At 73.2% G+C, this 230,686-nt stretch carries 196 protein-coding genes (1 of these 196 cut by a window edge); 110 read left to right on the top strand and 86 right to left on the bottom strand.

Going from position 1 to position 230,686, the window contains the following annotated elements; translation table 11 throughout:
• The 19 genes in view from OG764_RS35405 to OG764_RS35315 are tightly spaced (at most 26 nt apart) and all read left to right on the top strand, a layout consistent with a single transcriptional unit that may run on beyond the window.
• A protein-coding gene (locus OG764_RS35405; RefSeq protein ID WP_328972443.1) for a glycosyltransferase family 4 protein crosses the window boundary here: on the top strand, positions 1–541 show its final stretch. The gene continues 731 nt to the left of window position 1, outside the view; only the last 541 of its 1,272 coding nucleotides appear in the window; its start codon lies off the left edge, out of view; its stop codon occupies positions 539–541.
• Positions 531–1,913 (top strand): polysaccharide biosynthesis protein, encoded by a 1,383-nt coding sequence (locus OG764_RS35400; protein WP_328972442.1) that lies wholly within the window; start codon positions 531–533, stop codon positions 1,911–1,913. The genes OG764_RS35405 and OG764_RS35400 overlap by 11 nt, the downstream gene beginning before the upstream one ends.
• Positions 1,910–3,466, top strand: a complete 1,557-nt coding sequence (locus OG764_RS35395) for a Wzz/FepE/Etk N-terminal domain-containing protein (RefSeq protein ID WP_328972441.1) — start codon at positions 1,910–1,912, stop codon at positions 3,464–3,466. Before OG764_RS35400 ends, OG764_RS35395 begins: the two co-directional genes overlap by 4 nt.
• Positions 3,467–3,469: 3 nt before the next feature.
• A complete protein-coding gene (gene asnB, locus OG764_RS35390) occupies positions 3,470–5,395 on the top strand; it encodes an asparagine synthase (glutamine-hydrolyzing) (protein ID WP_328972440.1) in 1,926 nt (641 codons plus the stop codon).
• Between the two features lie 26 nt (positions 5,396–5,421).
• Positions 5,422–7,635: a bi-domain-containing oxidoreductase gene (locus OG764_RS35385; protein WP_328972439.1), complete on the top strand. Its 2,214-nt coding sequence runs from the start codon at positions 5,422–5,424 to the stop codon at positions 7,633–7,635.
• Positions 7,632–9,593 (top strand): heparinase II/III family protein, encoded by a 1,962-nt coding sequence (locus OG764_RS35380; protein ID WP_328972438.1) that lies wholly within the window; start codon positions 7,632–7,634, stop codon positions 9,591–9,593. The genes OG764_RS35385 and OG764_RS35380 overlap by 4 nt, the downstream gene beginning before the upstream one ends.
• 18 nt (positions 9,594–9,611) lie before the next feature.
• Positions 9,612–11,144, top strand: a complete 1,533-nt coding sequence (locus OG764_RS35375) for a right-handed parallel beta-helix repeat-containing protein (protein ID WP_328973272.1) — start codon at positions 9,612–9,614, stop codon at positions 11,142–11,144.
• Between the two features lies 1 nt (position 11,145).
• On the top strand, positions 11,146–12,450 hold the full coding sequence (locus tag OG764_RS35370; RefSeq protein WP_328972437.1) for an O-antigen ligase domain-containing protein: 1,305 nt from the start codon (positions 11,146–11,148) through the stop codon (positions 12,448–12,450).
• Between the two features lie 2 nt (positions 12,451–12,452).
• Positions 12,453–13,736 (top strand): glycosyltransferase, encoded by a 1,284-nt coding sequence (locus OG764_RS35365; protein WP_328972436.1) that lies wholly within the window; start codon positions 12,453–12,455, stop codon positions 13,734–13,736.
• Positions 13,733–14,977, top strand: a complete 1,245-nt coding sequence (locus OG764_RS35360; protein ID WP_328972435.1) for a class I SAM-dependent methyltransferase — start codon at positions 13,733–13,735, stop codon at positions 14,975–14,977. Before OG764_RS35365 ends, OG764_RS35360 begins: the two co-directional genes overlap by 4 nt.
• Positions 14,974–15,804, top strand: a complete 831-nt coding sequence (locus OG764_RS35355; protein ID WP_328972434.1) for a glucose-1-phosphate cytidylyltransferase — start codon at positions 14,974–14,976, stop codon at positions 15,802–15,804. Before OG764_RS35360 ends, OG764_RS35355 begins: the two co-directional genes overlap by 4 nt.
• On the top strand, positions 15,801–16,451 hold the full coding sequence (locus OG764_RS35350; RefSeq protein WP_328972433.1) for a PIG-L deacetylase family protein: 651 nt from the start codon (positions 15,801–15,803) through the stop codon (positions 16,449–16,451). Before OG764_RS35355 ends, OG764_RS35350 begins: the two co-directional genes overlap by 4 nt.
• 3 nt (positions 16,452–16,454) lie before the next feature.
• Entirely contained in the window at positions 16,455–17,480 is a 1,026-nt protein-coding gene (locus OG764_RS35345; protein WP_328972432.1) for an NAD-dependent epimerase/dehydratase family protein, read from the top strand.
• On the top strand, positions 17,468–18,754 hold the full coding sequence (locus tag OG764_RS35340; protein ID WP_328972431.1) for a DUF4910 domain-containing protein: 1,287 nt from the start codon (positions 17,468–17,470) through the stop codon (positions 18,752–18,754). The genes OG764_RS35345 and OG764_RS35340 overlap by 13 nt, the downstream gene beginning before the upstream one ends.
• Before the next feature lie 5 nt (positions 18,755–18,759).
• Positions 18,760–20,070 (top strand): hypothetical protein, encoded by a 1,311-nt coding sequence (locus tag OG764_RS35335; RefSeq protein ID WP_328972430.1) that lies wholly within the window; start codon positions 18,760–18,762, stop codon positions 20,068–20,070.
• Positions 20,067–21,014 (top strand): glycosyltransferase family 2 protein, encoded by a 948-nt coding sequence (locus tag OG764_RS35330; protein WP_328972429.1) that lies wholly within the window; start codon positions 20,067–20,069, stop codon positions 21,012–21,014. The genes OG764_RS35335 and OG764_RS35330 overlap by 4 nt, the downstream gene beginning before the upstream one ends.
• Entirely contained in the window at positions 21,011–22,315 is a 1,305-nt protein-coding gene (locus tag OG764_RS35325; RefSeq protein WP_328972428.1) for a polysaccharide pyruvyl transferase family protein, read from the top strand. The genes OG764_RS35330 and OG764_RS35325 overlap by 4 nt, the downstream gene beginning before the upstream one ends.
• Positions 22,312–22,863 (top strand): dTDP-4-dehydrorhamnose 3,5-epimerase, encoded by a 552-nt coding sequence (gene rfbC, locus OG764_RS35320; protein WP_328972427.1) that lies wholly within the window; start codon positions 22,312–22,314, stop codon positions 22,861–22,863. The genes OG764_RS35325 and rfbC overlap by 4 nt, the downstream gene beginning before the upstream one ends.
• A gap of 7 nt (positions 22,864–22,870) precedes the next feature.
• Positions 22,871–24,196, top strand: a complete 1,326-nt coding sequence (locus OG764_RS35315) for a glutamate-1-semialdehyde 2,1-aminomutase (protein ID WP_328972426.1) — start codon at positions 22,871–22,873, stop codon at positions 24,194–24,196.
• 36 nt (positions 24,197–24,232) lie between these two features.
• On the opposite strand, the gene OG764_RS35310 is transcribed toward OG764_RS35315, so the two are convergent.
• From OG764_RS35310 to OG764_RS35295, 4 genes are all read right to left on the bottom strand, one after another.
• Positions 24,233–24,937, bottom strand: a complete 705-nt coding sequence (locus OG764_RS35310) for a phosphatase PAP2 family protein (protein ID WP_328972425.1) — start codon at positions 24,935–24,937, stop codon at positions 24,233–24,235.
• Positions 24,934–27,654 (bottom strand): class IV lanthionine synthetase LanL, encoded by a 2,721-nt coding sequence (gene lanL / locus OG764_RS35305; protein ID WP_328972424.1) that lies wholly within the window; start codon positions 27,652–27,654, stop codon positions 24,934–24,936. Before lanL ends, OG764_RS35310 begins: the two co-directional genes overlap by 4 nt.
• Before the next feature lie 140 nt (positions 27,655–27,794).
• The gene (locus OG764_RS35300) at positions 27,795–27,950 is read right to left on the bottom strand and encodes an SflA family class IV lanthipeptide (RefSeq protein ID WP_328972423.1); all 156 of its coding nucleotides are present in this window, start codon (positions 27,948–27,950) and stop codon (positions 27,795–27,797) included.
• A 243-nt stretch (positions 27,951–28,193) separates the two neighbouring features.
• Positions 28,194–28,616 carry a MarR family winged helix-turn-helix transcriptional regulator gene (locus OG764_RS35295; RefSeq protein ID WP_328972422.1) on the bottom strand — a complete coding sequence of 141 codons (423 nt, stop codon included), beginning with the start codon at positions 28,614–28,616 and terminating at the stop codon, positions 28,194–28,196.
• Between the two features lie 221 nt (positions 28,617–28,837).
• On the opposite strand from OG764_RS35295, the gene eno reads away from it, so the two are divergent.
• Positions 28,838–30,145: a phosphopyruvate hydratase gene (gene eno, locus OG764_RS35290; protein WP_328972421.1), complete on the top strand. Its 1,308-nt coding sequence runs from the start codon at positions 28,838–28,840 to the stop codon at positions 30,143–30,145.
• A 373-nt stretch (positions 30,146–30,518) separates the two neighbouring features.
• Positions 30,519–31,181, top strand: a complete 663-nt coding sequence (locus tag OG764_RS35285) for a deoxynucleoside kinase (protein ID WP_328972420.1) — start codon at positions 30,519–30,521, stop codon at positions 31,179–31,181.
• Positions 31,182–31,218: 37 nt separating this feature from the next.
• On the opposite strand, the gene OG764_RS35280 is transcribed toward OG764_RS35285, so the two are convergent.
• Both OG764_RS35280 and OG764_RS35275 read right to left on the bottom strand, forming a co-directional pair.
• The gene (locus tag OG764_RS35280) at positions 31,219–31,692 is read right to left on the bottom strand and encodes an AAA family ATPase (protein WP_328972419.1); all 474 of its coding nucleotides are present in this window, start codon (positions 31,690–31,692) and stop codon (positions 31,219–31,221) included.
• A gap of 139 nt (positions 31,693–31,831) precedes the next feature.
• Positions 31,832–32,512, bottom strand: coding sequence for a 2-phosphosulfolactate phosphatase (locus OG764_RS35275; protein ID WP_328972418.1), 681 nt, complete (start codon positions 32,510–32,512; stop codon positions 31,832–31,834).
• 210 nt (positions 32,513–32,722) lie between these two features.
• On the opposite strand from OG764_RS35275, the gene OG764_RS35270 reads away from it, so the two are divergent.
• Complete coding sequence (locus OG764_RS35270; RefSeq protein ID WP_328972417.1) at positions 32,723–33,955, top strand: aromatic acid exporter family protein; 1,233 nt, start codon at positions 32,723–32,725, stop codon at positions 33,953–33,955.
• 180 nt (positions 33,956–34,135) lie between these two features.
• On the opposite strand, the gene OG764_RS35265 is transcribed toward OG764_RS35270, so the two are convergent.
• Together OG764_RS35265 and OG764_RS35260 are read right to left on the bottom strand one after the other, a co-directional pair.
• Positions 34,136–34,861: a VanZ family protein gene (locus tag OG764_RS35265; RefSeq protein WP_328972416.1), complete on the bottom strand. Its 726-nt coding sequence runs from the start codon at positions 34,859–34,861 to the stop codon at positions 34,136–34,138.
• Positions 34,862–35,020: 159 nt separating this feature from the next.
• Positions 35,021–35,521 carry a tetratricopeptide repeat protein gene (locus OG764_RS35260; protein WP_328972415.1) on the bottom strand — a complete coding sequence of 167 codons (501 nt, stop codon included), beginning with the start codon at positions 35,519–35,521 and terminating at the stop codon, positions 35,021–35,023.
• A 205-nt stretch (positions 35,522–35,726) separates the two neighbouring features.
• Here OG764_RS35260 and OG764_RS35255 point away from each other — a divergent pair, with 205 nt between their 5' ends.
• Together OG764_RS35255 and OG764_RS35250 are read left to right on the top strand one after the other, a co-directional pair.
• Entirely contained in the window at positions 35,727–36,380 is a 654-nt protein-coding gene (locus OG764_RS35255; protein ID WP_328972414.1) for a GNAT family N-acetyltransferase, read from the top strand.
• Between the two features lie 431 nt (positions 36,381–36,811).
• Complete coding sequence (locus tag OG764_RS35250) at positions 36,812–37,282, top strand: hypothetical protein (RefSeq protein WP_328972413.1); 471 nt, start codon at positions 36,812–36,814, stop codon at positions 37,280–37,282.
• 94 nt (positions 37,283–37,376) lie between these two features.
• Here the strand turns inward: OG764_RS35250 and OG764_RS35245 are convergent, their stop codons facing one another.
• The 5 genes from OG764_RS35245 to OG764_RS35225 form a co-directional block, all read right to left on the bottom strand.
• The gene (locus OG764_RS35245) at positions 37,377–37,580 is read right to left on the bottom strand and encodes a cold-shock protein (protein WP_328972412.1); all 204 of its coding nucleotides are present in this window, start codon (positions 37,578–37,580) and stop codon (positions 37,377–37,379) included.
• Between the two features lie 228 nt (positions 37,581–37,808).
• Entirely contained in the window at positions 37,809–38,315 is a 507-nt protein-coding gene (locus tag OG764_RS35240) for a DinB family protein (protein WP_328972411.1), read from the bottom strand.
• Positions 38,316–38,434: 119 nt separating this feature from the next.
• A complete protein-coding gene (locus OG764_RS35235) occupies positions 38,435–39,364 on the bottom strand; it encodes a DUF4184 family protein (protein WP_328972410.1) in 930 nt (309 codons plus the stop codon).
• Between the two features lie 197 nt (positions 39,365–39,561).
• Positions 39,562–40,422: a hypothetical protein gene (locus tag OG764_RS35230; protein ID WP_328972409.1), complete on the bottom strand. Its 861-nt coding sequence runs from the start codon at positions 40,420–40,422 to the stop codon at positions 39,562–39,564.
• The gene (locus OG764_RS35225) at positions 40,419–40,757 is read right to left on the bottom strand and encodes a PadR family transcriptional regulator (RefSeq protein WP_328972408.1); all 339 of its coding nucleotides are present in this window, start codon (positions 40,755–40,757) and stop codon (positions 40,419–40,421) included. The genes OG764_RS35230 and OG764_RS35225 overlap by 4 nt, the downstream gene beginning before the upstream one ends.
• A 162-nt stretch (positions 40,758–40,919) precedes the next feature.
• Here OG764_RS35225 and OG764_RS35220 point away from each other — a divergent pair, with 162 nt between their 5' ends.
• The gene (locus OG764_RS35220; protein ID WP_443056148.1) at positions 40,920–42,311 is read left to right on the top strand and encodes a S41 family peptidase; all 1,392 of its coding nucleotides are present in this window, start codon (positions 40,920–40,922) and stop codon (positions 42,309–42,311) included.
• A 58-nt stretch (positions 42,312–42,369) separates the two neighbouring features.
• Here the strand turns inward: OG764_RS35220 and OG764_RS35215 are convergent, their stop codons facing one another.
• Positions 42,370–43,869, bottom strand: coding sequence for a hypothetical protein (locus tag OG764_RS35215; protein ID WP_328972407.1), 1,500 nt, complete (start codon positions 43,867–43,869; stop codon positions 42,370–42,372).
• Positions 43,870–43,955: 86 nt separating this feature from the next.
• A complete protein-coding gene (locus OG764_RS35210; protein ID WP_328972406.1) occupies positions 43,956–44,876 on the bottom strand; it encodes an MBL fold metallo-hydrolase in 921 nt (306 codons plus the stop codon).
• 105 nt (positions 44,877–44,981) lie between these two features.
• Between OG764_RS35210 and OG764_RS35205 the strand changes: the two genes are divergently transcribed.
• Positions 44,982–45,980 (top strand): AraC family transcriptional regulator, encoded by a 999-nt coding sequence (locus OG764_RS35205; protein WP_328972405.1) that lies wholly within the window; start codon positions 44,982–44,984, stop codon positions 45,978–45,980.
• A 94-nt stretch (positions 45,981–46,074) separates the two neighbouring features.
• Here the strand turns inward: OG764_RS35205 and OG764_RS35200 are convergent, their stop codons facing one another.
• The 6 genes from OG764_RS35200 to OG764_RS35175 form a co-directional block, all read right to left on the bottom strand.
• The gene (locus tag OG764_RS35200) at positions 46,075–46,710 is read right to left on the bottom strand and encodes a LysE family translocator (RefSeq protein WP_328972404.1); all 636 of its coding nucleotides are present in this window, start codon (positions 46,708–46,710) and stop codon (positions 46,075–46,077) included.
• 123 nt (positions 46,711–46,833) lie between these two features.
• Positions 46,834–47,766, bottom strand: coding sequence for a hypothetical protein (locus tag OG764_RS35195; RefSeq protein WP_328972403.1), 933 nt, complete (start codon positions 47,764–47,766; stop codon positions 46,834–46,836).
• Positions 47,767–47,872: 106 nt separating this feature from the next.
• Positions 47,873–48,208 carry an antibiotic biosynthesis monooxygenase family protein gene (locus OG764_RS35190; protein WP_328972402.1) on the bottom strand — a complete coding sequence of 112 codons (336 nt, stop codon included), beginning with the start codon at positions 48,206–48,208 and terminating at the stop codon, positions 47,873–47,875.
• A gap of 185 nt (positions 48,209–48,393) precedes the next feature.
• On the bottom strand, positions 48,394–48,948 hold the full coding sequence (locus tag OG764_RS35185; protein ID WP_328972401.1) for a YbaK/EbsC family protein: 555 nt from the start codon (positions 48,946–48,948) through the stop codon (positions 48,394–48,396).
• Positions 48,949–49,174: 226 nt separating this feature from the next.
• Entirely contained in the window at positions 49,175–50,563 is a 1,389-nt protein-coding gene (locus OG764_RS35180) for a hypothetical protein (protein ID WP_328972400.1), read from the bottom strand.
• Between the two features lie 252 nt (positions 50,564–50,815).
• On the bottom strand, positions 50,816–51,751 hold the full coding sequence (locus OG764_RS35175) for a LysR family transcriptional regulator (protein ID WP_328972399.1): 936 nt from the start codon (positions 51,749–51,751) through the stop codon (positions 50,816–50,818).
• A 217-nt stretch (positions 51,752–51,968) separates the two neighbouring features.
• Here OG764_RS35175 and OG764_RS35170 point away from each other — a divergent pair, with 217 nt between their 5' ends.
• Both OG764_RS35170 and OG764_RS35165 read left to right on the top strand, forming a co-directional pair.
• A complete protein-coding gene (locus OG764_RS35170; protein WP_328972398.1) occupies positions 51,969–53,249 on the top strand; it encodes an MFS transporter in 1,281 nt (426 codons plus the stop codon).
• A 168-nt stretch (positions 53,250–53,417) separates the two neighbouring features.
• Positions 53,418–53,810: a RidA family protein gene (locus OG764_RS35165; protein ID WP_328972397.1), complete on the top strand. Its 393-nt coding sequence runs from the start codon at positions 53,418–53,420 to the stop codon at positions 53,808–53,810.
• Position 53,811: 1 nt separating this feature from the next.
• On the opposite strand, the gene OG764_RS35160 is transcribed toward OG764_RS35165, so the two are convergent.
• Together OG764_RS35160 and OG764_RS35155 are read right to left on the bottom strand one after the other, a co-directional pair.
• Positions 53,812–54,378, bottom strand: a complete 567-nt coding sequence (locus OG764_RS35160; RefSeq protein ID WP_328972396.1) for a hypothetical protein — start codon at positions 54,376–54,378, stop codon at positions 53,812–53,814.
• Positions 54,379–54,555: 177 nt separating this feature from the next.
• Positions 54,556–55,290 carry a dienelactone hydrolase family protein gene (locus OG764_RS35155; protein ID WP_328972395.1) on the bottom strand — a complete coding sequence of 245 codons (735 nt, stop codon included), beginning with the start codon at positions 55,288–55,290 and terminating at the stop codon, positions 54,556–54,558.
• A gap of 504 nt (positions 55,291–55,794) precedes the next feature.
• Here OG764_RS35155 and OG764_RS35150 point away from each other — a divergent pair.
• Positions 55,795–56,361: an NADPH-dependent FMN reductase gene (locus OG764_RS35150; RefSeq protein WP_328972394.1), complete on the top strand. Its 567-nt coding sequence runs from the start codon at positions 55,795–55,797 to the stop codon at positions 56,359–56,361.
• Positions 56,362–56,512: 151 nt separating this feature from the next.
• Here OG764_RS35150 and OG764_RS35145 read toward each other — a convergent pair whose 3' ends face one another.
• Positions 56,513–58,600 (bottom strand): trypsin-like serine protease, encoded by a 2,088-nt coding sequence (locus tag OG764_RS35145; RefSeq protein WP_328972393.1) that lies wholly within the window; start codon positions 58,598–58,600, stop codon positions 56,513–56,515.
• Positions 58,601–59,108: 508 nt separating this feature from the next.
• Here OG764_RS35145 and OG764_RS35140 point away from each other — a divergent pair.
• The 16 genes from OG764_RS35140 (at position 59,109) to OG764_RS35065 (ending at position 79,652) form a co-directional block, all read left to right on the top strand.
• Complete coding sequence (locus OG764_RS35140; protein WP_328972392.1) at positions 59,109–62,615, top strand: colicin E3/pyocin S6 family cytotoxin; 3,507 nt, start codon at positions 59,109–59,111, stop codon at positions 62,613–62,615.
• Positions 62,612–62,845 carry a DUF7683 domain-containing protein gene (locus OG764_RS35135; protein WP_328972391.1) on the top strand — a complete coding sequence of 78 codons (234 nt, stop codon included), beginning with the start codon at positions 62,612–62,614 and terminating at the stop codon, positions 62,843–62,845. Before OG764_RS35140 ends, OG764_RS35135 begins: the two co-directional genes overlap by 4 nt.
• A 149-nt stretch (positions 62,846–62,994) precedes the next feature.
• Positions 62,995–63,168, top strand: a complete 174-nt coding sequence (locus OG764_RS35130; RefSeq protein WP_328972390.1) for a hypothetical protein — start codon at positions 62,995–62,997, stop codon at positions 63,166–63,168.
• Positions 63,169–63,260: 92 nt separating this feature from the next.
• The gene (locus OG764_RS35125; RefSeq protein WP_328972389.1) at positions 63,261–64,124 is read left to right on the top strand and encodes a JmjC domain-containing protein; all 864 of its coding nucleotides are present in this window, start codon (positions 63,261–63,263) and stop codon (positions 64,122–64,124) included.
• Positions 64,124–65,074, top strand: a complete 951-nt coding sequence (locus tag OG764_RS35120; RefSeq protein ID WP_328972388.1) for a JmjC domain-containing protein — start codon at positions 64,124–64,126, stop codon at positions 65,072–65,074. The genes OG764_RS35125 and OG764_RS35120 overlap by 1 nt, the downstream gene beginning before the upstream one ends.
• Entirely contained in the window at positions 65,071–66,273 is a 1,203-nt protein-coding gene (locus OG764_RS35115; protein WP_328972387.1) for a YcaO-like family protein, read from the top strand. The genes OG764_RS35120 and OG764_RS35115 overlap by 4 nt, the downstream gene beginning before the upstream one ends.
• A complete protein-coding gene (locus tag OG764_RS35110) occupies positions 66,270–67,574 on the top strand; it encodes a TfuA-like protein (RefSeq protein WP_328972386.1) in 1,305 nt (434 codons plus the stop codon). The genes OG764_RS35115 and OG764_RS35110 overlap by 4 nt, the downstream gene beginning before the upstream one ends.
• Positions 67,574–69,571: a S9 family peptidase gene (locus OG764_RS35105; protein WP_328972385.1), complete on the top strand. Its 1,998-nt coding sequence runs from the start codon at positions 67,574–67,576 to the stop codon at positions 69,569–69,571. The genes OG764_RS35110 and OG764_RS35105 overlap by 1 nt, the downstream gene beginning before the upstream one ends.
• Positions 69,558–70,496: an aminoglycoside N(3)-acetyltransferase gene (locus tag OG764_RS35100; RefSeq protein WP_328972384.1), complete on the top strand. Its 939-nt coding sequence runs from the start codon at positions 69,558–69,560 to the stop codon at positions 70,494–70,496. The genes OG764_RS35105 and OG764_RS35100 overlap by 14 nt, the downstream gene beginning before the upstream one ends.
• Positions 70,493–71,059 carry a GNAT family N-acetyltransferase gene (locus OG764_RS35095; protein ID WP_328972383.1) on the top strand — a complete coding sequence of 189 codons (567 nt, stop codon included), beginning with the start codon at positions 70,493–70,495 and terminating at the stop codon, positions 71,057–71,059. The genes OG764_RS35100 and OG764_RS35095 overlap by 4 nt, the downstream gene beginning before the upstream one ends.
• Positions 71,047–72,432: a M16 family metallopeptidase gene (locus OG764_RS35090; protein WP_328972382.1), complete on the top strand. Its 1,386-nt coding sequence runs from the start codon at positions 71,047–71,049 to the stop codon at positions 72,430–72,432. Before OG764_RS35095 ends, OG764_RS35090 begins: the two co-directional genes overlap by 13 nt.
• Positions 72,429–73,706 carry a M16 family metallopeptidase gene (locus OG764_RS35085; protein WP_328972381.1) on the top strand — a complete coding sequence of 426 codons (1,278 nt, stop codon included), beginning with the start codon at positions 72,429–72,431 and terminating at the stop codon, positions 73,704–73,706. Before OG764_RS35090 ends, OG764_RS35085 begins: the two co-directional genes overlap by 4 nt.
• Before the next feature lie 86 nt (positions 73,707–73,792).
• On the top strand, positions 73,793–75,040 hold the full coding sequence (locus OG764_RS35080; RefSeq protein ID WP_328972380.1) for an MFS transporter: 1,248 nt from the start codon (positions 73,793–73,795) through the stop codon (positions 75,038–75,040).
• 640 nt (positions 75,041–75,680) lie between these two features.
• Positions 75,681–76,202 carry a hypothetical protein gene (locus OG764_RS35075; protein ID WP_328972379.1) on the top strand — a complete coding sequence of 174 codons (522 nt, stop codon included), beginning with the start codon at positions 75,681–75,683 and terminating at the stop codon, positions 76,200–76,202.
• A 77-nt stretch (positions 76,203–76,279) separates the two neighbouring features.
• Positions 76,280–77,851 (top strand): FG-GAP-like repeat-containing protein, encoded by a 1,572-nt coding sequence (locus OG764_RS35070; protein ID WP_328972378.1) that lies wholly within the window; start codon positions 76,280–76,282, stop codon positions 77,849–77,851.
• A gap of 241 nt (positions 77,852–78,092) precedes the next feature.
• Positions 78,093–79,652, top strand: coding sequence for an FG-GAP-like repeat-containing protein (locus OG764_RS35065; protein ID WP_328972377.1), 1,560 nt, complete (start codon positions 78,093–78,095; stop codon positions 79,650–79,652).
• On the opposite strand, the gene OG764_RS35060 is transcribed toward OG764_RS35065, so the two are convergent.
• Positions 79,565–80,497 (bottom strand): helix-turn-helix transcriptional regulator, encoded by a 933-nt coding sequence (locus OG764_RS35060; protein WP_328972376.1) that lies wholly within the window; start codon positions 80,495–80,497, stop codon positions 79,565–79,567. The genes OG764_RS35065 and OG764_RS35060 overlap by 88 nt on opposite strands.
• 139 nt (positions 80,498–80,636) lie before the next feature.
• On the opposite strand from OG764_RS35060, the gene OG764_RS35055 reads away from it, so the two are divergent.
• The 5 genes from OG764_RS35055 to OG764_RS35035 all read left to right on the top strand — a co-directional run bounded on the left by OG764_RS35055 (position 80,637) and on the right by OG764_RS35035 (position 85,177).
• Positions 80,637–81,464: an NAD(P)H-dependent oxidoreductase gene (locus OG764_RS35055; protein WP_328972375.1), complete on the top strand. Its 828-nt coding sequence runs from the start codon at positions 80,637–80,639 to the stop codon at positions 81,462–81,464.
• Positions 81,465–81,789: 325 nt separating this feature from the next.
• Positions 81,790–82,992, top strand: coding sequence for an acyl-CoA dehydrogenase (locus OG764_RS35050; protein ID WP_328972374.1), 1,203 nt, complete (start codon positions 81,790–81,792; stop codon positions 82,990–82,992).
• 34 nt (positions 82,993–83,026) lie between these two features.
• Positions 83,027–83,485 carry an RrF2 family transcriptional regulator gene (locus tag OG764_RS35045; RefSeq protein WP_328972373.1) on the top strand — a complete coding sequence of 153 codons (459 nt, stop codon included), beginning with the start codon at positions 83,027–83,029 and terminating at the stop codon, positions 83,483–83,485.
• Positions 83,486–83,642: 157 nt separating this feature from the next.
• Positions 83,643–83,744, top strand: a complete 102-nt coding sequence (locus OG764_RS35040; protein WP_328972372.1) for a putative leader peptide — start codon at positions 83,643–83,645, stop codon at positions 83,742–83,744.
• A 323-nt stretch (positions 83,745–84,067) separates the two neighbouring features.
• Positions 84,068–85,177 (top strand): aliphatic sulfonate ABC transporter substrate-binding protein, encoded by a 1,110-nt coding sequence (locus OG764_RS35035; protein WP_328972371.1) that lies wholly within the window; start codon positions 84,068–84,070, stop codon positions 85,175–85,177.
• Between the two features lie 79 nt (positions 85,178–85,256).
• Here OG764_RS35035 and OG764_RS35030 read toward each other — a convergent pair whose 3' ends face one another.
• Entirely contained in the window at positions 85,257–86,627 is a 1,371-nt protein-coding gene (locus OG764_RS35030; protein ID WP_328972370.1) for an MFS transporter, read from the bottom strand.
• On the bottom strand, positions 86,624–87,295 hold the full coding sequence (locus OG764_RS35025) for an ArsR/SmtB family transcription factor (RefSeq protein WP_328972369.1): 672 nt from the start codon (positions 87,293–87,295) through the stop codon (positions 86,624–86,626). Before OG764_RS35025 ends, OG764_RS35030 begins: the two co-directional genes overlap by 4 nt.
• A gap of 112 nt (positions 87,296–87,407) precedes the next feature.
• On the opposite strand from OG764_RS35025, the gene OG764_RS35020 reads away from it, so the two are divergent.
• The 4 genes from OG764_RS35020 to OG764_RS35005 all read left to right on the top strand — a co-directional run bounded on the left by OG764_RS35020 (position 87,408) and on the right by OG764_RS35005 (position 89,832).
• Positions 87,408–87,812 (top strand): J-domain-containing protein, encoded by a 405-nt coding sequence (locus OG764_RS35020; protein ID WP_328972368.1) that lies wholly within the window; start codon positions 87,408–87,410, stop codon positions 87,810–87,812.
• A 471-nt stretch (positions 87,813–88,283) separates the two neighbouring features.
• A complete protein-coding gene (locus tag OG764_RS35015; RefSeq protein WP_328972367.1) occupies positions 88,284–88,658 on the top strand; it encodes a hypothetical protein in 375 nt (124 codons plus the stop codon).
• Positions 88,659–88,858: 200 nt separating this feature from the next.
• On the top strand, positions 88,859–89,275 hold the full coding sequence (locus OG764_RS35010; RefSeq protein ID WP_328972366.1) for an ATP-binding protein: 417 nt from the start codon (positions 88,859–88,861) through the stop codon (positions 89,273–89,275).
• A gap of 56 nt (positions 89,276–89,331) precedes the next feature.
• On the top strand, positions 89,332–89,832 hold the full coding sequence (locus OG764_RS35005) for a hemerythrin domain-containing protein (RefSeq protein ID WP_328972365.1): 501 nt from the start codon (positions 89,332–89,334) through the stop codon (positions 89,830–89,832).
• A 105-nt stretch (positions 89,833–89,937) separates the two neighbouring features.
• Here OG764_RS35005 and OG764_RS35000 read toward each other — a convergent pair whose 3' ends face one another.
• A complete protein-coding gene (locus tag OG764_RS35000) occupies positions 89,938–91,578 on the bottom strand; it encodes a phospholipase D family protein (protein ID WP_328972364.1) in 1,641 nt (546 codons plus the stop codon).
• A gap of 78 nt (positions 91,579–91,656) precedes the next feature.
• Positions 91,657–92,220, bottom strand: coding sequence for a type 1 glutamine amidotransferase domain-containing protein (locus tag OG764_RS34995; protein WP_328972363.1), 564 nt, complete (start codon positions 92,218–92,220; stop codon positions 91,657–91,659).
• Positions 92,221–92,434: 214 nt separating this feature from the next.
• Between OG764_RS34995 and OG764_RS34990 the strand changes: the two genes are divergently transcribed.
• The 3 genes from OG764_RS34990 to OG764_RS34980 all read left to right on the top strand — a co-directional run bounded on the left by OG764_RS34990 (position 92,435) and on the right by OG764_RS34980 (position 95,926).
• Positions 92,435–93,058 carry a PP2C family protein-serine/threonine phosphatase gene (locus OG764_RS34990; RefSeq protein ID WP_443056145.1) on the top strand — a complete coding sequence of 208 codons (624 nt, stop codon included), beginning with the start codon at positions 92,435–92,437 and terminating at the stop codon, positions 93,056–93,058.
• Between the two features lie 735 nt (positions 93,059–93,793).
• Positions 93,794–95,014 (top strand): family 2 encapsulin nanocompartment cargo protein terpene cyclase, encoded by a 1,221-nt coding sequence (locus tag OG764_RS34985; protein ID WP_328972362.1) that lies wholly within the window; start codon positions 93,794–93,796, stop codon positions 95,012–95,014.
• A gap of 15 nt (positions 95,015–95,029) precedes the next feature.
• The gene (locus OG764_RS34980) at positions 95,030–95,926 is read left to right on the top strand and encodes a geranyl diphosphate 2-C-methyltransferase (RefSeq protein WP_328972361.1); all 897 of its coding nucleotides are present in this window, start codon (positions 95,030–95,032) and stop codon (positions 95,924–95,926) included.
• A 55-nt stretch (positions 95,927–95,981) separates the two neighbouring features.
• Here the strand turns inward: OG764_RS34980 and OG764_RS34975 are convergent, their stop codons facing one another.
• The 4 genes from OG764_RS34975 to OG764_RS34960 all read right to left on the bottom strand — a co-directional run bounded on the left by OG764_RS34975 (position 95,982) and on the right by OG764_RS34960 (position 101,815).
• Positions 95,982–98,681 (bottom strand): SpoIIE family protein phosphatase, encoded by a 2,700-nt coding sequence (locus OG764_RS34975; RefSeq protein ID WP_443056266.1) that lies wholly within the window; start codon positions 98,679–98,681, stop codon positions 95,982–95,984.
• A gap of 207 nt (positions 98,682–98,888) precedes the next feature.
• The gene (locus tag OG764_RS34970; protein WP_328972359.1) at positions 98,889–99,620 is read right to left on the bottom strand and encodes an SDR family oxidoreductase; all 732 of its coding nucleotides are present in this window, start codon (positions 99,618–99,620) and stop codon (positions 98,889–98,891) included.
• Positions 99,621–99,725: 105 nt separating this feature from the next.
• Entirely contained in the window at positions 99,726–100,883 is a 1,158-nt protein-coding gene (locus OG764_RS34965; protein ID WP_328972358.1) for an aminopeptidase, read from the bottom strand.
• Positions 100,880–101,815 carry a serine hydrolase domain-containing protein gene (locus OG764_RS34960; protein WP_328972357.1) on the bottom strand — a complete coding sequence of 312 codons (936 nt, stop codon included), beginning with the start codon at positions 101,813–101,815 and terminating at the stop codon, positions 100,880–100,882. The genes OG764_RS34965 and OG764_RS34960 overlap by 4 nt, the downstream gene beginning before the upstream one ends.
• A 47-nt stretch (positions 101,816–101,862) precedes the next feature.
• On the opposite strand from OG764_RS34960, the gene OG764_RS34955 reads away from it, so the two are divergent.
• The 3 genes from OG764_RS34955 to OG764_RS34945 all read left to right on the top strand — a co-directional run bounded on the left by OG764_RS34955 (position 101,863) and on the right by OG764_RS34945 (position 106,915).
• Positions 101,863–103,197 carry an aminotransferase-like domain-containing protein gene (locus OG764_RS34955; RefSeq protein WP_328972356.1) on the top strand — a complete coding sequence of 445 codons (1,335 nt, stop codon included), beginning with the start codon at positions 101,863–101,865 and terminating at the stop codon, positions 103,195–103,197.
• Positions 103,198–103,367: 170 nt separating this feature from the next.
• Positions 103,368–105,941 (top strand): molybdopterin-dependent oxidoreductase, encoded by a 2,574-nt coding sequence (locus OG764_RS34950; RefSeq protein ID WP_328972355.1) that lies wholly within the window; start codon positions 103,368–103,370, stop codon positions 105,939–105,941.
• Positions 105,938–106,915, top strand: a complete 978-nt coding sequence (locus OG764_RS34945) for an FAD binding domain-containing protein (RefSeq protein ID WP_328972354.1) — start codon at positions 105,938–105,940, stop codon at positions 106,913–106,915. The genes OG764_RS34950 and OG764_RS34945 overlap by 4 nt, the downstream gene beginning before the upstream one ends.
• Positions 106,916–106,923: 8 nt before the next feature.
• Here the strand turns inward: OG764_RS34945 and OG764_RS34940 are convergent, their stop codons facing one another.
• The 5 genes from OG764_RS34940 to OG764_RS34920 all read right to left on the bottom strand — a co-directional run bounded on the left by OG764_RS34940 (position 106,924) and on the right by OG764_RS34920 (position 112,909).
• The gene (locus tag OG764_RS34940; protein WP_328972353.1) at positions 106,924–107,526 is read right to left on the bottom strand and encodes a TIGR03086 family metal-binding protein; all 603 of its coding nucleotides are present in this window, start codon (positions 107,524–107,526) and stop codon (positions 106,924–106,926) included.
• Between the two features lie 172 nt (positions 107,527–107,698).
• Entirely contained in the window at positions 107,699–109,303 is a 1,605-nt protein-coding gene (locus tag OG764_RS34935; protein WP_328972352.1) for an NAD(P)/FAD-dependent oxidoreductase, read from the bottom strand.
• 229 nt (positions 109,304–109,532) lie between these two features.
• Positions 109,533–110,072, bottom strand: coding sequence for an EF-hand domain-containing protein (locus tag OG764_RS34930; RefSeq protein ID WP_328972351.1), 540 nt, complete (start codon positions 110,070–110,072; stop codon positions 109,533–109,535).
• Positions 110,073–110,278: 206 nt separating this feature from the next.
• Entirely contained in the window at positions 110,279–111,928 is a 1,650-nt protein-coding gene (locus OG764_RS34925) for an alpha/beta hydrolase (RefSeq protein WP_328972350.1), read from the bottom strand.
• A 180-nt stretch (positions 111,929–112,108) separates the two neighbouring features.
• Entirely contained in the window at positions 112,109–112,909 is an 801-nt protein-coding gene (locus OG764_RS34920) for a hypothetical protein (protein WP_328972349.1), read from the bottom strand.
• 229 nt (positions 112,910–113,138) lie between these two features.
• Here OG764_RS34920 and OG764_RS34915 point away from each other — a divergent pair, with 229 nt between their 5' ends.
• Together OG764_RS34915 and OG764_RS34910 are read left to right on the top strand one after the other, a co-directional pair.
• Positions 113,139–115,298, top strand: coding sequence for a DUF4139 domain-containing protein (locus OG764_RS34915; protein ID WP_328972348.1), 2,160 nt, complete (start codon positions 113,139–113,141; stop codon positions 115,296–115,298).
• A 7-nt stretch (positions 115,299–115,305) separates the two neighbouring features.
• Positions 115,306–116,865 carry a mucoidy inhibitor MuiA family protein gene (locus OG764_RS34910; protein ID WP_328972347.1) on the top strand — a complete coding sequence of 520 codons (1,560 nt, stop codon included), beginning with the start codon at positions 115,306–115,308 and terminating at the stop codon, positions 116,863–116,865.
• Positions 116,866–116,920: 55 nt separating this feature from the next.
• Here OG764_RS34910 and OG764_RS34905 read toward each other — a convergent pair whose 3' ends face one another.
• A complete protein-coding gene (locus OG764_RS34905; RefSeq protein WP_328972346.1) occupies positions 116,921–118,291 on the bottom strand; it encodes a lipase family protein in 1,371 nt (456 codons plus the stop codon).
• Positions 118,292–118,480: 189 nt separating this feature from the next.
• Here OG764_RS34905 and OG764_RS34900 point away from each other — a divergent pair, with 189 nt between their 5' ends.
• Positions 118,481–119,782 (top strand): PucR family transcriptional regulator, encoded by a 1,302-nt coding sequence (locus OG764_RS34900; protein WP_328972345.1) that lies wholly within the window; start codon positions 118,481–118,483, stop codon positions 119,780–119,782.
• Positions 119,783–119,848: 66 nt separating this feature from the next.
• Here the strand turns inward: OG764_RS34900 and OG764_RS34895 are convergent, their stop codons facing one another.
• Positions 119,849–120,271 (bottom strand): VOC family protein, encoded by a 423-nt coding sequence (locus tag OG764_RS34895; protein WP_328972344.1) that lies wholly within the window; start codon positions 120,269–120,271, stop codon positions 119,849–119,851.
• 91 nt (positions 120,272–120,362) lie between these two features.
• Positions 120,363–120,842 (bottom strand): cupin domain-containing protein, encoded by a 480-nt coding sequence (locus OG764_RS34890; protein WP_328972343.1) that lies wholly within the window; start codon positions 120,840–120,842, stop codon positions 120,363–120,365.
• 153 nt (positions 120,843–120,995) lie between these two features.
• On the opposite strand from OG764_RS34890, the gene OG764_RS34885 reads away from it, so the two are divergent.
• The 3 genes from OG764_RS34885 (at position 120,996) to OG764_RS34875 (ending at position 123,342) form a co-directional block, all read left to right on the top strand.
• Positions 120,996–121,667 (top strand): HEAT repeat domain-containing protein, encoded by a 672-nt coding sequence (locus tag OG764_RS34885; RefSeq protein WP_328972342.1) that lies wholly within the window; start codon positions 120,996–120,998, stop codon positions 121,665–121,667.
• A gap of 3 nt (positions 121,668–121,670) precedes the next feature.
• Entirely contained in the window at positions 121,671–122,678 is a 1,008-nt protein-coding gene (locus OG764_RS34880; RefSeq protein WP_328972341.1) for a MerR family transcriptional regulator, read from the top strand.
• A gap of 238 nt (positions 122,679–122,916) precedes the next feature.
• Entirely contained in the window at positions 122,917–123,342 is a 426-nt protein-coding gene (locus OG764_RS34875; protein WP_328972340.1) for a peptidase inhibitor family I36 protein, read from the top strand.
• Between the two features lie 66 nt (positions 123,343–123,408).
• On the opposite strand, the gene OG764_RS34870 is transcribed toward OG764_RS34875, so the two are convergent.
• Positions 123,409–124,272 (bottom strand): helix-turn-helix domain-containing protein, encoded by an 864-nt coding sequence (locus OG764_RS34870; protein WP_328972339.1) that lies wholly within the window; start codon positions 124,270–124,272, stop codon positions 123,409–123,411.
• 289 nt (positions 124,273–124,561) lie between these two features.
• Here OG764_RS34870 and OG764_RS34865 point away from each other — a divergent pair, with 289 nt between their 5' ends.
• Positions 124,562–125,311, top strand: a complete 750-nt coding sequence (locus tag OG764_RS34865) for an ArsR/SmtB family transcription factor (protein WP_328972338.1) — start codon at positions 124,562–124,564, stop codon at positions 125,309–125,311.
• A gap of 55 nt (positions 125,312–125,366) precedes the next feature.
• A complete protein-coding gene (locus tag OG764_RS34860) occupies positions 125,367–126,392 on the top strand; it encodes a DMT family transporter (RefSeq protein ID WP_328972337.1) in 1,026 nt (341 codons plus the stop codon).
• Positions 126,393–126,540: 148 nt separating this feature from the next.
• On the opposite strand, the gene OG764_RS34855 is transcribed toward OG764_RS34860, so the two are convergent.
• Together OG764_RS34855 and OG764_RS34850 are read right to left on the bottom strand one after the other, a co-directional pair.
• Positions 126,541–127,281 carry a CE1759 family FMN reductase gene (locus OG764_RS34855; protein ID WP_328972336.1) on the bottom strand — a complete coding sequence of 247 codons (741 nt, stop codon included), beginning with the start codon at positions 127,279–127,281 and terminating at the stop codon, positions 126,541–126,543.
• Positions 127,278–128,378, bottom strand: a complete 1,101-nt coding sequence (locus OG764_RS34850) for an LLM class flavin-dependent oxidoreductase (protein WP_328972335.1) — start codon at positions 128,376–128,378, stop codon at positions 127,278–127,280. The genes OG764_RS34855 and OG764_RS34850 overlap by 4 nt, the downstream gene beginning before the upstream one ends.
• Before the next feature lie 327 nt (positions 128,379–128,705).
• Between OG764_RS34850 and OG764_RS34845 the strand changes: the two genes are divergently transcribed.
• The 3 genes from OG764_RS34845 to OG764_RS34835 all read left to right on the top strand — a co-directional run bounded on the left by OG764_RS34845 (position 128,706) and on the right by OG764_RS34835 (position 131,990).
• Positions 128,706–129,809, top strand: coding sequence for an RNA ligase family protein (locus OG764_RS34845; protein ID WP_328972334.1), 1,104 nt, complete (start codon positions 128,706–128,708; stop codon positions 129,807–129,809).
• A gap of 74 nt (positions 129,810–129,883) precedes the next feature.
• On the top strand, positions 129,884–131,635 hold the full coding sequence (locus tag OG764_RS34840; RefSeq protein ID WP_328972333.1) for an SMI1/KNR4 family protein: 1,752 nt from the start codon (positions 129,884–129,886) through the stop codon (positions 131,633–131,635).
• A 166-nt stretch (positions 131,636–131,801) separates the two neighbouring features.
• Positions 131,802–131,990 (top strand): hypothetical protein, encoded by a 189-nt coding sequence (locus OG764_RS34835; RefSeq protein ID WP_328972332.1) that lies wholly within the window; start codon positions 131,802–131,804, stop codon positions 131,988–131,990.
• A 19-nt stretch (positions 131,991–132,009) separates the two neighbouring features.
• Here OG764_RS34835 and OG764_RS34830 read toward each other — a convergent pair whose 3' ends face one another.
• From OG764_RS34830 to OG764_RS34820, 3 genes are all read right to left on the bottom strand, one after another.
• Positions 132,010–133,176, bottom strand: a complete 1,167-nt coding sequence (locus OG764_RS34830) for an acyltransferase family protein (RefSeq protein ID WP_443056144.1) — start codon at positions 133,174–133,176, stop codon at positions 132,010–132,012.
• A gap of 356 nt (positions 133,177–133,532) precedes the next feature.
• Complete coding sequence (locus tag OG764_RS34825) at positions 133,533–133,859, bottom strand: hypothetical protein (protein ID WP_328972330.1); 327 nt, start codon at positions 133,857–133,859, stop codon at positions 133,533–133,535.
• Positions 133,860–133,876: 17 nt separating this feature from the next.
• Positions 133,877–140,068 carry a DNRLRE domain-containing protein gene (locus OG764_RS34820; RefSeq protein ID WP_328973270.1) on the bottom strand — a complete coding sequence of 2,064 codons (6,192 nt, stop codon included), beginning with the start codon at positions 140,066–140,068 and terminating at the stop codon, positions 133,877–133,879.
• A 527-nt stretch (positions 140,069–140,595) separates the two neighbouring features.
• Here OG764_RS34820 and OG764_RS34815 point away from each other — a divergent pair.
• The 10 genes from OG764_RS34815 to OG764_RS34770 all read left to right on the top strand — a co-directional run bounded on the left by OG764_RS34815 (position 140,596) and on the right by OG764_RS34770 (position 151,771).
• The gene (locus tag OG764_RS34815) at positions 140,596–140,850 is read left to right on the top strand and encodes a hypothetical protein (protein WP_328972329.1); all 255 of its coding nucleotides are present in this window, start codon (positions 140,596–140,598) and stop codon (positions 140,848–140,850) included.
• Between the two features lie 229 nt (positions 140,851–141,079).
• On the top strand, positions 141,080–141,790 hold the full coding sequence (locus OG764_RS34810) for a DUF4232 domain-containing protein (protein WP_328972328.1): 711 nt from the start codon (positions 141,080–141,082) through the stop codon (positions 141,788–141,790).
• A gap of 159 nt (positions 141,791–141,949) precedes the next feature.
• Positions 141,950–142,873, top strand: a complete 924-nt coding sequence (locus tag OG764_RS34805) for an NAD-dependent protein deacetylase (protein WP_328972327.1) — start codon at positions 141,950–141,952, stop codon at positions 142,871–142,873.
• A gap of 116 nt (positions 142,874–142,989) precedes the next feature.
• Positions 142,990–143,532 carry a GNAT family N-acetyltransferase gene (locus tag OG764_RS34800; RefSeq protein WP_328972326.1) on the top strand — a complete coding sequence of 181 codons (543 nt, stop codon included), beginning with the start codon at positions 142,990–142,992 and terminating at the stop codon, positions 143,530–143,532.
• Positions 143,533–143,695: 163 nt separating this feature from the next.
• On the top strand, positions 143,696–145,183 hold the full coding sequence (locus tag OG764_RS34795; protein ID WP_328972325.1) for an FAD-dependent oxidoreductase: 1,488 nt from the start codon (positions 143,696–143,698) through the stop codon (positions 145,181–145,183).
• 21 nt (positions 145,184–145,204) lie between these two features.
• On the top strand, positions 145,205–146,242 hold the full coding sequence (locus OG764_RS34790; RefSeq protein ID WP_328973269.1) for a cupin domain-containing protein: 1,038 nt from the start codon (positions 145,205–145,207) through the stop codon (positions 146,240–146,242).
• A gap of 3 nt (positions 146,243–146,245) precedes the next feature.
• Complete coding sequence (locus tag OG764_RS34785) at positions 146,246–148,219, top strand: aminotransferase class I/II-fold pyridoxal phosphate-dependent enzyme (RefSeq protein ID WP_328972324.1); 1,974 nt, start codon at positions 146,246–146,248, stop codon at positions 148,217–148,219.
• 9 nt (positions 148,220–148,228) lie between these two features.
• Positions 148,229–149,275, top strand: a complete 1,047-nt coding sequence (locus OG764_RS34780) for a methyltransferase (protein WP_328972323.1) — start codon at positions 148,229–148,231, stop codon at positions 149,273–149,275.
• Entirely contained in the window at positions 149,272–150,546 is a 1,275-nt protein-coding gene (locus tag OG764_RS34775) for an MFS transporter (protein WP_328972322.1), read from the top strand. Before OG764_RS34780 ends, OG764_RS34775 begins: the two co-directional genes overlap by 4 nt.
• Before the next feature lies 1 nt (position 150,547).
• The gene (locus OG764_RS34770) at positions 150,548–151,771 is read left to right on the top strand and encodes an ATP-grasp domain-containing protein (RefSeq protein WP_328972321.1); all 1,224 of its coding nucleotides are present in this window, start codon (positions 150,548–150,550) and stop codon (positions 151,769–151,771) included.
• A gap of 139 nt (positions 151,772–151,910) precedes the next feature.
• On the opposite strand, the gene OG764_RS34765 is transcribed toward OG764_RS34770, so the two are convergent.
• Together OG764_RS34765 and OG764_RS34760 are read right to left on the bottom strand one after the other, a co-directional pair.
• Positions 151,911–152,315 (bottom strand): transglycosylase SLT domain-containing protein, encoded by a 405-nt coding sequence (locus tag OG764_RS34765; RefSeq protein WP_328966664.1) that lies wholly within the window; start codon positions 152,313–152,315, stop codon positions 151,911–151,913.
• Positions 152,316–152,842: 527 nt separating this feature from the next.
• On the bottom strand, positions 152,843–153,556 hold the full coding sequence (locus OG764_RS34760; protein WP_328972320.1) for a hypothetical protein: 714 nt from the start codon (positions 153,554–153,556) through the stop codon (positions 152,843–152,845).
• Between the two features lie 330 nt (positions 153,557–153,886).
• On the opposite strand from OG764_RS34760, the gene OG764_RS34755 reads away from it, so the two are divergent.
• Complete coding sequence (locus tag OG764_RS34755; protein ID WP_328972319.1) at positions 153,887–154,531, top strand: dihydrofolate reductase family protein; 645 nt, start codon at positions 153,887–153,889, stop codon at positions 154,529–154,531.
• Positions 154,532–154,782: 251 nt separating this feature from the next.
• Here the strand turns inward: OG764_RS34755 and OG764_RS34750 are convergent, their stop codons facing one another.
• Positions 154,783–155,268, bottom strand: a complete 486-nt coding sequence (locus tag OG764_RS34750) for a DUF6328 family protein (RefSeq protein WP_328972318.1) — start codon at positions 155,266–155,268, stop codon at positions 154,783–154,785.
• A gap of 199 nt (positions 155,269–155,467) precedes the next feature.
• On the opposite strand from OG764_RS34750, the gene OG764_RS34745 reads away from it, so the two are divergent.
• A complete protein-coding gene (locus tag OG764_RS34745) occupies positions 155,468–156,004 on the top strand; it encodes an NUDIX hydrolase family protein (protein ID WP_328972317.1) in 537 nt (178 codons plus the stop codon).
• 150 nt (positions 156,005–156,154) lie between these two features.
• Here OG764_RS34745 and OG764_RS34740 read toward each other — a convergent pair whose 3' ends face one another.
• From OG764_RS34740 to OG764_RS34725, 4 genes are all read right to left on the bottom strand, one after another.
• Positions 156,155–156,754 carry a hypothetical protein gene (locus OG764_RS34740; RefSeq protein WP_328972316.1) on the bottom strand — a complete coding sequence of 200 codons (600 nt, stop codon included), beginning with the start codon at positions 156,752–156,754 and terminating at the stop codon, positions 156,155–156,157.
• A gap of 77 nt (positions 156,755–156,831) precedes the next feature.
• On the bottom strand, positions 156,832–158,109 hold the full coding sequence (locus OG764_RS34735; RefSeq protein WP_328972315.1) for a ricin-type beta-trefoil lectin domain protein: 1,278 nt from the start codon (positions 158,107–158,109) through the stop codon (positions 156,832–156,834).
• A 158-nt stretch (positions 158,110–158,267) separates the two neighbouring features.
• Positions 158,268–159,629 (bottom strand): FAD-dependent oxidoreductase, encoded by a 1,362-nt coding sequence (locus OG764_RS34730; RefSeq protein ID WP_328972314.1) that lies wholly within the window; start codon positions 159,627–159,629, stop codon positions 158,268–158,270.
• A gap of 162 nt (positions 159,630–159,791) precedes the next feature.
• Positions 159,792–160,364, bottom strand: coding sequence for a TetR/AcrR family transcriptional regulator (locus OG764_RS34725; RefSeq protein WP_328972313.1), 573 nt, complete (start codon positions 160,362–160,364; stop codon positions 159,792–159,794).
• A gap of 142 nt (positions 160,365–160,506) precedes the next feature.
• Here OG764_RS34725 and OG764_RS34720 point away from each other — a divergent pair, with 142 nt between their 5' ends.
• Positions 160,507–161,298, top strand: a complete 792-nt coding sequence (locus OG764_RS34720) for an SDR family NAD(P)-dependent oxidoreductase (protein ID WP_328972312.1) — start codon at positions 160,507–160,509, stop codon at positions 161,296–161,298.
• Positions 161,299–161,489: 191 nt separating this feature from the next.
• Positions 161,490–163,949, top strand: a complete 2,460-nt coding sequence (locus OG764_RS34715; RefSeq protein ID WP_328972311.1) for a CehA/McbA family metallohydrolase — start codon at positions 161,490–161,492, stop codon at positions 163,947–163,949.
• Positions 163,950–163,966: 17 nt separating this feature from the next.
• Here OG764_RS34715 and OG764_RS34710 read toward each other — a convergent pair whose 3' ends face one another.
• Entirely contained in the window at positions 163,967–165,613 is a 1,647-nt protein-coding gene (locus OG764_RS34710; protein ID WP_328972310.1) for a carboxylesterase/lipase family protein, read from the bottom strand.
• 142 nt (positions 165,614–165,755) lie between these two features.
• Positions 165,756–167,156: a condensation domain-containing protein gene (locus OG764_RS34705; protein WP_328972309.1), complete on the bottom strand. Its 1,401-nt coding sequence runs from the start codon at positions 167,154–167,156 to the stop codon at positions 165,756–165,758.
• Between the two features lie 297 nt (positions 167,157–167,453).
• Here OG764_RS34705 and OG764_RS34700 point away from each other — a divergent pair, with 297 nt between their 5' ends.
• From OG764_RS34700 to OG764_RS34680, 5 genes are all read left to right on the top strand, one after another.
• Entirely contained in the window at positions 167,454–168,950 is a 1,497-nt protein-coding gene (locus OG764_RS34700) for a helix-turn-helix domain-containing protein (RefSeq protein WP_328972308.1), read from the top strand.
• A gap of 244 nt (positions 168,951–169,194) precedes the next feature.
• Entirely contained in the window at positions 169,195–172,413 is a 3,219-nt protein-coding gene (locus tag OG764_RS34695) for a M20/M25/M40 family metallo-hydrolase (protein ID WP_328972307.1), read from the top strand.
• A gap of 229 nt (positions 172,414–172,642) precedes the next feature.
• Entirely contained in the window at positions 172,643–174,019 is a 1,377-nt protein-coding gene (locus OG764_RS34690; protein ID WP_328972306.1) for a phosphatase PAP2 family protein, read from the top strand.
• 91 nt (positions 174,020–174,110) lie between these two features.
• On the top strand, positions 174,111–174,959 hold the full coding sequence (locus OG764_RS34685) for a helix-turn-helix domain-containing protein (RefSeq protein ID WP_328972305.1): 849 nt from the start codon (positions 174,111–174,113) through the stop codon (positions 174,957–174,959).
• A 139-nt stretch (positions 174,960–175,098) separates the two neighbouring features.
• Positions 175,099–175,299, top strand: coding sequence for a hypothetical protein (locus OG764_RS34680; protein WP_328972304.1), 201 nt, complete (start codon positions 175,099–175,101; stop codon positions 175,297–175,299).
• A 40-nt stretch (positions 175,300–175,339) separates the two neighbouring features.
• Here OG764_RS34680 and OG764_RS34675 read toward each other — a convergent pair whose 3' ends face one another.
• On the bottom strand, positions 175,340–176,188 hold the full coding sequence (locus tag OG764_RS34675) for a carbohydrate-binding protein (RefSeq protein ID WP_328972303.1): 849 nt from the start codon (positions 176,186–176,188) through the stop codon (positions 175,340–175,342).
• A 148-nt stretch (positions 176,189–176,336) separates the two neighbouring features.
• The gene (locus tag OG764_RS34670; protein WP_328972302.1) at positions 176,337–177,254 is read right to left on the bottom strand and encodes a helix-turn-helix domain-containing protein; all 918 of its coding nucleotides are present in this window, start codon (positions 177,252–177,254) and stop codon (positions 176,337–176,339) included.
• A 131-nt stretch (positions 177,255–177,385) separates the two neighbouring features.
• On the opposite strand from OG764_RS34670, the gene OG764_RS34665 reads away from it, so the two are divergent.
• Positions 177,386–178,300 (top strand): MurR/RpiR family transcriptional regulator, encoded by a 915-nt coding sequence (locus OG764_RS34665; protein WP_328972301.1) that lies wholly within the window; start codon positions 177,386–177,388, stop codon positions 178,298–178,300.
• A gap of 320 nt (positions 178,301–178,620) precedes the next feature.
• Positions 178,621–179,025, top strand: a complete 405-nt coding sequence (locus tag OG764_RS34660) for a hypothetical protein (RefSeq protein WP_328972300.1) — start codon at positions 178,621–178,623, stop codon at positions 179,023–179,025.
• A 144-nt stretch (positions 179,026–179,169) separates the two neighbouring features.
• Here OG764_RS34660 and OG764_RS34655 read toward each other — a convergent pair whose 3' ends face one another.
• The 3 genes from OG764_RS34655 to OG764_RS34645 are packed head-to-tail and all read right to left on the bottom strand — an operon-like array spanning position 179,170 to position 184,235.
• On the bottom strand, positions 179,170–181,098 hold the full coding sequence (locus OG764_RS34655; protein ID WP_328972299.1) for a glycoside hydrolase family 5 protein: 1,929 nt from the start codon (positions 181,096–181,098) through the stop codon (positions 179,170–179,172).
• A 56-nt stretch (positions 181,099–181,154) separates the two neighbouring features.
• The gene (locus OG764_RS34650) at positions 181,155–183,209 is read right to left on the bottom strand and encodes a beta-galactosidase (protein ID WP_328972298.1); all 2,055 of its coding nucleotides are present in this window, start codon (positions 183,207–183,209) and stop codon (positions 181,155–181,157) included.
• Positions 183,210–183,251: 42 nt separating this feature from the next.
• Positions 183,252–184,235 carry a LacI family DNA-binding transcriptional regulator gene (locus OG764_RS34645; RefSeq protein ID WP_443056265.1) on the bottom strand — a complete coding sequence of 328 codons (984 nt, stop codon included), beginning with the start codon at positions 184,233–184,235 and terminating at the stop codon, positions 183,252–183,254.
• Between the two features lie 446 nt (positions 184,236–184,681).
• Between OG764_RS34645 and OG764_RS34640 the strand changes: the two genes are divergently transcribed.
• The 7 genes from OG764_RS34640 to OG764_RS34610 all read left to right on the top strand — a co-directional run bounded on the left by OG764_RS34640 (position 184,682) and on the right by OG764_RS34610 (position 192,151).
• Positions 184,682–185,569 (top strand): carbohydrate ABC transporter permease, encoded by an 888-nt coding sequence (locus tag OG764_RS34640; protein ID WP_328972296.1) that lies wholly within the window; start codon positions 184,682–184,684, stop codon positions 185,567–185,569.
• Positions 185,566–186,459, top strand: coding sequence for a carbohydrate ABC transporter permease (locus OG764_RS34635; protein WP_328972295.1), 894 nt, complete (start codon positions 185,566–185,568; stop codon positions 186,457–186,459). Before OG764_RS34640 ends, OG764_RS34635 begins: the two co-directional genes overlap by 4 nt.
• A 43-nt stretch (positions 186,460–186,502) precedes the next feature.
• Complete coding sequence (locus OG764_RS34630) at positions 186,503–187,855, top strand: ABC transporter substrate-binding protein (RefSeq protein WP_328972294.1); 1,353 nt, start codon at positions 186,503–186,505, stop codon at positions 187,853–187,855.
• Between the two features lie 49 nt (positions 187,856–187,904).
• Complete coding sequence (locus OG764_RS34625; RefSeq protein WP_328972293.1) at positions 187,905–189,614, top strand: glycoside hydrolase family 31 protein; 1,710 nt, start codon at positions 187,905–187,907, stop codon at positions 189,612–189,614.
• A gap of 231 nt (positions 189,615–189,845) precedes the next feature.
• A complete protein-coding gene (locus OG764_RS34620) occupies positions 189,846–191,042 on the top strand; it encodes a serine hydrolase domain-containing protein (protein ID WP_328972292.1) in 1,197 nt (398 codons plus the stop codon).
• Positions 191,043–191,156: 114 nt separating this feature from the next.
• Positions 191,157–191,651 carry a MarR family winged helix-turn-helix transcriptional regulator gene (locus OG764_RS34615; RefSeq protein WP_328972291.1) on the top strand — a complete coding sequence of 165 codons (495 nt, stop codon included), beginning with the start codon at positions 191,157–191,159 and terminating at the stop codon, positions 191,649–191,651.
• The gene (locus tag OG764_RS34610) at positions 191,648–192,151 is read left to right on the top strand and encodes a MarR family transcriptional regulator (protein WP_328972290.1); all 504 of its coding nucleotides are present in this window, start codon (positions 191,648–191,650) and stop codon (positions 192,149–192,151) included. Before OG764_RS34615 ends, OG764_RS34610 begins: the two co-directional genes overlap by 4 nt.
• A 78-nt stretch (positions 192,152–192,229) precedes the next feature.
• On the opposite strand, the gene OG764_RS34605 is transcribed toward OG764_RS34610, so the two are convergent.
• Positions 192,230–193,330 carry a YncE family protein gene (locus tag OG764_RS34605; RefSeq protein ID WP_328972289.1) on the bottom strand — a complete coding sequence of 367 codons (1,101 nt, stop codon included), beginning with the start codon at positions 193,328–193,330 and terminating at the stop codon, positions 192,230–192,232.
• Between the two features lie 181 nt (positions 193,331–193,511).
• Here OG764_RS34605 and OG764_RS34600 point away from each other — a divergent pair, with 181 nt between their 5' ends.
• Positions 193,512–194,444: a LysR family transcriptional regulator gene (locus tag OG764_RS34600; RefSeq protein WP_328973268.1), complete on the top strand. Its 933-nt coding sequence runs from the start codon at positions 193,512–193,514 to the stop codon at positions 194,442–194,444.
• Between the two features lie 30 nt (positions 194,445–194,474).
• Here the strand turns inward: OG764_RS34600 and OG764_RS34595 are convergent, their stop codons facing one another.
• The 5 genes from OG764_RS34595 to OG764_RS34575 all read right to left on the bottom strand — a co-directional run bounded on the left by OG764_RS34595 (position 194,475) and on the right by OG764_RS34575 (position 202,956).
• Positions 194,475–195,767: a phosphatase PAP2 family protein gene (locus OG764_RS34595; protein WP_328972288.1), complete on the bottom strand. Its 1,293-nt coding sequence runs from the start codon at positions 195,765–195,767 to the stop codon at positions 194,475–194,477.
• A gap of 207 nt (positions 195,768–195,974) precedes the next feature.
• Positions 195,975–199,466, bottom strand: a complete 3,492-nt coding sequence (locus OG764_RS34590; protein ID WP_328972287.1) for a tetratricopeptide repeat-containing protein kinase family protein — start codon at positions 199,464–199,466, stop codon at positions 195,975–195,977.
• Position 199,467: 1 nt separating this feature from the next.
• Positions 199,468–200,469, bottom strand: coding sequence for an AAA family ATPase (locus OG764_RS34585; RefSeq protein WP_328972286.1), 1,002 nt, complete (start codon positions 200,467–200,469; stop codon positions 199,468–199,470).
• Positions 200,466–202,640, bottom strand: a complete 2,175-nt coding sequence (locus OG764_RS34580) for a VMAP-C domain-containing protein (RefSeq protein WP_328972285.1) — start codon at positions 202,638–202,640, stop codon at positions 200,466–200,468. The genes OG764_RS34585 and OG764_RS34580 overlap by 4 nt, the downstream gene beginning before the upstream one ends.
• 1 nt (position 202,641) lies before the next feature.
• Positions 202,642–202,956, bottom strand: a complete 315-nt coding sequence (locus tag OG764_RS34575; protein WP_328972284.1) for a trypco2 family protein — start codon at positions 202,954–202,956, stop codon at positions 202,642–202,644.
• Positions 202,957–203,196: 240 nt separating this feature from the next.
• Here OG764_RS34575 and OG764_RS34570 point away from each other — a divergent pair, with 240 nt between their 5' ends.
• The 3 genes from OG764_RS34570 to OG764_RS34560 all read left to right on the top strand — a co-directional run bounded on the left by OG764_RS34570 (position 203,197) and on the right by OG764_RS34560 (position 207,342).
• Positions 203,197–204,786: an N-6 DNA methylase gene (locus OG764_RS34570; protein WP_328972283.1), complete on the top strand. Its 1,590-nt coding sequence runs from the start codon at positions 203,197–203,199 to the stop codon at positions 204,784–204,786.
• A gap of 285 nt (positions 204,787–205,071) precedes the next feature.
• Positions 205,072–205,509: a hypothetical protein gene (locus OG764_RS34565; RefSeq protein ID WP_328972282.1), complete on the top strand. Its 438-nt coding sequence runs from the start codon at positions 205,072–205,074 to the stop codon at positions 205,507–205,509.
• 198 nt (positions 205,510–205,707) lie between these two features.
• On the top strand, positions 205,708–207,342 hold the full coding sequence (locus OG764_RS34560; RefSeq protein WP_328972281.1) for an alpha/beta hydrolase: 1,635 nt from the start codon (positions 205,708–205,710) through the stop codon (positions 207,340–207,342).
• A gap of 64 nt (positions 207,343–207,406) precedes the next feature.
• Here OG764_RS34560 and OG764_RS34555 read toward each other — a convergent pair whose 3' ends face one another.
• The 4 genes from OG764_RS34555 to OG764_RS34540 form a co-directional block, all read right to left on the bottom strand.
• Positions 207,407–208,177 carry a metallophosphoesterase family protein gene (locus OG764_RS34555; protein ID WP_328972280.1) on the bottom strand — a complete coding sequence of 257 codons (771 nt, stop codon included), beginning with the start codon at positions 208,175–208,177 and terminating at the stop codon, positions 207,407–207,409.
• Positions 208,174–208,428, bottom strand: coding sequence for a BON domain-containing protein (locus OG764_RS34550; RefSeq protein ID WP_328972279.1), 255 nt, complete (start codon positions 208,426–208,428; stop codon positions 208,174–208,176). Before OG764_RS34550 ends, OG764_RS34555 begins: the two co-directional genes overlap by 4 nt.
• Positions 208,425–209,105, bottom strand: a complete 681-nt coding sequence (locus OG764_RS34545) for a nucleotidyltransferase family protein (RefSeq protein WP_328972278.1) — start codon at positions 209,103–209,105, stop codon at positions 208,425–208,427. The genes OG764_RS34550 and OG764_RS34545 overlap by 4 nt, the downstream gene beginning before the upstream one ends.
• A 127-nt stretch (positions 209,106–209,232) precedes the next feature.
• Complete coding sequence (locus tag OG764_RS34540; RefSeq protein WP_328972277.1) at positions 209,233–209,793, bottom strand: SixA phosphatase family protein; 561 nt, start codon at positions 209,791–209,793, stop codon at positions 209,233–209,235.
• Between the two features lie 147 nt (positions 209,794–209,940).
• Here OG764_RS34540 and OG764_RS34535 point away from each other — a divergent pair, with 147 nt between their 5' ends.
• A complete protein-coding gene (locus tag OG764_RS34535; protein WP_328972276.1) occupies positions 209,941–210,357 on the top strand; it encodes a hypothetical protein in 417 nt (138 codons plus the stop codon).
• A gap of 37 nt (positions 210,358–210,394) precedes the next feature.
• Here the strand turns inward: OG764_RS34535 and OG764_RS34530 are convergent, their stop codons facing one another.
• The 6 genes from OG764_RS34530 to stsA form a co-directional block, all read right to left on the bottom strand.
• Complete coding sequence (locus OG764_RS34530; RefSeq protein ID WP_328972275.1) at positions 210,395–211,237, bottom strand: ABC transporter permease; 843 nt, start codon at positions 211,235–211,237, stop codon at positions 210,395–210,397.
• Entirely contained in the window at positions 211,227–212,171 is a 945-nt protein-coding gene (locus OG764_RS34525) for an ABC transporter ATP-binding protein (protein ID WP_328972274.1), read from the bottom strand. The genes OG764_RS34530 and OG764_RS34525 overlap by 11 nt, the downstream gene beginning before the upstream one ends.
• Positions 212,168–213,031: a S24/S26 family peptidase gene (locus OG764_RS34520; RefSeq protein WP_328972273.1), complete on the bottom strand. Its 864-nt coding sequence runs from the start codon at positions 213,029–213,031 to the stop codon at positions 212,168–212,170. Before OG764_RS34520 ends, OG764_RS34525 begins: the two co-directional genes overlap by 4 nt.
• Positions 213,015–213,305: a PqqD family protein gene (locus OG764_RS34515; RefSeq protein WP_328972272.1), complete on the bottom strand. Its 291-nt coding sequence runs from the start codon at positions 213,303–213,305 to the stop codon at positions 213,015–213,017. Before OG764_RS34515 ends, OG764_RS34520 begins: the two co-directional genes overlap by 17 nt.
• A gap of 12 nt (positions 213,306–213,317) precedes the next feature.
• Positions 213,318–214,739 (bottom strand): StsB family radical SAM/SPASM domain sactipeptide maturase, encoded by a 1,422-nt coding sequence (gene stsB, locus OG764_RS34510; RefSeq protein WP_328972271.1) that lies wholly within the window; start codon positions 214,737–214,739, stop codon positions 213,318–213,320.
• A gap of 144 nt (positions 214,740–214,883) precedes the next feature.
• Positions 214,884–215,000 (bottom strand): StsA family sactipeptide RiPP, encoded by a 117-nt coding sequence (gene stsA, locus OG764_RS34505; protein WP_328972270.1) that lies wholly within the window; start codon positions 214,998–215,000, stop codon positions 214,884–214,886.
• Positions 215,001–215,216: 216 nt separating this feature from the next.
• Between stsA and OG764_RS34500 the strand changes: the two genes are divergently transcribed.
• The 3 genes from OG764_RS34500 to OG764_RS34490 all read left to right on the top strand — a co-directional run bounded on the left by OG764_RS34500 (position 215,217) and on the right by OG764_RS34490 (position 217,701).
• Positions 215,217–215,651, top strand: a complete 435-nt coding sequence (locus OG764_RS34500) for a helix-turn-helix domain-containing protein (protein ID WP_328972269.1) — start codon at positions 215,217–215,219, stop codon at positions 215,649–215,651.
• A 92-nt stretch (positions 215,652–215,743) separates the two neighbouring features.
• Positions 215,744–216,316 carry a ParH-like protein gene (locus OG764_RS34495; RefSeq protein ID WP_328972268.1) on the top strand — a complete coding sequence of 191 codons (573 nt, stop codon included), beginning with the start codon at positions 215,744–215,746 and terminating at the stop codon, positions 216,314–216,316.
• Positions 216,313–217,701: an MAB_1171c family putative transporter gene (locus OG764_RS34490; RefSeq protein WP_328972267.1), complete on the top strand. Its 1,389-nt coding sequence runs from the start codon at positions 216,313–216,315 to the stop codon at positions 217,699–217,701. The genes OG764_RS34495 and OG764_RS34490 overlap by 4 nt, the downstream gene beginning before the upstream one ends.
• Here OG764_RS34490 and OG764_RS34485 read toward each other — a convergent pair.
• Positions 217,667–218,770 carry a sugar ABC transporter substrate-binding protein gene (locus tag OG764_RS34485; protein ID WP_328972266.1) on the bottom strand — a complete coding sequence of 368 codons (1,104 nt, stop codon included), beginning with the start codon at positions 218,768–218,770 and terminating at the stop codon, positions 217,667–217,669. The genes OG764_RS34490 and OG764_RS34485 overlap by 35 nt on opposite strands.
• A gap of 302 nt (positions 218,771–219,072) precedes the next feature.
• Here OG764_RS34485 and OG764_RS34480 point away from each other — a divergent pair, with 302 nt between their 5' ends.
• Entirely contained in the window at positions 219,073–219,528 is a 456-nt protein-coding gene (locus OG764_RS34480; protein ID WP_328972265.1) for a hypothetical protein, read from the top strand.
• A 20-nt stretch (positions 219,529–219,548) separates the two neighbouring features.
• Here the strand turns inward: OG764_RS34480 and OG764_RS34475 are convergent, their stop codons facing one another.
• On the bottom strand, positions 219,549–220,121 hold the full coding sequence (locus OG764_RS34475) for a GNAT family N-acetyltransferase (protein WP_328972264.1): 573 nt from the start codon (positions 220,119–220,121) through the stop codon (positions 219,549–219,551).
• A gap of 229 nt (positions 220,122–220,350) precedes the next feature.
• Between OG764_RS34475 and OG764_RS34470 the strand changes: the two genes are divergently transcribed.
• Together OG764_RS34470 and OG764_RS34465 are read left to right on the top strand one after the other, a co-directional pair.
• A complete protein-coding gene (locus OG764_RS34470) occupies positions 220,351–220,836 on the top strand; it encodes a VOC family protein (protein ID WP_328972263.1) in 486 nt (161 codons plus the stop codon).
• Positions 220,833–221,648 carry a class I SAM-dependent methyltransferase gene (locus OG764_RS34465; protein WP_328972262.1) on the top strand — a complete coding sequence of 272 codons (816 nt, stop codon included), beginning with the start codon at positions 220,833–220,835 and terminating at the stop codon, positions 221,646–221,648. The genes OG764_RS34470 and OG764_RS34465 overlap by 4 nt, the downstream gene beginning before the upstream one ends.
• A 161-nt stretch (positions 221,649–221,809) precedes the next feature.
• Here the strand turns inward: OG764_RS34465 and OG764_RS34455 are convergent, their stop codons facing one another.
• The 7 genes from OG764_RS34455 to OG764_RS34425 all read right to left on the bottom strand — a co-directional run bounded on the left by OG764_RS34455 (position 221,810) and on the right by OG764_RS34425 (position 230,278).
• Positions 221,810–223,228 (bottom strand): aminobutyraldehyde dehydrogenase, encoded by a 1,419-nt coding sequence (locus tag OG764_RS34455; protein ID WP_328972261.1) that lies wholly within the window; start codon positions 223,226–223,228, stop codon positions 221,810–221,812.
• Positions 223,221–224,537, bottom strand: a complete 1,317-nt coding sequence (locus tag OG764_RS34450; protein ID WP_328972260.1) for a flavin monoamine oxidase family protein — start codon at positions 224,535–224,537, stop codon at positions 223,221–223,223. The genes OG764_RS34455 and OG764_RS34450 overlap by 8 nt, the downstream gene beginning before the upstream one ends.
• 107 nt (positions 224,538–224,644) lie before the next feature.
• Positions 224,645–225,781: an ABC transporter ATP-binding protein gene (locus OG764_RS34445; RefSeq protein WP_328972259.1), complete on the bottom strand. Its 1,137-nt coding sequence runs from the start codon at positions 225,779–225,781 to the stop codon at positions 224,645–224,647.
• Between the two features lie 3 nt (positions 225,782–225,784).
• The gene (locus OG764_RS34440) at positions 225,785–226,756 is read right to left on the bottom strand and encodes an ABC transporter permease (RefSeq protein ID WP_328972258.1); all 972 of its coding nucleotides are present in this window, start codon (positions 226,754–226,756) and stop codon (positions 225,785–225,787) included.
• Positions 226,753–227,628 (bottom strand): ABC transporter permease, encoded by an 876-nt coding sequence (locus tag OG764_RS34435; RefSeq protein ID WP_328972257.1) that lies wholly within the window; start codon positions 227,626–227,628, stop codon positions 226,753–226,755. The genes OG764_RS34440 and OG764_RS34435 overlap by 4 nt, the downstream gene beginning before the upstream one ends.
• A gap of 1 nt (position 227,629) precedes the next feature.
• Positions 227,630–228,760 carry a polyamine ABC transporter substrate-binding protein gene (locus OG764_RS34430; protein ID WP_328972256.1) on the bottom strand — a complete coding sequence of 377 codons (1,131 nt, stop codon included), beginning with the start codon at positions 228,758–228,760 and terminating at the stop codon, positions 227,630–227,632.
• A 285-nt stretch (positions 228,761–229,045) separates the two neighbouring features.
• Positions 229,046–230,278, bottom strand: a complete 1,233-nt coding sequence (locus OG764_RS34425; protein WP_328972255.1) for an aromatic ring-hydroxylating oxygenase subunit alpha — start codon at positions 230,276–230,278, stop codon at positions 229,046–229,048.
• Positions 230,279–230,686 lie beyond the last annotated feature (408 nt).

The raw sequence follows: 230,686 nt of genomic DNA, 5'->3' as shown, positions 1-230,686 counted from the left end.
TGACGAGCAGGGGCGGACCGACTGGCACGCGGTGTTCGTCGGGGCCGGCGACACCTTCGACGCGATGGTGGAGCTGTCCCGGCGGCTCGGGCTCTCCGAGCAGGTCCAGTTCACCGGGCGGATACCGGACGCCGATCTGGCGCGCTACCTGTCGACCGCGGACGTGTGCCTGTCCCCCGACCCGCACAATCCGCTCAACGACGTGTCGACCATGAACAAGGTCCTGGAGTACATGGTGATGGGCCGGCCGATCGTCTCGTTCGACCTCCGGGAGGCGAGGGTCTCCGCCGGTGACGCGGCCGTCTACGCGCCCGCCAACGACGAGGCCGAGTTCGCCAGGCTCATCGCGCTGCTGCTGGACGATCCGGAGCAGCGGGCCCGGATGGGAAAGATCGGCCAGGAGCGGATCAACGGGCCGCTCGCCTGGCGGAACTCGCAAGCGTCGCTGCTCGCCGCCTACGCCGCTGCCTGCCGGGATCACACTCCGGTGCCCGCGGGCGAACGGGACGGGCACCGAGGAGACCGCACCGTTGAGCGATGACACGATACGCCTGGTCACGATCGGCCGGATCGTCCGCGGGCGCTGGCGGCTCCTCACCGTCCTCGCGGCGGTGGGGGCGCTCGTCGGCTACGGCACCTCCTTGCTCCTTCCGCCGCGTTACACGACCTCGGCTTCGGTACTGCTGCCGGGTGCGTGGGAGGAGCGCGAGCTGCTGACCCAGTCTCAGATCGCGACCAGTTCGGTGGTGGTCGACCGCGCGGCCGCCACGCTCGGCTGGTCCGGCGTCGGCGGCCGCGGCCTCCGGGACCGGGTCAGCGCCAAGGCCGCCGACGGCAACATCATCACGATCTCGGGTACGGCCGACACCCCGGAGCGCGCCCAACAGCTCTCCGACCAGGTGGCGCGGCAGTTCGTCGCGTTCGCCGCGCGGATCGCCGGCGACAACACCGACCCCGAAGCGGCGGCCGGGCCCGAGGCGCTGCGCAAGATCGTGGTGCAGACCAGCCGCCGCATCACCGACCTCGCCGACGCGGCCGATCCCGGGAATACCGTGGAGAGCGTCCAGACCCGGACCGAGCTCGCGAAGCTGCGCACCGCGCTGCAGGAGGCCGTCAACAAGCTGGACCAGGCCGACCCGGCCGCCACCAAGGCCAACATGGTCGTCATGGGGCCGGCGGCCCGGCCCACCGGCGAGGCACCGCCGACGAGGACGCAGCTCGTCGTCGGCGGGGCGCTGCTGTTCTTCCTGCTCGCGGTCATCGGGCATCTCACCGCCGCGCGGATGAGCCGCAGGCTGCGCACCGAACCGGAGATCGCCGCGGCGCTGGGTTCGGCGCTGCTGGGCTCCGTCGACGTACCCGGTGAACGGCCCGCGCAGCGGCCGGAGGACCGTGGCCCGTGGGCGCGGATCCGCCGGTTGCTGGGCGTCGACGTCCGGTGGGACCTGCCGGCCCCGCAGGCCTCCGGCGACGAGGCGGGCAGGCGGATCCGCTACCGGCGGGTGTGCGCCCGCCTCCGGGAGCAGCTGCCGGCGCCCCGGCGGCTGCTGGTCCTCGTCCCGGAGGGCGACGAGATCGCCCACCGGGCCGCCGGGCAGCTCGTCGCCGAGGCGGAGAGCGATCCGCTGCTGCGGGTGGTGGGGGTTTCGGTGTCCCGGCCGCTGGTGCCGGACCGCGACGACGAGTCCGGCGCCCTGGTCGTGCTCAGCGCGGACAGCTGGACCGCGGCGGAGCTCGCCGGCATCGCCGAGGCCTGCGCGGACGCCACGTACGAGGTCGTCGGCGCCGTCCTCGCCGGCGCGGTGCGGAGCCGTCCGGCCCGATCCGTCGGCGATCCGCCGGACGGTGGGGCGCCGGACGATGGGACGCCGGCGCTCGCCGTCGGCGCCGACGCGGGGCGAGGTTCGGTGTGACGACGAGCACGACACCGGAGCCGTCGGCCGCCGCTCCGCTGCTGGACCTCCAGGCGCTGGTGGTCGCGGTCCGCAGGCGCCGCCGCCTCTGGTGCACCATGGCGCTGCTGGGGCTGCTGGCCGGCGCCGCGGCGGCGTTCCTCATGCCGCCCCCGCCGACCGCGGTGACCAAGGTGCTGGTCGCGCACCAGGCGGACCAGCCGAACGACCCCGGAACGCTGATCCGCACCGACGTCGCGCTGCTGCACACCACGCGGATCGCGAGTCAGGCCCTTCGTTCCCTCAAGTCCCCGGAAAAGCCGGAGGACTTCATGCGGGACTACGGCGGTACCGGCGTGACCAACAACCTGTTGCAGATCGATGCGACAGGTGACAGCGACGCGCAGGCGGTGGCCCGGGCCGGGGCGCTGGCCGACGCGTTCGTGGCGGACCACGTACGGCGGATACGGGAAGCCGCGGACGCCGAGGCCAAGGCCCTGCTCGACCGGCGTGACCAGATGCGGGACGAACTCGCCCAGGTCAACGAGGCGATCGGAGACGGACCGCCGGAGAGCGGGCCGAAGGCGTCGGCGAACACGGAGTCGCTCTTCGCCCGCCGGGCCGAACTCACCTCGCGGATCACCGACTTCGGGCAACGCGCCGCGGAAGCGCGCATCGGTGCGCCCCGGCTCGTCGTCGGCACCCAGATCGTGGACGCCGCGCGCCCGGTACGGCACTCCCTGCCCAGGGCCGCCGTCACCAACGCCGGGATCGGTCTGGTCCTCGGGCTGGTCCTCGGGCTCGCGGTGGCCGCGGTCGGCGCGGTGGTGGCGGACCGCCCCGTGCTCCGCCGGGACATCGCGGCGCACCTCGGCTCCTCGGTCATTGCGGAGCTGCGCCGGGTGCCCCGCGGGCGGGCGCGGTGGTGGCAGCGCCGACGGACCCGGGCGGCACGCGAACGGCTCACCACGTCCCTGGCCCGCACCGTGCGCGGCTCCGCGGAACCGGTGTCGCTGCTGGAGCTGGGCTGCGCGCGCAGCGCGGGTGCGATCGCCCTGGACCTCGCCGCCGCACTGGCGGCGGAGGGGCCCGTGTCCGTCGTCGACGCCCTGCCGGGCGGGCAGCTCGCCGGCCGGCGCCCGAAGCCGGGAGACCCCACGGTGGTCACCGGTGAGAGCGCTGCGGCCGTGTCGCACGAGGAGCGCCGCCTCGGCGTCGGCTCGGTGGCGCCCGGCGCCGCGTGGACCGACCTCCGGTACCTCGGCACCCGCACCGTGCTCGTCGTACGGGCCGGGCACGGCAGCGTCGCATGGCTGCACACCGTGGCGCGGCAGCTCGCGGACCAGCGCATCGCGGTGGTCGGTGTAGTGCTGATCGACCCCGATCCGCGTGACCGGACCGACGGCACGCTGTGGGACGGGCCGCACACCGCGCTGCGCGGCCACGACGAGGGGTCGGCCCGGCAGAACGGTGGGGGTACCTCCCACGCCGTTCAGGCAGTGGGGGAGGGACGGCCGCGGACGGAGCGGCCGTCATGGGCACGAGTGCCGGACATCGACCAGGAGGCACGGTAGGACATGTGCGGTATCGCAGGCACGTACCGATGGCCGGACGGGAAGGCCGTGACCGACCGGCTCACCGATGTCCTCGCCCATCGCGGTCCGGACGGGGCGGGCCGGTACGGCCATCCCGTCGGTGACGGCGACGTGCAGCTCGGGCACCGTCGGCTGGCCATCATGGACCTGTCCGAGACCGGCGCCCAGCCGATGGCCTCGGGCGGGCTCGTCCTGACGTACAACGGCGAGCTGTACAACGCGCCCGAGCTGCGTGCCGAACTGGCGGCCGCCGGGGTGCGCTTCCGCGGCACGTCCGACACCGAGGTGCTGCTGGAGGCCTGGCGGCGCTGGGGCACGGACTGCCTGCCCCGGCTGCGCGGCATGTTCGCGTTCGGGATCTTCGACGAGCGGACCGGTGAGCTGGTGCTCGCCCGCGACCAACTCGGCATCAAACCGCTGTTCCTGCTCCGGCGCGGTGCGGGTCTGGTGTTCGCCTCCGAGCTCAAGGCGCTCGCCGCCGCCACCGGCGGGTCGCTGGAGGTGGACCACGCGGCGCTGGTGGCCTCGCTGCTGTACTACTGGGTGCCGGACTCGCGGTGCGCGTTCCGCGAGGCGGAGAAGCTGCCGCCGGGGAGCTGGCTGCGGTGCCGGCCCGACGGACGGGTGGAGCGCGGCCGGTTCTGGCACCTGAAGGACGTCGCCGCCGAAGGCCGGGAGCGGGCCCGGGCCGGTGAGCGGCCGGACATCGCGGCCGTCGTCGAGGAGTCGACCCGGCGCCACCTGCTCTCCGACGTGCCGGTGGCGACCTTCCTTTCGGGCGGACTGGACTCCAGCTACCTGACCGCGCTGGCGGCCCGCGACCGGCCCGGCATCTCCGCCTACACGATCGGCTTCCGCGCCGAGGACGCCAGGTTCGAGGCGATGCCGGACGACCTCCGCTACGCCCGGCAGGTGGCCGGGCGGTTCGGCGTCGACCTGCACGAGATCGAGATCGCTCCGAACGTGCTCGACCTGCTGCCGCAGATGACGTACCACCTGGACGAGCCGATCGGCGACCCCGCCGCGATCAACACGTTCCTGATCTGCTCGGCCGCCCGGGAGGCCGGGGTGAAGGTGCTGCTCTCGGGGATGGGCGCCGACGAACTGTTCGCCGGATACCGCAAGCACCTGGCCAACCTGCTCGCGCTGCGCTACCAGCGCGTGCCGCGCCCGCTGCGGCGCGGGGTGTCCGCGGCCGTGGACAGGCTGCCGGTCGCCACGGCCCGGCGGGGGTACCGGTCGGTGCGGTTCGCCAAGCGGTTCCTGTCCTTCGCCGACCTGCCGGAGGAGACCGCGTTCCGGCGCAGCTACACCATGTACGACCAGGACGAACTGATCGCGCTGATCGATCCGGACCTGGCCGGGACGGTCGAGGACGTGCTGACCGAGCACGCGGACGTCTACGAGGACAACGACCTCGACGACTTCGTCAACCGCATGTGCCTGGGCGACGCCAGGATGTTCCTGCCGGGCCTGAACCTCGCCTACACGGACCGCTCCAGCATGGCCGCGTCGACCGAGGTGCGGGTGCCGTACGTGGACGTCGAGGTGGTCAGGGCCGCGTTCGCGGTGCCCGGCGACCGCAAGATCGTCGGACGGCAGGGCAAGGCCGTCCTCAAGGAGGCGGCCACCTCGATCCTGCCGCGGGAGATCGCGTACCGGCCCAAGGGCCTGTTCAGTGCCCCGCTGCGCGCCTGGATGAGCCGGGATCTGGCGCCGCTGGTGCGCGAGGTGGTGCACGACGGCGTGCTCGTCAATTCCGGATTCCTGCGCCGCGAGGCGCTGGCGCGGATGGTCGCCGAGGACGCCGCCGGGCAGCGGGACTTCTCCAAGCACCTGTGGCACGTGCTGACGCTTGAGTACTGGTACCGCGGCGCGACCTCCGGGTCCGGCCTGCACGCTCGCTAGACGGCTGAGGAACAAGGGGACTTCGGGTGAAACAGGTTGTGCAGAACTACAAGAGCGGCGAGCTGGCGCTGCTCGACGTGCCGGTGCCGGGGTGCAAGCCGGGCGGTGTGCTGGTGCGGACCGTCTACTCGCTGATATCCACCGGCACCGAGCTCATGAAGGTGTCCGAGGCCGGCATGTCGATGGTGGGCAAGGCCCGTTCCCGGCCGGACCAGGTGGCGAAGGTCGTGCAGAGCGTGGCCACGAACGGGCTGCCCGCCACCTACCGAAAGGTGATGGGCAAGCTGGATTCGTACACGCCGCTGGGCTACTCGCTGTGCGGGGTGGTCGAGCAGGTCGGCGCCGGGATCGACGACGTGGCGGTCGGCGACCTGGTGGCCTGCGCCGGCAACGAGCACGCGTTGCACGCCGAGCTGAACTGGGTGCCGAGGAACCTCTACGCCCGGGTGCCGGACGGCCTCGCGCCGCGGCACGCGGCCTTCGGCACCGTCGGGTCGATCGCGATGCAGGGCGTCCGCCAGGGCGAGCCGCAGCTCGGTGAGGTGGCGCTGGTCATCGGACTCGGGCTGATCGGGCAGCTGGTGGTGCAGCTGCTGACCGCCTCGGGAGTCCGCGTCGTCGGGGTCGACCCCGACCCGGTGCGCTGCGAGCTCGCCGAGCGCCTGGGCGCCGCGGCCTGCGGCGATCCCGGGTCGGCGGCCGTGGAAGCCGCCGTCGCCGAGCTCACCGGCGGTCACGGCGTGGACCAGGTGTACCTGGCGGCCGGCGGCGCCAGTAACCAGCCCGTCGAGCTGGCCGCCCGGCTGAGCCGGGACCGCGGCCGGGTCGTCGACATCGGCAAGTGCCGCCTGGACCTGCCGTGGAACGCGTACTACGAGAAGGAACTCGACGTCCGGTTCTCGCGCAGTTACGGCCCCGGGCGCTACGACCCGGAGTACGAGCTCGACGGGCGGGACTACCCGATCGGCTACGTGCGCTGGACCGAGCGCCGCAACCTGGCGTGCTTCCTCGATCTCCACGCCCGCGGCCGGATCGACGTGGAACCCCTGATCTCCCACATCGCCGACTTCGACGACGCCGTCAAGACGTACGAGCGTCTGAAGGACGGCGAGCTGAAGGCCGTGGCCGTGCTGTTCCGCTACCCCGACCACACGGCGGAAGAGGAAGCGGCAGCGGACGGGGACGAGCAGGCACAGACCCCGGTGGTGACCGTGCCCGCGGTACGGCGCGGCGGCGCGGGGGCGTCCGCTGCGGCACGGTCGACCAACGCGCCGGTGCGGCTGGCGTTCGTCGGGGCGGGGAACTACGCGACGTCGATGCTGCTGCCGCACCTGGCCGGGCGCGACGGCGTCACGATGTCGACGGTGGTCACCACGACGGCGCTGTCCGCAGCCAACGCGCAGCGCAAGTTCGGCTTCGCCCAGGCGACCACCGATCTCGACGCCGTGCTGGGCGATCCGGCGATCGACGCGGTGTTCGTGGTCACCCGGCACAGCTCGCACGCCGAACTGACCCGCAAGGCGCTGCTGGCCGGCAAGACGGTGTTCGTGGAGAAGCCCCTGGCGCTCACCGAGGACGAGCTGGCCGGTGTCCTCGCGGCGGTGGAGGAGTCCGGCAACGACCGGCTGCAGGTGGGCTTCAACCGGCGGTTCGCGCCGCTGCTGCGGGAGGCCCGGCAGCGGTTCGGGGCCCGGACCGGTCCGGCGAGCCTGCGCTACCTGGTCAACGCGGGCCGGCTCGGGCACGGCAGCTGGTACCTCCAGCAGGGTACCGAGGGCTCGCGGTTCGCCGGCGAGGGCGGGCACTTCATCGACACGGCGAGCTGGCTGCTCGACGCCGACCCGGTCTCGGTGTACGCGGTCGCCCCGGCCGGCAACGAGGACCTGCAGGTCGTGTTGCGCTACCCGGACGGGTCCACCGCCACCATCGGCTACGTCACCACCGGCGCGCCCGGCTTCCCCAAGGAGACGCTGGACCTCGTCGCGGACGGCAAGGTGCTCAAGCTCGACGACTTCGTGCGCGCGAGCGTGTACGGCCGCAAGCGGTGGGTCAGCTCGCGGCTGCCCAAGGCCAGGGACAAGGGCCAGGCCGCCGAGCTGGCCGCGTTCATCAGGGCCGTACGGACCGGCGGTCCGATGCCGGTGCCGCTGGAGTCGCTGGTCGCCACCACGTCGGCCACCCTCGCCGTACAGGCCGCCGTGGCCGGCGGCGCGCCGGTGACGTTGGCGAGGGCCCGATGACCATGAGCGCGGGCTGGTACCTGCGGCGGTTGTCCCGGATGGGGCCGCGGGAGGTCGGCGGCCGGGTGGGCGATGCGGTGCGCCGTCGGCGGTGGCGGTCGGCGCTGCCGGCCTGCCCGAGCGTGATCGGCGCCCCGTTCACGGCGGTGCTGCCCGCCCGGGCGGTCGCCGCGGTGCCGCCGGACGCCGCGAAGCGTCTCATCGCCGACGCGGACCGGCTGATGGCGGGGCACGCCCGGCACTTCGGGGTGGACCGCGAGGACCTGGCCGACCCGGACTGGTCGTACGACCCGAAGACCGGGCGGCGGGCTCCGTCCGGTTACGCCTTCGACGTGCCCTACCGGGACGAGGACGCGGCCGGGGACGTCAAGCAGATCTGGGAGCTGTCCCGGCACCAGTACCTCACCGTCCTCGCCGCCGCCTACGCGGTCACCGGGGACGAGCGGTACGCCGAGCGCGTGGCCGCGCACCTGCGGTCGTGGTGGGCGGCCAACCCGCCGCTGAGCGGCGTGCACTGGATCAGCGGCATCGAGCTGGGCATCCGGCTGCTGTCCTGGGTGTGGATCCGCCGGCTCCTCGACGGCTGGCCGGGCGCGGCCGGGCTGTTCGAGGGCAACCCGGTGGCGGTGAGCCAGATCTGGCACCACCAGCGCTGGCTGGCCGCCTTCCCCAGCCGGGGGTCTTCGGCGAACAACCACGTCATCGCCGAGGCCGCCGGGCAGTTCGCCGCGGCCTGCGCGTTCGGGTGGTTCCCCGACTCGGCGCGCTGGCGGGCCGGCGCGCTGCGGTCGCTGGAGCGGCATCTGCGCGGCAACACCTTCCCGTCCGGGCTCAACCGCGAGTTGGCGACCGAGTACCACGGGCTCGTGCTGGAGCTGGGCCTGGCCGCGGTGGCGGAGGCGGATGCCGCCGGCGTGCCGGTGCCCGGGTCGGTCCGGACGGTGCTGCTGCGGATGACGGACGCGCTCGCGGCCGTCGTGGACGACCGGTTACGGCCGCCCCGCCAGGGGGACGCGGACGACGGGCACGGTCTGGTCGTGGACGGCGCGGACACCGACCGCTGGGCCTCGCTGCTGGCCACCGGAGACGCCGTGTTCGGCCGGCTCGCCTGGTGGCCCGCGGTGACCGGCACCGATGTGCGCACCCCGCTGCTGGCGGCGCTCGTCCGGCCCGCCGCACCGGCGGTGACCCGCCCGGCGAGCCGGCCGGCCCACTTCGCCGACGCGGGGCTGACCGTCCTGCGCGGTCCGGCGGGGATCTGGTGCCGCTGCGACGGCGGTCCGCACGGGTTCCTGTCCATCGCCGCGCACGCCCACGCGGACGCGCTGTCCGTGGAGGTCCGCCACGACGGCGTCGACGTGCTCGCCGACCCGGGGACGTACTGCTACCACGGGCAGCCCGAGTGGCGGCAGTACTTCCGCTCGACCCTCGGCCACAACACCCTGCAATGGGGCGGCGGTGACCAGTCGGTCTCCGGCGGCCCGTTCCTGTGGACCCGGCACGCCCGCACCCGCGTCCTGGCCGTGGACCCGGCCGGCGCCTCCGAAGGGGGGACGGCCCGCTGGTGCGCCGAGCACGACGGCTACCGGCGATCCGTGCACCGCCGCCGGGTGGAGCTGACCGCCGCGACGCGGGAGCTGCGAGTGGTGGACGAGGTGCGCGGCGCGGGCGGGCCCGTACGGCTGGCGTTCCACCTCGGCCCGGCGATCTCCGCGGAGCTGGTGGGGAACCGTGCCGTACTCACCTGGACCCGGGACGGCGAGGACCGCTCCGCCGTGCTCGACCTGCCCGGGCAGCTGTCCTGGCGGGCGCACCGCGGCGAGAGCGACCCGCCGCTGGGCTGGTACTCCCCCGGCTTCGGACGCAAGGAACCCGCCACCACGCTGGTCGGCACCGGCCAGGCCGGCGGCCCCGGGCCGTCGGAAGGGTTCACCACCGTACTCAGGTTCCACGGCTAGGGAGGGGAGGGCGTGAGGATGGGAAGGCGGCACTGGGCGTGGCCGGCGGCACCGCTGGCGCTGCTCCTGCTGGCCGCGGCCGGCTGTACGGACGCGCCGGACGCCCCGTCGGGGCCGGCCGGTACGCGCGCCACGCCCACGGCGCCCGCCCCGGCGGTGGCCCGGGTGTGCGCCGAACCCGCGCCCGGGCCTGCTAAGGCGCCGGCGGGGGCGGTGACGGTCGACCCCGCGGTGGTCGGTGACCTGGCCGCGAAGACCAAGAGCAGCCCGCCGCACACCACCTTCTGGCTCCGGCCGGGGACGCACCGGCTCGAACCGGACCGGTACGCCCAGGTCATCCCCAAGGCGGGGAACAGCTACCTCGGCGCGCCGGGCGCGGTGTTCGACGGCCGGAAGACCAACCAGTACGCGTTCGGCGGTGGCGCCGGCAACGTCACCATCCGCTACCTGACCGTGCAGAATTTCGTCGCGCCGCAGAACGAGGGCGTGGTCAACCACGACTCGGCCGACGGGTGGGTGATCGAGCACACGGCGATCCAGCACAACGCCGGCGCCGGGCTGATGGCCGGTGCCCGCCAGCGGGTCCGTGCCAACTGCCTGCGCGGCAACGGGCAGTACGGCCTGAACGCGTACAAGTCCGGTGACCCCATCAGCGGCCTGGTGGTCGAGGGCAACGAGATCGTGGCCAACAACACCGACGACTGGGAGCGGCGGCGGCCGGGCTGCGGCTGCACCGGCGGCGTCAAGTTCTGGGCCGTCGACGGCGCCGACGTACGCGGCAACTGGGTGCACGACAACCGCGGGCCCGGGTTGTGGGCGGACACCAACAACAACGACTTCCGCATCGAGGACAACGTGCTCGAAGCCAACGACGGTGCCGCGCTGATCTACGAGACCAGCTACAACGCGGTGATCCGGAGGAACACGATCCGGCGGAACAACTGGGTCGAGGGCCGCCGCAAGGCCGACCGCGGCGACTCCTTCCCGTTCGCGACCGTCTATCTGTCGGAGTCGGGCGGCGAGCCGCGGGTCCGGGCCCGCACGGACAAGATCGAGATCTACCGGAACGTGCTGGAGAACAACTGGTCCGGGATCACCCTGTGGGAGAACGCCGACCGGTTCTGCAACAGCCCGGCCAACACCTCCTCCGGCGACTGCACGTTGCTGGTGGACCGCACCGACCGCTGCGCGCAGCCGGCGATAGCGGCCGCACCGCTGTACGCCGACTGCCGGTGGAAGACCCAGCGGGTGGACATCCACGACAACCGCTTCGTGCTGGACACGTCCGTCGTCGGGTGCGCGGTGAAGTGCGGCCGCATGGCGGCGCTGGCCAACTACGGCACCTACCCGGACTGGTCGCCGTACAAGGGCGAAGCGGTGGCCGAGGCGGTCACCCGCACGCAGCACAACCGCTGGCACGACAACGTCTACCTCGGGCCGTGGAGCTTCGTCGCCCACGACCCGAGCCGGGAACTCGATTCCGGGCAGTGGCAGGGCGCGCCCTACCAGCAGGACGCGGGCAGCACCTTCCAGCCGCAGGCCGGTGGTTGAGATGGACGAGGACCTGACGCGCGCCGGGCTGCCCGGCGCACCGGACTCCGCGGGCGCGCGGCCCGCCGCCGAACCGAGCCCTCCCGGTGCGCCGAAGGCCGTCGGGATCGTCTGGGGGCTGCTGATCCTCAACACGCTCGGTTCCGCCGGGGCGCAGACCGTCGTCCCGCTGCCGCGCTCCCTCATCCAGATGGTCACCATGGGCTCGCTGGTCGCCGCGTTCGCGCTGGCGCTCGCCCTCAATCTCCGGTTGCGCATCCGGGCCAGCGCCTTCCTGTTCCTGCTGACGCTGCTGCTGGTGCCGAGCGTGATCTCCAGCGTGAACCTGGAGTCCGGGTTCGGCGCGCTGTTCCGCTGCACCCGGCTGGCCCTCTTCGTCGGCACGCTGTGGCTGCTCAGCCGCTGGTGGGACGGCAGCCCGCGGTTCGTCCGGCACCACATCCGGCTGTACTTCGCGGTGCTCGCCTCGGTGGCCGCCGGCCTGCTCATCTCGCCGGGCGCGGCCATGCCCGAGCTCTACGGCGGGCGGCTGGTCGGCGCGTTGTGGCCGCTCACCCCGCCGCAGATCGGCCAGTACGCGGCGGTGATCATCGGGCTGACCGTGCTGCTCGTCCTGGGCCGCCGCACCGACGGGCGCAGCGCGGCGGTGGTGGTCGTGCCGGCGCTGGTGCTGCTCGCCCTGACCCATACCCGCACGGCCACGCTCGGCCTGCTCGTCGGGCTGGTGCTGGCGATCGGCTCGCTCGTGGCGACCAGCTCCGCCGCCCGCCGGTTCTTCGCGTGGGCGGTGCTGTGCGCGACGGTGGCCGCGGTGGGGTTCAACTCCGCGCTCCAGGCGTGGTTCCTGCGCGGGCAGAGCCAGGAGAACTTCTCCAACCTCACGGGTCGGGCCAAGGTCTGGGACGCCCTGCTGGCGGCTCCCCGCACGACCTCGGAGCAGCTGTTCGGCGCGGGCCTGGGCGACAAGTCCTTCGGCGGGCTGCCGATCGACAACAGCTGGCTGTCCGTGTACCACGAGCAGGGGCTGACCGGCACCGCCATCGTGGCGGCGTTCATCGTCGTGCTGGGCGGCGTGGCGTTGCTGCGGCCGCCCTCGCTGCAGCGGGCCTGCGCGATCTTCCTGATCAGTTACTGCGCGATCGCCTCGTACACCGAGGCCGGGCTGGGCGACGCCTCGCCGTACCTGCTGCACCTGACCGTGGCCGCCTCGCTGCTGGCGGCGCCCGCCGCGGCCGCTCCCCTCCCGCCGCCCGGCGTTCCCCGACGACGCAGACCGCAGTGGGCCCGGACATCGGAGGTGACCTGAGCATGCACGTTCTCGTGGTGCACAACCGCTACGCCTCGGCGCAGCCGAGCGGTGAGAACAACGTGGTCGACCAGGAGGTGGCGCTGCTGCGCGAGGCCGGCCACCGGGTCGAGGTGTTCGAGCGGCGCAGCGACGACATCGGCGCCCGGTCCCTGCTGGCCAAGGCCGCGCTGCCGCTGCTGGTGCCGTGGAACCCGGCGGTCCGCGCGGAGCTCGCCGCCCGGCTGCGCACCGGGCGGCCGGACGTGGTGCACGTCCACAACGTCTTCCCGCTGCTGTCGCCGGCGGTGCTGGCGGCCTGCGCCGACGCGGGCGTGCCCGCCGTCGCCACCCTGCACAACTACACGCAGGTCTGCCCGCCCGGCACGCTCCAGCGGGACGGCCGGCCGTGCACCGAGTGCGTCGGGGCGACGCCGCTGCCCGCCGTCCGGCACGGCTGCTACCGGAACTCCCGGCTGGCGACGGTGCCGCTCGCGGTCAGCCTGTCGGTGAACCGGCGGCGCTGGTGGTCGGGGGTGGAGCGGTTCTTCTGCATCTCCGCGGCGCAGCGCGACGTCCTGGTGCGGTCCGGCATGCCGGCCGAACGGCTGGCGGTGAAGCACAACTTCGTGCCCGACCCCGGTCCCGGCGCCCGCCGTGCGGGCGCCGGCGAGCACCTGCTCTACCTCGGCCGGCTCGCGGAGGCCAAGGGGGTGCGGCTGCTGATGGCCGCGTGGGACGAGATCGCCGCGGGCGGCGGGGTGGGCGTGCCGCTCGTGATCGCCGGCGCGGGGCCGCTGGAGGGGGAGGTGAACGCCTGGGCGGCGGGCCGGGAGGACGTGCGGTACGTCGGCCTGTACGACCCGGACCGGTGCCGGCAGGCCATCGCGCGGTCGGTGGCCGTGGTGGCTCCCTCGACGTGGCTGGAGGCGTTCGGGCTGGTGGTCGTGGAGGCGATGGCGGCCGGGGTCCCGGCCGTCGCCGCCGGTCACGGCGCGTTCGTCGAACTCGTCGAGGACGGGGTGACCGGCCTGCTGCACCGGCCGGGCGAGCCCGCCTCGCTCGCGGCCTGCCTGCGCCGGATCACGGCGGAGAAGGACCTCGGCCAGGAGATGGGCCGGGCGGCCCGGCGCCGTTACGAGCAGGGGTTCAGCCCGGCCGTCGGCCTGGAACGCCTGGTGGAGGGGTACCGCAGCGCGATCGCGGTGCGGTCCGGCGGCGGGGACGGCGCGCCGCATGCAGGAAACGGAAAACGCTGGCTCGCGGCGGGGCACCCCCGCGCGGGCAGGGATGGGGGCAGTAAGTGACACGATGCCGACTGTGCGGCTCGGCGACGCTGGCGAGCGTCGTCGATCTGGGGGCGACCCCGCCGTGTGAGAGCTTCCTCGCCGCGGACGAACTGGACCGGCCGGAGCCGGCGTACCCGCTGCACCTGCGGGTCTGCACCGACTGCTGGCTCGCGCAGATCCCTCCGCTGATCACGCCGGAGGAGACGTTCACGCAGTACGCGTACTTCTCCTCCTACTCGACCTCCTGGGTGGAGCACGCGCGCACGTTCGTCGCCGACGCCGTGCGGCGGCTGGGCCTCGATGCCGAGGAGAAGGACTCCTTCGTGGTCGAGGTCGCGAGCAACGACGGGTACCTGCTCAGGCACCTGGTGGACCGGGGGATCCGCTGCCTGGGCATCGAGCCGTCGGTGAACGTCGGCGCCGCCGCCCGGGAGGCGGGTGTGCCGACGCTCACGGAGTTCCTGGACCCGGCCACCGGCTCGGCGGTGCGCGCCGAGCACGGCCCGGCGGACCTGGTCGTGGCCAACAACGTGTACGCGCACATCCCGGACGTGGTCGGGTTCACCCGGGGGCTGCGCGCCCTGGTCGCCGACGACGGCTGGGTCTCCATCGAGGTGCAGCACCTGCTGACCCTGATCGAGGAGAACCAGTACGACACGATCTACCACGAGCACTTCCAGTACTACACGGTGGCGTCCGCGGCCCGGGCGCTGGCGAGCGGCGGACTGGCGCTCGTGGACGTCGAGTTGCTGCCCACGCACGGCGGTTCCATCCGGCTGTGGGCCCGTCCCGCCGACGTGGCCGGCGAGCCGTCCCGGCGGGTGGCCGAGGTGCTGGACCGGGAGAAGGCCGCCGGGTTGCAGGAGCTGTCCGGGTACGCCGAGTTCTCCGCGCGGGTGGCCAAGGTGCGCCGGGACCTGTTGCGGTTCCTCATCGAGGCGGCCGAGCGCGGCGAGACGGTCGCCGGCTACGGCGCCCCGGGCAAGGGCAACACGCTGCTCAACCACTGCGGCATCCGGCCCGACCTGCTCCCGTACACGGTCGACCGCAATCCCTACAAGCACGGCAGGTTCACCCCGGGCACCCGCATCCCGATCCTGGCGCCCGAGCAGATCGGCATCGACAAGCCGGACTACGTGCTCGTCCTCCCGTGGAACCTGCGGGACGAGCTGGTCGAGCAGTTGTCGTTCGTGCACGCCTGGGGCGGCCGGCTGGTCTTCCCCATTCCGGAACTGAGCATTGTCGAGGTCACGTCGTGAAGGTCGTACTGTTCTGCGGCGGTTACGGGATGCGGATGCGCAACGGCTCCTCCGACGACGTGCCCAAGCCGATGGCGATGGTCGGCCCGCGTCCGCTGATCTGGCACGTCATGCGCTACTACGCGCACTTCGGGCACAAGGAGTTCATCCTGTGCCTCGGGTACGGGGCCCACCACATCAAGAACTTCTTCCTCAACTACGAGGAGACGACGTCCAACGACTTCGTGCTGCGGGGCGGGAAGACCGAGTTGCTGTCGACCGACATCGCGGACTGGACCATCACGTTCGCGCAGACCGGCATCGAGTCGCCGATCGGAGAGCGGCTGCGCCGGGTACGCCACCACCTGGACGGCGACGAGATGTTCCTCGCCAACTACGCCGACGTGCTCACCGACGCTCCGCTGCCGGAGATGATCGACCGGTTCGCCCGGCGTGACGCCGGGGCGTCGATGATGGTGGTGCCGCCGCAGTCCTCGTTCCACTGCGTGGACCTGGGCGAGGACGGCCTGGTGGGGGGCATCACCCCGGTGAGCGAACTGCCGCTGTGGGAGAACGGCGGCTACTTCGTGCTCCGCCAGGAGGTCTTCGACCACATACCCGAGAACGGGGACCTGGTCGGTGACGGATGCGCCCAACTGGCCAAGCAGGGACGGCTGGTGGCGCACCAGCACCGCGGGTTCTGGAAGCCGACCGACACCGTCAAGGAACGGGCCTCCCTCGACGCCGCATACGCCCTGGGCGACCGCCCGTGGGCCGTGTGGGAACGGGGCGGCGCGGGAGCGGGCGCGGCCGTCGGCGGGGACGGCGCCGCGGCGAGGACCGCGTGATACGGCTCGGGGCCGGGCGGCCCGTGGAGCAGGTCGTCGCGGTGGGGGCGCACTGCGACGACATCGCCATCGGCGCCGGCGGCACGCTGCTGACGCTGTGCCTCGCGCGGCCGGGTGTGCGCATCGACGCGCTGGTGCTGTCCGGCGGTGGCGGCGAGCGCGAGGAGGAGGAACGGGCCGCGCTCGCCGCCTTCTGCCCGGGCGCCGACCTGCGGCTGACCGTGCTCAAACTGCCGGACGGCCGGATGCCCGCGCACTGGGAGGAGGCCAAGGCGGCGGTCGAGGAACTGCGCGGGCAGACGGCGCCGGACCTGGTGCTGGCGCCGCGCACCGACGACGCGCACCAGGACCACCGCGGCCTGGCGCGGCTGCTGCCCACCGCGTTCCGCGACCACCTCGTCCTCGGCTACGAGATCGTCAAGTGGGACGGCGATCTCGGCCGTCCCAACGCCTACCAGCCGCTGTCGCCGGAGGTCGCCGAACAGAAGGTGCGGCTGCTGCAGGAGCACTACCCCTCGCAGCGGCACCGGCCCTGGTACGACCGGGAGGCCTTCCTCGGCCTCGCACGGATCCGCGGCATCGAATGCCACGCGCGCTACGCCGAGGCGTTCGCCGTCACCAAACTCACTCTCGATCTGGGGGAATGAACCTTGCGCGTACTGCTGACCGGACACCAGGGCTACCTGGGCACCGTGATGGCCCCGCTCCTCACGGCCGCCGGGCACGAGGTCGTCGGTCTCGACTCCGGCCTGTTCGCCGACTGCGTCCTCGGCCCGCAGCCCGCGGACCCGCCCGGCCACCGGGTGGACCTGCGCGACGTCACGGCCGAGCACGTGGCCGGGGTGGACGCCGTGATCCACCTGGCCGCGCTCTCCAACGACCCGCTGGGATCGCTGGCGCCGGACCTCACCTACGACATCAACCACCACGCCTCCGTACGGCTGGCCCGGCTGGCCCGCGACGCCGGAGTGCGGCGCTTCCTGTACGCGTCGACCTGCTCGGTGTACGGCGCCGCCGGCGGTGACGACCTGGTGACCGAGGACGCCCCGCTGCGCCCGGTGACGCCGTACGCGGAGTCCAAGGTGCGGGTGGAGGACGACCTGCACGCGCTGGCCGACGGGGACTTCAGCCCGGTGTTCATGCGCAACGCCACCGCCTTCGGCTACTCGCCCCGGCTGCGCGCCGACATCGTGCTCAACAACCTGGTGGGCCACGCGCTGCTGTCCGGCGAGGTGCTGGTGCTCTCCGACGGCACCCCCTGGCGGCCGCTGGTGCACGCCGCCGACATCGCGCGGGCCTTCGCGGCCGCGCTGGGCGCGCCGCGGGAAGCGGTGCACGACCGGGCGTTCAACATCGGAAGCGAGACCAACAACGTCACGGTCGCCGAGATCGCCGAGCAGGTCGCCGAGGCGGTGTCCGGCGCGAAGGTGAGGATCACCGGGGAGAACGGCGCCGACCCGCGGTCGTACCGGGTGGACTTCTCCCGGTTCCGCGCCGCGCTGCCCGGCTTCGACTGCGAGTGGACGGTGAAGCGGGGCGCGCTCGAACTCGCCGACGCCTACCGGGAACACGGGCTGACCCGAGAGGACTTCGAGCGGCGCTTCACCCGCCTCGCCGTGCTGCGCGCGGCGTCCGACGCCGGCGCCGTCGACGACACCCTGCGGTGGCGCCCGTGACCGCAGTCGGCGAGGAGATGCACGCGCTGGTGGAGCGGCTGTACCCGCTGTGCCGGAGCATCACCGGCGACGGTGTGCGCGCCACCCTGGAGATCGTCGGCGAGTACGTTCCGCTCCAGGTGCACGAGGTGCCGACCGGGACGCAGGTCCTCGACTGGACGGTGCCGCAGGAGTGGAACATCCGGGACGCGTACGTCGCCGACGCCGCGGGCAACCGGGTCGTCGACTTCGCCGCGTCCAGCCTGCACGTGCTCGGCTACAGCGTGCCGGTGTCGCGGACCATGCCGCTGGCCGAGCTCCGCGCGCACCTGCACACCCTGCCGGACCACCCGGCCTGGGTGCCGTACCGCACCAGCTACTACACACCGCAATGGGGGTTCTGCCTGGCCCAGGACACCTTGGACGCGCTGCCGGACGGCGACTACGAGGTGCGCATCGACTCGACGCTCGCGGACGGCCACCTCACCTACGCCGAGCACGTGGTCCCCGGGCAGGTCGCCGACGAGGTGATCGTCTCCTGCCACGTCTGCCACCCGTCGCTGGCCAACGACAACCTGGCCGGCATCGCGGTGGCGACGTTCCTGGCCCGGGCGCTGGCGGAGCAGAAGACCCCGTACTACACCTACCGGTTCATCTACGCGCCCGGCACCATCGGGGCGATCACCTGGCTGGCCCGCAACGCGGAGCGCATCGAGCGGGTCAAGCACGGGCTGGTGCTGGCCTGCGCGGGCGACCCGGGGCAGCTGACGTACAAGCAGAGCAGGCGCGGCGACGCGGAGATCGACCGGGTGCTGCGGCACGTGCTGGCCGCCTCCGAACGGCCGCACCGCGTCACCGAGTTCACTCCGTACGGCTACGACGAGCGGCAGTTCTGCTCGCCCGGTTTCGATCTCGGCGTGGGCTCGCTCAGCCGGACCCCGTACGCCGGCTACCCCGAGTACCACACCTCGGCGGACAATCCGGACTTCGTCTCCCCGGAGGCGATGGCGGACACGCTCGCCGTCTGCCGCGAGGCGTTCGCCGTCCTCGACGGCAACCGGCGGTACCTCAACCTCAGCCCCCACGGCGAGCCGCAGCTGGGCCGGCGCGGGCTGTACGACTCGCTCGGCGGCCGCAGCGACGCCAAGCAGGCCCAGATGGCCATGCTGTGGGTGCTCAGTCTCTCCGACGGCGAGCACAGTCTGCTGGACGTCGCCGAGCGGTCCGGGCTGCCCTTCGACACCGTCGCGGTCGCGGCCGGCGCCCTGCGCGGCGCCGGGTTGATCAAGGCGTGACGCCGATGACCACCGAGAGGGAGGAGCCGACGGCCCCGGTGGGCGGCGCCGGGCCCGCCCGGCCCACCGCCAGGCGGGCCATGGTGGGCCGGCTGTCCTGGGGACTGGCCGACCAGGCGGCCTCCAGCATGACCAACTTCGCGGTGGGGCTCTACGTGGCCCGCTCGCTGGGGCTGACCGCCTTCGGCGTGTTCAGCCTGGCGTGGCTGACCTACGGCGTGGTGCTGAACGTGGCCCGCGGGCTGGCCACCGACCCGCTCGTGGTCCGTTTCAGCGGTGTGGCGGACGCGCCCTGGCGTGCGGCGGCGGCCAGGGCGTCGGGTGCCGCGCTCGGTGTCGGCGCCGCCCTCGGCGCGGTGTGTCTGCTGGTCGGGCTCGGCCTCGGCGGCCGGGTGGGATCCGCGTTCGGCTGTCTGGGCGTCGTCCTGCCGGCGCTGCTGCTCCAGGACGCCTGGCGGTTCGCGTTCTTCGCCGCCGGCGCCGGGCGCAAGGCGTTCGTCAACGACGTCGTGTGGGGCGTCGCGCTCGTCCCGGCCATGGTGGTGGCGGCCCGCGTGGGCAGCGTGGCCGCGTTCGTGCTCGCCTGGGGCGCGTCCGCCGCGGTGGCCGCCGCGTACGGCTGCCTCCAGTCCGGCATCCGGCCTCGGCCGGCCGGGGCGCCCGGGTGGCTGCGCGAGCAGCGCGACCTCGGCTACCGGTACCTGGTGGAGAACGTCAGTCTCAGCGGCGCGGGCCAGCTGCGGGCGTACGGGCTCGGCGCGATCGCCGGAGTCGGCGCGGTGGGTGCGGTCCGGGGCGCCGAACTGCTGCTCGGCCCGTTCCTCGCGCTGCTGATGGGACTGTCGCTGGTCACCGTCGCGGAAGCGGCACGGGTGCTGCGGCGGGCCCCGCACCGCCTCGCCAGGTTCTGCCTGCTGCTCGGCGGCGGGCAGGCCGCCGCCGCACTGCTCTGGGGCGCCGCGCTGCTGCTGGTGCCGGACCGGGCCGGCGCGCTCGTGCTCGGCGGCGTCTGGCACTCCGCCTCGGAGCTCATCGTGCCGGCCACGCTCGGCGTGGCGGGCGCCGGCCTCGGCACCGGCGCCGCCGCCGGGCTGCGCGCGCTCGGCGCGGCCCGGCGCAGCCTGCGCTGCCAGCTGTTCGCCTCCGCCTGCTACGTCGGCGGCGGGCTGGGCGGCGCGGCCCTGGCCGGCACGGTCGGCTCCGCCTGGGGCGTCGCCGCCGCGACCGTCGGCAGCTCGGCCGTGTGGTGGCTGCAGCTGCGCTCCGCCCTGCGCGCGCACCAACCAGACCCCATCCGCGAAGTGAGGACGCCTTGAACGCCCAACCCCGGCTGAGCATCGGCCTGCCCGTGTACAACGGCGAGGAGTACCTGGCCGAGTCGCTCGACGCCCTGCTCGGCCAGACCTACGAGGACTTCGAACTGGTCATCTCCGACAACGCCTCGACCGACGGGACCCAGGACATCTGCCTCAAGTACGCCGCGCGGGACTCGCGCATCCGGTACCTCCGGCTGCCCCGGAACATCGGTGCCGCGCCGAACCACAACCACGTGTTCACCGAGTGTCGCGGCGAGCTGTTCAAGTGGGCCTCGCACGACGACCTGTACGCCCGGGACCTGCTGCGGCGCTGCGTGGAGGCACTGGACGAGCGGCCGGACGTGATCCTCGCGCACAGCGGCCAGGCCGTGATCGACGGCGAGGGGAAGGTGAAGGTCCCGTACGAGTACGGGCTGGCCACCGACTCGCCGCGCGCACCGGAGCGCTTCCGCAGCATGCTGTTCGAGCCCGGTGGCGACGACTTCTACGGGGTGCTGCGGGCCGACGTGCTGCGCCGGGTGAAGCCGCACGACAGCTACCACCACGCGGACCGCACGTTCGTCGCCGAGATCGCCCTGCACGGTCCGTTCCACCAGGTGCCGGAGCTGCTGTACTTCCGCCGCGACCACCCCACCCGCGCCGAGCGGGCGAACCCCTCCAAGCGCTCCCGGTGCGTCAACCTGGACCCGCGCCGGGCCGGCCCGCTGCACCCGACGCCCCGGCTGCTCGCCGAGTACGTCTGGGGCTTCGTCGCGGCGATCCGGCGGGCGCCGCTGTCCGCGGCCGACCGGCGCGCGTGCTTCGGCCACCTGGCCGCGTGGATGGCCAGCCGGGCCCGGCCGGGCGCCGGCGAGCGGGTCGAGGACCGCGCCCCGGTCGACGCGGCCCTGCCGACCGTCTCCGTCGACGCGCTCGTGGCCGGCCGGGAGGGGAGGCAGGCGTGATCTCCGGACGTGGAACCCCGGTGCGCGTCGGGGTGTTCGGCCTGCTCGGCTCCGGCAACCTCGGCAACGACGGGTCGCTGGAGGCCGTCCTCGGCTACCTCCGCGCCGCGCACCCGGAGGCGGTCGTGGACGCGCTGTGCGGCGGGCCCGAGGTCGTCGCGGCCCGGTACGGGATTCCCGCGACGCGGCTGCACTGGTACCGCGGGGAGTACCGGACCGCGTCGCGGGCGGCCTCGATCGCGGCGAAGGGGCTGGGCAAACTCGTCGACGCCTTCCGCACCGCCGCCTGGGTGCGCCGGCACGACGTGGTGATCGTGCCGGGCATGGGCGTCCTGGAGGCCACGCTGCCGCTGCGGCCGTGGGGCTTCCCGTACGCGCTGTTCCTGCTCTGCGCGTCCGGCCGGCTGTTCGGCACCCGGGTCGCGCTGGTCGGCGTCGGCGCCGCCGAGATCGGCAGCCGGCCGACCCGGGCCCTGGTCCGCGGGTCGGCGCGGCTGGCCGCGTACCGGTCGTACCGCGACGGCCCGTCCCGCGACGCGATGCGGGCGATGGGCGTGAACACCGCGCGCGACGGGGTCTACCCGGACCTCGCCTTCGCCCTGCCGACGCCGCCGCCCGCCGGGCTCTCGGCCCCTCCCCCGGCCTTCGGCCGGGAGGCGCTCCGCGAGCAGGGCGGTACCCCCATCGCGCACCCGGGCGCGCCGGGCACGGTCTGCGTCGGCGTCATGGACTTCCACGGCGGCGACGACGACCGCGCCCACGCCGAGGAGATCCACCGGCGCTACCTCGCCGGGACGATCCGGTTCGTCCGCGCGCTGGTCGAGGACGGCAGGCCGGTCCGGCTGCTCACCGGCGACGAGTGCGACGCACCGGTGGTCGCCGCGATCCTCGAAGCGGTGGACTCGTCGCTGGTCACCGCCGCCGAGGTGGCCTCTCTGGCCGACCTCATGAAGGAGACGGCTGCCGCCGACACCGTGGTGGCGACCCGCTACCACAACCTGGTCTGCGCGCTGAAGGTCGGCACGCCGACGCTCGCCCTCAGCTATGCGGCGAAGAGCGACGCGCTCATGGAGCGGATGGGCCTGGGCGCGTACTGCCATCCGGCGCGCGAGGTCGACGCCGACCGGTTGCTCGGGCAGTTCCGTGCACTGGAGGAGCAGTCGGCACGGCTGCGGCGCACGCTCATCGAGCGCAACCTGCTCGCCACCGCGCAACTCGACGACCAGTTCGCCGAGTTGACCACCGCCCTGTTCCCGACGTCCGACCGCGCCGGGGCCCGTGCCCGGCAGGAGGCCCCATGAAAGCGACCGGAGTGCCGGCGATCGCCGGCGCGTACCTCTTCGAGCCGACGTCGTACGCCGACGAGCGCGGCTTCTTCTGCCGCACCTTCGACGCCGACGTGGTCCGCTCGGTGGGCCTCGACCCGGGCGCGTTCGTCCAGGACAGCGTGTCCCGTTCGGTCCGGGGCGTGCTGCGCGGCCTGCACCTGCGCTCCGGCGCCGGCGAGGCCAAGCTGGTGAGGTGCTCGTACGGGCGGATCTTCGACGTCGTCGTGGACCTGCGGCCCGACTCGCCGACCTACCTGGGCCGGGCCTTCTTCGAGCTGTCCGGCGAGACCCAGGCGACCCTGTACATCCCGGCGGGGTGCGCGCACGGCTTCCAGGCGCTGACCGATACCGCGGACACCTCGTACCGGATCGACCGCCCGCACGATCCGGCCGAGGACGTGACGATCGCCTTCGACGACCCGGAGCTCGCCGTCCCCTGGCCGCTGCCGGTCACCTCGATGTCCCCGCGGGACCGGCAGGCGCCGAGCCTGGCCGAGGTCCTCAAGCACCTGGAAGGCTGAAGTCGGCGTGGATACCGAAGAGTTCCTCCTCCCCAAGTCGCGGCTGGCGAACGAGCGGCTGCACACCCTGATCCCCGGCGGCGCGCACACCTATGCCAAGGGCGACGACCAGTACCCCGAGGACCTGGCGCCGGTCATCAGTCACGGCCGCGGTGCCCACGTGTGGGACGTCGACGGCAACCGCTACGTCGAGTACGGCTCCGGCCTGCGGTCGGTCAGCCTCGGCCACGCCCACCCGCGCGTGCTCGACGCGGTGCGGCGGGAACTCGACCGCGGCAGCAACTTCGTCCGGCCGTCCATCGTGGAGGTCGAGGCCGCGGAACGCTTCCTGGCGACGGTGCCGACCGCGGACATGGTGAAGTTCGCGAAGAACGGCTCCGACGTCACCACCGCCGCGGTGCGCCTCGCCCGCGCCGTCACCGGGCGCCCGCGGGTGGCCCTCTGCGGCGACCATCCGTTCTTCTCCGTCGACGACTGGTTCATCGGCACCACACCGATGTCCGCGGGCATTCCGGCGGCGACCACCGAGCTCACCGTGGCGTTCCCGTACGGGGACCTGCCCGCCACCGCGGAGCTGCTCGCCCGGTACCGGGGCGAGGTCGCCTGCCTGATCCTCGAACCCGCCGGCCACACCGAGCCGCCGCCCGGCTACCTCGCCGGTCTGCGCGAGCTGGCCGACCGGCACGGCTGCGTGCTGATCTTCGACGAGATGATCACCGGCCTCCGCTGGTCCGAGGCCGGCGCCCAGGGCCTGTACGGCGTCGTCCCCGACCTCTCCACGTTCGGCAAGGCGCTGGGCAACGGGTTCGCCGTCTCCGCGCTGGCCGGACGCCGCGACCTGATGGAGTGGGGCGGGCTGCGGCACTCCGGCGACCGGGTGTTCCTGCTGTCCACCACGCACGGTGCGGAAACGCACTCGCTGGCCGCCGCGATGGCCGTGCAGACCACCTACGTCGAGGAGGGCGTCACCGCCCGGCTGCACGCCCTCGGCGAGCGGCTGGCCGCCGGTGTCCGCGAAGCCGCGGCCGGCATGGGCGTCGGCGAGCACGTCGTGGTCCGGGGCCGCGCCAGCAACCTGGTGTTCGCCACCCTCGACGCGAACGGGCAGCCGTCGCAGGAGTACCGGACCCTGTTCCTGCGCCGGCTCCTCGCGGGCGGGGTGCTGGCCCCCTCGTTCGTGGTGAGCAGCGCGCTCGACGACGCGGACATCGACCACACGGTCGAGGTGGTGGCCCAGGCCTGTGCGGTGTACCGGAAGGCGCTGGACTCCGCCGACCCCACTCCGTGGCTTGCCGGGCGGCCGGTGAAGCCGGTGTTCCGCCGCTTGGTGTGACGCGCCGCACCGGACGTGACGTGAAGTGATGTGGCGTCAGCGGTGCTCCCGCCGGCCGGCGTCGGCCATCGGCCCGGCCGTGCGGTCGGCCGTACGGTCGGCCAACCGGTCGGCCGCGCGGTCGACCAGCCAGGCGGTCGTCGGGATCACCGCCAGCGCGGTGCACCAGCCGCCGAGCACGTCGGTCGGGTAGTGCGCGCCCAGGGCGACCTGCGCCCAGCCCATGGCGGCGCCGGCGGCCAGCGCCGAGCCGAGCACGAGCAGCGTGCCGGCCGCCCTGCCGAGGCCGAGGCGTCCGGTCGCGAGCAGCGCGATCACGAGGGCGAGCGCGGTGGCGAAGGCGGTGTGCCCGCTCGGGTAGGACAGGTAACCGCCGTTGATGGTGCGTCCCACCAGGGGCTTGAGCATCGTCGCCGTGCCCACGGTCAGGCCGGCGCCGGCGACGACGAGCACCGCCGCACGAGGACGCCGGAGCAGCAGGAAGCCCGCCACGAGGGCCGCGACCAGCGCCGCCGCTCCGACGGGCTCCCCCAAGTAATCGGTGAACAGGGCGACTTGACGCCAGGGCGGCCGCAGGCCGTACACCGCCGACCCGATCCGCGCGTCCACCGTGCCGGGCTCGCCGTCGTCGGCGTACCGGACCCCGAGGACGACGACCACCAGCGCGGCGAGGGCCGCGATCAGCCCGAGCCCCCCGCGCAGCGACGGCGGCAGCGCCTCGGGCGCCGGTCGGCCGGTCACACGCCCACCGCGTACGGTCGGCCCGCGGCGTTGGCCCCGACGGCCGGTGACTGCACGCACAGGCGTGCGCCGCCGCGGGCGCGCAGCCGGCGCAGGAAGGAGAGGACTCCGGCGGCGCCGGTGGCCCAGCCGATGTTCGAGCCGGTGCGCGTGTGGTCGGGGAAGAGGGGGCGCCGGGCGGTTCCGCCGCTGCGGGCGAGGATCAGCGCGGCGATGTCCTCGGCGGCGTGCCAGAGGCGGTCGTCGCCGGTGGCCAGGGCCGCGTCGACGAGCAGCTCGCCGACGCCGGACAGCCCGCAGCACTGGGACACCAGGCTAATCGTCGGCGCGAGCCGGTGGCAGGTCCACGCGCTGCGCACGCCGAGTGCGAGGAGGTCCTCGTCCCCTTCCCGGGTGCCCGCCGCGATGAGCACCGGGCCGATCCCCGCCAGGCCCCGGCACCACGAGCCGTAGCGCCGGCTGGCTTCGGGCCGTGCGGCGGCGGCGAGCAGAGCCGGGGTACGCGACGAGAGTCGGGCGAGACCGCTGCGGGCGGCGGCGACGGCCGGATCTGCGGCGGGCCCGTGGAGGGCGTGGAGGGCGTGGAGGCTCTGGTGGGCGTGGAGGAAGTGGACGATGCCCGCGGCGCCGTGGGCGAAGCCGTCTTCGTACGCCGCGTCGGAGGAGGCCGCCGGCCGGGGGGACTCCGCGGCGGTCGCGTGGTCTCGGGCCGCCAGCGTGTCGGCGCAGGCGTCCGCGGCGGCCAGGAGGTGCTCGGCCTCGTCCGTTCGCCCGGCCGCGTACGACTGCCCGGCCATCACCAGGAGGCCCGTGCCGGTGCCGGCCGCGCCGCCGATCTGGTCGCCCGTGGCGTCGTACGGGGGCGGAGCGGGGAGAGCGGGCAGGGGCGCGGCGGGCAGTACGGCGTGGGCGGCCCGCAGGAACACGTCGACACCGGTCCGGCCGGTGTACAAGGCTCCGGTGAGGGCGGGGAGTTCGGGGTTGCACGCAGTCCGCCGGGCGAGGTCGGTGACGGCTTGCGGCACGCCCGGCTGATCGAGGTGGTGGAGCAGTTCCAGGCCGACTCCGGCCGCGCCCGCGTACAGGGTCAGCGACGAGCCGGGGTGGCCGGCGCCCTGCGCGGCGCCGAGGGAGGGGGTATCGCGCACGCAGGTGGCGACCGTGTGGGCGATCACCTCGTCCAGCAGGGTGGCGGAGATGCGGGGCGGCGAGGGGAGGCGGCGCCGGCCGGACGGGGTGCGCGGGGCGGGCAGTGCGGGAAGGCCCGTCCGGAACCGGTGCGCGGCAGCGGTCCGCTCGCCGGGGTCGAGCAGCAGCAGTGCGGCGACCAGGTGGCGCGCCGGCCGTCGGGTGGCGCCGGGCAGGGCCGCGGCGAGGCAGGCGAGGGTGCGGTCGCGGTTGACGGCCGGGTCGGGGTCGACGGCGACCGGGTCCATGCCGGTGAGCGCGTAGTACAGGGTCGCGCCCAGGGCGTAGAGGTCGTCGGCGGGATCGGGTGCGCGGTCCGCGCGGTAGACGGGCAGCGAGTAGCCGCGCGTCGCGCCGGCCGGGCGGGATCCACCGAGGGAGCTGATGCCGAAGTCGACCAGATGGGCGGCGCCGTCGGCGCCGATGACCACGTTGCCCGGTTTGAGGTCGCACACCACCACCTGGCGCGCGTGGACCTCGTCGAGGACGCTCAGCAGCCGGCGGGCCAGCGCGAGGACACCGCGGCCGGTCCCGGGGCTGCGGCCGTAGGGCCCGCGTGCCAGCACGTCGCGGCGCAGGTCGGCCGGACCGCAGTCGGCCATGACCAGGAACTCGTCCTCGCCGTGCCGCAGGTGGTCGAGGAGCCGGGGCACTCCGCGGACGCCGTCCAGAGCCGCCAGCACGGTGTGTTCGTGGCGCAGCCTGCCGCGCGCGTCCACGCCGTGACCGTCCTCGCCGACATGCGCCCTGGCCTGTTTGACCACCACGCGTTCGCCGGTCGTCTCGTCGACGCCGCGGTAGACGTCTCCGTGCGGGGAGCGCGCGATGCCGCCGGTGAGCCGGAACCGGCCACCGACCAGGCGCACGGCCGGGCCTGCGCCCGGAGCGGCCCGCCCGAAGGGGTCGGTCGCCCAGGGAGGTTGGCTGTAGCGGGCGCTCGCGCGCCCCGCGAAGCTGCGGCCGTCCGGGCCGGTCATGAGGAGCGCGGCCGCGCCGGGGCCCTGGGCTCGGAAGGGGCCGTAGCGGTAGTAGACGGGGGAATCGGGCCGCACCCGGCGATCGCTGAGCACACGCGGCCCGCTCCGGCCGGCCAGTACGCCGGCCAGCTCACGGCCGAGGGCCACGAGGTCCTGTGCACGCGGGTAGACGGTGATCGCCTTGCCGACGAGGTGGGGATCGATCTCTCCGCTGTTCAACTCCCGCAGCTTCGAAGGGCTCACTGCGAACTTCGCGTCACAGGTGTAGCGCAGGAGGACCGGGACGACCGCGTCCATGGTGTCCACGAGGTCCTCGGCGCGGGCGGAGACGTGCAGTTTCCAGCCGTGCTCGCATGCGGGCATCGCGGCGTCGAACAGATAGAGCCAGACGTCGTCCGCGGCACACCGGCGACCGTTCCGGCCGTGCCGGCCGACGAGCGCGCCGAGCCGCTCCCGTAAGTCCCGCGCGGACACCTCGTCCCCGGATACGGACGCGCCGCGGACGTGTTCCCGGGTGTGTTCCGGGACGTGTTCCAGCCCGACCGCCCTCACCACTCCTGCACGCCCACTCCCCCGCTACCGCCGTTCCCCGGTTCCGGGTGCGGCGCGACAGGGGTCGCCGCACCCGTGGACCGTACGAGCGACACCACTGCCGACCGTCCCCTGTCGCGTGGCGCGCCTCCCGGCCGGTCTCAGTCGCAGGCGAACCGCGTGGTGGCCGTGACCCACGGGTCGGCAAGACAGGCTTCGACACGGCGGCCGGGGTCGACGTCGTCCTCGAAGGCGATCAGCTCGTCTTCCAGGTCGAGCGGACCCGCGTCACGGATCTGAAGTTCCAGGGAGCTCATATCCATCCTTCCTGCGCATGCGAACGGTTGACCGACACAAGCTACTCCCGCACCCGGCGCCGAAGAAGGAATTCCCCAGACTTGGCCGACGGCCGAATCGAACCGGTTCGAGGCGTACTGGAGTTACGGCGTCACGGGCGAGTGCCGGACGGCTTCGGCTCGTACCGGCGGAAGTCGGGGGCGCCGAGGGCAAGGGCGGGACAGGGCGGGCATCGCCATGGGCGGACGTTGCCCGGCGGGGCGTCAGCGTGAGGCGAGGCGCTCCAGCAGGGCGGCGCTGCGGGCCAGTACCGCCCGTTCCTCATCCGTGAGTTCGGCCTCGATGGCCTGCGCGAGCCAGCCGGCCCTGCGGCCGCGCTCCGCTTCGAGCGCGGTCCGGCCCGCGTCCGACAGCTCGACCAGCGACTTGCGGCCGTCCGTGGGGTGCGCCCGGCGCGTGATCAGGTCCTGCTCCATGAGCAGCCCCACCGCCCTGGCCATCGACTGCGGGCGTACGCGCTGATCGGCGGCGAGGTCGCTGGTGGTCATGGCGCCGTTCCGGTCGAGCGCACCGAGCACGGCCGCCTGCCCCAGGGGGATGCGGTCCTCGTTCTTGACGCGTCGGATGAGCTTGCCCATCGCGGTGCGCAGTTCGGTGGCGATGGCGGCGGCTTCCGAGGTGGGCATAGGGCACTTTACCCCGTTGCGCAGCCAAGCTGTGCACCTGGCCTGCGCAGCGATGCTGCACAGCTTGGCTGCGCAGCAATACTGCGCAGAAGTGCTGTACAGGAATGCTGTACAGCCAAACTGCGCAGCATTGCTGTAGGGTTTGATGTGTCGGGCTCAGCGCCAGCGTTGTCGCAGCCGGGGCCGCGGCACACGACAACGAGAGGGACCCCATGTCTGCAATGTCCGAAAAGGCAGTCGGCGGCGTCAACGCCACCATCGAGACCGTCACCGCCCGCCGGATCATCGACAGCCGGGGCAACCCCACGGTCGAGGTCGACGTCGTCCTGGCGGACGGGTCCCTGGGGCGCGCGGCCGTTCCCTCCGGCGCCTCCACCGGCGCCCGCGAGGCCGTGGAGCTGCGCGACGGAGACGCCACGCGCTGGCACGGCAAGGGCGTCGACCGCGCGGTGGCCCACGTCACCGGGGAGATCGCGGCGTCCGTGCGCGGCCGGGACGCGGCGGACCAGGCAGGTCTCGACGCCGCGCTGGTCGCCCTCGACGGCACCGCCACGAAGTCCCGGCTCGGCGCCAACGCGATCCTCGGCGTCTCCCTCGCCGCCGCCAAGGCCGCCGCGGCGGCCCACCGCCAGCCCCTCTACCGCTACCTCGGCGGCGCAGGCGCCCACCTCCTGCCGCTGCCGATGATGAACATCGTCAACGGCGGCGCCCACGCCGACAATCCGCTGGACTTCCAGGAGTTCATGATCGCGCCCGTGGGCGCGGACACCTTCGCCGAGGCCGTCCGCATGGGCAGCGAGGTCTTCCACACCCTGCGCCGCGATCTGCTGGCCGCCGGGCACTCCACGGGCGTCGGCGACGAGGGCGGCTTCGCGCCCGCGCTGCGTACCGCCGAGGAGGCCCTCGACTTCGTGATGACCGCCATCGAGCGCACCGGCTACCGCCCCGGCACGGACATCGGCCTGATCATGGACCCGGCGTCGTCGGAGTTCTTCCGCGACGGGGTGTACGACTACGCGGGCGAGGGGGTGCGCCGCACCCCCTCCGAGAACGCCGACTACCTGGCCAAGCTCATCGACGCCTACCCGGTCCTCTCCATCGAGGACCCGATGGCGGAGAACGACCTGGACGGCTGGCGCGAGCTGACCGCCCGCGTCGGCGACCGCTGCCAGCTCACCGGCGACGACGTGTTCTGCACCAACGAGACGCTGCTGCGCGAGGGCATCCGTACCGGCGTCGGCAACTCGGTCCTGGTCAAGGTCAACCAGATCGGCACCCTGACCGAGGCGCTGGCCACGGTGGCCACGGCCCACCAGGCCGGCTGGACGGCCGTCATGTCGCACCGCTCGGGCGAGACGGAGGACACCACCATCGCGGATCTGGCGGTGGCGACCGGCTGCGGCCAGATCAAGACCGGCTCGCTCTCCCGCTCCGACCGCACCGCGAAGTACAACCAGCTGATCCGGATCGAAGAGGAGCTGGGAGACGCGGCGCGCTTCGCGGGCCGCGCCGCACTGCGTCAGGCGTGAACAGCCGGCGCAGGTAGCCACCTCGCGGGCCCCCGATCACGGTCGGCGGCCCGCGCGCGCCACGCCGGCTCGCGCCGCGGGCCCGGCGAGGCGGCCGCCGGACGCTCTGGCCCGCGTGGAGCGATTCGTCATTTATGCTTCATGGCGGCCTCGGGCCGGTGGCTCGCTGCGCACGGCGACTCGACTGCGGAGCGGTCGGTCCCGCCGTTTCGGGGAGGCCGCCAGCACCGGGGCCCGGTCCGGACGGGGACCCGTGACGCTGATCATTACTTAAGATCTTGGGGAATCGGCTGACCGCCGACGTGCGTCTCGGTGACGTGGGGCGCCCACCTCACCCGCCCGCGAGCAGAAGACACCCAGGGAGAAGTGAGGTATGCCAGTGATCTGCGTCGGAGGCATGATCGGAATCGGCAAGACGACCGTTGCCGAGCTGCTCGCCAAGGAGCTGGGCAGCGAAGTCTTCTACGAGAGCGTGGAAGACAACCCGATCCTTCCGCTCTTCTACACGGCGAGCCCCGAGGAGATCCAGGCCAAGCGCTACCCGTTCCTGCTCCAGCTCTACTTCCTGCAGACGCGGTTCGCCTCCATCAAGGAGGCGTACAAGCAGGGCGACAACGTCCTGGACCGGTCCATCTACGAGGACTGGTACTTCGCCAAGGTCAATCACGACCTGGGCCGGATCAGCTCCCTCGAAATGCGGGTGTACGAGGGACTGCTCAACGAGATGATGCGCGAGATCGACGGCCTGCCGTACCGCAAGGCACCCGATCTCATGGTCTACCTCAAGGCGGACTTCGAGACGGTGCTGCACCGCATCGGGCTGCGGGGACGCGATTTCGAGCAGGACGACAGCCTCGTCGAGTACTACCGGACGCTGTGGTCCGGCTACGACGACTGGGTGCACAAGCACTACTCGGCCAGCGAAGTCCTCATCGTCGACATGAACCACACCGACGTGGTGAACAACCCCGACGACGCGGCCCGCGTGGCGCGCGAGGTCAAGGACGCCCTGGCAGCGGTCCGCCCCCGGGCCTGACCCCGTCCCGAGGCCCCGGCTCGGGGGTGCCCCCTGCCTACGGCAGCGGCGGATCGAACAGGTCCAGCTCGGCCGGCGTCGGGGCCTCGAACTGACTCTGGCACTCCCGGAGCAGCTCGGTCGTCAACACGACCGAGCCCGGCTCCCGGTTGCGCAGCGCGATGCGCCGCTCCAGCTCCGCCATCGGCACCTGGAGAAAGCGCAGTTCCACCTCGGCCCCGAGCGCGCGGGCCCGGATCCGCTTCTCATCGCGTTCCGGGCGCTGCCAGAACCCGTTCTCCAAGATCACAACGGCTCCGGAGGCCAGCAGGTCCTGGGCGTGCTGCCACAGACGACGCTCGACGCGGTCCCGAGCCGCGCCGTCGAAGAGGTCGAAGCCCAATGCTGCGAGCCACTCGTCCGGGCACAGACGCACGGCGGACAGCTCCCGCTCCAGCCTCTTGGCCACCGTGGTCTTCCCGGCACCGGGAAGACCACACACGAGTACCAGCCTTGGCCGTCGGTCAGCCACGATCGCCTGCCCTTCATCGAGCCCTCGCGGAGATCACCGCCCCCGTCACGCCGGTCTGTCGGCGCCCGACGGTAGGTGTCCGTGCCGTCTCAGTGTGATCTACCCCGGCTCCGTGCGGAATTGCCTCTCCTCTGCGGGGTCAACTGCCCGCGTGCGGACGGAGGGTCATGAGCGAGTCCTCCAAGGTCGCCACCATGGCGAACGGGAAGCGGTCGAGCTCGAGGCAGAGTGCGACGTCGTCGGGATGGACTCCCTGACGCACGCCTCCCGCCAGCTCGGCGGCGGCACGCGACTCGCCGGCGCGGCGGAGGAACCCGGCCGCATCCGTCCCGGCCGCCCCGGTGGCCCTCCGGGCGATGTACTGGGCGCAGGCCAGGTCCTCATCGGCCTGCCCGTCCTCGCCGGTGACCACGAACGTGACCGTGTCGCATCCTCGTGCCCGCAAGAGACGAGCCGTGGCCTCCGCCACCACGAAGCCGGCACACAGCACCAGCGACGCCTCCTTGACGGCGAGCGCGCCGACCGTCCCCGCCGTGGTCTTCTGCACGACGGTCCGCCCGCGAAGGTCGACGGACCGCAGCAGGCCCGGCGAGTTGACGGCGTCGAAACCGGGGGCGGCCGGACCGTCTTTCAGCGCCACCCACTCCGGGTGGCGCGCCTTCAGCGCCAGGGCTTCGTCCAGCGACTCGGCCAGCACGATCTTCTCCGCTCCCTGGGCGAAGGCCCAGGCAGCCACCGTGAAAGCACGCATGACGTCGACCACGACCGCCACGGACGGGGCTTCGACCAGCTCGGGGATTCCAAGGAAACGAGCGTCCATCGAGTCATGATCACGCATCACCCGTCCGGAGTACCCGGCCCGGCCGGTGATGCGCATCACGTCCAAGGTCTCCGCAGGCAACACGGGCGGGGCGAGGTGGCCGGGGACCGGATCCGGCAGCCGAAGCGGAAAACCGTCCCGGGCGCAGCGTCCGGGGGGAAAACCGGCGGCGCCGCGTCACCCCGGGCCGAGAGGGGAATGCGCGCAGGTATGCCGGAAACGATCAGCAGCTTCGCCTCCCGTATCGCCCACCGCCGCCGCGAACCGGTCGCCGTCCAGGCGCTGCGTTCCACTGCGGCTGCCGTCGTCAGTTACGTCGTCGCGCTGCGGCTGAGCAGTGAGCCAAGCCCGTTGACCGCACCGCTGACTGCGCTGCTCGTCGTGCAGGTCACCCTGTACTCGACCCTGACCACCAGCATCCGCAGGGTCAACTCCGTCGTCGTGGGCGTCCTGATCGCGATCGGTTTCAGCGTGCTGGTGGGCCTCACCTGGTGGAGTCTGGGCCTGCTGATCCTCGCCTCGTTGGTGGTGGGCCACCTGGTCCGGGTCGACGAGTTCGTCCCCGAGGTCGCGATCAGCGCGATGCTCGTCCTCGGTGTCACCCAGGTCGCGAGCACCGCCTGGGACCGGGTTCTGGAGACGCTGATCGGCGCGGCGGTGGGGCTGTTGGTGAACCTGCTCGTCGCCCCGCCCGTCTGGGTCGCCCCGGCAGGCGTCGCGATCACCGACCTCGCCGCCCGCATGAGCCGGCTGCTGAACCACCTGGGCGAGGAGCCCCTCGGGCCCGGCAAAGTGGAGCAGGCCGCGGCCCGGCTGCACGAGGCGCGCCGGCTCGACAACGACATCGCGCAGGTCGACGCGGCTTTGCGGCAGGCCGAGGACAGCCTCCGCCTCAATCCGCGGGTCAAGGAGGGACTGCTCTTCCGCCTGGTACTCCGTACCGGCCTGGACACGTTGGAGATCTGCGCGGTGGTTCTGCGCGTGGCCTGCCGGACCTTGACCGATCTCGCCAAGGCCCGCCCCGACGGTCCGCTCTTGGACGCCGGGACGATGGCCGCCCTGCGGCAGGTGCTCGGCCATACGGCGGTCGCCGTGGAGAGCTTCGCCCAGCTGATCACCGCGCAGGTCAGCGCCAACGCGGAAGCGGCGGAGGCCCGCCTGACCAGGGAGCTGGCCGTGGCCCGCGCGGACCGTGACCGGCTCGCGGAGCTGCTGCTCGCCGGCATCGGCGAAGACCCGGCCCAGTGGCAGCTGCACGGCGCCCTGCTCGCCGAGATCGACCGGGTCCTCGACGAACTGGGCGTGGACAAACGCTCCCAACGCCTGCTGGAGGAGCTCGACCGCCACACCCGGTCCCGCCCCACCGGCCGCCTGCGCGCCCGCCTGCGCCGGCGCGCCGACCGGAGCCCGTCGGCAGGCTCGCCCGACCTCAGGGAGCGATGACGATCTTGCCCCGGTCCGGCCGTGGCCGTCGCCTCGGCCGACTCGTTCCCTACGGCCCGGGCGATCGCGGCCGGCAGGGGAAGCGCGGGCACTGGTACGGGCCGCCCCGCCGGTGACGTCGAGCGTGATCCGGCGCCGTTCACGCGCATGTCCGAAGCCCAAGCAGCAGAAAGACGCGACTCAGCCCACCGACACCGATGCCGGTGCCGCGTCCGGCGCGGGGCGAGGCCGGTCCGACGGTCCGTGTGTCGCCGTGGTGCGCCACCAGCGGCGCGACGCCAGCGCGGCCAGCGCGGCGCCGGTGGCGTTGACCAGTACGTCGTCCACGGAGGACACCCGGTCCAGCCACAGCACGTACTGTGCGGTCTCGACCAGGACCGAGCAGGCCGCCCCGAGCGCCAGGATCCGCGGCACGGACGCGAGCGCCGCGAACCGCATCGGAGCGAAGAACCCCAGTGCCGCGAAGACCAGCAGATTGCCGCCGATGCCGATCGGCCCCATCGTGACCAGGTCCCGCAGCGGTACCAGGCTCACCCGGCCGGGGACGATGCCGGCGCCGGCACCCGGCATCATGGTCATCCAGATCCACGGCACCGTCCCGTGGACCATGCCCACCTCGGCCAGCGACATCCGCCACGCCGCTGCGACCCCGTCGGCACGCCGACGGCGCGCCAGGGCCCACACCACCAGCGCGGCCAACGGCAGCGCGACCAGCGTCGTGAGCACCACACCGTTGAACGTGTCGAAGCAGCCGTGCCACCGCCCGGCCGCGCACGTCGGAGCGGCCATCACGAGCGGCCGCCGCACCACGAACACGGCAGCCGCCATGCCGAGGACCGCCAGGCCGAGGAGCACGATCCTGCGCGCGCGGCGGGGCGTTGCTGACGGAGGCGCATGATGATTCACGCCCTCAGGGGACACGGCGGGCCGTTGCGGTGGCGTATGCGTTTTCCGATACGCCCGCGAAAGACCCCGTCTCCCGGCCCGGCCGACGCCGGCCCCTGCGCCGGCCGCGCCACGCGGCGCCCCGCCCGACTCCGACCGCGATACCACCGAACCCGGGCCTCAGACCGTCTCGTTGAGGTCTTGGGCGTAGTGCTCGATGGCTCGTCGGTACCGCTGGACGTAAGCGTCGCTGCTCGTCGTCGCGATGATTCTCAGCAGGATCTGCATGGCGTCGTGATGGTCGTTCGTGTTGAACAACGACATGGCGAGGAAGGTCTGGAGTGCGCCGTCTTCGGGGAACTCGGAGAGGCCGAGACGGAGTGTGTCGACGGCTTCCGGGTATCGGCCGAGTATTCGGTAGGTGCTTCCGAGTCCGAGGAGCGCGCCACGACGGTCTTCCGCGGCCAGCCCTTCCGTGCCGAGGCAGCGTTCGTAGAAGGGGACGGCTTCGGCTTCCAGCCCCAGCACGTCGTGGACCCAGGCGGTTTGGTAGGCCACCTCGGCATCTTCGGGATACTCGGCGGTGAGGCTCAGCAGCTGCTGGCGAGCCGCTTCGGGATCTCCTTGTTCGCGTAGCCGTACAGCCGCTTGCAGTAGATCCTTCTTCGTGGTTCCGCTCATGACACCCATCGTTGCAGGTAGGACACCGTACGGTCGAGCAGCTGCGCAGCCCGGGGGCGTGCTCGCCGCCAGCTTTGTTGCGCGGCACTGCCGTTCTCCGCACTGGGCCTGAAGCCCGACTGTTGTCCTATGGTCAACCCCGCCCCTCTTGCGTAAGGTTCACATTGCATTGTGATCTATTACCATTCAGGGGGGACGGGCCGCGATGTCGGACGTCAGGATCAGTGAGCTCGTGCGGATGTGGATCAGCGGGTGGGTCGTCTCCCGGGGCGGTTCGGACCCGATCGACGAGCCGTGGGGGTGGACGATCGACGTCGGGCACCCCAAGCACGTCGCCCGGCACGTGCTGCCGGAGCCCTCCGAGGCCGACGTGCGCAAGATCGTCGACGCGACCAGCGCGCCCGGGACGTGGCTGAAGCTCTTCGCCGAGGACCAGACGGTGCTGCCCTGGGTCGGGCCGGGCTGGCAGCTCGACATTCCCGGCTTCCTGATGACCTGCCACCTCACACCGGAGCGCCCCGAGGTGCCGGCCGGTTACACGCTCACCGGTTGGACCCGGGGCGGCGTCAGCCGCGTGCTGGTCCGCACGCATGACGGGCACTTCGCCGCCCGTGGACAGATCGCCCACGCAGGCGGTCATGTCGTGGTCGACCAGGTCGAGACCGCCGCCGAGCACCGGCGCAAGGGCCTCGGCGCCCTGGTGATGCGCACGCTGCAGAGCACCGCGTACGAGGCCGGCGCGCGGACCGGCCTCCTGGTCGGCACGCCCGACGGGCAGGCGCTCTACTCCTCGCTGGGCTGGACCACGCGCTCCCCCATGGCGAGCCTCTGGTACGAGCCGTCGGATACCGCCCCGTGAAGATCACGGATAGGGCAGCCCGTTCGCGGCGGTGTCGATGCGGTTCGTTTCCAGGTGGACGATCGCGCCCGGCTCGGCGTAGGTGGGGCCCAGGGCCGTGATGAGCTCCTCGAAGGTGTGGTCGGCGGTACAGCTGGGCCACCGCCATCATCGGGATCGGATCGGTGTCCGCCAGCCAGGGCGCGTGCCGCCCCCGCTTCAGCGGCTTCAGGATCTCGCGCTCCGCGTCCGTCGGACCCGGCTGTTCCCCGGGCGCCGGAGTACGTCCCCACGCCTCGGCCAGGATCCGTCGCCGCAGCCGGACGTCCTCGACCCGCTCGCCGTTGCGCCGCCTGTGCGGCTCCGTGCACATCGGCCACGGCTCGTCCGCCGGCCACAGCAAGGGCCCCCCGACAGAGCTGATCGACAAGTCCAGGTGAGAGCCTGGCGCCATGGAAGAGACGGAAGGTGCAGAACACGCAGCAGATGTGGACGACGTGGAACGGACGGAAGACCTCACGGAGCAAGCACTTCGGGGCTCGATCGCTGACGCGGACTCCCCCGACTGGTCCGTCAGGGCCGCTGCAGGGCGGCGGCTGGCGGCAGCGCCTCGGATCGAGGGTGTCACCGATGTCCTACACCGACTCCTGCTGGACGCTCAGGACACCGGAGTGACCTCCGATACTGCCGTCACTCTCCTGGCTCGGAGGGACCTGGCCGGCCTACGGGCCGTACTCGCTGCCCGTGCAGTCGCGTCTGACCAGGGGACCGCCGACCAGCTCGCCGCGGAACTCGACTGCGATCCGCGCTGGGCGACCGGGGTGGACGCGGACAGCCTCATCGCGCAACTCCGAACGCTGACGTCCGACAAAGACCCCGACGTTCGCAACGAGGCGCTGCTCCGTCTCGCGAGCCTGCGCTGACGGCAAGGCGGCCCCGCTCCCCGGGGGCCCTTCCGGCTCGGCGTCGGCATGACGTGGCCCCGCCGGCGCGGGGCCACGTCGGCAGCCAAAGGGTTCAGAGGGGGCGGACCTGCTGGGCCTGCGGGCCCTTGGGGCCGCTGCCGGTCGTGAATTCCACCCGCTGGTTCTCTTCCAGCGACCGGTACCCGGACGCATCGATCTCAGAGAAATGCACGAACACGTCCGGAGTACCGTCGTCCGGCGAAATGAACCCGAACCCCTTCTCCGCGTTGAACCACTTCACAGTTCCCTGAGCCATAACACGCCTTCCACATCCAGGAACCAGCCGCGAACCCGCGGCCGACAACACCCCGATACTCCCCCTGCCCACACCACCAAAAACACCGGTCACGGGTGAACCCGGTGAATCCCCTGAATCCGACGCATCACCATGAACACCGGCCCGAAAGCAGGGGAACCTTCGCAGGGCCCTGCGCAGGACCCTTCGGACTTCTGGCTTCAGTCACGATCCCCGCCGGACAATGCCTCAGCCGCCGGTCGTGCCGTCGAGCATCTCGCGCAGGATGTCCAGGTGGCCGTTGTGGCGGGCCGTCTCCTCGGTGAGGTGGAGGAGGATCCAGCGCAGGTCGACGTGCAGACCGTCCCGGACGGTGCGCTTGGCCTGGTCGTTCAGGTCGCGTCCGGCGACCAGTTCGCGGTATCGGGCACTCTGTTCGGCGTATTCGTCGAGCAGTTGCGTGAGCGGGAACTCGACGGCGATGCGCATCTCGCGGTCGGGGTCCTCCTCGGTCCAGGGGCCCTCGTCTTCTTCTCCGAGGAAGACGACCTGGAACCAGTAGTACTCGACCCAGCGGAGGTGGTTGATCACTCCGCTCATGGTCATCAGAGGTGAGGCCGGCAGCAGCGCCTTGCGCGCGTGTTCGGCGGAGACGCCCCGGCACTTGGCGCGGGCGGTCTCCCGTGTGTAGTCGAGGAACGTGGTGAGCTGAGTGCGCTCGTCCCACGCCGGAGGAGTGTCGTCGATTCTGGTCATCGCGCGAAGCATCGCGGACCACGCGCCCGATGTCGAAGCATTTCCCGTCGCCGCCCCGCCGCGGCCTCGGGCATGGGGGCTGTGCAGCCGGCCCGGCTTCAGGCGGGAGGGAACGCCCTTCACACCCGGTGGCTCGAGGGGGCCGTCTTCCGCGTGAAGCGCTTGGGGAGGCGGGTGGTGTGCCAGGTGGTGCCGTAGGCCAGGAGGGAGAGGATGAGGGCGGCGCCCGCGCCCTTGGCGGTGTCGTACAGGAGCGCCTCCGCCGTGTCGGCCCATGGGGTTTCCACGGTTCGGGTCGGGTAGCCGGTCGTGGTGACGCCGTCGGCGAGCTTGTGGGTGATCGGCCGGCTGTAGTCGTACGTGGTGGTCTGTCGGTAGGCGTCGACGCCTTGCAGGTTGGCCGCGGCCCCGAGTACGCAGGCCAGCGCCAGCGCTGCCAGGACGCTCCACCGCATGGTCGGAGTCAGGTGTGCGACCCGGTCGTGGCGGGAGTGCGGCTCGGCGCGGTGGCGCCACAGGAACCGGCCGACGATCGCCAGGCCGACGGCGCTGCTCGCGTACTCCAGGACCTGGCCGAGCGTCATCGCGCCCACTGCCCGGCCGTGAAGCAGCGTCAGCCGGCCGGCCAGGAAGCCGTCCAGGGTGACGGCGTCCCATGCCAGGTGGGTGGCCGTTCCGATCAGGGCGGACAGCAGCAGCCAGGGCGTCTTCCCGACGTGCTCGCGCAGGCCTCGGGCCTGCCGGGGCGACTCTGCCGGTCGGACCCAGCGGGCGGGGAGGAGGTCCGTCACCGGTGCGCGCACCAGTAGGTGGAGCGCGAGCAGGCAGAGCGCGAAGAGCAGGCTGACGGTCAGGGCGCCGGTGGCCGAGTGCGACACGCCGGCGTTCGTGAGCGGCTCGTACCACGTACGGGACGTCGCGGTCAGGCCGAGAGCGCCGAGGAAGTAGGGGATGTCGGGTGCCATGGCGCCGGCGACCAGGGCCGCCGGGATCAACGGGCGACGAAAAAGCGGCAGGACCGCAGCGGGGTGAGCGAGGGTGAACGGCACTGGCAACCCACTTCCGTTGGGGCAGCACCGGTGTCACCAGCCACGCCCGTCATCAATAGAACGATCAAGAGAGTACTCACTTCAACGGACTATTGTGAAGAGTGTCTTGAGCAGGGGGTGGTGGGTGGTGGGGTGGTCGTGTTCGATTCAGGAAGTCGGCCGCGGCCGCGGCTTCGGCTTCGGCTTCGGCTTCGGGGTCAACGCCGGCGCCGTACCGCCCGGAAGCCCGTCGGCACCGCGACCGTCAGCGCCAGTGCGAGGAGTGCGCCGAGCAGGGGGCGCGCGTCACCCCACGCCGTGCAGGCGTGGGCGATGATCGGCGGTGAGGCCAGCGCCACCGCACCCGTCTCGCGCAGTCCGTATGAGCGTTCCCGCAGCGCGAGCACCGCCCCCGAGGCCGCGAGCACGAGCAGCGGCCAGGCCCCGTAGTCCGTACTCACCCCGAACGCGCGCGTGTCGACAGCGACCACGGGCAGCCACGCACACCCCGCCATGACCCCGGCCGTCACGTGCAGGCGCCGGTCGGCACGCCGGTCCGGAGGGCAGGCGAGCACCACGGCAACCGTCACCGACGTCACGGCGAGACCGACCACCGGCTCTCCGGTGAACGCCCCCAGGACCGCCGACCCCGACAGTCCGCCCACCGCCACGGCCGAGCCGCGTACCCACCTACCGCACAGCGCGACCACCGTGCCGACGCAGACCAGAAGAGAGCAGAACAAGGCCAGCGCCCAAGCCGGCGGCAGCGTGGCGAGCTGCAGGCCCGCCGGGGCGGGCGAACGGACCAGCCCGGCGTACCAGGACGTCAGCCACAGACCGTGCACCACCGCGCTCGACCCCAGGGCGAACGGGGCCGCCGCGGCGAAGAGGCGTCCGGCCGGCGCCGCCGAGTGGAGGCCGAGCCGCACCCGCAGGGCGTGCGCGGCCAGATCGGCGTCCGCGCGCAGCCGGGCCGCCCGCGACAACCCCGCCGTCATCTCCAGGTGGATGTCCGCGATCTCCGCCCCGTACGCGGCGCGGTAGGCGGCCGGATAGAGCCGCAGGAGCCGGTCGATCACGTCGTAACCGCCGCGCCCTCGATCCCCAGTCGCCTGCGGACCTCCCGCGCGGTGGCGGCCAGTCGCTCCGCCTCCAAGGCCAGCCTCTCCCGGCCCGCCGTCGACAGCGCGAAGATGCGCCGCGCCCGGCTGTTCACGACCTCTTCCCGTTCCACCTCGATCAGCCCCTCCGCCAGCAGGCGGTCCAGCGCCCCGTACAAGGCCCCCGTACGCGGCACCACCCGGCCGTCGGTGATCACCTTGACCTCCTGCGCGATGGCGTAGCCGTGCCGCGGCGCGTTCGCCAGCGCCGTCAACACCAGCAGTCCCAGCTCCTGCATCACACGCTCACTCATGCCGACAGAGTATTCCGCCCGGAAGAGCGGACTGCCAGAGCCGCGGACCGGCAGAGGGGGGTAGCCCCACCTTGATCCACCGGCCCGCCGGATGTCCGCCGGGCGGCCCGGTCGGCAATCGTCGAATCCCTGACGCAAGGTGCGTGCAGAGAAGGAGTGAACGTGCGATCCAGGAGTGCGAAGGCGGCAACCGCCCTGGTGGTACTGGCCCTTGCCGGCGGCGTGCTGGCACCCGCCGCGGCCGCGCCACACCCGTCCGTCGGCGGCGGCAGCAGCGGTGTCTGGCGCGTGGACGGCTACGGGACGGTCCTGTCGATCGCGGACGGACGCCTGCAGGAGTACGAGACGACCGCGGTGAGCTGCCTGGAGGGCGCCGTCGCACGGCGGACGGCGCCCGACACCTACCGCACCGATGACGGGGCGGTCCTCACCGTCCGCACCGCCCCGACTGTTGGGATGCTCCGGCCCACGGGGTCACTGCACGTGGCCGGATCGTCGGGAGACAGGAGGCTGCGGCGGATCGCGGAGCTCCCGGCGGCGTGCGAACGCCCCACGCCCGACGACCCGGTGACGCCGTTGGACGACCCGGTGACCACGTTCGACGTCTTCTGGCAGTCCTTGGAGGAGAACTACCCCTTCTTCGCGGCCAAGGGGATGGACTGGCACGCGCGACGGGACCTGTACCGGCCCAAGGTGCACGCCGGCACGACGCGGGCCGAGCTCTTCGCCCTCTTCAGCAACATGGTGGCGCCCCTGAACGACGCGCACGTGGCCGTCGTCGACGGGCGCAACCGCTTCTACCGGGCCCGCCCGGGCACGCCCGAACTCGGCGCCGCGCTGGACGCGAAGGTCAAGGACCACATCGTGCGCCACGACCTCGGCGGCAGGCCCCTGACGGAGTTCGCGAACGGGCGGATCAGCTACGCCGACCTGCCCGGCGGCCGGGGTTACCTGCGCATCTCCGGATTCGCCGGCTATCACGGGCGGGACTCCTCGTACGCCGCCCAGCTGGCCGAGCTCGACAAGGCGCTGGACGCCGTCCTGACCGCCGAACGCACGGCGTCCCTCAGGGGACTGATCATCGATCTGCGCATCAACGGCGGCGGCTCCGACGCCCTCGGCGTGCACCTCGCCGGACGCCTGACCGACACCCCGTACGTCGCGTACCGCAAGCGCACCCGGTACACCCCTCCGCAGCCCGTCCCGGTGGTCCCGGCCGCGAGCGTCCCCCGTTACGCCGGACCGGTCGCCGTGCTGACCGCCCGTACGACGTTCAGCGCGGGTGAGACGTTCACCCAGGCCCTCATGGACCGGCCCGGCCGGACCGTGCGGATCGGGGAGTCCACGCAGGGCGTCTTCTCCGACGTCATGGAGCGCGCGCTCCCCAACGGCATGGAGGTCTGGCTGCCGAACGAGGAGTTCCTGACCCGCTCGGGCCGGACCTTCGACGGCGCCGGCATCCCGCCGCACGTGTCCGTACCGGTCTTCACCGAGGAGGAGTTCGCGGAGCACCGCGACTCGGCGTTCGACACGGCGGTCGCGGTGCTCCGGTAGGCGGGCCGATGCGCGGTACCGACCCCGGTGCCGCCACCGCCACCGGCCCCGGCCCCGCCTATGACTTCTCGGCGGCCCGGCGGAGCAGGGCGATCGGCTGGTCGACCGCCGTCGACCGCGTCTTCATTCCGTAGGGCTCCTGCTCGTCCTCGCTGAGCACTTCCCGGCTGTCCGGGTCGCGGGCGATGTGGACCTGCATGTACGGGATGGTGTCGCCGGGCGCGAAGAGCCGTCCTTCGCGCCATTTCGGGATCACCCACCACATGGCCGCCCAGTCGGGAGCCTGGGTCATGTTCATGATGGCGCTGCTCCGGTAGATCCTCGACCGGTAGCGGAAGAAGTCGTCGCCCGGGTTCGCGAGCCACGGCGGGGCGTCCCAGACGTGCTTGCGGTCGGCGGAGTCCAGGTCCCAGGAGTACTCGATCGACTGCGGGTAGCTGTTGGCGAGCTTGCAGCGGTCGGCCCGGATGAACGAGATCGCCGCGTCGAGCTGGATCCGCCCCCGTCCGGATTCCTTCAGCGGCACTTCGACGACGGCCTGTTTCGAGAAGTCGTCGCCGGGGTCGAGGCGGCTTCCCGCGGAGGTGATCTGCCCTGCCGCGAGAAGGCGGGCCGGGGCGTCGAAATCCTCGTGGCGGTGGGTGTCCCAGCCGTCGCCCAGTTCGTCGCGCCACCGCGTCAGCCCGGTCCCCTTCGCACGGAAGGTGCTCGGCCAGACGGTGGCCGACCACTGCGTTCCGACGACGAAGATGCTGATGGCCCCCTCGTTGCGGAACGTGAGGTGGGCCGGTACGTACAGGCTGGTGCCGGCGGCGTTCAGCGTCGGTTTGCCGAAGGAGACCATGAAGGGGACCTTGGGCGGGGCGACGTACGGGGTGTACATGGCCGAGTAGGCCACGCTCGCGGAACCGATGAGAGCCGAGAGGGCGACTCCGGTCGCGAAACTCTTCGGATGCGGAATCCCCCGCCAGACCTTCTGCCGGCTCATCTCCCACAGCGCCCAGGCGGCCCACGCCACCAGGGCGACCCACAGCCAGAACAGTCCGGCACGGTAGCCGCCCTCCCACTGCAGGATCAGGAACATCAGGCTGGTGCCGGTCACGATGACGACCCCGAGCAGTACGCACTGCCCTGCGTAGCGGGTGGCCCGCTTGCCCCAGTGGTCGAGGACTGCGGCTGCCGCGAGCGTCTCCACCAGTGCGCCGGTCAGGAACACGACCCCCATGACCCGCCCGCCGAAGGTCAGTGCCCTGAGGGCGTCCGACAGCCCCACCCGGAAGAGCACGGCGGCGGACACCAGGAGCCCGAGCATCATGAGACCGGCTTGGAGGCGCCGCCACCACGGGCGGTCCGGCCACAGGTCCGGGTCGGCGCGCCAGCGGACCTGCCCGGGGTGGCCGAGGTCTACGTCCGCGGGCACCCCGGCCCGCCGCAGGACCCTGCGGAGGTCTCGCGGCGACCACGCCCGGCCCACGGTCTCCGCTCCGACGCTGACCTCACGCAGGCCCCGGCTGTCGGGTGCGTGCACGATGACCTGCGGCCGGCTGGACGTCGTCATGCCCTCAGGATCGGCGTGGTGCCGGGAGGCCGCAGCGGGCACGGGCATCCGGGTGAGCGGGGAGACAGCCACGCGGAGAGGGGGGCTCAGGCGGCCCGGGAGCCGTTGAACGCCCACGGGCCGAGGGAGAAGCCGGCGGTCTCCTTGCGGATCTCCAGGGCGCCCGCGCCGCCGAAGTGGGCGGGGACGACCAGTTCGCGCTGGTCGGCGGCACGTTCGAGGACGCGCAGGCGGCTGGCCGCCGCGCGTGCCGGGTCCATGCAGAAGCAGCTGTTGCAGGACGGCTGGAGGATCTGGACCGGGCTGTGCACCAGATCGCCGACGAAGACCGCCCGTTCCGTCCCGGACGCGAGCCGCAGCACCGACGAACCGGGGGTGTGGCCGGGCGCCGACTCCAGGGTGAGCTGCGCGTCGATGCGGTGGATCCCGTCCCAGAGCACCGCCTGCCCGGCCCGGTGGACCGGCGCGATGCTGTCCTCGTAGATCAGCCGGTCGTCGTCCCGCAGGCCCTTGCCGTACGCGCCGCGCGGACCGAAGTACGCGTCGTCGGCGGCCGGGATCAGGTACTGGGCGCGGGGGAAGGCCGGCACCCACTCGTCGCCGGCGTCGACGGTGTTCCAGCCGACGTGATCGGCGTGGATGTGGGTGTTGACGACCACGTCCACATCGTCCGGTCGGATCCCGGCCTGCGCCAGACGGCCCATGAAGTCGCCCTGCCAGTGGTGGAACTGGGGTGAACCGGGCCGTTCCCGCCCGTTGCCCACCCCGGTGTCGACCAGGACGGTCCGCCCTCCGCTGCGCAGCACCCAGGTCTGCAGGGCCATCACGGCACGGTCCGTGTCCGGCTGCCAGTGCGCCGGCGCGAGCCGGTCCTCGTTGTCCTTCCACACCTCGGCGGCGGCCTCCGGGACGAGCCCGCGAGCGGGTCCGAACGGCCCCTGCCACTCGACGATCCGGATGACCTCGACGTCTCCCAGCACGGTCCTCTGTACGTTCTCGTTCGTCATGCCCTTCACCCTAGGAAGGCATGGTGAGCTGTTCGATGCCTGTTTTGCTCATGCGGATACGCATCCGTCTCAAAGGGGGCACGGGTGTGGAGGTAGCCTTCGCGGATGGATGTGGTGAGCGACGCGATCTCCGCCGTGCGCCAGGGGCGCCCTTCGTCGAACCGGGTGCGGGCGGGCGGCAGTTGGTGCGTACGGCTGGACCCGTACGAAGGAGCCGGCTTCCATGTCGTCCTGGCCGGGCGCTGCTGGCTCCTCCCGGACGGGGGCGGCCCGCCGGTCGCCCTCGGCACGGGCGACGCGGTGCTCCTCCCGCACGGCACCGGCCATGTGCTCGCCGACTCGCCCGCCGACGCGGCGACCGTGGCACGGGCCGTGCCGTTCGAACGATGGCGGGAGGAGACCGGGCCCCGCACCGCCGTGCCGGAACACGAGAGGGCGGAGCTGCTCTGCGGCAAGTACCGGCTCGACCGCAGCCGGGCGCACCCGTTGATGGCGGAGCTGCCCGAGGTCGTCGTCCTGGCCGCCGGCGGACGCCCGGACGGCGGGGGCGGGGGCGGGGATGGCGGGGGCGGGGCCGCAGGCGCGGGTGAGAGTGAGCAGCATCGTGAGCTGCGCGCCGCCATCGCTCTGCTGGGGGCCGAACAGGATCCCCGACGGCCGGGCTCCGGCATCGCGCTGCCGAACCTGCTCGACCTCCTGCTCGTGTACATGCTCCGGTCCTGGATGGCCGAGGCGGCGACGGGCACCTGGCCCGCGGCACTGGGCGACCCGGTGGCGGCCACCGCCCTGCAGGCGATCCATGCGGACCCCGCCGCCGCGTGGACCGTAGCCAGCCTCGCCGCCGAGGCGGGTGTCTCGCGCCCCACCCTCGTACGCCGGTTCACCCCCCTGGTCGGCCGGCCGCCGATGGCGTACGTGACCTGGTGGCGCCTGACCCTCGCGGCCACCCTGCTGCGCGACACCTCGGCTTCCCTGACGACGATCGCCCGCCGCGTCGGGTACGGCAGCCCGTACGCCTTCTCCCACGCCTTCGCCCGAGAGTTCGGGACCACACCGGGCAGATTCCGTTCCCGCACCGCCAACGCCCGGCCCCCGGCGGCCTGATGGTTCCCCGGCTCACTCGGCACGCCGTCGGGGTGGGCTGTCCGCCGCCGAGTAGCGCCGGGGTGTGGACGTTCGCCGCGGGTGCGACCCGGGGTCAGTCGCTGACGGCCAGGCGGACGGCGAAGGCTCCGATCACCGTGCCCGTCACGCGGTCGAGGAGCCGGCGGGCGCGGGGCTTTCGCAGCCAGGTGCCGAGGGCGGTGGCAGAGGCGATGAGGACCGTGGACCAGATCAGGCCCAGGGTGATGTGGATGGAGGTGAGGAGCAGGCCCATGGAGAAGTGGGGGGCGTCGGTCGGGATGAACTGCGGGAGGACCGCGACGTAGAAGACGCCCACCTTCGGGTTGAGGAGGTTGGTCAGGGTTCCCTGCCGCCACCCGCCGGCCAGGGTGTCCGCCTCGGACACGACGCCCGCTTCCTCGGGTACCCCGCCCTGCCCGCGGAAGGTGTCGCGGATCATGCGGGCCGCCATCCACAGCAGGTACGCGGCGCCCGCCCAGCGCAGGATCTCGTACGCGAGGTGGGACGCGGTGAGGAGGGCGGTCACGCCGAGGGAGGTGAGGGTGCCCCAGATGAGGGTTCCGGTCTGGATGCCCAGGACCACTCCCCAGGCGCGGGTCCGTCGGCCCAGCGCGCTGGTGCGCAGGATGACGGCCGTGTCGAGGCCGGGGGTGAGAGTGAGGAGCCCTACGACGAGGGCGAAGGACCACAGCGCGGTGCTTATTGCCATGGAAGGCCACCCTAGCGGAGCGACCCGGCAGGCCGGAGCACTGCGCATCCACACCGTCTGCTGTGGCAGGCGGTGTTGCGGATTCGGCCCCGGAGTTCCGGGCCTGCCGGTCCCCGTCGGGCGCTACGTCGCGGCCGCCCGCGCCTTGGCTGCTGCCGACTTCGCCGCCTGCTCCGCGCGTCGTGCCAGATCCTCGGCCCGGTCGTACCGCTGCCGTGCCGCCGCTGCCGTGGCCTCGGCGTCCTCCAGGCGTAGCCGTAGCTGCCGGACCTGGTCGGCGAGCTCGGCGGCAGCGGCGCGGGTCCGGTCCCGTTCCCCGGTCGCGTCGGCGAGGTCCGAGCGAGCCTGTGCGAGATCGGCCTCGGCTTGCGCGGCCGCTTCCCGGGCTGCCGTGATGCGCTCCTGCCGCTTGCGGGCGACAGAGCCCGGCGCCGGGTCTGACGCCGGGTGCTGCGTCGGGTCCGGGTCCGGCCTCCGACGAGCCGGCTCCGGCGCCCGCTCGTGGGAGGCCGGCGGCTTTCGCGTCCGCGTCGCCGTGCGGGCGGCCGCTGCCGAGGCGGCCGGCGAGGGCTCCAGGCCGGCGAAGCCGACCGTCGGCTCCGGCGCCGCGCTCAGGTGTCCCGCGGCCCACTCACGGCCGGCATCCTCATCGGCCAGGACGCCGTGGAGGACCTGTTCGACCTCTTGCAGCACGCTGTCGCTGATCCGCTCCCCCGCATCCCGGGCGAGGGCGGCCGCCTCCTGGGCGAGCGCCGCGATGACCCGGTGCTGCTCGCCGGCCAGCGCCCGTAGCTGCGCCCCGTCCAGGTCCCGGTGCGCGGCCCGCAACTGCGCGCCCAGGTCCTGCAAGGCCCGGGCCTGGTCGGGGCGGGCGCGGGACAGCCGGTTGGCTGCCCAGAGCGCGAGCGTGGGCCGGCGCAGGGACCCGATACGGCGTGCGGCGTCGGCCTGTTTCCGCTGCCGGGCCCGGGCCGCGTGGGCGTCGCGTGCCGCCACGAATTCGCGGGGGCGCAGCCCGTACAGCTCGCTGACCACCGCGCCCACATCCACATCCACGTCCGCTTCCACACTCACCACAATGCGCCCGCTGATCTGTCGCGGCACGCTCGTGTCGCCGGGAGCCCGGGCCGGCCGGGGGCCCGGGGGCTGTGATGCGTGCCGGCTAAGGCGTGCCGTGGGAGGACTGGACCGTGAACAGGCGGGGCTGGATATCGGTGGCTATGGTGGCGGCCCGGCGCATGTGGCTGCGGGCTTCCGGGTTGGCCAGCAGGGCGCGGTAGTGCTCCTCGGACTCCCACTGCGCGTAGTTGACGACGCGCGAGCCGTCCTGGCTGACGTGGAAGTTGGCGCAGATGAAGCCCGGCTGGTGCTTCATGATCGTCTCCGTGGCGTGGGCGAGGAGTGCGGCGAGTTCTTGCTGGCGCTCGGGGGCGACCGTGAAGACGTTGATCAGCGTCGTGACGGGCCGGCTGGAGTCGATGCTCGCGGTAACGGTCATGCCTCGATTGTCCCTTCGCGGAGGACCGTGCATCGCTCGCAGCCGGTACATGGCCGGATCTGGTGCCGTGTTGTCGGCCATCGCTCTTCGATCCGGCGCGCTGCGGTTGACGAACGTCGTCCGGGGCGGTCCCGACCGGAGTGTGGGCACCGCAAACACCGCAGGTGAGGCGGGTGACCGTTCCCCTACCGCGCCAGGTCCTCGACCAGGGTGGCTCCCGGCAGTTCGGCGAACAGTGCGCCGGGGGCGATGAGCTTGCCGCGCCGGCGGCCGCTGCCGACCAGGACGTGCGGCATCGCGGCCACCGCGGAGTCCACGAGCAGCGGCCAGTCCGAGGGCAGCCCGATCGGAGTGATGCCGCCGTACTCCATTCCGGTCTGCTCGACGGCGGTGTCCATCGGGGCGAACGACACCTTGCGGGCGTCCAGGAGGCGCCGGACGACGCCGTTCACGTCGGCCCGGGCCGCCGAGGGGACCAGGCAGGCCGCCAGGGTGGTCTCACCGCCGCGGCGGGCCGCGACGACCACGCAGTTCGCGGACGTGGCGAGCAGTTCCCGGCCGTAGTGCGCCACGAACGCGGCGGTGTCCGCGATCGCCGGGTCGGTGTCGACGTAGACGATGTCCCGGGCCGGGACGTTACCCTGCCAGCCGCGTACCGCCTCGGCCACCGGCCGGGTCAGCTCGTCGAGGCAGTCGGGGGCCGGGCGGGCCTGGTCGAAGGATCCGAGGGGAGCGCGCATGCGCCCACGCTAACAGCGCTTCCCGGCCGCTCCGTTGCGGCCCGGCAACCCGTCCGTGCGACGGGGGCCGGGGCCGGCCGTAGGGTGTGGCCCGCCAGACGTACACGTGCTCCCTCCCGCACGCCACGTCGAGAACCAGGCTCGGGCGCGTGCTGACGCTGAACCGCGGCACGCACGACGGCCCCCGGGGCAGCGGACCCACCGCCCGCCCCGGGGGCCGTTCTCGTCAGCCGGTACAGCCGGGGACCATGCCGGCCGGGCTGCAGTTGTTCGGCCGGTTGTCGCGGACGACGTCGCCGTTCAGGGTGAGGGTGCCGGACGCCTTGAAGATGCCGCCGCCGTCACCCGCCCGGTTGCGGGTGATGGTGTTCGCCTCCAGCGTGGTGCTGCCCAGGCCCCCGGTCCCGCCGGCGTGGTAGAGGCCGCCGCCCTGAGCGGTGCCGCCCTTCGCGGTGACCGTGTTGTGGCGGATCTGGTTGCGCCTGGCCGTCAGGGTGCCGCCGTCGGGGTTGTCGAGGCCGCCGCCCTGAGCCGTACCGCCCGGCGCGTCGGCGGTGTTGCGGGTGATGTGGCTGTCGGTCAGGTCGAGCGTGCCGAAGGGGCCGACGCGGACGCCGCCACCGCGTGCGATGCCGTCCTTGGCGACCGCCCGGTTGCCGCTGATCTTCACCTTGGTCACGGTCATCAGCGCGTTGTTCGCGATGGCGCCGCCCTGCGCGCCGCCGTGCGGGGCGTCCGACGTGTTGTCCGTGACGGCGCCGCCGGTGAGGGTCATGCGGCCGGGCGCCGGGATGCCGTTGGCGACGGCGCCCCGCGCGAACCCGCCCGGAGCGAAGGAGCGGTTCTTGCTGACGACCGTGTTCTCGATGGTGGTCTCGGCGAAGCTGATGATGCCTGCCCCGAACGCGAAGCTCTGGGTGTCCTGGGTGACGGTCGCGGTGTTCCCGGTGAGTCGGGAGTCGGTGACCGTCAGCGGGCCGTCGTTGGCGATGGCGCCGCCCGCCGCGCTGCTGCCGAGGCCGCTGCCGCTGTAGACGACACGGTTTCCGGTCACCCCGGTGTCGCTCACGCTTCCGGTGCCGGCGTTGTCGATACCGCCGCCCTGGGCGTACACGTCGGACGCGGACGTGTTGCCGGTGATCTTGCTGCGGGTCACTCGCATCGTTCCGAGGTTGGAGACACCTCCGCCGCAGGCCGCGCCCGGGAAGTCGGGGAAGGCGGGACAGTCCGTGGCGTAGCCGCCGCTGATCGTCGTGTGGGTGAGCGTGAGGTTTCCCTGCGGGCCGACGAGCAGGATCCGGAAGTTCGGCACCTTGTGTCCGCGCCCGTCCCGCCTGATCGTGGCCCCGCGCCCGTCGACGGTGATCTCACTGGTGATCACCGGCAGCCCGTTGCCGGGGTTCACCGGGTCCGGCGCCGTCAGTTCGTACGTACATCTGCGCGCGAGCCGGAGCGTGTCCGGCCCGGGTGAGCTGTTGGCGGTGTTGATCGCCGCGACGAGATCCGCGACCGAGCAGCGAACCTCCACCGGGGCGGCGTGCGCGGCCGGGGCGGGTACCGCCACCAGCGCACCCGCCACGAGACCGAGGACGGCCGGGACATGCCGACGAGACATCGGGTACTCCTCCTTGTACGGGGCGAGGCCGGTCGGCAGGGGACCGTAACCGGCCGAGCCCAGCCGACCATGCGCGACCCCCGTCGGCTTCCCGACCTGATCCGTACGGGCGGGCGGACAGCCCGTACGGAGCACGAAGCCGCGCGAACGGGGGCATCGAAGGCGCACGAACGGGGGCATGACGACCCGTGAACCCGGTGCGGAGACCCGTGAACGGGCCGACTCGTGACGGGGCCGTGGCCGCGGGCGGGTTCAGCGCGGAGTCACCCAGCTCGGGGTCCAGGTCCCCGCGGCGTCGTGGTCGGCCGGTGTGGTGGCGAGGTGGGCGCGGAGGGTGGCGAGCGCCGGATGGGGGTTGTCGCGGTGCCAGAGGAGCGAGTGCGGGTAGACGGGCGTCGGGTCGGTCACCGGGATGCGGCGCAGGCCGTGGCCGGCGGGCCAGACGAGGCGTGTGTGCTCGCCCATGAAGGTGGCCAGGGCGGGGGTGTCGGCGACGGTGTCGAGGAGCGCGTCGGAGCCGAAGTTGGGGCCGGTCGCCTCGATGGTGAGGCCGAACTCGGCCACGAGGTCGTCGTAGTAGGCGGCCCATTCCGTGCCGGGCAGGATGCCGGGCATCCAGATCCGGTGTCCGGCGAGCCGGCCGAGGGCCACCGACCGGGCGCCCGCGAGTACGTGGGCGGGGCCGGTGAGCAGCTGGAGGGGTTCGTCGAGCACCCGGACGGACTCGATGTCCTCGGGGAGGGGCCGGCCGGGCACGGCGACGGCGCGGAAGGACGCGTCGATGGCGCCGGACCGGAGGGCGGCGACGGCCGTCTCGATGTCGAACAGCATCATCACGTCGAGCTCGATGTCGGGGTGCGCGCGGTGGAAGCCGCGCATCAGGCCCGACGGCGCGACGCGTGAGGCGATCACGTCGACGCGCAGCGGGCGGCGGCCGGGGCGCACGGATGCGGCCGCGCGCTCGGCGACGCGCAGCAGCTCGCGCGCGTGCGGCAGGAACGCCTGCCCGTCGATGGTGAGCTCGGCGCCGCGCGCGGTACGGGTGAACAGGCGCACCCCGAGGCTGCGCTCCAGCGCGGCGATGCGCTTGGAGACCGCCTGCTGGGTGACGGCCAGCTCGGCGGCGGCCTCCTGGAACTGCCCCGCGTCGGCGGCGGCGACGAAGGTCCGCACGGTTTCGAGATCCATGCCGACACCGTACGGGGACAACCACTGGTTGTGGCGGGGTGGCACGGCGGTTGTTTGACCGCTCGGTACGGCGCTCGCTTTGATGCTGCTGATCGCGGATCGGTTGTACGGGCGGGAGGCGAGGGCTGACATGCGGGGCGGGCGGCGGGCGGGTCGGGGCCTCGGACAGCGGTGGGGGCGGGGGCCAGGACAGCGGTGGGGGCGGCGGCCGGCTCAGGTGTCCGGGCCGTGGCCGGGGCGCGGGTTCGGGCATCCGCTGGGGCGGCGGTTCGGCTGGCTCTGGGGTGCGTACGGGACCAGCGCGCTCGGCACCTGGCTCGCGTTCGGTGCGTTCCCGCTGATCGCCATTCAGGTGCTGCACGCCGGACCGGTCGAGGTCGCCGCGCTCTCCTCGGTGGGGGCCGCGGTGGGCGCGGCCGTGGCGGTGCCGCTCGGCCCGTGGGTGGAGTTCCGCCGCAAGCGGCCGGTGCTGATCGCGATGGACCTGGTCCGGTGCGGGGCCCTGCTGACGGTCCCCGCCGCGTTCGCGCTGGGTGCGCTCACCTTCCTCCAGCTGCTGCTGGTGTCGGTCGTCGTCGCGGCGGCCGACATCACCTTCCGCGCCGCCTCCGGCGCGTACCTGAAGACGCTGCTGCCGGCCGAGGACCTGCTCGTCGCCAACGCCCGCCTCGAGTCCACGACCTGGACGACCACGATCATCGGACCGCCGCTGGGCGGTGCGGCGATCGGGCTCCTCGGTCCGGTGGTGACGGTGGTGGCCGACGCGGTCAGCTACCTGCTCTCGGCGCTGGGCATCCGCGCGATGGGCGGGCACGAGCCGCCGCCCGAGCGCCGGGAGGCCGCGCGCATGCGGCCCGGCGACCTGCTCGACGGCTGGCGGTACGTCCTGGCCGACGCGACACTGCGGCGGCTGTTCTTCAACACGGCCCTGTTCAACGGGCTGCTGATGGCCACCTCCCCGCTGCTGGCCGTGATGATGCTCGGCCGGCTCGGGTTCGCGCCGTGGCAGTACGGCCTCGCCTTCGCCGCGCCCGCGATCGGCGGACTGCTCGGTGCACGCCTGGCCCGACCGCTCGTCACCCGGTTCGGGCAGCACCGGGTCCTGGTCGCGGCCGGGACGCTGCGCGCGAGCTGGCCCGCCGGCCTGGTGTTCCTGCGGCCGGGCACGGGAGGACTGCTGCTCGTGATGGGCGTCGAGCTGGGCCTCATCTTCTGCTGCGCGGTCTTCAACCCCGTCTGCGCCACCTACCGCCTCCAACGCACCGCGCCCGACCGGGTCGCCCGCACGCTGTCCGCCTGGGCGGTCACCACCAAGGCCTCGACCGCACTGCTGACGGCCGTATGGGGCGCGCTGGGCGGTCTGTTCGGCCCGCATCCGGCCATCGGCCTGGCCGGCGCCCTCCTCCTGACCACCCCCCTGCTGCTCCCCCGCCGAACAGCCCCACCTCACCCGGAGGTCCCGGCGGACGGCGTGCACCTCACGACACCGGCGGCTTGAATCCGGCGCACGCGTGGGCCGGCGTCGCGGGTACGGCTGCGGACCGAGGTCACCGGCGCGCACGTCGGAACACCTCACCGGCCTGCGTCCGCGGCCTACCGGTACAGCGTTTCCGGGTACGGGTGGCCGGCGTCGAGCACCGTCTGCACCGTCTGGCAGCATGGCCTGATGGGTCGAAATCGACAGGCTGTCAGCTCAGGGTCTCCGCTGGAACCGCAGATCGGCTTCTCGCGGGCGGTCCGCGCAGGCGATTACGTAGCGGTCGCCGGTACGGCCCCCATCGGGGACGACGGCTCGACCGTGGGGCTAGGTGACGTCTACGCGCAGACGGTGCGGTGTTTGGACATCGCCGAGCGTGCGCTGGAGGGGGCGGGAGCGTCGATGGCAGACGCCGTACGGACCCGCATCATGCTCACCGACGTGACCCAGTGGAAAGAGGCGGCCCGAGCACACGGCGAACGTTTCTCAGCTGTCCGGCCGGTGACCACGTTCGTCGAGGTGTCCCGTTTCATCGACCCCGCGTGGCTGGTCGAAGTGGAGATCGACGCGGTCGTCGGTTGAATCACCCTCTCTGCCGCCGAGGAGGTCCCGCGGGGGTGGCCTTGCGGCGTCGGGGTGTCGCGTCGAGGAGGGCCCACAGGCGGCGGCCGTCGTCACCCAGGTCGTCGCCACAGCTGTCCACGGCGGTCAACGCCGCAAGACCGGCGAGGACATCGCCCTCGGGTGCGGGCCCGGGCCGGTGGCTGAGCGCGACCACCAGGATCTTGTCCGCCTGGTCGGCGAGGTGGACGCTGACCCGGCGGCCGCCGTCCCGTACGGCGGCGGCGACCAGGAGCCGTACGGCGGCGTCGAGGTCCTGCTCGTCCAGTCCCGGATAGCCCCACCCACGGACCGTCGTCACGGCTTGGCCGGCGGCCTTCCCCGACGCCCACTGGTCCGCGCGGAAGGTGAGTGCCGCGGTCTGCCGGTTGCGGATCTGCATCCGGGGACGGGGCAGCCCGGGCAGCAGGGCCTTGGGCTTCGTGGACGGCTGCGGCCGGGGCGGCTCCACCGGCTTCTTCTGCGGTGGCGGCGTCTTCGGCGGATAGGTCGGAGGCAACTTGGGCCCCTTGGCCTCGGGACTGCTCAACTCGTCCTCCTCGCAACGGAACCGGCGGCTCCCCACCCATCCTGGCAGTCTTCCGCACCGTCCCGGGGCCGAATCCTCCCACGATGCGCCGATGGGGCGATGGGGCGGTGCGGCGATGGGGCGGTGCGGCGATGGGGCGAAGCCCGCGAGCTGCTGACCTGACCTGACCTGGCCGGTCTACGTTCGCACCTGCGTCACGGGCAGGCACTCTTCGAGCAGGTCGACCACGTCGCGCCACGCTCGCTGCGCGTGCCGCGGGTGGTGGCCGACACCGGGGAGCACGGGCTGCTCGACCGGCGGGTGGTGGAAGGCGTGCAACGCTCCGCCGTAGACCACGAGACGCCAGTCGACGCCCGCGGCCTGCATCTCGGCGGCGAACGCCTCCCGTTGCGCGGGCGGCATGATCGGGTCTTCCGACCCCACCCCCGCCCACACCGGGCACCGAATGCGCGCCGCCTCCCCCGGTCGGCCCGTGGTCAGTGCGTTGACCGTCCCGATCGCGCGCAGGTTGACGCCGTCGCGCCCGAGTTCCAGCCCGATGGCGCCACCGGTGCCGTAGCCGACCGCGGCGATCCGGTCGGCGTCGGTCCGCGGTTCGGCACGTAACACGTCGAGCGCTGCGTGGCCGATGCCGCGCATCCGGTCGGGGTCGGCGAGCAACGGCAGGCAACGGGCCAGCATCTCGTCGGAGTCGTCCAAATAGCGGCCGCCGTGGAGGTCGAAGGCCAGCGCCACGTAACCCAGTTCGGCGAGCGCGTCGGCCCGGCGGCGCTCGACGTCGCTGAGTCCCGGGCCCTCTGGTCCGAGCAACACGGCGGGCCGGCGGTCGACGCCGGCCGGGAGCGCGAGGTGCCCGGTCATCGTGAGGCCGTCGGCCGGGTACGCGACCGTGCGCGTCGTGATCGTCGTCATGAGACTGGGACTTTAGCGATCGCCGAGCCCTGTCGGACCGGTGTTCTGCCGATGGTGAAACAGCGCGGGTGCGGTGGCCGGGGGCCAGGGGTCTGCAGTCCGTCCAGACGTCTGTCGAACGGCTGGCACGGCCCTCGTTCCACGGGCAAAGGGGAAATCGGTGTCCGGCCTTCGGAGTGCGGAGATAGACAGCAGGAGTGGCAAATCCTCTGGAGCGACCCGATCTGCTGCGGCTGATCGACGAACGGCCCACCGCCTTCCGCGCTGCGGTCGCCTCCGCCCCGGCCTCGATATGGGTACCACCCCCGGCCGGTGCCGTGCACTCCCCCGTACCTGTCCTGCGCGCGACATGCGTGCGTGCACGGAGATGCGTGCTGGCGAACTGTCACGCACCACCTCAGGACGGGAGATGGGGGGGTATGGATCGGCTGCCCACGCCACTGCCCGCGCCACTGCCTGTCCGGATCGCGGGCGGGGGTGGCGGTGGGGCAGTAGGTTGAGCGGATGTCTATGGTCCCCATGATCCTGCTGCTGTCCGGAAGCGTACGGACAGGTTCGTCCAACGAGTCGGTGCTGCGTACGGCCCAGGCGGTGGCCGCCTCCTCGCAGGTGCGCACCGTCCTGTACGAGGGCTTGCCGGCGCTCCCGCACTTCAACCCCGACGACGACACCGATCCGCTGCCGGCCCCGGTGGCCGAGCTGCGCGCGGCGATCGACGAGGCGTCCGCGGTCCTGATCTGCACGCCGGAGTACGCGGGCACCCTGCCGGGTGCGTTCAAGAACCTGCTGGACTGGACGGTCGGCGGCACCGAGATCTGCGACAAGCCCGTGGCCTGGGTCAACGCGGCCGCCCCCGGCCGGGGACAGGGCGCGGAGGCCACGTTGCGGACGGTGCTCGACTACACCGGCGCCCACGTCGTGGAGGCGGCGTGCGCGCGGATTCCGGTGGGCCGTCAGATGGTGGACGCGGGTGGGCTCGTCACCGACGAAGGGGTGCGGGAGCGGCTCGGCGAGATCGTCACGCTGCTGGCGGCGCCCCACGGGCCGGTCGCGGAGGCGGGGACCGACTGACGAGCGGCCGGGCGAGCGACCTGCCGAGCGACCTGGCGGCGGTCCGCCGCCGGACCCGGCAGGGGGAATCCGGAACGGGGAGAGGCCCCGGGACCTTGGTCGTCCCGGGGCCTCTCCCCGTTCAGCGCGCCCGCGCCCGCGGATCAACGCGTCAGAGCGTGCCGGTGACGGACGTGGCTCCGAGGGTGCCCGTGACGCCCTGAAGGGTGACCGTGGTGGTCGGGTTCCAGGTGCGGTCGGCGTGGCGGACGGTGTGGAGGAGCTTGTTGGCGGAGGTGGTCGCCGTCACCTGGAGCTCGCCGTCGACGTGGGCGGCGCCGACGGACTTGACGGTCACCGTGCCCAGGACGCCCTGGAGGTCGCCGAAGGTGCTCCAGGTGCGGTCGGCCTTGCGGATGGCGTGGTACTGGCGGGTGCCGTTGTCGGTGGCAATGACGATCTGCGCGTCACCGCCGGTGCCCGCCATGCTCACGGAGGTGATGGGGCCGGTGGTGCCGGCCGCGGCCGCCACGCTTCCCCAGGGGCTCCACTGTCCGGCGGTGTTGCGGATGGTGTGGAAGGCCTTGCCGCCGCTGACGGCGATGACCTGGAGCTCGCCGCCGACACTGGCGGTGGCGGCCGTGGTCACGGTGCCGATCGGGCCGGCGGCGCCGGCGAGGTTGCCGAAGCTCGACCAGTGGCCCGCGGCGGTGCGGATGGTGTGGAAGGCCTTGCCGTCGGCGACCGCGACGACGTGCAGGTCGCCGCCGACGGAAACGGCGGAGAGCTGCGTGACGCTGCCGAGGACGCCGGCGACGGCGCCGACGTCACCGAAGGTCCCCCAGGTGCCGTCCGCCTTGCGGATGGTGTGGTGGATGACGCCGTCGCCGCCGAGGGCGACGACGTGCGTGTCACCGTTGATGCCGGCGGCCGCCATGGCGCGGACGCCGTTGATGCTTCCGGCCTTGGACTGGACGTCGGTGAAACCGGTCCAGGAGCCGTCGGCAAGACGGATGCCCTGGTAGAGGTTGGTGCCGCCCTGGACGAGCGTCTCGGTCTTCCAGCCCGGGGCCAGCGCCCGGACCTGCTGGACCCAGTCGCGCGCGTTGTCGACGCGGGTGTTGTGGACGCCGGCGGCGGTGGAGCCGCTGTCGAGGCAGTGGGCCTGGCCGGCGCGGCTGCCGAGTGCCACGAGTGCGGGCTTGCCGTTCTCGGTGCGGACCGCGGGGCCGCCCGCGTCGCCCTTGCAGACGGTGGCGTCGGCCGGAGTCTTGGCCGTCAGGCTCACCGCGGTGTCGGCGATCGCGCCGACGGCGAAGCCGGCGGAGTGCAGCTTGGTCGTGCCCCAGTCCGACGTGGTACGCCCGAAGCCGGCGAAGGTCAGCTCCTCGTCGGCGGCGGGTGCCTGGGACGACACCGGTACCGGGGTGACGCCGGTGGCCGGGTCGGCCAGGCGGGCCATGACCAGGTCCCGGTCGGCGTGCGGTACGAGCTCGACGATCTCGCTGGTGTGTCCGCCGGAGGTCGTCAGATCGGTGCGGCCGACGGTGACGGTCGTCTTCTCCTTCGGCGCGCCGGCGGCAACGGTGTTGCTCTCGGCGGGCTTGTCGGCGAAGCAGCTCTTGGCGGTGATGACCCAGCGCGGGTCCACCAGTGCGGCGGAGCAGGACTTGGTGCCGCCGATCGTCAGCTTTCCGCTGAAGGCCAGGGAGGTGTCGCCGGAGGGCGCCGGCGGGGTCGTCGTGGTCGCCGGTCCGGTGACGCGGATCTCGACGAGGGTGCTGCGGGCGCCGCCGACCACGCCTTCGCCGACGCTGGCGTAGCCGTCCTTGGCGACGGTGACCGTCTTGGTCTGGCCGTCGGCCGTGAGGTTGGCGCTCAGGGGCTGGTCGGCCGCGTCGATGGCGAACACGCGGGGCAGTTCGAGGGTGAGCAGACCGGTGCTGCCACGGGAGGCGAAGCAGTAGGTGCCCGCGCGGTTGGCGGCGGCGTCGGCGACCGTCATCACGCGGATCTGCTTCGCGGTCTCGCTGCACTCGGCGAGCGTGATGTTGCCGTCTCCGCGGAGGAGCTTGATGCCCTTGTCCGTCAGGATCTGCGCGGCGTTGGGGTACGCGCCGTCCTCGACGGCGAACGGAAGGTCCGAGTCGCCGGGCAGCGGCGGGAGAGTGACCGCGGCGGTCGCGTAGGTGCCTATCGAGGCACTGAACGCGGCGACAGCCACGGAGGTGATGGCCAGTTTGCTGGCACGAGAGAGCACCGGCGGGGTCCTTCCGAAGGCGGCACGAGGTGGCCGGAAAGTGAGCAGGACGTCGACTCAACCTCGACCGAACGGGAGGTTGCCAAAGACGCATCAGCAAAAATCGCTGCAACCGGGATCAGTGTCAAATGGGCGCCGCATGACAAAGATCACTGCTGCCGGGAAGCGGCCTTGCGGATCCGAGAGCCATACACCACTCATAAAACCGCAGCTCACTGGCCATTGTGTCCGATACCCGGATGACGGTGAGGTCGACGGGTATGGCAAGATCCCGGCGTCGGGGGGTTCGGCCGGCCGTGACCGACGGGGTGGATTAACCATTCCCAGTTGCGAGCACGCACGGCACGGCACGCGGCGCCGCAGTGCGCCCGCCCTTCGCGTCCCATGACGACTGTGGTGCTCGACGGCACCGGACGACGAGATGAGTTGAGGTGCCTTGAGGCGAAGAATCCGCCACCACCGTGCGGCGACGGGGAGGCCCGGCCGCCCGACGGGGAGGCCCGGCCGTGTGCTGAACGCTGTCGGCCTGGCTCTGCTCCCTCCTGCCCTCGTGGTGGGCCTGCTGGGTTCCGCGCCGGCCCGAGCGGCCGGCGAGCCGGGTGCGGGCACCGCGGCGAGTCCCATTCCCGCGACGGACCGCGGACGGGTCGTCGAGCTGTGGAAGACCGGCGGGCCGGGCCTGAAGGCCGCCGCCGAAGTGGCTTTGACCGGCAGCGACCAGGAAGTGAAGCGCTTCCTGGAGCAGGTCGCCGGCGAGGCCGCATTCCAGGACAACCGGGTGGCGACCGCGCAGATAGCGAGCGTGGGCGGGCAGAGCCTGATCGACGCCGCGAGCCTCGCGCTCAGGGGTTCCAAGGACGACGTGGCCGCCTTCCTGAAGGACGGCTGGAAGGCCCCGCTCGAACAGGACCAGCGGGTCCGCGTCGCCCAGATCGTGGACACCGCCGGGCCGATCGTGCAGGAGGAGGGCCGGGCCGCCCTCAAGAGCGGCGGGGCGGAAGCCGTCAAGGCCTTCCTCGACAAGGGCCAGTACGAGTGGCGCGAGCAGGACGAGCGCGTGCAGCTGGCGCAGATCCTGAGCGTGGGCGGGGCCAACATCCGGGCTGCCGGGCGCATCGCGTTGCAGGGTTCGGCCGCCGACATCCGGGAGTTCCTCCAGGTCGGCCAGTACATCGCCCGCAACCGTGACCAGGAGCAGGCCACCGTCGCCGAACTGGCCGCACAGGCCAGGGAAGCGGGACGCCAGGCCAAGGAGGAGACGGTGGCCGCGAAGGCGGCGTCCGACCTCGCGGTCACGGAAGCCGGGCTGGCCAAGGAAGCGGCGTTGAAGGCCGCCGAGGAGACCAGGCTGGCCAAGGACGACTCGCTGCGGGCGGCTGCCGCGGCCTCCCGTGCGGCTTCCGCGGCCGGTCAGGCCGCCCAGGCCTCGCAGAAGGCCATCAGCGCGGCGCGTGCCGCCAACAACTCCGCGCGGGTCGCCTCCAATGCGGCGGCGCAGGCTGCGGCTGCTGCTTCCGGGGCGGCCCAGGCCGCTTCCCGTGCCCGCGGCGCCGCGGCGGCAGCGGCGACGGACGCCGGCAACGCGTCCGCCTCGCGCAAGGCCGCCGAGGACGCCCGCAATGCCGCCGCGGGTGCCGACGAGGCGGCGAAGGCGGCCGAGCAGGCGGGTGTCGCGGCGACCGCGGCCGGTGACGCCGCGAAGGCCGCCGTGAACGCGGGTGTGAACGCCACTGCGGCCGCCGACGCCGCCGATGCGGCGAGCGGTTACGCGGACGCCGCCGGGGTGCACTCCGACGAGGCTGCGGCGGCCGCCGCCGCGGCGCGCCGCCAAGCGGCGGAGGCCACCCGTGCGGCGAACGCCGCCGAGGCCCTGGCGCGCAAGGCCGCCAAGGCGGCCAACGAAGCCCGTGATGCGGCTCGGTCCGCCGCGACGCACGCCCGTAACGCGGCGACGGCCGCCGACGAGGCAGCCGATCACGCGGGCAACGCGGCGACGGCCGCGAGCGCGTCCACCGCGCACGCCAATGCCGCGCAGGCAGCCGCCGACGTCGCCAGGGACGCCTCCGCCAAGGCCAAGGAGACCTACGACATCGCCCGCCAGGTCGAGGCCGAGGAGCTCACCGCGCGCACCACTGCCGGCATCGAGCAGGCCAAGATCCTCAAGGCGCAGGAGACCCACCGCAAGGCGGCCCAGGCGGACGTGCTGAAGCGGTCCAAGGACGTGGAGGCCGAGTTCCAGCGGCTGGCGTCCGTGGCGGCCGAGCCCGGCGCCGACGTGCAGGCCCTGGCTGCGGGCGGCCGCAAGGCCGCCGTGACCGCGATGAAGGTCCGCGGCCCGTGGGGCCGGACCTCGGCCCAGGTCGCCCTGGCCGGTTCCGACGCGGTCATGGCCGAGTACATCCGTACCGGCTGGACGCGCGCCGTCCAGGACGACGAGCGCACCGACGTGGAACGGCTGGGTCTCGACTCGCCGTCGGGCAAGATCCGCGCGGGTGCCGCCGCCGCGCTCAAGGCGGGTGCCCCGCAGGTCCGCGCCTTCCTGAACCAGGGGCAGTACGAGGTCGCCGGCGAGGAGATCCGCGTCTACATCGCCCAGGTCATCTCGGCCGGCGGCCCCGTGGTCCAGGAGCGCGGCCGGGCGGCCCTGCTGTCGAACTCGATCGACAAGTACCGTGCCTTCGTCATCGACGGGCAGCACGAGGCCCGGCGTGAGGACGAGCGCGTCAAGGCGGCCCAGCTGATCGGCGCCGGCGGCCCCGAGCTCACCGAGCTCAAGGCCGCCGCGCGGATCGCCCTCGAGGGCCCGGCGGACGCGCTGCACGCGTTCATCCGCAACGGGCAGTTCAAGGCCCAGCGCAAGGACCAGCTCACCGCCGTGCACGTGGCACGGGTCCAGGAGATGCTGTCCGAGGCCTCGGCCGTCGTGGCGACCGCGCAGAAGGACGCCGCGGAGGCGGCCGCGGTGGCCGCCACGGCCCGCAAGGCCCAGGGCGAGGCCGACGCCTACGCGAAGCAGGCCGCCGCGTCCGCTTCCGAAGCCGGCAAGTACGCCGACCAGGCTGCGGCCTCGGCTGCCGAAGCGAAGGGCTACGCCGACAAGGCCGCGGCCTCCGCGAAGGCCGCCCGGGCCGCCGAGGCCGACGCCCTGGCGGCGGCGACCCGCGCCGTCGAGTCCGCGACCGCAGCACAGGGCTCCGCCCAGTACGCGCGCGTCGAGGCCGAGTCGGCGTGGACCGCCGCGAACCAGGCCCGCGAGTCGGCGGGCGCCGCCGGCAAGGACTCGCTGGCCGCCGAGGCGGCCGCCACCGACGCGTTCGTCATCGCGGCGGAGAAGTACCGCGTGGAGGAAGCCGAGTTCCGTGCCATCGAGCAGGAATGGCGTGACGCGGAAGCCGAGGGCGACGCCGCCGAGGCCGAGAAGGACGAGGGCTGGGTACCCGACTGGCTCCAGGAGAAGGCCAACACGGTCGGCATCTACGCCACCGAGATCCTGACCAACACGGACCTGCTGGTCGGCGCGTTCGAAACCGCTGCCGGAATCTTCCTCGTCGAAGCGGGTGCCGGCGGCATCCTGGCCGGCGGCGTCGTCTGCCTCGGCGGCGTCACGTGTGTGGTCGGCGCCCCCGCCGTCGCGATCAGCGTCGCGGGCATCGGCACCGGCGCCGTGATGGTCGGGGACGGCCTCGGCCGGTTCGACGACGGCCTCGGCATGGCGCTGCGCAACGCGAAGGACCGCAGCAACGCCTCCCAGAAGGTCGTCACCGGGCCGGCCGCGACCCCCAAGAACCTTCCGGCGTTCCCCGGAGCCAAGCGGGCCAAGTCGAAGACGTCCGTCCAGGGCGGCGGCGGTCTGCGCGCCCGCTGGAAGGACGCCAAGGGCAACATCTACGAACACGACCGCCAGCACGACACGGTCGAGAAGTACGACAAGAACGGGAAGCACCTCGGCGAGTACGACTACAACACCGGGGAGCAGACCAAGCCCAAGGACCCGACCCGCAAGGTAGAGAAATGATCTTTCTGATCGCCCGGTACGACAAGGACGCCGACTTCACGGACGACCGCTGGGACATCACCCACCTGGGCGCCCCGGCACTCCGGGAGGTCTTCGCACTCGCCCCCGGAGACGACATCGGTGACGTGCACCGCATCGCCCCGGAGCACGTCCCCGCCCTGACCGGACTCACCGGCATCACCTTCGACCTCGACACCTACGAGTACTTCCTCGAACCCGAAGCCGACTGACACACCACCCGACGCGAACGGGCCCGGACCATCTGGTCCGGGCCCGTTCGCGTCGGCGCGCGGCCGGGAGTCAAGTGCCGCTCCAGGTGACCGGGTGAATCTTGATCCAACGCCGCTGAAACACAGCAGCAACAAATTGGAGGATCACCATGGCTCTCAAGGACGTTCTCAACAACCTGAACGACACCGAGCTCGTCGCCAACCCGACCGAGTCCCGCCTCGCCGGCGAGGGTGTCATCGACCCGGCGAAGGCCGCCGTCCTCAGCAACGACGAGGCCTACGACGCGCCGATGATGGTCCTGTCGCAGATCAACGAGGCCTGACCGATCCGCAGGTAGCAGGTAGCCCGGGAGCCCCAAGCTCCCGGGCGCCTCTGATCGAAGGCACCTACTGATCGAAAGGTTGGCACCCCCGCATGACCGCAGCCGCTTCCTTGACTGCCACGCTCCGCGACAGGCTGCTGGGAGACTCCTGGGGCGTCTCGCACCGCATCCTGAAGAACGCCGTCGACGTCTCGGAGCTGATCACTTCGGCCGACATCGAGCGGCTGCTCGACGCGAGTCTGCTGAAATGGCCCTACTTCACCCTGCTGAAGCACGGCGAAGTGCCCCCCGTCACCTCGTACACCGCGGTGCGCGACGTCATCGGTCAGAAGCGGGAGGGCTTCCCCGATCCGGCCGCCGTCCGGCGCCACATGGAGCGGGGCGCGACGCTCAAGCTCAACCAGCTGCAGGACTGGCACCGGTCCTCCCGGGACATCGCCCGCGGACTGGAGGAGTTCCTCCCGGTCGCCGCGAACTCGTACGTGTTCTGGACGCCGCAGGACTCGCGCGGAATGCTTCCGCACCGGGACGCCGCGCACGTCGTCGCCATCCAGCTGGAGGGCCGCAAGGAGTGGCACCTGTACGCCGAGCCCGACCAGGTCGGGGCCGGCGCGGGACTCGACGTCGACGCCTCCCGGCCCACGCACGTCTTCACCATGGAGCCCGGTGACGTGCTCTACCTGCCGCACGGCTGGCCGCACGACGCGATCGCCAAGGACGGCGACTCCCTGCACCTCACCTTCACGCTCACGGAGCCGACCCCGGAGAACCTCGTGGAGGCGTTCCTTCAGCGCTTCCTCGAGGACGAGCCCGAACTCGTGCACCACTTCCACCAGCGTCCCCTGGACGGGCGGACGAGCGAGGTGCGCACGGCCCTGTACGAGCAGGCCGAGAAACTCGACGCGGCCCGCTGGGCGCGCACGGCAGTAGACACGATGCGGGAGGCGATCGGCTGATGACTGTCACGACCCACACACCTGACACACGCCCCGCGGCCGGCGCCGAAGCAGCCGACGCGGCCGTCGGCGACGGCGTGCCCGCGCTCCTGGACCATCTGGTGGGCGACCCCGCCGCGTTCTTCCGGGACCACTGGGGCAACCAGCCCGTCGTGCTGCGCGCCACGGCCGACCTGTCCACCCTGATCAGCGAGCAGGAGATGTGGGACGAGGTCGACTGCGGCCTGCTGTCCCGCCCCTACTTCACGGTGTTCAACGAGGGCGTGCGCACCGCGATCAGCGACATGTCCACCAAGCGGCGGGTCGTCGGCCACGAGCTGGGCGGCTACATCAAGCCCGAGCAGATCTACGCGGACTGGGAGGCCGGCGCGACCTTCAAGTTCAACCAGGCCGAGCACTGGCACCCGCGGATCCGTACGCTCGTCAAGGGCATGCAGCCGCACTTCCGCGGCGGCCTGGAGTCGTTCGTCTTCCTGAGCCCGCCCGGCAAGACCGCCATGCAGGCCCACTACGACGGTGCGCACGTGTTCGTGCTCCAGGTCTCCGGCACCAAGGACTGGGTCTTCGGCACCAACCACGCCGGCCGGACGGGCGACTCCACCATCCACGAGGGCCCGATCGCCGACGACGAGCGCATCGAGGTCACGCTGCACCCGGGCGACGTGCTGTACATGCCGCACGGCACCCCGCACTACGCGACGGCGCGCGAGGGCAACTCCATCCACATCGCCGTCACCGTGGAGGAGCCGACCGCGGAGAACCTCGCGAACGTGCTGCTGGCGACGTTCATGGCGGACCCGCGCTTCACCGCCTTCGAGGAGAACCACCACCGGCACTCCCTCGAAGAGCGCACCGAGCTGCTGCGCGAGGCGCTCCTCGCCCACCTCGCCGAGGCGGACGAGAAGTACGTCACCGAGGCCGCCGTCACCCTGCGCAGGGAGCACCGGTGAGCGGGCTGCGGGGCCCCCGCCGTCCGTCCTGGCTGACCGGCGGGGGCCCCGCAGCCGTCACCCGAGGAACGCTGCGCAGCACCACCGCCGAGGACACCTGGGCCCGTCTCGCGCCGGTGATCGCCGACCGGGGCATCACGCGGGTGGCCGACCTGACGGATCTGGACACCATCGGCATACCCGTGTGGACCGCGATCCGGCCCGCCGCCGCCACCCTGGTGGCGAGCGCCGGCAAGGGCATCGACCACGCCTCCGCGCGGATCTCCGCGGTCATGGAGTCGCTCGAGGTCGCGGCCTCCGAGCAGGCCAGGCCCGAGGTCGTGGCCCGCGGCAGTGGGCTGGAGGTCGAACCGGGGTACGGCGTGGCCGAGTTGTCCCTGCACCCCGTCTCGCTCGTCGACGACCGCACGGCACTGGACTGGGTCGAGGGCTGGGACCTGGTCTCCCACACCCCCGCCCTGCTGCCGGCGGCAGCCGTCGGCCTGCGCGGCTGGGCTGCCGACGCGTGGCAGCCCGCCACTTTCGTGACCACCACCAACGGGCTGGCCGGCGGCAACGACCACGTCGAGGCCGCCCTGCACGGGCTGCTGGAACTCTGCGAGCGCGACGCCCTGGCCCGGCTCGGCGACGGCGACGCCGTGCGCGTGGAGCCCGACAGCGTGGGCGATCGGCTGGGCGCCGTCATGGACCGGATCCGGGCGGCGGGCGCCGACGCCGTGCTCGAACGCATTCCGTCGCTGCCCGGCACCTACGCCTACACCTGCTGGCTGACCCAGCCGGAGATGTGGCAGGTCTTCGCCGGGTCCGGCTGCCACACCGACGCGCCGATCGCGGCCGAACGCGCCCTGCTGGAGGCCGTCCAGAGCCGGGGCTCCACCATCAGCGGCGGCCGGGACGACATCCCCGAGTGGACGTTCCGGTTGCAGGGCGCGCCCGGTGCCCGGCCCCGGGCGGTGCCGCCGCGCAGTGAGCCGCTGCCCGCCTCCGCCGCCCCGGGTACCGGGCCGGTCGCCCTCGACGACGTGCTCGACGGGCTCGTTGCCGCCGTGCACACGCGCACCGGCCGCCCGGTGATCGCCGTGGACCTGACCCCCGACGGCCGGCCGTGGCCCGCCGTCGTGCAGGTATTCGCCCCGGGTCTCGGGCTCGTACTCGAACACCCGCGGCCCCAGGAACTGACCAGCAGGAGCTTCGTGTGACACCCCGCCGCATCGCCTTCGTGGGCCCGACGCTGGCTCCGCCGGACCGGCCACGGACCGGTTTCACCTTCCTGCCGCCGATCCGGCACGGCGACCTGTTCGCCCTCGACCTGCGGGCGGGCGACCAGGTGCTCGTGGTGGACGGCGTCTACCAGCACTTCGCTCCCATCCGGCACAAGGAGATCCTGGCGATGCTCGACCGCGGGGTCGACGTCGTCGGTACGGCGAGCCTCGGCGCGCTGCGCGCGGCCGAGTTGGCGGGCTTCGGCATGCGGGGCCTGGGCCACGTGTACGCGGCGGCCCGCTCCGGCGAGCTGGTCGCGGACGCCGATGTGGGCGTGCTGCACGCCGGCGAGGACGACGGAGGGCGCCGCCTCACGGTGGCGACGGTCGCCGTCCGGCACGCCGCGGCGCGACTGGTGGCGGCCGGCGAGCTGTCCCCGGCCGACGCGGCCGCCGTCGAACGGGTCGCCGACGACCTGCACTTCACCGAGCGCTCCGAGCAGGCGCTGCTGCACTACGCAGGCGACTGCCGGGCGGCGATGACCTCGGTGCTCGGGCACATCCACGCCCACGGCGACGTGAAGGCCCAGGACGCGCTGGCGGCCCTGGCCGCGCTGGACGCGGAGACCCTCGCGGACGCGCACACCTCGCCGGACGCGCAGGACCGTACGCACACGCACGTCGCGCAGCCGGTGTGGGAGAGCTCCTACGGCGCGGAATGGGCCTTCGAGCGGCGCCCGCTGCGCCCGGGGTCCGCGGTCACCGAGCGCACGGCGCTCGCCTGCCTCCAGCTCTTCGCCGCGGACTTCCCCGCCCGGCACCTGCGCTACGCCCTGCACACCGCCGCACGGACGACGGGCCTGCCGCACACGGCGGATGCCGCCGCCCTCCTCGGCGCGGCCGGCTACGCGCCGGCCACCCGCCCCGACGCCCGGCTGGCCGTCCCCACCCCGGACACCGGCGCCTGGTCCGGCGAGGAGCGGCTGCTCGCGCGCACCTTCCGGCTGCGGCCGGGCCGGCTCGTCTACGCGGACCTGCCCGGCGAGGCCCTGGCCGGCACGACCCGCGCCGAGCTGGAGCAGTGGTGCCTGAAGCTGGCGGCCCCGGCGGACCGGCCGCCCGTGTCCGCAGCCCAGTGCCATGCCGTGCTGCGCCGGTTGTGGCAGGCGCGGGGGCCGCAGGAGTACCGGCTGAGCGCGCTGGAGCGCGGATTCCGCGACGAGGCGGAGGCCGCCCGGTACGCCGGCGGCTTCGACCTGTCTCTCGTCGCCCGGCTTGCGGAGAGGACGGCCGCCTGATGTCCACCACGACCTACCCGGAGCGCGCCGAGGCGCTCGTCGACGCGCTGGCCGCCCAGCCGCGGCCGAAGGCGGTCGCCGCCTTCGCCGACGGCGTGCTCGTGCTGCGCGCCGACGTGCCGAACGGCCTCGGTGCCACCGTCCCCACCCTGATCGGGTACCGCCGCGACGCCGCCGACGGCTGGCAGGCCACCTGGTCCGCGCCCAGGGCGATCGAGGCGGTCGCCGTCCCGGGCGGATTCCTCTACGTGCTCCAGGGTGGCCATCAGGCCCTCGCGTTCCGGTCCGCCGACGGCGGCCCGGAGCGGGTGTTGCGCCAGATCGCCGGGGAGGTCGCCGCCATGGCGGTGCGGCCCGGCTCCGGCACCGTCCTGTGCACGGTCCGCACCGAGGCATCGCCCGGCTCGCACCCGGAGGGGCTGCTGCGCGGCTCGGACGCGGTGTGGGCCACGGGGCCCGGGGCGGGCCTGGGCACGGTGCGCCGGCCCGAGGGCGACTGGCGGATCATGTTCGTGTCCGGCGACGGCGCGGACCCCGACGACGGACGCGAGCTGCCGGTCTCCGTGCCCGCGGGCGCCGTGCTCACCGGCGAGGCCGCCTGGTCGGGCCCGGACACGCTGCTGCTGGGCGTGGCCCACCACCGTCCCGACGGCACCCGCCGGTTCGGACTGCTGGAGGTGTCCGCCGACGACGGCGGCGCGCTGCGCGAACTGCTCTTCGACGGCATCGACCTCTGCTACCCCGTCCCGGACCCGGACCGCGGCCAGGTCGCCTACCTGGGCACGTCCGTGCCGTCGGCGGACGCGCCCCCGGTGCAGTCCGCCTGCGTGGTGCGCGCGGACTCCGCGGAGCTGACCGTCCTCGACGCCCCCGCCGGCACCTGGCAGCGCCCGGTCGGCTGGGACGGCCCGGGCCGGCTCGTGTGCACCGCCGAGGACGGTCCGCGGCGCCGGCTGTACGTCCACGAGGACGGCGTGTGGAGCGACGTGCCCGTGACCGGATCGGTGGCGAGCGTTCGGGTCGCGGGCGGCCGGGCCGCCGTGCTGGGGTCGGCGCTCGACGCTCCCCCGGTGCTCGACGTCGTCGCCCTGCGCTCGGGAACGGCCGAGCGGGTCGAGTCCAGCGACCGGCCCGAGCTGCCGGGGACGCTCTCGTACCACCCGCAGGAGGTGCCGGGGGCGAGCGGTCCGCTGGCCGCCTGGCTGTGCCGGCCGGCCCGGGGCCCGGTGCGCGGTCTCGTCGTGTTCTTCCACGGCGGTCCGTTCCAGAGCTGGACGCAGTGGTCCTGGCGCTGGAATCCGTGGCCGTTCGTGGCCTGCGGCTACGCGGTCGCCCTGATCGAGCCCCCGATGTCGCTGGGGTACGTGCCGGCGGTGGCCGGCGGCTGGCGCAACTGGCGGGCGGGCATCGCGGCCGTGGCGACCCGTCAGGTGGAACTGCTGCGGGCCGAAGCCGGCCTTCAGGACGTGCCGCTGGCCCTGATGGGCGGCAGCTTCGGCGGCTACCTGTCGCTGAACACCGCCGAGCGGCTGCGGCCGCGGCTGGTCGTCGCGCACGCCGCGCCGCTGGACCTCGCCCAGGTGGCCGAGACCAGCGACGTGGGCTGGCAGTGGCTGCGCGAGTACGGCGACCCGACCGGGGACCGCGAGCGGTACCGGGCGAACAGCCTGCCCGGGCGTCCCGTGCCCGACGGCACTCGGGTGCTGCTCTCGCACGGCATGCACGACGGCCTGGTGCCGCCGACCGAGACGCTGCGCGCGCACCGGTCGCTGTCGCGCCAGGGCATCCGCTCCGAGGTGGCGTTCTTCCGCACGGAAGCGCATCCGCTGAGCCGGCCGCGCAACATCCGGGCCTGGTACCGGTGGGTGCTGACGGCCTGCGAGGACGAACTCGCGGGCGGGGCCGTGGACGGCTCCCCGCAGGAACGCCCGGGCGAGGCGGCGCAGCACACCGCCGGGCCCGCGACGGGGGAGGCGGGTCTCCGTGTCCCCGCGTGAGGTCGTCACCCGCGGCCGGATCGCCGACGGGCTGGCCGCGCTCGGCGTCGGCCGGGGCGAGGTGGTCGTCGTCCACTCGTCGCTGCGCAGCTTCGGCTTCGTGCCGGGCGGCGCGCAGAGCGTGTACGAGGCGCTGCGCGAGGCCGTCGGCGCCGACGGCACCCTGGTCATGCCGGCGTTCACCCCCCAGCTGTGCCATCCGGGCACCTGGCGTTCGCCCGACCTGGTCCAGCCGGACCCGTCCGCGGTGGCGGCGGACATGCCGCTGTTCGACCCGGAGCGCACCCCCGTGGCGCGCACCATGGGCGTGCTGCCGGAACTGCTCCGGGCCGTGCCGGGCAGCGTGCGTTCGCGCCACCCGCACGTGTCGTTCGTGGCCGAGGGGCCGCGCGCGCAGGAGATCGTACGGTCGCATCCCGACGCCTACCGGCTCTCCTCGCAGAGTCCGCTGGGCGAGCTGTGGCGGCTCGACGCCACGGTCCTGATGCTGGGCACCGAGTGGAACAAGTGCACGGCGCTGCATCTGGCCGAGTACACGACCCCCTACCCGGGCCGACGGGCCGGCCTGTGGGCACTGCCCGGCGCCGGACCGGAAGGCAGCGGTCCAGAAGGCAAAGGGCCGGAAGGCACTGGTCCGGGAGGTGCCGGGACCCGGTGGCGCGAGGTGCCCGAACTGCTCGTATGGGAGGGTGACTTCGATGCGCTGGGCGCGTCGTACGAGGCGTCCGGCGGCCCGCTGTCCCGTACCCGCGTGGGCGGTGCGGACTGCCGGGCGGTGAAGCTCCGCCCGCTCGTGGAGTTCGCCGCCGGCTGGCTGCCCGGCCACCGCGACCTGCGGCGGGGCGTGGCCCCTCCCGGCTGGCGCGAAGTCGCCGAAGCCGACGGGCCCTTGCCCCTACCACCTCTGGGAGTACCTGCCACATGACCGGTGTCGTGTCCCTGCGCCCCGTCACCTCCGCCGATCTCGACCTTTTCGAGAGCGCGTTCGCCACTGAGGAGGGAACGGGCCCCTACCAGTGGTTCGGGTTCACTGCCGCCCTGCGGACCCGGCGGCGGTTCGCCGAGGACGGGCTGCTGGGCCCGGACGGCGGCGTACTGACCGTCGTCGCCGACGGGCGGGCGGTGGGCCGCGTCGAGTGGTTCAAGTCCACGTGGGGCCGCCCCGACACGTCGTTCTGCTGGACGGTGGCCATCGGCCTCGTGCCGCAGGCGCGGGGCCGGGGTCTGGGCACCGAGGCGCAGCGGCTCCTGGTGCGCTACCTGTTCGAGCACACGCGCGTCGAGCGGGTGCAGGCCTGGACCGATCCGCGCAACACCGCCGAGCAGCGGGCCCTCGAAAAGGCCGGGTTCACCCGCGAGGGGGTGCTGCGGCACGCGCAGTGGCGCGGCGGCCGCTGGCACGACCAAGTGCTGTACTCCGCGCTGCGCGGTGACGCGCCGCTGCGGGACCCGTCCGCGCCCGACGAGGAGGAGACATGGACGGACTGACCGACACAGTCACGCACGGGCCGGCGGACCGGCCGGCGGACGGGCTGACGGATGTGACCCTGGCCAACGGACTGCGGGTGCTGCTCCAGCCCCTGCCCGGCACCCAGGTGGTGGCCAGCTGCCTGCACGTGGGCACCGGCTTCCGCAACGAGCCCGTGGCGGGCGCGGCCCATCTGCTGGAGCACGTGCTGGCGCAGGGATCGTCCGGCACCGGTCCGCTGACCGACGCGGTGGCGGCCATGGGCGGCACGATGAACGCCCGTACCTCCGCCGACCACACGCAGTACACGCAGATCCTGCCCGCCGACGGCCTGGAGCTGGGGCTGCGCATCGAGCGGGACCGGCTGGCCGAGCCGGACCTGGGCGCGGACCACATCCGCGCCCAGATCGCCGTCGTCCAGGCAGAGATACGCCGCAACGTGCTCCAGCGCCCGCACGGCGGCCTGGTCCTGTTCGACCTGCCGGCGCTGCTGCACGACACGTGGGAGAACCGGCACAACGGCTACGGCGACATCGACGCGCTGGGGTCGCTGGGCCCGGCGGAGCTGCGCACGTTCTTCGAGCGTTCGTACGCCCCCGGCAACATCCACCTCGTGCTGGTCGGCGACTTCGAACCGGCGCGGGCGCTGGAACTGGTGGAGCGGCTGCTGGGGACGATCCCCGCCCGGGAGACCTGGCAGCGCGAGCCGGCCGCCGAGGCGCCGCTCAGCGCGCCCCGGTACACCCTGCGTCAGGAGCGGATCGCGCCGGGCGGCCGTACGGTACTCGGCTTCCGGGTGCCGGATCCGGCGGCCGCGCCCGCCGACCACCTGGCCACCGTGCTGCTGAGCGAGCTGCTGGAGGCGGTCGGCGCGGACTGCGGCTGCCATCCGGCGGACGCCCGGCCGTGGGGCGCCTTCCGGACCCGGGTCGACCGGACGGGCAACCCGTTCGACGTGGCCCGAGCCTCGCTGTTCGCCGTGGAGTTCCCGCATCCGCCCGGGGCTTCGCCGGAGGCGGCCGAGACCTGCCTGCGCGCGGTGCTCACGCGGATCGCCGACGGCTCGCTGCCGGTGGCCGAGCCGCTGTCGGTGCTGCGCCGGCAGCTGGCGCTGCACCTGCACGCCGAGCTGGACTCGGTGGCCGGGCAGGCGTCCTGGCTCGGCGTCGGCGCGGCGGTGCACGGCGACCCCGGCCACCTGGCCGCCCTGCCGGCGGCGATCGACGCCGTCACGGACGCCGACGTGGCGCGCCTGGCCGGCGTCTACGCGAGCGCGCCCGCGGCCCGGATCACCAGCCTGCCCGAGGCCGCCCCGACGGCCCCTTCGGTACCCGTCACCGTCACGACTGCCGCGTCCGCGAAGGCGCCCGCGGCCTCAGGAGCCCTCGCATGACGACGTCAGCGCCCGCCGGCCCGCTGCCGGTCCCGTCCCCGCACTTCACCCCGCCCGCCGTCCGGGAGTCGGTCCTGGAGGGCGGCACCCTCGTCGGGATCGACCGGGCCGGCGCCGGGGACCTGGCCGAGGCCCGGCTGGTGGTCCCGCTGACCCCGGCCGGACCGGCCCACGCGACCGAGGTGGACGTGGCCGCCGACGTGTTGAAGGGCGTCCTGGGAGAGGCCGTCGGCCGGCTCGCCGTCGTACGGGCCGAGGCCCGGCCGGACCGGCTCGTCGTCTCGGTCCGCGCCTTCGCGGGCGACCTGGCGGAGGTGTGCACGTCGGTCGGCGCCGCGCTGGAGGCACCGGACCTCTTCGGGGACGAGCGCGTGGCGCGGGCCGCGGGCACCGTACGGGACCGGGCCGCCGCGACCGCGGCCCTGCCGGCGGTCGTCGCCCGGACCGGCTTCCTCTCCGCCGTGTACGGGACCCACCCCTACGGCCGTACCGCCACCGCGGCGGACGCGGGAGAGGTGACGGGCGAGCGGCTGGCGGCGCTGCTGGGCAGTGCCCCGGCGTCGGCCCGGCGCGGCGTGGTCGTGGGCCGCGGCCCCGTGGAGGAACTCCTCGCGGCGGCCGCCCCGTTGCTGCCGCGGCCGTCCGCCCGCGCGCCGCGCACGGCGTACCCGCCGGCGGATCGGCCGGGCGGCGGCGCGGCGACCGTGCTCGCCCCGGGCGCCCCGCAGGCGCTGATCCGGCTGGGCGGACAGGTGCCGGGCCGTACGCACGCGGACTATCCGGCGCTGCAGCTGGCCGTGCTGATGCTCGGCGGCTGGTTCGGCAGCCGGCTGACGCTGGTGCTGCGCGAGCGCGAGGGGCTCTCGTACGCGCCGCGCGCGGTGCTCGACCCGTTGGGCAGCACGGCTGCCTTCACGCTGGAGGCCGATGTCCGCACCGACGGCGCCGCGCGGGCCCTCGTACTGATCGACGAGGAGCTGGAGCGGCTGGCCGCCGGGGCGTTCGCGCCGCGGGAGCTGCTCAGTGCGCAGAACTTCGCGGTGGGCTCGATGGCGATGTCCTGCTCGTCGCGTTCGGGGCTGGCCTCGGTGTTCGCCGGGACCCTGGCGAGCGGCCTGCCGGCGCGGTGGCTGGGCGGCTACGAGCCCCGGGTACGCGCCCTCTCCCCCGCCGACGTCGCGCGCGCGGCCCGTACGTACCTCCAGGAGCCCGGCCTGACGGGAGTCGTGGTGACGCCCGGCGCGCCGGACGGCCTCCCGCCCGTACGCCCCTGACCCGCCTGGCCCGCCTCACTGCCCGCCCCTGACCGCCGGCCCGTCCCTCCCCTCCCCCCTGACCGCACCCGACGATCGGAACGTCCGTGCTGAGATCCTTCATCCAGAGCAACTTCTCCTCGCTGCGGGGCCCCGCCCGCACCCTGGGCGCACTGCACTTCGTGGACAGCCTGGGCAGCGGCCTCTTCATGGCCGGTTCGGCCGTCTACTTCGTCGTGGTCGCGGAACTGCCCGTGGTCGTGGTGGGTCTGGGCCTGTCACTGGCCGGCCTCAGCGGGTTCGTGTCCAGCATCCTCCTGGGGCGGGTGGCCGACCGGTTCGGGGCCCGGCAGATGCTGGGCGTGCTGCTGACCGTGCTGGCCGGCCTGTACGCGCTGTACCCGCTGGTGGGCTCGGCGTGGACGTTCTACCCGGTGGTGATCGCGGTCGGGGCGCTGGAGTTCGGCTGCGGTCCCGCCTTCGGCGCGCTGATCATGGACTTGGTGCCGGAGGCCGAGCGGGTCACCGCCCGGGCGGCCCTGCGTTCCCTCTTCAACGTCGGCTTCTCCGGCGGTGCGCTGGCGGCGGCCGGGCTGATCGGGCTGGGCGGCGGCTGGCTGGAGGTACTGCCCCTGGGCAACGGACTGACGTTCCTGCTCGCGGCCGCCCTCGTGCTGCGGCTGCCTGCCTCCCAGGCGCGGCCGAACGCCGGCGGCGGACGCTTCAAGGTGCTCCGGGACCGGCCGTTCCTCAGCGTGATCGCCGCGTCCAGTCTGCTGGCCCTGCACAGCGCCGTGCTCCTCGTCGGCATCCCCCTGTGGATCGTGGAGAACACCGATCTGCCGCGCGGTGTCGTGCCCCTGATCCTCGCGGTCAACACCGTCCTGGTCGTGCTGTGCCAGGTCGCGGCTGCCAAGGGCGCGGACACGCTGGACGGTTCGGTACGGGCGGCCCGCAGGGCCGGTCTGGTGAGCGTGGCGGCGTGCGCCGCGCTGGCCGTGGCCGGGCTGAGCGGCAGCTGGGCGACCGGGGCGGTCGCGGTCGTCGCGGTCCTGCTCTTCACGGCGGCCGAGCTGTGGCAGTCCGCGAGCGGCTTCGGGCTCGGCTTCGGCCTGGCCCCGGACGCCAACCGCGGTGAGTACCTGGGCGCGTTCCACCTGCACGTGGTCATTCAGGCCACGCTCGGGCCGGCCGTGGTCTCCTTCTTCGTCTCGGTCGACGAGTCCCTCGGCTGGCTGGCGATGGCCGCGATCTTCCTGGCCGGCACCACCGCGATCGGTCCCGCCGTCGCCTGGGCGCGCCGCACGGCACCCGCCCGCGAGAGCGCGGAGCCGGCCCCGGCTCCGGTGGGCTGAGGCCGACCTTTGCAAGGGACCCCCCGACAACGGGTCCTGACGGCCCGGTGAACGCCCGCCCGGGCAGACCGTAGACCTCCCGCGCCGTACGCGCGGGAGGTCGTCCCGTTTCACGGGGTCCGGGCCGGCAAGCCGGCGAGCGGCCCTGACATCGCGGGCGTCGGTCGGATTGGCCGCGCGCCGCAAGGATGGGGCGAATTCCCGGGTGGAAAAGAGTACGACGCATTCCCATCGCCGGTGGTGGAACGCATTGCGGGCTGCACGAGGCAGGCACGCAACCTGACTCTACGACGAACAGGCGACTTTGGCCAGACGGTAGATGATGCGGAATCAACGGACGTTTATTCAGCCACCCCGAGCGGGCTTCACGAAGACGCGAACCGCCGAGGCAAATCACCTACAAGCTCCCCGAGTTGCACATATCGCCTGGCCAGCGCCTCCATCAGGCATGAGCCAGGTCACACATCCCGGAATCCCGCCAGCACCCTTCGCCGCCCACAAGCCCACCCGTACGACATCTGAAGTGCAGAAATCAATTTCATTTTTCCGACTTGATTTCTGCTCCAGGCATGGGTCTAAGATCCCGGAGGAAGTTGGGGGCTTTCCGGTCAGTGAACCGGAACTGAAGACTGGGGTAGGGATGAAGGCACGGAAGAATGTCGTCCGTACGGTGGCCGCGGCCACGGCCGCCGGCGCGCTGGCGTGGCTGGCGATCGCCGGGGCGGGTGGCGCCACCGAGGGCGGCGCTGCGGACGTCACCGCGATGAAGGGCATCGCCGAGGAGGGTCCCGGGTACGCGATCGAGGACTTCGGCTACCCGAACGCGGACAAGATCCTCGCCGAGCAGAACATCACCCTCAAGCGCGGTGACGGCCACATCCTCCTCGCCGACTGCGCGAGCGCGACGAACCTCCTGGAGGTCTGGTCCCGCGCCAAGGAGAAGATCTGCTTCAAGGTCACCGGCACCACCGGCTACCTGACCCTGGAGATCCCCTCGGTCTTCGCCGTCAAGGGCAACGACTACGCCGCCCAGGTCGACATGAAGGTCGGCGCGGAAGAGAAGACGTGGGACGTCAACAAGAACTCCTGGACCGCGGTCGGCGAGAGCGCCGACGAGCAGGGCCGCGAGTTCATGCTCATGGAGATCCGCACCTCCAAGTAGCACCCGCACGGCGCCCAAGCGGCCGCCGTACGGCACCCGTTCACTTCCCCGCGCACCCGTTCACCGAAGGAAGAACCATGCTCGCACCCCGTCTGCGCCCGGCGCGGATGACCGTCCTGCTCTCCGCCACCGCGGTCGCCGCCGGCCTGATCTCCGCCGCCCCCGCCCTCGCCCTCACCGGCCCCGAAGCCCCGACCGACACGTACAAGTCGGTCGCCAAACTGACCATCGGCGACGAGGCCACCTCCCGCGCCTGCACCGGCACCCTGGTCGACGCCCGCTGGATCCTGACCGCCGCCAGTTGCTTCGCCAACACGCCCGGCACCACGGTCCCCGCCGGCAAGCCGGCGCTGAAGTCACTCGCCACGCTCTCCGACGGCAAGACCGTGGAGATCGTCGAACTCGCCCCGCGCAGCGACCGCGACCTCGTCATGGCCCGCCTCGCCACCCCCGCCTTCGCCATCACCGGCATCAAGCGCGCCACCACCGCACCCACGACCGGCACCGACCTCACCGCGGTCGGCTTCGGACGAACGAAGACCGAATGGGTCCCCGATAAGCTCCACACGGGCACCTTCGCGCTCAACGCCTCCGACGCCACCGCCCTCACCATCACCGGCAAGGGCGCCGACGTCCTCTGCAAGGGCGACACCGGCGGCCCGCTCTTCAACGCGGCCGGTGAACTCGTCGGCGTCAACAGCCGCTCCTGGCAGGGTGGTTGCCTCGGCACCGCCTCCACCGAAACCCGCACCGGCGCCCTCTCCGTCCGCACCGACGACCTCGCCGACTGGATCGGCCAGTTCACCTCGCGGCGTTCGGCAGCCGTGAACGAGGCCGGTGGCAGCGGCCGTATCCGCTGGGCCGACTGGGACGGCGACCGCAAGCCCGACTACATCAGCGTCGACGACAACGGCGCCGTGTCCGTCTGGCTGAACAAGGGCGGTGACGTGCCCGGCGGCAGCGGCTGGCAGGCGCTCGGACGCGTCGCGACCGGGATCACCACCGACCGCAGCCGGGTGCGCCTGGCCGACTTCGACGGCGACGGCAAGTTCGACTACATCGTGATCAACCCCAACGGCTCGGTGCACGTCTGGCTCAACCGCGGCGGCGACATCGGCGGCGGCTGGCAGGGCATCGGCGAGGTGGCCACCGGTGTCACCTCGGACGCCGGGAAGGTCCGCTTCGCCGACTGGGACGGCGACGGCCGCACCGACTACCTCGTCTTCAACGACGCCGGCGCCTTCGACGTCTACCTCAACCGTGGCGGCGACCCGGCCGGCAGCACCGGCTGGCAGGGCATCGGCCGGGGCGCCACCGGCGTCACCAGCGACCGCAGCCGTATCCGCTTCGCCGACAACGATGGCGACGGCAAGGCCGATTACCACGTCATCCACGCCGACGGCAAGGTCGACCTCTACCGCAACCGCGGCGGCGACGTCGGCGGCGGCTGGCAGGTCGCCGGCCGGATCGCGAGCGGTGTGACCACCGACCACACCAAGGTCCAGTTCGTCGACTTCACCGGCGACACCCACGCCGACTACATCCACATGGGGGCCGACAACAGCGCCACCGTGTACGCCTGGAACGGCGGCGACCCGTCCGGCCCCAACGGCTGGACCAACATCGGCAAGGTCGCCTACGGCGTCTGAGGACGGACGCCCCCACCCGCAGCCACCGCTCTCCTTCCGGCACGCCCGGCAGGCCGGCGGCAGCCGCGGGACCTGCCCGCCCGAGCCGACCACGGACCGGGCGGGCAGACTTGTGGGGACGCCGTGTCGGGCGGCCCCGCCGGGTGACCACCGTGCGGTCCGCGCTCCTGCCCGGTCGCCCCACGCCCGTCCCCCGATCAAGCCGGTAGCCCCGGCCCGCACGACGAAGGCCCCACCAGCAATGAAACGCACCACGTCGCTCAGCATCACTCTCGTCGCAGGGCTCTGCGCGATCGCACTCGGCGCCGCCCCGGCGGCCGCCGCACCCGAGCCGTCCCCGCCCCTGGTGAGGATCATGCCGCTCGGCGACTCGATCACCGCCGGCGCGAACAGCTCCGACGGAGCCGGATACCGCTCCCCGCTGTGGAGCCTGATGCGGAGCCAGGGCCGGTACTCCCCCGACTTCGTCGGCTCCGGCTCGTTCGGCGCCCTCACCGACCCGGACAACGAGGGCCACAGCGGATGGACCATCGGCCAGGTCCGCGCCAACATCGACCGCTGGCAGTCCGCGGCCGACCCCGACGTCGTCCTGCTGCACCTGGGCATCAACGACCTCAAGTTCCATGCCGCCGACCCCGCCGACGCCGCGCTGGGCCTGAGCGGCCTGGTCGACCGCATCCGGCAGAACCGGCCCGGCGTCACCGTCATCGTCCAGGGCCTGCTCCCCGACACCTCCGACGTCGGCCGGCAGGTCGCCGAGTTCAACCGTCTCATCAGTGCTCAGGAAGGCCCGCGACGTGCGGCCGGCGAGCGCTTCCACTACGTCGAACCGCCCCGGCTCGACGTGGCCACCGAACTGCCCGACGGCCTCCACCCCAACGACGCCGGCTACCGGAAGATGGCCGACGCCTACCACCGAGGCGTCGAACAGGCCGTCACGGACGGCTGGGCGAGCCGTGGCCCCGTACCCCGTGCCGGTACCGAAGCGGGCGGCACCGGGCCCCTGCGCTGGGCCGACTTCGACGGCGACGGCCGCACCGACCAGTTGGCGATCGCCGACAACGGTGAGGTACGGGCGCGCCTGAACCGCCCCGGCGGCTGGCAGGAGATCGGCCGGGTCGCCACCGGCGTCACGAGTGACCGCACCCGCGTGCGCCTGGCCGACTTCGACGGTGACGGCCGCGCGGACTACCTGTACATCGCTCCCGGCGGCGCGGTGACCGCCTACCTCAACCGCGGTGGCGACGTGACCGGACCGAACGGCTGGCACCGCATCGGCGAGGTCGCCTCGGGTACCACCGGCCGCCAGGAACAGGTCCGCTTCGCCGACTGGGACGGCGACGGCCGCACCGACTACGTCACCGTCGCCGACGGCGGAAGCGTCACGGTGTACCTCAACCGAGGCGGGGACCCCGCCGGCTCCGGCGGGTGGGCAGGCCTCGGGCAGGTCGCCACCGGCGTCACCACCGACCGTACGCGCGTGCGCCTGGCGGACCAGGACGCCGACGGCCGCGCCGACTACCACGCGATCGGCCCCGACGGCGCCGTCACCACCTACCTCAACCGCGGCGGCGACCGCCACGGCGGCTGGCAGCACGTCGGCCGCATCGCGACCGGCATCACCACCGACCACACCCGCGTCCACCTCGCCGACATCAACGGTGACCACCACGCCGACTACCTCCACACGGCCGCCAACGGCAGCACCTCCGCCTACCTCTTCAACGGCGGCGACCCCTCCGGCCCCGACGGATGGACTCCCCTCGGCACCATCGCGGCGTTCACGGGCTCCACGGGCTGATCCTCGGGCCGGCCGTTCGCCGTGGGTCGCCCTTCGGCGTCGGCCGCGCCCAGGCCCGCGAGGAGGCGCAGTCCGTCCTCGGCGGGGCTGCCGGGGGCGGCGGACAGCACCAGCAGTTCCATGCCCGACGCGTCCGGCAGCGCGAAGTTCTCCTGGTGCAGTTCCAGCAGTCCGACCAGCGGGTGCCGGTAGCCCTTGCGTCCGTGGGAGCGGGCGCGCACGTCCGCGCGGGCCCACAGCCGCCGGAAGCGCTCGCTGCCCATCGCCAACTCGCCGATGAGCGAGGCCAGTCGGCGGTCGTCGGGATATTTGCCGGCGGCCAGGCGCAGGTGCCCGACCACGTCGAGGGTGCAGTTCTCCCAGTCCGCGTAGAGGCCGCGCTCGGCCTCCTCCAGGAAGATGTGCCGGGCGGTGTTCAGGCCAGGCATCGGCCGGCCGTACAGGAGCCCGGCGAGGCGGTTCCCGGCGAGCACGTCGAGGCGGTGGTCCATGATCAGCGCGGGTGCGCCGACGACCAGGTCCAGGACCCGCAGCACCTCCGGCCGGACCCTCCCGCCCGGCGCCTTCGCACGGCGGCGGCGCTGCCGGGCGAGCCGGTGGAGGTGCCCGCGTTCGGTCTCGTCGAGGCCCAGGACGCCGGCGAGCGCGTCGAGGACCTGCTCGGAGGGCTGGGTCGCGCGACCCTGCTCCAGGCGTACGTAGTAGTCGACGCTGACTCCGGACAGGTGCGCGACCTCTTCGCGGCGCAGCCCTTCGACCCGGCGCCGGCTGTCGGCGGTGATGCCGACGGCGGCCGGATCGACCCGGGAGCGCCGGGTCCGCAGGAAGCCCGCAAGATCGTCCATGCCTGCCAGTATGGCCGCGCCGACGCCCGTGAAGGTGGCCCTGCCGGTACCAGGAAGTCCCGTCCGACGGAAACGGCGCCCCTGAACACCGGGCGCCGCGTCGCCCAGGATCGAAGGCATCCGATCCCGAGGAGTTCCCGTGAAGACGCTGATCGTCCACGCCCACCCCGAGCCGAAGTCGCTCAACAGCTCATTGAAGGACCTCGCCGTGTCCACGCTGGAGGCAGCCGGGCACGAGGTACGGGTGAGCGACCTGTACGCGATGAACTGGAAGGCGGTCGTGGACGCCGCGGACTACGGTCCCCACGCGTCGAGTCCGCTGAAGGTCGCGCTGGACTCGGGCCGGGCCTTCAGGGCCGGGACGCTCACCCCGGACGTCCTCGCCGAGCAGGAGAAGCTGCTGTGGGCCGACACGGTCGTCTTCCAGTTCCCGATGTGGTGGTACACGATGCCCGCGATCCTCAAGGGCTGGGTGGACCGGGTGTTCACCCACCGCTTCGCGTACGGCGTCGGCGAGCACAGCGCCACCAAGTACGGCGAGCGCTTCGGCGAAGGGACCCTCGCGGGCCGGAAGGCCCTGCTGTCGGTGACCGTCGGCGGCCCGGAGTCGCATTACGCCGCGCGCGGGATCAACGGCCCCATCGACGACCTGCTGTTCCCGATCCAGCACGGCATCCTCTACCACACGGGCATCGAGGCGCTGCCGCCGTTCGTGCTGCACGGCACCGACCGGATGACCGAAGAGGAGTACGCGGACGTCGCGAAGGCCTGGGAACAGCGGCTGCACACCCTGGAGTCGACCGAGCCGATCGCGTTCCGGCGGCAGAACTTCGGTGACTACGAGATCCCCTCGCTGCAGCTGAAGGAGGGCCTGGAGCCCGCGGGCCGCACGGGATTCGGCCTGCACGTGCGCGGGGACGAGGGCGCGGGCGGGCTCGCGAGCGGGGTCGCGGACACCCGCGGCTGACCCCCGGCGAGCGGGCAGTCGGGCTCGGGTGTCGGTGCCTCAGCAGGCCTCTGATCTGCGGTATCTCTCTATTCAAGACGGATCTGTCCACGATCCGGCCGCACTCTTGCTGAGGCGTCAACCTTCGGAGAGTATTCCTATCAATCCGATAGGAAAGGTGGGGTTCTTGCGGTCGCGCGCCGCGCGCCGCCTTCTCCCGGCAACCGCCCGAGGCCACCCAACAACGTTCCGGAGTAGCCCACATGACCACCGGCATCCCGTCTGACCGCGCCCGCCGGCCGGCTCCCGAGCCGCACCGCGGCGCCCGGGCCTGTCGGTGACGCCCGTGCCGACCACCCCGAGCACGGCCGGTGCGCGTTCCGCCGGCCGGCGCCGCGCGCTCCTGCGTACCGCCCGTGACGTGGCGGACGACCTCGCCGCGGACGCCATCGCCCGCGACCAGGCGGGCCGGCCTCCGACCGACGAGCGGGCCCGGCTGCGCGAGGCCGGCCTGCTGGCGTCCCTCACTCCGCCGGGTCCGGACCGCGGGGCCGACTGGCGTACCGGATGCGCCGTCATACGGGAGGTCGCCGCGGCGGACAGTTCCGTCGGCGCCGTACTCGCCCGCCACTACGTCCACGCGTGGAGCGGCCGGTTCTACGCGAGTCACCACCACGCGACCGCGCTCGAGGAGGCGTCGGTGGACGAGCAGTGGCTGTGGACCGGGGCGATCCGCACCCCTGCGGCCGACGGCGGCATCGACGGACCGGACCTCACGCTGCGGCCGCGGACCGCCGGCCACGTGCTGGACGGGCGCCGCTCCGTGGACACGGCGGTGGCCGTCGCCGACCAGATCGTGGTGGACGCCGTCTGCGTCGTGACCGGTGACGTCCTGGTCGTACGCATCCCGCTCGGCGCGCGGGGCGTGAGCGTCGAGCCCGCCCGCGACCGCCTCGGGCAGCGCGTCGCCGGCGCCGGCGAGGTCGTCCTCGACCGGGTGGCCGTCGCGCCGGGACAGGTGCTGGGCCGCCGGCCGGACGACGACGAGTCGACCGCGCCCTTCACCGCGCTCGCCGAGCCCGCGCTGCGGCTCGCGCTGTGCCACGTCGCCCTCGGCATCGCCGAGGGCGCCCTCACCGAAGCGCGCGACCTCAGCAGGGGCGGCCACGCGCACCGGCTGCCCGGCGAGGACCCGGACCTCTTCCTGACGTACGGGGAACTCGCCTCGGCCGCACACACGGCCACGGCCGTCGTCGACCGGGCGACGGACGTGATGGCGCAGGCCCTCGACACCGGTGCGCACCTGGATCCGGAGGAGCCCGCGGCCGTCGCCGCGCTGGTCGCCACGGCCGAGACGGTGACGTCGAAGGCCGCCCTGCACATCACCACCCGGGTGCTGGAACTCGCCGACGCACCCGGCCTGGACCGCTTCTGGCGCAACGCGCGCGTCCTCACGGCCCACCGGCCGGCCGCGCACCGCCTGCGCTCCATCGGCGAGCACTACCTCAACGGCTCCCAGCGCACGGTGGGAGCCGCCGCCTTCCACTGACGCGGGGGCCGGATCCGTACGGGATAATGTGCACATGCGGATCTCAGCCAGGGCGGACTACGCGGTACGGGCCGCACTGCAGCTCGCCGCGTCACAGGACGACGGCCCGCTCAAGGCCGAGGCCATCGCCGACGCCCAGGACATCCCGCACAAGTTCCTCGAGGGCATCCTCAACGACATGCGGCGGGGCGGTCTGGTGCTCAGCCAGCGCGGCGGCAACGGCGGCTACCGGCTGGCCAAGCCCGCCCGGTCCATCAGCATCGCCGATGTGATCCGGGTCGTGGACGGGCCCCTCGTGTCGGTCCGCGGGGTCAGGCCTCCGGACCTGTCGTACACCGGCCCCGCGCAGTCGCTCCTCCCCCTGTGGATCGCACTGCGGTCCAACGTGCGCGAGATCCTCGAAGGTGTGACGCTCGCCGACGTCGCGTCGCACGAGCTGCCGGCCGGCGTGTCCGCGCTGACCCGCGTTCCCGACGCCTGGACCAATCCCTGAGCCCGGTCGACTCACTTCGATCCACCCTCTGACCTGCATGTTCTCATCTGGCGAGATACTTTCGTCCGGCATGTGGGCAACCCCTTGGGGTGTGCGGCACCGTCTGCCAATATGCCTACCAACCAGGTAGGAAAACTAGGAATCCGGGGAGGTGGCCGTGCGAACACTGCGTCTTGCGGGCCGCCTGCTGCCCGCGTTCACCAGCCGCCGGCACATCGACCTGCTCCGTACGTCCAGCGCCATCTGTCGGCCTGCCTGACCCCGTCCGCAAGGCCTGATCCCGTCCTCGGGGTCCGGCTCCGCGCGGCGCACCTCCGTACGCCCGTCACCCTGCGCTCCGCAGGCGGGCGAACCCCTCGGCCGCGACCTCCCCGCCCCGCGCGCTCGTGAGCGCGGTGCGCGCCGGACGGCAGCGCCCGACACCCCCTCCCGCGGTATCCGCGACACCGTTGCGCCTCCCGACCTGTGACGACAGGTCACCCACCGGCGGCCGGGAGCGGGTGCCGTGCGCGCCGACCGCCCCGCCACGCCCCGTTCGACTCCGCACCACCCCCGACAGCCCTTCCGTGAAAGGACACTTCCATGTCTGCCGCAAGACCGGTCACCCTCCTGCGCGCCCTCGCCGTCACCGCCGCGCTGCCCCTCCTGCTGACGGCCTGCGGCTACGGCTCGGACGCGAAGAAGGACGACGACAAGACCAACGTCGCGGCCACCGGCGGCAAGAAGCTCTCCGCCGACTCGGTGCGGATCGGCTACTTCCCGAACCTCACCCACGCCACCGCACTGGTCGGCATCAAGGAAGGCCTGATCCAGAAGGAACTCGGCGCCACCACCATCAAGGCCCAGACCTTCAACGCCGGCCCCTCCGAGATCGAGGCGCTCAACGGCGGCTCTCTGGACATCGGGTTCATCGGCCCCTCGCCCTCCATCAACGCCTACGTCAAGTCCAAGGGCAGCAACCTGCGGATCGTCTCCGGCGCCGCCTCCGGCGGCGTCAAGCTCGTCGTGAACCCCGACAAGATCAAAACCCTCGACGACCTCAAGGGCAAGAAGATCGCCACCCCCCAGAAGGGGAACACCCAGGACGTCGCCTTCCTCAACTGGATCGGCGAGAAGGGCTGGACGGTCGACCCCGAAAGCGGCAAGGGCGACGTCTCCGTCGTCCGCACCGACAACAAGGTCACCCCCGACGCCTACAAGTCCGGCTCCATCGACGGCGCCTGGGTCCCCGAACCCACCGCCTCCAAGCTCGTCGCCGAAGGCGCCAAGGTCCTCCTCGACGAAACCAGCCTGTGGCCCGACAAGAAGTTCGTCATCACGAACGTCATCGTGTCCCAGACCTTCCTCAAGGACCACCCCGACGTCGTCGAAGCCGTCCTGACCGGCACCGTGAAGACCAACGCCTGGATCACCGCCAACCCCGACCAGGCCAAGGCCGCCGCCAACGCCGCCCTCAAGGAACTCAGCGGCAAGGCACTCAAGCCCGAGGTCATCGACCCCGCCTGGAAGAGCATCCAGGTCACCGACGACCCCCTCGCCGCCACCCTCAAGACCCAGTCCGCATGGGCCGTCAAGGCCGGACTCATCAAGGAACCCGAACTCGCCGGGATCTACGACCTCACCCTCCTCAACAAGGTCCTCAAGGCCGCCGGCAAGCCCGCCGTCCCCGACGCCGGCCTCGGCGCCAAGTAACCCCGCGGTTCCGGACAGGCCGTCCCCCACCACCGTCCGTGGTGCGGGACGGCCTGTCCGTCATGCGGTCAGAGGGTGGTCACCCGGGTGAGGTACCGGTGGCTGCCTCGGGCACGCGCGGCCGCGCGGCCGGGTCCTCGGCCGTGGCCGCGTCCTCGGCCGCGATGGGGGCCGTGGGCCCGCTGCGGCGGGCCCACAGGAGTGCTCCCGCCAGCAGGGCGGCGCCTCCCAGGAGCCAGGGCAGTGGGCCCGACGGGAGGACGCCGACGGTCAACCCGGTGAGGGCGCCCACCAGTTGCAGGGCGAGGGACTGGACGGACAGTGCGGTGGCACGGCCCGCAGCGGCGACCCGGCGGTGCAGGATGTCGTTCTCGTTCGGTCCTGCCGCGCCGAGCCCCAGGTAGACCAGGCCGTAGCCCGCAGCCGCGAGGACCACGGCGACCGCTCCGGTGGACGCCGTGGTGGCGCAGAGCAGGAGCAGGCCGCACGCGGCGGCGCCGAGGCTCACCATCACCGCGCGCTCGCCGCCGCCCGCGAGCCGGGCGGTCAGCGGTGCGAAGTGGCTGCCCAGACCCGCACAGACGAATCCGGCGCAGGCGAGTGCGGCGAAGAGCACCGCCCCGGACTCCGACGCGCCCGTGAGGGCCGCGGCGCGGCCCGGGGTGAGCAGTTCGATCGTGGCCAGGGCACTGCCCGCGGCCGCGGCGCTGAGGAACACCCGGCGGACCAGCACGTCGCGGCCGCCCAGGCGCAGCCCGCCGGCGACGGCGGCGGGGACGCCTCGCAGTACCGTGCGCAGCGTGGCCGCCGGCCGGGGAGGTTCGGGCAGGGCGGTCAGGACGTACAGCACGAAGGCGACTTCGACCGCCGCGCCGAGCAGCAGCGGGACGGAGAGGGGCAGCACCAGCCCGGAGGTGGCTTCGCTCAGCCGGGCGCCGAGGTCGGGGCCGCGCCCGAGCAGCCAGGGCAGGGCGCCGCCGAGCAGGGTGCCGGCGGCGAGCGCGGCGGAGGTCGCCGAGGAGCCCCGGGCCAGGCCGGTACGCAGGTCGGCGTCGGGGCCGGAGTGCGCGTGGACGGTGTCGACGTACCAGGCTTCGGCGGGGCCGCTGGACAGGGCGCGGCCCGCACCCATCAGGGCCATGCCCAGGCCGAGCAGCCAGGGGGCGGTGCCCAGACCCTGGAGGGTCAGGGCGGCCATGTTCAGGAGGCCGGCCGCGGCCAGGACGACACGGCGTCCCAGCACGTCGGAGAGGCCTCCGGTGGGCAGTTCGAGTGCCGCCGCGGTGAGGGAGTGCGCGGCGAAGAAGCCGGCGATGGCTGCCAGGGTCATGCCGCGTTCGGTGAAGAGCAGGATCGCGGGGGCGATGGTGAGGCCCAGCGGGAACCAGAAGAGCGCGCAGACCGTGACGTAGCGGCGGCGTGCGGCGGATATGCCCGGCGCCTTGGTCACGACGCGTCCTCGCTGTCCGGCCGCGCGGGGGCGGCAGCTTGCCGCTGTGCTCCGGATTCGGCGGCTTCCTGCTCCGCTCCGGGGGTGCGCGGCGCCAGCGGCAGCCCGGCGGCGAGGAGGACGACCTGTGCGGCGCGCGGGTCGCCGGCATCGCGGGCGGTCAGTTCGTCCAGCTTGCCGTTCAGCGCGTCCCAGAGTTCGGTGAGCGACTCGGGGGTCAGGCGGGGCATCAGGTCGCTGATCCCGGCCGGCTCCACCCACTCCGGTCCCAGCCGTCCGTCGGCCATGTCGGCCTCGTGCCGGACGAGAGAAGCCCCCAGGTGCTCGATCTGGGCCCGGCGCGAGACGCTGAGCCAGGTGCGGCTGACCGGAGAGGCTTCCATGGCCCCGTTGCTCCAGGAGGTCACGGCGTGGACCGCCTGCCAGCGGCGCTCGCGCCCGTCACGGTGCTCGGCCTCGGCGATGAACGCGTGCTTGGCCAGGACCCGCAGGTGATAGCTGGTGGATGCGGACGACTCCCCGGTGGCGACCGCGAGTTCGCTGGCGGTGGCCGGGCCGTCCTGCCGCAGGATGCCGAGCAGCCGGATGCGCAGCGGGTGCGCGAGCGCCTTCAGGGCTGCCGCGTCCTGCTCGGGATCGAGTACGCGTCGTTGTTCTTCGCTGACCATGTTCAGGAGGGTAGAGCGGCGGCGCCACTTTCCAAAAGTATTTTTGCAGAATTTCTTTTGGAATCTGCCGCGCGGGGGTTTCGTACGCTGGGCGGTTTCGTACGCTGGAGGCATGACCGAACGCAAACCGCCCGGAGTCAGCTTCGAGTCGTTCGTGGACCGGCAGATCCGCGAGGCCGCCGAGCGCGGCGAGTTCTCCCGGCTGTCCGGTTTCGGCAAGCCGCTCGCGGACGATGCCGCGCCGTACGACGAGCTGTGGTGGATCAGGCAGAAGATGCACCGCGAGGGAGTCTCGGTGCTGCCACCGGCCCTGGCCCTGCGCAAGGCGGCCGAGGACGCGGCGGAGGCCGCCCGTACGGCCGTCTCCGAGTCGCAGCTCCGCCGCATCCTGGGCGAGATCAACACCAGGATCGCCGAGGCCCTGGCCCGCCCGCCGGCCGGACCCCCGCTGAACCTGACGCCGTTCGACGTGGACGCGGCGGCCGCGGAGTGGCGGGCGGCGCATCCGGACCGGTAACGCCCCGCGCCGGAGCCGGCATCGCTTCTGCTGTCCTCATCTACCCTGAGGCGCGTTCGATTTGACCACGCATCAGGGACCAGGGGGAGTCAGACCGGCATGCGCGGCGAGAACGGTGGAGAAGCGGGCGGCGGACCGCGCCGGGCCGGAGTCGCATGACGTGCGACCGGACGGCGATCCCTCACATGGACCCCGGCTCCCGCGCCACTGCCGCCCGGTCGCCGTCATGCCGGGCGTCTTCCCCCGCCGGCCTCCGGCATGCGCGCGTCCCGCGCGCGGTCGGCGCGCGGTCGGCGCGCGGTCGGCGCGCGGGCCGGCGAGCCCCGCCATCGCCCTGCCTGCCGGTTCCGGCCGCCGGGCGGCAGACGGCAGACGGCAGACGGCGATTGCGGTGCACCGGCCCGGGTAGCCGCCCGGTAGGCGCGGGGAGGACGCCAGGAGAGAAGGCAGGACGGGAGAGGGAGCGGTGAGATGGACGGGCCCGAGCTCTCGCGGCAGGAGCGACGGATCCTCCACGAGATAGAAGAGGAACTGCGTACCGACCGGCTCCTGGACCACCGGCTGCGCACGCTGCGCCGCGGCCTGCGCCCCTGGACGGACGCCGGGGAAGGGCGCGCGCCGCACGGTCTGGGCCTGTGGGCCGCGTTCTTCGGCCTCGCCAGCACGGCACTGTGCGCGCGGGCGGCGGCCACCTCGTCCCCGGCGCTGATCTGGGCCTTCGCCGCCGCCTGGTTCCTCACCCTGGTCTGCCTGCTCCTCCTCGTGATCCGCTGGTGCCGCAGGGCGGCGGCCGCCGCGAACCGCCGGAGGTCCGACGGCGGGGGCCGCGGCCCCACGGTCGCCTGAGGGGCGCCCCCGTCGCGTCCGGTCGCCCGGTGTGCGGTGTCGGCGCCGCGCGGACTTCGTCGAGGCGCACCGTGAGTGAGCGGTGGGGGACAGGGCAGGTGCCAGATGTCAGGGGTCGAGCCTCGAACAGCCCCCGGTCCCCGACCGGCCCCGACCCGCCCCGACCGGCTCGACCCTCGAACGCGAGCTGCGGGAGTCCCATGCCTGTCCGATCGACACTGCATCTGGTGCTGGACGGCCGGCGCGCGGCCGCCGAGGCCCGGCACGCGGCCCTGGGCTTCCTCACGGCGCCCGAGCAGGGCCGGCCGGCACTCGAGCCGTTCGCGGTGGACTCCGCCCTGCTGGTGATCAGCGAACTCGTCACCAACGCCGTGCGCCACACGCCCGGCCCGTGTGCGCTGGACCTGCGGCTGCGGCCCGACGGCGTCGACATCGACGTCACGGACCCGAGCAGCGCGGAGCCGAAGCCCCGACAGCCCGGCCGTCAGGGCGAGGGCGGGTGGGGCTGGCACCTGGTCAACCGCCTCGGGACCGACATACGGATCCGCCACCACGGCGTGGGGTACGGCAAGACCGTCCACGTCCGCGTCCCCTCGTGCGGAGCGCACTCCGCATGAAAGGCCCGCACAGGGGCAGCCGACCCGTGAGTTCCCCGATCAAGGAGGCGAATGGAATGGCAGGTGCGGCGAAGGACGAGGACGTCGTGGCGGTGATCCTCAAGGACCATCGCACGATGGAGGACCTGTTCCGACGGATGCGGAGCGTCGAGGCCGACCGGGCAGGGGCACTGGAGAAGTTCTCGGCCCTGCTCATCGCACACGGCGAGGCGGAGGAATCCCAGGTATACGGCGCGCTCAAACGATTCCGGAACGTCGACAACGAGGAAGTGGAGCACGGCACGGAGGAACACGCCGAGGGCAACAAGGCGCTGCTGGCTCTGCTGGAGGTGGACGAGGTCGGCTCCGAGACGTGGGACTCGCGGCTGGAGGACCTGGCCAAGGCGGTCTCGCACCACCTCGACGAGGAGGAGCGCACGATCCTCAACGACGCCCGGGAGAACGTCCCCGACGAGCGGCGGGCGGAACTGGGCGCCGCGTTCCTGCGGGAACGCGAGAAGCACCTGTCGTCCGACTGCGGCCGGATCGAGAACGTACGCAGGATCGTCGGCGAGTGACGCGAGTGACGCGAGTGACGCGAGTGACGTGAACGACCGCGGTGGCCGGGTGACGCACTCCCCCGGTGACGAGCGCCGACGCGGCAGGCGTCAGAAGGCTTGCCTTCAGAAGGCCTTGCGGCGGCGCAGCCCCCACGGGCGTCCGTCCGGGTCGACCAGGACGTGGTGCAGCGGGGTCGCGAGGGCCCGCTGCACCGCGGGCAGCTCGGGCGGGGCGTACCGCCGCAGCCGGCCCGGCGGCCGTGGACCGCGGCAGCCGCCCTCGTACCAGGCGTCCAGGGCGGCGGCCGCCTCCCGGAACGCGTCGAACGCGTCCTCGGGGTCACACAGCGCGTCCCGCGCCCGCTCCCCCGGTCCGGCCTCCGCCTCCGCCTCCGGGTCCACTTCTGCGTCCAGGTGCTCGCGCATGAGTTCCAGGCGCAGCTCGCGGGCGAAGTCGCGCACACCGTCGCCGAGGCCTGCCGGGTCGGACGGGGCGCGCGTGTCCCGGGTCCGGTCGAGGACGACGCAGCCGAGTTCCGAATCGTGCGTCCAGGAACGGAGGTTGATGTTGTCGGAGCCGACGGACGCCCACACGTCGTCGATCACGCACACCTTGGCGTGCACGTAGACGGGGGTTCCGGCGGGGTTCTCCAGGCCGTAGACCGCGACCCGGTCGCCGCCGGCGCGGCGCAGTTCGCGCAGGGCCGTGATCCGCCCGATCAGGTTCATCGGGCGGGTGAGCCACCCGTCCTGCTCCGGGACCGTGGGGATGACGCTGATCAGCCGCAGCCGCCGGTGCGCGCTCAGCGCCCGGGCGAAGGAGTCCACCACGCGGGGGGACCACAGGTACTGGTCCTCCAGGTAGATCAGGGTCCGGGCCCGGCGCAGCGCCTTCGTGTAGCCCCGGGCGATGCTGAACTCGCCGTCGGGGGCGAAGGGGTATCCGTACAGCAGACGGTTCGGGTACGTGCGCAGCACCTGCACGGTGTGCGTGCCGCAGGGTGCCGGATCGGCGGTCTGCGGCGGCAGCGCGTCCGCTCTGGTGTCCTCCGCGTGCATCCGTTCCCGCAAGCGGATCAAGGGGCTGCGGCTGAGTGGCGCCGGGTCCTGCCAGCGCTCGCGGAACACGGCTTCGAGGTCGCCGACGGCCGGTCCGCGCAGCGCGAGCTGGACGTCGTGCCACGGCGGGTGCGGCCCGTACGCACGGGCCATGGGCAGCGACTGGCGGTCTCCGCGGTGGGTGGCGTCGTCGTTGCGGTTGTGGCAGAGGTCGATGCCGCCGACGTAGGCGACGTCCCGCTCGGGGCGACCGGGGTGGCGCAGCACCACCAGCTTCTGGTGGTGTGACCCGCCGGGCCGTACCCGCAGGTCGAGCAGGCACTCGCCGCCCCCCTCCTCGATCTCCTCGCCGAGGTGGCGGTTCTCCGCTTCGCTGAAGTGGAGGCCGTCCAGGTGCGAGCGCCACAGCAGCCCCTTGACGACGACGCCGCGCTGCGCCGCCGCGCGCAGGACGGCGCCGATCTCGGTGCCGGGTCCGTCCAGCCGCTCGTCGGGGTCGCCGCGCCAGTCGGTGAACAGGAGCAGGTCGCCGGCCCGCATCGCGCGGATCCCGGCCAGCAGCTCCGCGAAGTACGTCGCGCCGTGCACCAGGGCCCGTACGCGGTTGCCCTCCGACCAGGCCGACCCGTCCGGGTGGCGCCGGTCCAGGCGCGTCGCGGCATTGCCCCGTTCGTTGGCTGTCAGCAGCCAGTCTGCGTATCTCACGGTATGGGCCTCCGGCCTGCGCCTACCCCGCTCGCACGCCCTCACGCCCGGGCGCCCTCACGCACGCTCGTATCGGCCTCACGCCGGAGCGTGCCGGGCGTCGGCGAACCGCCTGGTGAACTCGCTCACGAGGGCGGCGCAGAACGCGTCGAGGTCGGCCGGTTTGCGGCTGGTGACGAGCGTCGCGGGCGCCGCGTGGCAGACCTGCACCTTCTCGTCCACCCAGGTGCCGCCCGCGTTGCGGATGTCGGTCGCCAGACTCGGCCACGAGGTCAGCGTCCGGCCCCGTACGACGTCCGCCTCCACGAGGGTCCACGGCGCGTGGCAGATCGCCGCGACCGGCTTGCCCGCTTCGAAGAAGCTCCGTACGAACCCGACCGCCCGCTCGTTCATGCGCAGGGCGTCGGGGTTGGCGACCCCGCCGGGCAGTACGAGCGCGTCGAAGGCGTCCGAGGTGTCACCGGCGAGTACGTGATCGACGGGATGGGTGCCGGCCTTGTCGAAGTGCTTGAACGCCTGCACCCGTCCGGGCTCGGTCGAGACCAGCTGCGCGGTCCAGCCGCTCTTCTCGACCGCGTTCCAGGGCGCGGTCAGTTCGATCTCCTCCACGCCCTCGGGCGCGGTCAGGAACGCGATGCGCACGTCGCTCACTTCCTTCGGTGGGTCGGTCTGCGGGCACGCCGTGCGCCTACCCGGGCGGGCCGCCCGCATTCCGGCCCGCTCCCCGAGCGGCTCGGTCCGCTGCGCATCGCCTCGCTGTACCTCGCGGCCGAGGCGGAGGCGGAGGCGCAGATCGGAGGGGACCTGTACGCGGCGGCCCGCACCCCCCGAGGGCACCCGGCTGATCATCGGGGACGTGCGCGGCAAGGGCCTGGACGCGGTCGGTGACGCCGCGCTCGTCCTCGGGGCCTTCCGGGCGGCCGCACACCAGGAGGGCGCCTTGGCGGGGCTCGCGGCATATCTGGAGACCGCGGTGACGCCGGCCCTGGAATACCCGGACGGGTCGCGTCCGGGCCCCGGTGACGCGGGCGAGAGCTTCGTCACCGCGACGGTGCTCGACATCCCCGACCACGAGTCGGTCCTGCACCTGGTGACCTGCGGCCATCCGCCGCCGCTGCTGGTGCGCGGTGGCCGCGTCGCGTCCCTGGACGTGGCGCATCCGGCGCCGCCGCTGGGACTGGGGTCCCTCGCCGATGCCCGTCCCGTCGCGGAAGTGTTCGCCTTCGCGCCCGGTGACATCGTTCTCCTCTACACGGACGGCGTGCTGGAGGCCCGCGACGACGCCGGGGTCTTCTACCCGCTGGCGGAGCGGGTCGGCCGCTGGGACGGAGCCGGTCCGCACCACCTGCTCGCCCGCCTCCACGACGATCTGATCACGCACGCCGCGGGCGGAACGCTCGGCGACGACGCCGCGATGGTCGCCATCCAACGGCTCCCGTCGGCTCCCGTGACGTCCGGGCCACCGCTGACGGGAAGGTGAGGCCGGGAGGCCGGGTGTGGAGATGCCGGGCCCCGGGGCGCCGCACCCCGCAAGCTCGCCCTGTTCCTCGAGCTGTACCTGTCCCTGGGCCCGCGCGCCCCGGCCAGCCCGGCGCGGACCGCGCGGCGGCCCTGGAACGGGCCCGCTCGGCCGCGGCCCTGCTGATCCCGCCGGCCTGATCCGGCAGCCGCTCCGCGCCCCGGGGCGGGACATCCGGCCATGATCCCGCCCGGGCCCGGCCGCGGGCCGGGCCGCGCACGCCGCGCCGCACCGAGCCCGGGACCAGGCCAGGCGATTGCCGCCGACGGGCGGGGCCGGATTCGTACGGGGACCGACGCTCCGGGGCACGCCCGTGACCAGGTCCGAATACCGACGGTTGACGGGGCAAACCTCACCCGGGACAAGATCACTGCATCGAGGTAATGACGGCGAACTCGCCGCGTTGGCCGGGGGTACCGGCCGTTACTGTTCCCCAGGATCTTGGCGGATCCGGGGAACTTCCCTGCCTTTTGTTCCCCTTTCACCGGTACCGCGCGCAGCCGCCGACGGCCCGCATCGCGAAGGAGAGCTCGCCCGATGACCGTTGACACACCCCCGGCAGCGCAGCGGCAGAACCGTCACGGCGACTAGGGGGTGTCTGGCGGACATGCCGCGGGCCGCGTCGGCCCAGCCCTCCCGGGCCGGCCAAGCCCCCCGGATCCGGACGAGCCCACCCACCTCACCAAGGAGTCACGGATGCCCGATCCTGGGCTTTCCCCTCTGCAATCGAGCCTGCCCGCCGCCGCGGCCCACCTCGGGGCCCACGTCCTCGCCGACGCCGACGCCGCCCGGACCACCCTGCCCGCACCGCCCGCACCGCAGCCGAACCCGGCCTTGGAGCGGATCCTGCGCGGTCCCAGCGGCCCCGGCACGACGAGCCTGCGCCTGGCCCCGCGCGAGGAGCCGCCGACGCCCGCGACCCCCGAGGCACCCCCGGCCGGCACCCCGATCCCGGGCCTCTACCACCACCCGGTGCCCGAGCCCGACCCGGCGCGGGTGGAGGAGGTCAGCCGCAGGATCAAGCGGTGGGCGGTGGACGAGGTCCAGGCGTACCCCCCTGAGTGGGAGGACCAGTTCGACGGCTTCTCCGTGGGCCGTTACATGGTCGCCTGCCATCCGGACGCGCCGACCGTGGACCACCTGATGGTCGCCACGCGGCTGATGGTCGCGGAGAACGTGGTCGACGACGTCTACTGCGAGGACCACGGCGGCTCGCCCGTCGGCCTGGGCGGACGGCTGCTGCTGGCGCACACCGCCCTCGACCCGGTCCACACCACGGAGGAGTACGCGCCCGCGTGGGCGGAGTCGCTGCTCTCGGACGCCCCGCGGCGTTCGTACCGCTCCGCCATGGAGTACTTCGTCCGGGCGGCCACCCCGTCCCAGGCCGACCGGTTCCGGCACGACATGGCCCGGCTGCACATGGGATACCTCGCCGAAGCCGCCTGGGCCGAGACGGACTACGTCCCGGAGGTGAACGAGTACCTGGCGATGCGGCAGTTCAACAACTTCCGCCCCTGTCCCACCATCACCGACACCATCGGCGGCTACGAACTGCCGGCGGACCTGCACGCCCAGCCCGCCATGCAGCGCGTCATCGCACTCGCGGGCAACGCCACCACCATCGCCAACGACCTTTACTCGTACACCAAGGAGCTCAAGAGCCCCGGCATGCACCTGAACCTGCCGGTGGTGATCGCCGCGAAGGAGGGCCTCTCCGACAAGGAGGCGTACCTGAAGGCGGTCGAGGTCCACAACGACCTCATGCACGACTTCGAGGCCGCAGCCGCCGAACTGGCCGCCGCCTGCCCCGTGCCGAGCGTGCTGCGCTTCCTGCGGGGCGTGGCCGTCTGGGTCGACGGCAACCACTACTGGCACATGACCAACACCTACCGCTACAGCCTGCCCGACTTCTGGTAAGGATGGGACCTATCCGTGACTAGCACCGATCTCACCACCACTTCCGCGACCGCCTCCGGCACCTCCGTGGTCATTCCCAGCCCGGCGACGGCCTATCAGGGAGACATCGCCCGCTACTGGAACAACGAGGCCAGGCCCGTGAACCTGCGCCTCGGCGACGTCGACGGCCTCTACCACCACCACTACGGCATCGGCGACGTCGACCACGCCGCCCTCGGCGACACCGGGGACAGCACGTACGAGAAGAAGCTGATCGCCGAGCTCCACCGCCTGGAGTCGGCGCAGGCCGAACTCCTCCTCGACCACCTCGGTTCCATCGGGCGCGAGGACACGCTCGTGGACGCCGGCTGCGGCCGCGGCGGCTCCATGGTCATGGCCCACCAGCGCTTCGGATGCAAGGTCGAGGGCGTCACCCTGTCGGCGAAGCAGGCCGACTTCGCCAACCACCGGGCCCGTGAACTCGGCATCGAGGACCACGTCCGCTCCCGCGTCTGCAACATGCTGAGCACGCCCTTCGAGACCGGGCAGGCCGCGGCCTCGTGGAACAACGAGTCGAGCATGTACGTCGACCTGCACGACCTCTTCGCGGAGCACGCGCGCATCCTCGAGGTCGGCGGCCGCTACGTGACCATCACCGGCTGCTGGAACCCGCGCTACGGCCAGCCCTCGAAGTGGGTCTCCCAGATCAACGCGCACTTCGAGTGCAACATCCACTCCCGCCGGGAATACCTGCGCGCCATGGCCGACAACCGTCTCGTGCCGCAGGCCGTCATCGACCTGACTCCCGACACCCTGCCCTACTGGGAGCTGCGGGCCACGTCGTCCCTGGTCACCGGTATCGAAGAGGCGTTCATCAACTCGTACAAGGACGGTTCCTTCCAGTACGTCCTCATCGCCGCCGACCGCATCTGAGCCGCCACCGCCGGAAGGCCGGGTCCGTCACGTGACGGGCCCGGCCTTCCGGCCGTCAGAGCGGTTCCACGTCCAGGAAAGCCGACAGGTCCGGTTCCGCGCCGCCCACGAGGCCCGGGCCGCCCGGCGGGGCCTGCCGCGCCCAGATGACCTTGCCCTCGGGCGTGTACCGGGTGCCCCACTGCTCGCTCAGGTGCGCCACCAGGAACAGCCCGCGCCCGCCCTCGTCGGTGGTGGCGGCGTACCGCAGGTGCGGGGCGTTGCTGCTGGCGTCCCACACCTCGCAGGTCAGGCCGTGGTCGTGCAGCAGCCGGACCCGGACCGGAGCGCTTCCGTGCCGCAGGGCGTTGGTGATCAGCTCGCTGAGGATCAGCTCGGTGGCGAAGGCGAGGTCCGACAGTCCCCACGCGTCGACCCGGCGCGCCGCGGCGTTGCGGATCTCGCCGACCGCGCTCGGCTCGAACGGCACCTCCCACTCGGCGACCCGGTCCGGGCCCAGGGACCGGGTCCGCGCGACGAGCAGGGCCACGTCGTCCGCCGGCCGGGCCGGCAGCAGGGTGTCGAGGACGGCCCGGCAGCTCTCCTGCGGGTCGCGGTCGGGATGGCTGAGCGCCGTGCGCAGCAGCTCCAGCCCTTCGCCGATGTCCCGGGTCCGCGTCTCGATCAGGCCGTCCGTGTAGAGGACGAGCTGGCTGCCCTCCGCCAGGTGCAGCTCCGCGGTCTCGAAGGGCATGCCGCCGAGACCCAGTGGGGGCCCGGCCGGCAGTTCCACGATCTCCGTCGTGCCGTCGGGGGCGACCAGCAGCGGCGGCAGGTGTCCCGCCCGCGCCACCGTGCAGCGCCGGGACACCGGGTCGTAGACGGCGTACAGGCAGGTCGCGCCCAGCACGCCGTCGTGCCTGTCGCCGCCGTCCCCGTCGTGGTCGATGCGCTGCACGAGGTCGTCCAGGCGGGCGAGGATCTCGTCGGGCGGGAGGTCGAGGGAGGAGAAGTTGTGCACTGCCGTCCGCAGCCGGCCCATGGTCGCCGCGGCGTGCAGACCGTGTCCGACGACGTCTCCGACGACCAGCGCCACCCGGCTGCCGGACAGCGGGATCACGTCGAACCAGTCCCCGCCCACCCCCGACTGGGCGGGCAGGTAGAAGTGGGCCACGTCCACGGCGCTCTGCTCGGGCAGGGCGCGCGGCAGCAGGCTGCGCTGGAGCGTCTCGGCGAGGGCGTGTTCGCGGGTGTAGCGGCGGGCGTTGTCCATGCTGACGGCCGCCCGGGCAACGAGTTCCACGGCCAGCGACATGTCGTCCTCGTCGAACGGCTCCGGCTTCTCCGACCGCCAGAAGTTGACCACGCCCAGCACCACTCCCCTGGCGTTGAGCGGGGCGGCGATGAGCGAGTGGATCCCGTACTCGACGATGGCCGTCGCGCGCGGCGGGTCCTGGGCGTGCCAGCCGGGGGCGGCGGCGAGGTCCGGTACGAGCTCCGCCTCGCCGGTGCCGTATCCGCGGGCCTGCGGGGTGGAGGGCAGGAAGTCGATCAGTCTGCCGCGGGGGTAGAGCGGGTGGTCGGGGCGGATGCCGCTGACCGCGGTGCGGCGCATGTCGGCTCCCGGGCCGGGCTCGTCGCCGTCGAGCACCGGGTCCGCCAGGTCGACCGTGACGAAGTCCGCGAAGCGGGGGACGACGACGGCGGCGAGTTCCTCCGCGGTCCGCACCACGTCGAGGCTGGTGCCGATGTCGCCGCCGGCGTCGTAGAGCAGCTTGAGCCGTCGGCGGGCCGTGTCGGCGCGGGTGGTCAGGACCTGCATTTCGGTGGAGTCGCGGATGGTGACGGCGGTGCCGCCGTCCGCGCGTCCGCCGGGGCGGGTGGGCCGCTGGTTGACCACGAGCAGCCGGTCTCCGGTCTCCACCACCTCGTCGGTGGCCACCCGGCCCGACAGCAGGAGCTCCGCCATCCGGCGGTCGAGTCCCGGCACGTCGGCGATGTGGCGTCCGTCGGCGTCGTCCGGCAGTCCGAGCAGCCGTTTGGCCTCGTCGTTGGCGAGCAGCAGCCGTCCTTCCCCGTCGGTGATCACGACCCCCTCGCGGACGGCGTGGAGCACCGCGTCGTGGTGCTCGTACATCCGGGTCATCTCCAGCGGGCCGAGCCCGTGGGTCTGGCGGCGCAGCCGCCGGCTGATGAGGGCCGTTCCGGTGGTGGCCAGGGCCAGGCCGGTCGCGATCGAGAGGAGGATCACGGGGAGCTGGCGGTTCACGGCTCCGGTCACGTTCTTGACGGTCAGGCCGGCCGAGACCAGCGCGACGACCCGGCCGTCGGGCGCGGTGACCGGGACCACCGCCTGGATCTCCTTGCCGAGGGGGCCGTCCACGCTCTCGGTGAAGGTGTGCCCGGCGAGGGAGGGGCCGATCGTCCCGACGAACCGTTCGCCGATGCGTTCCGGCTGGGGGTGGGTGTAGCGGATGCCGCGGGTGTCCATCACCACGATGAAGTCGACGCCGGCGTCGACACGTGTCGCCTCGGTGAGCGGCTGCAGGATGGCCGACGGGTGGGGTGCCTTCAGCGCCTGCTGGAGGCCCAGGGAGTGGGCGAAGGTCTGGGCGACGGCCACCGACCGGTTGCGCGCCTCCCGGTCGATGTCGTGGCGCGACTGGAGCACCAGGGCCAGAAGGGCGCCGGCGGCGAGCAAGACCACGATCGCCACCTGGAGGACGAATACCTGTCTGGCGACGCTTCTGGTTCTGGTGCTCAGGGGTGACCGCACCGACGTGCCCGGCACGGGTGGCGTGAAAGGATCACGCACCCAGTTGTAGCACTTCCGGGCGCCGGTGGCCCCCGACGGGCGCGGTGCGCGCCGGGTCCGTCACGTGGCGTCGCGGTCGCCGGGCCGTGACTCCCGCGGATCGGTCCCCCGCCGCCCCGCCCGTGAAAGGCGCTGTCGGGGCGGGGCGGCGGGGGGGTGCGGCCCGGGTCAGGCGGCGTGGCCGCCGTCGACGGAGAACTCGGCACCGGTGATGTATGCGGCTTCGCGGCTCGCGAGGAAGGCGACCATGGCCGCGACCTCGTCGGGCCGGCCGAACCGGCCGAGGGCGGTCATCGCGGACTGGGGAGCGGCGTGGGGTCCGTCGGCGGGGTTCATGTCGGTGTCCGTCGGACCGGGGTGGACGATGTTGGCGGTGATGCCCCGGTCGCCGAGTTCGCGGGCGAGGGCTCTGGTGAGTCCGGTCAGGGCGGACTTGCTCATCGTGTAGAGCGTGCCGCCGGGCCCGGGGACCCGCTGGGTCATGCAGGTGCCGACGTTGATGATCCGGCCGCCTTCGCCCATCCGGTCCGCCGCGGCCTGGGCGGCGAGGAACGCGCCCCGCACGTTGACCGCGAGAACGCGGTCGACGTCCGGCAGGGTCAGTGCGTCCAGGGGGCCGAGGACGCCGATAGCCGCGTTGTTGACGAGCACGTCCAGTCGGCCCAGGGTGTGGGCCGCCCAGTCCACGGCTCCGGCCGCGTCTTCGGCCCGGCCGGCGTCGGCCTTGACGGCGATGCCCCTGTGGCCGGTCGCCTCGATGCGGCGGACCACCTCCTTCGCGGCCGTCTCGTCGGCGGCGTAGGTGATGGCCACGTCGGCGCCCTTCTCGGCCAGCCGCAGCGCGGTCGCCGCTCCGATGCCCCGACTGCCGCCCGTCACCAAAATCGCCTTGCCGTCCATAAGACCCTCCTCGCCATTGGTTGCTGATTCAATGAAACAAGGAGGCGATCACCGGCGCTGGCAGGAATCCGACCTGGCGTTCACGCGCCCGATGGATCGTGGTGGTCACCGGCTCGGCGGGGACGGGAGGCCGTCCACGAGGACCGGTTCGCCGTCGGACGTGACCGTGCTGCCGCGCCGCAGGTCCACCGGGAACGTCCAGTGCACCGGTGAGTGGTTGGCGCTGCCGGTGGGGGTGTGCCCCTGGCCGAGGGAGACCGACATGAGGCCGGCCGCCTTCGTGTCGATGAGGGAGTAGCCGACCGGCTCGCCGACGCGTTCGTTGAGGCCGAAGCCGATCTCGCCGATCCGCCCGGCCGCGTCGTCGACGGCGAGCGCCGCGGCGACCTGCGCCGCGCCCGACGAGCACTCCCAGTCGGTGACCCGGCCGGCGTGGAAGCGCAGGCTCAGGTCGCGCACTTCGGTGTCGTGGAGGTACGCGGGCCCGCTGGCCCGGATCCAGCCGTGGACGCTGTCCTCCAGCGGGGCGACGCACAGCTCGCCGTCCGGGAGGTTCTGGCGGCCGCAGGAGTTGTCGACGGGGCGGCCGCGCAGCGACATCCGCAGGTCGGCGTCCGCGCCTGCGATGCGCAGGGTGCCGGCGCCGGCGAGCCGGTCGGCGATGCGCTGCTGGCGGCTCTGCTCCCGGCGCCAGGCCGCCACCGGGTCCTCGGTGTCGGTGAGCATGACGCGGTGGACGAGGTCGGTGTACGCGTCCAGCGACAAGCCTGCCTGTCGGGCGTAGCCCTCGGTCGGGTAGTGCGTGGTGCACCGGCGGAGCGTGCCGTCGGCAAGCCGGCGCAGCTGCTGGTGGATGAGGGAGAAGCGGGATTCCTGGCGCGCCTCCTGGTCGGCCGGCGGGTGGTCGCGCAGGGCGAAGGGGTTGTCCTCGGCCTCGATGCGCAGGACCGCGTCGGCCGTGTCGTAGAGGTGGACGAGCATCGGGTCGGGGCGGCGGTGGAGCGCCGGGTCCCGGGTGGCCGCGAGGACGAGGGCGTCCTCGTCGGCGAGGTGGATGTAGACCGACGGGCGGGCGCCGCGGGCGAGGCACTGGGCGTACAGCTCGCGTACGAGCGGCTCGCCCGCCGGTCCGGTGGAGCGGATGAGGACGGTCTCGCCGGCCCGCACGCCGAGCGAGTGCTCGAGGAGGGTACGGGCCAGGCGGGCGGTGCGGACGTCGGCGGGCCGGGTGCGGCCGCCCGTCGCGGTGGTGGGGCCGGTCATCGGAAGTCGCCCTCCAGGAGGGTGTCGAGTATGTCGCCGGCGAAGGTCCAGCCGCCGTCCGGCTGGAGGTTGTGGACGAGCGCGACGCCGGCCCGGCCGTCGTCGGTGGCCTGGAGCTGGCAGCCGGAGCCGCGGATCCCGCCGGGATGGCCGTGCCGCGGGATCCCGCGCCGGGTGCCGACGTACAGCCCGAGGCCGTAGCCGTCGAGCTCCTCGCCCGCCGTACGGGCGTGCCGGACCCGCATGGCGGCGGGGACGTGCCGCAGGAAGCGCGCGAGGTCGGCGGCGCTGCTGTAGGCGAAGCCGGCCGCGGCGTACACCGCGTGGTCGAAGGCCGGGCGTACGACGGCTGCAGGGCTGCCCTCGTGGCCTTGGGCGGGGGCCCAGGCGACGGCGTCGGCAAGCCGCCAGGACGTGCGGGTCATGCCGAGCGGGCGCAGCACGAGCCGGTCCACGAGGTCGGCCACGGGGACTCCGGTGGCCTGCTCCGCGACGTGGGCGGCGAGGGCGATCCCGGGGTTGCTGTACCGCCAGGGGCCGGGCTCGGCCGTCCGGTCCGGCCGTACGCGCGGCAGCCCGTCGGCCCAGCGCGCCAGGGCGTCCGGGGCGGTGGGGCCGTACAGGTTGCCGGGCGTGATCGGGTCGGTGGGCATGCCGCCGGTGTGGCTGAGCAGCCGTCGCAGGGTCATGCCCCAGGGCAGCGGGTCGTCGAGGGGGAGGCCGGCGGCCAGGATCGCGGCGGTGGTGAGCGGCTTCGTGGTCGAGCCGATGCGGAACGGCGTGTCGACGGTGACGGGCGACGACGGCTGTTCGATGTCGGCGATCCCGGCGGCCGCGGTCAGGACCCGGTCGTCCTTCCAGGCCACGAGGGCGGCGCCGGGGATGCCTGCCCGGCGGATTTCGTCCGCGAGCAAGTCTGCGAGTTTTCCCATGTGAGAGACGGTAGAGCGAAACAAGTTCCGGTACAATCGCCTCTTGTATGGACACAACTTGGCGGCCCCGTCCGGCACCCGGCGGCGGCCCTCTCTACCGACGGCTCGCCGACGGGATCGCCCGTGACATCGAGGCGGGCCGGCTGCCCGACGGCTGGCGCCTGCCGACCGTGCGGGCGGTGGCCCACCGGCTCGCCGTCACCCCGGGCACGGTCTCGCGCGCCTACACGGAGCTGAGCCGGCGCGGCCTGACCAGCGGGGAGGCGGGGCGCGGCACGTTCGTACGGGCCGGCCGGGGGGTGGCGGGCTTCGACGCGGACGCCGACGGCGGCGCGGGAGTCGTGGACCTGTCCGGGAACTGGGCCGCTCCCCCGCCGTCGGCGCTGCTCGACGCGCTCGGCGGGGCCTGGACCCACGGGCAGCTCGGCACGCTGCTGGGCACCGGTCTGGCCCGGGACGCGGACGCGCTCGGCGCCGACTACCTGGACCTGTTCGGTCTGCGGGTGCCGACGCACCGGGTGATCGCGGTCTCCGGCGGCCAGCACGCGCTGTTCACCGCACTCACCTCCCTGACCCGCGCCGGGGACCGGATCGCCGTCGACGCCCTGGCCAACCCCGGGGTCAGGGCCGCCGCCCGGCTGCTCGGCCTGCGGCCGGTGCCCGTGGCGCACGACGGCGACGGGATGCGCCCGGACGCGCTGGCCGCCGCGGCGGCGTCCGCCTCCGTCGTGGTCACCTCGGCCACCCTGCACAATCCGACGGGGGTCACGATGCCCGCCGGCCGCCGGGCCGAACTGGCCGAGGTGGTGCGCGCCCGCGGGCTGACCCTGGTCGAGGACGACCCCTTCGGCCCGCTGGCCAAGGACGCGCCGCCGCCGGTGAGCACGCTCGCCCCGCGGCACAGCGTGTACCTGGCCAGCACCAGCAAGGCGGTCGCCCCCGGTCTGCGGCTGGCGTTCGTGAGCTGCCCGCCCGCGCTCGGTGACGGCATGGCGGCGGCCGCGAGGCGCAGCGCCTGGACCCCGGCGTCCCTCGCCGTGGACCTCGTGCACCGCTGGCTCGTCGACGGGCTGGTCGCGCGGCTGGCCGACGGGCGCAGGGCCGAGTCCGCCGCGCGGCTCGACCTCGTACGGGACCTGCTCCCCGAGGCGCGGCGCTGCGCCGTGGGCGGGGCGCACGCCTGGGTGGACCTCGGTGACGAAACCGGAGCGGAGTTCGCGGCGCGGGCGAGGGACCGGGGGGTGGCCGTCGCGCCCGAGGGCGAGTTCGGCGGCGGCGCACGGCCGGGCTTCCGCATCGGGCTGGGTGCGCCGAATTCCCGGCCGGAACTCACCCGGGGGCTGCTGCGGCTCGCCGAACTGCTCCGGAACACCGCCCCCTGACGGGGGGCGCCCGCGAGGTCCGCACGTCCATGGTCCGCCGCCGGGTGCAGTGAGCCCCATCGGCCGCTCCGAACTGCGCGGACCCCGGGTGCGGGCTATCAAGGAGGCTGAAGGCGAGCGCTACGGCCCAGGTCCGGCGGTCGCCACCCCACGGCTGAGGAGTACGTCTCGTGGAGTTCGAGGTCAATGGCGCCCCGCGCGCGGTGGACGTGGACGACGACCCGGCCGCCGTGGAGGTGGTGCGCGACCGGCTGGGCCTGACCGGCACCAAACTGGTCTGCGCGGGCGGGGTGTGCGGGGCCTGCACGATCCAGGTCGACGGCGAGCCCCGGGTGTCCTGCCTGACGCCGGCGGTCGCCCTGGCCGGCCGGCGGGTGACGACGGTGGAGGGCCTGTCCGGCCACCCGGTGGCGCGTGCCTTCGCCGGCGAGGACGCCCTCCAGTGCGGCTACTGCACCCCGGGGTTCGTCGTCGAGGCGGCCGCGTTCTTCGCGCGGTGGCGGGCCGCGCACGGCCGCACCCGCCCGGGGCGGGAGCAGATCGCGGACGCGCTGGCCGGCCACCTGTGCCGCTGCGGAGCCTACGAGCGCATCTTCAGCGCGGTGGCGGCGGCCTGCGCGGGCGACTACGACAGGACGCCGGCGGACGGCGCGGCCCCTGCCGTCCCGCGCACCGAGGCCCCGGAGAAGGTCGACGGCTCGGCCCGGTACACCACGGACCTGCGGCCCGAGGGACTGCTGGAGGGTGTGATCATCCGCTCGCCGCACGCCCACGCGCACGTACGGTCCCTGGAGGCCGGCGACGTCCCGCTGGTGCCGATGCTGCCTCCCGACGGGATCGTGCGGTACGTCGGACAGCCGGTGGCCGCGGTCGCGGCCCCGGACCGGGCCGCCGCGCGGGCGGCCGCGGCGCGGGTCACGGTGGACTACGAGGTACTGCCGGCCGCCCTCGACGTACGCGAGTCCCGGGCCGGCGCGGGGCCGCTCGTCTACGAGGACAAGGCGGCGCGCAAACGGGCACCGGGCTCCGGCGAGAGCCCCCAGCTGGTGCCCGCCCGCTGGCGCGGCAACCGGCGGGGACCGTCCGCCATGAGCAAGCGACCCGCCACCGCCGTACGCCGTATCACCGAGGCCCGCAGCCGGAACCCGGAGCGGGTGGTCGAGGGCGTCTTCACCGCCGCCGCGCAGACGCACACCCCGCTCGAACCGCACGCCTGCCTGGCCCGGTGGGTCGACGGCGCCCTCCACCTGGAGGTGTCCACGCAGTCGGTGAAGCGGGTGGCCGAGCTCGCCGCCGAACGCTTCGGCGTGCCCCTCGACCGGGTGACCGCGAACGCCGTCCACGTAGGCGGCGGTTTCGGCTGCAAGATGGGTCTGACCTCCGACGTCGTCGCCGCGGTGGAACTGGCCCGGCTGCACGACGCCCCGGTGCGGGTGGTGCTCGACCGGGACGAGGAACTCACCGACGGCGGATACCGGCCCGGCGCCCGCATCCAGCTGGCGATGGTCGCGGACGAGGACGGCGATCTGAGCGCCCTGGCCATGGACGCCGACAGCGACGGCGGGGTCTCGGTGGGCGGCTCCGTCGCGGCCCTGGCCCGGTTCGTGTACGGCCGGGCCCCGCGCCGGCTGCGCGACTTCGACACGGTCACCCACCGGCCGGCGGGCGCCCCGTTCCGCGGTCCGGGCGGACCCACGATGTGCTGGGCGCTGGAGCAGGCCGTCGACGAGATGGCCCACCGGCTCGGCCGGGACCCGATCGCCCTGCGCCGCCGCTGGGACGGCAACCTCAAGCGGCACGCCCTGTACGACCGGGCCGAGACCCTTCCGGTCTGGTCGTCGGGACCCCGCGGCGGCACCGGCCGGTTCCGCCGCGGGGTCGGGGTCGCGGCGGCCAACTGGCTGTACTTCGTCGACCCCGTCACCGAGGTCGAGCTCACCGTCGAGGACGGGACCGTCGTCGCCCGCTGCGCCGTGCAGGACATGGGCACGGGCTCGCGCACCGTCCTGCGCCGAGCCGTCGCCGAGGGCCTGGGCGTGCCCGAGACCCGGGTGCGGGCCGAGGTCGGCCACAGCGACGCCGTGCACGGCCCCACCTCCGGCGGCAGCCGCACCACGCCCTCCCTCGCGCCCGCCGCGGCGGAGGCCGCCGCCCGGCTGCGCGACGCGCTCGGCGGCGGTGACGTCACCGCCCGGCTGGACAGCGCGCACGGCGTTTCGGTGACCGGCCGGCGCCCCCGCGACCGCCGGGGCTTCGTCACCCCCCTCAACCTGACCATGGGCGGCGTGGCGATCGGCCGCGGCTTCACCGGATCGGTGCAGGTCGCGGAGGTCGAGGTGGACACGCGGCTCGGCCGGATCCGCCCGCTGCGCGTGTGGAGCGGCATCGCCGCGGGACGCATCCACGAGGACCGCCTCGCCCGCAGCCAGTGCGAGGGCGCCGTCATCCAGGGCATCGGCTACGCCCTCTTCGAGGAGCGGCGCGTCGACCCGGCCACCGGCCGGGTGCTGACCGACAACCTGGAGGACTACCGCATCCCGGGCATCGGCGACACCCCCGAGATCACCGTCCACTTCCATCAGGAGGGCTTCGAGCACGTGCCCGGCGGCGGTGTCGGCCTCGGCGAGATCGCGACGCTGCCCACCGCGGCCTGCCTGGCCAACGCGGTCCACGACGCGACCGGCTGGCGCCCGTACGACATGCCCATCCGCCCCGACCGGCTCCTGGAAGGACTGGCCACGTGAGCACCGAGCCCGCCCTCACCGACCTCTCCGCCGCCGTCCTGGCCACCGGCGGGGAGCTGCGCGCCGGTGGCACCGACACCACCGCCCGGCAGCGCAGCGGCGTGTCCCCGGGGCCGTTCACCGACCTCGGCGGCGCCGGCCACCTGCGCGGCACCTCGCCCCTGCCCGGCGGCGGACTGCGGATCGGCGCCCTGACGACGCTCGCCGAGCTGGCCGCCGATCCGCAGGTACGCGACGGCTGGCCGGCGCTGGCGCTGGCGGCCGGGACGGCGGCGACCCCGCAGATCCGCGCCGCCGGCACCCTGGGCGGCAACCTGCTGCAACGCAACCGCTGCTGGTACTTCCGCAATCCGCACGTCGACTGCCTCCAGAAGGGCGGCACCGGCTGCCCGGCCCGGGAGGGCGACCACCACTTCGGCGTGGTCAGCGGCGACGGCCCGTGCATCGCCCCGCATCCGTCCACCCTCGCGATGGCCCTGCTCACCTACGACGCCCAGGCCGAGGTGCACGGCGAATCCCCGCGCAACATCGTCGACCTGTACGGGGACGGCGACGGCCTCCACCACGCCGACCACCTGCTGCCGCCGGACCGCATCCTCACCTCGGTCCGCCTGCCCGCGCCCCTGCCCGGCGAACGTGCCGCCTGCCACCGGGCGGTCAGCCGGGCGCACGCCGAGTGGCCCCTGGTCGAGGCCACCGCCCGGCTCGCGCTCGACGGCGACACCGTCACGCACGCCGCCGTCGCGGCCGGCGGGGTGGCGCGCGTCCCGTTGCGGCTGACGGAGGTGGAAGCCGCCCTGATCGGCCGTGAGGCCACCCCGGAGGCCCTCGTGGAGGCGGCCGCGACGGTACTCGCCCGCTGCCGGCCGCAGCCGCAGACCGGATACAAGGCCACGCTGTTCCGCGACACCGTCCTGGAGGTCCTGGAACGGGCCGCCGGCCCCGCCCCCGCCGGGTTCGGCCGCGCCGGCTGACCCCGCCCTTACGAAGACGCCGGCGGTGTCCAGCGGGGGTCGCGCCCGCTGAGTCCCACGGCGCGGTCCAGCAGCGGGGAGTCGTCCGACACGGGCACGACGGGTCCGAAGATGCCCCCGCCGCGGCTCTCGTCCGCGGCCGCCTCCAGCAGGAACGCGTGGCAGGCGCGCAGTGCGGCGTGATCGGGCGCGTAGTCCTGGCCGGTGGCCCGGGCCAGGTCCCAGCCGTGGATGACCAGTTCGTCCACGGCCACCGCGCCCGCGATGTCGCCGGGCAGGTCCAGGCCGCCCGCGCGGGTCATGCCGGTCCAGGCGCCCGGGTCCCGCCACGCCTCGGCCAGTTCGCCGAGGACCCGGGGCAGTTCCTCGCGCCAGCCGGCCGGCAGGGAGAGCGCGGCGGCGTCGGGGACGCTGCCCGTCGTGGCGCCCAGGTCCTTGCGGGCCGCGTCACGGAACGCGGCTGCCAGGCCCGCGAGGTGGCCCAGCAGCTCGGTGACCGCGTACGCGGGACACGGCGTCGGGTCGGTCAGGCGGGCGTCCGGGACTCCCGCCACGAGACCGGCCACGATCCGGGTCTGTGGGCCGAGGTCGAGCATCGCCGTATCGGTCATCTGCCGCTCCCTCCGGGGACGGTGGCTCTGAACCATAGACCGGCGGCCCGGCCCGCGCGCACCGACACACGGGCCGCCGCGCGCGGTCGGCGGCCCCGGCCGGGGGTGCGCCGTGACCGCCCGTGCGGTCACGGCAGCCCGGCGGTCAGGGCGCGCGGACGGGTGGTGTCCGTCAGAAGCCGCAGACCGCTCGGGCGTCCTGGAAGCGCTCGGGGTGCCGGCGCCGGTACTCGACCAACGACTGGGCGACGGCGGCCCCTTCGCCCACGGCGGCGCCGACCCGCTTGACGGACCCGGCACGCACGTCCCCCACCGCGAACACCCCGGGCAGGCTCGTCTCCATCGGCAGCGCGTCGGGGCCGGCGCCGCCGCTTCCGGTCAGGACGTAGCCGCGGTCGTCGAGCTTCAGCGTGCCGCCGAGCCAGTCCGTCGACGGGTGGCCGCCGATCAGGACGTAGAGGCAGTGCGCGGGGACCGTGCGCTCGCCGCCCTCGCGGTCGCGGAGCCTGAGCCCGGTGAGGGTGGTCTCGCCGAGGCATTCGGACACTTCGGTGCCCAGGAGGACCTTCAGGCCCGGGGTCCGCTCGATGCGCTGCACCAGGTAGCTCGACATGGCGGCGCCGAGGTCGGTGCCCCGCACGCACAAGGTGACGGTGCGGGCGTAGCGGGCGAAGTAGAGGGCGGCCTGTCCTGCGGAGTTGCCCGCGCCCACCATGTACACGTCCTCCCCGGCGGCCGAGGGGGCGTCGGACAGGCAGGAGCCGTAGTACACGCCGGAGTTGAGCAGGCGGTCGACGCCGGGAGCCTTCAGTCGGTTCCAGTCCACGCCCGTGGCGACCACCACCGCGGCCGCCGTCACCGACGCCGCCTCGTCGGTGCCCGCCTTGACGAACTCGACGGCGTGCCCGCCCGTGCCCGTCGGGGTCACCCGGCTCGCCACCCGGGTGGGCTGCCACTCGACGCGGGCCCGCCGGGCCTGCTGCAACGCGCGCTGGGCGAGATCGCCGCCGGTGAGGCCGACGGGGAAGCCCAGGTAGTTCTCGATCCGGGAGGTCGAGCCCGCCTGCCCGCCGGGCGCGTCGTCCTCGATCACGACGACGCTCATGCCCTCGGCGGCGGCGTACACCGCCGCCGACAGGCCGCCGGGACCACCGCCGATGACCGCGACGTCGTAGTGGTCCTGCGCGGCCGGGCGGATGAGTCCGAGCCGCTCGGCCAGTTCGCTGATCGAGGGGTCCACCATCGCGGTGCCGTCGCCGAGCCGGACGGTCACCGGGGCGTCCTGCACCGCTTCTTCGGGCAGCCAGCGGAAGATCACGCCGCTGCGGGCGAGGAAGTCGCGTACCGCGTAGGCGGCGGGTGAGAAGCGGCTCCCGCGCACCTCGGCGGTCGGCAGGTCCCCGTGGCAGTCGGCGTTCCACGTGCAGAGGGAATCGTCGAGCACGCCCCGCATGTGCTCGGCCGGGTTCTCGTGGCCCGGCACCGCCCCGGCGGGGGCGTCGGAGGCGGCGCCGCGATGCCCGGCGAGCGGCAGCCAGCGGACGCCGGCGTGCTGTGCGGCGGCCGGGTCCGGGGCCTCGTCGGCGAGCACGGCCGCCACGGGCACCTTCCGTTCGGCCAGCGAGGTCAGTGCCCGGACCACTTCCGCCGGCCCTCCGACCTGGAGCACGCGGAACGAGGTCCGGTACCAGCTTTGGACCAGCTCGGCCGTCTCGTGCCGGCGGAGCGGGTCGGGGTCGGAGAGAACGATCACCGGCAGTGCGACATCGGCCGTCAAGGGGTCCTCCAGGGGTGTGAGCGATCAATCGGCTTCGCTTCCGGTCAACGAGCGGGAAGGCGATACGAATCGGCTCCGGAGGGGCCACTGCGGGCAGGCGGGACGGTGGGCGGCGGGGAGGGGTCGCGGAGGGCGCTGCGGAGGGGCGAGGAGCCGGCCGGGAGGGGGCGAGGAGGGGGCGCGGGAGGACACGCCCCCAGGCGTCGCCCGGACAGCGCTCAGGCGATCCTCACAGGCGCCCGAAGAACTGGTTCCCGCGGGCCGAGTAGTCCTCGCTCGTGTAGTACTCCTTCATCGCGGAGCTGATCTCCTCACGGCTCAACTGCCCGTCGCCGTCGACGTCCAGGCGGTTGAACGCCTCGTCGAAGGTCTCCCGGGGCAGCCGGAACATGCCGTGGAGCAGCGAGGTGTACTCCTCCCGGCTCAGCATGCCGTCGCCGTCGCGGTCGGCGAGCTCGGTCCAGGCGTTGCTCATGTTCCGGATCCGTTCCCAGATCCGGTTCTGGTCGGTGACGATCCGGGCCCGGAACGCCGCCCGGAACTCCTGCCGGTCGACGCCGCCGTCGGCGTTCTTGTCCATCCTCTGGAAGACGGTGTCCCAGAGGTCCGACAGCGAGTCCCGCAGTACGTTGACGGCGTCCGGGGCGACACCGAGCGATTCGGCGAGCTTGTCCGACAGGCCGATGACGTCCGCCTTTTCGAGCCGCCCGTCGCGGTCCGAGTCGAAGACGTCGAACGACCGGTCCAGCTTGATGTCCAGAACGCTCACGACACCATTCCCTTCACCTCGTGTAGTCACCTGGCAACATTGCGTCGCGGTGGTCAGGAAACCACAGCTCCCGTCCCCCGCACGCGAAGGAGCCGGGTGGGTGCCCGTTCGGGTGACGCGGGCCGGGCGCGGCGGCGGTGGCGGGTGCCACCGTCGCCGCGCCCGGGGTGGTGTCGCGGGTGCCGGTCGGCGTCCGGGCGGGTGCCTCAGGTCGCCGGCAGCGGGAAGGGGTCCAGGTCCGGCTTGAGGACCTGGCCGGGCTTCGGCGCGGTCCCGTCCACCAGGTACGAGGTCACTAGCGCGTTCAGGGCCTTGCTCCGGCCGATCGCGCAGTGCTCGATCACGTCGACCGTCACCAGCACGGCGTTGCCGAGCTGCCGCTGCATGCGCTGCGAGAAGCGGTACTGGGTGGCCGGGTCGAAGGTGTTGCCGATGACCATGACCTTGTTCGCGGTCCGCCGGTTCCAGGGCCCGGCGTACTGCTCGGAGGTGCGGGCGGGCGACGGCCAGGTCGCGCAGGTGGGCGAGTCGAAGGCCTGGTAGCGGCCGAAGGTGGGCGCGCCCCGCTCCCAGACGCGGGCCGCGAGCGCGAACACGCCCGGGTTCGACGGGTACGGCTTGTCCTGGCAGTTGACGCCGAAGTAGGAGTCGTCCGAGGTGTACGGGGTGTCGGCGGGAGCCTCGCGCAGCGCCGCCGGGGCGAGCTTGGCCAGCCGGTCCGCCGCCGCCTGCGAGGCGAGCTTGGCGCCCGCGGGGGCAAGGCCCTGCTGCTGCCGGATCACCTGGTTCAGCGCCTCGAGCGAGACCGCCAGGGGCGCCAGCCGGGTCTGCGCGTACAGGGCGTTGGCCACCTGACTGGTGAAGGTGCTCAGGGTGACCTCCTCCCCGCTCGGCAGCTTCACCGGCGAGGTGCGCAGGCGGTCGCGGATCGCGTCGAACTTCGCGCGGGTGTCGCCCTCGGCGAAGGCGCAGCGCGGCACGGCGGCGGCCTTGCAGCGCTTGAGGAACTCGGCCAGTGCGGGCTCGAAGCCGCCCGTTGCGCGCTGGCGGTCGTACTCCATGCCGTTGTGCAGGCGCAGGTTCGGGTCGACGTTGCCGTCGACGATGACCGCGCGCACCTTGTCCGGGTACATGTTGGCGTAGGTGGCGCCGATCAGCGTGCCGTACGAGAACCCGGCGAAGGTCAGCTTCGCGTCACCGACGGCCTGGCGCATCCGGTCGAGGTCGCGCACGACGTTCATGGTGGACATGTGCCGGATGAGCGGACCGGCGTTGCGGGCACACGCTCCCGTGTAGTCCCGGGTCGCCGCGAGCGTGCCGGTCACCTCGGTGCGGGTGACGGGCACGACGAGCATCCGGGAGAAGACGCCGTCGGCTTCCTCGTTGGTCGTGAAGCAGCGCAGGGGGTTGCTGCGGGCGACACCGCGGGGGTCGAAGCCGATCATGTCGAAACGGTCGACGACGCCGGGGTCGAAGCGGGCGGTGGTGGCCCACATGTAGCCGCTGCCGCCGGGGCCGCCGGGATTCAGGAAGAGCGATCCGATGCGCTTGGCGGGATCACCGGCCCGCCGGCGCATCATGGCGATGCCGATCTTCTCGCCGGACGGGTTCGCGTAGTCGAGCGGCACCGGGTACACGGCGCAGTCGTAGATCTTCGGGTCGGGCTTGGACGGGTCCGGGTTGCAGGGCGTCCAGTCGACGGGGTCGACCTGCGCCCCGGCGGTGGCCAGGGTGGTCGAAGCGGCGGCCGTCGCTCCGGCGTTCGCCGCGGGCGCCGCCGACGCCGTGACGGCGACACCGGATACCAGCGCCAACGCGCTGGTGAGCGCGACCGCCAGCGTGGATATTCGAGACAAGGAACCTCCTCCAGATCGTCAAACCCGGTCAGCATGGCAGCAGTTGGCGAGTGCGACAGATTGCGTGACCGGATCTGGTTTCTGATTGTCCGGTTCCTCGTCGGCCGGGCCGGTGGGGCTCCGCCGGCCCGAAGGGGACGTGGCACAGTGCAGCGGTGGCCCGTGGCCAGGGCGAGCGAGTTACCGCCGGACCCGCGGCGGGTTGTTCCGGTTGCGCCTGCGGCCGCGGTTGCGGGTGCGGCGGGTGCGCACGCGGCTGACGCGCAGCCGCGTCACGGCCTCCCCGTCGCGCCGGGCCAGTTCGACGAGCGCCGGATGCCTCGGGGCCCTCTCGAGTCGTGCGGTGTAGGGGGCGATCCGGCCCGCCGCGCCGCGCCGGCGGCCGTACCGGCCGAACCAGACGACCTGGGCGACCAGCGCGCACCACGTGGCGGTGGCGGCGGCGCCCTCCCCGGCCCCCTGTGGCGCGGTGCCGATCAGTACCAAGGAGGAGGCCACGAACTCCGCGAGGAGCAGCCACATCGCGACGGCGATCAGGACCTCGGGGCGGGCCACGACCGCGGGCGAGCGGCGGACGTCCGCGTGGAACTGTGCGCGTACGGCGCCGAGTTCGGTGTCCCGGAGCGTGATGTTGCCGAGGGTGGCGGGCGCGGTGCGGCGACGCAGCGCGGCGAGCAGGGCGTCCGGCAGCGGGTGCCCGGCCGAGCGCGCGGGGTCGGCGCCGACCGGGGTGAGCGTGAGCGTGCCCCGGTGGTTGACGGTCACCAGCCCGTCGAGCACCAGGCGGGCGGCGGCGGCCTGGATGTCGTCCTCCCCGTACCAGCGGACAACGGCGGCGTGGTACGGGTCGACGGCGCGCGCGGGCCACAGACCGGCCCACGGTCGGCGCCGCCGTCCTTCCCGGCGCGCCCGCGGCCCGCCGCACGCGAACAGCAGTGCCGTGAAGGGCACTACGAGGCAGGCGAGTTCGACGGGGTCCACACCCCGAGCCTAAGGCGCGAGCCGCCGCCGGCCGCGAGCATTTTCCGTGCGCAGTGGGTCAGCACACCCCGGCCGTTGAGAGACGCGTACGCGATCCAGTGCCTGACCGGGAAGGGTCAGGTGCGCGGCTGCGGGCCGTCGTTGTGGTGGGGCCGCCTATCGGCTGCCGCGCCCGGCCCTGGAACCCTTAGACTCCGCTCCGGCACGAACACGGCGGGGGGCGGGGCGCATGACGGTGGAGCCTGCACAGAGGTGGGGGTCGACCCTCGATTCGGTCGTGGTGTACGCGCAGGGCGCGGTCTGCCACCGCCTGGCCCGGGGCGTCGTGCCGCCGGACGGCCGGGTGCGGGTGACGGGACTGCCCCGCTCGATGGACCCGGACTCCCTGCGGGCCCGGGTCCTGGGAGCCTCCGGCAGGCGCGTCACCGGGGCCCGGGTGGAAGTCGAGGCCGGGGCCGAGCCGTCCACCATCGAAAACGGAACCGGCACCGGCACCGGCACGCCCGACGAGTTGCGGCGCGAGGTGGACCGGCTGCGCGAGGCGCACGCGGCGGCCCAGGGCCGGCGGGACCGGCAGATCGGTCTGATCAAGGAGATCAGGGAACTCCACCCGGTCCCGCCGGCGCGCAGGCGGGACGACCCGCACCGCCGCACCCCGGTCGACGCGTGGCTGGAGCTCGCCGACTTCGTCGACGGCCGGCTGGCGGTCCTGCACTCCCGCCTCGTCGAGCTGGAAGCGGCTCTGCGGGACGTCGAGCACGAGCTCGCCGTCGCCGCGGACAGGCTCTCCCGCGCCTCCACGGACACACCGTCAGCGCACGTGAGCACGACCGTCTCCGTGCTCCTCTCCCTCGATGCCGTCGATTCCCTCGCTTCCCTCGACCCCGCCGACTCCGCCGACTCCGCCGACGGGAGCGGTGATGCCCTGGAGGAACCGGAGCTGACGCTGGAGCTGGAGTACGGCGTGCCGGGCGCCGTGTGGGCGCCGTCCTATCGCCTCACCCACCGTCAGGGCGACAGCGACGGCCGTCTGATGCTGCGTGCCTCGGTCGCCCAGCGCACCGGTGAGGACTGGACCGGCGTACGCATCGCCCTGGCCACCGCCGACCTACAGCGTCGGACCGACCTGCCGAAGCTCCGCTCGATCCGGGTCGGACGCCGTCAGGCCGCCCCCACGGTCTCCGGCTGGCGGGAGCCGCCGGCGGGGCTGGGCGACCTGTTCGCCGGGTACGACGCGGCAGGCCCGGCCCCCGCTCCGGCCGCCGTACCCGCGCCGGCCGGGGCCGGATCGCCGTCCCTGCCCACGACGGTCGGCTCAACCGCACCACGGCCACCCGCTCCGGCTCCCCTACGAGCCGCGGCACCGGCACCCCAGGCCTACGGCGGGCCGCCGCCGCCGGCGCTCGCGGCACCCGGCGGCTCGTACGGCGCGGCCGCGCGCGGCTCCGGCGACGGTGCCTTCGCCGGAGCCCGCGCCGCCATGGCTCCGGCGGCCCCCGGCGCGGCCGCGCCGCCCGCGCCGAAGCCATCGCCTCCGCCGGCCGGGCCGCCGCAGCCGAGCGGCGCCGAGCTCGACTACGCCGCCCTCGTCCTGTGCGGCCCGGAGGAGCACGGCGGTCGCAGAGGCCGGCTGTTCCCCGGCTCTTCCTTCGACGCGGTGGCGGCCGAGCACCGGCGCCGCGCCGAAGCGGTGGCAGTGCTGCCGCTGCCCGGCCACGCGGTGCGGCCCCGCGAGTCGGCGGGTTCGTTCGACCACCGCTTCGATGCGTCCGCCCGCGCGGACGTCCCGTCGGACGGCACCTGGCACACCGTCACCGTCACCGAGATTCCGGTCGGTCTCCACACCGAGTACCTGTGTGTGCCGTCCGTGGAGCAGACCGTGTACGGGACGCTGGTGCTGTCCAACGCCACCGACCGGGCGCTGCTGGCCGGTCCGGTGGAGGTCACCGTCGACGACCGGTTCCTGCTGACCGCGGCGCTTCCCACGCTCGCCCCCGGCGGTGTCCGCCGGGTGGGGCTCGGGCCGGCCGAGGGCATCCGCGTCACCCGCCGTACGCACCTGCGCGAGTCGACCGCGGGGCTGCGCGGCAACACCACCGTGCTCGATCACCGCGTGCACGTGGAGTTGGCCAACCGGCTCGCGCGGCCCGTCACCGTCGAGGTCCGCGAGCGGGTGCCCGTCACGTCCGAATCGGACGTCCGGATCGAGGAGCGGGCCGACTGGACGGCTCCCGAGCAGGGCGGGGGCGCGGGACCGGAGCGGCACGTACCGGGGACCCGCGTCTGGAGGGTGGATCTGCCGTCCGGCGGCGCCGTCGCCCTCGACGGCGGCTACGAGATCCGTATCCCGGCCGGCAAGGCCCTGGCCGGCGGCAACCGCAGGAGCTGACAGAACCGTGTCCACGGCCCCGAAGCCGATCGCCCTTCCCGTCACCGCCGTGACCTGTCTGGAGGACCGCGCGCACGTCGAGCGCACCGTCGTGCTCGACCTCGATGCCGGGGTCCGGCGGCTGGTCCTCGGACCGGTCAGTGCGCTGGCCGTCGACCGGACCCTGCATGCCGAGCTGACCGCCGACCACCCGGCCGCCGTGCTCGACGTGCGGCTCGTCCGCAGTTGGACGCCGCGCGGGCCGCGGCCGTCCCCCGACGACTCCGCGCTGCGCCACCGCGTGCACGCCCTCGAAGAGGAGCGGATCGCCCTCGGGCAGCGACGCGACCGGCTGCTCGCCCGCCTCGACCTGCTGGGCCGCCTCGCGGTCGATCTGCTGCGCGAGATCGGCGAGGAAGCCGGCCGCGGTGAGGGCGAAGTGCCGCGCTGGACGGCCGAACTGGACCGGGTCGACGAGGAACGAGACACGCACGGCGAACAACTCCGCGCGGCGGAGGCCAACTTGTCGACGCTCGACGCCGAACTCGGGGCGCTCCGGCGAGCGATGGACCTCTCCGAGGAGCAGCCCGCCGAGCTGGTCGGCCACATCGAGCTGACCGTGGAGAGCGCGGCCGCCGGGCCGGTCGAGCTGCGCCTGAGCCACCTCACCCCGTGTGCGCTGTGGCGGCCCGCCTACCGGGCCGTGCTCGCGGGGGAATCCCTGACGCTGGAGACCGACGCCGTGGTCTGGCAGCGCACCGGCGAGGACTGGTCGGACGTACGGCTGACGCTGTCGACGGCCCGGTCGGCGCTGGCCACCGAGCCGCCGCGGCTGTTCGAAGACAGGCTGGCGCTTGAGGACCGCTCCGCGGCGGAGCGCCGCACGATCGACGTCGAGCTGCGCGAGGAGGAGATCGGGACCCTCGGTCCGGCCCCGGTGGCGGGTCTCCCGGCGGTGGACGACGGTGGCGAGGCCCGGGTGCTGCACTGCCCCGCGCCCGTGTCCGTGCCCGGGGACGGCCGCGCCCACCGCGTGCCCGTGTCCGCCTTCACCACGGCCGCACGCAGCGAGTACGCCTGTTCGCCCGAGCTGTCCCCGCTGGTCACCCGAGTGGTGCGGTTCGACAACCGGTCGGGGCACGCCCTGCTCGCCGGGCCCGTGGACCTGGTCCGCGGCAGCGGGTTCGGCGGGCGCAGCACGCTGGAGTTCACCGCACCCGGCACTGCCGGTGAGCTGGCCTTCGGCAGCAGCGACGACTGCCGGGTGGTGCGGTACACGGAGGAGTCCCGCGAGTCGGCCGGGATCACCCAGCGGACGGTGGTCACCCGCACGGTCCGCCTGCACGTGTCCCGGTTCTCCGGCCCCGGCGACCTGGGCGAGCAGCTCCTGGTCCTGCGGGAGCGGATCCCGGTCGCCGAGGTGTCGGCAGTGGAGGTGCGCCTGCACGCCCCGGCCTGCTCCCCGGTGCCCGACGCGGTCGATGCCGAGGGCATCGTCCGCTGGGACCTCACCGTCCCGCCCGGCGGCCGCCGTACGGTGACCCTGGTCTACGAGCTGTCGGCGAAGGGCAAGGTCACCGGCCTCTGAGGCGAGGCCCTGCCGCCGGCGCACCGGCGGGGGCGGCAGGACCTCGCGGGGAACGTCAGGGCAGCTGCGCCGCCTTCTCCGGGGCCAGGGAGTTTCCGGCGGGTATGCGGCCGCAGTCGGACGGGGCCGCCCTGCCGGCGAATCGGTCGTTCAGCCAGCCCAGGGCGACGGGCGCCCAGGCGACGGCTGCGGTCGTGTGGCTGAGCAGCTCGTACTGGCTGTACTTGACGGCGGAGTTGCCGGTCGCACAGTACTGCCGGGCGAGCGTCCGTACGTCTCCGGCGACCATGACGCCGTCGCCCGTGCCGATTCCCGGGCGGCTGCCGAAGGTGCCTTCCAGGACGCCCGCGTCGCCCTGGGCGATGAATCCGGGGATGGTGGGGGTGCCGGCCGAGCCGAGGTTGAGCTTGTTCATGGCGTCCACGAACTCGGGGATCGAGTTGGGGTTGGCGTACTCCGCCTTCGCCATCTTCTTCCAGGTCAGCCCGGGGTAGTGGCCGAGGGCGTTGATGATCGAGCCGCGTTCCAGCTCCTTGTACACCTTCAGACCGTAGCTGCTGAGGTAGGTCTGGAGGTCGATGCCGTAGGAGCGGGAGACCCCGATGACCGCCATCGGGATGACACCCGACCACGCCAGTGAGCCGTCCACGTACTTCAGGTTGTGTGCCGGGTCCACGAGCAGGCCGCCCTCGGCATAGCCGACCAGCTTGCGGTTGACGTCCGGCGCGTAGCTCGGCGCGAGTGCGGCCGCCCAGTTGGTGGCGATGGCTCCGCCCGAGTAGCCGATCAGGCCGAATGCGGTGGCGGAGTCGAGCCGGCTCTCCGCCGCCCTGGTCGCGGCGCGGATCGAGTCCAGGGTGCTGGTCCCGTACTCCGGCCCCGCGGCGAAGTTCGCCTGCTGTCCCTCGGTGTCCGGGATGACGAGGTCGTAGCCCTGCGCCAGCAGCGGCGCCAGGAGGACGGCCTCGGCGTTGGGGATGAGGCCGCCGAGCGTGACGCCGCCGGCGATCGCCCGGGACGGCCCGTCCTCCGGGTTCAGCGAGTCGTAGAACGACTGGTAGGACACGGCCTTGCTGCCGTCGCCCGTCGGGGCGTGCACCACGGTGGTCACGTTGGCGGAGGGCCGGCCCTGGGCGTCGGTGGTGCGGTAGAGCAGCTGGACGGCCTGGAGGGGCGTGGGGATGCCGACGAGGTGGTACCGCAGCGTCCGGGTCTTCAGCACGGTGCCCGGTGCGAACGCGGACAGGGGCTCGTCGCCGTCGTACGCGTAGAACGCGTCGCCTGCCGATGCGGTTGCGGCTGCCGGCGCGGAGTTGACGGTCGGTGCCGGTACGGAGCCGGCGGCGGTGGCCGTGGGCGCGGCGGTCATGGCCACCGCCGCGGTGGCGACCGCGAGGGCGAGCAGGCGAACGGCTGCCTTGGACACGGTGTCCTCGATTCCTGGGTGGGGGGGACGGGGAGGTCCGGTGAGCAATGCGGCAGGATCCGCCATCGTTCTGGCCATCCACCAGCCAGCCGTGTTACCAACCAGTAGGACTTCTCCCGGAAACATCATGGATGCGGTAAGGCGCCGCGTCTGCGGGGTGAACAACAGAGATTTGCGAGGTGGATTGTGATGGCGTCCAACGCCGCCGACCGCGTCCCGGTGCCGCAGTTCGGCGGCGTTCCGGTCGACAAGCGGCTCCAGGCCGCCACCGGATCGTTGGAGCGCGCGGTCATGGCCCGGCTCGTGGAGCGGCTGCCCGTATACGGAACGCTTCCTTCGGAACACTTGGGCGGGGACATCGCCAAGCAGGTGACCCGCGGCATCCGGAGCTTCGCCGAGGTGCTGCGCACCGGCGAGCTGCCGGGCCCGGCCGAACAGGCGGAGATCCGCGAGTCGTCGGCCCGGCGCGCCGACGAGGGTGTCCCGCTGGAGGCCGTGGTCAGCGCCTACCACCTCGGTGCGGAAGAGTGCGCCGCCCAGGTCTTCCCGACGGCCGAACCGGGCGACCTGGACGACGTCCTGCTGGTGCAGCGTCAGCTGCTCGCCTACCTCAGGCTGGTGACCTGCGAGGTCGCGGCCGGATACGTGCAGGAGCGGCAGACGGCGCTGAGCGACGAACAGGTCGCCCTGCAGTCACTGCTGGCCCGGCTGCTGGAGGGCGGCAGCCCGCAGGCCGCTGCCGACCGCGCCGGCATCCGCCTGCCGCCCTGCTACCTCGTACTGAGCCTCACGGTGGGGCCGCACCCCGACGAGCTGGTGCCCGGCGTGAACCACGCGGTCGCCGCGCGCCGCAAACTCCGGCGGCTGCGCAACGAATTGCAGCGCCGGACGACCGGCGTCCCGCTGTCCGTGCTGTCCGCCGAAGGCGGGCTGGTGCTCCTCCCGTACGAGACGCCGGCCGCCGACTTCGGCCCCGCGGACCGGGACCGGCTCTCCTCGATGGTCGAACAGCTCGGCCGGACGTGCGGCGCCGAGGTGCTGGCCGCGGCGGCGGCCGCGGCGCCGGAGGGCGTCGCCGGGGCCGCCCGGCTGGCCGGGGAGGTCCGCGAGGTGGCGGCGGCGTCCGGCCGCGGGCCCGGCCTGTACCTGCTCGACGACGTGCTGCTCGAATACCAGCTGAGCCGCCCGAGCCCGGCCAGGGAAGGACTCGCCGCACTGCTCGGCCCATTGGACGCGCGCCCGGAGCTGATCGACACGTTGCGCGTCTTCCTCGCGTGCAGCCTCGACCGGCGCCGGGCAGCCGCCCGGCTCCAGATCCACCCGAACACGGTGGACTACCGCCTGCGCAAGGCGACGGAGTTCACCGGACTGGACGCCGCCCGCGGCGCCGACGTCCTGACGCTGCGCGCCGCCCTGGCCGCCCGCGACGCCGTCCGCCAGGCCGGAACCGACACCGACCGGCCCGCGGACCGCCCCCTCACCGCGAAGTGAACCGGCCGTCGGCCGGAAGGTCAGTCGGCCTCCCCCAGGCGGCTCGGGGCTTCGCGGAAGTCGTCGTCATGATGGGTGTGACACCACTGCCGCCCCGGAGCGCTGCGGGCCCTGGGGGGCGGCCCGGTCGGACTCGCTGCGCAGAACGCAGAACTCGTTGCCTTCGGGATCGGCGAGGACCGCCCAGCCGGAACCGTCGGGATTGCGGAGATCGGCGACGAGGGTGGCACCGAGACCCAGCAGCCGTTCCACCTCCTCCTCACGCGAGGTCTCCGGGCGCAGACACAGATGGATCCGGTTCTTGGCCGTCTTGGCCTCGGGCACCTGGTTGAAGTACAGCACCGGGCCCTCCGCCAGCATCACCTGAGTCTCCCGATCACCCGGTTCGTCCTCCGGGTGCAGCGGACGGCCGGTCACCCCGCTCCAGAACCGGGCCAGCTCATAGGCATCCGCACAGTCGATCGCCACGTTCTGCAATACCGAAACCATGCGCGCGAGCCTTCCCGATTTCCGCTCCGGACGCCACCGGGTTCCGTTGGCGCACGAGACGGCCCGGGAACGGCCTCGTGCGGTCACAGCACTAGGAACGGCCGGGCAGGCGGGCGCCGCAGGCGGAGCAGTGGCGGGCGTCGACCTCGATGGCGTGGCGGTGGCACTGTCCGCAGACGAGGTGCACCTCGCACTGCGGGGGCGGGGCGGGCCGGTCGATGGTCATCCCGCGACGCCTGCTGTGCACGGTCAGGACGGTCAGCCCCTCCGGGCCGGCCGACAGCCCCCGGAACGCGCCGCGCGGCAGGAGGCCGAGGAATCCGGGGTGGAGCTGCGACGGTGTGCCGTCGAGGGTCAGCACCCCGGCGCCCGCGACGACGACCAGCATCACGTCGACCTCGGCCTCGGCGTGTACGGCCACCTCGGCGCCGGGGAGGTGGCGCACCAGGTTGGCGTCGAGCTGCCGGCCGGTCCCGCGCAGCCGCCACAGCGCGCCGCTGAGGTCCTGCGCCGCCGCGGCCGTGACGAGTGCCGCGACGGTCGCGGTCTCCGCCTTCCGCTCGTTTCCCACCGCGGTTCTCCCCCGTGCCCGTGCCCGTTCCGTACCCGCATGATCGCGCATCGGAAGGCCGCCCGCGTCGGCCCTGCCCGTTCCGGACCGCCCTCTCGGCTTGACCTTGACACGGTGACAAGGTCTTCACTGCGTGCCGAGGAGGTGGTCTCGATGACGATCACGCAAGGGAACACAGAGGTGGCGCGGGCGCTGCGGGCGCTGGCGGACGACCGTTCGTCGGTGCGCCTGCGGGCCGCTCTGGCGGTCGGCACGGCGCCGGACCCGCGCTTCGTGGACACGCTCGTCGAACGGTGCGCGAGCGAGCCCGAGTTCTTCGTCCGCGACATGCTGACCTGGGCGCTCGCCCGCCATCCGGTGTCCGTGACGCTTCCCGTGCTGGTCCGCGCCGTCCGCTCGGACCGCGCCCAGGCTCGGAGCCAGGCGCTGCACACGCTGTCCAAGATCGGGGACCGGCGGGCGTGGCCGGCGATCACGCGGTCGCTGCTGTCGGACGCGGACGACGAAGTGGCTCGGAGCGCCTGGCGGGCCGCGGTCGTGCTCGTACCGGAGGGCGAGGAGGACACCTTGGCCGCGGCGCTGGTGACGCAGCTCGGGCGCGGCGAGCGGGAGACGCAGCAGAGCCTCAGCCGGGCGCTGGTCGCGCTGGGTGAGGTGATCGTTCCGGCTCTGCGTGCCGCCACGGCGGTCTCCGACCCGCGCGTGCACGCGCACGCGCTCGCCACCGAGCGGCTGCTGCGCGATCCGGACGCCGGATTCGAGTACGCGATCGAGGAGGCGAAGCGCGTCGTGGCTCTCGGCGGCTCCGGCCGGCAGGGACGATAGGGCGTGTTTATCGGTGAGGTGGCGCGACGGTCCGGGGTCAGTGCCCGCATGCTCCGGCACTACGAGTCGCTGGGCCTGGTGCGTCCTACCGGCCGTACCGGCTCCGGGTATCGGGAGTACTCCGCGGACGACGTCCGACGGATCTTCCACATCGAGAGCCTGCGGTCGCTGGGCCTGTCGCTGCGGGACATCGGGCGCGCCCTCGACGATCCGGGCTTCACGCCCTCGGCACTCGTCGGCGACCTCATCGACCAGGCACGCGCACGCATCGCGGCCGAGACCGAACTGCTCACGCGGCTGCGGCGGATCGATGCCGCCGACCCCGCCGACTGGGAGGACGCCCTCCAGGTCGTCGCGCTCCTGCGGGCACTGGGCTCGAAGAGCGCCGGCACGCGTCAGCGCGCGGCCCTGTCGTCGGTCGACGAGGTTCCGGTACCGGTGGAGGCTCTGGTCGAGGCGGTGCTGAGCGAGACGGACCCGAGCGTCGCCGGCGCCCTCCGGTGGGCGCTGGCGCGATCGGGCGAGGGCGGTCCGGCGCTGCTCGCCGAGGGCCTCGGCTCACCGGTGGCCGCGGTGCGGGAACGCGCCGTTAGGTGCCTCGCCGAGATGGCCGGCGATGAGGCCACCACGTACCTCCGGCAGGCCCTCACGAGTCCCGACACCGTGGTCCGCGGGTGTGCGGCTCTGGTGCTCGGGGCGCGTGGGGTGGCCGACGCCGTCCCCGTGCTCCTCGACATGGTCGTGGCGGGGAGGAACGACGTCGAGGCAGCCGACGCGCTGAGCGTGCTGGCCGGCGACGGCGCGACGGCGGGCCGGATCGCGACCGGGATCGTCGACCGTCTCGCCCACGACACCGGCGGAGCGCCGGCCCGTGGGCGGCTGGCCCAGGCACTGGCCGGCGTCCCGGGGCCTGAGGCGTCCCGTGCCCTCGCCGTGCTGTCGCAGGACGAGGACCGGGGGGTCGCGCTGACGGCTGCGTACGTCCTCCGGCTGCGCGACGACGCACTGTGACGGTTCCGGTGAGGGGTCCGGTGGCGCGGGCCCGCCCGGCCGGCCGCTGCCGGGTGCGGCCCCCGGCCACCGCCGGGGGGGGCTGCACCGGTTGCAAAGGAAGCCTGCACCGGCGGCCAATGACCGCGGTGGCCCCCGTCCCGCAAGGTGGTGTCAGCCCGGAAGAAAGGGCAACAGACGGGGGCTCACCGAGCCTCTCGCCATGAACCACCACGAACAGCCATTGAGGGGACGTAACATGCGAAAGTCCATTGCCGCGCTCGCCGTGACCGCCACCGTCGCCGCGGTCGTCGTCGGAGGAACCTCGGCCGCCAGTGCGGACACCCGGGTGGTCAAGGACTCCACGGTGGCGGGCCTCTACCACCTGAGCGGGGAGAACGTCGGCGCGCTCGCCTACGACAACTGCCTGAACGGGCAGACCTGTTTCTTCCAGTACACCGGGGGCGGCGGCATCCTGTGGGTGGTGCCGTCGTGCGGCCGCAACAAGGTGCCGAGCGCCTTCAACGACAAGGCGAGCTCCGCGTGGAACAAGGGCGGGGGCCCCGCGGACCTGTTCTACAACACCGACTACACCGGATTCCTCGGCACCATGCCCTGGGGCTTCCGGGGCGACCTCCGCGCCGACCACCAGGACCGGCTGAGCTCCCTCGTCGTCAACTGCTGACCGGCGCGGGCGGGGCGCAGCCCATCATCCGGGCTGCGCCCCGCGGCCGTTCGGGGCCCCGGTGGATCAGGCGGCTCCAACGGCCCCGACAGCTCCGGCGGCCGCCGCGGCCGCGGCGTCGCGGAACTCGCCGGCGGTGGCGCCGTACGCGCTCCGGAAGGCCCGGCTGAAGGCGGCCGGCCCGGTGAACCCCCAGCGCGCCGCGATGGCGTGGATGGGCACCCCGGCCAGGGTGCCGTCGGCGAGGTCGGCCCGGCACCGCCGCAGCCGCGCGTCGCGGATCGCCGCGGCCACGGTCCGCTCCTGGTCGCGGAAGAGCCAGTGCAGGGTCCGTACGGAGATGTGGTGGCGGGCCGCGATGGACGACGGGGTCAGACCGGGATCGCCGAGGCGGGCGTCGATGTACGACTCGATGCGGGCCCGGAGCTCCCGGTGGCGGGAGGCGCGGGACCGGTCGGGTAATCGCTCGTGCAGTCCCGCGTGGTGCGCGAGGAGCACGGCGGCCAGTTCCCGGGTCACCCGGCCCAGGCGGACGGCATCGGGCTCGGACAGCGCCGGGGCCTCCCGTACGAGGCTGCTGAGGAAGCGCGCCAACAGCCCGCCGACGCCGCCCCGGCCCGGCATGCTCGTGGCCAGCAGCCGGTCGACGCTGCTGTCGGGAAGGGGCAGCTCGGTCCGCGGCAGGTGCAGCACGATGGCCCGCGAGGGTGCGCCGCAGGAGGCGCCGAGTCCCCGGCAGTCGAGCGGCAGCGAGGGGTTCCACAACACGAGGTCTCCCGCGGACACTTCCGTCTCGTTGCGCGCCTGCGCGATCCACATCCCGCCGTCCTGGATCAGCGCCAGCTCGTAGCCGTCCGGGCCGGCCGGAACCGGCGGCCGGCCCGCCGCGAAGGGCGGCGCGGCCACCCGTACCGTCGGCAGTGACGGCACTGCCGGCCGCCCTGCGGACACCACGGCCCCTCCGGACGCCACCGGCCCCGCCGACCCGACGGCTCCCGAGGACTCCGTGAACCTCGCGGACCCTTCGGACTCTCCGTACCCCATGGCCCTCCCCTTCCTCGCAGGTCATTGCCGGGGCATCACTATGCGGGGATTTCACGCCGTGTGGTGCTCTGGTCCCGTTTACGCCCGGCTTCCAACCGCCATCCGCCCGCGGCCGCCCAGCCCTCAACCAGGACATGTTTCGTCATTGACCGAAGCGATGGGGCATGCTGGTGGCATGAACGAGTCGCATACCGGAGCATCCGGGGACGGAAGGCCGCGGGACGGCGTCGCTCCGGCCGCTCTCCTCGCCGGCTTCGCCGCGGCGCTGGCCGACGAGACGCGGGCCGCCATCTGCATGACGTTGCTGGAGGGGCGCGCCTGGACCGCGGGCGAACTGGCCCGGATCACCGCCGTCGCACCGTCCACCGTCAGCGGGCACCTGGCCCGGCTGACCGAGGCGGGGCTCTGCGTGACCGAGCGGCAGGGCCGGCACAGCTACGTGCGGATCGCCGACGCCGCGACGGCCCGCCTCCTCGACGAGCTCGCCTCGTACGCGATTCCGGACCGGGACTCGGCGCACGCGGCGCCCGTGGTCGCGGCGCCGGATCCGCTGGCTCTCGCCCGCACCTGTTACGACCACTTCGCGGGGCGCCTGGGGATGGCGGTGACGGACGCGATGGAGCGGCGCGGGCTGATCCGCACGGAGGGCGTTTTCGAGCTGACGGACGCCGGCCGGCAGTGGTGCGCGGAAGCGGGTGTCGACCTCGAACACAAGGGGCGGAGGCGGCCGGTGAGCGCCTGCCTGGACTGGACGGAGCGCCGCCGCCACCTCGGGGGCGTCGCGGGGGCGCGGCTGTGCGCGCGGGCGCTGGACCGGGGATGGGTGGTGCGGCCGGCGGGCGGCGGGCGCGGGTTGGAGGTGACGCCGGCCGGCGAGCGGGCGTTCGCGGACCTGTTGGGGATCACCCCGGACGCCTGGAGCTGACCGCCCCCCGATTTATTTCGGTGACGGCCGAAGTGTTCTGTCGTAGGGTGAGCGCATGACGTCCTTGCGCCCGAGTCAGATACCGTCCGGCCTCCTCACGGGCGGCGCCGTTGCCTTCACGGTGTTCGCCTGGGCCTCCGCCTTCGTCTCCATCCGCAGCGCGGGCGCCGCCTACTCCCCCGGGGCCCTGGCCCTCGGCCGACTGCTGGCCGGTTCCCTGGTGCTCGGCGCCCTGCTGCTGATCCGCCGTCAGGGCCTGCCGCCCCGTGCGGCGTGGCGGGGCATCGTGATCTCCGGGCTGGTGTGGTTCTGCGGCTACACGGTCGCCTTGAACTGGGGGGAACGGCTGGTCGACGCGGGTACCGCGGCCCTGCTCGTGAACACCGGGCCGATCCTGATGGCCCTGCTCGCGGCCCGTCTGCTCGGGGAAGCGCTGCCGCCCCGCCTGCTGTCGGGCATGACCGTCTCCTTCGTCGGGGCCGTCGTCGTGGGCCTGTCCATGTCCGCCGGCGACAGCAGCGCTTCGACCTCCGTCCTCGGGGTCGCCCTGTGCCTGCTCGCGGCCGTGGCCTACGCCACCGGCGTCGTCGCGCAGAAGCCCGCGCTGTCCTTCGGCACCCCCCTCCAGATCACCGCGTACAGCTGCATGACGGGAACGGTGGCCTGCCTGCCCTTCGCCGGGCAGCTGGTCACGGAGCTGCCGAGGGCGCCGCTCTCCGCGACGCTCAACATGGTCTACCTGGGCGTCGTTCCGACCGCCCTCGCGTTCATCGCCTGGACCTACGCCCTGGCCCGCATGCCCGCCGGCAGGCTCGGCGCCACGACGTACGCCGTTCCCGCGATCGTGGTGCTGCTGAGCTGGGGCCTGCTGGGCGAGGCACCCGGCTGGCTGACCCTGCTCGGCGGAGCGCTCTGCCTGGCCGGCGTCGCGGTCTCCCGCTACCGGCCGCGCCCGGCACCCTCCGCCCCGGCACCCGCCTCACCGGCCGGCGCTTGCGCACCGGCGACGGCGGCCCCCGGCCGGGACGCTCCCGACCGGACCACCCGTACCGCCGACAGCTCACGGGCCGCGGCCTCCTGAACGCGGGACCCACCGGGGCCGACCGCGTCCTGACCGACCTCACCCTGCGCGCCCGGGCCTCGGGGGGTGGCGACCCCGCTGCCGGACCTCGCCGCTCCACCTGCGCGTACGCGAGCACCGGCTCGCCCCGGCGGGGTCCTGAAACCGGCTACCGGGCCCGGAGCGCGGCGAGCCGCTGTTCGAACGGCACCACCGTGAAGCCGCCCTGCGGATCCACCGACGTGATCGCCCCCGTGAGCGAACGGGGCGCGATCGCGGCGGCGGTGTTGACGTCGGGGGAGGCACCAGGGACCGCGTCGCGGGCGGCCTCGGGGGTCGCAGAACCGACGGTCGCGGGAGCGGGTGTGGGTGTGGGTGTGGGTACGGGCGCAGGCTCGGGTGCGGGTGCCATGAAGCGCGCCAGCTCCGCTCCCGCACGGCCGATGCGCTGCGCGAGCCCCTCCTCGCCCCAGTCCTCCGAGGCTGCGTACACGGCGGTCGGCAGGACGAGCGCGCGCAGGTAGGAGAACAGCGGGCGCAGGGCGTGTTCGGTGACCAGGGAGTGCCGGGCCGTGCCGCCGGTCGCACCGAGGAGCACGGGCTTCCCGGTGAGGGCGTCCTTGTCGATGACGTCGAAGAACGACTTGAACAGGCCGCTGTACGAGCCCGCGAACACGGGCGTCACGGCGATCAGGCCGTCCGCGGCGGCCACCGCGTCGAGGGCTGCGGCCAGGCGGGCGGGCGGGAAACCGGTGACGAATTGCTGCGCGATCTCCGTGGCCAGGTCCCTGAGTTCGATCACCCGGGGCTCGGCGTCCAGGTGCTCCAGCGTCGCGGCCGTGAGCCGGTCGGCGAGCAGCCGCGTCGAGGAGGGCGAGCTCAGGCCCGCCGATACGACGACGATCTTCATGCCCGCGTCTCCTCCTTCGGGGTCGTCCGGGCCTCCGCCACACGGGCGGAGTGCGTGGGCGCGTCCGGCACGCCGGCCGGTCGCAGGCTCGCGAACTCCTTGCGCAGCACCGGCACGACCTCCTCGCCGAGCAGGTCGAGCTGCTCCAGGACGGTCTTCAGCGGCAGCCCCGCGTGGTCCATCAGGAACAGCTGGCGCTGGTAGTCGCCGGCGTAGTCCCGGAACGACAGGGTGCGCTCGATGACCTGCTGCGGCGAGCCGACGGTCAGCGGGGTCTGGGAGGTGAACTCCTCCAGGGACGGGCCGTGTCCGTACACCGGCGCGTTGTCGAAGTAGGGCCGGAACTCGCGCACCGCGTCCTGCGAGTTCTTCCGCATGAACACCTGGCCGCCGAGTCCGACGATGGCCTGCTCGGGGGTGCCGTGCCCGTAGTGGGCGTAGCGCTGCCGGTACAGGTTGACCATCTGCTCGGTGTGGGAGGCCGGCCAGAAGATGTTGTTGTGGAAGAAGCCGTCGCCGTAGTACGCGGCCTGCTCGGCTATCTCCGGCGAGCGGATCGAGCCGTGCCACACGAAGGGCGCCACGCCGTCCAGCGGGCGCGGGGTCGACGTGAAGGACTGCAGCGGTGTGCGGAACTTGCCCTTCCAGGTGACGACGTCCTCGTCCCACAGGCGGCGCAGCAGCGCGTAGTTCTCCACGGCGAGGTCGATGCCGTCGCGGATGTCCTTGCCGAACCAGGGGTAGACCGGCCCGGTGTTGCCGCGGCCCATCATCACGTCCACACGGCCGTCGGCGACGTGCTGGAGCATCGCGAAGTCCTCGGCGATCTTCACCGGGTCGTTCGTGGTGATCAGCGTCGTCGAGGTGGACAGGATCAGGTTCTCGGTGCGCGCGGCGATGTAGCCGAGCATCGTCGTCGGCGAGGAGGGGACGAACGGCGGGTTGTGGTGCTCGCCGGTGGCGAAGACGTCGAGGCCGACTTCCTCGGCCTTCTGCGCGATGGCGAGCATCGCCTTGATCCGCTCGTGCTCGCCGGGCGTGCGTCCGGTCGTCGGATCGGCCGTGACGTCACCGACGGTGAAGATCCCGAACTGCATGGTTCCCCTTCCCGAGGTTGTTTACAATTCAACTATACCTGGGAACGGGAGGCCGCGCGACGTATTCCCCGGAGGCCACGGACCCACGGATCGCGGGGCGTGCGGGCGAGGACCGTGTAGTACGGGGCGTGGAACACGGCCCGCCCGGCGGCCGGAAAATCCGCGGGCCCTCCGCCGCCGCGGCCCGTTACGATCACTGCCCTCACCCGCCCACACATCCGACGGAGGCACCAATGGCCCAAGCCCCCGCGGGGCGCCCCGCCGACGTGCTCCTCTGGGCGCACCCCGACAGCCGGTTGCCCGAGCAGCACCAGAGCGGCGGAACGCATGAGCGACGGCCACTGGACGCCGTACCCGAAGATCCCCTCGCGCGCCCGGCTGGGCGGGGCGCGGGCCCGCGCCTGGGTGGCGCTGGAGAAGGTCCACGGCGCGAACTTCGCCGTCGTGTGTGACGGCGCCGGGGCGCGCCCGGCCAAGCGCCGTGAACTGCTCGGCGAGAGCGGCCTCGACGACTTCTTCGGCGTCGGACGGATCTGGCCCGCCCTGGCCGTCGCCGCGGAGCGCTGCGCCGCCGCGCTGCGCCGCGAGCACGGCGCGGACGCCGCGGCCCCGGTCACCGTCTTCGGTGAACTCGCGGGCGGCCGGTACCCGCACCCCGACGTGCCGCCCGCGCCCGGGACGGAACCCGTCCAGACCGGTGTCTGGTACGCGCCCGGACTGCACTGGCTGCCGTTCGACGCCACGCTCTGCATCGACGGCGGTGTCCTGTGGGTCGGCGACCGGGCGCTGCGCCGGGCGGCCGGCGCCGCGGGCCTGCACTGCGCCCCGGTGATCGCCCGGGGCACCCTCGCCCACGTGCGGGAACAGGACCCGGTGTTCACGACCCGGGTACCGGAACTCCTGGGACTGCCGGCACTGCCCGGCAACCTCGCCGAGGGTCTCGTCGTCAAACCGGCGGGACCGTGGTGGTCCACCGCCGCAGCCGCCCCGGACACGGCACCGGGCGCCGGCTCGGCAAGCGCCCTCGGGCCCGGTTCCGGTGCGGGCGGTGCCGCCGCGCACGGCGCCGGCACCGGCACCCGCCCGGTGGCCAAGTTCAAGCAGCCCGCCTTCGCCGAGGACGCGCGCTTCGACGGCTCGCGGCCCTACCGGGCGCCCGCGGACGGCGCGGCCGGCGTGCCCGGCTGGCTCCTCGGCCAGGTCACCGCGCTCCTGACGCCGGCCCGAGCGGCCGCGGCCGTCGGCAAACTGGGGCCGCGCACCCCGGCCGTGGAGGTCGCCGCCGAAATCGTGCGGGACGCGGTCGAGGAAGTGGCCGAGGCCGTCGGCGGCCTGGACGACGGCGTGGCGCCGGCCCTGGAACGGGCCCTGCGGGACGGGGCGCTGGTGCTCGCCCGGTTCGACGCGGCCGACCGCCGCGCCCCCGCCTGATCCGGCGTCGGGGTCACGCGCCGGAGCCGTCCGCGTCCCTGACCGCTGTCAGTGACGGTCCGTAGGGTGACGGTATGAACGCCTCCCTCGTCGAAGAGTCCTGGACCCGCATCGAGTCCTGGCTCGCCGTGCACGCCCCGGCCGCCCGGGCCCGGCTGCGGCCGCCCGCGCTGCCGCAGGACATCGAGGCGGCCGAGCGCCGCCTCGGCGTGACGTTCCCGCCGGAACTGCGGGCGTCGCTGCTCCGCCACGACGGTGTGGAACTGGAGGACGGCACCCCGGTGCTCGCCTACTACGGCCCGCTGTCCGGCGTCGACGACATCGTGCGGAGCACGGAGTTCCTGCGGGACGTCGGCGCGGACCTGGAGGACGACGAGGAGGAGTACGACGAGGACGCCCGCGACGAGTTCGCGTACTGGCCGCAGGAGCGGCTGCTGATCACGCTGGGCATCGGGTGGCAGTCCTCCGACGGCCTCTTCCTGGTCACCCGGCCGGGCCGGCACCACGGCCGGATCGGGCGCTACTTCGACGAGGACTCGCCCTCGTTCACGCCGTGGCAGGGTCTGGGAGACCTGCTGGCCGACTTCGCTTCGGCCCTGGAGGCCGGCACCCGCTTCGACGGCCGGATCCCGCTGGCCGTGGACGGCGTACTGATCTGGGACGACGAGCAGGCCGTGATTCCCGACCCGGTCTCCGTCCTCGCGCTGGCCGCGGCCTCCGAGGAGCCGCGGCCGGAACCCGTGGTCGAGGAGCCGGCGGCGGCCGCGCCCGACGGCTTCCACGCCGTGGTGACCTGGTCGCGGACCGAGGAACCACAGCCCGTACAGCCCGACGTCGTGTTCGTGGCGGGCGTGTCCCCGGACGCGCTCCTGGAGAGGCTGGGGGCCGTCCCCGAGTCGGCCCGGCCGCGCACCCGTGCACAGGCCCGGCTGTCCGCCGCCGCACCCTGGGCGGCGTACCGGCCGCTGGTACGGGTCGGCACCTGCGGCGCGTGGTCGTACGCGACCCAGGAGGCCGGCGAGCCGCAGTTCGACCGGCCGGAGGTGCTGCGACGGCTGACGCGGGGCACGCGCGGCGTGCTCCTCGCCAAGCGGGGGCCCGAGGTCCGCGTCACCGTCGTCGAGGACGGCATCCCCGTGCCGGAGGCCGCCCATCTCGTGGAGTCGCCCCGCGTGGACTACACGACCGGCCCCGACGGGCAGATCTGGCAGGCCATCGGCGTGGACCCGTGGCCCGGGTCCACCGCCGCGTACACCCGCCTGCTGGCCGGGCTGGCGGTGGACCACGGCATCGCCTGGCACCCGGACCCGGAAGGCGAGGAGCCGGCGGCCAGTGCGCTGCTGCTGCCGGTCCTGGCGGACCTCCGGCCGGCCTCCGGGCACGAGGTGTCGTCCGTACGGGACTTCGACCTCGCCGGGCTGGTCGCGCGGACTCCGCCGGAGCGGATGCGCGCCGCGACGGCCGCCCAGCTCGTCCGACTGGCGGCCGAGACCGGCCTCGACGCCCACCCCGAGGTGTCCGAGGCGCTGGACCGGATAGGCCGCGGCGAGCCCGTCGAACTCGCCGCCGACGGGCCGCTGGACCTGCGGATGCGGTCCCTGGCCGCCGAGACCCGGGCGACCCGCGAGCTCCTGTCCGCCGCCCGGTACGAGCCCCGGCCGCAGCCCGTCACCGACGCGGACCTGAGCGCGTGGGCCGCGCGGGAACGGGCGGCCGGGGCGCTGCGCGCGTTCGTGCTGCTGCCGGCGCCCCAGGCGGCGGAGGCGATCCTGCACCAGCGGATGTCCGCGCACTGGCGTACGGACCTCGCCGCGGACCTGGCCTGATCCCCGCGCTCCGTGCCCGGCCGGGCGAGCACCCCGCGCCGTGCGGGTTCGCCGGCCGGGCACCCGCTCCCCCGGCCGGGAATCCCCTTGCGCGCACCCGGCCCGACCGCCGAGGGTCATGGGTGCAGCACGGCGGAGGGACGACGGTACGAAGGGACGACACCGAGTGAGCCGACGACGGTACGTGCCCCGGGGTGTCCCCGGCGGCTACCGGATCTGGGACAACCGCGGCCGCCGCTGGTGGGGCGACCTGTACGAGCTCTGCCCCGACGACCTCGTGACCGAACTCAACACCGGCGCCGATCCGGCGAGGCTCACCGCCCTGCTGAAGCGGTACCGAGCACTGCGCCGTTAGCGCGGCGACCCGGAAACGATCACTTGGACGCCGGCGCGTCCCGGCGGAACGCCCACTTCATCTCGGGCTCCGTCACGCACTTCATCACCCGTCGCACGGGCGGTGTGCACAGCAGCGTCATGATCACGAGCATGGCCGCGGTCACCGCGACCCTGCCGAGGGGCGTGCTCAGCGACGGGTAGTGCTCGAAGAGGCCCGCGTACTGGGCGCCGCGGATCAGGAACCCGTGCAGCACGTACCCGCAGATGGTGCCGGCGCCGAGCACCGTGAACCAGTACCGGCGGCCGGGGACCAGGGCGAGGAACGCCGCCACCAGCACCAGCGTGCAGCAGAACAGCACGCCCGCCCGCATCAGCCCCGGCCACCACGCCAGCCCGATCTCCTGCACGCTCCTCGACCGGTAGAACCAGTTGAGCGGGACACTGGGCGTCACCCAGTAGGTGAAGGGGAGCGCGCCGGCGAACACGAGCACGGCGAGTGCTCTCGGTCCGCGCCTGCGCAGGAACCGGAAGTGCTCGGGCTTCATGCACAGGCCCAGCACGAAGAACGGCAGGAACTGCAGGACCCGTACGAGGTCGAGGGTCGGACCGATGTCCGGGGTGATGGTCGCGAGTGCCGCGACGACCAGGGAGACCGCCAGCGGCCAGCGCAGCGTCCGCCACAGCGGAGTGGTCAGCCGCCAGATGAACAGCGCGATCAGGAACCACATCAGATAGAAGGGCTGGAGCAGGCTGATCGGCTTGTCGGGGTAGTTGTTCCCGTACCTCGCGAAGAGCGTGTACGCGACCTCGAAGACGACGTAGGGCAGCGCCACTCCGGTCAGCAGCCGGCGTATCTGGTTCGGGCGCCCGGTGTAACTCCGGGAAAGATAGCCGGATATCAGGATGAAGACCGGCATGTGGAAGGTGTAGACGAACATGTAGAGGGCCCGGGTGGCCCGGCTGTCCTCTATCACCTGGGGCCATACGTGCCCGAGCGCCACCAGCAGGATGGCGAGGTATTTGACGTTGTCGAAGTACGGGTCCCGTGGGGTGGCCGCGGAGGCCGGGGGGCCAGGCCGCGCGGCGGGACCCGGGCCGGCGGTCGTGGCGGCCGAAGCGGCACCGGCCTGGCTCATGCCGGGCGGACCCGTCCCCTCCGGGACGGGGAGACGGGCCCTTGCGTTTTCATGAGCGGCGGAAAGCATTCGAGGACCTTAACCCGCCATTTTCATTTTGGGAAAAGGTTGTGCATACGTGAATAACGATTCCGTAAACCCCGGAAGCCGTACGGGTATTCCTCTGCATTAACCGGACAAATCAACGCCGTCCGGCCCGGCCCCGCAAGGTAAGGGGCCGGGCCGGAGGGCTTCACCGACGGTGGGTCACGGCGCCGGCCGGTGGCGACGCCGCCACCGCGCTCGCCGTCACCACCGGCCGACGGCTTCCCGAGCCGGCCCGATCCGGCATCCGGCATCCGGCACGAACGCCGACGGCCCCGGTACGCACCAGGTGGGTGCGTACCGGGGCCGTCGTCATTCACTGCGGCCGGGCGGCCGGGTCGCTACGTCCAGCCGGTCGCGGAGCGGATGGTCTCCAGCTCCTCGCCGGTCGGCGTACGGAACTCGAGCCGCTCGTCGTACCAGTCGAGCACGCCGCTGCGCAGCTCGTCCGCCAGCTCCTCCAGACCGTCGGTCTCGAACATGTCGTTCGCGTCCGCGGGCCGGCCGGGTGCCGCCTCCTGGTACAGGAAGACCTGGATGTAGTCGAAGGTCTCCCCGCCCCGGTCGTACGCCATGTCGCCGGCGGCCACGCGCAGGTAGAAGGCGCGGCCCTCGGCGTCGGCGCCGATGCCCAGGAGCCCGTCCAGGGCGGCGTGGTCCTGGCTCATCCGTGTGCCTCCCTCGCTCACCGGCGCCACCACGGGCGACGGTGGTAGACGTGGTAGTTATTCTTCCACTTCCCCTTGCCGGAGTTGCGGTACTGGAAGTTGGACTTCCAGTGCCCGTCCGCCTTGTACTGCGGACGCCGCCACTGGCGCAGGCCGTTGCGGGAGATGCGGCCCAGGCCCTGGCCGAAGCTGCGGGAGCCCCGGCCGACCCACATGCGGCCCGCCAGCCAGGACGTGGCGCGGCTGGCACGGATGCCGCCGCTCATGCCCTTCGCGGCGCGCGCGACGCGGACGATGCGGTAGGCCCGGTAGGCCCAGGCGGCGGCGCCCAGACCCGGTACGAAGCTGACCGCGGTGAGGGCTATGTCCACCTTGTGGCGCTTGGTCCAGTTCCAGACCTTGCCCCAGAACCGGCCGTCGAGGTCGAACTCGTTGACCGGGTCGCCCGGGTAGCCGTACGCGTTGTCACCGCCGCCGTAGACCGGGTCGAGCGACAGGAAGCGGCCGCTGACCGGGTTGTAGAGGCGGACGCCCATCAGGGTGAGGCCGGTGAGCGTTTCGGTCGAGCGCTCCTTGGCGCCCAGCCAGTTGTAGCGGGTGGCCGGCTGCCCGGCGCGCGGGTTGCCGTACTCGTCGCTGTCGAGGACCACCGGCGTCTTCGAGGTGTCCAGCGGGAGCTGGAGCGCGATGTCGCCGTGGATCGTGGTGATCTGCAGGACGGTGTCGCCGGTCTTGCTCGTGGTGGCGGCCAGGTCGCCGGAGGCGGACTCCACGTTGCGGGAGATCGCACCGGTGGCGGTGTCCTCGGTGATCCAGCGCGGGTTGTCGCTGTCGCCGTCGTAGTGGTTGACCTTGGAGCCGGTCAGGGTCCAGGTGGAGCCCGAGCCGGTCTCGGTCTTCCAGCTGCGCAGGCGGTGCGCCGCGTCCAGCTGCCAGGTCTGCCGGTTGGTGCCGGCGATCTGCTGGTGGACGAGGTCGTTCGCGTAGTAGCCGAGCGTGGTGCCCGGGAGGGCGGTGGTGCGCCCGAACGCGTCGTACGTGTAGCCGGCGTCGACGATGCGGTCGGCGCTGTCGTACGTCGTGTTGGCGGTGGTGCCTCCGGAGGTGGGGCAGTCGGCGCCGGGGGTGCCGGGGGCGGAGGTGAGGGACTTGCGGTTGGTGCGGCTGTCGAAGGTGTAGGTGCGCTTCGTGCAGACCGTGTCCGCGGTGTCCTCCACCGAGGTCAGCCGGCCGGTGGCGTCGTAGCCGTACAGCTGCTCGGACCAGCCGTTGTGGTCGGTGACCTGGCCGTGGATGGATTCCGTGACCGTGTCGGTGTAGACGACGGTGCCGTCGCTGTCACGGGTGTAGACCCGCTTCAGGGGGGCGCCGGTGGTGTCTTCGGTGGTGGTGACGGTGTAGCCGCCGGGCAGCTTCTCGGAGCTGACCGAGCCGTCCGCGTCGTAGGTCGCCTGGAAGGCGCCCGCGATCGAGTCGGTGGTGGCGGTGGCCATGCCGCGCGGCTCGACGGCCGCGTCGTAGGTGTAGGTGACGGTCGACGGCGCGTTGTCGCCGACCTTCACCGGGCGGTCGAGCAGGTCGTACTCGGTGGTCGTGGTGCCGCCGTCGGCGTCCGTGTAGGACACCATGCGGCCCAGCTTGTCGTAGACCTTGGTGACCGTGCCGCCGGTCGGGGAGACCGCCTTGACGGCCTTGCCGGTGGCCGGGTCGTACTCGGTGGTCGCCTCGGGGACGGCCTGGCCGGTACCGCCGGAGATGACCGCCTTGGTGATGCGGCCCGCGGCGTCGTAGGTGTTGGTGGTGGTACGCGTGACCCCGTTGGCGGTGTCGATCAGCTTCGCGTTGTTGCCCCACCAGTCGTATTCGGTGGTGGTGGTCGGGAGCTGGGCCGGGTTGCCGCCGCCGCCGGTGATGGCACCGGCCGGGCCGGTGGAGCAGACCAGGTCGGCCCATTCGGGGCGGCCCTGGCAGGCGCCGGTACCGGTAGCCGACCAGTACGTGGTCACACGGGTGCCCGCGTCGGTGCCGGTGGCGCCGGGCAGCCGCTGCTTGGTGATGCGGCCCTGGTCGTCGTACTCGGTGGTCGTGGTGATCGCCAGACCGCCCGGGTCCTTGATCGCCTGGGTCGGGACGCCCTTGGCCCAGTCGTAGACCGTCTGGGTGGTGCGGCCCTCGCCGAGGACGGTCTGGTGCTCGCGCACCTGGGCACCGATGGTGCTCTTGGTGATCTGGTCCTTGACCTTGGCGGTGCCGTCGGTGGGACGGCCGGCGTCGTACTCGTTGACCGTCCAGGTGCGGGCGGTCACGGAGGTGCCCTTGGGCACCAGGACCGCGGCGCCGTCCTTCAGGTCGGCGGTGAGCTCGATCCGCCGCAGCGGGCCGAACTCCTCCAGCTCGCGCGTGCCCTTGTCGTCGTAGACGGAGCGGGTGGCCAGCAGGTCCGCGCGGTCGGCGGCGGTGAGCGAGCCGATGCCCAGCTCGGCCTGGACGGCGCGGTCCCCGGCGCTGACGCCGAGCGCGACCTCGCGGTTGCCCGCGGTCAGCTCGCGCACGGTGTTGCCGAAGCGGTCGTACTCCGTGGTGGAGATGCGCCCGCCCGGAGCGGCGGAGTTCACCGAGCGCCCGGAGACGCCCATGTAGGTGACCTCGGCGCGGCCGTACGAGCCGGCCGTGAGCACGTCGCCGGAGTGGGACGCGGGAACCACGTCCGCCGGGAAGACGGCGGTGCCGTCGGTCGGCGCGTCGGTCTGGCCCCAGGCCTTCACGTCGCCGGCACCCATGGCGTAGGGGGCCTTGGCGCCGGTCAGCGGGACGTCGTACACGACCGAGGTCGTGGCCGTGCCCTGCTCGACGTTCGTGGTGCCCTGCTGGAGGCCGGAACGGGAGGCCTTGAGCAGCATGCCGTCACCGGCGGTGGCGGCGCTGCCGGCCTGGCCGTACGTGAAGGTCCACGGCAGCTCACCGGGCAGGGTCTGGGTGGTGACCCGGCCCGCGGAGTCGTAGGCGTACTCCGTCTTCAGCGCGGGGCTGATCAGCGGGCTCCACGCCTGGCGCAGCCGGCCCGTGCTGTCGTACGCGTACGACTGGACCGTCTTGGCGGTGGCGGCGGCCGCACCGGGCTCGGTGGACCACAGGCGGATCTCCTTCACCTGGCCCGCGAAGTCACCGAACGCCATGGTGGTGGCGGTGGTGGTGTCGGCGTAGGCGAACTCCAGCGCGCGGCAGCCCTTGGCGGACGGCGTGGCGGTGCAGGTGGCCGCGCTCACGGCGGAGGTGGGGGCGATGACCCGCTTGGGGCGGGCCAGCTTCTTGCCGTCCACGGTCACGGTCTCGGAGACCACCGTGGTGGCGGTGTTGGCCAGGCCGTTGAGCAGGGTCGAGGAGACCTGCCAGGTGGTGGCGGCCGCGTCGGGCTTGGTGAATTCGGTGACCGTGCCCTCGGTGTCGGACAAGGTGAACGAGCCGGTGACGCCGCCCGTCAGGGTCAGGTCCTCGGCGCCCGGCTCGGGGATCCAGCCGGTCTTCCCCGCGTTGGCGGTGAAGTGCGTCTCGTCGCCCTCGGTGCTCACGACCGTGACGGCCGTGTCGGAGGTCTTGCGCAGGTGGGAGTAGGCGGACTCGGTGTCCTCGGCCAGCGTGCCGGAGACCCACTCCTTGCCGAAGACGGCCGCCTGGCCCTCCTGCTTGGCCGCCTTGTCCGGGGTACGGGAGGACGCCGTGCGGGAGACGGTCAGGCCGAAGGAGGAGAGGTCGGTCGCGCTGAGGGTGTAGTCACCGGTCAGGAGGTTGACCGTGCCGGGGCCCACCTCGTCGGTCGCGGCGCCGGAGGCGTTGCGGTCGACGATGACGGTGAGCGGCTGGGTGGCGCCGGTGGCGGAGTTGGGGCCGGTGAAGTCGGCCTTGATCTGCACGGTGCCGTCGGGGTTGACGGTGTCGGTGGCGTTCCAGACGAGTCCGGCGTTCTTGCCGCCCACGAGCGGGACGGGCCACGCGGTCAGCGGGGTGCCGCCGGAGGTGACGTCACCGGCCGGGATGGTGGTCCAGGCGTCGGCCTCGGAACGGCGCCACGAGAACGACACCTTGTCGTACTTCGCGCCGTCGGCCTCGGCCACCAGCGGCAGGCGACGCGCGGTGCGCTCGCCCTCGGCGGGCTGCACGAAACCGCCCGGACCCGCGTGGAAGGTGTACGAGACGGGCTCCGACTTGTTGTCGGCCTTGTCGACCGCGCGCACCTGGAGGGTGTGGGTGCCGTCCTTGGGCGGGGTGACGGACAGCGTCTTGACGCCGGCCGTGCCGCCGGTGACGACCTTCGTCCAGGTCACGCCGTCGAGGGACCACTCAAGCCAGTTGTGGTCGGCGGCGGGCGGGGTGACGGTGAAGTTGCCCGCCTGGCCCGCGCCCTTGACCCAGGCGCTGGACGGGTAGTCCGTCGAGCTCAGGGCGGTGGGGGCGGAGGGGGCGGCGGTGTCGACCGTGAAGGTCTTCCAGGCCGACCAGCCCAGGTTGTAGTGGGTGCCGTCGTACGGGTTCGTACGGAACTTGTACGTCTTGCCGTTGGCGAGGACACCCGCGGGGACGGTGACGGCCGCCGGCTGCCCGGAGTTCACCCACGGAGAGACGATGACGTTGCCGACCTGGGTGTCCGTCGCGGAGTCGAAGATCTGGAAGGTGCCGTTGACCTTGTCCCCGTTGGCGTCGACGAAGGTGTCGCGCAGGGTCGGGGTGGTGGTGTTGACGACGTAGGCGCCGCCGTACGAGAAGAACGGCGCGCCGGCTTCCTGCTTCGTACCGGTCTTGGGCCGGTAGTTGTAGGTGACGGTCAGTTTGGGCGGGTTCGAGGCGGCGTTGGCGGAGTTGACCCGCTTCCACTGCTTCGTGTTGTTCTCGTCCGTGGCGCGCAGGCCCATGCCGGACACGGTCCACTTGTTGTTGGCCCAGTGCTGGACCAGGCTCGTGGCGTTGGCGTTGACCCAGCCGTCGGCGGTGCAGGCCGCGTTGCCCTTGGTCTCGGTGGAGGTGGCCATCTTGGTGACCATCGACGGCTGGTTCGTCCAGCGCGAGGCCGTGGACGCGTTGTTCGCGGTCCACAGCTCCCAGGGCTGGGCGGTGCAGTCGGTGTTGCCCGAGTGGAAGTTCCACAGCGACAGCGTCGCGGAGGAGATCAGCGCGTCCGCGACCGGAGCCGTGTTCCACGTGATGAACGAGCGCGCCGTGCGCCAGGTGCCGTCGGCGTTCTTCGTGCCCGGATTGCCCAGGTCCAGCTCGGTGTCGTTCGACCAGTCGACCGTCTCGCCCTGCTGGACGTACGTGTCGAAGAGGTTGCCCAGCGTCGACGTCGACGGGTCGACGGTCACCGGGTACTTCGTGGCGGGGTCCGCGAGGAACTTCGCGTCCGGCGTGATGACCAGGTCCACGCCGCCCTTGACCTTGACGACCTTCAGGCCGACCTTCGCCCGGCGGGTGTGCTCACCCGAGACCTTGTCGACGGTCGCGTCCCACATGACCGGCGCGGGCATGGTGGCCGTCTTCTTGGACTTCTTGTCCGTGAAGAGGACACTGCCGTCGGCCTGCTGCGTGACCTTCAGACCCTTGGTCCGCAGCGGCAGCGTGTAGGAGAACCCGGCCGCCGGCTTCGCCTTGACCTCGACGAACTGCTCGAAACCGGTACGCGTGGCCTCCACGACCACGTCCGCGCCCGGAACCGCGTTCTCGTAGGTGGCACGGGTGCCGTCCAGCACCGGCTTCGGCAGACCACCACGCCACTGGAGGGTGATCGCCTGATCGCCCTCGCCCAGCGTCACCAGATCGGTGGCGGGCGCGGACTTCGCCGCCGCCAACGATGCGGCCTTCTTCCCGGACTTGCCCGCGAGCCTCAGCCCACGCGGGTGCGCCTTCGAGGAGACCGAACCGTCCACGGCCTCGGTGAGCGCAACGTCAACGTTCCGCCACTCACCCGTGGCCGCGTCACGGAAACGGATCGGACCCGCCGCGATCTCCGACGTCAGCGAACCGTCCTTGTTCACCCACGTCGTCGAGGTCTCCGTACGCTCCGACAGCGCCTCGACACGCTTGCCGGACAGCCGCGCGGCCACCCGGGCCGACGCTATGTCCGCACTGGCGGTCACGGTGGTCGGCTTCGTCACGGCGGCGGGCCGCTTCGCGGGCTGCGCCACGGCGGCCTCGGCGCCGTAGATGGTCGAGACCGCCATCAGCAGGGCCACGCCGGTGGCGGTGGCACGGAGTCCACCCGGGCTTATGCCGACGTGGGTGCCCCCCGCCACCGGCTCTTCAATGTTGTCCAAGGACTCCACAATCTCCCCTGAGCAGTTTCCGATTGGCAATCGTCACACCGCACCCATGCGGGCGACCTAAACGGACCCTAAGGATCAACTTCGGAAGCCAAATGGGACGATCTTGCTCTAAACGGAAGATTTGCGGAACTCATCGTTATCGAATCGCCACTCGCGCAAACCTCTGTTCACCGGAGGGCGTCCCTCCCGTTGGCGGTCGCGACCTTCACTCCGTCGACGCAGGTGGAGGGGGTGACGGAGCCGGTGACGGGTGCCCGGGGGGCGCGGGGGGAGACGGTGGGGGCGTACAGGGGGCGCAAATTGCCGGAACGATACAGCAGAGGCATTGGAGTGAACCGCCGTTCCCGTCAGCGCCCCAGGCCGGTTGGAACGACCGACGCGCACATCCACCGGGCGCGTCGTTCCACCGATCCATTGGGAGAGTCATGCGTATTCGTTCTGCTGTCACCGCGTCCGTCCTGGCCGCCGGCATCCTGCTGGGCGGGGCCGGCGCCGCCCTGGCCACCGACGGGGCGGGCATCGACGACTTCTCCGGTGGCCACGCGGGCTTCTCGTCCCACTGCTCCACGCTCGCCGCCGTGCCGCACATGCTCCCGGCGTTCAACGGCCCCATCTACACCTCCAACTGCGCCTCCGAGGGCGAGCTGGAGTGGGTGAAGGGCCACCACCTGGGTCACTGACCCGAAACGGCAGGTACCGCGGGGCGGCCGACGGCACTGTCGGCCGCCCTGCGGCGTTCCCGGTCGCAGAAGTCCCATGAGGGTGGAGGCAGCGCACGCACGGCTCGACGACGGAACAGTCACATCCACATGCGCGAGCTGTAACGGTTCCTCGCGGGGGTGTGAATCCGCAGGTCAGGGCGGGCATCCTGTCCGCATCCAGCCAGTACGCCGGCAGCCACGGGGGCTCATGATGCGCACATTCCGTACGACCAACCACGCCCGGACGCTCGGAGCCCTCGGGCTCGCCGCCTCCGCGCTCCTGGCCGTCACGGCCTGCGGGCCGAGCGACGACAAGGCGGGCGACACCCCGCCGTCGAAATCCCCCGCCTCCCCTTCCGTCTCCGCCCCGGCACCGGCCGTTCCCGCGCCCTCCGCGTCGGCCCCCGCCGAGCCCGCGCCGTCCGCTCCCGCGCCGGGCCGTCCGGGCGAGGCCGAGGGCGACCCGACGGGCATCGACGGCAACTGCCCCGACGAATACGCCCAGGTCACGGTGGAGTGGGCGGTGCCCCCTACGAAGGACGACTCCAAGCTCCTGCTGACGGTCACCAACACCGGCCCCAAGCCCTGCAAGCTGCGGAGCCATCCGGTGCTCCGGCTGGAGGACGGCAACGGCCGGCTCGTGGGCGTCTTCCAGAACTCCAAGCCGCAGACCGAGGTGACCCTCGCCCCCGGCAAGGAGGCGTACGCCGGTCTCCTCCTGCGCCAGAGCAACAAAGAAGTCAGCACCCTCGTGAAGAACATGGCCCTCGCGCCGCACGGCCAGAAGCCCGAGAACAACACGGGCGAGGGCTCTCTCCTGCAGATGCCGAAGGGCGGCGTGTACGTGGACGACAAGGCCCGCGTGACGTACTGGAACACCAGCTCGGAAGCGGCCGTGACACCCCTGTTCCCCCACTGACGGAGCCGCCGGCACCGTCGTGACGCCGGGCGACGGCCGACGCGGCAGGGCCCCGGGGGTGCGTACCCCCCGGGGCCCTGCCGCGTCGGCGGTGCCGGGACGCCCGCCTGGCCGGCGGCGGGCCGTGCCGGTGCGCCGTCCGTTCCGTACGCTGGTGGCATGCGCATGAGACCGACTCTGAGCTGGACACCCACCGAGGAGCCCGGGCCCGGCAGCACGGATCCGGGGCCGGTCGCCGACGCGCTGAGCGCCGGAGGCGTGCTCGTGCTCAGCGGGGCGGGCATGTCCACGGAGTCGGGCATCCCCGACTACCGGGGCGCCGGCGGGAGCCTCAGGCGGCACACGCCGATGACCTACCAGGAATTCACCGCCGGTGCCCAGGCCCGGCGCCGGTACTGGGCGCGCAGTCATCTCGGCTGGCGCACGTTCGTCCGCGCCCTGCCCAACGCGGGACACCGGGCGGTGGCGGCGTTCGAACGGCACGGCGTGCTGTCGGGGGTGATCACCCAGAACGTCGACGGCCTGCACCAGGCCGCCGGCAGCGCGGACGTCGTGGAACTCCACGGCGGCCTGGACCGGGTGGTCTGCCTTTCCTGCGGCGCCCTCAGCGCGCGCCGCGCGCTCGCCCGGCGGCTGGAGGAGGCCAACCCGGGCTTCGCGCCGGTGGCCGCCGCGATGAACCCGGACGGTGACGCCGACCTCACCGACGAACAGGTCGGGGACTTCACCGTGATGCCCTGCTCGGAGTGCGGCGGCATCCTCAAACCCGACGTGGTGTTCTTCGGCGAGAACGTCCCGCCGCGGCGGGTCGAGCACTGCCGCGAACTGGTCGCGGGGGCCACCTCGCTGCTGGTCCTGGGCTCCTCGCTGACGGTGATGTCCGGACTGCGGTTCGTCCGCCAGGCGGCCCAGGCCGGGAAGCCCGTATTGATCGTCAACCAGGACCCGACCAGGGGCGACCGGCACGCCACCACCCGGGTCGCGCTCCCCCTGGGAGCGACCCTCACCGCCCTCGCCGACCGGCTGGACGTCCCCGTCGACGGCCGGCCGGCACCCTCTTCGAGGCGAACGACCTCCACCTGACCGGCGGCTCCCGGCGGGGTCGCGGCGGGCGGGCGGGGGGCGGGGGAAATGCGGGTGCTCTCCCGGGTGGTCGCGGTTACCCTGCCTCGTCGGAACACGGTCACGGAGGCACCCTCATGAGCAGCACAGCGTCGTCGTTTCCCGAGCGGATCGAGCTCTCGGGAGAAGGGCTCGTCCTGCGCGACTGGACGGAAGCGGACCTGGCCGCGATGCCGGAACTCTTCGACCACCCGGACATCGCGTACTGGACGCCGATCGTCACCCCCTTCGACGAGACGGCCGCCCGCACGCGCCTGGACCGGGCCCGGCAGCTACGGGCGGACGGCACGGCGATCCTCCTCGCCATCACCCTCGACGGCGGCGCGCCGCTCGGCGAGGTGATGCTGCGCCGCGCCCCCGAGGGGACCGAGCTCGGCTACGCGGTCGGTCCGGCACACCGCGGGCAGGCCCTGGCGGCGCGGGCGGTGCGGGTCATGGCCGGCTACGCCTTCGAAGAGCTCGGCGCGGACCAGGTGATCCTCGAACTGGAGGCCGAGAACGCCGCCAGCGTCACCGTGGCCGCCAAGGCGGGCTTCCAGCTGCTCGACGTGCCGCTGATCACCGGTCAGGAGAAGGGCCGGCCCTACAGCCTGCAGACGTGGGGCCTCTCCCGCCCCTGACATCGGCACCCCCGCCCTCGGCCGTCGGCGGACCGGCGAGTCCGGCGGCCGCGCAGCACCTGCAGGGCCCGGCTCCAGTGGTGTTCCAGTCGGTCTCGATCTCCCGTGCATAACTTCCGTAGTCAACTAGCCAAGTGACACGGACAGTTGGGAGAGCCAGCTGATGCACAGCCACGGCACGCCGCCCGACGAGGTGGAACAGAACGGCACCGCTCGACCGGACATCCCACCACTCCCCGGCCCCGGGCCCAGCCCGGGATCCGGCCCGGGGCCCAGCCCAGGACCAGGCCCCGGACCCGGGCGCGCCGCAGTCGTCGGCGCCGGGATCAGCGGCATCGCGGTCGCGCTGCTGCTCGCCCGCGACGGCTACCGGGTCGACGTCATCGAGAGGCGCACCGAGGGCGAGACGACCGACACCCTCGGCAGCGGCCAGCGGACCATCAACTTCACCCTGTCGGGCCGCGGCCTGCGGGTGCTGGAGCGGCTCGGCGTGGCCGACGACGTCCTCGCCGGCGCCGTCACGCTCCAGGGCCGGATGGCCCACATCGGCGGCCGCCCGGTGCTCCAGCGCTACGGCACCGCGGACGCCACCCTGTACGCGATCAAGCGCGGCGACCTGCTCCGGGTGCTGGTGAAGGCCGCGTACCAGGAGTCCGGTATCCGGCTGCACTTCGGCCACCGGCTCACCGGCATCGAGGCCGGCCGGGTCCTGCTCGCCCGCGAGGGGGACACCGACACCGCGCTCGACTGCGACTTCGTCGTCGGCGCCGACGGCGTGCACTCCAGGACCCGCGAGCACGTCCTGCGCGGCCCGTTCGTCGATTTCGAGCGCGCCCACTTCCCGTGCGGCTACGCGGAACTCACCGTGAGCGCCGAGGACGCCCGCACGCTGGGCCTGGCCCCGGACATCCTCCACTGCTGGCCGGCGAAGGACGCCGCGCTCGTGGCGATCCCCAACGACGACGGCTCGTTCTGCTGCTGCTTCGTCCACCAGCGCGACGGTCAGACCGATCCGCGCCGCGACTTCGAGCGGTGGTTCCCGGCGCTGTACCGCAGCGCGGCCAGCCTGCGCGAGTCCCTTCGGGACGCGCCGTACTCGGGCCTCCTGAGCACGAAGGTGTCCCGCTGGCACAGCGGCGGGGACGTCGTACTCGTCGGCGACGCGTGCCACGCCGTGTTCCCGTTCTACGGGCAGGGCATGAACGCCGCCCTGGAGGACGCCGTCGCGCTGTCCGAGGCGCTGCGCGGCCACGGCGACCGCGCCGAGGCCTTCGCGGCCTTCGAGGACCGGCGGCGCGCCGACACCGAGGCGCTCTCCGAGCTGTCCTCCCACCACTTCGACTACCTCCGCGAGGGCGTCGGCTCCGCCCGGCTGCACAGCCGCCAGACGATCGACCGGTGGCTGGCCGGCCGGGCCCCGGGCCGGTGGCACTACGAGTACGAGCTCGTCGCGCACAGCGAGCGCCGCTACAGCGAGGCCCACCGCATCATCCGGCGCCAGGCCCGGATCAGACGCGCCACCGGCCTGATCGCCGCCGAGTCCGTGCTCGCGGGCATCCTCCGCGGCCGGGCACTCCTCACCGACCGGGCCCTCCCGACCCGTCGAGCACTTCCGGCCCACCTGGCACTTCCGACCCAGCAGAAAGGCTGAACCATGGACCCCTTGACCCACGTGACCGTCGTCCCCCGGCAGGACATCCCCTCGATCGGCGAAGTGCTCGTCGACGGCCGCACGATCGATCTCGGGGAGCAGCGGGACTTCCGCCGCAACGACACCCTGGCGCGCTTCCTCCCGGAGGACTCCCGGCTGTCGCTGTCGTGGACGCACCTGCCCGCGGGCCGCACCCTCGAGCCGCACGTCCACCCGACCGCCTCCATGATCCTCGTGACCCAGGGCTCGGGCCGCGTGGTGGGCCAGACCGAAGCCGAGATCGGCGAGGGCGACGCGGTCCTGGTCCCCGCCGGCTGCTCGCACGGCTTCGAAGGCGGCGGCGAGAAGGGCCTGTTCGCGCTGTCGGTGCAGTTCGAGGGCGCCGGGCTGTACGAGGACCCGGCCGACGCCCGGGTCCGCATCGCCGACCGGGCGACCTCCCTCGACGAGCTGATGGCCTACAACGAGCGCCGTCTCGCCGCGCACGTGGACATCCCGTTCTTCCGGCTGCTGCGGGACGGAGCCCTGTACGACGAGGCCGCCCGCGGGGTCTTCCTGGACCTGCTCCAGTCCTGGTCGGCCACCTTCCAGCGGCTGATGTTCCTGCGGCAGGGCCTGTGTTCGCGGGAGCCGTTCGAGGGCGTCTACCGGCAGCACCTCGCCGAGGAGTACGGGCACGACGGCCTGCTGACGCCCGCCGTCACCGGCAAGCGGCGCCGCGACCCGGTGGTCGAGGCGACCGGCACCTGGTTCCTCAACCGGATCATCTCGTTCGACGAGCTGGAGAAGACCGCCCTGGTCCACCTGGTCCTGGAGACCAGCGCGGACGCCTTCCACACGGAGGCGGCCAAGCTGTTCGCCGACGACGAGCTGCTGGCGCCGTACTTCGGCATCCACAGCGACCACGACGAGGGCCACGCGGAACTCGGAGTGGAGCTGGTGTCCGGCCAGCACCCCCGCACGTACCTGCGGCTGCACGAGGTGCTGGAGGAGAGCTGGGACATGCTGGAAGCGATGCTCGACCGGATGGCGACGCTGGTCCTCGCCGAGCGGGGCTGACCGGTGCGCAGAGCCTCCGACATCGACGCCCTGGAGCAGGTGCTGTGCGCGGCGCTCGGCTCCGGCGCCCCCGTGTGCTCCCTGGCCCGGCTCGACCACCTCTCCGGGGCGTTCGCCGCCCTGGACCCCGAGGTGGTCGAGCGCCCGACCCTGATCGGCGGCGGGGCCCTGTACAACCCGACGAGCCCCGCCCCGGGGCACGACGTGCTCGACGCGCTGGTCCGCCGCGCGCACGCGCTCGGCGCCGAGCAGATCGTCGTACCGCACGTGCGCCGCGTCGACGACACGCGTGCGCTGCGGGCGGCCGGATTCGTCCCCGTACCCGCCGGCGACGAGTCCGTCGTCCGGCTGACCGGGGACGTGGACGAGGCGCTGCGCACCCGTATCGGCGCCCGCCGGCTGCGTGACCTGCGCCGCCGCCACCACGCGCTCGGCCGCGAGGTCAGCTGGGAGCGCATCCCCCTGACCGGACTCGGCGACAAGCCCTGGGCGCGCGAGGCGTTCCTGGAACTGCACCGGGACCACGCCGAGCGCCACGGCGGCAGCTACAACCCGTACGACGCCGAGGCCCTGGACGCGCTGGCCGCCGGCCCGCTCGCCGGGCGCGCCGAGCTGCTCGTGCGCCGCCACATGGACGTCACCGTGCAGGCCGGGCTGCTGATGAGGTCCCACAACGGCCGGGGCGTCTACTACCTCACGCAGGCGATCCGCCACGGCCACCCGGCCGCGCTGCGCAACGTGTACGTGGCGACTTTCTACGGGCTCTACCTCGACGCCCGGCGCGACGGCCTGGACTGGGTACACCTGGGCCGGGGCGGCGCCGACGCCAAGCGCCGGCTGGGCGCCGACCTGGTGTACCCCCTCGACCACTGGGTCCGCGCCCCCGGCCTCGTACTCCCCGGGGCCGAAGGGGACGAGGAGCCGCGGCTGTCGGTCTTCGCGACGCCGCCGGTCGCCGCGGCTCCCGTACCCGGGCCGGTCCGGGGCCGCCACCGGCCCCGGTTCGACACGGTGGACCTGTCCAGCAACACCAACGCGCTGCTGGGCGCCGAGGGCCAGTACCCCGACCTCGACACGGCCGACCTCGCCACGGCCTACCTGGACGCGCTCTCGAAGCTGCCGGGCGACGGCGGCGCGGGCGAACTGACCGCGGACCACGTCCTGTTCACCAGCGGCGCGGTCGACGGCGTGGCGCTGCTCCTGATGGCACTGACCGCGCCCGGCCACCGCGTGTGCGTCACACCGCCCACCTTCGAGGCGTACGACCACTGGGCGCGCCTGCTGCGCCTGCCGGTCGTCGAGGCGCCGCTGCGCGGCGACGACCTGTCGGAACTCGACACCGAGCGGATCCTGGCGGCCGACGCACGGGTGACCTTCCTGTGCGATCCGAGCAATCCCGTGGGCACCAGGCTGGACCGCGAACAGGTCCTGGAGGTCGTCGGCGAAAGCCGCGGCCTGGTCGTGGTCGACGAGGCGTACGTCGAGTTCAGCGAGGGCCCCTCGTACGCCGACCTGCTCGCGCGGTACGACAACCTGGTGGTGCTCCGTACGCTCTCGAAGGCGTGGGGCCTCGCCGGGGCGCGCTGCGGGGTGGTGCTGGCCGCTCCCGGCATCATCGAGGCCCTGCGGCGGGTGCAGGTGCCCTTCGGGTTCACCGCCCCGGCCCAGAACGCCGTACGCGCCCGGCTGACCAGCCCCCGGCAGGTGCTGGCCGCACTCCCCCGGATCCGCGCCGAGCGCGCCCGGATGGCCGCGGCGCTGGCCGAACACCCCCTGGTGGACCGGGTGTTCCCGTCGGAGACGAACTTCCTCCTGGTGCGCCTGTACAAGCACGACCACGTCCTGGACCTGCTCCGCGACGCGGGGATCCTCGTCGCCGACACCTCGCACGTCGTCGCGGACACGTGCCGGATCACGATCGGCACCCGCCACGCGAACAACACCCTGCTCGAAGCCCTGTCCCTCCCTTCCCTGTGAGGTAACGCCATGCAGCAGCAGCCCATCTCGGCAGACCAGTGGAACCGCCTCTGCACCCTCATGAACGGCTGGGTCTTCACCCAGACCCTGGCGACGGCGTGCGAGGTCGGCCTGTTCGACGCACTGGACAAGTACCCGGGGAGCACCGGCGAAGTGCTCGCCAAGGAGCTGTCCCTCGACGCGCACGGCACCCGCGTGCTGCTGCTGGCCTGCTCGGCGCTGGACGTCGTGGAACGCGACGGCGACGGGTACCGCAACAGCGAGCTGGCGGCCCGGTTCCTGGTGACCGACGCCCCGCAGTCGATGGCCTCCTTCGCCGTCTACAACCAGAAGATCCAGCAGCAGGGGTCGACCCACTTCACCGCGGCGGTCCGCGAGGGCCGCGCCGCCGGCCTCGACGAGTTCCCGGGCTCCGGCGACACCCTGTACGCGCGGCTGGCCGAGCGCCCCGCGCTGGAGTCGCTGTTCCAGGAGGCCATGGGGGCGTACACCCGGCTGTCGCCGCGCATGCTCGACGTCCCCCAGCTCGACGAGGTGGGCACCCTCGTCGACGTCGGCGGCGGCGACGCCACCAACGCGCTGCGGCTGTGCGGGCGCCACCCCGGCCTGTCGGTGTCCCTGGTCGACCTGCCGTCGGTCTGCGGGATCGCCGAGGAGCGGATCGCGGCGGCCGGGATGGAGCAGCGCATCGACTGCCACCCGGCGGACATGTTCGAGGACCCCTGGCCGAAGGGTGACGCCATCCTCATGTCGCACCTCGTGGAGATCTTCGACGAGGAGCGCATCATGCGGCTCTACGACAAGGCCTTCGCGCAGCTGCCGCCCGGCGGCAAGCTCTTCATCTGGACCCTGACCTGCGACGACGACGAGGCCGGCGGGCTGCAGGCGGCCAAGTCGTCCATCTACTTCCTCACCGTCGCCTCGGGTCAGGGGATGGCCTACCCGGCCCGGCAGCACGAGCACTGGCTGCGCGAGGCCGGCTTCGCCGAGGTCGAGCGCTCGGACGTGCGCCACCTCGACCACACGCTGCTCGTCGCGACCAGGAAGGCACCATGAGTGCGCAGGCCCCGCCACGGGGCGGGCGGGCACTGATCGACGGCTATGCGGACGCCTACCGGGGGCTGCGCCCCGAGGTGTGGCTGCTGGCCCTGGTGATGTTCGTGAACCGGGCCGGCACCATGGTGGTCCCCTTCCTGTCCCTGTACCTGACCCGCGAGCTGGGGATGGGCGCGGGGACGGTCGGCGCGGTCCTCGCGGCCTACGGGGCGGGCGCCGTCGCGGGAAGCTTCGCGGGCGGCTGGGCCCTGCGGCGGGCCGACGCCTTCCGGGTCCAGGCGGGCTCCCTGGCCGGCACGGCGCTCGGCTTCCTCGTCCTGTCCGCCCTGCGCGAGCCGGCCGCCGTCGTGGTGTGGGTGGCCGTCCTCGGGGCGCTGACGGAGAGCTTCCGCCCGGCCAATGCCGCCGCGCTGAGCGCCTGCGCGCCGCCGGAGGTGCGGCGCCGTGCGTTCGCCCTGAACCGCCTGGCGGTCAACCTCGGGATGACCGCCGGACCGGCTCTCGGCGGGCTGCTCGCCGGCGTCGGATACGCCTGGCTGTTCGCCGTCGACGGCCTCACGTGCGTCGTCGCCGCGGTCGGTGTGGTGCTGGTGTTCGACCCGCGGCGTCGGGGGCGTACGGGCGAGGAGGCGCCGGGGGCCGGGGATCCCTCCGGGGAGGCGTCCGGGACGCCGGCTGAGGACGGGGACGGCGGGCGGTGGTGGCGGGACGCGGGCTACCTCGCCTTCCTCGGCTGCCTCGGCCTCACCCTCCTGATCTTCATGCAGGTCTCCAGCGCCTACCCGCTGTACCTGCTCGACCACCACGGGATCGACGAGGCCTCCTTCGGCCTGCTGCTGGGCGGCAGCTCGGTGATCCTCGTCGTCTTCGAGGTGTGGATCACCCACCGGACCGAGGCCGTGGACGCGCGCCGGATCCTCGCCGCGGGCGCGCTGCTCGTGGGCGTCGGCTTCGGCCTCACCCCGCTGGCCGGCGGCCCGCTCGCCCTGGCGCCCCTGGTCGTCGCCTGGACCGTGGGAGAGATCCTGATCATGCCGACGTCGATGGCCGCCGCCGCGTCCCTGGCAGCACCGCACGGCGCGGGCCACATGTCCGCCTACTTCGCCACCTTCTCGGTGGCCTTCATCCTCGCCCCGGTGGTGGGGCTCGGCCTGTACGGGGCCGCGCCGGCGTTCGTCTGGTGGCTGTCACTGGCGCTGGCGCCCGTCATCGCGGCCGGATTCCTGGCCAACCCACGTCTACGCCCCTCTTCGCACGGCCCAGGAGGCTGACATGACGCACGTCGCCCTGATCGGTGGCCCCCGCCCCATGCACGCCGCGGTCCTCGCCCGGGCCCGGGTCACCCTCGTCGAGCGCCGCTCCCGCGCGGACACCGCCGACCTGCGGGCCGGGCACGCCCGGCTGCTGGTCGTGGACGACGAGGAGCGGCCGGAGACCGTCGCGGCCCTGGTCGCCGCGGTGCACGCGGCGGACCCCGTCGAAGCCGTGGTCTGCCTGCACGACGAGGAGCAGCTCGTCGCGTCCGTGGTCGCGGCGCACCTGGGGCTGCCGTTCCTCGACGCACAGCCCGTGCTGTTGTCCCGCGACAAGGCGCGGATGCGCGAGCGGCTGCGCGAGTGCGGAGTGGAGGACATCGCGTCGGCCCCTGTGACCGGCCTCGACGCGCTGCGCGGCTTCGGCGCACGGGTGGGGTACCCGGTCATCGTCAAGCCGCTCGAAGGCCAGGGCAGCCTGCACGTCACCGAGATCGTCTCGGAGGAGGCGGCCGTCGCCCACTGGCCTGCGTTGAGCGAGCCCGGCCTGCCGCTGGTGGCCGAGGAGCGGCTGCGCGGACCCGAGATCAGCGTCGAGTGCGTGTCCGAGGCGGGACGGCACCGGTTGGTCGCGATCACGGGCAAGACCATCGATCCGGCGAGCTTCGTGGAACTGGGGCACGTGGTCCCCGCTCCCCTCGGCCCGGCCTTCGCACCGCACGTGTTCGCGCACGTGCAGCGCGTGCTCGACGCGCTCGGGATCACCGACGGCCCGTCGCACACCGAGGTCATCCTCACCGAGCGCGGGCCGCGCACGGTCGAGACGCACACCCGGGTCGGCGGCGACGGCATCGCCCGCCTCGTCGAGCTGGCCACCGATCTGCCGTTCGTCGACCTCGTCGTACGGCAGGCCCTCGGCGAGCGGGTCCTGGACGAGATCAAGCCCTTCGAGGACGCGCCGAGGGCTGCCGCGCTGCGCTTCGCCTTCGCCCCCGCGACGGGCCGCGTGACGCGGATCTCGGGGATCGATGAGGCGCGCGCGGTGGAAGGCGTGGTCGACGTGACGGTCCGTGCCGCGGTCGGCGAGCGGGTCGAGCGGCGGCGGCACCACGCCTGGCGGCCGGTCGCCGTCACCGCGCTCGGCGCCGACTCCGACGAGGCCGTCCGCCGCGCGGAGGCGGCCCTGGACCGCGTACACATCGAGGTCGAGCCCGAGCCGCGGCTTGGGCCGGCGGCCGGGTGACGGGCACGGACACGGACACGGACACCGTCGAGGCAGCCGGACCCGGGCCGGGCCGGGGCACCGGCCGGGTACGCGAAAACGCCCGGCCGGGGAAGCCCCGGCCGGGCGTTTTCGTGTGGTGACTGCTGCCGCTGGTGGTTTAGTACCAGTGGTTCTGCTGCCAGAAGTTCCAGGCGCCGACGGGGCTGCCGTAGCGGTCGTTCATGTAGTCCAGGCCCCACTTGATCTGGGTGGCGGGGTTGGTCTTCCAGTCCGAGCCGGCGGAGGCCATCTTGGAGGCCGGGAGGGCCTGGACCAGGCCGTACGCGCCGGAGGCGGAGTTGGTGGCGGTGTGGTTCCAGCCGCTCTCGTGGGACACGATGTTGCTGAAGGCCTGGAACTGGGCCGCGTCCGGGATCATCCGGTGCGCGATCGCCTTGGCGTCCATGGGAGCCGCCTGCGCCGGAACGGCGGCAAGCAGGGAACCGGCGGCGCCGAGAGCGACGACGGTGCCCGCGAGGGCCTTCTTGGAAGCGGCGATACGGCGGATGACGGCGTGGGACACGGAAAGCCTTCCATCGGGAACAAGGGCGGTCGCCGCATGCCGAAGACATGCGTGAGCCACTCACGCAAAGGAGAGGGGTTCGTCCGCGGCGGGTGTTGCACCCGGGCCGGCTGGCGACATCAACCAGTTAGCCAGGCCGCCGGCGGCCTGGCAACGACGCCCGGTACTAGCCCCGATCGCAGCCGCCGCCCAACGGCCCCCCGCCGGCCGAGGCCGCATCCGCGCAGGTCGGCACCGGCGTGAAGGGGGGTCCGGCGGCGGGCCGGGGGGCTACTACCGCGGCTCGTATGTGACGTGGGTCCTGTGGGCCGCCTCACCGCCACAGGCCCCCGATCTCACCCCGAGTGACCGCCCGTACCCCTTTCAGGGGTGTGTCCCGGCCCACTTCCGCCCCCAGAATCGAAGGAAACCGACGCATCGAACACCGCTTTTCCCAGCCCGCCTCGCCCGGCGCCCCGCCCCCGCCTTCGCCCGATCTCGGATCCCGGCGGCCGCGGGCACCCGTGGGCGGGGCCGGGGCGCGGCTGTCAGGCGGCGGTGTCCCAGGCGGTGGTCAGCCCGTCCAGCCACGCCGGCGGCAGCTCCGCGGCGTCCCACTCCTCCCGCAGCTCCCGCGGCGCGTTGACGAGCCGCTCCAGCACGGCGGTGCACGTGAGGGAGTGGAGGAGCGAATAGCGGCCGTGGATCGCGATGGCGCTGTCCGGTCCGAACGCCGCGAAGAGCCGTTCCAGCCGGGTCCGGTGGGCCGAGGCGAACTCGGTCAGGCGCCCGGCGTACCCGGCTCGCTGCCGCGCGCTCATCGTGGCGAGGACGGCGGCGAGCACCTCCTCGGTCACTTCCGGATCGAGTTCCGAGGCCGCGGTGAACGACAGGTACACCGGGGTGAGCGCCACCCGCGTCCGCTCCACTTCCATCCGCCCGGCCCGCGAACGCCCCTCGTCCGCGCCCACCACCCGTACCAGGGACCGCTCGGCGACCACGGCGAGCTCCTCCAGCAGGCCCCCGGCACCGTCGAGCCAACCCGACTCGTACGCCGCGCCCTTGTCGCCCGGGGCGCTCCGGCTGCCGCCGCTCAGCTCCCCGTGCGCCAGCGCGAGCGCCCCCGCCTCGACCAGCCCGATCAGTTGCCGCGCATCATCGGAAGAGACCCCCGCCCGCGCGAGGAGCTGCACCAGCGTCATCCTCGCGTTGTCGACACTGACCTCGTCGGGCCACTGCCGTCCCTCACCGGCCGCGCTCATCGCTCTTCCTCCTCATCCCTCGGACTGTGCGTCACGTACAACGAGATCACTCTTTCGACGATCCAACGCCCGGCGACCGCGCTGCGCTCCCCTGCGCCGCACGTGCCGCGCGTCGAAACTACCGAGTCGCCCGTCCGCGCTCGTCCAGTGTGGCCCGCGGCACTCCCACCCCACGCGGCAGGGCGGCCCCGGATGACGGCCGGTCTGCTCCCGCGTGGCGCGCCGAGCGATGGCGGGCCGCCCGTCCGACGATGGGCCGGTCGGGGCCGCGGCGATGAGTCCGGCCGGCTCCGGCAGTCCCACTGTGGTCGACAACGCGGGAGGAAGCACGTGAAGCAACTGTTGAGGGTCCAGAACTTCGGTGTCTCGAGTGACGGATTCGGGGCCGGGGACGGGCAGAGCCTGGAGCGACCGTTCGGTCATGCCGACCCCGGGGACCTGCTCTCCTGGGCCCTGGCCACGGCGAGCTGGCCCGGCCGTACGGACGCGGGCGGGAGCCGGGGGCTCGACGACTACTTCGTCCGGGACTTCGCGCGGAACATCGGCGCCGAGATCATGGGCCGCAACAAGTTCGGGCCCCAGCGCGGGCCGTGGCAGGACCTCGACTGGCGCGGCTGGTGGGGCGACGAGCCCCCGTTCCACACCCCGGTGTTCGTCATGACCCACCACCCGCGCCCGTCGTTCACGCTCTCCGACACCACGTTCCACTTCGTCGACGGCGACCCGGCCGCCGTCCTGGAGCAGGCGCGGGAAGCCGCGGACGGCAAGGACGTACGGCTCGGCGGCGGGGCCGCCACCGTCCGGGAGTTCCTCGACGCCGACCTCGTCGACACCCTGCACGTGTCGGTCTCGAAGGTGCGCCTCGGATCCGGCGCACGGCTCTGGGAGTCACCCGACGAGCTGCGCGACCGGTTCCACCTGGACGTCGTGCCCAGTTCGAGCGGGGTGACGCACCACCTGTTCTGGCGGAAGTGACCGGCGGAGGCGCCACGGGGGGCACCTCAAGGCGGCGGGCCGGTCAGGGGCCGAGGGTGTGCAGGGACAGCCACAGGGCGAGGGTCGCGGCCAGCGGCGAGTGGAAGAGGCCCTCGTCGTCGCGGAGCTTGGCGAGCACCAGTACGGCGGCGAGGAGCGCGCCGCGCCGGCGCGGGCGGCGATCGAGTCCCGGCAGCTGCCGGGCAAGACGGTGATCACCGTAAGACGGGGAAGGGATCGCGGCCGGAGGGTCAGTCTTCGGCGGTGTAGCGGATTCGGGCCCAGAGGGGCAGCGCGAACCAGCAGAGCAGGTACCAGGCCAGTACGCCGCCCACGAGCCACGGGACGATCGCGTTGTCGGTGGCGACCCGCAGTACGAGGAGGAGGGCCGCGGTGCAGGTGGCGAGCAGGAGGATGAGGCCGATGAAGGTCAGGCGCGCGGCCCAGGCCACCGCCTCGGGTTTGATCCGGCGGCCGGAGACGATGCGGTGGAAGGCGACCGGTCCGATGAGCGCGCCCGTCGCGAGGGAACCCAGCACCACGGTGATGACGTAGATCGTCTTGTCGGTCTGTTCGAGCCCCCGGAAGACGGGCGTGAAGACGACCGTGAGCAGGAAGCCGAAGAGGATCTGGACGCCGGTCTGGGCGACGCGGATCTCCTGGATGAGTTCCTGCCACTGCCGGTCCGCCCGTTCCTGCACGGTCTCGTCCCGTCCGGCTTCGCCGGCATCCGACATAGCGCCTCCCTGGAGTGTCCCGGAACCCTCGCCTACCCCGGAGGCGCCCCCTCATGCTCCGGCAACCCGCGGGCCGGCGAAACCGGACCGGCGGTCCGCATGAGTCGGCCACGGCCCGGCGGACACCGTCGATCTCGGCGTGCCGTTCCGCACCCCGCATATCCTGCGCCGCGCCCTGTCCGGAAAGTATGATCACGCAATGTCTGACACGACCAAGACCACGCCCGGCTGGCTGACCACGGACGAGTTGGAGACAGCCCGGGCCCAGATGCCGATCCTGTACGTGGAGGCCGTACCCGTACGCGTGGATGACAGCGGCCAAGTCGTCAGCATCGGACTGCTGCTGCGCATCGGGCCGGACGGCACGGTCAGCCGGACCCTGGTCTCCGGCCGCGTCCTGTACCACGAGCGGGTCCGTGACGCGCTGCTGCGGCACCTGGAAAAGGACCTCGGGCCGGTCGCGCTCCCCCGCGTGCCCGCCTCGCTGCAACCCTTCACCGTCGCCGAGTACTTCCCCACCGCGGGTGTCACCTCGTACCACGACCCGCGCCAGCACGCCGTGTCCCTCGCCTACATCGTGCCCGTGAGCGGCGACTGCCGGCCCCGGCAGGACGCCCTCGACCTGGTCTGGTTCAGTCCGGAGGAGGCGGCCCTGCAGGCCGTGCAGAGCGAAATGCCCGGCGGCCACGGTGTGCTGCTGAAGCAGGCGCTGGCGTACGTGGGTCACACGTACTGACTCGACGGCTTCCTGAAGCACGTCGCGCGGCGGGGCGCGCGTGGGTCGCCACCCGCGAGCAGATCGCACGGCACCGGCTCGCCGCGAACCCGCCGCCGCGCCGAGCGGCGCCCGCGCCGGTCTCCGGCCGAGCGCCGCCCGCAGCGGTCTCTACACGTGGGCCGTGCCGCCATCGGCCGCCATCGCGTGGGCGATGCGCCGGTTCGTCTCGCGCCATTCCTCCAGCGGCGGCTTGGGCAGCACGTCGCCCCACAGCGGCAGGCAGGTGCCGCGCATCTGCAGCATGCCCTCGGGCCGGGCCATCAGCCAGAAGTGCAGGTGCGAGCTGCCGTCGCCGTACCGGTTGACGTGCACGCGGGCGATGCCGCCCAAGGACAGCACCGCCCGCTCCGCGCGCTGGATCATCGCACCGAGTTCCACGGCCCGCTCCGACGGCATCTCGTGCAGGTCGAAGTGCTCCTTGGACAGCAGCATCACCAGGGCGGGCAGCCCCTCGGGCTGCGGGAAGCCGTGCACCTGCCAGTGCTCGTCGCTCCACAGCAGCCGGCCCTCCCCCGGCGAACAGCCGTGGCAGTCGGTGCCGTTGTCGCCTTCGCGCGGCGGTTCGGGCAGCACGGGTTCGTCCAGCACCTTGATCCGGACGTCCCCGTCGTAGGGGAACACCTCCCAGAACGGGATCCCGTCGGCCGGCAGGGGTATCTGCTCGCCGATCGGCAGCCGCTTGACGAAATCACTCGGTTCCACAGTCATGGGCCGCAGCCTCGCACGGCCCTCCGGGCGCCGCTTCGGCGGGCCCCGGACCGCTGACCTCCGGTTTCTCGCGCGGGTCAGCTCGTCAGGGTCCACTTCTGGTTCGGGTTGCCCGTGCACCACCACTGCAGGACCGGGGTGCCGTCCGCCGAGACCTGGTCGCGGACGTCGACGCATTTGTCGGCCTGGACGTTCACCAGGTCCCGGGTGGCCGCGTTGTAGTCGAAGCGCTGCGCGCCGGTGCCGTTGCAGTCCCACAGCTGGATCCTGGCGCCCGGCTCCGTCGATCCGCTGCTCACGTCGAGGCATTTGCCCAGGGCCCGTACCGTGCCGTCGCCCGGCAGGGTCCACCGCTGGGCCGCGGTGCCGTTGCACGTGTAGAGCTGGACCTGGGTGCCGTTGGCGGTCTGGGACCCGGCCACGTCCAGGCACTTGCCGGCGAGGCCGACGAACGTGCCGCCGGCGCCCCCGCCGCCCGAGGTCGTGACGCGGACGTGGTCGACGACCAACTGGCTCGGGAAGGGGGTCGAACCGTCCGGCAGACCCGGCCAGTCGCCGCCCACCGCGAGGTTCAGGATCAGGAAGAACGGCTTGTCGAAGACCCACTGCCGGCCGCCGAGGTCGGCGGGGGTGCGGCGCTGGTAGACCTGTCCGTCCACGGACCAGGTGATCGAGCCCGGCGCCCAGTCGACGGCGAAGGTGTGGAAGTCGTCGGCGAAGGCGCGCCCACCGGAGAGGGTGTAGGCGGCGCCGATGCCGCCGCCGCCCGAGTACCCGGGGCCGTGGAGGGTCCCGTGGACGGTGGAGGGTTCGTAGCCGACGTTCTCCATGACGTCGATCTCGCCGCTGTTCGGCCAGCCCACCTGGCCCAGGTCGTGCCCGAGCATCCAGAACGCCGGCCACATGCCCTGCCCGCGCGGCACCTTCATCCGCGCCTCGACGTGTCCGTACGCCTGGGTGAACCGGCCGGAGGTGTTCAGCCGGGCCGAGGTGTACTCGCAACGGCCGTACCAGCATTGGTGGTTGCCGGGGTTCTCGCGCCGGGCGGTGATCACCAGGTTGCCCCGCCCGTCGAGGGCGGCGTTGGCGGCGCCGGGCGTGTACCACTGGCGTTCGTGGTTGTTGACGTTGTCCCCGGTCTCGATCTGCCACTTGCCGGGGTTCACGGCGGACCCCGCCGGACCGTCGAAGGTGTCCTCGAAGGTGACGGCGGCAGCGGCGGCGGCGACCGGGGTTCCGGCGGGCGGCGGCGCGGCGGCCGCCGGCCCCCAGCCGAGGACCGCGGTGAGGGCGGCCGCGGCGAGGGCGGCCAGGCGTAACGGGCGTCGGCGCGCGGAAGGGGGCGTGGCGGGCATGGAGTCCTCGATTCGAGTACTGGTCCAGACCTGAACGTGGGCCGAGTGAACCGCCACCGCCGTGCCCATGTCAAGACCATGGGAACGCTCCCACGCCGTCGCCCCCGCACCCCCGAGAGGCCTCGGGGATGCGGGTCGGGGTCGGGGTTGGGGTCAGGTCAGGCGCCGCTGGCGTCGAGCATGCCCTCGCGCTCCACGATCTTCACGCGCTCGCGGCCCTGCGGTTCGCCCAGCGCCTTCTCGGCCGCGTCGAGGCGGTACCAGCCCTCCCACGTGGTGTAGCGCACGCCCCGCCCGGCGAGGAACGCGTCGACTGCGTCGGGGGCGGGCTGGGCCGGGACCGTCAGGCGGCCCCCGGCGTGGTCGGCGAGCAGGTTCGCGACGGTCTCGTTGGCGTCGCCCTTGGTGTGTCCGATCAGGCCGATCGGGCCGCGGCGGATCCAGCCGGTGACATACGTCGACGGCAGGTGCTGCCCGGCGGCGAGCACGCGGCCGCCCTCGTCCGGGACGGTCCCCGAGGCGACGTCCCAGGGCAGCTTGGGGAGTTCGTCCGAGAGGTAGCCCACCGCGCGGTACACCGACCCGACGTCCCAGGTGGTGAACTCGCCGGTGCCGCGGACGTTGCCGGTGCCGTCGAGTTCGGTGCGCTCGGTCCGCAGGCCGACGACCTTGCCGTCCTCGCCGAGTATCTCGGCGGGCGATTCGAAGAAGTGCAGGAACAGTTTGTGCGGGCGGTCGCCGATGTCGCGGATCGCCCAGTTCTCCAGGGTCTTGGCGACCATGTCGGCCTGCTTGTTGGAGCGGCGGGTCGCGATCGAGCCCTCGTCGTAGTCGATGTCCTCGGGGTTGACGATGACTTCGATGCTCGGCGAGTGGTCGAGCTCGCGCAGTTCCATCGGGCTGAACTTGGCCTGCGCCGGGCCGCGACGGCCGAAGACGTGCACTTCCACGGCCTTGTTGACCTTGAGGCCGTCGTAGACGTTCGGCGGGATCTCGGTGGTCAGCAGTTCGTCGGCCGTCTTGGCCAGGATGCGCGCGACGTCGAGGGCGACGTTGCCGACGCCGAGCACCGCGACCTTCTCCGCGTCGAGCGGCCAGGTGCGCGGCACGTCCGGGTGGCCGTCGTACCAGGAGACGAAGTCGGCCGCGCCGTAGGAGCCGTCGAGCTCCACTCCGGGGACGTCCAGGCTGCGGTCGGCGGTGGCACCGGTCGAGAAGATCACGGCGTCGTAGAAGGAGTGCAGGTCGTCGAGCGTGATGTCCGTCGGGTAGTCGACGTTCCCGAAGAGGCGCACCTGCGGCTTGTCGAGCACTTGGTGCAGGGCGGTGATGATGCCCTTGATGCGCGGGTGGTCCGGGGCGACGCCGTAGCGGATCAGCCCGAAGGGGGCCGGCATCCGTTCGAAGAGGTCGATGGACACGCCGGGGTCGGCGGCTGCCTCGGATTTGAGCAGCGCGTCCGCGGCGTAGATCCCAGCGGGACCGGCACCGACGATTGCTACGCGCAGGGGGCGAGGCATGGCAATTCCCTTCGAACGTCACATCACGACACGATCAAGAGAACCCTAAACTAAGGCGACCCTAAGCTGGCACCCCGGTTGCCTTTATGACCTCATAAACAGGACTTATGACCGGAGTCCCGGTTCGGGCACGGCGCGGCTCACGAGCGGAGCCGACAGCCGTTACGGGTTCCGCGGTGGCGTGAGCGCGGTGAGGACCAGCAGGGTGTCGACGAGGTCCTCGGCGGGCGCGCCGGTGGCCAGGCGGCGCAGCTGCTGGCCGAAGACGAGGGCGACCGCCGCGCCGGCGAGGCGTTCGGGGTCGGGGACGCCGAGCTGGGCCAGGATCCGGGTGGCCAGCAGGTCGTAGGCGGCGAAGCACTCGGCCGCCGCGGCCCGCAGCCGTTCGTCTCGGCCGGCCTGCACGTACAGCTCGAACGGCGCGATGTGGCGGCTGTCGAAGGCGTTGCCGCCCGCGACCTGTGCCACCACCTCGGCCGCCTGACCGATGTCGAAGCGCTCGTCGGAGCAGGCGTCGGCGAGCGCCGTGAAGTGCCGGGTCTCCTCGGCCACGAAGTGCAGCAGGCTCTCGCGCAGCAGTTCGTGCTGGGTGGCGAAGTGGTAGGTGACGGAGCCGAGGGAGACGCCGGCCTCCTTGGCGATCCGCCGGTTGGTGAGGGCGGCGATGCCGTCCTGCCCGATGATCCGCAGTACGGCGTCGATGATGTTCTGGCGGGTGTCGGAAGCAGCGGGCATGTCGGCATTCTGCCCCATCCGGGGGTGCCTCCGCCCGGGCGGGGAGCGGGAGTTCGGGGTGTCCGGGGTGTGGACACGCAGCGGAGCGATCCCTACTGTTCGTTCGAACGAACAACAAGGTCGTCGCCGTACAGGAGTCGTCGTGGACATGTCCGGATCGAACGTTCTGCTCACCGGGGCCACCGGAGGCATCGGCGCCGCCCTCGCCTCGCGCCTGGCCTCGCAAGGCGCCCTCCTCACCGTCACCGGGCGGCGCGAGGACGCGCTGAAGGCCGCCGCGGACGCCTGCGGCGCCCGTACCGTGGTCGCCGATCTGGCCGTCCGGGCCGATGTCGTCCGCCTCGCCGAGACCTGCGCCGAGACGGACGTGCTCGTCGCGAACGCCGCCCTGCCCGCCAGCGGCGACCTCCTCGACTACACCGAGGAGCAGCTCGACCGCGCCCTCGACGTCAACCTGCGCGCGCCCGTCCTGCTGTCCCGGCTGCTCGCGGCTCGGATGGTGGACCGCGGCCGGGGCCACATCGTGCTGGTCGGCTCCATTTCGGGCAAGGCGGCCACCAAGTCGACCTCCCTGTACAACGCGACGAAGTTCGGGCTGCGCGGCTTCGCCCTCGCGCTGCGCCAGGAACTCAGGGGCACGGGGGTAGGGGTGTCCCTGGTTCAGCCCGGCTTCGTGCGCGACGCCGGGATGTTCGCGGCCACCGGCGCCGCCACGCCGAACGGCATCAGGACCGTCACCCCCGGCCAGGTCGCGGACGGCGTCGTGCGGGCCGTCCGCCGCGACCGGTGCGAGGTCAACGTGGCGCCGCTGGAGCTGCGCCTGCTGAGCGCCATCGCCGGGCAGTTCCCCGGATTCGCCGAGCGGGTCCAGGCCCGCGCGGACCTCGACGGCTCCGTGCGACAGATCGTCGAGGCCCAGCGCTCACACCGGTAGCGCCGACCGGCCGGCCGAGCCCCGTTCCGCCGGGGCGGGACCCCGCTCTCCCCCACCGCCCACGCGCGTACGGATCCGTACGGGCGCCGCCCCACGCCCGTATGGATCCGTACGCACCGCTCCCCCACCCCCCGTAGCTGCTCGCACCCGCACGCCTTCCCTGCCACTCCCCGTGAACGGAGAGCACCGCCGTGCCGAGTGAACACCTCCCGAACGCCGCGTCCGAACCCGCGCCGGGCGTCGACCGCAGGTCCCTGCTCCGCCTGGGGACCCTGCTGGCCGCGGGCGGGGCCGCCGCGCTCGTTCCCGCGCCGATCGCGTACGCGGCGACGAGCGGCCAGGGCACCGACACCGTGACCACCACCTACCGGGGCCGCGCCCCGCAGGGCAACGACCAGTGGGCGTACGTCGCCTTCGACGTCCCCGCCGGTGTGCAGCGGATCTCCGTGGCGACCTCGCACGATGCCGCCGCCGGCATCCTGGACCTGGGCGTCTTCGGCCCGTCCGGCTTCCGCGGCTGGTCGGGCGGCGAGCGGTCCGGCTTCACCGTCTCCGCGGCCGACGCCACGCCCGGCTACGTGCCCGGGCCCGTCGAGCCCGGCGGCTGGTCGGTGATCCTGGGGCCGATGGTCGGCGCCGCCGGCGGCATGGCCTGGCAGGTCGACGTCACCCTGCACCTCGGCGAACCGCTCCCCCCGGCTCAGTACGACGTCCTCCCGGCCGAGGTGCCCGGGCGGGGGCCCGGCTGGTACCGGGGCGACCTGCACCTGCACAGCGTGCACTCCGACGGGAAGCGCACGGTGGACGAGATCGTCGCGGCCGCCCGCGAGGAGGGGCTGCACTTCATCGCCACCTCCGACCACAACACCAGTTCCACCGGGGTGACATGGCGCGGGAACGTCCCCGGCGACCTGCTGGTCGTCAACGCGGAGGAGGTCACCACCCGGCACGGCCACTGGCTGGCCGTCGGCCTGCCCCAGGGCGAGTGGGTGGACTGGCGCTACGGACCCGCGGACCAGGGCGTGTTCGACCGTCACGCCCGGCGGGTGCACAGCCTGGGCGGACTCACGATCGCCGCCCATCCGCTCACCCCGGCCGCCGGTTCGTTCTGGGAGTTCGGCCTCGACCGCGTGGACGCACTGGAGGTGTGGAACGGGCCGTGGACCCTGGACGACGCGGCCAACATCGCCGCCTGGCACGTCATGCTCTGCCTGGGCAAGCGGGTCGCCGCCGTCGGCAACAGCGACGCCCACAGCCATTCGGACGCCGTCGGCCGGCCCCACAACGTGGTGTACGCCACCAGTCTGTCGACCCCCGCCGTACTGGACGCCCTGCGCCGGGGCCGCTCGTACGCGGTCGAATCCGCGGCCGTGACCGTGGACTTCACCGCCCGCGCCGGCGGGGCGGTCGCGGGGCCCGGCGAGGAGCTGCCGCTGTCGTTCTTCGACGCCGTCGACGTGACCTTGGACGTGAAGGGCGCTCCGGACACCGTGGCCACGCTGTACACCGAGTGGGGCATCATGGCCGCCACCTGCATCGACGGCAGCGGCCGCGGGCAGTTGCGCTGGCGGGGCTGGGGCCGGGCCTCCCTGTTCGCCCGGGCCGAGGTCCGCCGGCTGAAGCCCGCGTCCACCACCCTCGACCAACTGGTGGCCCTCACCAACCCGGTGTGGTTCCACTCCGCGCAGCTGCCCCCGTACGACGTCGAGCAGCGGGCGCTGTTCCACACCGAGCGCCGGCCCGACGGCTCGTGGAGCAGCATGCGTCCGCTGCCGGGGGCCACCGCGGGCGCCGCCTCGTTCGCGGGGGTGCAGAGCGCCGCCGCCGGGATGGCGGACGGGTCGGTCGTGGTGCTGGGCATCGCGCCCGACAACGGCCTGTGGCTGACCGCCGTACGGGGTTCGACGACGCTGCGGCCCTGGCAGCGCGTGGCGGGACCGGACGGCTCGGCCGCGTTCGCCGTCCGGGAGGCGGACATCGCCGCCTTCCCCGACGGCACCTGCCAGATCGTGGTGACGGCACTGGACGGCACCGCCTTCCACCAGGTGCGCCGCGCCGACGGCGGACTGCCGGGGTTCCGGGCGCTGCCCGGCTTCACCCCGCAGAGCCGCTGGGGTGCGACGAAGGTGTCGGTCGCCGCGATGCCCGACGGCTCCGCCCAGCTGCTCGGCTACTGCACGGACGGCGCCATGTACCACTGCGTGCGCGGGCGTTCCGGTGCGTGGACGGCCTGGGGACGCATGGCCGGCTACGGCGGCGCCCCCACGTTCTCCGGGCCCGCCCTGGCGATCACCGGTATGCCCGACGGCTCCTCGCAGGTCCTCGCGATCGGGCTCGACGGGATCGTGTACCACCAGCAGCGGCGGCCCGACGGCTCCTGGACCGGTTTCCGGCCGCCGCGTGGCGTCACCACCGCCACCATGGGGGCCAGCGCCGTCGGCATCGCGGGGACCCCGGACGGCTCCGCCCAGGTCGTGGCGGTCGGCCTCGACGGCCGGGTCTGGCACGCCGTCCGGCGGCCGGACGGCTCCTGGACGCCGTTCGCGCAGGTGCCCGGCCCGAACGGGCGTGATCCGTTCGCCGCCGGTCAGGTCCGCATCGCCGCCCTGCCCGACGGCACCACCCACGTGACGGCCATCAGCGCCGGCTAGTGCCGTCGGTCTCGGCCTCACTCGTGGCCCGGTGGGGCGAGCTCCTCGTCCCAGAAGGCGCAGTGGTGGTCCGCCTCCAGGGCGACGGGGTGGATGCCGCCGGGGGCGGGGGCGAGGGTCTGGGCGAGCGGGGACCGGCTCCCGTACGCGGGCCAGTGGGGGGCGCCCGCGCCGTCGGGGTCGCCGGTGTGCGCGAAGCGCGTCCAGTAGCCGGTCAGTTCGTCGGCCAGGGCCCGTTGCGCGCCGGTGAGCGGCTGTCGGGCGGCCATCAGACCGAGGTACGGGACCTCGAAGCCGTGTGCGGCGCCGTACGGGAAGCCGGGCACGTCGGGCAGGAACTCCAGGGCGGGTGCGCCACGGTCGGCGAACTCGTAGGCGTGGACGGGGACATGGCGTGCCAGGGCGCGGGTGGCACGCAGGGTGGTGCAGGTCCAGGCGCTGTCGGTGGTCACCGCCGCCCAGGCGAGCGCGGGGGTGGGGTGGGCGGCGAGCGGGTAGCGGGCTTCGACGGCCGCGGCCCGGTCGCCGAAGGAGTTCCGCAGGCGGGATCGGTAGTCGCGGGCATCGCGCAGGGGGTGCGCGGTGAGCGTGAAGGCGAGGAACATGCGCATCTCGTCGCGGGTGGTGCCCTGGATGACGGGCACCCGGTGGAAGCGGCCGGCGTCGAGGGCGCGGGCCGGTTCCGCGGGCAGGAGCCGGTTTCCGTACGCGGGCCTGTTGAAGAGGGTGGAGAGTTCGGGCGTGGCCAGTCGGTCGGCGTCGAGGCCGCGCAGGCAGTCCAGTACGCCGGTGCCGGTGCGGCAGCCGAGGCGGTGGGCGGCGGCCACGCCCGCCGCGTGCAGGGCGGGTTGGGCGATGAAGGGCCGGTAGCCGGGCTGGTCGGGGACGAGGGCTCCGTACGGGTACGCCGTGGTGCACGTGCCGCTCTGGGCGATCGCCCGGTGGAAGAGTCCGGCGGCGGCCGGCGCGACCAGTTGGGCGCAGGTGCTGATGCCGCCGGCCGAGGCGCCGAAGAGGGTCACGTTGCCCGGGTCGGCGCCGAAGCGCGCCGCGTTGTCCCGTACCCAGCGCAGGGCCGCCTGCTGGTCGGCCAGGCCGAACGGCACGGATTCCTCGGCGAGTTCGGGGTGCCCGAAGAAACCGAGCATGCCGAGGCGGTAGTTGACGGTGACGACCACGACACCGCCCCGCACCGCCAGGTGCTGCGCGGTGTGGGGGCCGCCGGAGCCGTAAGTGAAGCCGCCGCCGTGCAGCCACACCATGACGGGCCGGCCGCGGGCCGGCCGGGGCCCCGCCGGGACGGTGACGTTGAGGCTCAGGCAGTCCTCCGACCCGGTGGGGGCGCCGCCGAACAGCGGTGGCTGCGGGCATTGCGGTCCGGGCGCGCCGGCGTCGCGCACCCCGTGCCAGGGCCGGGCCGGCTGTGGTGGCCGCCAGCGCAGCCGGCCGGTGGGCGGGGCGGCGAAGGGGATGTTCTCGTAGGTGGTGTAGCCGTCGTGCGTCAGGCCCCGTACGGGACCGCCGCCGGTGACGACGACCGGGCGGTCCCCGGAGGTCGGCCGGTCGGCCGGTGCCGCCGCGGGGGCGAGCACGGCCGACGACAGGCCCAGGATCAGCGCGAGCAGCGCACCCCGGCGGCCGCGCGGGGGACGGACGGACGTCATGTGTGGGTCCTTTCGGCGGGCGGTGCGCTGCGGCCCGGGAAACGGGGTCCGGAAAGCCGGGGTTCGCACGGCCGGGGGTGCGGAGGGCCGGGGTGGGCTGTGGAGGGCCGGGCTGTGGAGGGCCGGGCTGTGGAGGGCCGGGTCAGAAGGTCCCGGTGTCGGCCATGTTCACCAGCGTGCGCCGGAGTGTGGCCTGCAGGGCGGCGGTGGTCTCCTGCGACCGGGGCGTGCCGGCGTAGATGGAGTTCATGTACAGGCCGGTCTCGGTGCGGTGGAGCCAGAAGGAGTAGCAGTTCGAGCGGGCCAGCCACACGTGCTTGCGGGCGTTGCGCGCCACGTGGTCCTCCGCTCCGGGCGAGCGCCGGAAGTCGAGGTAGGAGAAGAAGTTCACCGCGTACGGCCAGTACCGGAACTGGGTGTACTCGACCGGGGCGAGCAGCTCCCACGCCTTCACGAACGGCACGTCGAGGTGCTTCTGCATCTCGGTCGAGGCCTCCCGCACGTGGGCCATGACGGTGTGGAGGTCCTGCCCGTCGCCGACCCGGAAGGCGATGGGCATGGTGTTGATGAACCAGCCCATGGTGTGTGCGTAGGGGCCGCGCCCGCGGTCGCTGACCGGCATGATGCCGCGGTAGACGTCGGGGCCGCCCTCCTTGCGCAGGCAGACGCCGACGGCGGCGAGCAGCCCCATGAAGAGCCGGCCGTCGGCCGCCCGGCACGCCGCCTCCAGGCTCTCCGTCTCGTCGGCGCCGAGCAGCCGCGTGGTCTCGTTGACCGCCGGGTACATGCGGCCCGGCTCCAGGCCGAGGTCCAGCGGGAACCGCGGGAAGAAGCTGCCGGAACCGGCCATGAACTCCTTCCAGTAGTCCAGCCGGGGGTCGTCGGCGGTCAGGGAGGCGTTGCGGCGGCGCTGCTCGCGGCTGAAGGCGAGGTAGCTGCCGGTCGCGGCGAGGTCGGGCGTGCGGCCCTGCGAGAAGGCCCGGTAGGCCTCGGCGATGTCGTGCACGGCGATCGGCGTGGACAGGCCGTCGGTCACCAGGTGGTCGCAGGCGAACCACACGGTGGCGGAGTCGTCCCTGATCACCGCGCCCATGCGGATCAGGGGCCAGGACAGCGGATCGACCTCCTGGAAGACCTGGTGCAGGTGGTCGCGCACCTCTGCCGACGAGCCGGCGGGCCCCAGGTCGACCTCTTTCAGCTCGATGTCCTCCGGCCCCAGGACGTCGCAGGCCACCGTGGAGACGAGCTGCTGGAACGTGCTGCGCAGCACGTCGTGGCGGCGGACGAAGTACAGCAGGGCGGACCCGAGTGCCTCGCGGTCGACCGGGCCCGGCAGGTCGAACGTTCCGGCAATGTACGCGCAGACCGTGTCGTTGGCGGCATGGGCGTCCTGGGCGACGCTGAAGTGCTTCGCCTGGTTGAAGGTGGTGGCCCCGCCGGGCCGGTCGGAGCCGGCCGAGGCGACCATGGCCGAGGAGACCATCCTCCATTCGAAGATGTGTCCCGGGGCGATTTCCACATCTTCGACGGATACCTGGATCACTGGGCCTCTTCCTTGTCGCTCGCCGGGCGCGCGTGGGTGCCGCGACCCGGGGAGGGCCGGCGTGCGCGCACACTCGACCAACCCAACGAACATGCCGACCCGGGGCAACGGGAGGACACCTGCCGGGCCTTGTGCCGGGCCGGGGCCGGCGGCGGACATCTTGGTTCAGACCAATTTGCGCGAGGTTTCGGCCAAGTGGGCCGACACGGTGCGGTACGTGCCCGGTCCCGCCGGAAGCTCGTACCGGCGGAATGCGGGAGTCACACTGTCGGAGGCGGAGCCTCCACGGGAGGGGCCATGACCGTCGAACCGGAACAAGGGACGCGGCCCTGGGCGGAGTTCGGGCGGCGGCTGCGGTACTGGCGCCGGCAGGCCGGACTCACCCAGCGGCAGCTCGGCCAGCGCGTCGGCTACCACCACAGCATGATCAGCCGGCTGGAGGCGGGGGTGCGCGAGCCGCCCGCGGGGCTGGTGCGGCGGCTGGACGCGCTGCTGGAGACGGGCGGCGAGCTGGCCGCGCTCGTCGCCGCGCCCCGCGAGGTGCCGTACGGCCCTCAGCACGCCCCCCACCGGCCCGGGCTGTTCGCCGCCCCGCCCGGCGGCGGGGGCGGGGGCGGGGTCGTCGGGGCCGGAACCCGGGCCGGGGCGGGGCCAGGAGCCAGGGCGAAGGTCGGCACCGAGAGCGGAGCCGGGGCCTGCGGCGGCCGGGTCGCGCTGGATCCGCTCCTGTGGCCGGCGGCGCTTCCCGCCGAAGGGCTCGCCTGTCCGCTGCACGGGAACACCGGCTGCGTCGTACCGGAACAGGCCGCCGTGACGGCCCTGTTGGACGCACTCACCGCACCCGACCTCCGGCTCGCGGCGCTGGCCGCCGGGGAGGTGGAGCTGCTGCACGGGCTCACGGCCGCCCTGGCCGCTTTGATCCGGAGGGCGCTGCACCAGGACAGTGCCGACGGCGTGGTCACGGTGGAGCTGCTGCTGCGGGCCGTGCTGCGGTGGGCCGGGGAGGCCGACTCCACCGGCCGGTTCCCGTACGGGCAGTTGCGGATCGCCGCGCAGTACGCGCAGGTCGCCGGGCGGCTGCGGATGCAGCGCGGCCAGAGCAGCATCGGCATGGCCTGGTTGGGCCACGGGCTGGGCTGGGCGGACGCCGTCCACGACGCGTCGGCGCGCGCCACGCTGCTCAGCGACATGTGCACCCTGGTCCGGCTCGACGAGGACGCCGCCTCGGCGCTCGGCTACGCCGAGGCGATCGGAGCGGTGGACCCTCGGCGGCGCTGGGTGGCCACCCTGTCGCACCTGTACCAGGCCCGCGGCCACGCGCTGGGCCAGGACGCCGCCGAGTGCCGCCGGCACATCACGCTCGCGCGGCGCGGCTTCGCCCGCCTCGGCGACCGGGACCTGCTGGAGGCACCCTGGCTGGCCGGGGCCGAGGGCGAGATGCGGATGGAGTCGGCGATCGGCGGGGCCCTGCGCGACCTCGCCGCGGTCACCGGCGACCGGCAGACGGCCCGGCGCGCGATCGACGCCACCGCGCGCTCGCGCGCCCGGGTGTCGCCGCTGATGCGGGGCACGCATCTGCTGCTCACGCTCCGGCTGGCCGACAGCTGGGCCTGCGCGGGCGACCCCGGCGCGGCGGTCGCGCTGGCGGCCCCCGTGCTCGGCGAGGCGGTGCGGGCGCGTGAGCTGATGGTCAGCTCCGAGCTGCGCGGGCTGCACGGCAGGCTGTTCGCGGGCTGGCCGGACGTGCCCGAAGTCCGGGAGTACCACGCGATGTTGCTCGACTCGGGCCTGTGAGACCACCGGCCGGCGGGCGCCGCTCCCCGCACGGGTTTGCCGGATTTTGACAGGACGGGACGACCGGCCGGAATGCATTGCTCCGGGCGCGGGCCGCTGCCAGGGTTCCGCCAACCCGGCGGCATGGCGGGCGACTTGTGCGGGGGCGGCGGAGACACCGCCCGCACCCGCGCGCACCCCCGGTTGCCCGTCGTGCTCCCATCCGCCTTGCCGGGTGCTTCACGACCTCTCACAAGGAGCCACGATGCTCAGAAGAATGGTGGTGGCCGGGGTGTCCCTGGCCGTGACCGTCGCGGGGGTGGTGGTGCCCGCCTCCCTCGCCTCGGCCGCACAGACCGCCGCACCCGCCGCACCCGCCGTGGGCAAGCCGGAACCGACCCCCGCCGCGCGGGCCGTCGCGGCCGCCGACCAGGCCGCGCGCAGCGGCGCCGACGCCCTCGCCAAGGGCCCCGACGAACAGTACGACCGGCGCATGGTCACCCCCTGGGTGAAGGGCCTCTACTCGGTCGCGTACGAGCGCACCTACAAGGGCCTGCCCGTCGTCGGCGGCGACGCGGTCGTCCTCGCCGACGGCGCCGGCCGGGTCCGCGCGGCGCAGTCCGCCACCAGGACCAGGATCTCGGTTTCCACCCGGGCCGAGGTGACGGCGGCGCGGGCCGCGGGGACGAGCCGGGCCGTGCTGGCGAGGACCGGGACGGCCGAGAAGGCCGGCTCCGCGCGCCTGGTGGTCCGCGTCGAGGGCGCTCGCGCCACGCTCGCTTGGGAGACCGTGGTCACCGGCCGGACCTCGGCGGGCGCGCCCAGCAGGCTGCACGTCTTCGTCGACGCCCGCACGGGCGAGGTCGTGGACACGTACGACGACGTGCGCGCGGGTACCGGCCACAGCAAGTGGAACGGCCCCGACCCGCTGACCATCGACACCTCGCGCTCGGGCAGCTCGTACGTCCTGCGGGACACCACCCGCCCCGGGCTGCAGTGTTCGGACTACAACGGCGGCGTGTACAGCAAGGCCACCGACGACTGGGGCAACGGCGACCCCAAGAGCCGCGAGACCGGCTGCGTCGACGCGATGTTCGCGGCGCAGAAGGAATGGGACATGCTGCGGAACTGGCTCGGCCGCAACGGGCACAACGGCAACGGCGGGAGCTGGCCGGTGCGCGTGGGCCTGAACGAGCTCAACGCCTACTGGGACGGCTCCACCATCACCATCGGCCACAACAGCGCCAATGAGTGGATCGCCGGCATGGACGTGATCGGCCACGAGTTCGGCCACGGCCTGGACTCCTTCACCCCCGGCGGCGCCAACCACGAGAGCGGCCTGGGCGAGGCCACCGGCGACATCATGGGAGCCCTCACCGAGGCCTACACCAACGAGCCGTCGCCGTACGACACGCCCGACTACACCGTCGGCGAGATGGTCAACCTGCAGGGCCGCGGCCCCATCCGCAACATGTACAACCCCGGGGCGCTCGGCCACCCGGCCTGCTACTCCTCCTCGATCCCCGGCACCGAGGAGCACGCGGCGGCGGGCCCGCTCAACCACTGGTTCTACCTGCTGGCCGAGGGCTCGAACCCCGGCGGCGGCAAGCCCTCCAGCGCCACCTGCAACGGCTCGGCCGTCACCGGAGTCGGCATACAGAACGCCGGCAAGGTCTTCTACGGCGCCATGCTGCTGAAGACCAGCGGCATGACGTACAAGCGCTACCGCACGGCCACGCTGACCACGGCGAAGAACCTGGACGCGAGCTGCGGCCTGTTCCACACGACCAAGGCGGCCTGGGACGCGATCAGCGTGCCGGCCCAGCCCGGTGATCCGACCTGTACCGGGCAGCAGAACGACTTCTCGCTCGCGCTGAGCCCCGCCGCGGGCGACGTCGAGGCCGGCTCCTCGGTGCGCACCACCGTCAACACCACGACCGTCAGCGGCGGTTCGCAGCAGGTCACGCTGTCCGCGTCGGGCGCGCCCGCCGGCGTGAGCGTCTCCTTCGACCCGGCGACGGTCCCCTCCGGCAGCAGCTCCGCCATGACGGTCTCCACCTCCGCCGCCACGACCGCCGGAACCTACCCGATCACCGTGACGGGCACCGCGGGCACCACCAGCCACACGGCCCAGTACACGCTGCGGGTCGGCGGGGGCACCGGCAACCCGTCCACCCCGCCGGACGTCGACGTGGCCAAGGTGCAGGCGCACCTGTCCCAGCTCCAGACCATCGCCCAGCAGAACGGCGGCAACCGCCGTGCCACCGGCGCCGGGTACCGGGCGTCCGTGGCCTATGTGAAGGGCAGGCTCCAGGCCGCCGGCTACACGGTCACCGAGCAGGCCTGCACCTCGGGCTGCTCGGCGGGGGCGGGCAACAACCTGATCGCGGAGTGGCCGAAGGGCAACGCCGACAGCGTCCGCATGTTCGGCGCCCACCTCGACGGCGTGTCCGCGGGCCCCGGCATCAACGACAACGGCTCCGGGTCCGCCGCGCTCCTGGAGGCGGCCCTCGCCCTGGCACAGACCGACCCCGCCATGGAGAACCGGGTCCGCTTCGCCTGGTGGACCGACGAGGAGCAGGGTCTCAACGGCTCCGCCTTCTACACCCGGACCCTGCCGGCCGCCGAGCGCGCGAAGATCAAGGCGTACTACAACTTCGACATGGTCGCCTCGACCAACGCCGGGTACTTCGTCAACAACCTCAACTCTGCGGCCTCCGCGCCCATGAAGGCGTACTGGGACTCCCTGGGCCTGGCCCCGCAGGAGAACGTCGAGGGGCAGGGCCGCTCGGACGACTACTCCTTCCAGCAGGCCGGCATCCCCACCTCCGGCTACGCCACGGGCGCCTCGGCCGTGAAGTCCTCCTCCGAAGCCGCCAAGTGGGGCGGCACGGCGGGCCGCGCCTACGACTCCTGCTACCACTCCGCGTGTGACACCACCACCAACATCAACGCCACCGCGCTGAACCGCAGCGCGGACGGGATCGCGTACACGATCTGGAAGACGGCCGTCGGCAAGGAGCCCACGCCGGTGAACGACTTCTCGATCAGCGCCGCTCCCGCGGCCGGCACGGTCGACCCCGGATCCGCCGCCACGGTCACCGTGTCCACCGCCACCCTCAGCGGCGCCGCGCAGACCGTGCGGCTGTCGGCGTCCGGCGCGCCCGCCGGCGTGACGGTGGCCTTCAGCCCGTCCTCGGTCCTCTCCGGCCAGGCCTCGACCGCCACCGTCCAGGTCGCCGCGGGCACGCCCGGCGGCACCTACACCCTCACCGTCCTCGGTGCCGGCGAGGTCAGCCACACCACCACGTACACCCTCACCGTGACCGGGGGCGGCGGCGAGACCAGCTGGCGCCTCGGCGGCACGTACGCCGTCGGGGACGTCGTGACGTACGACGGCGTCCGCTACCGGTGCATCCAGGCGCACACCGCCTACCCGGGCTGGGAACCGCCGAACGTTCCGGCGCTCTGGGGCCGGATCTGACACACCCGCACCCCGCCGGCCCCGGCCGGCTCCCGCGAAGGGGGCCGGCCGGGGCCGGCGTGCTGTCCGGGCCCGGCGCGGCCGCCCGCGGCACCCCGGTGGCATGATCGGACTCTCGACGAGCGCCCTCACCGCCCGCCGCCATCACCTCATAGCCATCCCATAGCCACGCAATAGCCGCCCAATAACTAACAAATCGGTCAAACCATTGATACCTAAAGCATCTCGGGTGTTCTCGCGAACAAACGGCACGGTCCGCCTCGCCGCGTGGCGCCGGCCGCGCACGGTCCTGTGGGCCGCGGCCGGTGCGGTGGCCCTCGGGTTCTTCATCGCGCTGGAGATCGCCACGCGCCACTACGGCGACGTGCCGGGGCCGCTCACCGACCTGGCGGGAGAGCTCGTCCTCGCCCCCCAGCCGGGTCCGCTGTACTGCGGCCTGGCGGTGATGACGGTGGTGCTCACCTGGCGGGAACGGGCCGTCGCGATCGGCACCGCGATCGGCATCGACCTCGTCTTCATCCTGGCGCGGTGGGCGGTCGACGCCGAGACTCCCGCCGACCACTTCTTCGGCAACGGCGCCCTGTGGGTGATGCTGGGCTGCGCCTACATCGCCGTCACGCGCCGCACCGGCCGGGAGCGCGCCCTGCTGCTGAAGGGCGTCGCGCTGGGCCTGCTGCTGGTGGTCGGCCGCAAGACCAGCTACGCCTGGCTGCTCATCACGTCGAAGACCCGCCCGACGGTGCTCGACCAGTACGTGGCGACCGCCGATCACGCGCTGGGGAACCCGTCGTGGGTGGCGGGCCGCGTCCTCGACGCCTCCGGCCCGGTCGTCACCCATCTCCTCGACTTCGTGTACGCGCAGCTCGCGGCGGCCGCGATCGTCTTCGCGCTGTACCAGCTGCGCCACGTCGCGGCCGAGCGCCGCTTCCCCCGTCACCACCTGGTGCGCACGTTCCTGGTGATCGGCCTCCTCGGACCGGGCATCTACATGATCTTCCCGGTGGTCGGGCCGATCTTCGCGTACGGGCCGGGCACCTCCGGCACCGGCGGCGTGGAATTCGCGGCGGCCAACCTCTGGCCGCACACGCCGCCGCCGCTCGACGCCCCGCACCCGATGCCGTACGACGCGTTCACCCCGCGCAACTGCATGCCCAGCCTGCACACCGCGTGGGCCACCGCGATCTTCATCCACTCCCGCAAGGGCCCCCGCGTCCTGCGCTACGCGGGAACGTTCTGGCTGATCGCCACGCTCAGCGCGACGCTGGGCTTCGGCTACCACTACGGCGCGGATCTCGTCGCGGGCGTGGTGTTCACGCTCACGATCGAGGCGGCACTGCGCGCGTACGACCGCGGCTGGGACCGTTCGGCGACCCGGCTCGTCTCCTACGGCGCCGCGGTCTTCGTCGCGCTCGTGACCTCGTACCGCTACCTGCCGGTGCAGATGGCGGCGCACCCGTGGTTCTTCGGACCGCTCCTCGTCCTCGCGATGGCCTCGGTGATCTACGGCTACGTACGGACCACCGGGCGCTGGGACCGGAAATCCGACGGACCGCCTCCCGCTCACCTGCCGCAGCAGCGCCGCGAATCCCAGCCCGAACGCGTCTGAGGCACGGCGCCGGGCGGTGCGGCGCCACGGGTTTCACCGCCCCCTGCGGGCTGCCGGTCCCGTCGGGCAGGCTGTGGGTGTGGACAGCCGCATGGACGCAGAGACTCACCCGGCCCGGCTCCCCGGCGGGGCCGGGTCGGCCGACGAAGCCCTGGAGACGCTGAAGCGCCTGCTGCGGCGCCTTCGCGTGGAGCAGGGCCTCAGCATGGGCGGGCTCGCTCTGCGCGCCGGGCTCGGACGGACCACGACGAGCCAGGCGCTCAACGGGGCGACCGTACCGAGCGAATCCACGCTCGTCTCCTTGGCGAGAGCCCTGCGGACGCCGGCCGACCCCCTCCTCGACCTCCGCACCCTCGCCTGCCCGGGCGGCGGCGCACCGGCCGCGACGGACTCCGAGGGCATGACCGGGCCTCGGGAACAGGACACGGGCAGGACGCCGACGGGGCTTGCGGACCGGGAAACCCGGTTCACCTACGAGTACCTGGCCCGGCGGCCCACCAGCCTGCTCCGCGTCCTCCACGGCAAGCTGCGGGACGCCCCGCTCGTCGGGCTGCGGATCCGCATGGTGGACGTCTACCGCTCCGCCCGGTTCAACGCCCCCGATCTCCCCGCCCGGATGGTGCAGTACGCGGACGAATGCCTCGCGTTCGGGGAGCAGATCAGGAGCCGGCGCGACGGGGTGGAAGCGCTTTTCCTCCTGACGTACCTCACCGTCGTGAGCGAGGTGCGGTCCGCGTCCGACGCGGCGTACGCGAGCGTCTACCACGAAATCCTCGGCAGCGCCATGGTCTTCCTGGACCACGGCGACCTCGACTCGCTCGTGTTCCTCGAAATGCAGGGGCTCGTCGAGCGGTGGACGCGCGACGGCGGCCCGCCCTGGCCGCACTATCCGGCGTTCGACGGCGAGCTGGGTCCGGAGCCCTTCCCGCCGTACGAATGACCTCCAGCGCTCTCCGGGCGACGTCGCCGCGTTCACCCGTGTTCGCCGGTGTTCGTTCTCGACCGCCCGAACCCCGCCGAACACCGGTTCCGGGACCTTCGACGCATCAGCCCGAAGCCAAGCGTCTCAGGGAGTCGTCGTGTCCGGTCTCGCCACCGTCCTGCTCGCCGCCGCCGTGGTCCTCGTCCTGGCCGTGCTGGTCGCCGCCGGGGCGGGCAAGCTCGCCCGCCTGGACGGGGCCACCTATCCGGCGGCGCTCACGCGGGCCGCGGCCGCGTTCGCCGCGGCCCTCACCCTCGCCGCCACCGTGACCGCGGCCCTCGCCGCACTGGCCCGGTGACCGTCCGGGCCGGGCGCGAGGGCCTCGGCGGGGCTCCGCCTCAGATGCGCTGCCACAGGGCCGGGACGTTCGGCGGCTCCCAGCCGGTGATGGCGGTGTGGGCCTGGAGGCAGCGGTACGGGGAACCGCCGTGGGTGACGCCGTCACCGGCGCGGTAGGCCGTCCCGGCGGCCCAGGTGCCGGTGGGCGGGGTGGTGGGCGGCGGCGTGGTCGGCGGGGTCGTCGGCGTCTGGGGGACGTCGAGCACGAAGTCGTACGTGCCCTCGCGCGCGGGGCCGGCCTGGCGGACGTTCATCAGGAGACGGGCGTCGAAGATGCTGTCGGTGCTGTTGCGCGGCTCACCGGGGAAGTACAGCTGGGTGGTGACCACCCGGCGCCCGGGGGCCTGAAGCTTCACGTGGAGGTGCCGGGTGCGGCCCGGGTAGAGGCCGGGGACGACGGTGGTCAGGGTGAAGGCGCCCTGCGCGGTGCTGAACTGGTGCCCGCGGAAGCGGTATCCGGCGTTGTCGTAGGCCCCGTTGTGGTCGGCCTGCCAGAAGTCGAGGAGGACGCCGGGGATCGGCAGGCAGCCCCGGCCGAAGACGTATCCGGTGACGGTGAGCCGGGTGCCCGGGGTGCTGCTCGTGATCAGCGAGGTGCGCAGCGGGGAGTCGGGCTTGAAGTAGGGGCCCTCGGTCTGCTCCACGGTCGGCGCGTCACCGTCGTGGCAGTCGGGGGTGAGGTCCGGGGCCTCGCCCGCCGCGGCGCGGTCGCGGGCCAGGGCCACGCCGCCGCCGAGCAGCAGCGGGGCGGCGCCGAGCGCGGCGGCCGCGCGCAGCACGGTCTTGCGGCTGATCCGGCCGTCGTGGGCGGTGGCAGGCGCTCCGGTGGGGTCTTCTGTCGCGGGCATGCTCCGACTCCTTGCGCGTGGGGGGACGGGAATCGGTCCTTGCCATGGTGGGGGGGCATGCTGCGGGGGCACGGTGCGGCATGGCAAGGACCCGGCCCGGCCCTGCCCTGCTGATCCTGGGCCGGGCCGCCTGCGGCCAGCAGCCAAGCTACGGGCCGTCCGGGGCGGCCGCGATGGACCCGATCCGGGGATCGTGGTGTTTTCCGCCGGCGGCCTCGCGGAACGCCCCCGGGGTCATGCCGGTCTCCCTCCGGAAGAACCGGCAGAAGTACGCGGGGTCCGCGAAGCCGACCTCGGCGGCGACCTGGCGCACCGTCAGCCGGGTTCCGGAGAGCAGGCGTTTGGCCTCCAGGGTCTGCTGCTGGCGCCTGAGCCCGGCGGGGGTGCGGCCGGTGGCCTGCCGTACGAGCGTCTGCAAGTGGCCAGGGGAGACGCCGAGTTCGCGTGCGTACGAGGTGACCGGTCGCCGGCCGGCGCCGGGCATGCCGAGCAGCCGGGTGAAGGCGGCGGCGAGTTCGGCGGCCCGGTCGCGGGCCGGGACCGCGCCGCCCGGTGCGCAGGCCCGCAGCGCCCGGAGGATCAGGATGTGCAGGCTGGCGCGCAGCACGTCCCGGTACCCGGCCGGCAGGTCCCGGTATTCGCGCCCCATGTCGGCGAGGAGGGCGGCGATCGGTCCGGCTTCGTCGCCGGGGGTGTGGCCGGGGCGGGTGGCGAGCGTGCGCAGCGCGGCGGTGTCCTGCGGGTGGTCGGGCAGGAAGTCCTCGTTGAAGAGCACCACATGGCCGGTGAGCCCGTCCGCGTCCGCCCAGTGGTGCACCTGCCCGGGGGTGATGACGCACAACTGCGGTGGATCCAGGGGCTTGTGGACCAGGTCCAGGACGTGGGCGCCGCGGCCGCCGGTGACGTAGACGATCTCGTAGAAGGTGTGGCGGTGCGGGAAGGCGGCGCGGGAGAGCGCGCCGATGGTGTCGAAGGTTCCGATGGCGAAGGGCAGCAGGTGCGGGAGGGGGACCTGCAAGCGGTGCAGCGGGATGTCGGGGAGGCGGGGGTCGCGTGGCTCGTCCATCGCAGCAGTCTCCGACCACCCGCCCGCACAGGTCCAGACCAATTGCGGGCATGTCGAGACGGTCGGAGGTCATTCGGGCACAGGCCGTGAGCTATGTTGGGAGACGAGTGACATGAGAGGGAGGCCCGCCGTTGTCATCTGGGCAGCAGGCACGCGCTCAGGCGGCCGCGATCACGCCGAGCGGGCAGTCGCCGGACCATGAGCGCGCGCCCGGCGACCGGGTCCGCGCGCTGTTCGAGGGCCACCGCCTCTCCCCCGGACAGCGGCGCATCGCCCAGTACCTGATCGACCACCCCACCGAGGCCGCCTTCCACTCGATCACCGAGCTCGCGGAGCGGGTCGGCGTGAGTCAGCCGTCCGTGACCCGGTTCGCCGTTTCACTCGGCTTCAGCGGCTACCCCGCACTGCGGGACGCACTGCAGCCGATCGCCGTGAGCGGGGGCGCCACCGCCCCGGCAGGCCGCGAGCAGCGGCACAACGAGCTCCAGGCGGCCGTGGACGCCGAGATCGAGAACCTCCAGAACATCCGCCGGCTGTTCGCCGACACCGACCAGGTGCTCGACCTCGGCAGGGAGCTGGCCGGCTCGGTGCCGCTGACGGTGCTCGGCCTGCGGATCTCGGTGTCGCTCGCGGAGTACTTCGCGTACGCGGCCCGGCGCATCCATCCCGACGTGCGGCTGGTGACCCGCGGCGGCAGCGTCGCCTACGACGCGCTGCTCCAGTCCCGGGCGGCGGGCGGCACCTGGGTGCTGGCGTACGCGATGCCCCGGCACGCCAAGGAGACGCTGGGCGCGCTGCGGGCCGCCCGCAGCGCGGGACTGCGCACCGCGCTGATCACCGATGCCGCCCTGGGGCCGCTCGTGGAGGAGGTGGACGTGGCGCTGACAGCCAGTACCGGGTCCCGGCTCGTCTTCGACTCGTACGCGGCGCCGGGCATGCTGTCGGCGGCCCTGCTCCAGGCGATGGCCGACGCGGATCCCGAGCGGACGCAGGAGCGGCTCGAAGGCTACGAGCAGGCCGCCGACCAGCACGGTTTCTTCCTCTAGGGCCCTTCCGGCGCAGCCGTCACCCCGTGCTCGTGCCGGTCGTTTTCACGCCCCGACCGCGTATGTAATTTTTCATACTCTTGCTTACTCGACGGTATATATGTTTACTGAGCCAGCGCTCGGATCCACCAGACGCCACGGAGGACAACCCCGCCTCCCAGAGAACAGACACTCGGCGTGATGCCCCTCCTCACGTCGCGCCCGGTGTTCAGTCCCGGCTTTGGATCCACCGGAGCGCTCGGTGGCCTCGGCCGACCCCCTGGGCCGAGGCCGCCGCCACCACCCTCGATCAGACTTCGACACCCTCGGAAGCGACGAGAATGCGCACCACTGCCACGATCACGCTCAGCCCCGACTGGCCCTGCCAGGTCAAGGCACCCGGAACGCACGACTGGGAGCGCACGGCGATGCGCTGGCTGCGGGACCTGCTGCCCGCGCGCTACCACAGCTATCAGACGCTGACCCGGCATCCCACGCTCCTCGTCCGCCAGGCGAGGCTCCAGTTGCAGCACGAGACGCGTGCGGTACGGGTCGCCCTGGAGACCAGCCGGGCCGAGTTGCCCTCGCTCGGCGTGGCCGAGTCGGTCATCGAGAACTCGATCAGGATGTACGCCACCGAGCTCCACCAGCTGGGGCGCCTCGCGCGCGGAGTACAGCTGATCGGCGACGCGCTGCTCGTCTCCGGCGGCGGCTCCGTCGGCCGCCCCAGGCAGCCCCGGCCGTGACGGATCCTGCCGTGACCGATCCTGCCGTGACGGCCCGCCGCTGACGGCTCGCGGCCGTGCCCGCCCGGCGCCGGACAGTCCGGCGCCGGGCGGGCGTGCGCGTCAGAGCTCGGGCGTCAGAGCTCGGGCGTCAGAACTTGGGCGTCAGAACTTGCGGCACAGCAGCGCGTCGGGCCTCTTGCCCTTGGCCCACGCTCCGGTGAAGGCGACGCCCGCGGCGTACTCGTCGATCGCGCACTGCCCCTTGTAGTTGCCGTACGCGAACTCTCCGCCGGGGCCGCCGGCCGGCCGGTTGTCGCCGCGGTCGAACCAGAGGGTACGGCCGTTCGTGCCGAGCGTCCGGCCCGCCTGGGCGCACAGGACCGCGGAAACCGCCTGCCCCCGCAAGCTGTAGCCGATCATGAACTGGTTGAGCGCGCACTGGTACTTGGTGTAGCCGCCCGCCCAGTCGCCCTGCTGGACGTGGCGTTCGTCGGTCACCACGGCCGGTGCCGGACCGCTCGCCGCCAGGCCCGGGGCCCCGGCGTCGGTGCACAGCCCGCGCCCGTCACCGTGCGCCAGCCCGACCAGCCGCTGCCCGTCGGGGCACACGCCCTTGCGGGCCCCGGAGTCCCAGTCGCCCAGCGCGCGGACCCGGGCGGACTGGACGGCGTCGGCGTGGTCGAGGTTGAGCATGTCCCAGGTGTCGGAGGTCTCGACGCGGCCGGTCTTCTGCGGCGCGGTGACGAGCCGGTTCCAGTGGGAGGCCCGCCAGTCCGCTCCGTCCAGGATGCCCGAACGGTTCCCCGACGTGTCGAAGTTGAGGATCGACCAGGAGCCGTGACCGGCCCAGCCGACCAGCGGCCAGTACGCGAAGTCGGTGTCGTTGGCGACCAGGTAGTCCACGAAGTTGCCGAACCAGGCACGGGCCTTCGGGTTGCTCTCGTCGCTGCCGATGCCGAACTCGCTGATCCACAGCGGCGCGGTGAAGTGGCGGCCGCCGGGCTCCGAGGTCACGTAGAACGCCTGGCGCTGCAGGGTCGCGAACAGGTCCTCGCGGGAGAGGTCCTGGTAGCGCGGGTCGTGGGTCTCGCCCATGCCGGTCGCGCCGGTGTGGTTCGGCCCCGTGTAGCCGTAGAAGTGGGCCGCGTAGACGAGCTTGTCGGAGGCGACGAGGGTGTGCGAGAGGGCCCGCACCGGCTCGAGGGTGGGACGCGAGTGGGGCAGTCCGTCGGCCGGGATGCCCTGCCAGTTGATGCCTTCCACGACCACCAGCAGGTCGGGGCTGACCTCGGTGAGGAGCCGGTCGCCGAGGCGTTGGGAGGCGAGCCACCAGTCGTGGTCGTTGCCCCAGTTCCAGTTGGCGTCGTCCATGACGGTGCGGCGGACCTCGTTGTAGAGGTCGGCGCCGACGACGCGCTTGTTCTCCTTGTAGCGACGGGCGAGCGTGATCCAGTCGTTCTCCCACTGCGCGGTGGACTGGCTGGTGTTCCAGCGCTCGTTGCCGTCCAGGCCGCAGCAGAAGCGCGAGGTGTTGGTGTGGTTGTTGAGGACCACCGCGAAGCCCTCTGCGGTGGTGGCGGCGATGACCGCGTCGAGGACCTGGAGCGGGGTCTTGCCGCGCAGCTGCGGGTTGGCGGCGACCGAGGCGTCGGAGACGGGACGCCCGTCGTGCAGCATCTCGTTCGAGAACGGCAGCCGGATGCTGTTGATGCCGAGGTCGTGGAAGCCGGCGAGGATCCGCGGGATCGGGGCGCGGTCCAGGCCGAGCGGCATCTGGTCGGCCTTTTCGCCGTCGTGGTGGTTCGCCGGGTCGTTGATGTCTCCGGAGCCGTTCCAGGAGCCCTGGGCGCCCTGCCAGTTGGCGGACTTGAGCTTGAAGCGGTTGCCGTCGGCATCGACGATGTAGCGGCCCCGGGTGCTCAGCGGCGGGCGCCAGCTGTCGGCCAGGGCGGTCGTCGCGGAAGGCGTGGCCGCGGTGGTCGCGGTGGATCCGGTCGTCGCTCCGACCGTGGACGCGTCGGCCGTGGTGGCGCCGAGGCCTCCGAGGAGGAGTGCCGCGGCGAGTATCGCCGTGATCGGGGATCTTTTCACTGTGCCCTCCGAGGGGCTTGGGGTCGTGGGGCGTGCGGGTGGGACGTCCGGGGTGTTCAGGTGCCGGCGCTACCGAGGACGGCGACGCCGCGTGGGGCGAGGGTCACGTGCCGGACGGCGGGCCGTCGGACGTCGAGGAGGTCGAGGCGGCCCGCCGGGAGGGAGACCTCGTGCTTCTCCTCGGTGTGGTTGAGCAGGACGAGGACGTCGTGGTCCGCCCCGTGCCGGAGGGTCGCCTGGACGCCCGCGGGCAGCCCGGGCAGGACCGCGCCGACTCCGGCGTCGGCGAGTGCGCGGTCGACGAGCGCGCGCATCGTGCCGGGGTCCGGGCGGGTCGCGACGTAGCGGGCCGTGCCCGCGCCGTGGGTGTGGACCGTGGCCGCCGGGCGGTCGTCGTCCCAGTCGGGTCCGGCGAAGAAGAGTTCGGGGCGGGCGCCGGCGAGTTTCACGTCCTCGCGCCACAGCGAACCCGCGGCGGGGGCCGGGGAGTTCGCGTCCGCCGCGCGCAGCGCGACCGTCTCACCCTCCGCGGCCGGCCAGAACTCCTCGACCCGCAGGCCCAGTACGTCGCCGAGCGGGGCGGGATAGCCGCCCATGTGCACGCGGTCGTGCTCGTCGACGATCCCGGTGAAGAAGGAGGCGAGGAGACCGCCCCCGGCCGCCACGAACGCGGCGATCCGCGCGGCGTGCTCGGCCGACAGCAGGTAGTGGCTGGGCAGCACCAGCAGCTTGTACGGCGAGAGGTCCGCCGAGGGGTGTACGACGTCGATGCCGACGCCGGCTTCGAACAGCGGGGTGTAGTGGTCGAGGACCCGGTCGAGACACTGCACGCCGTTCGAGGGGTGCGAGTCGAGTTCCAGGGCCCACCAGTTGTCCCAGTCGAAGACGATCGCGACCTCGTTGCGGAGGCGCGTACCGGCCAGTTCGGGCGCCAGGGCCAGTTCACGGCCCAGCTCGCGCACTTCGGCGTGCACCCGGGTCTCGGCTCCGGCGTGCGGCACCATGCCCGAGTGGAACTTCTCCGCGCCCCCGCGGGACTGGCGCCACTGGAAGTACATGACGGCGTCCGCGCCCTGCGCGACGGCCTGCCAGCTCCACAGCCGCATCCGGCCCGGGCTCTTGCCCGCGTTGCGGTCGCGCCAGTTGACGGCGGAGGGCGCCTGCTCGGTCAGCAGCCACGGCCTTCCGTCGGCCGCGCCGCGCAGGACGTCGTACGAGAGCGCCGCGCCGATGTGCGCCGACTCCTCGTGCGGGTCGGGGTAGCTGTCGAGGGCGAGGAGGTCCATCTCCGGCGCCCAGCGCTGGACGTCGACCGACTTGTGTCCGGCGAGGAAGTTCGTGGTGACCGGGACGTCGGGGGTGATGCGGCGCAGGGCGTCGCGTTCGAGGGTGAAGCAGGTGCGCAGCGCGTCGCTGCTGAACCGTTTGAAGTCGAGTTGCTGGGAGGGGTTGGGGTAGGTGGGTGCGGCGCGCGGGGGCGCGATCTGGTCGAAGCCGGTGTAGCGCTGGGACCAGAAGTCGGTGGACCAGGCGTCGTTGAGGGCGTCGATGTCGCCGTAGCGGTCCGTCAGCCAGCGGCGGAAGTCGGCGGCGGAGGTGTCGCAGAAGCATTCGGCGACGTGGATGCCGTACTCGTTGCCGACGTGCCAGACGCCCAGCGCCGGGTGGTCGCGGTAGTGGGCGGCGACGGCTTCGGCCAGGCGCACGGCCCGGTCGCGGAAGACCGGGCTGGACGGGCAGAAGTGCTGGCGGCCGCCCGGTGACAGGACGCCTCCGGAGGCGGTGACGGGCAGGATCTCCGGGTGCTCGGCGGCGAGCCACGGGGGCGGCGAGGCGGTCATGGTGGCGAGGTTGGCGGTGATGCCGTGGGCGGCCAGGTCGTCCATGACGGTGTCGAAGAAGCCGAAGTCGTAGGCGTCGCGGGCCGGTTCGACGCGGGCCCAGGCGAAGACGGCGAGGTTGACGAGGTTGACCCCGGCCTCGTTCATGAGGTGCAGGTCCTCGGCGCGGGTGGCTGCGTCCCACTGCTCGGGGTTGTAGTCGCCGCCGAATCCGAGACCGCCCAGTCGGGCGCGGAGGTTTCGGGCACGGTCTGGTGCCGGGGAGTTCATCTGGCGTACTCCTTCGGGGAGTTTCAGGACTCGGGACGGGGCTCAGGCCCGCGGCGGGGCCGCGCTGGCACGCTCCACCAGCGTCGGCCCGACCGACACGACGGAGGCGTCCGTCGGCACGTGGCCGTCGATCTGCCCGAGGAGCCGCTCCACGCATGCCGCTCCGACCCGGGAGAGGTCCTGGTCGACGGTGGTCAGGGGCGGGAGGAAGTAGGCGGATTCCGTGATGTTGTCGAAGCCGACCACGCTCACGTCCCGCGGCACCGAGCGCCCCGCGTCGTGGAGGGCCCGGACCAGCCCGAGCGCCATCTGGTCGTTGGCGGCGAACACGGCGGTGACCTCCGGCCGGCCGGCGAGTTCGTGCCCGGCCCGGTAGCCGCTCTCGGCGCTCCAGTCGCCGTGGACGACCGGCGGGACCGGGGCACCCGCCGCCCGTAGCGTGCGCTGCCACGCTTCGGCGCGGCGGCGCGCGGGGTGGGAGTCCTGCGGGCCGGCCAGGTGCCACACCGTGGTGTGGCCGAGCCCCAGCAGGTGGTTGACGGCGATCTCCGCACCGGCCGCGTGGTCGGTGTGGACGCCGGGGTAGGAGTGGTCGTCGCCGCCGTCGACGACCACGACGGGGAGCCCCAGCGGGAGCATCAGCGAACCTGCCAGGATCTGCGCCTCGTTCACGATGACCCCGTCCACGGCGTGGCCGCTGAGCCTGCGGAAGGCGTCCAGCACCGCCTCGGGGGTCTGCGCCTGTGGGACGACGACGTTGACCGAGTACTCGGTGGACTGCACGGCCGAGACGATCGACTCCAGCGTGCGGGCGTTGCCGTGCGCCTTGAGGTCGAAGCTGATGACTCCGATCATCCGGAACCTGCCGGTGGCCAGCGCCCGGGCGGCGGTGTTGGGCCGGTATCCGAGCATGCGCACGGCCCGGACGACCCGGTCGCGGGTGGCGTCGTCGACGCGGGCGGTCGCGTTGAGCACGCGGGAGACGGTCTGCGCCGAAACCCCGGCCACGGCCGCGACGTCCGCCATCGACGGCGGCCGGGGGCGATCGGCGGCCGGGGAACGGGGCTTGCGCGGCCGCGGCCCGTCCGGCCGCTGCCCATCCTTCGCCATGGTGCAGTTCCTCTCGCAGGGTGATGCCGACGCCTGCCCGGGCCTTGCCCCGACCCCGGCCTGACGCCTCCTCATGTTTGCGCGAACATGAAGAGCCGGGCAACAGATTGTCGAGCGGACGCAAGGAAGTCAACACATTCCCCGCCGCACTCCCAATCGCCGACGAGCCATGGAAATCAAGGGAATTGACGATGCGACAGCACAACTGCCAAAACCCTTGACACCCGCGGAGCGCGGTCGACACACTTCCGAACCGCGCCGCCGTGTTGGCGCTAACATGCATCGGAGGTTCCGTCCGTGAGAGTCGATCAAGCCCCGGTGGGCGCTGCCGGCACCACCTGCCGCATACGCCGGCAACCGCGGTGAGGCGACGCGGCGCCGTCCAGCGCAACCTCACCGCCTACGCGTTCTTCCTGCCGTTCCTGGGCGCCTTCGGCATCGGAGTCGTCGCCCCGCTGGTGTACTCGGTCAACCTGAGCCTGTACCAGGAGCGCATGATCGGCGGGAAGGTCTTCTCCGGGCTGGACAACTACGCCAAGGCGTTCCAGGACGGCCTGTTCCACGCCGGACTCGGCCGCGTGGCGGTCTTCTTCGCGATCCAGGTCCCGCTCATGCTCGGCCTGGCCCTCCTGGCCGCCCTCGCGATCGACAGCGGACGGCTGCACGCGCCGGGACTGTTCCGCATCGGCATCTTCGTGCCCTACGCCGTTCCCGGCGTGGTCGCGGCCCTGATGTGGGGGTACCTGTACGGCGACCGCTTCGGCCTGGCCGGCGAGGTCGGCGACCTCCTGCACACCGAGCTGCCCGACCTGCTCTCCGGCAGCTGGATGCTCGCGTCGATCGGCAACATCGTCACGTGGTCGTACGTCGGCTACAACATGCTGATCTTCTACGCCGCGCTGCGCTCCATCCCCCGGGAGCTGTACGAGGCGGCCGAGGTCGACGGCGCCGGCGCCGTCCGCAAGGCGTTCAGCATCAAACTCCCGGCGCTGCGCCCGGCCCTGCTGCTGGCCACCACGTTCTCGGTGATCGGCAGCTTCCAGCTCTTCAACGAGCCGAGCGTCCTCCAGGCCCTGGCTCCCGCCGCCGTCACCACGAACTACACGCCCAACATGTACGCGTACAGCCTCGCCTTCGACGGGCGCCAGTTCAACTACTCGGCCGCCGTCGCCGTCCTGCTCGGCCTGGTCACCGTGATCGTCGCGTACGTGGTCCAGCTGGCCACCGCCCGAAGGGAGCGCCTCCTGTGACCGGCACCGCCACCGCCCGCCGGCGCCGGCGCCGCCACCGGCCGGGCAGGTCCGCCGCCCTGACCGTGGCGATGGGCCTGATGCTCGCGTACACCCTGGTCCCCCTGGTCTGGCTGGCCATCAGCGCCACCAAGTCCAACCAGACCCTGTTCGACTCGCACGGCCTGTGGTTCGGGGACGGTTTCCACCTCTTCGACAACATCCGCGACGTGTTCACGTACGACGACGGGATCTACCTGCGCTGGTTCGGCAACACGCTGCTCTACTCGGTGGTGGGCGCGGGCGGGGCCTCGGTCATCGCGACGATGGGCGGGTACGCCCTGGCCAAGTACGAGTTCGCCGGCCGCCGGGCGCTGTCGGCCCTGGTCATCGGCGCGATCTCGATCCCGGCGACGGCCCTGGCCGTCCCCACGTACCTGCTGTTCAGTGACATGGGCATCGTCAACACGCCGTGGGCGGTGCTGCTGCCCTCCCTCGCCAGCCCCTTCGGGCTCTACCTGATGCGGGTGTACGCGGCCGATGCCGTGCCGGACGCGATGCTGGAGGCCGCGCGCATCGACGGCGCCGGGGAGCTGCGGATCTTCGCCACCATCTCGCTGCGCCTGCTGGCTCCCGGCTTCGTCACCGTGCTGCTGTTCGCCCTCGTCTCCACCTGGAACAACTACTTCCTGCCGCTGATCGTCCTCAACGATCCGGAGCTGTTCCCCCTCACGGTGGGGCTGCGCCAGTGGGACTCGCTCGCCCAGGGCGGCAGCGGCGCCGGCGCCATCCCGATCCTCCCCCTGGTGATCACCGGCAGCCTGCTGGCCATCGTCCCGCTGGTCGTCGCGTTCCTCTTCCTCCAGCGGTACTGGCAGTCGGGGCTCGCCGCCGGCGGGGTCAAGCAGTAGCGCACGCCCCGGTGCCCCCTCCCTCCACGACGAAGGATTCGACATGAGCAGAACCCCCACCCGTACGCTCCCCCGCGCACTCACCACGGCCGCCGTCGCGGCCCTCTCCCTGGCCCTCGCCGCATGCGGTGGCGGCTCCGGGGCCTCGGACGGCGACGGCGGCGGCAAGGGCGACGCGGCGGCCGTGCGGGCCGCGTTGGGCAAGCCCGCCGAGATCACCTTCTGGACGTGGGTCCCGAACATCGAGAAGACGGTCGCGCTCTTCGAGAGGAAGTACCCGAAGGTCAAGATCAAGATCGTCAACGCGGGCCAGTCCAAGGACGAGTACACCAAGCTGACCACCGCCCTCAAGGCGGGCACGGGCGCCCCCGACGTCGCGCAGATCGAGTACTTCGCGCTCCCCCAGTTCGCGATCTCCAAGTCACTGGTCAACCTCGCCGACTACGGCGCGGCCGGCCTCCGGGACAAGTTCGCCGAGTCGGCGTGGTCGCAGGTCAGCGTCGCCGGCGGGATCTACGGGATACCGCAGGACACCGGCCCGATGGCGATGTTCTACCGCAAGGACATCCTCGACCGGTTCGGCGCGAAGCCGCCGAAGACCTGGGAGGAGTACGGCGCGCTGGCCCGGAAGATCCGCAAGGCCGGCCCGGACGTCCACATCACCTACGTCGACCCGGGCGACGCGGGCGCCTCCAACAGCCTCATCTGGGACTTCGGCGGCAAGCCGTACGCCGTCCGGGGCGCCACGGACGTCACCGTCGACCTCACGGAGGACACCGGCGCCAAGGCCTATGCCGACACCTGGGGCCCGCTGATCGACGACAAGCTGGTCGAATCCACCGCGAGCTGGAACGACGCGTGGTGGAAGTCGATGGCCTCCGGGAAGTACGCGACCTGGCTGGCCGGGGCCTGGGCGCCCGCCGTGCTGGAGCAGAACATCCCGCAGAGCAAGGGCCAGTGGTCGGTCGCCCCCATGCCCGGCGGTGCCAGCGCCGAGAACGGCGGCTCGTCGGTCGCGGTGACCACGCAGGCGAAGAACAAGGCGGCTTCGGTGGCCTTCGCCCAGTGGCTCAACTCCGACCCCGAGGCCGTCAGGTCCCTGAACTCCGAGGTCGGCCTGTTCCCCGCGACCCGGCTGCTGCTCGACGACCCCGGCTTCCGCGGCGCCGAGGTGCCGTTCTTCCCCGGCAGCAAGCCGAACGGGATCTTCGCCGACATGTCGAAGGCCGTCCGGCCCGGATGGCAGTACCTGCCGTTCCAGGTGTACGCGAACAGCGTCTTCAAGGACTCCGTCGGCCAGGCCCTCCAGCCCGGCGGCGACCTGCCCGGCGCGCTGGCCACCTGGCAGGAACGGCTGAAGGCCTTCGGCAGGGAACAGGGCTTCACCGTCAAGTAGTCCGCCCGGCGCACCCCGGCGCACCGGCGCCCGCACGAGGAGAAACCGTATGACGACGACGACACTCGTACTGCCCCTCCTCGCCGGCGAACGCTGGTGGGGCGGTGCGGTCGCCGAGGGGCGGCACATGCCGTACCCCGACGGCTACACCTTCGACCTGCGTGACGTGCTGGCGAACCAGGGCATGCCGCTGCTGCTGTCCGACCGGGGCCGCTGGGTCCACAGCGAGCACCCCTTCACCTTCACGATCGCCGACGGCCTGCTGACCGCGCGGGCCCACGACCCGGACGCGGTCATCGAGCACGGCGAGGGGCACGGCGAGCGGCACGACCAAGAGCACGGCGAAGAACCGGGCGGGGGAAGCGGCGAGGGGCGCGGCGATCTGCGGGCCGCGTACCGGCACGCGATGGCCCGCCACTACCCGCCGTCCGGCACGATGCCGGACCCGCTCCTCTTCGGCGCTCCGCAGTACAACCTGTGGATCGAGACGGTGTTCGAGCCGACCCAGGCGAAGGTCCTGGCGTACGCGGAGCGGCTGGTCGAGGAGGGTTTCCCGCCCGGCGTGCTCATGATCGACGACCGGTGGAGCAACGACTACGGCGACTGGTCCTTCCACCCCGGGCGCTTCCCCGATCCTGCGGGCATGGTCGCCCGTCTCCACGCGCTCGGCTTCAAGGTGATGCTGTGGCTGGTCCCCTACGTGACCCCGGACTCCCCCACGGCGCGGCAGCTGAACGACCGGGGACTGCTGGTCCGCGACACGGAAGCCGGATCCGACGCCGACTCCGGCACCGACTCCGGCTCCGGCACCGGCACCGGCACCGATTCCGACTCCGGTGCCGGCACCGGCACCGAGACGGGGCCGGGCGCCGGCGGGCGCGCGAAGGTCGCCTGGTGGTGGAACGGCTGGAGCGCCGGCCTCGACCTGCTCGACCCGCGGGCGCGGGCCTGGCTGACCGGCCGCCTGGAAGCCCTGCGCGACGACATCGGCATCGACGGCTTCAAGTTCGACGGCGGCGACGCGCCCTGGTGGCGTGCGCTGGGCTGCGCGGACCCGGAGGCGTACACCCGTGCCTGGAACCGGTTCGGTACGGACTGGCCGCTCAACGAGTTCCGCGACGCGTGGCGGGCCGCGGGCCTGCCGCTCGCACAACGCCAGCAGGACAAGTACCACCTGTGGGAGGGGCGGTTCGGCCTGGCCGGTCTGATCCCGATCGCCCTGGCCCAGGCGGTGACCGGCCATGCGTTCACCTGCCCCGACATGATCGGCGGCGGCGAGTTCCGCTTCGTCCCGGGCGAGGGCGGTGCGGGGTTCGACGAGGAACTGTTCGTGCGGTACGCCCAGATCGCCGCGCTGTTCCCGATGATGCAGTTCTCGATGGCCCCGTGGCGGGTGCTCTCTCCCGACGCCCTCGCGATCGTCCGCGACGCCGCCCGCCTGCACACCGAGTTCGCCCCGGAGATCCTCGCGCTCGCCGAACACGCCGCGGCCACCGGCGAGCCGGTCCAGCGCCCCCTGGAATGGGCCTTCCCGCACCGGGGCTACGCCACGGTCATCGACCAGTTCATGCTGGGCGACTCCCTGATGGTGGCGCCGGTGGTGACCAAGGGCTCGGCCGGGCGCGAGGTCCTCGTCCCGCCGGGCACCTGGCGGGCCGACGACGGCCGCTCGTACACGGGCCCGGCAACGGTCTGGGTGGACGCCCCTCTGAATAGGCTGCCGTACTTCCGCAGCGTCCCGGAGTCCGACCGTCCGTAACGCCTCCGGTAGGCGCCGGGGCGCCGCCTACCGGGGGCGGACACGGCCGCCCCCGGCCGCCGCCGCGCGCGGGGTGCGACACGCCGCGCATCGGGTCACTGCCGTGTCCGCCGACCGGCGGTGGCAGCGCGCGCCGCGCGCCGGCGGCGGGGGTGCGGCTGCTAGGCAGTCGGGTGCACCGGCCGGGGTCGCCGACCTCGGCCCGCCCACCGCACTTCGGGAGACACAGACGTGCTTAACCGCGCCCGCGGACGCCGCGTCCGCACCGGACTGTCCGCCGCCGTCCTCACCGCCGCCGCGTTCGGCGGGCTGCTCCAGCCCGCGCAGGCGACCGGCGGATCCGACCCGGCCGGCGCCGGACCTCGCCCGGACAAGCGGCTCCAGCAGCAGCTCGACCGGCTCGTCGCGCAGAAGGACGGGCCGCCCGGGGTGATCGCCGTCCTCACCGAGGGCAAGCGGTCCCAGGTGTACACGGCCGGCGTCGGGGACATCGCCACCGGCCGCCCGCCGCACCAGGACGACCACATGCGGATCGCCAGCATCTCCAAGGCCTACAGCGGCGCGGTCGCCCTGCGCCTCGTCGACGAGGGCGAGCTCTCCCTCGACGACACCATCGGGGAGCGGCTGCCCGACCTGCCCGAGGACTGGCACGAGGTGACGCTGCGCCAGCTGCTCCAGCACACCAGCGGCCTGCCCGACTACACGGCCGACGAGGACTTCCTGGAGATCCTCCTCGCCGACCCGCGCCACGTCTTCGACCCGCGGCGGCTGCTGGACTTCATCGAGGACGAGCCGCTGCTGTTCGAGCCGGGTGCGCTGTACCAGTACTCCAACTCCGACAACATCGCCGTCGCCCTCATGGCCGAAGCGGTCACCGGCCGGCGCTACGAGGACCTGCTCAAGGAGTTGGTGTTCCGGCCGCTGGGGCTGCGCCGCACCAGCCTGCCGCTGGGCTACCGCCTCCCGAAGCCGTTCCTGCACGGCTACGACGTCGACCCGCCCGCCGAGCCCGAGGACGTCAGCGAGGCACTCGGCGCGTCCGGGGTCTGGGCCTCCGGAGGCATCGTCTCCACGCCCAAGGAACTGGGTGCGTTCATCCGCTCCTACGCCGGGCCGTCCCTGCTGTCGCCCAAGACCCGCAAGGAGCAGCTCACCTTCCTGCCCGGCGGCTCCTCCGAGCCCGCGGGCCCCGGCACCAACGCGGCGGGCCTGGGCATCTTCGAGTACACGACCCGCTGCGGCGTGCTCTACGGCCACACCGGGAACTTCCCCGGGTACACCCAGCTCGCCGCCGCCACCCCCGACGGCAAGCGCTCGCTGACCTTCTCCATCAACACCCAGACCAGCAAGAGCAACAAGCCGGCCCTGCTGGCCCGGCTGCGCAGCGTGCAGGAGAACTTCGCCTGCGCCCTCCTCAAGAAGCGCTGACCGACACCCGCCCGGCGGCCGCCCGGCAGCAGTCCCGCCGGGCTGCTGCCGGGCGGCCGCGTCACGTCCGCGTTTTAGTAGCCATGGACATAGTAGCCATGTACGCTATTTCCCATGAGCAAGGGTTCACCGGGCCCCACACCCGGATTCCTCGTATGGCGGCTCGCCAACAAGTGGCGCGTCGCGGTCGACCGCGCGCTGGCGCCGCTGGGCCTCACCCACGCCCAGTACACGCTGGTCGCGTCGCTGTACGGCATGCAGCGCGGCGGTGAGCGGCCCAGCCAGCGCCGGCTCGCCGACCACACCGGCCTGGAGGCGCTGTACGTCTCGAAGCTGGCGCGCGCCCTGGAGTCGGCCGGGCTGGTCGAGCGCACCCGCGACCCGCGCGACCCGCGGGCCGTGCAGCTCGCGCTCACCGAGCCGGGGCGGGCGGTCACGCGGCAGGCCGTCACGGTGGTCCAGGGGCTGCTCCAGCAGCTGCTGGAGCCGCTCGGCGGCCTCGACACGCCACGGACGCGCGCGTTCACCGAGGAGCTCACGACCCTGCTCGACGCACCTCTCACTGCATCCGTGACGAACGACGAGAGCACTCAGGGGACCACACCATGACCAGCACCGCAGCCACCAGCACCGCAGCCACCAGCACCGGCACCGGCACCGGCACCGGCACCAGCGCCGCACCCGTCGCCGACGCGCGCGTTCTGGGACTGGCCCACTACGCCGCACGCGGCGTCCTGGAACACGTCCTGGCCCGGCACGGCATGACGTTCCCGCAGCAGGCCGCCCTGCGCGCCGCCGTCACCGCCGATGCCCCGCAGACCCCGGACGAGCTCGTCGCCCGGGTCCGGGGCTCCCTCAAGGCCGACGCGGCCGACATCCGCGCGACCGTCGACGAACTGCTGTCCCAGCGGCTGCTCGTCACGGACGGCCCGCACCTCCGCCCGACGAACGCGGGACGCGAGCTGATCGCCGCCGTCGGGGCGGAGACCGCCCCCGTCACCGCGCGCGTCTGGGGCGGCATACCCGCCGAGGACCTGGCCGCCGCCGGCCGCGTCCTCGCCCTGGTCACCGAGCGGGCCAACGCGGAGCTCGCGAAACTGACCGGCTGACCGGCTGACCGGCCGGGCGCCGCGCCGGCGGGCCGGCACCCGGCACCCGGCACCCGGCGGCGGCCTTCTCGGCGCGGTTCAGGCCCGGCGGCGCGGTATGTAGGCGAGGCCGTGCGCGCCGGGTTCGCCGCGCTTGGCGATGTCCAGCCGGGCCACGCGCCGGAGGGTGTCCAGGTCGACGATGTCGACGGTGGACGAGACGACGCAGGCCACGTACGCGTACCGGCCGTCGGGTGACGCGGTGACGGTCAGCGGGAAGTGCCCCACTTCGATCCGGCCCAGCTGCTTGCGGGTGCCGGCGGAGAACACCGTCAGGTGTCCCGGCGCGTGGCGCCCGAGCCGGGAGGCCGGGTCGGGATCCATGCGCATTTCGCCGGCCAGGAGCAGGCCCGTCGAGGTCAGGCACACCGGCAGGACGACGCCCTCGGTGGGCAGGGTGTCGACGACGGTCGCCGTACGGGTGTCGACGACCCGGATTCCGGCGGCCGGCCGCTCGCCTGCGGGGGCGGACGAGACGAAGCCGGCGTACGGCGCGGCGACGAAGGCGTGCCGGCCGTCGCCGGAGACGGCGATCCCCTCGCTGCCCGGCACCTCTATCTTCGCGGTGAGGCTTCCCCGTTCGAGATCGACGACCGACACGAACGGTGCCTCCTTGTTGGTGGCGTAACCGGTCCGTCCCGCCGGGTCGATGGCGAACCAGTGCGGTCCGGGCGCGTCGGTGTCGATGCGGCCCAGGGGCTTGCGGGTCTCCGTGTCGATCACCACGACACCGCCGGGCCGGTCGGCCGACCCTTCCACGCTGACGTAGAGACGACCGCGCGCCGGGTCCAACGCCAGGCCGTGCGGGCCGTGTTCGGGGGCGAGGTCGACGACGTCGACGATGCGGCGGGTGTCGGGGTCGATGACGGTCAGCTCGGTGCGCCGACCGCCGTTCGCGTGGTAGTAGCCGGAGTGGTACGTCGTCGTGCACCACAGCAGTCGCCGCGTCGGGTCGAAGCACAACTCGTGGGGTTCGGGGCGGACTTCCGTCGTGCCGAGGTGCCGGTGGGAGGCCGCGTCGAAGAACGAGACCGTCGGCCCGCTCTGACTGACGACGGCGAGGACATCGCCCTCCCGGCCGGCACGGAGGGACGTGAGGGGTGAGGTGCGGGGTGAGGTGCGGGGTGACTGCTGCGGCACAAGGGGCTCCTCGGAAAGGGCGGATGGGGCGGCGACGGCAGTGTGACGGCCCGTCACGGGTCGCTCGCGGATGCCTCCACTCTCGCCGGGCGGGCAGCGCGGCAGCAATGCAAAGATAGGCACCCGATAATTGCCTCAGACGCAATTTCGCAGGTCAGGAGCGGGAGTGAATCAGACTCGGCTGGATCTCAATCTGCTGCGCGCGCTGGACGCCCTGCTCCGGGAGAACAGCGTGACCCGCGCCGCGGAACGCCTCGGCACCTCGCCCGCGGCCATGAGCCGTACGCTGGCCCGGCTGCGCCGCGCAGTCGGCGACCCGCTGCTGGTCCGCGCCGGCCAGGGGATGGTCCCGACGCCGCGCGCCGCGGAGCTCCGGGAAGAGGTCGGCGCGTTGCTGCGCGGCTGCGACGACGTGCTGCGGCCCGGAGCCGGTTTCGATGCCGCGCACCTCCAGCGCACCTTCACCGTGCAGGCCGCCGATGTGCTGCTGGCCGGGGTGGCCGGGCCCCTGAGCGAGCGGGTCCGGGCGCAGGCCCCGCGGGTGGACGTGGTCTTCCTGTCGGAGGCACTGGAGGGCGGGCCCGCGCTGCGCCAGGGCTCGGTGGACGTCGAGCTGGGCGTCCTCGGCGACCTGGACCCGGAGATCCGGACCCGGCAGCTGACGCGGATGGCGCTGGTCGGCGTGGCCCGCAGCGGCCATCCCCTCTTCGCCGGGCGGATCGACGCCCGCCGGTTCGCCGCGGCCGACCACATCGGCATCTCCCGACTCGGCAAGCGCCTCGGGCCCATCGACGGCGCGCTCGCGGAGCTCGGACTGCGGCGTCGGGTCTCGGTCGTCGTGCCGAGCCACACCAGCGCGATGATACTGGCCCGCGACAGCGACCTCGTCACGCTCACCCTGGCCGACTGGCTCCCCGGCACCATCGCCGCCCTGGGGCTGCGCACCTTCCCGATCCCCCTCGACCTGGCGCCCCTCGACCTCGGGATGGCCTGGCATCCGCGCAACGCGGCCGACCCGGGCCACCGCTGGTTCCGCGACCACCTGGCGGCCGCGATGCGCGCCCCCCGCGATACGCCGAGGGCGGCGCCCCCGTCCGGGAGGCACCGCCCTTGACCGTCGACCTGCGGCTCACCGCACCGCGGCTCAGACCCGTTCGCGCTGCGTTTCGCGTCGCTGGGCCGGCAGGTGCGCCGGCGCCGCCGCGTCGGCCTTCCGGTCCCACTGCCGGGTGGTGCGGACGTAGCCGTAGACCACCGAGGCCGTCGCGAGGACGAGCAGCGGCCCGAAGAGCCACGGCCGTCCGGCCATCTCCACCGGCACGTACCGGTACGACGCCAGGAGCCCGACGAAGACCACGGTGCCGTAGCCGACCAGCCGGGTGGCCGAGTGGTCCCAGCCCCGGTCGAACGCGCGCAGCGCCGCCTCGATCGTGACCGTGAACACCACGCCGGCGATGATGTCCGCGCCGTAGTGGTAGCCGAATCCGAGGGTCGCGCCGAGCGTGGCGATCAGCCAGAACGTGCCGAGGAGCTGGAGGAGCCGCGGGCCCTTGAGGGAGTGGATGAAGATCGCGGTGGCCCAGGCGGTGTGCAGGCTGGGCATGCAGTTGCGCGGGGTGAACTCGTCGAACGGCATCGCGAGCGGGGTCCCCACCGCCGGCGGCGTGTTCGGCCACAGGTCGGCCAGCGCCCACTGCCCGCCGTCGGCGCCGTACGCGAAGATCGGCCCGACCACCGGGTAGATCATGTAGATACCGGGCCCGAGCAGGCCGATCACCAGGAAGGTGCGCACCAGGTGGTGGCCCGGGAAGCGGCGCTCGGCCGCCACGTTGCGCAGCTGGTACAGCGCGATGGCGACGGCGGCCACCGCGAGCTGGATGTAGACGAAGTCGAGCACGTGGGCGCCGACCGGGCCGGTGGCCTCGACGATGCGGCCCGCCACCCACGACGGGTTGCCCAGCGCGTGATCGGCTGTCGCCACGTACTGGTCGAGGACCATCGGTTGGGTCTTCGACGTGATCAGCAGCCAGGTGTAGCCGGTCTTGCGGCCCGCCACCAGCAGCAGGGCCAGTCCGACGCCCTTGAGCAGGAGGGCGCGTTCCCGGCCGGTGCGGTGCGTGACGGCGATCACGCCGCAGGCCAGAGTCACCAGCAGCGCGCCGTTGCCGTACATCATCTCGGCGCCGACGATCCACCGCACGAGCCAGAAGACGAGGTCGATGCCGATCGCGGCGCCGAGCGCGATGAAGCGCTGGCGCCAGGTGAGCACGACCATCATCAGGCCCATGCTGACGTACAGCACCGTGCCCGACTTGGGCGCGAAGATCACTTCGCGCGCCTGGTCGGCGATCGGCCCGCGCTGGCCGTACCCGCGCGCGGCGATCTCCAGGGCGATGAGGAAGCCGAGGGCCACCGCGCTCACGGCGACCCACAACATGACACGCGGTTGACGCCATGCGGCCAAGCTGATTCTGTCGTCCGTCCGCGAGAACAGCCGCGTTACCTTAGATATCAATTTTTCAGCCGATTTGTAATATTCCAACGCGATCGTCGTTAACTCGAACATGCTAACGGAGTAGGCCGGATTCCCCGATCCCGGTATGTCAATAGCTGCCGCCACCTCCCCTTTTCACAGGTCAGGGGATCAAGGCACCGCGCCGGCGGCGGATCCCGGCTCTTCCTCCTGCCGTGAGCGCCGCAGCCAGGCTCTGACCCTGAGTGACTGGCGGAGATCCTCCTCGTGGGCCTCCGGCATTTCCCGTGCCAGCGCCTGCCTGATGCCGATGGCCTCGTCGAGCGCCGCCGAGGCCTCTTCCTCCCGGCCCAGGACGCCCAGTCGGACGGCGATGTTGCTCAGGACCGAGGCCAGCTCCGGGCGGACCTCCTCGGGATCGCGCCGTGCCTGTTCCCGGTACAGGTGAACGGCCTCGGTGGCGGCCGCGAGCGCCTCGTCCGCCCGGCCGGCGGCGCCCAGTCGGTTGGCCAGGTTGTTCAAGCTCCGGGCAAGGCCCCATTGGAAGCGCGCGCGGTCCTCGTCGGCCAGCTGCCGGTACAGCGCCACCGCTTCGGTGGCGGTGGCCAGGCCGTCCGCGTGCCTGCCGAGGCCGCCCAGCCGATTGGCGAGGGTGTCCAGAGCGGTCGCCAAGCCGGAACGGTAGACGGCGGGATCACGTGCGGCCAGCTCCCGGTACAGGCTCACGCCTTCGAGAATCGCAGCGAGGCTCTCCTCGCTCCGGCCTGTGTCGCCCAGCCGGACGGAGAGATTGTTCAGGCACCTCGCAAGGCCGGAATAGTCCAAACGGGACTGCTGATCGGGCATCCGCTCGTACATCGAACCGGTCAGGACATCGGAGGTCTCCGAGAACGGCGGCGGTTCCTTGACCACCTGCCGGCACAACTGCACGGCCTCGGTGACGGCGGCGAGCGCCTCGTCACTCCGGCCCAGGTACCCCAGCTGGTTGGACAGCTCGTTCAGGCTCCCCGCGAAGTCGGAACGGTAGGATCCGGGCGGCTGCCCGACGAGCGCCCGATACCGCTCCACCCTGGCAACGAGTGAGGCAAGGGCTTCCTCCTGCCAATGGCGCGGTCCCGGACCTGCGAGCGTCGACGCGAACGCCTCGGCCAGTTCGGCGGCGGTCGGCCGTTCTGCGGGGTCCCGGCTCAGGCATCTCCACAGGAGATCGAGGAGCGACCCCTCGATCTCCGAATCCGCCAGGACGGCCCGTTGCATGGTGTCGGCCCGGGGATCGCGCCATCGGCCGGTGGCGAGGCCGAGGAGCAGCGCCCCCAAGGCGTGGACGTCGGCCTCCGTGGTCGGCCCGGCCGCGTCGTCATCCGCGTCGAGATAGGTCTCGCTCCGGGGGAACTCCGCACGGTGGGCGCTGTGCACTCCGTCGTACGTCGCCGTCATCCAGCCGACCAGCCGGCTGCCGCGGTCGGTCACCAGGACGGACCCCGGTGCGAGCGCGCCGTGCACCAGGCCGAGGCTGTGTGCGAGGCCGACCGCGACGGTGAGGTCCCGGGCGATGCGCAGGAACGGATCCCCCCAGACCGGGCCTCCGGCCTCGGCGAGTACGTCCCGCAGGTTCGGCGCGGGCCCCGACTCCGGGTCGTCCTCGCGGCGGGTGATGTAGGAGGCCGCCAGCCACGGCGGCTCCGCGGGGTCGTCGGTGTTCCAGTCCAGCAGCTCCGGGGTGTACGTCCCCAGCATGCGGCTCAGGCAGTGCGCCTCGGTACGGACGAGGTCCGCTGCGGGCTCGCGGGGCAGGCCGACCCGGGGCGCGGGCATGCGTACGGACACCGTCGACCCGTCCTCGTCCCGGGCCAGGTACATGGCCACGGTGTGCCAGCCCCGGCCGCTGCGGGCGTAGAGCCGGAACCGCCCCAGCCGGCGGGGGTCCTTCGGCAGCAGCGGCAGCCAGCCCGGCGGGAGGTCGGCGGGCACCGGGTCCGGCAGCTCGAAGGCCCGCGCGGCGGCATCGAGGGGCTCGGCCTCCGGCGCCTCGTCGATGCGCCGTCCGCCCCCGGACAGGGCCCGCGGGGCGGCGCCGAGCGGCGGGACCCCCAGCCGCCTCAGGAGCCGGTCCTTCAGCCAGCCGAAGGACCGGCCGGCGTCGCCGATCACGGCGGTCCCGTCGGGATGCCCGACCCAGGCGGGGAAGTGGGGGGAGCGGCCGACGGCGGATTCGAGGTGGTCCGCGACGGCCGCGGTGGTACGGAGCAGCTCCCTGGGGGCGAGGGCGCCGAGGAGGATGCGGCGGGCCTCGGCGGAGAAGTCGAAGAGCCGGTGGTGGGGCAGGCACGCCGGGCCGTCGGCGCCGATCTGGCGCATCAGCCCGCCGAGGAACACCTCGGTGAGGTGCCCGGCGTCGATGGGAGGCCCGAGTGCCGTCCGGACCAGGCGCATCACGGGTGGGGTGAGCGGTGCCACGGCCGCCAGGTGGGCGGCGAGCCGGTAGGCCTCCGGGGACGCGGCGGCCCGGAAGCGCAGCACCGCTTCGGCTCCGTCGCCCTGGCGGGTGTCGGCGTACGCGCGCTCGGAGAGGGCCGGGCCGATGTTCCACAGCGGGATCTGCGCGGTGGCGCCCGGTGCGGCGATCAGACGCGCCCAGTCGGCGATGGCCGCGGGGGTGGGTTCCAGTACGGGCACGGGCGCCGCGTCGAAGGCGGCCAGCTCCGGGGGCAGCACCGGATCGGTGACCTGCCAGCCGAGGGTCGGGCCGCCGCGGCGGCGGGTGCCGACCTGCCAGCGCTGCGCGCTGATGCCGGAACTCGGCCACAGCCGGGTCGGCAGGGCGTGGACGATCGCGGTGGGGCCCCGGCGGGCCCAGAGGTCCGTCGCGGCGCGCATCCGGCCGTCCCACCAGGCCTCGCCGACGCCGTCGCTGATGACGAGTACGAGGGTGCCGCCGGTGGGGTCGCCGACGCTCGCGGGCGACCGGCCGGGGCCGCTGCCGCGGTAGGGGCTGGTGCTGAGGAGCGGCGCGGCGGCGCTGCGCGTGTCGAGCCCGTACACGCGGATGTCGCGGAATGCTCCGGCGCGTTCCATCAGGGCGCGGACCTCGCCGGCCAGGCGCTGCCACAGCACCATCGAGATGCCGTCGTCGACGAGCAGGGCGAGGGACAGCCAGCGGCTCCTGACCCGGCGGGTGACGGTTTCGGGCAGTCCGGTGTCCGCCATGGCGGCCACCGTCCGGGCGATGTCGAGTTCGTGGCGCCGGTGGTCGGGGAAGCGCCGACGCAGCGGGCGGAGGGACTTGCCCAGCCGGAGTTCGCGGGCCCCGAGGTGGCGGCTGTCGGGAATCCGGACGGCGAGCGCCGGCGCCGGCTCCTCCTCCTCGGTGTCGTCGGCGCGGGCGGCGGCCGCCAGGGGGAGCCCCGGGGCGGGGGCCTGGGGCGGCTCGGGGGCCGGCGCGTCGGCCGGCGCGGCGGCGGGGTGGGCGGGGGCGGGCGGGGTTTCGGGGCGGGGGCCGGGCGGGGGCGGGTGCGCGGCGGGCAGCGCGGTCCGGGCGAGCGGCGCGGCGTCCGGGGGCAGGTGGCGGGCGAGCCACAGGGCGTCGAGGAGTTCCTCCTGTGACAGGTCCACTCCGCTCCTGGCCAGCACCTCCCTCAGCTCGCCGAGCCGCCCGAGCGTCATGTCACAGCGCTCCGCCGAGCTGGTGCAGCACGGCGTCGAGGAGGGAGCCGGCGTCGAGGTCGACGCCGGCCTTGCGCAGGAAGACGGCGTTGAGGAGTTGGTCGGTGGCGAGTTCGCCGGGGGCCCGGCGGCTGAGGAACTCCGCCATCAGGCCGTCGACGTCCGCGAGTGCCTCCGGGCCGAGGTGCGCGGCGACGATGTCCCGCAGCCGCTGTTCGTCGGGCTCGGAGAGGTAGAGGCGCAGGCAGCGCCGGAGGAAGGCGGCCGAGAACTCGCGTTCGCCGTTGCTGGTGATGATGACGACCGGGAACTCCCGGCAGCGGATGCGGCCGCCGGTGACGGGGGCGGGCGCGTCCCGGTCGTCGGTCTGCACGTGGACCGGGGGGTGGCCTTCGGGGAGGCGGGTGAGTTCCGGGATGGCGAACTCTCCGATCTCGAAGGCGTGGAGGAGGTCGTTGGACAGGTCGACGTCCCCCTTGTCGAGTTCGTCGATGAGCAGCACCCGGGGGCGCTCCCGGGGGACGAGGGCGTTGCCCAGGGGGCCGAGGCGGATGTACTGCCCGATGTCCGGTTCGGGCGCGTCAGGGTCGCGCCGGAGGTTGGCCTCGCGCAGCCTGCCGACGGCGTCGTACTGGTAGAGGGCGTCCATGAGCGTGGAGCGGCTGTTGACCGGCCACTCCAGGACCCGGCCGAGAGACAGTTCATGGGCGATGGCGTGCGCCAGGGAGGACTTGCCGGTGCCGGGGTGACCGGTGACCAGGAGGGGCCGGCGCAGGTGGAGGGCGGCGTTCACGACGGCGGCCTCCTCGGCGCCGATGAGGTACGGCCGCGGGGCGGCGGCCCGTCCTCCCGGCCGGTGTTCCTCCCGGCCGAACCGGCGCCAGGGCGGGGGCTCGGTGAAACCCACCTCGCGGGACACGCCGTCGCCGCGGAACAGCTGCCAGTCGGCGGCGGGGGTGCCGGGCTCCGGGGTGCCGGTCCCGGCGGGCTCGGGGGGTGTCATGAGGCGTGGGCTCCCTTCCTGGGGTCCTTGAACTGCAGTGACTCGGGAGCCGGGCACCGGCCGTCTTCCTCCCACACCAGGGAGGGGCTGGCCGAGGCGCTCCCGGGGAAGGCGAAGGCGTCACCGCGGAAGACCCGTACGCGCTCGGGGAGTTCGGTGAGCGGGCCGAGGGGGTCGAGGCGCCGGAGCCGGTCGGCGTCCTCGTAGCGGTCGGCCCCGCGGTCCCACAGGACCACGGGGACTCCGAGCGCGAGGCAGAGTTCGAGCAGGCCCGTCCGCTGGTCGCGGGGGCCGTGGAGGACCACCCGGGTGGTGTCGCGGTGGCTGGTCCGCAGCAGTTGCATCAGCTGCCTCGGGGCGCCGCACGTCGCGTCGGTGACCAGCGCCGCCGCGTGGCCGCTCTCCCAGCGGCGCCGCTGCTCGCTGTCGCGGTCCTTCACCTTCCCGCTCAGCTCCGGGCAGCTCAGGGTGACGCGGTACTCGGCGCCGATGGGCCGGTCGGGCACGATGTCGTTGGGCGCGCCCGGGTTCCACTCGTCGACGGCCAGGTGCAGTCCTTCGCGGTCCACCAGTACCGTCACCCAGGGGACATGGCGTCCCTGCCCCGGCTCCCCCACGGCGGTGGCGACCGCCTCGCGCAGGCAACGCGCCGCTTCCTCGGGCGACTTGGGCACGGTGTGCGACTCGTGGAGCACGGTGTGCGTGCCGTCCTCGCGGGCGAAGAGGATCCGGCACAGGTACCGCTCGTCGGCGGACTCCCGGTCGCGGGCCAGTTCCAGCATCACCCGCGCCACCGGCGGCACCTGCCGGGCCGCCCACCGGCGGGCGTCCTCCCGCCGCTCGTGCAGGGCGGTCGGGTGGACGCCGATGCGGGCGGCCACTCGGGTGGACCAGGTACGCAGTCCCTCCGCCGCCTCGCTGCCCACGGCCGTGGCCACGTACTCGGTCAGCCGCAGCAGGGCCGGCACCGGCGGTGTGCCGTCCGGCACGTCCTCGCTGTCGGACATCGCCTCCAGGTCGTCGGCCACCTGCTCGACGTCCTCGACGGGCAGGTACGTCCGGGTGAGCGGATCGGGGAGGAAGGCGTACCGCAGGGCCTCGCGCGCGGCGCGGGGAAGCAGCGCGGGGTGTTCCTTGCAGATGCCGTGCAGGAGGTCCAGCAGGCGCTCGTGCTCGTCCACGGACAGCAGGGACCCGAAGCCCAGGGTCCGGGCCCGGAGGAGGAGTTCGGTCAGGCGGTCGCGCGCGTCCTGGGTCGTGGCGGCCAGGGCGAGGGTGGTGCCGAGGGAGGCGAGGGCGCGCGGGTGTTCCAGCAGCAGGGCCGCGAGGTCGGGGATCGCCGGCGCGTAGCCGGCGGGGACCTTGTAGCCGAGCCGCAGTGCCAGGTCCCGGCCGTGCGCGGAACAGGCGTCCGGGTCGCCGAGCAGGGGCCACAGCATCAGCGCGAGGGTCTTCTCGGCCGGCGTCTGCCCGGCGGCGGGACGGGCCTGCGGCAGGGGCGCGCACAGCTCGGCGAGGCGGGGCGGGCCGCCCGCGTACCGTCGCAGCGCCTCGTCGAAGCCGCTGTCCTGGGTGAAGGCGCGGGCGGGGCAGGCGCGCAGCCGGCGGTTGCCGTACGCCCGGTCGTCGTGGATCACCACCGCGACGAGCCGGTCCTCGCAGAAGACCGCGGTCCCGGAGGCTCCGCCCCAGGGTTTGCGGCCGTCGGGGCGGGGGTCGGGCGCGGGGTCCTGGTCGAGGACGTACAGGTCGCGGGAGCCCGAGGACAGCAGGGGCAGCACGCCCCGCAGGTGTTCGGCCTCCCGGCCCTCGTCGTCGGCAGCGGCGGCCAGGGGGTAGCCGAGGCCTTCGTAGCGCAGCGGGGTCTTGCCGACGGGCCGGCCCCAGTGGACGGGTCCCGGCACGTCCACCTCGTCGTCGGTGAGGAGGAGGGCGACGTCGAGTCCCCGGGGGTGCGTCCACAGGACGCTCGCACCGGTGCGCACCCCTTCGCCCTCGCGCGGGTGTCCCACCCGTACCCGGATCTGCGGCCAGAACGGGCCGGTGGGACCGTCCGCCAGTACGTGGCGGGCGGTGAGCACCAGCCGCGGGGCGATGAGGTATCCGGAGCCGACGCTGTGGCGCTGCCGGGCGGTTCCGCCGTGGATCAGCGCCAGTCTGCGCGGATCCATGTCACTCCTCGCTCCAGGACCCGCTGTCCCGGTCGTTGATCTCGGGGCGTTCGCCGCCGGCGGCGCGGTCCCGGACCGACAGCTTCAGCGTCAGCTTGTGGGTGCGCACGGTGGTGAGTTCGCCGCCCGCGCCGACGGTGGCCACGCCGAAGCTGAGCCTGCCGTCGGCCTTGCCGCTGTCGCGGAGTTCGAGCAGGAGTTCCAGCTGGGCTTCCTCGACTCCGAACGCGAACTGCTGGCCCGCGCCTTGGGCCTGCGCCGCGTACAGCTCCTGCCGCAATTCCTCGATGGCCGCCGCCAGTCCGACAGTCGTCATGCCTGTTCCCCCGACCCGCGCTCCCGACGACCAGTGATCCGTCACGTTACCGCGTTCCACGGCCCCGCCACCGGCAATCGGGACAGGTCCAAAGGGGCGGCGGGGAGGGGTGGTTGGACCGTTACGTCTCCTTGGCGCGGACGGGGAGCGGCCAGGGAGGGGAAGTTGTGCGTCGGCCCCTCGCGGTCCCTTGTCGTCCGGGACAATCCGACCCAGCCGACGAAGGAGGCGTTCCCCCTCATGCGACCGCCGAGCGAGCGGAATCCCGTCGCCCCCGACCCGGCGGAGCGGCCCGTCCCGTCCTCCGCCTCCGAGCTCCGGGCCATCGCCTGGAGAGCCGCGGGCGCGCTGCGCGGCCCGGTCTGGGAGGCGAGGCACCAGGATCTCGTTCTGGGCCTGATGACTCTCAAGTACCTCTCCGACGTGTTCGAAGAGCGCCGCGCGGAACTGAAGGCGCGTCTCGTCGAGGAGGGCATCGACAGGAACCGCCTCGGCGAGGCCCTGGAGGACAAGGAGGCCTACAGGGCTGCCGGTGTCTGCTGGGTACCCGAGGCCGCCCGCTGGTCCGGCATCGCCGCCCGTGCGGCGACGCCACACCTCGGCAGGTACATCGACACGGCCATGTATTCGCTCAGGCGGGAGGACATCTCCCCGGCCGGCGAGCTGCCGGCGCTGTTCGCGCGAGTCGAACTCGGCCACAGTCGACTCGGCGGACTCGCCGAACTCGTCGGCATCGTCGGCGAAGCCCGGTTCGGCTCCGCCGGGGGCAGGCCGGCACGCAATGCGCTGGGCGAGGTCTACCTCCCGTCCGCCGACGACCCCACACAGGATCCGGCACGGGCGCAAGGCGGCGCGGGCCCGGATTTCCACTCACCGTATTCCGTCCTGCGGCTGATCGTGGAGATCCTGGAGCCGTACCGGGGCCGGATGTACGACCCCGCGTGCGGTGTGGGCACCTCGTTCGTCGAGGCGGCCCGGTTCCACGACGCCCACGGCGACCGCCGCCGGCCCGACATCGGCTTCTACGGCCAGGAGGCCGATGAACGGGCGTGGCACGCGGCCAACACGTGCTTCATGACCAGCCGCCATCGCTGCGACGTCGGCTCTCACTGGGGAGACGCCCTGGCCCACGACCGGCACCCGGGCCTGCGGGCCGACTTCGTGGTGACGAGCCCGCCGTTCCGGATGCCGTCCTGGGCGCGCGACGAGAGCGACCCCCGCTGGACCTACGGCGTCCCCCCGCCGAGCAGCGCCGACTACGCCTGGCTCCAGCACGTGCTCTCCAAACTGGGCGACCGCGGTACGGCCGGCGTCGTCCTGGCGGACGGCGCGTGTTCCTCGCTGTCCGACGCCGAGAGGAAGATCCGACAGGCGCTGGTCGAGGCAGACTTGGTGGCCGCCATGATGGCGTTGCCACCACGGCTGTTCCACGGCAGGGGGCCCTCCGCCTCCCTCTGGCTGCTGGCGAAGGACAAGACACCGCAGGGGTCCGCGCATCTGGAAGACCGCCGGGGCCGGATCCTCTTCGTCGACGCCCGTGCCACGGAGACGGTGGCCGAGCGCGGGCGGGACGAGCTGGGCGATGCCGGCATCGCCCGGATCGCCGCCACCTACCGCGCGTGGCGGGGCACCCAATCCGCCCGCGCGTCGGGCCTCACCTACACGGACGAGGCCGGCTTCAGCTACTCGGCCGACATCGCGACCGTGCGGCGGCACGGGTACGTGCTGACCCCTGGCCGCTACGTGAACTCGCCCACGACCGTGGCCGATCCGGCCACCGAAGAAGACGTCACCACACTGACGAAGGACCTGTACGGACTCTTCCCCTGAGCATCGGACGGCCGACCCCGCGGGTCTCCCGCGGGCCGCCGGAGGGAATCCGGTATTCCAAGAGCCGATATTGGCCACTCCATATGTGAAAGATCACCTCCACAACCGTGACCGAGCGGGCAGCGGACCTGCCCTTTCGGCCCGGTCACCGGAATGTCCGCTTTCTCCGCGCGCAGAATTCGCGTCACCTCCGCGGAACGATCTAGCCGCTGGAGAAACGCACGATTACTGTCTCCCTCGCATCCGGCAACACTCCGGATGCGACACCCATTCCAAGGGAGAGAAGTGAACACCAAGCTCAAGGTTGCCCTTGTAGCAATGTGCGCCCCGGCAATTCTCGCTCTCGCATCGGCACCCGCCCACGCACTGCCCGGCTGGGACCTTACCCACACCGACGCGGATATCGCGGGAACCTGGGCGCGCGGGGAGTTCTGGAAGGGGAGCAACGGGCGCTGGTACATCGACGGCAACGTCAAGGACACCATGAGCGACGGAAAGGGCGCGGCCCTCCGTCTCGTGGCCCTTTACAACGACGGTGGCAGCCGCCCGGAAAGCGTCAAGAACACGTCCGGATACGGTAAGGACGAACACTTCGCCTTCAACTTCGCCGGGAACATGACGAGTATCTACCTGCAGGAATGTCAGCTGGTAAAGGACCCCGTCGACAAGAGCATTGACTTCGGTGAATGCGCGAGTGTGCATTTCATCGCCCGGAATCTGTAACCGAGGATCCGGCAGGCCGGGCCGTGGTGGGGCGGACACCTCTCCGGTGGACTCCGCCCACCACGGCCCGGCCCCGGTCTGTCCCGTTCGGGCGCATGGTGCGAACCTGTTCGTGCCCTCGGCCGAGGGCGGGCGTGCGCGGGCCTCCCCCGATCCCGCGCGTGCCCATGTCGACTTGACGCAGAAGGAGTTCGCCCCATGCAGACCCGTTTGCCCGATGACCCGCGAAGGCGAGTGGCCTGGGGGATATCCCTCGTCCTGATCGCGGTCACCGCGTTCCTCGGCGCCGCGCCCGGAACGGCCACGGCAACACCCCCTGGCGCCCCGCCCGTTCCCGTCCTGTCCTGGGGACCGTGTGACGGCGCGGCGGACGGCTTCGAATGCGCGACCGCCCACGTGCCGCTGGACTACCGGGAGCCCGCCGGCCGTACGCTCCCGCTCGCCGTCACCCGGCGGGTCGCGTCCGACGCGGCCCACCGCACCGGTGTCCTGCTGATGCACCCCGGCGGACCGGGCAACTCGGGCGTGGACTTCGCCCGCAACAGCTACGCCGCGCTCCCCGCCGCCCTCCGCGCCTCCTTCGACGTCGTCGGGTACGACATGCGCGGCGTGAAGCGCAGCGGACAGGTGGAGTGCTGGGACGACAAGCAGTACTCCGCCGCAGTCGACGCGGCGCGCGGCGTGCCCGGCCCGGGAGCCGTGGACGTGGCCGTGCGGCAGGGCCTCGACTTCGCCGGCGCCTGCCTGCAACGCTCCCCCGACCTCGTGCCGTTCGTCGGCACCGGCTCGAACGCCAAGGACATCGACCTGCTCCGCCAGGCCCTCGGCGAGGAGACGCTCACCTTCTACGGGCGTTCCTTCGGCAGCTACGTCGGCACCGTCTACGCCGCGCAGTTCCCCCGGCGGGTCCGGGCCATGGTCCTGGACGGGGCCTACAACCCGCGGACCTACGCGGACGTGCCGTACGCCTACGACGCCGGGCAGTTCGTCGCCCTGGACGCGTCGGTCGGCCGGTTCCTGGACTGGTGCGCGCAGAACGCCGCCGCCTGCGGGTTCGGCGACGGCGCTCCGCGGCAGGCCTTCGACGCGCTCAAGCGGGCGCTGGACGCCGACCCCGTCATCACCCCGAGCGGACGCCCGGCCACCGGCTACACGCTGGCCTACCGCCTGATGTTCAACATCAACTCGGGCAAGGCGATCTGGCCCGCGCTGGGCCAGGCGCTGCGGGCGGCGCAGGCGCGCCAGACCTCGTTCCTGCTGTCCCCGCCCTCGCCCGCGTCCTTCGACTTCCTCAACGTCAACATGGCCGTCGAGTGCGCCGACCGCGTCTACCCGACCAGCCCCCTGCTGCTGCGCACGCTGGTCGGCGCCCAGTCGGCCGCCGCCCCGCTGATGGGGCCGCCCATCGGTCTCGGCCCGCCCACGTACGACCACAACCACGCGCCCACCTGCGCCCAGTGGCCGGCGGAGCGCCCGAGCCGTTACGAGGGCTCCTACCGGGCGGCGGGCTCCGCCCCGATCCTGGTCCTCGGCACGACCGGCGACCCCGACACCCCGTACCAGGACGCCGTGGCCCTCGCCGGGACGCTGGACAACGGGCGGCTGGTGACCTTCGCCGGTGAGGGACACACCGCGTACAACCGCAGCGCGTGCGTCAGCGCCCTGGTCAACGACTACCTCGCCACGCTCACGCTGCCCGCCCGGGGCACCGTCTGCGCGGACGAGACTCCGCCGGCGGCGCTCGGCCGCCTCTCCTCGGACACCGGCGCCCTGGGCGACGTCGCGGGCCTCGTGGTCGACGAGACGCGCGACGCGATCCCCGTCCTGCGCTGACCACCGGCCGCCGAGGGGCCGCAGCCGGCACCGGCTGCGGCCCCGACGCGTTCCGCGGGCCTCCTCATGGGGCGGCCGACGCGTCCGATGCGTTCTGCCCGGGCGGGTGGCCGTCGAGGTGGTAGACGGCGAAGGCCCGGTCGATGACGGGCATCGCGACGTTGCGGACCCTGGTGCCGCCCGCGGTCATGCCGTGTTCGGTGCCGAGGTGGGCGTGCCCGTGGACGGCGAGGTCGGCGCCCTCCACGTCCACCGCTTCCGCGAGCAGGTAGCTGCCGAGGAACGGGTAGATCTCGCGCGGCTCGCCCGCCAGGGTGTCGGGTACGGGCGCGAAGTGCGTCAGGGCGATGCGCCGTTCGGCGCCCGCCTCGCGGAGTTCGCGCAGCGCCCGGCCCAGGCCCTCCGCGCAGCTGCGGCTGTAGCGGATGAAGGCCTTCATCTCCGGTTCGCCGAACTCGCTTCCGCTGCGCCCGGCGAAGCCTCCGCAGAACCCCTTGGTCCCCGCGACGCCCACCGGGATGCCGTCGGCGCCGAGGTCGAGGAGCACGCCCTCGCCCTCCAGGACGTGCACGCCGGCGGCCCGGAGCTCCCGGGTGACGGCTTCCTCCTGGTCGCTCTGGTAGTCGTGGTTCCCGAGGACCGCGACGACGGGCACGGGCAGGTCGGCGACCTCGGCGGCCACCACCCTGGCCTCCTGCGGGGTGCCGTGCCGGGTGAGGTCACCGGCGAGCAGCAGTACGTCCGCGCAGTCGCCGAGGGTGTCGAAGGCGGGCCGCAGCAGTCCGCCGCTGTCCGGGCCGAGGTGGATGTCGCCGACGGCCGCCACGCGGATCACGACAGCTCCTCGGAATGGTCGGGGGCGCGGACGTGGCTCACCGTGAGGTCGTCGTACCAGTCCAGGCCCGCCAGCTCCTCGCCGGCGATCCGCAGGACGGCCGTCCGGCAGTCCTCGTCGGGGACGCGGCCCGAGACCACGGCACGTGTGCCGTGCGTTTCGACCCGTACGCCGAGCTCCGCGATGTCCTCCCGGGCGAGGCGGTCGCGCAGGTGTGCGATGCGGTACTCGATGTTCTCGGCGGAGGTCACGGCGCTTCCTCCCTGCCCTGCGGTCCGTCGGGGCGGCGGTCGATGACGTCGAGTCGTGCGAGCAGGTAGAAGAAGGCGTCGGGGAGCGGAGCCGCCCGGTGGTCCCGGTCGAGCCGCTCCCAGTCGATCTGTTCGCGCAGCATCCGGGCCATGGGCAGCAGGTCGCCGAAGTCGCAGTAGTGCTCACAGAGCGCGGTGAGGCGGCTGTCCATGAGGTCGGTGGGCGCGAGGACCGGCATCCACACCGAGTCCACCGCCTTGACGTGGGCCCGGCCCAGCAGTTCCGTGTCGACCGGGCGCCTGGCCAGCTCGAAGATCAGGTCGATCTCCTCGCCGCCCGAGCGGCCCTTGACGAGCCAGTCCTCGGGGGCGCGGCGCATGGCGATGCCGCCGTCCTCCAGGGCCTTGACGGCCTCGTCGGCGTCTTCGGGCCGTACGCAGAAGTCGGTGTCGTGCTGGAAGCGGGCGGGCAGCCCGTGCGCGAAGGCGGCCACGCTGCCGGCGAGGGCGAACGGCTTCCCGGTGCGCTTGAGCAGCGCCGCCACGTGTTTGGTGGTCTCCAGGATGGCCTGGGTGTGGTCCTTGGGCAACGGAGCGTCGCCGCCCGGTTCCGGGGGACTCAGGCTTGCGGGCGGGGGGATGCCCGCCGGGGTGGGCGGGGCGGTCTGAGGGGTCACGAGTACCGCCTAACCCGTCCCGCGCCCCTGAAACCCCCACATACCGATACAAAAGGTCGGCCGCCGGTCGCCGCGTACAAACGGTCGGCCACCGGTCGCCGCGCCAGAACGTGCCCGCCGGGTCGGGTCAGTGCCGTGGCGACCAGAGCGCCGTCAGGTGCCCGGCGCCGGGCGTGAGGTCGTCCCAGCCGTTCGGGAGGTCGATCACGACCAGTCCCGACGTCGGGAAGCCCTCCCGGATCTCGTCCAGGAGTTTGCCCGGGCCGGACCCGCACAGCGCCGTGGCCAGCTCGTGGATGCCGGGGTTGTGGCCGACCAGCACCACGCAGCCGAGGCCCGCCGCCCGCTCCGCCAATACGGTGACCAGGGCGTTCGGCGGCGCGTTGTAGAGCCGGTCGTCGTACACGGCGGACGGCGGGTTCGTCAGGGCCGGAGCCAGCAACTGCCAGGTCTGGCGGGTCCGGCGCGCCGGGGAGCACAGGGCCAGGTCGGGCCTGAGGCCGGACTCCGCCAGCCGGCGGCCCGTACGGGGTGCGTCGGCCCTGCCGCCGTCGCTCAGGGCCCGGTCGAAGTCCTCGGCCTCCGCGCCCTTCGGGACGGCCTTGGCGTGCCGGACCAGCAGCAGCCGGCAGCCGGCCGCGCCGTCGGGGGGCGAGGGCGTCGTGGGTGGCGTGGGACCCGAGGGCATGGCCGTCTCCTTCGCCGCAGGTACCGCTGCGCGTAGCACCTGCACGTACGGGCGCACGTACAGGTTCCGTGGACGTACACGGCCATAGTGCGTCGGGTACGGGAGGAACGCACCCGTGCGTGCGGGCGCGGGGCTACGCTCCGAAGGATGGAACGCGCAGAAGTGCTCAAGCGAGTGATCGGCATCCTCACGGAGGCCCAGGACATCCGCCGGGCCGCCGAGACCGGACGGGAGGACGACGCGGAGCACGGCGGGCACGACGGGCACGACGACGGGCCGGGCGGCACCGCCGGGGTGGTGACGACGCTCCTCAACGAGATGCTCCCGTCGATCAGCGTGCCGGCCGACGCCTCTCCCCAGCAGGTGGCGGCGCTGGTCGCGGAGGCCCTGGGGCCGGCCCTGCACACGATGGTCTCCGGCTTCAGCCTGGCCTTCACCAGCCTGGCGATCGCGCACGACAACGGGCGGACCGACGTCACCGCCATCGAGGTCCTCCAGGAGCTCGCCCTCGAAATCGAGGCCGGCGCCTACGACGAGGGCGCCGGGGACGACGAGGGCGCGTAGGCCCCGGCCCGCGGACCGGGGCGGGCCCGCCGGGTGGTCACACCCGGCGGGCGCGCTGCATCAGGGATCGGGCGATCAGGGCGCCGGTGAGCACGGCGATGGCCGCCAGCACCAGCATCCACGGCCAGGCCTCGCCGAAGCCGAACAGCGCCGCGTCGCGCAGGCAGCGGATGCCGTACGTGACGGGGTCCGCCCACGACAGCCAGCGCACCACGGGGGCCATGTCCTGCGACGGGTAGAACGACGGGGACGCGAAGAGGAGCACCGGGCCCAGGACGTTGATGGTGACGGTGAACCGCTGGAAGTCCTTGAACGCGGTCGCCAGCAGCAGGTACAGGCCGTTGAAGGCGACCGAGGCCAGCACGGTGGCCACCAGCAGGGCCGCCCAGTGGGAGGCCGGCCAGCGGAACGGGAAGATGACGCTCGCCACCGCGAGGGCCGCCAGCGTCTGCGCCAGCACCAGGACCGTGCCGGCCGTCAGCTTGGCCGCGATGTAGCTGCCGCGGCGCAGCGGATGCGACCACAGCTCCACGTCCATGTGCCCCATCCGCTCCTGGAACAGCGACGCGCCGGCCGTGGTGGCCGCGGCGAGCATCGAGGAGAGCAGCAGGGCGGGCACGGTGAACTCGGCGTAGCCGACGGTGCGCCCCTCGTACGTCACGTCGCCGATCAGCCGGGACAGCGACGTCGCGAACAGCAGCAGGTAGACCGCGCTCGGGGTGACGGAGAGCAGGAGGTTCGTGCGGTTGCGGGTGAGCAGGCAGTACTCCCGGTAGAGCACGGCGAGCGCGTCGTTGTGCCAGGCGGCCCGGCGGGCGGCCTGGCGTGGTGCGAGGGAGGTGCGCAGGACGCCGGAAGTGGCGGCGGTGTCAGCGGTCACGGGGGTTCTCCACGAGTTCGAGGAAGGCGTCCTCCAGCGACGGCGTACGGAACTCCACCGAGGCCGTCCGGGCCTCCGTGGAGCCGAGCCGGGTCAGGACGTCCGGCAGCAGTTCACGGACCCGGTGCCCGGTGATCCGCACGACGCCGTCGGCGGGGGCGGCCCGGAGCCCGGCCTCGCCGGCCAGTTTCGCGAGCCGGTCCGTGTTCTCGGGATCGGCCGGGCGGACCAGCGCGGTCTGGCGGCCGTAGCGTGCCGCGAGGTCGTCGGGGGTGCCCTGTTCCACGAGCCGGCCCCGGTCGACGATCAGGACCCGGCCGCAGTTCCGTTCCAGTTCCTCGACGTAGTGGCTGGTCCACAGCACGGTGGTGCCCTCCTGGGTGCGCAGCTCGTGCAGCAGTTCCCACATCCGGTGCCGGCCGCTCACGTCGAGCCCGGCGGAGGGTTCGTCGAGCAGCAGCAGCCTGGGCCTGCCGAGCAGCGCCCGGACGAGCTGGAGCCGGCGCTTCTCGCCGCCGGAGAGGGTGAAGACCAGCTGCGAGAGGGAGCCCTTGATGCCGAGGACGTCGAGCAGTTCGTAGCAGGCCGGCTTGGCGTCCCGCCAGCGCACGCCCTTGAACGCGGCGGCGATGCGGAGGTTGTCCAGGACGGTCAGCATCATGTCGAAGGGGGCGGACTGGTGGATGACCCCGATGTCGGCCTTGGGCCGTCCTCCGTGCTCGGAGGGGCCGGCGCCGAACACGGCGATCCGGCCGGCCGTGGGCACGGCGGCGCCGCAGATCAGCTTGGTGAGGGTGGTCTTGCCCGCGCCGTTCGGACCCAGGAGGCCGACGACCGCGCCCGGCTCGATGGTGAAGGAGAGGCCGTCGACGGCGTTGCGCTCCATGTCCTCGTACCGCTTGACGAGGTTCTCGGCGTGTACGGCGGCGGTCACCTGCGGCTCCCTGCTTCGGAGGCGGCCGGCGCGGTGGCGGCCGGCCGGGCGGGCGTCGGGGCGGCCCGTACGGAGGCCGCCGGCGGGGCGGTCATCGGCGGGGCCGGCGGCGGTGCGGGCCGCAGCCTGCGGACCCGGTCGGCGACGAAGCCGAGTGCGGCGGCCGGACCGGGCGGGGCGAGCGGGGTGCCGAACCGGATGTGGAGGTCGGCGAGGTCCGGCGGGAGCAGCTCCCCCGCACCGTCGGCCCCCGGTCCGCTCCCGTAGCCGAACGAGTACCCCACGAGGACGGTCACGTCGCGGCTTCCGGCGGCGCGCAGCACCGTGTCGAGCGCGCCGGGCGGCAGGGCCCCGTACGGGGAGATCCCGATCACGGGTCCCGGCAGCCGGCCGGGGTCCGCGCACCGCCGGACGTCCACGCCGTGCGCGCGGTGCGCGGCGGCCGGGCCGGGGACGAGGATCCGGACGCGACCGGGTCCGTTCCCCCCGGGGTGCGGGCCGAGCGCCGCCGGGTCGGGCCGCCGCCTCGGCAGTCGGGCGTGGTGTTCCGGTACGACGCCGAGGTAGGCGTGCGGTGCCACGGGCGGGTCGAGGAGCGGGAGGTTGTCGCCGAGGGTCAGCAGGCCCGCCGGGGAGGCGGCCACCACGCGGTGGACGATGATCCGCGCGTCGATGACGGCCGCGACCACGTCGCCGGGGACCACCTGCGCGAAGGGGCGCGCCGTCACGGTGAGGAGCGTGCCGGGCGCGATGGCCGGCAGCATGCTGGCGCCGCGGGTCCGCAGCCTCGCCCTGCCGCCCCGGGCGAGGGCCGCCCGCAGCATGGCCGCTTCGGGTGGGACGTCACGCACGTGCTGCACCGGACTCCTCCTCGAGGAGTCCCTGGGCGACCAGCCGCGTGACGAACTCCTCGATGTCGCGCGTGATCAGCGCCCGCTGCGCGGGGCTGTCGGCGCCGTAGCGGACGGCGAGTTCGGCGGCGGTGTCCTCGGCGGAGCCGTTCTCCGAGATGCCCAGCCAGATTTGGGCGGCGGTGCTGTTGAGGGTCTGGAATTCCCCGGTGCGGGCCGAGTAGAGACGGACCTCGTCCTGGGAGGGGGTCCACACGACCTCGGGGTCGATCCGGTAACGCATGGGTCGGTCCTCTCAGTTGGCGAGCGGGAGCAGGCGCCGCTCGGCTGTCTTCCAGTCCTCGTGCACGGGGTGGACGGAGTCGTCGCGTACCAGGCGGGGCAGCATCAGCTCCTCCTGTGCCTCCTTGAGCCGGGCGCCGGTGACGCCGGTGGCCTGCCAGAAGCCGGCGATCATGTTGCGGCGCAGGACCCGGCAGAGGTGGCGGCCGTTGCGGTGCACGTCGCCGGTCTCGGCCATGTGGTAGGCGCGGCAGCCGCCCCCGCAGGCGCCGCGGATGTAGCACTGCCGGCAGTCCTGGAGGTTGTCGCCGGCGTAGACGCTGTTGCGCCGCATGTCGGCGAGGGCGGGGTGCGCGAAGATCTCCGCGAGGGGCTGGCGTTTGACGTTGCCGGCGAGGTGCTGCTTCTCGGTGACGAGCTTGCACGGGTAGACGCTGCCGAGGGAGTTGACGTAGATCTCGTTGCCGCCCATGCCGCAGTTGCCCTTGATCGAGCAGGGCTTGCTGGCCTTGGGGCCGTCGGGCAGCAGGTTCTCGGCGAGCGGGTGGGTCCACATGAAGTCGAGGATCTTCTGGTAGTCCTGCCAGCCGAAGTCGTAGCCGTCGGTCTCCGCGCGTCCCAGGTCGGAGTGGTTCATCAGGCGCACCTGGCGGATGTCGAGGCCGCCGGCGAACTCCGCGAGCCGGTCGAGCAGATCGACGTTGTCCGGGGTGACGACGTGGTTGATGACCGGGACCACGCCTGCTTCGTTCAGCAGCTTGAGTCCCTGGGCGGTGCGGGCGAACGTGCCCTTGCCGCGGGTGCGTTCGTGCATTTCCGCCGTGCCGCCGTCCACGCTGACGGTGACCAGGTTGAACAGCTCGGCGATCTCCCGCGCGGTCTCGGGGCGGCGGATGACCGTGCCGTTGGTGATCATGTTGACGGCCAGTCCGCGCTCTCTGGCGTGGCGGACGATGTGGAAGAGGTCCTTGCGCAGCATCGGCTCGCCGCCGGTGAAGATCAGCTGCTGCACGCCCATGTCGGCGATCTGGTCGACCAGGTCGAGCGACTCGGCGGTGGTCAGCTCGCCCGGCAGGGCCTTTTCGGACGAGGCGTAACAGTAGGGGCAGCGCAGGTTGCAGCCGTCGGTGATCGCGTAATAGACGGTGGTGAGCTGCGGGTTGGGCTCACGGATCGCCGGGCGCCGGCCGGGGAGGTAGACCAGCCAGTTGAGGACCAGTCTGCCCAGGGTGCGCTCGGCGGCGGCGCTTTCCTCGGCGCCGGGGCCGGGCCGCGGTCCGCGCCGGGCCAGTGACTGGAGCAGCCGGTTCTCCTGCTCGGTGAGGACACACCAGGCTGCCGTTTCGGGGTTGGTGACCAGGCGGTCCCCGTCGTTCGTGAAGTACACCAGGTCTTCGGGGACGCTCAGGTCGTCCCACAGGTCCAGCAGCTTCATCGTTCACCTCGCCAGTGAGCTCGTCAGTGAGAGAGACGGGTGGTGCCCGGGGGAAGCCCCGGGCACCACCCGGTCCGGTTCGCCGACGACGTCCGCGGCGGACCTTCGGTGCTCAGGCTTCGGCCGGCCGCTACGGGCCGGCCTCTACTGGGCCTGGCCGGCGCCGGCGCCGGTGCCGCCGCTGCAGCCGCAGGCGCAGGACATCTCGGCGTCGAAGTCGACCGGGGCGATCTCGGGCTTGACCCACGTGTTCTCGCTCATGGCGTTTCCCTTCTCTCGGTTGGCGTACGGACGCAGCCGGGACGAGGACGACGGGCGCCCATTCATCTCAGCTGATGGATGAAATTCATAGCAGCCGATATGAATTTCCCACCAGGTTCGGCGTAGGTACGGTGAACGACTTGGGCAGGTGCGACCCGGTCCGGAACGGGCCCATTACCATGGGCCGCCCAGGGAGTTCGCGACCGAGGAGGCGCAGTGACGGCAGCCGGGACCGGGGCGCCCTCGCCCACCCTCGCCGACCGGATCGACAGGCTCTTCGACGTCGTACGCCGGCCCAGCCGCGAGCCGTACAGCAACGAAGAGGTCGCCCGCGCCTGCCGCGAGGCCACCGGGGAGAGCTTTTCGGCCACCTATCTGTGGCAGTTGCGCACCGGCCGACGGGACAATCCGACCAAACGCCACCTTGAGGCACTGGCCCGGTTCTTCGAGGTGCCGCCCGCGTACTTCTTCGACGACGAGCTCGGCGGGCGGATCTCGGAGGAGCTTGCGCTGCTCGGAGCACTCCGCGATGCCGGCGTACGGGAGGTCGCCCTGCGCGCCGTCGCCCTGTCGCCCCAAGGGCTCGGCACCATCAGCGACATGATCGACGCGATCGCGCGCAGAGAGTCCGGATCCCACCCCTCTGCCTGATTCCACCGGGCCGTGGCACCCCCGTACGATCGGTCGACCGATCGGTAGGGGACCCGGTCGGGCTGGAACCGGGGGGCGAGGGGGCGGCGTTCGTGGTGACTGGCCGGCAGCGCAGAAGACTCTGGCGTCGATGTCGACGGATCGCGGCGACCCTGCCCGTCCGGGAGAACTTCGACGCGGACGCCCTCGCGGCCGACCTGTCGGCCAGGCTCGGCCGCCCGGTGGAACTCCTGCCCCTGTCCTGGCCCTCGTCCGGGCCGTGCGGGCTCCTGATGAGCACCGACCGTGCGGACTACATCGGCTATCCCGTCGACACCACCCCCCTGCACCAACGGCACATCGTGCTCCACGAGGTCGGACACCTGCTGTGCGGGCACCGCGACGGCTCGGGCCGACTCGCCCCGGCGACCGCCGCCACCCTGCTGCCGAACCTCTCGGGCGAGCTGGTCCGCCGGGTCCTCGGCCGGACCGGATACACGGACACCGAGGAGCAGGAGGCCGAACTCTTCGCCTCCCTGGTGCTCCACCGGGCGGCCCGGGCCGGACGGCCGCCGGCCGCGGCCGCCGACCTCGGATCCGCCGACACCGCCGCCCGGCTCAGGTCCCTGTTCACCGCCACGCCGGCGGTCCTGCCCGCCCCGGCCCCCGGGCCCGGGCCCCTGTGACCGAACCGGCCGCCTGCACCGCCGCCGTGGCGCTCTCCGTACTCGGCGCCGGACTCGGGTACCGGCTGCTCCGGCGGTGCCGGGCCGGCGCAGGCACCGGCACCCGGTACGTGGCCGCCCTCGCCCTCTGCCTGACCCTGTCGCTGCTCCTCCTGTCGCGCGCGGCACCCGGCGCGGTCCCCCCGCGGCTGGCACACCTCGTTCCGCTGCTCGGCGGTGAACTGCGGCTCGCGGCCGAGTGCTTCCTCGCCCTGCTGGCCCACGCCGTACGCCCGACCGGCCGCCCGCGGCCGTGGGCGCGCCGCCAAGGCGCCTTCTCCCTGGCGGTGATGGCCGCCTGCGCGGTCGCGTACCTGGCCGCCGGGGTGGGCGTCGAGGGCGGAAAGCTCTTGGCGGCGGACGGCGGACGGGCCGAGCTGGCCGTCTACTCCGCCCTCTTCACCGGGCACAGCCTCCTGTGCACGGCCCTGTTCACGGTGCTCGTCCACCGGGCCGCCCGGCTGGTGGGGCCCGGCCCGCTCAGGACCGGGCTGCGTCTGGTCGCGGCCGGCGGCGCCGCGTCCGTCGTGTGGTCGGCGTTCGGCGTGTTCCCGCTGCTCGACGTGGTCGCCGACGGCAGGCGGGACATCGCCGACGCCCCCTGGGCGGTGCCGTTCGCGCTGCTCTCCGGCGCGCTCGGCATCGGCGGGGCGAGCCTGACGGCGTGGGCGGCCCGGCCACCGCGGCGGCGCGGCGCCCGGCGCAGCCACCGCAGGATCAGGCCGCTCTGGTTGGCCCTGTGCACCGCCCATCCGCGGATCGCGCTCGACGCCCGTCCGCCGGGCGGGCGCTTCTCCCTCCCGCTGAGGACCGGCGAGTTCGCGCTCTACCGCCGCGTCATCGAAGTGCACGACGGCCGCATGGCCCTGCGGGGACACGTCCACCCGCAGGCGCCCCTGTGGGCGGCCGAGGCCTGCGCCGGACTGCTGCCACCGGCCCGCCGGGCCGCGACGGAGGAGGCCGCCGTCATCGCGGCCGCCCTGGAGGCCGCTGCGGCCGGCCTGCGCTTCCCCGGCGCCGCCGACCCCGGGCCGCCCGCCGGGCACGACGACCTGGACGCGGAGATCGGCTGGCTGGTCGAGGTCGCGGAGGCCTTCGCCCACTCCGAAGCCGTCGCACGGGTCCGCCGCCGGATGCGCGCCGAGCTCGCCGCGGCCACCGCGGCCGCCGGGCTCGCCGCACCACCGGCACCGGTCACGGCCGTCGCGGCGGCCGCGCCCGGCACCGCGCCCGGCCCGGGGAGCACCGCGGAACCCGGCACGGCGGGCGGCGCGGCGGGGCGGCCTGCGGGCGGCGCCTCCGTACCGACCGCTACTCCAGGCCGATCTCGTCGCACGCCGCCTTGATCTTGGCGGTGCAGATCTCCTCGACGGAGTAGATGCCGTCGTGGACCACCGTGTCCTGGATGTTCTTCCTGGTCACGGAGATGCCGGGGACGAGCACCGACGGCACGCGCTTGGTGGTCGGGCTGTTGACCTCCTGGTTGATGAGTCCGCCGATCCGCTCGCCGCGGGCGAGGAGGACGGCGAGCTCCGCCGCGGCCTCGGCCTCGCGGACGTACGGCTTGTAGACGCTCATGTACTGCTCGCCCGTGACGATCCGCTGGACGCCCGCCAGCTCGGCGTCCTGGCCGGTCACCGGGGGGAGCGGGCTGACGCCGGCCGCCTTGAGGGCGTCGATGATGCCGCCGGCCATGCCGTCGTTGGCGGAGTAGACGCCGGCTATCCCGTTCTTGCCGAGTGCGGAAATCGCCGATTCCATATGGGCCTTGGCGTTCTCCGGCTTCCATTCGACGGTGTCGTACTCCTTGCCGATGACAACGTTGCCGTCGAGCACGGAGCGGGCCCCGGACCGGAAGAGGGCGGCGTTCGGGTCGGTGACCGCGCCGTTGATCATGACGATCCGGCCGCTGCCGGCCTTGCCGCCCAGCGCGTCGAGCAGGGCCTGGCCCTGGACCTTGCCGACGTCCTCGTTGTCGAAGGAGGTGTACGCGTCGATCGGGCCCTGCGCCAGGCGGTCGTACGCGACGACGGGGATGCCGGCGGCCTTGGCCTTCCGCACCGCGCCGGCGATGGCCTTGGCGTCCACCGCGTCGACGATCAGGACATCGACGTCGGCGTCGATCATCGCGGCTACCTGGGTGTTCTGCCGCGAGACGCTGCCCTGGGCGTTGGCGTAGAGGACCTTGCCCTTGCCGAGGGTGAGGCGGCCGACCTTCTTCTCGATCAGCGGCTTGTCGAACCGCTCGTAGCGCGCGGTCTCGTTCTCGGGCAGGAGCAGGCCGACCTTGACCGCCGCGCCCGGGCGGTCGTCCCCCGGCCCGTCGGCGTCGGTGGAGCCGCATCCCGAGAGGGCGACGGCACCCAGGGAAGCGACGCAGACAGCGGCGGCGGCACGGCGGCGATATGCGTTCACGTTCTGAACCTCTCAAATGGGCCATGTCCTTCTGGCCGAGGTTCACGCAGTCAACTCTCCCGATCACTCGCCGTCAAGGAATGGACCCTTAACGATCCCGCAACGCGCGCGCATCCCGCATATCGGCCTTCACGCCTGCTTTTCCGCATTTTCCGGCACGATTTCTCCGTGACGCATCTTCAACTTGTGAATGCAATGGGACGGAGTGCTCAGACCGGTGCTCAGGCCGGGAATTCGGAGGGGCATGGGAAGGCGTTCAGGCGACCCTCCGGCCGGGCTGCTCCTTTGGCATGATGGCGATCATGGATCGCTCTCCCCTGCCGACCACCCAGGCCGCCGTCACCGCCGTCCGCGCGATCGCGGACGAGTACGGCCTCGCCATGACCGTCGGCGACGACATCGGCGCCGACCAGGTCTCGCGCCGGACCTCGGCCGGACTGTTCACGGCCGTCGACCCCGACGGCTCGCTGCCGCACGAGGCGTTCGTCGAGCTCGCGGGCAGCCCCGCCGTGAGCGTGCACCTGTTCCCGGACGGCGACGCGAAGATCACCGTCGACGACGTCGAGTTCCACGACGTCCCCCGGGAGTCCGTGCCGGCCTTCCTCCGCTCCGTCTACACCGGAACGGCCTTCGTGAAGGCCCGCGTGTTCCCGCCCGGCCGGTGGCTGGTCGTCCCGATCCCCGGCGACGAGACGCACCGCGAACTGATCCCCGGCACCACCCTCACCCGGTGGCTGGCCCGCAGCATCCGCGACTGAGGGCGGGCGCGGGCCGCCCTTCAGCGCAGGTCGAGGCGCATCAGGACGCGGGGGTGGCCGGCGAGGACCGAGGTCGTGTCGGCGGCGTGGGTGAAGCCGGCCCGTTCGAAGTTCTTGCGCAGACCCGCGTACGCCATCGTCAGGTCGACCTTCGCGCCGGCGTTGTCGAGCGGGTACGCCTCGACGGCGGGCGCGCCGTGGGCGCGGGCGAACTCGACCGCGCCGGTGATCAGGGCGTGCGAGATCCCCTGCTTGCGGTGCCCCGGGCGTACCCGGACACACCACAGGGACCAGACCGGCAGGTCGTCGACGTGCGGGATCTTCCGGCTGTGCGCGAACGAGGTGTCGGCGCGCGGCGCCACGGCGGCCCAGCCGACCGGCTCGTCGCCGTCGTAGGCGAGGACTCCCGGAGGGACCTCCGCACCGCACAGCCCGGCGACGAATTCGCCGCGGGCCGGCCCGCGGAGTTCGTTGTTGAGCTTGGACGGGATCCGGTAGCTCAGGCACCAGCAGACGTTGGACGCGGGCGACTTCGGCCCGAGCACGGCGCGGACGTCCTCGAAGACGGAAGCCGCGCGAACTTCGATGGTCATGCCACCACAGTGCCACGCCGCCCTCCGCGACCCACCCCGCCCGCGCGCCCGCGCCGGGCCGCGGGCGGGCCCCTCCCCTCGCGGCGGGTTCCGGTGAGCGGGGCAGCCCTTCGGGGCATCCGGTGGCCGGACGCCGCGCGGCGCGGACGCGCCCGCCGGGATCCGGGATATCTGTGGGCGCAGTCGGCGGTCGGCGGTGACCGCCACGGTCCGCGAAGGCAGGAACCCGGTGCCCGTACAGCCCGTTCCCGAGGGATACCCGCGCGTCACGCCGTACCTGTGTGTCGACGGGGCCGCGGCCGCGATCGACTTCTACGTCGCCGTGCTCGGCGCGCGCGAGCGGATGAGGATGGCCGCGCCCGGAGGCAAGATCGGCCACGCCGAGCTGGAGCTCGGCAACTCGGTCGTCATGCTCGCCGACGAGTACCCGGACATCGATTTCCGCTCGCCCAAGTCGGTGGGCGGCACCCCCATGACCCTGCACGTGTACGTCGAGGACGTCGACGCGGTCTTCGCCGCGGCTCTCGCCCGGGGCGCCACCGAGCGCTCACCGGTCAAGGACCAGTTCTACGGTGACCGCACCGGGCAGTTCGAGGACCCGTTCGGGCACCGCTGGAACGTCGCCACGCACATCGAGGACGTCCCGCCCGAGGAGATGGAGAGGCGGTCCGAAGAGGCGCTGCGGTCGATGGAGTCCCCGGCGGACGGCGGGTGAACCGTCCCCCGAGCGAGGGCCGTTACGGCGAGCGGGTGTTCCGTCCCGGGGACCGGGGCGAGGACGAACGCATCGACCTGGGCGCCCTCGCCTACGACGAGACGACCATGGCCCGGCTGCGGCAGCTGGGCGTGGGGCCCGGCTGGACCTGCCTGGAGGTGGGCGCGGGCACCGGCACGGTGGCGCGGCGGCTGCTCGGCGAGGCCGGCGTGGAGCGGGTCCTGGCGGTGGACCGCGACGTACGGTTCCTCGCGGAGCACCCCGTACCGGGACTGACCACCTACCAGGCGGACGTCACCGCCGACGACTTCTCGCCCGGGCTGTTCCGGCTGGTCCACGCCCGGTTCGTGCTCATGCACCTGCCGTCCCCGCGGGAGACCGTGTCCCGGCTCGCCGGGCTGCTCGCCCCCGGCGGGGTCCTGGTGGTCAGCGACGCCGTCGACCTGACCACGGACTCGGCGCCGGTCACCCCGTTCACCCGCGCCGTGCGGGCCATGTGGCAGGGGCTGCGCGACACCATCGGGACCGACGTGTCCCAGGTTCCGCACCGCATCGAGCTGCTGCGGGCGGCGGGGCTGGAGGAGGTGGCGGCCGAGATCCACGTACCGCCGCTGACCCCGGGCAGTCCGATCAGCCGGTTCTGGGCGGACACGTGGGGCCGCGCCCGGCCCGCCATGATCGCGACGGGCCTGGTCGACGACGCCGGCCTCGACGAGGCGCTGCGCTACCTCGGCTCCCCCGAGTGCACCGGGCTGTCCCCGGGCATGCTCACGGCCTGGGGCCGCAAACCCGCCCCCGCCCCGTCCCCCTGACACGTCTCCCCGCGCCCGGGCACCTCGGCTACACCCCGTGTCTAAGGACCCCACCCCTTCGGTACGCCGGTGCGGCTGCCCGAGCCGTTCGGTCTGGAACTCGATACCGGCGGTCTCTGAAGTGCCGGGCCGCGCGGGCGCGCGGGCGGCGGCCCGCGGGGTCACAACATGACGTGTTTGGGGTGGGTGTAGTCCAGGAGGCCGGCCAGGGAGAGGTCGGTGCCGTGGCCGGAGTGTTTGACGCCGCCGTGGGGCATTTCGGAGACGGTGGTGCCGTGGGTGTTGACCCAGACGATGCCGGTGTGGAGGGCGCGGGTGGCGCGCATCGCGCGGTCGTGGTCCGTGGTCCACACGCTCGCGGCGAGGCCGTAGCGGACGTCGTCGGCCAGGTGGAGGGCCTCCGTTTCGTCGGTGAAGGGCTGGACGGTGACGACGGGGCCGAAGATCTCCTCCTGGACGATCTCGTCCTGCTGGCGGACGCCCGCGACGACGGTGGGTGCGTGGAAGAAGCCGGGGCGCGGGAGCACGGCGCCGCCCGTGACGATCTCGGCGTGGGCCGGCAGGCGGGTCAGGAGGCCCTGTACGGAGGCGAGCTGGGCGGCGTTGTTGAGGGGACCGAAGTCGGCGGCCGGATCGTCGGGGGCACCGGGGCGCCGGGTGGCCGCGGCGGCCGCGAAGGCCGTGAGGAAGGCGTCGTGGATGCGGTGGTGGACCAGGAGTCGAGTGGGTGCGGTGCAGTCCTGGCCCGCGTTGTAGTAGGCGACCGCGGCGAGGGCGGCGGCGGTCGCCTCGACGTCCACGTCGTCGTGGACGATGACCGGGGCGTTGCCGCCGAGCTCCAGGTGGACCCGTTTGAGGTCGGCGGCCGCGGCCGCCGCGATCTGGCGGCCGGCTCGGACGCTGCCGGTGACGGCGATGAGCGCGACGTCGCGATGGGCGGTGAGCGCGCGGCCGGTGTCGCGGTCGCCGCAGACCACGTTGAGCACGCCCGGCGGCAGGTGCGGGGCCGCGATGCGGGCCAGCAGGGCGGACGACGAGGGCGTGGTGTCGGCGGGCTTGAGGACGGTGGTGTTGCCGGCTGCGATCGCGGGGGCGATCTTCCAGACGGCCATCATCAGCGGGTAGTTCCAGGGGGTGATCTGGGCGCAGACTCCGACCGGTTCGCGGCGCAGCAGGGAGGTGCGGCCCTCGGTGTACTCGGCGGCGGCGGCGCCCGGCAGGTTCCGTGCGGCTCCGGCGAAGAAGCGGACGGTGTCGACGATCGCGGGGAGTTCGTCGGTCTCGAAGTGGTGGGCGGGCTTGCCGGTGTCGCGGGTTTCGGCGGCCGTGAGGGCCTGCGCGTGCTCCTCGATGGCGTCGGCGATCTTGAGGAGGGCGCGCTGGCGTACGGCCGCCGTGGTGGTGGACCAGTGCGCGAATGCCGCGGCCGCCGCCGCGCAGGCGGCGTCGGTGTCGTCCCGGCCGGAGCGGGGGGCACGGCCGTGCACCCTGCCGGTGGCGGGGTCGACGAGCTGTGTCGTCTGGCCGGAGGCGGCGGGCCGGTCCGTGCCGTCGATGTGGTTGTGCACGGTGTCAGCCACGGCGCAGTGCCTCCGCGGCCGCGTCGCGTCCGGTGCGTACGGCGCCTTCCATGTAGCCGGCCACCCACTGGTCGGATCCGCAGACGTAGAAGGGGGGTTCGTGGGTGCCGTGGCGGGGGCCGACGGCCGTGACGTCGCCGGGGGCCCACTGGGTGACGTACCCCTGGGTCCAGGGGTCGGTGCCCCACGTGCGGACGTACGTGGCGAGCGGCCGGTGGGCCTCTTCGCCGTAGAGCCGGGCGATTTCGCCGAGCAGTTCGCGGGTGCGCAGCGGGGCGGGCGTGCCGAGCAGGACGCCGAGCCGCTCGGGCGGTACGAGGGCGGAGAGGATGCCGTCGCTCTGCGGCCAGGTGCTCCCGAGGACTCCTTCGCACTCGGAGAGGCCGCTGCGGCCGCGGTCGCGCCAGAACGGCCGGTCGTACGCGGCGACGAACTTGGCGGCGAGCGCGTTCCGTTGGCGGTGCAGGGAGGCGAGCCGCTCCTGCGACACACCGGTGACGGCGACCGTGCGCAGCGGGCCGACGGGGAGGGCGCTGACGACGGCGCCGGCGGTGAGGGTCTCGCCTCCGGCCAGCCGTACGGAGCAGCGGCCCGGCCCCCGTACGGTGACGGCCTCCACGGGTGCGCCGGTGCGGATCCGTCCGGCGAGGGCGTCGGCCATGCGCAGGGCCACCGTCGCGGATCCCTCGGCGACCCGCAGTCCCTCCCAGGCCTCGTAGTCGTACTGGCCTGAGCCGGGAACGGCGGCGTGTTTGCGCAGGGCGGCGAGGAGGGAGGTGCGTTCCCAGGAGCCGTCGGCGAGGGCGAGCTGGCCGATCTCCCAGAGGCGTACGACGGCCGGGGTGGCGCCCTGGGAGCGCAGCCAGTCGCCGACGGAGAGGGCGTCGAGGGCGGTGGCGTCGGGGTGGGTCCAGGGGTCGTCCGGGTCGACGGTCCCGGCGAGTGCACAGAACGCGGCGGTGACTTTGGTGTGGCAGGCGTCGTCGCCGGGGCCGAACCAGTGCGGCGGGTCACCGGCGCTGATCCCTTCGGGGGTGGCGCGGGTGAGGGCGCCGGGCTCGGCGGTGTAGCCGGGGACGAGCGTGAGGCCGAGTTCCGCGGCGAGGGTGGTGTAGGCGGTGTGGGCGCGGCCGACGACTTCGCCGCCGAGCTGGACCAGCCGGCCGTCGGGGAGCAGGGTCTGCTCGACGCGTCCGCCGACCCGGTCGCGGGCCTCGACGACGAGGACGTCGGCTCCGCCGGCGGCGAGGTCGCGGGCCGCGGCGAGGCCGGAGAGGCCGGCGCCGAGCACGATGACGTCATGGTTCATGGGGGCTGTCCTTCGGTCGGGGGACCTTCGGTGGGGGCGTGTGGCGAGGGATTCGGCGGGGGGGCCTGCGGGCGGGGCCTTCGAGCGTGGTCTTCGGGCGGGCCGGTTCAGTCCAGGACCAGGCAGTGTTCGGGCTTCCAGCCGATCTCGACGCGTTCGCCGCCGCTCCAGCGGTCCTCCATGCGGGAGCGGTCGGTGTTCTGCTCCAGTACGGACAGCGTGATTCCGGGGGCGAGTTCGATGAGGTAGGTGGTGGTCGGGCCGCAGTAGACGGTCTCCCGGACGACTCCGTCGGCGCGGGCCATGTCCGGTTCCAGGTCGGACAGCCAGATCTTCTCGGGTCGGATCGACAGGTTGACGCGGCGGCCGTCGGGGATGCCGGGGCGGAGGCCGACGGGCAGTTCGGGGCCGCCGTCGAGGGCGACCCGGCCGGCCCGGTAGGTGCCGGGGGCGAGGTTGGAGGTGCCCATGAAGGAGGCCGTGAAGCTGCTCGTGGGGCGCTCGTACACGTCCTCCGGCGTTCCGCACTGTTCGACGCGGCCGTCGTTCATGACGGCGAGGCGGTCCGACATGGTCAGGGCCTCGTCCTGATCGTGGGTGACGAAGACGAAGGTGATGCCGACCTCGCGCTGGATCTGCTTGAGCTCGACCTGCATGTGCCGGCGGAGTTTGAGGTCGAGGGCGGCCAGCGGCTCGTCGAGCAGCAGCACCTGCGGCCGGTTGACCAGGGCGCGGGCGAGCGCGACGCGCTGTCGCTGGCCGCCGGAGAGCGTGGCCGGCTTGCGGCCCGCCAGGTGTCCGAGCTGGACGAGGTCGAGCATGCCGGCGACCCGCTCGCGGATCTCGGCGCGGCCGACGCCCTTGCGTTTGAGTCCGAAGGCGATGTTGTCGGCGAGCGAGAGGTGGTCGAAGAGGGCGTAGCTCTGGAAGACGGTGTTGACGTTGCGCTTGTCGGGCGGCAGCCCGGTGACGTCCTGGCCGTCGAGCAGCACGCTGCCGTCGGTGGGGTCGGTGAAGCCGCCGATCATCCGCAGCAGGGTGGTCTTGCCGCATCCGGAGGGGCCGAGGAGGGAGAAGAACTCGCCCTGTGCGATGTCGAGTACGACGTCGTGCACGGCGTACGTGTCGGCGGCGCGGTACTGCTTGGTGACGTGGTCGAGCCGGACGGCGGGGGTCGGGAGCACGGCGGTCGGGGGCCGGGGCGTCGGGTGCTGGGATGCCGGGTGCTGGGGTGTCGTGGACATGGGCTACTTCCCGGAGAGCAGGTCGAGGCCGCCGCGGCGGCCGAAGAGGCGCGGGATGGCGAGTGCGAGGGCGATGAGGCCGATGGATCCGGCGAGCATGAGGGTGCCGACGGCGTTGATGGTGGGCTGCACTCCGAAGCGGATGGCCGAGTAGATGCGGACGGACAGCGGCTGCGGGTCGACGCCGGTGGTGAAGTACGCGAGGACGAAGTCGTCGAAGACGAGGGCGAAGATCAGCACCGCCGAGGCGAGGATGCTCGGGAGCAGCGCGGGCAGGGTGACCAGGCGCAGGGCCTGCCGGCGGGTGGCGCCGAGGTCCATCGCGGCCTCTTCGACCTCCGGGTTGAGGGCGGCGATGCGGGAGCGGAGGATCACCGTCACGTAGGAGATGGAGAAGGTGATCTCGGCGAGCATCACGGTGGTCGTGGACAGGGTGATGCCGAGGCCCTTGAAGAGGAGCATCGCCGCGACGCCGGTGACGATCTCCGGGGTGATGAGCGGGACGAGCATGACCAGGCCGGCGAGGGAGCCGAGGCGGCTGCGGCTGCGTACGAGGCCCAGGGCGAGCGCGACGCCGAGGACGAGGGAGCCGGCCATGGCGACGAGGGAGACCCGCAGGCTCATGCCGAGCGAGTCGAGGAGGGCGCCGTCGTGGAGGAGCGCCGTGTACCAGCGGAAGCTGACGTCCTCGAAGACGGTGAGGGACTTCTGCGAGTTGAAGGAGAAGAGGACGACGACGCCGACGGGGAGGTAGAGGAGCGCGAAGAAGACGGCGGTGACCGCGATGGCGAAGCGGGGGCGGCGTTCCGCGCCGCGACGGCGACGGCGGCGGGGACGGGCCCGGAGGCGGGAGCTGCCGGACTCGCCGAGGGTCCTGGAGGCCCGGGAGGCCCGGGAGGCCCGGGAGGCGCCGGACCCGATGGACGTGCTCGAGGTACTGGGGGTGCTGGGAGTGCCGGAGGTGCTGGGGCTCATCGGGCGGCCTCCGCCTCGTCCTTGCGGGTGCGCCGGAGGTAGCCGAGCATTCCGAGGAACAGGACCGCCATCAGCAGCATGGTGAGGGCCGAGCCGAGCGGCCAGTTCTGGCCCTGGAAGAACTTGTCCTGGATCAGGTTGCCGATCATGATCTGGTCGGGTCCTCCCATGAGTTGGGCGCTGACGAAGTCGCCCATGGCGGGCAGGAAGACGAGGACGCATCCGGCGGCGGCGCCCTGCCGGGTGGCGGGGACGGTGACGAAGAGGAAGGTGCGCAGGGGGCCGCCGTAGAGGTCGCGGCCGGCCTCGATGAGTGAGGTGTCCATGCGTTCCATCGCCGCGTACAGCGGGATGATCATGAAGACGACGAAGCCGTAGACGAGTCCGGCGATGACGCCCGGGCCGGTCTGCAGGATCCTGGTGCCGCCGTCGGCGACACCGATCGCGCGCAGGGCCTTCAGGAGCGGTCCGTCGTCGGAGAGGACGACGGACCAGCCGTACATCCGCACCAGGTAGTTGGCGAAGAACGGTACGACGATCGCGGCGATCAGCAGGTTCTTGAAGCGACCTCCGCACAGCGCGATGGCGTAGGCGACCGGGTAGGCCACGGCCAGGCAGATCAGGCAGGTGACCAGCGCGTAGCCCAGCGAGCGCAGCAGCACGATGCGGTAGGCCGGGTCGGCCAGCGCGGTGATGTTGTCGAAGTTGAGGCCGAAGCGCGGGTTTCCGAGCGGGTCGGTGGTGCCGAGGGCGAGGGTGGCGACCAGGAGGAGGGAGGCGAGGAGGAAGCCGGTCATCCAGAGGGTGCCGGGGAGCAGCAGCCAGGTCCACAGCCGTGGCTGCGCGGTCCGGGGGCGGTTGTCGCGTGCCACGTCAGCCGGCCTTCACGTCGGTCCAGGCGGCGTCCCGGGCCTTTTCGCCGCGCGCGTCGCTGTTGCGGTAGAAGAGGTCGGCGCCGAGGTCTTCGGCCGTCACCAGGCACTGGGGGAACGGCTCGACGAGCGCGGCGTACGTGGCCTCGCTGCCGCGGACCGGCATCGGGTAGCCGATGTACTCGATGTTCTTCTTCACGTTCTCCGGTCGGAGCATGTAGTCGATGAAGAGCATCGCGGTGCCGGGGTGCCGCGCGTTGGCGGGGATGGCGTAGCAGTCGGAGTTGACCGGGGCGCCCTCCTTGGCGACCTCGAAGCCGAAGACCGCGGGGTCCTCGGCCTGGGCGAGCATCGCCGCCATGTCGCCGCTCCACGCCTGGGTCATGTCGGCGTTGCCGTTGAGCAGGTTGTTGTAGCTGTCGCTGGAGAAGCCGCGCAGGTGGGGGCGGAGCGAGCGGAGGGTGTCGGTGACGCGGTCGAGGTCGCCGCGGTCGCCGGTGGTGAGGTCGAGGCCGTGCTTGAGCGCGCCGATGGCGAGCACCTCGTCACGGTCGTCGAGGACGAAGACCTTCCCCTTCGCCTTCTCGTTCCACAGGTCGTCCCAGGAGCCGGTGAGGTCGCCGAGCCGGTCCCGGCGCCAGCCGATGCCGGTCTTGTACATGGTGAACGGAACGGTGTGCGCGGAGCGGCGGTCGTACCAGGGGTCGGCGAAGTAGTCGTACCCGCCGAAGACGGCGTCGGCGTTGCGCAGCCGGGCGTGGTCGATCCTGCGCAGCCTGCCGCCGGCGGCCAGGCGCTGGGCCCATTTCGCGGTGGGGAAGATGATGTCGTAGCGGTTCCCGGCGTTGAGCTTGGCCGCCATGCCCTCCATGGAGTCGTAGTTCGACTGGACGACCTTGACGCCGTACTCCTTCTCGAAGCCTTCGAAGACGGCGGGGTCGACGAAGTCGGCCCAGTTGAAGTAGACGAGGTCGCCGTCGACCTTGACCTCGACGGGCGTCTCCGCGGCCGCCTTGGCGTCGGCACCGCCGTCGGAGGCGAAGCCGCAGCCGGCGGCGGTGAGGGCGAGGGCGGCGGCGGTACCGGCGCGGAGGAACGAGCGTCTGGTCGGGGGGAGTTCCTCGGGGGACATGGGGGTCCTCTCCGTAGGGCCGCGGGGGGACGGCGGGAACGAGCGGGGGCGTGCGTACGGGCGGGTGCCACGGGCGGCGGGGGGCGCCTCCGGGTGGCCGGGGCTTACGCAGGGGCTGCGCGGGTGGGGGCCGCGCGGGCGCAGGGGTCGGCGTGGGCGGTACGGGGAACTCGCGGGCGGTACGGGCAGCGCGCGGGCGGTACGCACGGACGGCGGGGTGGCCGTCGGGAGGCGCGGCTGCGGGTGCGGGTGCGGCTACGGGTGCGGGTGCGGCTACGGCTACGGCTACGGGTGCGGGCCGTCGAGGTCGGCGCGGATGCGGTCGGCGAACCAGGCGACCGCGGACTCGCGTCGGGACAGCGGTCCGGGCTCGAACCCGGGGGTGGAGAGCCCTTTCTGCACGCGGGCGACCAGCTCGGCGTCCTCGTCGTTGGTGATCCAGCCGATGTGGATGTTCAGGCGCCGGGCGAGGCGGGTGCGCAGGCCGGTGCCGCGGCGGGTGTAGAACGCGCCGGGCACGGCCACCCGGTCCACGGCCGTGGGGATCGCGGTCCAGGCCAGCACGTGGTCGGGGTAGAAGTCGATGAGGGTGTTCGGGTAGATGACCGCGTACCGCCAGACCCGGCGGTCGGCTTCCGCGAGGCCGGGCATGGGTGCGGTGATGCGCTGGTAGAGGCGCTCGGCCCAGTTCGAGGACGGCTTGTCGCGCAGCGGCGAGGCGAACAGCGCGTAGGACTCGTCGATCTCGCAGGTGTAGCCCTGGTAGTCGAGCAGCCGCATCAGGCCAGGGTGGGCGACCGGTACGTGGTAGCCCTCCAGGTAGTTGTCGACCGCCACCTTCCAGTTGGCCTCTTGGACTTCGGCGGTGGCCACGTCGTGGATCCGGGCGCGGCCGACGGGCACCAGGTCGGCTCCGGCGTAGTGGCCGACGGCCTGCGCCAGGCCCGCGCAGCTCTTGGCCAGGGGTACGGCCTCGGGGTCGAGGTTGACGAAGACGAAGCCGAGGAACGACTCGACGCGGGCCGGGAACAGGCCGAGCGCCGGCTTGTCGAGGCAGGGGATCTGCCGTGCCTCGGGCGCGCCGACCAGGCTTCCGTCGAGGCGGTACGTCCAGCCGTGGTACGGGCAGCGGATCGCCTTGCCGCCCGGTTCGGGGGAGGTGACCAGGCGGGTGCCCCGGTGGCGGCAGACGTTGAGGTGGGCGGCGAGACCGCCGTCCTCGGTGCGGACCACGAGGACCTCCCGGTCCGCGACGGTCGCGGCGAGCCGGGCGCCCGGGTTCGGCAGGTCGGATTCGTGGCAGACGAGCTGCCAGGCCTTGGCGAAGACGTGCCGGGTCTCGGCGGCGGCGGTGTCGGGATCGGTGTAGTAGCGCGCCGGGAGCGCGGGGCCGGGAGCGGCGGGGGCAGGGGCGCCGGCGGGGACGTCAGCGGGGACGGCGGGAGCGCGGGCCTCCGCGCGGGCGTCGGCGGATCGTCCGGGGTGGCCGATCGGTGTTTCGGGAGCTCTGGACCGCATCGGTGACTCCTCCGTGCCGGCGGGCGGCGATCGGTGTCGGCGTTCGATGGCGAGGCGACCCAGCAGCGGACAGGCGGTCGGGGCGGGAAGCCGGGACCAGGCTGACCGATTGGACAGCCAGATTGCTGGCTCATTTCCGCCGGGTCAAGACTTGTTCACTGACCGATCGGTCAGCTAGCGTAATTCTTGCCTGACCGATCGGTCAGCAAACGCGTTTTCCTGTCGCCGCTCCGGCACCGCTCCGCATTTGCCCAGCTCACCGGCGCGGAAAGCGGCCGCGCGGCCCGCCCGCTCCGCTCGGGCCACCCCGGTCCACCCGATCTACCTGATCTACCCGATCTACCCGATCTACCTGATCTGCCTGATCTGCCTGATCCGCCCGGTCCACCCGGCCCGCCCGGGCTTTTG

Source organism: Streptomyces sp. NBC_00239, from assembly GCF_036194065.1.
In the GTDB taxonomy this organism is placed as follows: domain Bacteria; phylum Actinomycetota; class Actinomycetes; order Streptomycetales; family Streptomycetaceae; genus Streptomyces.
The sequence above is the reverse complement of the archived record's forward strand: the minus strand, read 5'-3'. Positions and strand labels throughout refer to the sequence as shown.

Coding starts and splice junctions, on each gene's coding strand:
- asnB (WP_328972440.1), top strand. CDS start 3,470: ATGTGCGGTATCGCAGGCACGTACCGATGGCCGGACGGGAAGGCCGTG.
- OG764_RS35380 (WP_328972438.1), top strand. CDS start 7,632: ATGACCATGAGCGCGGGCTGGTACCTGCGGCGGTTGTCCCGGATGGGG.
- OG764_RS35375 (WP_328973272.1), top strand. CDS start 9,612: ATGGGAAGGCGGCACTGGGCGTGGCCGGCGGCACCGCTGGCGCTGCTC.
- OG764_RS35370 (WP_328972437.1), top strand. CDS start 11,146: ATGGACGAGGACCTGACGCGCGCCGGGCTGCCCGGCGCACCGGACTCC.
- OG764_RS35365 (WP_328972436.1), top strand. CDS start 12,453: ATGCACGTTCTCGTGGTGCACAACCGCTACGCCTCGGCGCAGCCGAGC.
- OG764_RS35335 (WP_328972430.1), top strand. CDS start 18,760: ATGACCACCGAGAGGGAGGAGCCGACGGCCCCGGTGGGCGGCGCCGGG.
- rfbC (WP_328972427.1), top strand. CDS start 22,312: ATGAAAGCGACCGGAGTGCCGGCGATCGCCGGCGCGTACCTCTTCGAG.
- OG764_RS35300 (WP_328972423.1), bottom strand. CDS start 27,950: ATGAGCTCCCTGGAACTTCAGATCCGTGACGCGGGTCCGCTCGACCTG.
- OG764_RS35295 (WP_328972422.1), bottom strand. CDS start 28,616: ATGCCCACCTCGGAAGCCGCCGCCATCGCCACCGAACTGCGCACCGCG.
- eno (WP_328972421.1), top strand. CDS start 28,838: ATGTCCGAAAAGGCAGTCGGCGGCGTCAACGCCACCATCGAGACCGTC.
- OG764_RS35285 (WP_328972420.1), top strand. CDS start 30,519: ATGCCAGTGATCTGCGTCGGAGGCATGATCGGAATCGGCAAGACGACC.
- OG764_RS35275 (WP_328972418.1), bottom strand. CDS start 32,512: ATGGACGCTCGTTTCCTTGGAATCCCCGAGCTGGTCGAAGCCCCGTCC.
- OG764_RS35270 (WP_328972417.1), top strand. CDS start 32,723: ATGCCGGAAACGATCAGCAGCTTCGCCTCCCGTATCGCCCACCGCCGC.
- OG764_RS35260 (WP_328972415.1), bottom strand. CDS start 35,521: ATGAGCGGAACCACGAAGAAGGATCTACTGCAAGCGGCTGTACGGCTA.
- OG764_RS35255 (WP_328972414.1), top strand. CDS start 35,727: ATGTCGGACGTCAGGATCAGTGAGCTCGTGCGGATGTGGATCAGCGGG.
- OG764_RS35250 (WP_328972413.1), top strand. CDS start 36,812: ATGGAAGAGACGGAAGGTGCAGAACACGCAGCAGATGTGGACGACGTG.
- OG764_RS35245 (WP_328972412.1), bottom strand. CDS start 37,580: ATGGCTCAGGGAACTGTGAAGTGGTTCAACGCGGAGAAGGGGTTCGGG.
- OG764_RS35240 (WP_328972411.1), bottom strand. CDS start 38,315: ATGACCAGAATCGACGACACTCCTCCGGCGTGGGACGAGCGCACTCAG.
- OG764_RS35225 (WP_328972408.1), bottom strand. CDS start 40,757: ATGAGTGAGCGTGTGATGCAGGAGCTGGGACTGCTGGTGTTGACGGCG.
- OG764_RS35215 (WP_328972407.1), bottom strand. CDS start 43,869: ATGACGACGTCCAGCCGGCCGCAGGTCATCGTGCACGCACCCGACAGC.
- OG764_RS35210 (WP_328972406.1), bottom strand. CDS start 44,876: ATGACGAACGAGAACGTACAGAGGACCGTGCTGGGAGACGTCGAGGTC.
- OG764_RS35205 (WP_328972405.1), top strand. CDS start 44,982: ATGGATGTGGTGAGCGACGCGATCTCCGCCGTGCGCCAGGGGCGCCCT.
- OG764_RS35200 (WP_328972404.1), bottom strand. CDS start 46,710: ATGGCAATAAGCACCGCGCTGTGGTCCTTCGCCCTCGTCGTAGGGCTC.
- OG764_RS35190 (WP_328972402.1), bottom strand. CDS start 48,208: ATGACCGTTACCGCGAGCATCGACTCCAGCCGGCCCGTCACGACGCTG.
- OG764_RS35185 (WP_328972401.1), bottom strand. CDS start 48,948: ATGCGCGCTCCCCTCGGATCCTTCGACCAGGCCCGCCCGGCCCCCGAC.
- OG764_RS35180 (WP_328972400.1), bottom strand. CDS start 50,563: ATGTCTCGTCGGCATGTCCCGGCCGTCCTCGGTCTCGTGGCGGGTGCG.
- OG764_RS35175 (WP_328972399.1), bottom strand. CDS start 51,751: ATGGATCTCGAAACCGTGCGGACCTTCGTCGCCGCCGCCGACGCGGGG.
- OG764_RS35165 (WP_328972397.1), top strand. CDS start 53,418: ATGGGTCGAAATCGACAGGCTGTCAGCTCAGGGTCTCCGCTGGAACCG.
- OG764_RS35155 (WP_328972395.1), bottom strand. CDS start 55,290: ATGACGACGATCACGACGCGCACGGTCGCGTACCCGGCCGACGGCCTC.
- OG764_RS35150 (WP_328972394.1), top strand. CDS start 55,795: ATGTCTATGGTCCCCATGATCCTGCTGCTGTCCGGAAGCGTACGGACA.
- OG764_RS35135 (WP_328972391.1), top strand. CDS start 62,612: ATGATCTTTCTGATCGCCCGGTACGACAAGGACGCCGACTTCACGGAC.
- OG764_RS35130 (WP_328972390.1), top strand. CDS start 62,995: ATGGCTCTCAAGGACGTTCTCAACAACCTGAACGACACCGAGCTCGTC.
- OG764_RS35125 (WP_328972389.1), top strand. CDS start 63,261: ATGACCGCAGCCGCTTCCTTGACTGCCACGCTCCGCGACAGGCTGCTG.
- OG764_RS35120 (WP_328972388.1), top strand. CDS start 64,124: ATGACTGTCACGACCCACACACCTGACACACGCCCCGCGGCCGGCGCC.
- OG764_RS35105 (WP_328972385.1), top strand. CDS start 67,574: ATGTCCACCACGACCTACCCGGAGCGCGCCGAGGCGCTCGTCGACGCG.
- OG764_RS35095 (WP_328972383.1), top strand. CDS start 70,493: ATGACCGGTGTCGTGTCCCTGCGCCCCGTCACCTCCGCCGATCTCGAC.
- OG764_RS35090 (WP_328972382.1), top strand. CDS start 71,047: ATGGACGGACTGACCGACACAGTCACGCACGGGCCGGCGGACCGGCCG.
- OG764_RS35085 (WP_328972381.1), top strand. CDS start 72,429: ATGACGACGTCAGCGCCCGCCGGCCCGCTGCCGGTCCCGTCCCCGCAC.
- OG764_RS35075 (WP_328972379.1), top strand. CDS start 75,681: ATGAAGGCACGGAAGAATGTCGTCCGTACGGTGGCCGCGGCCACGGCC.
- OG764_RS35070 (WP_328972378.1), top strand. CDS start 76,280: ATGCTCGCACCCCGTCTGCGCCCGGCGCGGATGACCGTCCTGCTCTCC.
- OG764_RS35065 (WP_328972377.1), top strand. CDS start 78,093: ATGAAACGCACCACGTCGCTCAGCATCACTCTCGTCGCAGGGCTCTGC.
- OG764_RS35060 (WP_328972376.1), bottom strand. CDS start 80,497: ATGGACGATCTTGCGGGCTTCCTGCGGACCCGGCGCTCCCGGGTCGAT.
- OG764_RS35045 (WP_328972373.1), top strand. CDS start 83,027: ATGCGGATCTCAGCCAGGGCGGACTACGCGGTACGGGCCGCACTGCAG.
- OG764_RS35035 (WP_328972371.1), top strand. CDS start 84,068: ATGTCTGCCGCAAGACCGGTCACCCTCCTGCGCGCCCTCGCCGTCACC.
- OG764_RS35025 (WP_328972369.1), bottom strand. CDS start 87,295: ATGGTCAGCGAAGAACAACGACGCGTACTCGATCCCGAGCAGGACGCG.
- OG764_RS35020 (WP_328972368.1), top strand. CDS start 87,408: ATGACCGAACGCAAACCGCCCGGAGTCAGCTTCGAGTCGTTCGTGGAC.
- OG764_RS35015 (WP_328972367.1), top strand. CDS start 88,284: ATGGACGGGCCCGAGCTCTCGCGGCAGGAGCGACGGATCCTCCACGAG.
- OG764_RS35010 (WP_328972366.1), top strand. CDS start 88,859: ATGCCTGTCCGATCGACACTGCATCTGGTGCTGGACGGCCGGCGCGCG.
- OG764_RS35005 (WP_328972365.1), top strand. CDS start 89,332: ATGGCAGGTGCGGCGAAGGACGAGGACGTCGTGGCGGTGATCCTCAAG.
- OG764_RS34985 (WP_328972362.1), top strand. CDS start 93,794: ATGCCCGATCCTGGGCTTTCCCCTCTGCAATCGAGCCTGCCCGCCGCC.
- OG764_RS34970 (WP_328972359.1), bottom strand. CDS start 99,620: ATGGACGGCAAGGCGATTTTGGTGACGGGCGGCAGTCGGGGCATCGGA.
- OG764_RS34965 (WP_328972358.1), bottom strand. CDS start 100,883: ATGACCGGCCCCACCACCGCGACGGGCGGCCGCACCCGGCCCGCCGAC.
- OG764_RS34960 (WP_328972357.1), bottom strand. CDS start 101,815: ATGGGAAAACTCGCAGACTTGCTCGCGGACGAAATCCGCCGGGCAGGC.
- OG764_RS34955 (WP_328972356.1), top strand. CDS start 101,863: ATGGACACAACTTGGCGGCCCCGTCCGGCACCCGGCGGCGGCCCTCTC.
- OG764_RS34940 (WP_328972353.1), bottom strand. CDS start 107,526: ATGACCGATACGGCGATGCTCGACCTCGGCCCACAGACCCGGATCGTG.
- OG764_RS34915 (WP_328972348.1), top strand. CDS start 113,139: ATGACGGTGGAGCCTGCACAGAGGTGGGGGTCGACCCTCGATTCGGTC.
- OG764_RS34900 (WP_328972345.1), top strand. CDS start 118,481: ATGGCGTCCAACGCCGCCGACCGCGTCCCGGTGCCGCAGTTCGGCGGC.
- OG764_RS34895 (WP_328972344.1), bottom strand. CDS start 120,271: ATGGTTTCGGTATTGCAGAACGTGGCGATCGACTGTGCGGATGCCTAT.
- OG764_RS34885 (WP_328972342.1), top strand. CDS start 120,996: ATGACGATCACGCAAGGGAACACAGAGGTGGCGCGGGCGCTGCGGGCG.
- OG764_RS34875 (WP_328972340.1), top strand. CDS start 122,917: ATGCGAAAGTCCATTGCCGCGCTCGCCGTGACCGCCACCGTCGCCGCG.
- OG764_RS34865 (WP_328972338.1), top strand. CDS start 124,562: ATGAACGAGTCGCATACCGGAGCATCCGGGGACGGAAGGCCGCGGGAC.
- OG764_RS34860 (WP_328972337.1), top strand. CDS start 125,367: ATGACGTCCTTGCGCCCGAGTCAGATACCGTCCGGCCTCCTCACGGGC.
- OG764_RS34855 (WP_328972336.1), bottom strand. CDS start 127,281: ATGAAGATCGTCGTCGTATCGGCGGGCCTGAGCTCGCCCTCCTCGACG.
- OG764_RS34850 (WP_328972335.1), bottom strand. CDS start 128,378: ATGCAGTTCGGGATCTTCACCGTCGGTGACGTCACGGCCGATCCGACG.
- OG764_RS34845 (WP_328972334.1), top strand. CDS start 128,706: ATGAGCGACGGCCACTGGACGCCGTACCCGAAGATCCCCTCGCGCGCC.
- OG764_RS34840 (WP_328972333.1), top strand. CDS start 129,884: ATGAACGCCTCCCTCGTCGAAGAGTCCTGGACCCGCATCGAGTCCTGG.
- OG764_RS34830 (WP_443056144.1), bottom strand. CDS start 133,176: ATGCTTTCCGCCGCTCATGAAAACGCAAGGGCCCGTCTCCCCGTCCCG.
- OG764_RS34825 (WP_328972330.1), bottom strand. CDS start 133,859: ATGAGCCAGGACCACGCCGCCCTGGACGGGCTCCTGGGCATCGGCGCC.
- OG764_RS34820 (WP_328973270.1), bottom strand. CDS start 140,068: ATGGCGGTCTCGACCATCTACGGCGCCGAGGCCGCCGTGGCGCAGCCC.
- OG764_RS34815 (WP_328972329.1), top strand. CDS start 140,596: ATGCGTATTCGTTCTGCTGTCACCGCGTCCGTCCTGGCCGCCGGCATC.
- OG764_RS34810 (WP_328972328.1), top strand. CDS start 141,080: ATGATGCGCACATTCCGTACGACCAACCACGCCCGGACGCTCGGAGCC.
- OG764_RS34805 (WP_328972327.1), top strand. CDS start 141,950: ATGCGCATGAGACCGACTCTGAGCTGGACACCCACCGAGGAGCCCGGG.
- OG764_RS34800 (WP_328972326.1), top strand. CDS start 142,990: ATGAGCAGCACAGCGTCGTCGTTTCCCGAGCGGATCGAGCTCTCGGGA.
- OG764_RS34795 (WP_328972325.1), top strand. CDS start 143,696: ATGCACAGCCACGGCACGCCGCCCGACGAGGTGGAACAGAACGGCACC.
- OG764_RS34780 (WP_328972323.1), top strand. CDS start 148,229: ATGCAGCAGCAGCCCATCTCGGCAGACCAGTGGAACCGCCTCTGCACC.
- OG764_RS34775 (WP_328972322.1), top strand. CDS start 149,272: ATGAGTGCGCAGGCCCCGCCACGGGGCGGGCGGGCACTGATCGACGGC.
- OG764_RS34770 (WP_328972321.1), top strand. CDS start 150,548: ATGACGCACGTCGCCCTGATCGGTGGCCCCCGCCCCATGCACGCCGCG.
- OG764_RS34760 (WP_328972320.1), bottom strand. CDS start 153,556: ATGAGCGCGGCCGGTGAGGGACGGCAGTGGCCCGACGAGGTCAGTGTC.
- OG764_RS34750 (WP_328972318.1), bottom strand. CDS start 155,268: ATGTCGGATGCCGGCGAAGCCGGACGGGACGAGACCGTGCAGGAACGG.
- OG764_RS34745 (WP_328972317.1), top strand. CDS start 155,468: ATGTCTGACACGACCAAGACCACGCCCGGCTGGCTGACCACGGACGAG.
- OG764_RS34740 (WP_328972316.1), bottom strand. CDS start 156,754: ATGACTGTGGAACCGAGTGATTTCGTCAAGCGGCTGCCGATCGGCGAG.
- OG764_RS34735 (WP_328972315.1), bottom strand. CDS start 158,109: ATGCCCGCCACGCCCCCTTCCGCGCGCCGACGCCCGTTACGCCTGGCC.
- OG764_RS34730 (WP_328972314.1), bottom strand. CDS start 159,629: ATGCCTCGCCCCCTGCGCGTAGCAATCGTCGGTGCCGGTCCCGCTGGG.
- OG764_RS34725 (WP_328972313.1), bottom strand. CDS start 160,364: ATGCCCGCTGCTTCCGACACCCGCCAGAACATCATCGACGCCGTACTG.
- OG764_RS34710 (WP_328972310.1), bottom strand. CDS start 165,613: ATGACGTCCGTCCGTCCCCCGCGCGGCCGCCGGGGTGCGCTGCTCGCG.
- OG764_RS34700 (WP_328972308.1), top strand. CDS start 167,454: ATGACCGTCGAACCGGAACAAGGGACGCGGCCCTGGGCGGAGTTCGGG.
- OG764_RS34695 (WP_328972307.1), top strand. CDS start 169,195: ATGCTCAGAAGAATGGTGGTGGCCGGGGTGTCCCTGGCCGTGACCGTC.
- OG764_RS34685 (WP_328972305.1), top strand. CDS start 174,111: ATGGACGCAGAGACTCACCCGGCCCGGCTCCCCGGCGGGGCCGGGTCG.
- OG764_RS34675 (WP_328972303.1), bottom strand. CDS start 176,188: ATGCCCGCGACAGAAGACCCCACCGGAGCGCCTGCCACCGCCCACGAC.
- OG764_RS34670 (WP_328972302.1), bottom strand. CDS start 177,254: ATGGACGAGCCACGCGACCCCCGCCTCCCCGACATCCCGCTGCACCGC.
- OG764_RS34660 (WP_328972300.1), top strand. CDS start 178,621: ATGCGCACCACTGCCACGATCACGCTCAGCCCCGACTGGCCCTGCCAG.
- OG764_RS34650 (WP_328972298.1), bottom strand. CDS start 183,209: ATGAACTCCCCGGCACCAGACCGTGCCCGAAACCTCCGCGCCCGACTG.
- OG764_RS34645 (WP_443056265.1), bottom strand. CDS start 184,235: ATGGCGGACGTCGCGGCCGTGGCCGGGGTTTCGGCGCAGACCGTCTCC.
- OG764_RS34630 (WP_328972294.1), top strand. CDS start 186,503: ATGAGCAGAACCCCCACCCGTACGCTCCCCCGCGCACTCACCACGGCC.
- OG764_RS34625 (WP_328972293.1), top strand. CDS start 187,905: ATGACGACGACGACACTCGTACTGCCCCTCCTCGCCGGCGAACGCTGG.
- OG764_RS34615 (WP_328972291.1), top strand. CDS start 191,157: ATGAGCAAGGGTTCACCGGGCCCCACACCCGGATTCCTCGTATGGCGG.
- OG764_RS34610 (WP_328972290.1), top strand. CDS start 191,648: ATGACCAGCACCGCAGCCACCAGCACCGCAGCCACCAGCACCGGCACC.
- OG764_RS34595 (WP_328972288.1), bottom strand. CDS start 195,767: ATGTTGTGGGTCGCCGTGAGCGCGGTGGCCCTCGGCTTCCTCATCGCC.
- OG764_RS34590 (WP_328972287.1), bottom strand. CDS start 199,466: ATGACGCTCGGGCGGCTCGGCGAGCTGAGGGAGGTGCTGGCCAGGAGC.
- OG764_RS34585 (WP_328972286.1), bottom strand. CDS start 200,469: ATGACACCCCCCGAGCCCGCCGGGACCGGCACCCCGGAGCCCGGCACC.
- OG764_RS34580 (WP_328972285.1), bottom strand. CDS start 202,640: ATGGATCCGCGCAGACTGGCGCTGATCCACGGCGGAACCGCCCGGCAG.
- OG764_RS34575 (WP_328972284.1), bottom strand. CDS start 202,956: ATGACGACTGTCGGACTGGCGGCGGCCATCGAGGAATTGCGGCAGGAG.
- OG764_RS34570 (WP_328972283.1), top strand. CDS start 203,197: ATGCGACCGCCGAGCGAGCGGAATCCCGTCGCCCCCGACCCGGCGGAG.
- OG764_RS34560 (WP_328972281.1), top strand. CDS start 205,708: ATGCAGACCCGTTTGCCCGATGACCCGCGAAGGCGAGTGGCCTGGGGG.
- OG764_RS34540 (WP_328972277.1), bottom strand. CDS start 209,793: ATGCCCTCGGGTCCCACGCCACCCACGACGCCCTCGCCCCCCGACGGC.
- OG764_RS34535 (WP_328972276.1), top strand. CDS start 209,941: ATGGAACGCGCAGAAGTGCTCAAGCGAGTGATCGGCATCCTCACGGAG.
- OG764_RS34515 (WP_328972272.1), bottom strand. CDS start 213,305: ATGCGTTACCGGATCGACCCCGAGGTCGTGTGGACCCCCTCCCAGGAC.
- stsB (WP_328972271.1), bottom strand. CDS start 214,739: ATGAAGCTGCTGGACCTGTGGGACGACCTGAGCGTCCCCGAAGACCTG.
- stsA (WP_328972270.1), bottom strand. CDS start 215,000: ATGAGCGAGAACACGTGGGTCAAGCCCGAGATCGCCCCGGTCGACTTC.
- OG764_RS34480 (WP_328972265.1), top strand. CDS start 219,073: ATGGATCGCTCTCCCCTGCCGACCACCCAGGCCGCCGTCACCGCCGTC.
- OG764_RS34475 (WP_328972264.1), bottom strand. CDS start 220,121: ATGACCATCGAAGTTCGCGCGGCTTCCGTCTTCGAGGACGTCCGCGCC.
- OG764_RS34450 (WP_328972260.1), bottom strand. CDS start 224,537: ATGAACCATGACGTCATCGTGCTCGGCGCCGGCCTCTCCGGCCTCGCC.
- OG764_RS34445 (WP_328972259.1), bottom strand. CDS start 225,781: ATGTCCACGACACCCCAGCACCCGGCATCCCAGCACCCGACGCCCCGG.
- OG764_RS34440 (WP_328972258.1), bottom strand. CDS start 226,756: ATGAGCCCCAGCACCTCCGGCACTCCCAGCACCCCCAGTACCTCGAGC.
- OG764_RS34430 (WP_328972256.1), bottom strand. CDS start 228,760: ATGTCCCCCGAGGAACTCCCCCCGACCAGACGCTCGTTCCTCCGCGCC.
- OG764_RS34425 (WP_328972255.1), bottom strand. CDS start 230,278: ATGCGGTCCAGAGCTCCCGAAACACCGATCGGCCACCCCGGACGATCC.